The organism is Streptomyces sp. NPDC008137, from assembly GCF_042957035.1.
GTDB lineage: Bacteria > Actinomycetota > Actinomycetes > Streptomycetales > Streptomycetaceae > Streptomyces.
The window spans coordinates 1-174,606 of record NZ_JBIBHN010000017.1 but is presented as its reverse complement, the minus strand read 5'-3'; the positions used below and the strand labels follow the sequence as shown (position 1 = coordinate 174,606).

133 protein-coding genes, 1 tRNA gene and 4 pseudogenes are annotated in these 174,606 nt (G+C 71.7%); 62 read left to right on the top strand and 76 right to left on the bottom strand.

The annotated features are described in order from the left end of the window. The first annotated feature begins 163 nt into the window (after positions 1-163). Complete coding sequence (locus ACFZBT_RS25375) at positions 164-913, top strand: hypothetical protein (RefSeq protein ID WP_391107423.1); 750 nt, start codon at positions 164-166, stop codon at positions 911-913. 12 nt (positions 914-925) lie between these two features. After that, positions 926-1,162, top strand: a pseudogene (locus ACFZBT_RS25370) (adenosylhomocysteinase); the annotation flags it as partial. A gap of 66 nt (positions 1,163-1,228) precedes the next feature. Here ACFZBT_RS25370 and ACFZBT_RS25365 read toward each other — a convergent pair. Then, a complete protein-coding gene (locus tag ACFZBT_RS25365) occupies positions 1,229-2,977 on the bottom strand; it encodes a hypothetical protein (RefSeq protein WP_391107421.1) in 1,749 nt (582 codons plus the stop codon). Positions 2,978-3,405: 428 nt separating this feature from the next. After that, a complete protein-coding gene (locus ACFZBT_RS25360) occupies positions 3,406-4,800 on the bottom strand; it encodes an AbfB domain-containing protein (RefSeq protein WP_391107419.1) in 1,395 nt (464 codons plus the stop codon). Between the two features lie 227 nt (positions 4,801-5,027). Between ACFZBT_RS25360 and ACFZBT_RS25355 the strand changes: the two genes are divergently transcribed. Together ACFZBT_RS25355 and ACFZBT_RS25350 are read left to right on the top strand one after the other, a co-directional pair. Beyond that, positions 5,028-6,452, top strand: a complete 1,425-nt coding sequence (locus ACFZBT_RS25355; RefSeq protein WP_391107416.1) for an amidase — start codon at positions 5,028-5,030, stop codon at positions 6,450-6,452. Positions 6,453-6,526: 74 nt separating this feature from the next. After that, the gene (locus ACFZBT_RS25350; protein ID WP_391107413.1) at positions 6,527-6,973 is read left to right on the top strand and encodes a type II toxin-antitoxin system PemK/MazF family toxin; all 447 of its coding nucleotides are present in this window, start codon (positions 6,527-6,529) and stop codon (positions 6,971-6,973) included. On the opposite strand, the gene ACFZBT_RS25345 is transcribed toward ACFZBT_RS25350, so the two are convergent. Beyond that, positions 6,958-7,773, bottom strand: a complete 816-nt coding sequence (locus ACFZBT_RS25345) for a TIGR02452 family protein (protein ID WP_391107411.1) — start codon at positions 7,771-7,773, stop codon at positions 6,958-6,960. The two genes, ACFZBT_RS25350 and ACFZBT_RS25345, sit on opposite strands and share 16 nt — an antisense overlap. A 290-nt stretch (positions 7,774-8,063) precedes the next feature. Between ACFZBT_RS25345 and egtA the strand changes: the two genes are divergently transcribed. The 5 genes from egtA to ACFZBT_RS25320 all read left to right on the top strand — a co-directional run bounded on the left by egtA (position 8,064) and on the right by ACFZBT_RS25320 (position 12,785). Then, entirely contained in the window at positions 8,064-9,377 is a 1,314-nt protein-coding gene (egtA, locus tag ACFZBT_RS25340) for an ergothioneine biosynthesis glutamate--cysteine ligase EgtA (protein ID WP_391107408.1), read from the top strand. Continuing rightward, on the top strand, positions 9,374-10,711 hold the full coding sequence (egtB, locus tag ACFZBT_RS25335; protein WP_391107405.1) for an ergothioneine biosynthesis protein EgtB: 1,338 nt from the start codon (positions 9,374-9,376) through the stop codon (positions 10,709-10,711). The genes egtA and egtB overlap by 4 nt, the downstream gene beginning before the upstream one ends. Continuing rightward, entirely contained in the window at positions 10,711-11,502 is a 792-nt protein-coding gene (egtC, locus tag ACFZBT_RS25330) for an ergothioneine biosynthesis protein EgtC (RefSeq protein ID WP_391107402.1), read from the top strand. The genes egtB and egtC overlap by 1 nt, the downstream gene beginning before the upstream one ends. Then, a complete protein-coding gene (gene egtD, locus ACFZBT_RS25325) occupies positions 11,499-12,461 on the top strand; it encodes an L-histidine N(alpha)-methyltransferase (RefSeq protein WP_391107399.1) in 963 nt (320 codons plus the stop codon). The genes egtC and egtD overlap by 4 nt, the downstream gene beginning before the upstream one ends. 108 nt (positions 12,462-12,569) lie before the next feature. Then, the gene (locus ACFZBT_RS25320) at positions 12,570-12,785 is read left to right on the top strand and encodes a dodecin (RefSeq protein ID WP_189722462.1); all 216 of its coding nucleotides are present in this window, start codon (positions 12,570-12,572) and stop codon (positions 12,783-12,785) included. Positions 12,786-12,799: 14 nt separating this feature from the next. Here ACFZBT_RS25320 and ACFZBT_RS25315 read toward each other — a convergent pair whose 3' ends face one another. Then, positions 12,800-13,294, bottom strand: a complete 495-nt coding sequence (locus tag ACFZBT_RS25315) for a hypothetical protein (protein ID WP_391107395.1) — start codon at positions 13,292-13,294, stop codon at positions 12,800-12,802. 92 nt (positions 13,295-13,386) lie between these two features. Here ACFZBT_RS25315 and ACFZBT_RS25310 point away from each other — a divergent pair, with 92 nt between their 5' ends. The 4 genes from ACFZBT_RS25310 to rpmF all read left to right on the top strand — a co-directional run bounded on the left by ACFZBT_RS25310 (position 13,387) and on the right by rpmF (position 17,211). Further along, complete coding sequence (locus tag ACFZBT_RS25310) at positions 13,387-14,595, top strand: right-handed parallel beta-helix repeat-containing protein (RefSeq protein WP_391107392.1); 1,209 nt, start codon at positions 13,387-13,389, stop codon at positions 14,593-14,595. A 303-nt stretch (positions 14,596-14,898) separates the two neighbouring features. Continuing rightward, on the top strand, positions 14,899-15,345 hold the full coding sequence (locus ACFZBT_RS25305; protein ID WP_391107389.1) for a DUF485 domain-containing protein: 447 nt from the start codon (positions 14,899-14,901) through the stop codon (positions 15,343-15,345). Beyond that, a complete protein-coding gene (locus ACFZBT_RS25300; RefSeq protein WP_391107444.1) occupies positions 15,342-16,937 on the top strand; it encodes a cation acetate symporter in 1,596 nt (531 codons plus the stop codon). Before ACFZBT_RS25305 ends, ACFZBT_RS25300 begins: the two co-directional genes overlap by 4 nt. 103 nt (positions 16,938-17,040) lie before the next feature. Further along, positions 17,041-17,211, top strand: a complete 171-nt coding sequence (gene rpmF / locus ACFZBT_RS25295; RefSeq protein ID WP_031108795.1) for a 50S ribosomal protein L32 — start codon at positions 17,041-17,043, stop codon at positions 17,209-17,211. Here rpmF and ACFZBT_RS25290 read toward each other — a convergent pair. Then, on the bottom strand, positions 17,194-17,907 hold the full coding sequence (locus ACFZBT_RS25290; protein ID WP_391107385.1) for a DNA polymerase beta superfamily protein: 714 nt from the start codon (positions 17,905-17,907) through the stop codon (positions 17,194-17,196). The genes rpmF and ACFZBT_RS25290 overlap by 18 nt on opposite strands. Before the next feature lie 134 nt (positions 17,908-18,041). On the opposite strand from ACFZBT_RS25290, the gene ACFZBT_RS25285 reads away from it, so the two are divergent. Beyond that, positions 18,042-19,028 (top strand): MsnO8 family LLM class oxidoreductase, encoded by a 987-nt coding sequence (locus tag ACFZBT_RS25285; protein WP_391107382.1) that lies wholly within the window; start codon positions 18,042-18,044, stop codon positions 19,026-19,028. An 11-nt stretch (positions 19,029-19,039) separates the two neighbouring features. Continuing rightward, complete coding sequence (locus tag ACFZBT_RS25280; protein WP_391107379.1) at positions 19,040-21,397, top strand: ATP-binding cassette domain-containing protein; 2,358 nt, start codon at positions 19,040-19,042, stop codon at positions 21,395-21,397. A 4-nt stretch (positions 21,398-21,401) separates the two neighbouring features. Here the strand turns inward: ACFZBT_RS25280 and ACFZBT_RS25275 are convergent, their stop codons facing one another. The 6 genes from ACFZBT_RS25275 to ACFZBT_RS25250 all read right to left on the bottom strand — a co-directional run bounded on the left by ACFZBT_RS25275 (position 21,402) and on the right by ACFZBT_RS25250 (position 27,879). Beyond that, the gene (locus ACFZBT_RS25275; RefSeq protein ID WP_391107376.1) at positions 21,402-22,577 is read right to left on the bottom strand and encodes an alanine--tRNA ligase-related protein; all 1,176 of its coding nucleotides are present in this window, start codon (positions 22,575-22,577) and stop codon (positions 21,402-21,404) included. A 116-nt stretch (positions 22,578-22,693) separates the two neighbouring features. Next, positions 22,694-23,626: a 1-acyl-sn-glycerol-3-phosphate acyltransferase gene (locus tag ACFZBT_RS25270; protein ID WP_391107373.1), complete on the bottom strand. Its 933-nt coding sequence runs from the start codon at positions 23,624-23,626 to the stop codon at positions 22,694-22,696. After that, complete coding sequence (locus tag ACFZBT_RS25265; protein WP_391107370.1) at positions 23,626-24,393, bottom strand: GNAT family N-acyltransferase; 768 nt, start codon at positions 24,391-24,393, stop codon at positions 23,626-23,628. Before ACFZBT_RS25265 ends, ACFZBT_RS25270 begins: the two co-directional genes overlap by 1 nt. A gap of 116 nt (positions 24,394-24,509) precedes the next feature. Next, positions 24,510-25,259 carry a succinate dehydrogenase/fumarate reductase iron-sulfur subunit gene (locus ACFZBT_RS25260; RefSeq protein ID WP_391107367.1) on the bottom strand — a complete coding sequence of 250 codons (750 nt, stop codon included), beginning with the start codon at positions 25,257-25,259 and terminating at the stop codon, positions 24,510-24,512. Further along, positions 25,256-27,205 (bottom strand): fumarate reductase/succinate dehydrogenase flavoprotein subunit, encoded by a 1,950-nt coding sequence (locus ACFZBT_RS25255; RefSeq protein ID WP_391107365.1) that lies wholly within the window; start codon positions 27,203-27,205, stop codon positions 25,256-25,258. The genes ACFZBT_RS25260 and ACFZBT_RS25255 overlap by 4 nt, the downstream gene beginning before the upstream one ends. A gap of 2 nt (positions 27,206-27,207) precedes the next feature. Continuing rightward, positions 27,208-27,879, bottom strand: a complete 672-nt coding sequence (locus ACFZBT_RS25250) for a succinate dehydrogenase (protein WP_391107441.1) — start codon at positions 27,877-27,879, stop codon at positions 27,208-27,210. Positions 27,880-27,997: 118 nt separating this feature from the next. Between ACFZBT_RS25250 and ACFZBT_RS25245 the strand changes: the two genes are divergently transcribed. Beyond that, the gene (locus ACFZBT_RS25245) at positions 27,998-28,882 is read left to right on the top strand and encodes a LysR substrate-binding domain-containing protein (RefSeq protein ID WP_391107362.1); all 885 of its coding nucleotides are present in this window, start codon (positions 27,998-28,000) and stop codon (positions 28,880-28,882) included. 128 nt (positions 28,883-29,010) lie between these two features. On the opposite strand, the gene ACFZBT_RS25240 is transcribed toward ACFZBT_RS25245, so the two are convergent. The 3 genes from ACFZBT_RS25240 to ACFZBT_RS25230 form a co-directional block, all read right to left on the bottom strand. Then, positions 29,011-31,155 (bottom strand): EAL domain-containing protein, encoded by a 2,145-nt coding sequence (locus tag ACFZBT_RS25240; RefSeq protein ID WP_391107359.1) that lies wholly within the window; start codon positions 31,153-31,155, stop codon positions 29,011-29,013. Then, positions 31,152-31,964, bottom strand: coding sequence for an SAM-dependent methyltransferase (locus ACFZBT_RS25235; protein WP_391107356.1), 813 nt, complete (start codon positions 31,962-31,964; stop codon positions 31,152-31,154). The genes ACFZBT_RS25240 and ACFZBT_RS25235 overlap by 4 nt, the downstream gene beginning before the upstream one ends. A 333-nt stretch (positions 31,965-32,297) precedes the next feature. After that, complete coding sequence (locus ACFZBT_RS25230) at positions 32,298-33,281, bottom strand: SCO0930 family lipoprotein (RefSeq protein WP_391107353.1); 984 nt, start codon at positions 33,279-33,281, stop codon at positions 32,298-32,300. A 796-nt stretch (positions 33,282-34,077) separates the two neighbouring features. Here ACFZBT_RS25230 and ACFZBT_RS25225 point away from each other — a divergent pair. From ACFZBT_RS25225 to ACFZBT_RS25215, 3 genes are all read left to right on the top strand, one after another. Continuing rightward, entirely contained in the window at positions 34,078-34,209 is a 132-nt protein-coding gene (locus tag ACFZBT_RS25225) for a hypothetical protein (RefSeq protein ID WP_391107351.1), read from the top strand. Positions 34,210-34,264: 55 nt separating this feature from the next. Then, positions 34,265-34,999 carry a hypothetical protein gene (locus ACFZBT_RS25220; RefSeq protein WP_391107438.1) on the top strand — a complete coding sequence of 245 codons (735 nt, stop codon included), beginning with the start codon at positions 34,265-34,267 and terminating at the stop codon, positions 34,997-34,999. Between the two features lie 217 nt (positions 35,000-35,216). After that, a complete protein-coding gene (locus tag ACFZBT_RS25215) occupies positions 35,217-35,777 on the top strand; it encodes a hypothetical protein (protein ID WP_391107435.1) in 561 nt (186 codons plus the stop codon). A gap of 92 nt (positions 35,778-35,869) precedes the next feature. Here ACFZBT_RS25215 and ACFZBT_RS25210 read toward each other — a convergent pair whose 3' ends face one another. Beyond that, entirely contained in the window at positions 35,870-36,358 is a 489-nt protein-coding gene (locus ACFZBT_RS25210) for a hypothetical protein (protein ID WP_391107348.1), read from the bottom strand. Positions 36,359-36,709: 351 nt separating this feature from the next. On the opposite strand from ACFZBT_RS25210, the gene ACFZBT_RS25205 reads away from it, so the two are divergent. Beyond that, positions 36,710-37,378 (top strand): class F sortase, encoded by a 669-nt coding sequence (locus tag ACFZBT_RS25205; RefSeq protein WP_391107345.1) that lies wholly within the window; start codon positions 36,710-36,712, stop codon positions 37,376-37,378. Positions 37,379-37,417: 39 nt separating this feature from the next. On the opposite strand, the gene ACFZBT_RS25200 is transcribed toward ACFZBT_RS25205, so the two are convergent. Continuing rightward, positions 37,418-38,251, bottom strand: a complete 834-nt coding sequence (locus ACFZBT_RS25200) for a polysaccharide deacetylase family protein (protein WP_391107342.1) — start codon at positions 38,249-38,251, stop codon at positions 37,418-37,420. An 89-nt stretch (positions 38,252-38,340) separates the two neighbouring features. Beyond that, on the bottom strand, positions 38,341-41,631 hold the full coding sequence (lysX, locus tag ACFZBT_RS25195) for a bifunctional lysylphosphatidylglycerol synthetase/lysine--tRNA ligase LysX (protein ID WP_391107339.1): 3,291 nt from the start codon (positions 41,629-41,631) through the stop codon (positions 38,341-38,343). 89 nt (positions 41,632-41,720) lie between these two features. Between lysX and ACFZBT_RS25190 the strand changes: the two genes are divergently transcribed. Then, a complete protein-coding gene (locus ACFZBT_RS25190; RefSeq protein WP_189722485.1) occupies positions 41,721-42,182 on the top strand; it encodes a universal stress protein in 462 nt (153 codons plus the stop codon). Positions 42,183-42,240: 58 nt separating this feature from the next. Here the strand turns inward: ACFZBT_RS25190 and ACFZBT_RS25185 are convergent, their stop codons facing one another. After that, entirely contained in the window at positions 42,241-43,395 is a 1,155-nt protein-coding gene (locus ACFZBT_RS25185) for a CapA family protein (RefSeq protein WP_391107336.1), read from the bottom strand. A 223-nt stretch (positions 43,396-43,618) separates the two neighbouring features. Between ACFZBT_RS25185 and ACFZBT_RS25180 the strand changes: the two genes are divergently transcribed. The 4 genes from ACFZBT_RS25180 (at position 43,619) to ACFZBT_RS25165 (ending at position 46,944) form a co-directional block, all read left to right on the top strand. Further along, the gene (locus ACFZBT_RS25180) at positions 43,619-44,164 is read left to right on the top strand and encodes a sigma-70 family RNA polymerase sigma factor (RefSeq protein ID WP_391107334.1); all 546 of its coding nucleotides are present in this window, start codon (positions 43,619-43,621) and stop codon (positions 44,162-44,164) included. A gap of 153 nt (positions 44,165-44,317) precedes the next feature. Beyond that, positions 44,318-44,830 carry a hypothetical protein gene (locus ACFZBT_RS25175; RefSeq protein ID WP_391107331.1) on the top strand — a complete coding sequence of 171 codons (513 nt, stop codon included), beginning with the start codon at positions 44,318-44,320 and terminating at the stop codon, positions 44,828-44,830. A 150-nt stretch (positions 44,831-44,980) separates the two neighbouring features. Continuing rightward, the gene (locus ACFZBT_RS25170) at positions 44,981-45,643 is read left to right on the top strand and encodes a zf-HC2 domain-containing protein (protein WP_391107328.1); all 663 of its coding nucleotides are present in this window, start codon (positions 44,981-44,983) and stop codon (positions 45,641-45,643) included. 119 nt (positions 45,644-45,762) lie between these two features. Next, complete coding sequence (locus tag ACFZBT_RS25165) at positions 45,763-46,944, top strand: SpoIIE family protein phosphatase (protein WP_391107325.1); 1,182 nt, start codon at positions 45,763-45,765, stop codon at positions 46,942-46,944. A 7-nt stretch (positions 46,945-46,951) separates the two neighbouring features. Here the strand turns inward: ACFZBT_RS25165 and ACFZBT_RS25160 are convergent, their stop codons facing one another. The 3 genes from ACFZBT_RS25160 to ACFZBT_RS25150 all read right to left on the bottom strand — a co-directional run bounded on the left by ACFZBT_RS25160 (position 46,952) and on the right by ACFZBT_RS25150 (position 51,093). Next, positions 46,952-47,815, bottom strand: a complete 864-nt coding sequence (locus tag ACFZBT_RS25160; protein ID WP_391107322.1) for a DNA-formamidopyrimidine glycosylase family protein — start codon at positions 47,813-47,815, stop codon at positions 46,952-46,954. A 22-nt stretch (positions 47,816-47,837) separates the two neighbouring features. Then, complete coding sequence (locus ACFZBT_RS25155) at positions 47,838-49,925, bottom strand: SpoIIE family protein phosphatase (protein WP_391107319.1); 2,088 nt, start codon at positions 49,923-49,925, stop codon at positions 47,838-47,840. 76 nt (positions 49,926-50,001) lie between these two features. Next, on the bottom strand, positions 50,002-51,093 hold the full coding sequence (locus ACFZBT_RS25150) for a DUF6777 domain-containing protein (protein WP_391107316.1): 1,092 nt from the start codon (positions 51,091-51,093) through the stop codon (positions 50,002-50,004). Positions 51,094-51,234: 141 nt separating this feature from the next. Between ACFZBT_RS25150 and ACFZBT_RS25145 the strand changes: the two genes are divergently transcribed. After that, on the top strand, positions 51,235-52,656 hold the full coding sequence (locus ACFZBT_RS25145) for a lipase maturation factor family protein (protein WP_391107313.1): 1,422 nt from the start codon (positions 51,235-51,237) through the stop codon (positions 52,654-52,656). Here ACFZBT_RS25145 and ACFZBT_RS25140 read toward each other — a convergent pair. The 8 genes from ACFZBT_RS25140 to ACFZBT_RS25105 are packed head-to-tail and all read right to left on the bottom strand — an operon-like array spanning position 52,644 to position 60,480. Then, positions 52,644-53,477, bottom strand: coding sequence for an amidohydrolase family protein (locus ACFZBT_RS25140; RefSeq protein WP_391107310.1), 834 nt, complete (start codon positions 53,475-53,477; stop codon positions 52,644-52,646). The two genes, ACFZBT_RS25145 and ACFZBT_RS25140, sit on opposite strands and share 13 nt — an antisense overlap. Beyond that, positions 53,474-53,791, bottom strand: a complete 318-nt coding sequence (locus ACFZBT_RS25135; RefSeq protein WP_391107307.1) for an L-rhamnose mutarotase — start codon at positions 53,789-53,791, stop codon at positions 53,474-53,476. Before ACFZBT_RS25135 ends, ACFZBT_RS25140 begins: the two co-directional genes overlap by 4 nt. Continuing rightward, the gene (locus ACFZBT_RS25130; protein WP_391107304.1) at positions 53,788-54,774 is read right to left on the bottom strand and encodes an aldo/keto reductase; all 987 of its coding nucleotides are present in this window, start codon (positions 54,772-54,774) and stop codon (positions 53,788-53,790) included. The genes ACFZBT_RS25135 and ACFZBT_RS25130 overlap by 4 nt, the downstream gene beginning before the upstream one ends. Further along, the gene (locus ACFZBT_RS25125) at positions 54,771-55,526 is read right to left on the bottom strand and encodes an SDR family oxidoreductase (protein WP_391107301.1); all 756 of its coding nucleotides are present in this window, start codon (positions 55,524-55,526) and stop codon (positions 54,771-54,773) included. Before ACFZBT_RS25125 ends, ACFZBT_RS25130 begins: the two co-directional genes overlap by 4 nt. Beyond that, the gene (locus tag ACFZBT_RS25120; protein ID WP_391107298.1) at positions 55,523-56,866 is read right to left on the bottom strand and encodes an enolase C-terminal domain-like protein; all 1,344 of its coding nucleotides are present in this window, start codon (positions 56,864-56,866) and stop codon (positions 55,523-55,525) included. The genes ACFZBT_RS25125 and ACFZBT_RS25120 overlap by 4 nt, the downstream gene beginning before the upstream one ends. 32 nt (positions 56,867-56,898) lie before the next feature. Next, positions 56,899-57,927, bottom strand: a complete 1,029-nt coding sequence (locus tag ACFZBT_RS25115; protein ID WP_391107295.1) for an ABC transporter permease — start codon at positions 57,925-57,927, stop codon at positions 56,899-56,901. Next, the gene (locus ACFZBT_RS25110) at positions 57,920-59,410 is read right to left on the bottom strand and encodes an ATP-binding cassette domain-containing protein (RefSeq protein ID WP_391107291.1); all 1,491 of its coding nucleotides are present in this window, start codon (positions 59,408-59,410) and stop codon (positions 57,920-57,922) included. Before ACFZBT_RS25110 ends, ACFZBT_RS25115 begins: the two co-directional genes overlap by 8 nt. After that, a complete protein-coding gene (locus ACFZBT_RS25105; RefSeq protein ID WP_391107288.1) occupies positions 59,407-60,480 on the bottom strand; it encodes a substrate-binding domain-containing protein in 1,074 nt (357 codons plus the stop codon). Before ACFZBT_RS25105 ends, ACFZBT_RS25110 begins: the two co-directional genes overlap by 4 nt. A 166-nt stretch (positions 60,481-60,646) precedes the next feature. Here ACFZBT_RS25105 and ACFZBT_RS25100 point away from each other — a divergent pair, with 166 nt between their 5' ends. Continuing rightward, positions 60,647-61,351: an FCD domain-containing protein gene (locus ACFZBT_RS25100; protein ID WP_391107285.1), complete on the top strand. Its 705-nt coding sequence runs from the start codon at positions 60,647-60,649 to the stop codon at positions 61,349-61,351. A gap of 28 nt (positions 61,352-61,379) precedes the next feature. Here ACFZBT_RS25100 and ACFZBT_RS25095 read toward each other — a convergent pair whose 3' ends face one another. Further along, positions 61,380-61,853, bottom strand: a complete 474-nt coding sequence (locus tag ACFZBT_RS25095; RefSeq protein ID WP_391107282.1) for a carboxymuconolactone decarboxylase family protein — start codon at positions 61,851-61,853, stop codon at positions 61,380-61,382. Positions 61,854-61,947: 94 nt separating this feature from the next. Continuing rightward, positions 61,948-62,946 (bottom strand): annotated as a pseudogene (locus ACFZBT_RS25090) (glycoside hydrolase family 38 C-terminal domain-containing protein); the annotation flags it as partial. 232 nt (positions 62,947-63,178) lie between these two features. Between ACFZBT_RS25090 and ACFZBT_RS25085 the strand changes: the two are divergent. Beyond that, complete coding sequence (locus ACFZBT_RS25085) at positions 63,179-64,198, top strand: alpha/beta fold hydrolase (protein ID WP_391107279.1); 1,020 nt, start codon at positions 63,179-63,181, stop codon at positions 64,196-64,198. Positions 64,199-64,204: 6 nt separating this feature from the next. Here ACFZBT_RS25085 and ACFZBT_RS25080 read toward each other — a convergent pair whose 3' ends face one another. Together ACFZBT_RS25080 and ACFZBT_RS25075 are read right to left on the bottom strand one after the other, a co-directional pair. Then, positions 64,205-65,743 (bottom strand): alpha-L-fucosidase, encoded by a 1,539-nt coding sequence (locus tag ACFZBT_RS25080; RefSeq protein ID WP_391107276.1) that lies wholly within the window; start codon positions 65,741-65,743, stop codon positions 64,205-64,207. Between the two features lie 12 nt (positions 65,744-65,755). Continuing rightward, the gene (locus ACFZBT_RS25075) at positions 65,756-67,609 is read right to left on the bottom strand and encodes a family 20 glycosylhydrolase (RefSeq protein ID WP_391107274.1); all 1,854 of its coding nucleotides are present in this window, start codon (positions 67,607-67,609) and stop codon (positions 65,756-65,758) included. A gap of 226 nt (positions 67,610-67,835) precedes the next feature. On the opposite strand from ACFZBT_RS25075, the gene ACFZBT_RS25070 reads away from it, so the two are divergent. Continuing rightward, a complete protein-coding gene (locus ACFZBT_RS25070; protein WP_391107272.1) occupies positions 67,836-69,179 on the top strand; it encodes an amidase family protein in 1,344 nt (447 codons plus the stop codon). A gap of 206 nt (positions 69,180-69,385) precedes the next feature. Then, positions 69,386-69,808, top strand: coding sequence for a VOC family protein (locus ACFZBT_RS25065; RefSeq protein ID WP_391107269.1), 423 nt, complete (start codon positions 69,386-69,388; stop codon positions 69,806-69,808). 3 nt (positions 69,809-69,811) lie between these two features. On the opposite strand, the gene ACFZBT_RS25060 is transcribed toward ACFZBT_RS25065, so the two are convergent. Then, the gene (locus ACFZBT_RS25060; RefSeq protein ID WP_391107266.1) at positions 69,812-70,294 is read right to left on the bottom strand and encodes a GNAT family N-acetyltransferase; all 483 of its coding nucleotides are present in this window, start codon (positions 70,292-70,294) and stop codon (positions 69,812-69,814) included. Positions 70,295-70,351: 57 nt separating this feature from the next. Then, positions 70,352-70,525, bottom strand: coding sequence for a hypothetical protein (locus tag ACFZBT_RS25055; protein ID WP_189722517.1), 174 nt, complete (start codon positions 70,523-70,525; stop codon positions 70,352-70,354). 454 nt (positions 70,526-70,979) lie between these two features. Between ACFZBT_RS25055 and ACFZBT_RS25050 the strand changes: the two genes are divergently transcribed. Together ACFZBT_RS25050 and ACFZBT_RS25045 are read left to right on the top strand one after the other, a co-directional pair. Beyond that, a complete protein-coding gene (locus ACFZBT_RS25050; protein ID WP_391107262.1) occupies positions 70,980-71,435 on the top strand; it encodes a hypothetical protein in 456 nt (151 codons plus the stop codon). 25 nt (positions 71,436-71,460) lie between these two features. Further along, positions 71,461-72,243, top strand: coding sequence for a glucose 1-dehydrogenase (locus ACFZBT_RS25045; protein ID WP_391107259.1), 783 nt, complete (start codon positions 71,461-71,463; stop codon positions 72,241-72,243). A 66-nt stretch (positions 72,244-72,309) separates the two neighbouring features. Here ACFZBT_RS25045 and ACFZBT_RS25040 read toward each other — a convergent pair whose 3' ends face one another. From ACFZBT_RS25040 to ACFZBT_RS25015, 6 genes are all read right to left on the bottom strand, one after another. Next, positions 72,310-73,812 carry an SDR family NAD(P)-dependent oxidoreductase gene (locus ACFZBT_RS25040; RefSeq protein WP_391107256.1) on the bottom strand — a complete coding sequence of 501 codons (1,503 nt, stop codon included), beginning with the start codon at positions 73,810-73,812 and terminating at the stop codon, positions 72,310-72,312. Between the two features lie 105 nt (positions 73,813-73,917). Continuing rightward, the gene (locus tag ACFZBT_RS25035; RefSeq protein WP_391107254.1) at positions 73,918-75,261 is read right to left on the bottom strand and encodes a wax ester/triacylglycerol synthase family O-acyltransferase; all 1,344 of its coding nucleotides are present in this window, start codon (positions 75,259-75,261) and stop codon (positions 73,918-73,920) included. A 145-nt stretch (positions 75,262-75,406) separates the two neighbouring features. Continuing rightward, complete coding sequence (locus ACFZBT_RS25030) at positions 75,407-78,025, bottom strand: PA14 domain-containing protein (protein ID WP_391107251.1); 2,619 nt, start codon at positions 78,023-78,025, stop codon at positions 75,407-75,409. A gap of 102 nt (positions 78,026-78,127) precedes the next feature. Further along, positions 78,128-79,348 (bottom strand): glucose-1-phosphate adenylyltransferase, encoded by a 1,221-nt coding sequence (gene glgC, locus ACFZBT_RS25025; protein ID WP_391107248.1) that lies wholly within the window; start codon positions 79,346-79,348, stop codon positions 78,128-78,130. A 51-nt stretch (positions 79,349-79,399) separates the two neighbouring features. Next, on the bottom strand, positions 79,400-80,551 hold the full coding sequence (gene glgA, locus ACFZBT_RS25020) for a glycogen synthase (protein WP_391107245.1): 1,152 nt from the start codon (positions 80,549-80,551) through the stop codon (positions 79,400-79,402). Positions 80,552-80,590: 39 nt separating this feature from the next. Next, positions 80,591-81,349: a (2Fe-2S)-binding protein gene (locus ACFZBT_RS25015; protein ID WP_391107242.1), complete on the bottom strand. Its 759-nt coding sequence runs from the start codon at positions 81,347-81,349 to the stop codon at positions 80,591-80,593. Positions 81,350-81,559: 210 nt separating this feature from the next. On the opposite strand from ACFZBT_RS25015, the pseudogene ACFZBT_RS25010 reads away from it, so the two are divergent. Next, positions 81,560-82,385: pseudogene (locus ACFZBT_RS25010) on the top strand (DMT family transporter); the annotation flags it as partial. A gap of 771 nt (positions 82,386-83,156) precedes the next feature. Here ACFZBT_RS25010 and ACFZBT_RS25005 read toward each other — a convergent pair. Beyond that, on the bottom strand, positions 83,157-84,365 hold the full coding sequence (locus tag ACFZBT_RS25005) for a transglycosylase family protein (protein ID WP_391107239.1): 1,209 nt from the start codon (positions 84,363-84,365) through the stop codon (positions 83,157-83,159). Positions 84,366-84,713: 348 nt separating this feature from the next. Between ACFZBT_RS25005 and gndA the strand changes: the two genes are divergently transcribed. Continuing rightward, positions 84,714-86,153, top strand: a complete 1,440-nt coding sequence (gene gndA, locus ACFZBT_RS25000; protein WP_391107236.1) for an NADP-dependent phosphogluconate dehydrogenase — start codon at positions 84,714-84,716, stop codon at positions 86,151-86,153. 583 nt (positions 86,154-86,736) lie between these two features. On the opposite strand, the gene ACFZBT_RS24995 is transcribed toward gndA, so the two are convergent. The 3 genes from ACFZBT_RS24995 to ACFZBT_RS24985 form a co-directional block, all read right to left on the bottom strand. Then, on the bottom strand, positions 86,737-87,081 hold the full coding sequence (locus tag ACFZBT_RS24995) for an N-acetyltransferase (protein WP_391107234.1): 345 nt from the start codon (positions 87,079-87,081) through the stop codon (positions 86,737-86,739). Positions 87,082-87,110: 29 nt separating this feature from the next. Continuing rightward, complete coding sequence (panD, locus tag ACFZBT_RS24990) at positions 87,111-87,530, bottom strand: aspartate 1-decarboxylase (protein ID WP_391107231.1); 420 nt, start codon at positions 87,528-87,530, stop codon at positions 87,111-87,113. A gap of 717 nt (positions 87,531-88,247) precedes the next feature. Further along, a complete protein-coding gene (locus ACFZBT_RS24985) occupies positions 88,248-90,146 on the bottom strand; it encodes an NAD-binding lipoprotein (protein WP_391107228.1) in 1,899 nt (632 codons plus the stop codon). 291 nt (positions 90,147-90,437) lie between these two features. On the opposite strand from ACFZBT_RS24985, the gene ACFZBT_RS24980 reads away from it, so the two are divergent. Then, positions 90,438-92,432, top strand: coding sequence for an FAD-dependent oxidoreductase (locus ACFZBT_RS24980; protein WP_391107225.1), 1,995 nt, complete (start codon positions 90,438-90,440; stop codon positions 92,430-92,432). 90 nt (positions 92,433-92,522) lie between these two features. Here ACFZBT_RS24980 and ACFZBT_RS24975 read toward each other — a convergent pair whose 3' ends face one another. Further along, positions 92,523-92,693, bottom strand: coding sequence for a hypothetical protein (locus tag ACFZBT_RS24975; protein ID WP_391107222.1), 171 nt, complete (start codon positions 92,691-92,693; stop codon positions 92,523-92,525). 132 nt (positions 92,694-92,825) lie between these two features. Here ACFZBT_RS24975 and ACFZBT_RS24970 point away from each other — a divergent pair, with 132 nt between their 5' ends. Then, positions 92,826-93,386 carry an SRPBCC family protein gene (locus tag ACFZBT_RS24970; RefSeq protein WP_391107220.1) on the top strand — a complete coding sequence of 187 codons (561 nt, stop codon included), beginning with the start codon at positions 92,826-92,828 and terminating at the stop codon, positions 93,384-93,386. A 96-nt stretch (positions 93,387-93,482) separates the two neighbouring features. Here ACFZBT_RS24970 and ACFZBT_RS24965 read toward each other — a convergent pair whose 3' ends face one another. The 5 genes from ACFZBT_RS24965 to ACFZBT_RS24945 all read right to left on the bottom strand — a co-directional run bounded on the left by ACFZBT_RS24965 (position 93,483) and on the right by ACFZBT_RS24945 (position 103,784). Further along, the gene (locus tag ACFZBT_RS24965) at positions 93,483-94,781 is read right to left on the bottom strand and encodes a TIGR02679 family protein (protein ID WP_391107217.1); all 1,299 of its coding nucleotides are present in this window, start codon (positions 94,779-94,781) and stop codon (positions 93,483-93,485) included. Continuing rightward, on the bottom strand, positions 94,778-99,088 hold the full coding sequence (locus ACFZBT_RS24960; protein WP_391107214.1) for a TIGR02680 family protein: 4,311 nt from the start codon (positions 99,086-99,088) through the stop codon (positions 94,778-94,780). Before ACFZBT_RS24960 ends, ACFZBT_RS24965 begins: the two co-directional genes overlap by 4 nt. Then, positions 99,085-100,449 (bottom strand): TIGR02678 family protein, encoded by a 1,365-nt coding sequence (locus tag ACFZBT_RS24955; protein ID WP_391107211.1) that lies wholly within the window; start codon positions 100,447-100,449, stop codon positions 99,085-99,087. Before ACFZBT_RS24955 ends, ACFZBT_RS24960 begins: the two co-directional genes overlap by 4 nt. Further along, positions 100,449-102,038, bottom strand: a complete 1,590-nt coding sequence (locus ACFZBT_RS24950; RefSeq protein ID WP_391107208.1) for a TIGR02677 family protein — start codon at positions 102,036-102,038, stop codon at positions 100,449-100,451. The genes ACFZBT_RS24955 and ACFZBT_RS24950 overlap by 1 nt, the downstream gene beginning before the upstream one ends. A gap of 369 nt (positions 102,039-102,407) precedes the next feature. Further along, entirely contained in the window at positions 102,408-103,784 is a 1,377-nt protein-coding gene (locus tag ACFZBT_RS24945) for a mucin-1 (protein ID WP_391107205.1), read from the bottom strand. Between the two features lie 206 nt (positions 103,785-103,990). Here ACFZBT_RS24945 and ACFZBT_RS24940 point away from each other — a divergent pair, with 206 nt between their 5' ends. From ACFZBT_RS24940 to ACFZBT_RS24925, 4 genes are all read left to right on the top strand, one after another. Then, positions 103,991-105,010, top strand: a complete 1,020-nt coding sequence (locus ACFZBT_RS24940) for a substrate-binding domain-containing protein (RefSeq protein WP_391107203.1) — start codon at positions 103,991-103,993, stop codon at positions 105,008-105,010. 134 nt (positions 105,011-105,144) lie between these two features. Further along, positions 105,145-106,488: an extracellular solute-binding protein gene (locus ACFZBT_RS24935; RefSeq protein WP_391107201.1), complete on the top strand. Its 1,344-nt coding sequence runs from the start codon at positions 105,145-105,147 to the stop codon at positions 106,486-106,488. A 100-nt stretch (positions 106,489-106,588) separates the two neighbouring features. Further along, positions 106,589-107,581: an ABC transporter permease subunit gene (locus tag ACFZBT_RS24930; protein ID WP_391107198.1), complete on the top strand. Its 993-nt coding sequence runs from the start codon at positions 106,589-106,591 to the stop codon at positions 107,579-107,581. A 7-nt stretch (positions 107,582-107,588) separates the two neighbouring features. Next, positions 107,589-108,431: an ABC transporter permease subunit gene (locus ACFZBT_RS24925; protein ID WP_391107195.1), complete on the top strand. Its 843-nt coding sequence runs from the start codon at positions 107,589-107,591 to the stop codon at positions 108,429-108,431. A gap of 262 nt (positions 108,432-108,693) precedes the next feature. Here ACFZBT_RS24925 and ACFZBT_RS24920 read toward each other — a convergent pair whose 3' ends face one another. Both ACFZBT_RS24920 and ACFZBT_RS24915 read right to left on the bottom strand, forming a co-directional pair. Next, positions 108,694-109,719 carry a hypothetical protein gene (locus ACFZBT_RS24920; protein WP_391107192.1) on the bottom strand — a complete coding sequence of 342 codons (1,026 nt, stop codon included), beginning with the start codon at positions 109,717-109,719 and terminating at the stop codon, positions 108,694-108,696. 152 nt (positions 109,720-109,871) lie between these two features. After that, a complete protein-coding gene (locus ACFZBT_RS24915) occupies positions 109,872-110,021 on the bottom strand; it encodes a hypothetical protein (RefSeq protein ID WP_391107189.1) in 150 nt (49 codons plus the stop codon). Between the two features lie 165 nt (positions 110,022-110,186). On the opposite strand from ACFZBT_RS24915, the gene ACFZBT_RS24910 reads away from it, so the two are divergent. Next, positions 110,187-110,843, top strand: coding sequence for an isochorismatase family protein (locus ACFZBT_RS24910; RefSeq protein WP_391107186.1), 657 nt, complete (start codon positions 110,187-110,189; stop codon positions 110,841-110,843). 131 nt (positions 110,844-110,974) lie between these two features. After that, positions 110,975-111,796, top strand: coding sequence for an acetylglutamate kinase (gene argB / locus ACFZBT_RS24905; RefSeq protein WP_391107432.1), 822 nt, complete (start codon positions 110,975-110,977; stop codon positions 111,794-111,796). On the opposite strand, the gene ACFZBT_RS24900 is transcribed toward argB, so the two are convergent. The 3 genes from ACFZBT_RS24900 to ACFZBT_RS24890 are packed head-to-tail and all read right to left on the bottom strand — an operon-like array spanning position 111,783 to position 114,135. Continuing rightward, complete coding sequence (locus ACFZBT_RS24900) at positions 111,783-112,292, bottom strand: GNAT family N-acetyltransferase (protein ID WP_391107183.1); 510 nt, start codon at positions 112,290-112,292, stop codon at positions 111,783-111,785. The two genes, argB and ACFZBT_RS24900, sit on opposite strands and share 14 nt — an antisense overlap. Positions 112,293-112,339: 47 nt before the next feature. Further along, a complete protein-coding gene (locus ACFZBT_RS24895) occupies positions 112,340-113,914 on the bottom strand; it encodes an amidohydrolase family protein (RefSeq protein WP_391107180.1) in 1,575 nt (524 codons plus the stop codon). A gap of 8 nt (positions 113,915-113,922) precedes the next feature. Then, complete coding sequence (locus tag ACFZBT_RS24890) at positions 113,923-114,135, bottom strand: MbtH family NRPS accessory protein (protein WP_391107177.1); 213 nt, start codon at positions 114,133-114,135, stop codon at positions 113,923-113,925. Positions 114,136-114,228: 93 nt separating this feature from the next. Between ACFZBT_RS24890 and ACFZBT_RS24885 the strand changes: the two genes are divergently transcribed. Beyond that, positions 114,229-115,338 carry an alpha/beta hydrolase-fold protein gene (locus tag ACFZBT_RS24885; protein WP_391107174.1) on the top strand — a complete coding sequence of 370 codons (1,110 nt, stop codon included), beginning with the start codon at positions 114,229-114,231 and terminating at the stop codon, positions 115,336-115,338. 87 nt (positions 115,339-115,425) lie between these two features. Here the strand turns inward: ACFZBT_RS24885 and ACFZBT_RS24880 are convergent, their stop codons facing one another. The 8 genes from ACFZBT_RS24880 to ACFZBT_RS24845 form a co-directional block, all read right to left on the bottom strand. Next, positions 115,426-117,126, bottom strand: coding sequence for an ABC transporter transmembrane domain-containing protein (locus tag ACFZBT_RS24880; RefSeq protein WP_391107171.1), 1,701 nt, complete (start codon positions 117,124-117,126; stop codon positions 115,426-115,428). Continuing rightward, positions 117,116-128,026 (bottom strand): amino acid adenylation domain-containing protein, encoded by a 10,911-nt coding sequence (locus ACFZBT_RS24875; protein ID WP_391107169.1) that lies wholly within the window; start codon positions 128,024-128,026, stop codon positions 117,116-117,118. Before ACFZBT_RS24875 ends, ACFZBT_RS24880 begins: the two co-directional genes overlap by 11 nt. 57 nt (positions 128,027-128,083) lie before the next feature. Continuing rightward, a complete protein-coding gene (locus ACFZBT_RS24870) occupies positions 128,084-129,871 on the bottom strand; it encodes an ABC transporter transmembrane domain-containing protein (protein WP_391107166.1) in 1,788 nt (595 codons plus the stop codon). Continuing rightward, complete coding sequence (locus tag ACFZBT_RS24865; protein ID WP_391107163.1) at positions 129,872-130,933, bottom strand: ABC transporter substrate-binding protein; 1,062 nt, start codon at positions 130,931-130,933, stop codon at positions 129,872-129,874. Positions 130,934-131,038: 105 nt separating this feature from the next. Then, a complete protein-coding gene (locus ACFZBT_RS24860; RefSeq protein ID WP_391107160.1) occupies positions 131,039-131,884 on the bottom strand; it encodes an ATP-binding cassette domain-containing protein in 846 nt (281 codons plus the stop codon). A gap of 38 nt (positions 131,885-131,922) precedes the next feature. Continuing rightward, positions 131,923-132,984: an iron chelate uptake ABC transporter family permease subunit gene (locus ACFZBT_RS24855; protein ID WP_391107157.1), complete on the bottom strand. Its 1,062-nt coding sequence runs from the start codon at positions 132,982-132,984 to the stop codon at positions 131,923-131,925. Further along, positions 132,981-134,042, bottom strand: coding sequence for an iron chelate uptake ABC transporter family permease subunit (locus ACFZBT_RS24850; RefSeq protein ID WP_391107154.1), 1,062 nt, complete (start codon positions 134,040-134,042; stop codon positions 132,981-132,983). The genes ACFZBT_RS24855 and ACFZBT_RS24850 overlap by 4 nt, the downstream gene beginning before the upstream one ends. Positions 134,043-134,129: 87 nt before the next feature. Beyond that, positions 134,130-135,473 carry a SidA/IucD/PvdA family monooxygenase gene (locus ACFZBT_RS24845; RefSeq protein WP_391107150.1) on the bottom strand — a complete coding sequence of 448 codons (1,344 nt, stop codon included), beginning with the start codon at positions 135,471-135,473 and terminating at the stop codon, positions 134,130-134,132. 246 nt (positions 135,474-135,719) lie between these two features. Here ACFZBT_RS24845 and ACFZBT_RS24840 point away from each other — a divergent pair, with 246 nt between their 5' ends. The 5 genes from ACFZBT_RS24840 (at position 135,720) to ACFZBT_RS24820 (ending at position 141,376) form a co-directional block, all read left to right on the top strand. Beyond that, positions 135,720-136,667 (top strand): formyltransferase family protein, encoded by a 948-nt coding sequence (locus ACFZBT_RS24840; RefSeq protein WP_391107147.1) that lies wholly within the window; start codon positions 135,720-135,722, stop codon positions 136,665-136,667. A gap of 419 nt (positions 136,668-137,086) precedes the next feature. Beyond that, positions 137,087-139,525 (top strand): zinc dependent phospholipase C family protein, encoded by a 2,439-nt coding sequence (locus tag ACFZBT_RS24835; RefSeq protein WP_391107144.1) that lies wholly within the window; start codon positions 137,087-137,089, stop codon positions 139,523-139,525. A 1-nt stretch (position 139,526) separates the two neighbouring features. Beyond that, the gene (locus ACFZBT_RS24830; protein ID WP_391107141.1) at positions 139,527-140,642 is read left to right on the top strand and encodes a hypothetical protein; all 1,116 of its coding nucleotides are present in this window, start codon (positions 139,527-139,529) and stop codon (positions 140,640-140,642) included. A 93-nt stretch (positions 140,643-140,735) separates the two neighbouring features. Beyond that, on the top strand, positions 140,736-141,113 hold the full coding sequence (locus tag ACFZBT_RS24825) for a hypothetical protein (RefSeq protein ID WP_391107138.1): 378 nt from the start codon (positions 140,736-140,738) through the stop codon (positions 141,111-141,113). Further along, entirely contained in the window at positions 141,110-141,376 is a 267-nt protein-coding gene (locus ACFZBT_RS24820) for a hypothetical protein (RefSeq protein ID WP_391107135.1), read from the top strand. The genes ACFZBT_RS24825 and ACFZBT_RS24820 overlap by 4 nt, the downstream gene beginning before the upstream one ends. Before the next feature lie 167 nt (positions 141,377-141,543). On the opposite strand, the gene ACFZBT_RS24815 is transcribed toward ACFZBT_RS24820, so the two are convergent. Next, positions 141,544-142,050 (bottom strand): hypothetical protein, encoded by a 507-nt coding sequence (locus ACFZBT_RS24815; protein WP_391107132.1) that lies wholly within the window; start codon positions 142,048-142,050, stop codon positions 141,544-141,546. 86 nt (positions 142,051-142,136) lie between these two features. Further along, positions 142,137-144,011 (bottom strand): ABC transporter transmembrane domain-containing protein, encoded by a 1,875-nt coding sequence (locus ACFZBT_RS24810; RefSeq protein ID WP_391107429.1) that lies wholly within the window; start codon positions 144,009-144,011, stop codon positions 142,137-142,139. Between the two features lie 225 nt (positions 144,012-144,236). On the opposite strand from ACFZBT_RS24810, the gene ACFZBT_RS24805 reads away from it, so the two are divergent. From ACFZBT_RS24805 to ACFZBT_RS24785, 5 genes are all read left to right on the top strand, one after another. After that, the gene (locus tag ACFZBT_RS24805; RefSeq protein WP_391107129.1) at positions 144,237-145,220 is read left to right on the top strand and encodes a lysylphosphatidylglycerol synthase domain-containing protein; all 984 of its coding nucleotides are present in this window, start codon (positions 144,237-144,239) and stop codon (positions 145,218-145,220) included. Between the two features lie 335 nt (positions 145,221-145,555). Beyond that, positions 145,556-146,653 (top strand): mechanosensitive ion channel domain-containing protein, encoded by a 1,098-nt coding sequence (locus ACFZBT_RS24800; protein WP_391107126.1) that lies wholly within the window; start codon positions 145,556-145,558, stop codon positions 146,651-146,653. A gap of 394 nt (positions 146,654-147,047) precedes the next feature. Then, positions 147,048-149,267, top strand: a complete 2,220-nt coding sequence (locus ACFZBT_RS24795; RefSeq protein WP_391107122.1) for an NADP-dependent isocitrate dehydrogenase — start codon at positions 147,048-147,050, stop codon at positions 149,265-149,267. 212 nt (positions 149,268-149,479) lie between these two features. Continuing rightward, positions 149,480-150,268: an N-formylglutamate amidohydrolase gene (locus ACFZBT_RS24790; RefSeq protein ID WP_391107119.1), complete on the top strand. Its 789-nt coding sequence runs from the start codon at positions 149,480-149,482 to the stop codon at positions 150,266-150,268. 67 nt (positions 150,269-150,335) lie between these two features. Beyond that, entirely contained in the window at positions 150,336-151,559 is a 1,224-nt protein-coding gene (locus ACFZBT_RS24785) for a cytochrome P450 (protein ID WP_391107117.1), read from the top strand. A gap of 234 nt (positions 151,560-151,793) precedes the next feature. On the opposite strand, the gene ACFZBT_RS24780 is transcribed toward ACFZBT_RS24785, so the two are convergent. The 3 genes from ACFZBT_RS24780 to ACFZBT_RS24770 form a co-directional block, all read right to left on the bottom strand. Beyond that, entirely contained in the window at positions 151,794-152,282 is a 489-nt protein-coding gene (locus ACFZBT_RS24780) for a hypothetical protein (protein ID WP_391107114.1), read from the bottom strand. Continuing rightward, positions 152,279-152,854, bottom strand: a complete 576-nt coding sequence (locus ACFZBT_RS24775) for an RNA polymerase sigma factor (protein ID WP_382588512.1) — start codon at positions 152,852-152,854, stop codon at positions 152,279-152,281. The genes ACFZBT_RS24780 and ACFZBT_RS24775 overlap by 4 nt, the downstream gene beginning before the upstream one ends. 62 nt (positions 152,855-152,916) lie before the next feature. After that, a complete protein-coding gene (locus ACFZBT_RS24770; RefSeq protein ID WP_391107109.1) occupies positions 152,917-154,347 on the bottom strand; it encodes a S8 family serine peptidase in 1,431 nt (476 codons plus the stop codon). A gap of 189 nt (positions 154,348-154,536) precedes the next feature. Here ACFZBT_RS24770 and ACFZBT_RS24765 point away from each other — a divergent pair, with 189 nt between their 5' ends. After that, positions 154,537-157,104, top strand: a complete 2,568-nt coding sequence (locus ACFZBT_RS24765; RefSeq protein WP_391107426.1) for a CHAT domain-containing protein — start codon at positions 154,537-154,539, stop codon at positions 157,102-157,104. A gap of 91 nt (positions 157,105-157,195) precedes the next feature. On the opposite strand, the gene ACFZBT_RS24760 is transcribed toward ACFZBT_RS24765, so the two are convergent. Next, the gene (locus ACFZBT_RS24760; protein ID WP_391107106.1) at positions 157,196-158,926 is read right to left on the bottom strand and encodes a LuxR C-terminal-related transcriptional regulator; all 1,731 of its coding nucleotides are present in this window, start codon (positions 158,924-158,926) and stop codon (positions 157,196-157,198) included. A 95-nt stretch (positions 158,927-159,021) separates the two neighbouring features. Here ACFZBT_RS24760 and ACFZBT_RS24755 point away from each other — a divergent pair, with 95 nt between their 5' ends. Then, positions 159,022-160,107, top strand: a complete 1,086-nt coding sequence (locus ACFZBT_RS24755; RefSeq protein WP_391107103.1) for a M12 family metallopeptidase — start codon at positions 159,022-159,024, stop codon at positions 160,105-160,107. Between the two features lie 956 nt (positions 160,108-161,063). On the opposite strand, the gene ACFZBT_RS24750 is transcribed toward ACFZBT_RS24755, so the two are convergent. Continuing rightward, positions 161,064-161,141 carry a 50S ribosomal protein bL37 gene (locus ACFZBT_RS24750; protein WP_370443954.1) on the bottom strand — a complete coding sequence of 26 codons (78 nt, stop codon included), beginning with the start codon at positions 161,139-161,141 and terminating at the stop codon, positions 161,064-161,066. Positions 161,142-161,547: 406 nt separating this feature from the next. Here ACFZBT_RS24750 and ACFZBT_RS24745 point away from each other — a divergent pair, with 406 nt between their 5' ends. After that, positions 161,548-164,103: a GH32 C-terminal domain-containing protein gene (locus tag ACFZBT_RS24745; RefSeq protein WP_391107101.1), complete on the top strand. Its 2,556-nt coding sequence runs from the start codon at positions 161,548-161,550 to the stop codon at positions 164,101-164,103. Positions 164,104-164,250: 147 nt separating this feature from the next. Here ACFZBT_RS24745 and ACFZBT_RS24740 read toward each other — a convergent pair. The 3 genes and pseudogenes from ACFZBT_RS24740 to ACFZBT_RS24730 all read right to left on the bottom strand — a co-directional run. Then, positions 164,251-165,343, bottom strand: a pseudogene (locus tag ACFZBT_RS24740) (hypothetical protein); the annotation flags it as partial. 122 nt (positions 165,344-165,465) lie between these two features. Then, positions 165,466-165,768, bottom strand: coding sequence for an antibiotic biosynthesis monooxygenase (locus ACFZBT_RS24735; RefSeq protein WP_391107098.1), 303 nt, complete (start codon positions 165,766-165,768; stop codon positions 165,466-165,468). A 25-nt stretch (positions 165,769-165,793) separates the two neighbouring features. Continuing rightward, positions 165,794-166,774 (bottom strand): PfkB family carbohydrate kinase, encoded by a 981-nt coding sequence (locus ACFZBT_RS24730; protein ID WP_391107095.1) that lies wholly within the window; start codon positions 166,772-166,774, stop codon positions 165,794-165,796. Positions 166,775-167,023: 249 nt separating this feature from the next. Between ACFZBT_RS24730 and ACFZBT_RS24725 the strand changes: the two genes are divergently transcribed. The 6 genes from ACFZBT_RS24725 to ACFZBT_RS24700 all read left to right on the top strand — a co-directional run bounded on the left by ACFZBT_RS24725 (position 167,024) and on the right by ACFZBT_RS24700 (position 173,751). Next, positions 167,024-168,040, top strand: a complete 1,017-nt coding sequence (locus ACFZBT_RS24725) for a substrate-binding domain-containing protein (protein WP_391107092.1) — start codon at positions 167,024-167,026, stop codon at positions 168,038-168,040. Positions 168,041-168,184: 144 nt separating this feature from the next. Further along, the gene (locus ACFZBT_RS24720) at positions 168,185-169,204 is read left to right on the top strand and encodes an ABC transporter permease (RefSeq protein WP_391107089.1); all 1,020 of its coding nucleotides are present in this window, start codon (positions 168,185-168,187) and stop codon (positions 169,202-169,204) included. Further along, the gene (locus ACFZBT_RS24715) at positions 169,201-170,037 is read left to right on the top strand and encodes an ATP-binding cassette domain-containing protein (protein WP_391107086.1); all 837 of its coding nucleotides are present in this window, start codon (positions 169,201-169,203) and stop codon (positions 170,035-170,037) included. Before ACFZBT_RS24720 ends, ACFZBT_RS24715 begins: the two co-directional genes overlap by 4 nt. 77 nt (positions 170,038-170,114) lie before the next feature. Next, entirely contained in the window at positions 170,115-171,143 is a 1,029-nt protein-coding gene (locus ACFZBT_RS24710; RefSeq protein WP_391107084.1) for a substrate-binding domain-containing protein, read from the top strand. Positions 171,144-171,222: 79 nt separating this feature from the next. Then, positions 171,223-172,236: a substrate-binding domain-containing protein gene (locus ACFZBT_RS24705; protein ID WP_391107081.1), complete on the top strand. Its 1,014-nt coding sequence runs from the start codon at positions 171,223-171,225 to the stop codon at positions 172,234-172,236. A 180-nt stretch (positions 172,237-172,416) separates the two neighbouring features. Continuing rightward, positions 172,417-173,751 (top strand): glycoside hydrolase family 68 protein, encoded by a 1,335-nt coding sequence (locus ACFZBT_RS24700; RefSeq protein ID WP_391107078.1) that lies wholly within the window; start codon positions 172,417-172,419, stop codon positions 173,749-173,751. A gap of 72 nt (positions 173,752-173,823) precedes the next feature. Here the strand turns inward: ACFZBT_RS24700 and ACFZBT_RS24695 are convergent. Together ACFZBT_RS24695 and ACFZBT_RS24690 are read right to left on the bottom strand one after the other, a co-directional pair. Further along, positions 173,824-173,897 (bottom strand) — tRNA-Pro (locus ACFZBT_RS24695). A gap of 43 nt (positions 173,898-173,940) precedes the next feature. Next, a complete protein-coding gene (locus ACFZBT_RS24690; protein WP_391107075.1) occupies positions 173,941-174,162 on the bottom strand; it encodes a hypothetical protein in 222 nt (73 codons plus the stop codon). Positions 174,163-174,606: the final 444 nt, after the last annotated feature.

Sequence of the window (174,606 nt, the reverse complement as noted above, 5' to 3'; positions counted from 1 at the left end):
CGACTGGCTGGACTGGTACAACTACCACCGACCCCACACTGGAATCAGTGGCCAAGCACCAGCCAGCCGCGTCACCAACCTGTCCGGTCAGCACAGCTAGGGCCCTTCTCTCCCCGACACGACCTGAACAGCGAGGTACACATGGACCACTCCGAGCAGTCCTTTGACCAGGGCCTCACCATCGTCCCCGCGCCTCGGGCTGCACCGGCTTCCCGAAGCCGTCCTCGAAGGAGCACAGATCAGCGGGCACCGCACCGCGCTGTCCGCGGCGGTCGGCGCGGAGACGCTGCGCGCGGGAGACCGTACGCCGGCCAAGGTGGCGGTCATCGGAACCGGCTACATCTCGCGCACCACCCTGGAGGTGTTCGCCGGCCTGGGCTGGTCCTGCGACCGTCTCGCGGTGTTCGACCTCGACCACGAACGGGCGGAGAGCTTCGCGTCGGAGAGCAGGAAGCTCCCCAGCCGACTGACGGCCGAAGTCTCCGTGGCCGCCACGCTCAGGGAGGCCGTGGCGGACGCGAACGTCGTGCTCTTCGCGACCACCGCAGTGATGCCGCGCCTGAGCGAGTCGAGCCGGTTCAAGGACGACGCCGTGGTCCTGCACATGTCTCTGCGCGACCTGACGCCCGAAGCCATGGCCGGCGCCGTGCACGTGGTCGACGACGTCTCGCACGCCCTGCGCGAGAAGACCTCGCTCGCCCTCGCCGTCGAGCAGGGCACCGTGGAGCGCCAGGACATCTCTCCCGTCGGTGACCTGCTGAGCGGCACGGTCAAGCCCGACCGCGGCACACGAGCCGTCTACTCGCCCTTCGGCCTGGGTTCGTTGGACATCGCCCTGGCTCAGCTCGTCCTGGACAGGGCGCGGGATGCGGCGGGCGTCGTGTCCGTTCCCGGCTTCACATGCACTTCCTGAGCCTCACCTGCGTCGTTCGTGATGCCCAACTCCTTCGCGGACCAGACCCTGGCCCAGATCGAGCTGTTCACCAAGCCCGACGAGTACCCGACCGGCGTCTACGTGCTGCCCAAGCACCTCGACGAGAAGGTCGCCCGCCTCCACCTCGACTCACTCGGCGTGAAGCCGACCACGCTGCGTCCCGAGCAGGCCGAGTACATCGGCGTCCAGGTCGAGGGCCTGTTCAAGCCGGAGCCCTACCGCTACTGAGCCGAGCCGAGCCGCGTCGCGTCCGGCCCGGGGGCCCGTACGGGCCTCCGGGCCTTCTCCATTCGGTCAGACGGCCTCAGTCGAATACTCGGTGAAGCGATAAATGCTCTGCGGATTCAGCCGGTAGCCGGGGCGTCCCTGAATCACGGCGTCCTGGGCCATGTTGTGGTCGGCCACTTCGCTGAAGCGCTCCTGACAGGCACTACGGAATCGGCGCACCGTCTGGGCCAGTGCGGCGGAGGTTCGGTTCGTACGGTCGGAGAGCTCGGCAGCGGAGAGGAAGGGGACATCGGTTCCCTGCGCGACGCTCTCCGAGAAGTCCCGGCCCAGTACTCGGAGGGTGTCGATGAGCGGTTGCGGCGCGTTCTCGTGCACCGTGACTCCCTCCACCGACAGCAGCCGGGCGTAGAGCGTCACCTCGAGCCGGTCGGGCTGCGGCAGCTGCTCTTCGCCCAGGTCGAGGGAGAGGAACTCCGGCACGAGATGACCGGCCCGGAGTCCGATGTAGCGGCTGAGCAGTTGGCGGCGCTCCGTACCGCGCGGTGCCTGCAGGTAGTCGGCCACGGCGCCCAGGACATCGGGCAGGGTCGGTCGCAGGTCCTGCAGATAACGCGTGATCCAGTCGACCGACTCCCCCCTGCCGTGCAGCCGGGAGTGCAGTACGGCGGTGTCCAGCAGGACGAGGGAGGCGCAGCTGTGCAACTCGGCGTACTTCAGACGGTCATGCAACGTCACAGCCGTGTCGATGAGTACGCGTGGCCGCACCCGGACACGGTACGTGCGTAGCATCCGGTGCCACTGTTCGTACGCCGTGAGATGGACGTTCCACGTCCCCGGGGCCTCCAGGTACCTGTCGGCGACGTGACGGAACATCCTCGGGTAGTGCGACTGCTGATAGGTGCCCCAGCCGAAGGAGAACGTGTCGAGCGCCGCGTCGAAGTCGCGCTGTGCCCCGTACCGGCAGACGGAGATGAGGAACTCGCTGGTGCGGACATAGCGCATCAGGAGTTCGCGGTCGCGTTCGGTCAGTTCGGTCGGGCGCAGAACCGATGACTCCACGAACGTGCTGTAGTCACCGCTCTGCACGTCGCCCAGATGGAAGGCGAACGACCGCCCCGCCTCCGATGCGACGACCGGGTGCGCTTCGAGCACCTTTTCCACGTATGTTCGCTGCGCGTCGAGCTCGGCGTGGGCTTCTTCCTCCCGCCCGGCGAGCAGCTGGGCGATGACGAGGTCCGTGTAAAGCCAGGACGCGTCCGCGTAGTAGCCGTACTTCCGGTAGCGCTCGAGCGAGTCCCTGAAGAGGGGCAGTGCTCGCTCCGGGTCGTTCTCGGCAGCGGCCTCCAGCCCATCGCGCCACAACACGAAGGAAACACGGGAGAACGACTCGGGTTTCCCTTCGACTCCTGCCTCTTCGGCGAGGCGGGCGAATGCGGTCGGGAACATGGAGTCGGCGTACTTCGCCCACCCCTGGCTGAGGTGGTCGGCCACCTCCATCAGCAGCTCGAACGACCGCTCGCGTACGGCACGGTCGAGGAGTTCGATCAGCTCCCGGACCCGCGGCAGGATCCTTCCGGTGTAGAAGAAGGAGGTATTGACGTATTTGTCGGCCGTTGCGAGCAACACGGGCGCGGCCGATGTGCCGTTGTCCATGCGGGCACACAACTCACCGAGCAGCAGCAGGACGGCGACGTCGTGCTCGTTCGCCTGCCGCAGCTCGCCCGCGGGCACGTCCAGCACGTCCGTCATCACGACCTGGCGGCCGCGTGCGAGGTGCTCCTCGAGTGCCTGATAGCGCTCGACTACGCTGCTCATCTCCGCTGTCCTATCCGTTGCGTCGCCCATGCGCGATGGCCTCCGGCTACCGGGTTCCCGTGACCTTCGCCAGAACGGTGACGGTTGTCCGGTAGGTCCTGGAGGGGGCCACGTCGGCTGTCTCGAGCACATCCGCCGCCGGACGGTGCCTCCGAACCGGTCTCGAAGCCCCGCTACCGCGCCGCGCAGGTGTTCAGCGGGTGTCGTCCGCCGTGACACGATGCCGCCTTCAGAATGTCATCTTAGGCGAGTCTAATGACAGGGATCACATCGAGTGGTGTCGAGACCCTACCCCAGAGTCGGATCTTCCACCAGGAAAGGTGCAGCTTACGGCCCTGGAAGCCGCACAACGCCGACGCCGGGGGCCTCCTGCGACTTTCCGATCCAGTTCCAGAACAGGTATGGATCCGAGACAGAAGGGGTGCAGGTCAGCCCCAAGCCGCCACCGGCACGAACGAACTGTCCTGCCGGAACAAGTCCGTCCCGTTCGAGCGTTCCACGCGGAGCTGGTAGGCGTAGTGGCGCAGATAGTGCCCCGGATAGTTGTACGACTCGAAGCGGACGGAGCCGGACGCCGTGCCGGTCCGGAGGACGAACGTGGCGTCCTTGGCGAACGTGCTCGTGCCGTCGTTCGGGTCGAAGCGGGCGCGGAAGTCCCAGTGGCGCAGGTAGTTGCCGGCTGTGTCACGGAAGGAGTGGGCGTTCGCGTCGGCCAGGCCCGGGACGACCGTGAAGGTGGCGGCCTGCTTCTCGGCGGTGGTGCTGGAGCCGCTGACCACGGGCAGGTTGAGGAGCGCCGACTGCTGCTGCCAGTAGCGGGTGGAGTAGTTGGCGGAGCGGAAGGAGCGGGTGATGTTCCTCGCCAGGCTCGGGCCGCCCGGGACCGTCTCCTTCACCACGGTGAAGTGCCGTGCCGTGCCGGAGATCGCGGGCAGTGCGGCCGGTGCCGACCAGGTGGCGAAGGTGTCGTGGCTGTCGCTGTAGTAGTAGCTTCCGTCGCCGTAGCCGTCGAAGAAGATGCGCCAGCCGCCGTTGTCCAGCTGGACCAGCGCGGGGCCTTCGCGGTAGCTGCCCCAGCCCGCCCAGTCGCCGGTCCTGCGGATCGTGTAGGGGCCGGTGAGGCTGGAAGCGGTGGCGTACTCGATGTACTTCGTCGTCTCGTTCTTGGGGAAGGCGTGGTACGTCGAGCCGATCCTCACGATGAACGTGTCGATGTGGTTGGCGCCGATGCCGGAGAGGGCGACCGGTGAACTCCACGCCGTGAGGGCGGAGTTCGTGGCCCTCAGCCGGTACGGCGTGAAGATCCACTCGTCGTTCGCGGTGGAGCAGGACACGATGACGCTGACGCTGCCGTCGCTGTCGACGAACCATTCGGGCGCCCAGGCGCGGGAGAGGTTCGCGATGGGAACGGTGTGGTCGTACAGGAACGTCCAGTTGACGCGGTCGGAGCTGCGGGCGAAGCCGATGGTGGTGCTGGTGTCCTGCCAGGTGTGCGTGGTGTAGGCGACGTAGTAGTAGCCGTCGGTGTGTCTGAGGATGCTCGCGTCGCGGATCCGGCCCGCCGGTGGCGTGTACGCGGAGGAGCGCAGCAGCCGGAAGTCGGTGGCGTCGTCCGACTGGTAGACGTTGACCGTGCCGTCGTCGCTGTTGAGGAACGGCACGATGGTGTACCGGGTGGCCGAGCCGTTCGGGGGTGCGGCGGCCAGGGCGCTGCCGAGCAGTCCGGGGGCCTCGCCGAGCAGCAGCGCCGAGGCGGGCAGGGCGGCCGCGGCGCGCAGCAGGGTACGGCGGGACGGGGCGGCGATGGCGGGGCGGGGAGTCATGTGCGGCTCGCTCTCGACTCGGGGGGTCGAAATACCGAACAGGGTTCGGGAAGTCGGTCAGAAGGTAGAGCTGAGGCAGAAGTGCGTCAATGGTTCTGTACGAGAGCCGCAGAACCCAGAGCGGAACCGAGAAGGGGCCGGTGAACATCCACTTCCGTCGCCACCGTTCCGTCACCGGCCACCGGACGTTACCGTTCGGTAGACCACCCGCTTCCGGAGGTGTCCGCATGACGCTCGACCGAGCCGCAGGCCTGGCGGAGACCGCGCGTGCGCTGGCCGCCGGGGAGATGACGTCCCGCGCCCTGGTGGAGCTCACGCTGGCGCGGATCGAGGCGACACAGGGCAGCCTCAACGCCTTCCGGATCGTACGGGCCGAGGCCGCGCTGGCCGAGGCGGAGGCGGCCGACCGGGAGCTGGCCGCCGGGACGCGCAAGCCGCTGCTCGGTGTCCCCGTGGCGGTGAAGGACGACATGGACGTGGCCGGCGAGCCGACCGCCTTCGGCTGCTGCGGGGAGTTCCCGCCGGTCGCCGAGGACGGCGAGGCGGTACGGCGGCTGCGCGCGGCCGGGGCCGTGATCGTCGGCAAGACCAACACCTGCGAGTTCGGGCAGTGGCCCTTCACCGAGGGGCCCGCCTTCGGCGCGACCCGCAACCCGTGGAGCGCGGAGCACACGCCCGGCGGGTCGTCCGGCGGGTCGGCCGCCGCGGTCGCCGCCGGGCTGGTACCCGCCGCGCTCGGCTCGGACGGCGCCGGCTCGGTGCGGATCCCGGCCGCGTGGACCCATCTCGTCGGCATCAAACCGCAGCGCGGCCGGGTCTCCACCTGGCCGCGTGGCGAGTCGTTCCAGGGCATCACCGTCAACGGCACCCTGGGCCGTACGGTCGCCGACGCGGCCCTGCTGCTGGACGCGGCGAGCGGCAACCACACGCAGGACCCGCACCAGCCGCCGCCCGTCGAAGCGTCGGCAGCCGTCGGCCGCGATCCCGGGCGGCTGCGGATCGCGCTCTCCCTCAAGCCTCCGTTCACGGCGGTGCCCGCCCGGCTGCTGCCCGAAGTCCGGACCCGGATCGTCGAACTCGCCGAGCGGCTCGCCGCGTTGGGGCACACGGTCGAGGAGGCGGATCCGCCGTACGGGCAGATCGGGCTGACCTTCGTGCCGCGTGCGACGGCCGGGATCGCCGAGCGGGTGGGCGAGGCGCCCTTCCCGGCGCTGCTGGACCGGCGCACCCGGGACGCGGCCCGGCTGGGCCGGCTGCTCGGCGGGGCGCCGCTGCGGGCGGCCCGGCGGGCGGAGGCCGTCCTGCACCGCCGTATCGGAGGGTTCTTCACCTCGTACGACGTCGTCCTCGCGCCCACGACCGCCGCTCCCCCGCCCCGTATCGGCGCCTTGCTCGAACTCAGCGGCTTCGCCACCGACCGCGCGATGATCGCCGCCTGTCCGTACGCCTGGCCGTGGAACGTGCTGGGCTGGCCGGGGGTCAATGTGCCCGCCGGGTTCACTGCGGACGGCCTGCCCGTCGGGGCGCAGTTGCTGGGGCCGGCCGACAGCGAGCCGCTGCTGCTGCAGGTGGCGGCCCAGTTGGAGGCGGAGCTGCGCTGGTACGAGAAGTGGCCGTCGCCGCCGGTCACGGCACGTTCCGCTGTCGCCTGAGCGACCGTAGGGCGCCGATGGACGACAAGTGACCCGTCGGGCGGTGTCACGGGGGCAGCCCTTAGGGTGCCCCCGTGACCGCGTTTACAGACGAGAACGTCCCGGGCCGCCAGGGCCCCTCCGCCACTGTCCAGGCCGACCCGGGCAAGGTGGGCCAGGTCCGCACCGAGTACTCCCCCGCCTACGACGGCGACCCCGACCCCGGCGAGATCGTCTGGACCTGGGTGCCCTTCGAGGAGAACGACGGGCGCGGCAAGGACCGCCCGGTGCTCGTGGTCGCCCGTGAGGCGGCCGGGACCTTCCTCGCCGTGCAGTTGTCCAGCAAGCGGCACGACGGCCACCGGGAGTGGGTGCCGATCGGCGGCGGGCCGTGGGACCGCTCCGGCCGGGAGTCCTGGGTCGACGTGGACCGGGTGCTGCGCCTGCACGAGGACGGTATGCGCCGGGAGGCCTGCGCGCTGGACCGGATGCGGTTCAACCTGGTCAGACGCCGGCTGCAGGAACGCTACGGCTGGACCTGAAAGGTCTTCTCGAAGGCGCCCAGGACCGCGCGCTCCCGGGTCCGGTCCAGGATCCCGAACGCCACGTGCTCGAAGGTATCCGCGAACCGTCCGCCGGGCTCCAGCAGCGTCCGGAACGCCCCTGCCACCTGGGCCGGATCGTTGCGGAACACCCCGCAGCCCCAGGCCCCCAGCACGAGCCTGCGGTAGCCGTGGGCGGCGGCCGTCTCCAGGACGCGTTCGGCCCGGACCGCCAGGGCCTCGGGCAGTTCGGGGACCCGCTCGGGTGCCGTGCGCAGTACCACGCCCGCGTTGGGCGCGGGCGAGGTCAGGAAGCCGGCGGTGTACGGCTCGTCCAGCAGTGCGCCCCGGTCGTCGCGGAAGACGGGCACGTCGGGTGAGTGGATGACACGGTCCGTGTAGAACGGGTCGCGGTGGGCGCGGTGGTGGTCGTAGTACGCGCGGGCCCGGAGCAGGCAGGTGTACAGCGCGGAGGCCCTGCACAGGGCCTCTTCCTGGGCCTGGGCGCCGTTCAGATAGCCGCCGCCGGGGTTGCGGGCCGAGGCGAAGTTCAGCACGGCCACGTCGCCGCCGAGCCGGCGGGCGGCCTCCAGGCTGCTCTCGCCGGTGACCTCGATCGACGTTCGCGTCACCCGAACGGCGGGCACCGGCACCGGTTCCGGACCGTACAGGCGCGTGCCCTCGCGCGCGGCCTGTATTTCCCCGGCGATGGACACCTCGCGGCCGCTGGGTGCGCGATAGGCACCCGCCGCCACGATCTGCTCGGTCTGTCGCGCGACATCGCGCAGGCGCGCGCTCACGGCGCCACCCCCGTACGCGCCGCGACCGCGCGCCCGGCGGTCTTCTTTGTCGTGCTCACGCAGGCATCGTGGGTGATGCCGGTTCCGCGGCGCAACGGAGTTTCCGTCGTCGGAGAACGCCGGGGAAAGCCCCGGGAAACGTCCGGCCGGCCTCGATGACTGGCCGGGAACGCCCCGTTTCGCCCCCTTGTGCCGAGCGGCGTGAAGGTCTTGGCTGGGACGAGTGATCCCAGCCCGGGCCGCCAAGAGCCCGGACCGATGGCATGGTGGAATCTCAGGAGGATCCCGACATGTCCGATGCGCCATCAGCCCCGGCGGGCGACTGTACCGAGCAAGAACCCGCCCTGTCCGCCGCAGACGTCGAGGCCCTGGTCCGCGGCATCTGCTTCAAGACCGGCCCGCCACGCCGCCTCGGGGTCGAGGTGGAATGGCTCGTCCACGAGCTGCGCGCACCGCAGCTCCCCGTCACACCCGAACGACTCGAAGCGGCCTACGCCGCAGTACGGAACCTGTCTCTGAGGTCGGCGCTCACCGTGGAGCCCGGCGGCCAGCTGGAGCTGAGCTCGCCCCCCGCCGCCTCGCTGACGGAGTGCATAGCCATCGTCTCCGCCGACCTCGACGCCGTCCGCACGGTCCTGCGCGAGAAGGACCTCGCGCTCGTCGGCCTCGGCCACGATCCCTGGCACGAACCCCGCCGGTTCCTGCGCGAACCGCGCTACGACGCCATGGAGCGCTGCCTGGACCGCACGGGCCCCTCCGGCCGGGCCATGATGTGCACCTCCGCCTCCGTGCAGGTGTGCCTCGACGCCGGCCACGAGGAGCCCGGCCCGCTCGGCCTGGTGCGGCGCTGGTGGCTGGCCCATCATCTGGGACCGGTCCTGGTGGCCGCGTTCGCCAGCTCCCCGCTCGCCGGTCACCGGCCGACCGGCTGGATGTCCACCCGGCAGCTGCTGTGGACGCGGATCGGCGCGGGCCGGGCCGGCGCACCGCCGCTGGACGCCGACCCGCGCGGCGCCTGGGCCCGACACGTGCTGGACTCCCCCGTGATGTGCGTCCGGCAGGACGGCGAACCCTGGGACGTCCCCACGGGGCTCACCTTCCGGGAGTGGATCCGGACGGGGGTGCCGAGACCGCCCACGCGGGAGGACCTCGACTACCACGTCACGACACTGTTCCCGCCGGTCAGGCCACGGGGCCACCTGGAACTGCGCATGATCGACGCGCAGCCCGGGGACGACGGCTGGATCGTGCCGCTGGCCGTGACCGCGGCGCTGTTCGACGACCCGGAGGCCGCCGAGACCGCCTACCGGGCCGTGAAGCCGCTGTCCGAGCGGACGCTGGGGCTGCCCGCGCCGCACAACCCGCTGTGGCTGGACGCGGCCCGCGGCGGGCTGGCCGACGCCGAACTGCGCGAGGTGGCCGTCACGTGCTTCACGACCGCGCTGGACGCCCTGCCCCGGCTCGGTGCCGCGCCCGAGGTCATGGAAGCCGTCTCGGCCCATCTGGACCGCTATGTCGTCCGGGGCCGCTGCCCCGCCGACGACCTGCTCGACCGACAGCGCGCCACGGACGGTCGCGCCCACGGGAAGGACTTCCGCCCATGACCGACACCGATCCCGCCGTCGGCACCGAAACCGTCGACCCCGAGATTCTCCGCGAGCGCGCGGTCGCCTCGCTGGTCGTCGCCCGCGAGCGCACCACCCTGCTGACGAGCTGCGTCGAGGAGCCCGACCTGACCGCGCAGCACTCACCGCTGATGTCGCCGCTGGTGTGGGACCTGGCGCACATCGGCAACCAGGAGGAGCAGTGGCTGCTGCGGGCCGTCGCCGGGCAGGAGGCGATACGGCCCGAGATCGACAGCCTCTACGACGCCTTCGAGCACCCGCGGGCCGAGCGGCCGAAGCTGCCCCTGCTGTCGCCCGGGGAGGCGCGCACCTACGCGGCCGACGTCCGGGGCCGGGCGCTGGACGTGCTGGAGCGGGCCGCGTTCCACGGGACGCGGCTGACGGAGGCCGGGTTCGCCTTCGGGATGATCGCCCAGCACGAACAGCAGCACGACGAGACCATGCTGATCACGCATCAGCTGCGCAGGGGCCCGCAGGCCCTGACCGCGCCCGACCCGGAGCCGGCGCCGCTGTTCACCGGCCCGTCCGAAGTCCTGGTCCCGGGCGGCCCGTTCACGATGGGCACCTCCGGTGAGCCGTGGGCGCTGGACAACGAGCGCCCCGCGCACCGGCGCGAGGTCGCGCCGTTCCACATCGACACCACGCCGGTGACGAACGGCGCGTACCAGGCGTTCATCGAGGACGGCGGCTACGACGACCCGCGCTGGTGGACGGCGGACGGCTGGGCCCACATCCGCCGGAACTCCATCGCGCACCCGCTGTACTGGCGGCGGGACGGCGGGCAGTGGCTGCGCCGGCGCTTCGGCCTCACCGAGGTCGTACCGCCCGAGGAGCCGGTGCTGCACGTGTGCTGGTACGAGGCCGACGCCTACGCCCGCTGGGCCGGACGCCGGCTGCCCACCGAGGCCGAGTGGGAGAAGGCGGCCCGGTACGACCCGGCCGGTGACCGTTCCATGCGCTACCCGTGGGGCGACGCCGACCCGGGGCCCGAGCACGCCAACCTCGGCCAGCGGCACCTGCGTCCGGCACCGGCCGGGAGCTATCCGGCCGGCGAGTCCCCGCTCGGCGTGCGGCAGCTGATCGGCGACGTGTGGGAGTGGACGTCGAGCGACTTCCTGCCGTACCCGGGGTTCAAGGCGTTCCCGTACAAGGAGTACTCGGAGGTCTTCTTCGGGTCCGACTACAAGGTGCTGCGCGGCGGCGCGTTCGCCGTGGACGCGGTGGCCTGCCGGGGCACGTTCCGCAACTGGGACCACCCGATCAGGCGGCAGATCTTCTCCGGGTTCCGCACGGCCCGCTCGGAGGATGTCTGATGTGCCGTCATGTGGCTTACGTGGGACCGGAGGAGCCGCTCGGGCGGCTCCTGGTGGATCCCCCGCACGGCCTGTACCGGCAGTCCTGGGCGCCCCGGCGGCAGCGGTACGGGACGGTCAACGCCGACGGTTTCGGCGTCGGCTGGTACGCCGGGGGCGACCCGGTGCCGGCCCGCTACCGCCGGGCCGGGCCGATCTGGGCGGATCTGTCCTTCGCCGATCTCGCCCGGGTCGTCCGGACGGAGGCGCTGCTCGCGGCGGTGCGGGACGCGACCCTGTCGGGCGCGGACGCGGAGGCCGCGGCGGCGCCGTTCGCGGCCGGGACCTGGCTGTTCAGCCACAACGGCGCGGTCAGGGGCTGGCCCGGTTCGCTCGCGGCGGTGTCCCGGAGTCTGCCCCCGGAGGACCTGCTGTCGCTGGAGGCCCGCAACGACTCGGCGCTCGTGTGGGCGCTGGTGCTGGCCCGGCTGCGCGGCGGTGACGACGAGGGCCAGGCGCTGGCCGACACGGTCCTGGAGGTCGCCACCGCGGCCCCCGGGTCCCGGCTCAACCTCCTGCTCCACAACGGCGACACCATCACCGCGACCGCCTGGGGCGACACCCTCTGGTACCTCACCCGGCCGGGCGGCGGCACGGTCGTGGCCTCCGAGCCCTACGACGACGATCCGCACTGGCAGGAGGTCCCCGACCGCACCCTCCTGGCGGCGAGCCGCACGGACGTGCTGCTCACGCCGCTGAAGGAACCGGACGACCCCCTGGCCTGCGCACCACCGAAGGAGTCCCGTACGTGAGCCCGTTCCGCCTCACCCGCACCCTGCCCGAGGACGCCACGGACGCCGCGCTGCGCGCCGACGTCCACCGGGGCCTGACCGGCACCCCCAAGACGCTGCCGCCCAAGTGGTTCTACGACGCGCACGGCAGCGACCTGTTCGAGAAGATCACCGAACTGCCCGAGTACTACCCGACGCGCGCGGAACGGGAGATCCTGCTCGGGCGCTCCGGCGACATCGCCGCGGCGACCCGGGCCCGCACCCTGGTCGAGCTGGGTTCCGGTTCCTCCGAGAAGACGCGGCACCTGCTCGACGCCCTCACGGAGCTGCACACCTACGTCCCCGTGGACGTCAGCGGGAGCGCCCTCACCCAGGCAGGGCAGGCGCTCGCCGCCGAGCGGCCGGGGCTCGACGTGCACGCGCTGATCGCCGACTTCACCGCGGAACTGACGCTGCCGGACACGCCGGGGCCCCGGCTGGTGGCGTTCCTCGGCGGCACGATCGGCAATCTGCTGCCGGCCGAGCGCGCCGCGTTCCTGGCCTCGGTGCGGGGCATGCTCGCCCCGGGCGACGCCCTGCTGATGGGCACGGATCTGGTCAAGGACGAGGAGGTGCTGGTCCGGGCGTACGACGACGCGGCCGGGGTGACGGCGGCCTTCAACAAGAACGTCCTCACCGTGATCAACCGTGAGCTCCGCGGCGACTTCGAGCCCGCCGCCTTCGACCACGTGGCCGTATGGGACGCCGAGCACGAGTGGATCGAGATGCGGCTGCGGTCCCGTACGGCGCAGACGGTGAAGGTGCCGGCGCTCGACCTCGCCGTCGACTTCGCGGCGGGCGAGGAGTTGCGCACCGAGGTGTCGGCGAAGTTCCGGCAGGACGGTGTGCGGGCCGAACTGTCTGCGGCGGGGCTGGACCTGGCGCACTGGTGGACGGACGGTGCGGGCCGGTTCGCGCTGTCGCTGAGCGTGGCGCGCTGAGACGCGGCGAGCCCTCGGGCGGCGGCGGAGCGGGAGGCGACGTCTCGCGCTCCGCCGCCGTCTGGGGCACGGTGGAGTGACTGGATTCAGCAGAAGAGGAGCAGCGGAATGTCGAACCACACCTACCGGGTCACGGAGATCGTCGGGACCTCGCCCGAGGGCGTCGACGCGGCCATCCGCAACGGCATCGGCCGGGCCTCGCAGACGCTGCGCAATCTGGACTGGTTCGAGGTGACCCAGGTGCGCGGCCAGCTCGAGAACGGCCAGATCGCGCACTGGCAGGTGGGACTCAAGGTGGGCTTCCGGCTGGAGGAGGGCGAGTAGCCGGAAGCGCGCTCTCAGGTCCGGCCTTCCCGCTCCTGCGCCGCCTTCAGCTCGGCGGACCGGGCGGCCCAGTCGGCCCGGAGAACGGTGAAGCCCGCACGCCGGGCGTCCTCGCAGACCAGTTCGTCGTCGTCCACGAGGACACGGACCTCGCGCGTGCGGGCGAGCCGCCGCAGGATCTCCAGCTTGGTGACGCGGGCGGGCCTGCGGTCGGCGTTCGGCCGCATGTAGAGGGGCCCTTCGGGTACGCCTTGCGCGGTCAGCCAGTCGAGCGTGTCACGGCGGCAGCGCTCGGGCCGGCCGGTGAGGTAGACGATCTCGCACTCCCGCGCGCTCTCCTGGACCAACGCGATGCCCTCCGGGAGCGGCGGGTCCTGCGGCGCCGCCGCGAAGAACCCGTCCCAGTCACGCGGCCTGCGCTCCAGGAACTTCTGCCGGTGCTCCGTGTCGGCGAGGGTGTTGTCCAGGTCGAAGACGGCCAGCGGGGCCTTGCTGCGGTCATCACTCACGCTCTCCACCCTAGGCCGTGTCCGGCGGCAACCTTCATCCGCCGGGCGGCCACTGCTCTGCGACAACCAAGCAGGCAGAGGCAGGAGGCCGTATGCGCAACACGAGGATCTGGTCGGTGGCGATGACGGGAGCGGCGCTGGCCATGGCGCTGGGTGGTCCGGCGGGGACGGCGGTCGCCGCGGGAACGACCCTGGTCGTGGCGCCGAACGGGGACGACTCCGCCCCCGGCACGCTCGCCCGGCCGCTGAAGACCATCCAGCGGGCCGTGGACCTGGCAAAGCCCGGCGACAGCATCAGTGTGCGCGGCGGGACGTACGCCCTCACGGACAACATCACCATCGCCACGTCGGGGACCGCCTCCCAGCCCATCGCCCTCGCAGCCCACCCGGGCGAGCGTGTGGTCGTCGACGGCGAGCGACTGCCCGCGAGCCACACCCCGGTCGGCGGCAGCATCCCGCGTGCCGAGCGCGGGGCGGTCCACATGGAGGCGTCGTACTGGCGCATCTCGGATCTGGAGATCGTCAACGGCCCGTACGGGGTGTACTGCGACGGCTGCGACGGCAATGTCTTCTCGCGCCTGAGCACGCACGACAACTACGAGTCCGGCTTCCAGCTCCAGGGCGACTCCAGCGGCAACCAGATCCTGAACCTGGACAGTCACGGCAACCGCGACCCGCGCAAGAACGGGGAGAGCGCCGACGGCCTGGCCGTCAAGGAGGGCAGCGGCACGGGCAACGTGGTGCGCGGCGCCCGGCTGTGGAACAACGTCGACGACGGCTTCGACGCCTGGGAGTTCGCCTCCCCGGTGACGATCGAGAACACGGTGGCGTACGGCAACGGCTTCAACCGCTGGAACTTCCCCGACTTCGCGGGCGACGGCAACGGCTTCAAACTCGGCGGCGGCAGCCCGGCCCCGGCGGTGGGCCACACCGTGCGCGGCAGCGCCGCCTTCAAGAACGCGAAACACGGCTTCACCGACAACGGCAACCCCGGCTCCCTCGCCCTGAGCCGTGACTCCACGTACGGCAACGCCGGTACGGGCTTCGACGCCGACGTCCCGGGCGGGACCGCCCGCCTCACCGGCAACCTCTCCGTAGCGGACCAGCGCGCGGCGGCCGTCGGAGCGAAGACGGTCGCCGACGGCAACTCCTGGAACATCGGCGGCACATGGAACGCCGCCTCGGTGCTGAGCACCGATCCGGGTCCGCTCACCGGCCCCCGGTCGGCGGACGGCTCGCTGCCGAAGGCACCGGCGTTCCTCGTCCCACGGAACGGCACCGCCGTCGGCGCCCGTTTCTGATCCGGTTCATTCGAGACACCCTGGCCGGGCAAATGGTCCGGACTATTCGCCGGGAATGCGAACGAGCCATGACCGCAAGTCAATTGACCACCACAGTTGATGACTCAAGCACAGCACTGACATACTCCCCATGGCCGACCCCTGGATTCCGGACAGCGAGTTCTCCGGTTTCACGAGCCCCCACACACAGAGCCCGCACCCCCTCACCGTGTCCGGCGCCCCTCCACCCTGCTCGAAAGCCGGACACGACACTTCCCCGACGGGGTCGAGTGCGGGGCACGATGCAGCGAAGAAGGTGCGCCTGTGCCCGAATTCCCACCACGGCGGGAAGACACTCCCACATTCCCGCTTCCGCACATCGAACACACACCGCCGTCTCGTATATCCGACCTTCCCGAATTCCACTCACTGCGTCGCGCGCAACGCCGGTTCGGCACCCGGGCGACGATCCTGTCCGCCGGCGGATTCCTGCTGTATGTACTTCTGTCGAGTTTTGTTCCCGCGGTGATGAACCAGCCGCTGTTCGGCCACCTCACGATCGGACTCGCCCTCGGCCTCGGGCAGTTCGTCATCATGGGCGTGACCGCCTGGTGCTATGTCCGGCACATGCGCGACCGGGTCGATCCACTCGCCCGCGGTCTCAGGTCCCGGCAGTACGAGAACGACAACCGCCACGCCCGTTCGGCCACGGGGCCACAGGGGGCCAGGCAGCCCCTCCAGCACGGGACGAGGGGGTTCCGCACGTGGTGACGACCGCTGCCGCCATCGACGACAGCAGCCTGCAGCTGACGTTCGTCCTGTTCCTGACCGTCGTCGTGATCACCCTGTTCACGGCACTGCTGACGGCTCCTCAGCGCGACGAGATCAGCGAGTTCTACCTCGGCGACCGCACCATGTCGCCGTTGCGCAACGGCCTGGCCATGTGCGGCGACTATCTGTCCGCCGCCACCCTGCTGGGCAGCACCGGGCTGGTCGCTCTGACCGGATACGACGGGCTGATGTACCTAGGCGGCACCACGGTCGCGTGGATGATGGTCCTGCTGCTGATCGCCGAACCCCTGCACCGCACGGGGAAGTTCACACTGGGCGACACGGTGGCGCTGCGCCTGCCTCGTCGGCAGCGGCCGGTGCGGGTCGCCCTCGCGGTCTGCATCCTGGCCATCACGACGCTCTATCTGGTGGCCCAACTCGTCGGCAGCGTCGCGCTGTTGACCCAGTTCACCGGAGCGCCGAGCGCAACCACCCGCACCCTGTGCGTGGCCGTGATCGGTACGTTCGTGATCCTGTACGCCTCCCTCGGCGGCATGCCCGGCGCCACGGTCATCCAGATCATCAAGGCCGTGATGCTGGTGGTGGGCGTGCTGTTCACCGCGGGCTTGGTGCTGCACCACTTCGACTGGAACCCCAACGCGCTGCTGGATCGGGCGGCCGAACGCGGCGGCACCGGCGCGCAGTTCCTGGAACCCGGGCTGCGCTACGGCGGGACCGTCAGCAACAAGCTGGACTTCTTCAGCCTCGAACTGGCCATCGTCCTCGGTCTCGCCGCCCTCCCGCACGTGCTGATGCGGCTGCTCGCTCCGCGCAAGAGCGGCGTGCTGCGCTCCTCCGTCCTGTGGGCCGTCGGCCTGGTCGGCGCGGTCTGCTTCGGCGCCGGCATCCTCGGCCTCGGCGCCACCGCGCTCCTCGGCCGGGACACCATCGAGAACACGGACCGCACGGGCAACGCCTCCGTCCTGCTGCTCGCCCACGAGCTGGGCGGCAGCGTGCTCACCGCGCTGCTGACCTGTCTGGCCTATCTGACCCTGCTCGCCGTGGCGGTGGGCCTGACCCTGGCCGCGGCCTCCTCCCTCGCACACGACCTGTACGGCGAGGTGATCCGCAAGGGCCAGGCAAGCGAGACGGAGGAACTGACCGTGGCCCGGCTGTCCGGAGCGGTCATCGGCATCCTCGGCATCCTGCTGGCCCTCGTCGCCTGGGGGGCGAACACCGCGACGCTCGCCTTCCTCGCCTTCGCCATCGCGGCGTCCGCGATCCTGCCGACGATCATCTACACCCTCTTCTGGCGGCGCTTCACCGCGAAGGGGGCCCTGCTCAGCCTCTACGGCGGCCTCGCCACCTCCGTCCTGCTGGCCGTGTTCTCCCCCGTCGTCTCCTCCGCCCCGGCCTCCTTCTACCCCGATGCCGACTTCGCCTGGTTCCCGCTCCAGAACCCGGGCATCGTCTCCATCCCCGCGGGCTTCCTGCTGGGCTGGCTCGGCACAGTGACCGACAAGAGTCCGGCCGAGGAGCCCACCGCGCACGAGGAGTTCGAGGTGCGGATGCTCGTGGGCGCCGACGACTGAGGCACACCGGGGGCACCGGCGGCCGGGCGCCGGGGACACACATTGTTAATGGGATCCATTTTCATGTAGCGTCCCCGGTGCCCGTGCACCGAGGAGGAGTCCCATGGCTGTCCCGAAGCGGAAGATGTCCCGCAGCAACACCCGCCACCGCCGCGCCCAGTGGAAGGCGGCCACCCCGACGCTGGTCCCGGTCACCGTCGACGGCGTCCGCCACCTCGTACCGCAGAACCTGGTCAGGGCCTATGAGCGCGGGCTGCTACGCCCGGACGGCTGAGCTCGCGGCCTGCGGCGCGTAGAAGTGCGCGCGGACCCCGCGCAGCCATGCCTCGACCGGCGCCTCGTCGGGTTCGTCCGGCAGCACCGTGGGGCCGGTGTCGAAGGCGGCCTCGTAGTGTCTGAGCAGGGGCAGCGCGGCCGACGGGTCGGCGGCGACGCGCTCGCCGAAGGCGTGGTACTCCTCCGGGTTCTCGACGCGGATCGTCAACCGCCCGGTGGTGTACAGCTCCAGGCCCTGCCCGCACAGCCGCTTGAGATGCCGGGCGTGCTTCGCGGTGCGCCTGCGGGTGTCCGCCGAGAACGAGCCGTCGCCGCGCGCCTCGAGCCGCCGGAACTGCTGGGTGGCGTAGCCGAGGTAGGCGTCCCTGACGCGCCGGGCGCACAGGAACGCCGTGCGGATGCCGATGAGCTCGTCGCCGAGCGGGGTCCGCACCTCGTACAGCTCGTCCGGGAGCCACACCAGCTCCATCGCGGTCGGATTGCCGCCCAGGGCGAGCCGGCACCATTTGGCGGCCTCGTGCAGCGTGCTGTCCGGCGCCGTGCTGACGTGGGACTCCTTCGGCCGGCGCAGACCGTGCAGCTCTACGGTGTGCGCCGCGAACATGCCGAGGCGGTCGATGTCGGAGCCCTCGCGGGCGAGTCCGTACGCGGTCGAGCCGACGATGCCGGAGAGCAGGACGTTGGGGACGGTCACGGTCGGCCGCCTTTCACTACGGGATACCGGGCCATTGTCCTGACCTGCCAGGACACGGTCACCCGGTTTTCCGGCGGGGGCCTCCGTGCCGCGACGGCGGAATACCGGCGGCCCCGTGCGGCGTAGAACCTCGTATGGAACCAGTACGCCTGTCGGTCCTCGACCGCTCCCGCACCCGCGAGGGGCACACCCACCCCGAGGCGCTGCGGGACACCGTCCGGCTGGCCGGGGAGCTGGAGCGGCTCGGGTACCACCGGGTGTGGGTGTCGGAGCATCACGGCGTTCCCGGGGTGGCCGGGTCCGCGCCGACCGTGCTGGCCGCCGCCGTCGCCGCCGCGACCCGGACGATCCGGGTGGGCACCGGCGGGGTGATGCTGCCCAATCACCGGCCACTGGTCGTGGCCGAGCAGTTCGGGGTGCTGGAGTCGCTGTTCCCCGGGCGGATCGACATGGGCCTGGGCCGGTCCGTCGGTTTCACGGACGGGGTGCGCAGGGCCCTGGGTCGCGACAAGGACGACGCCGAGGACTTCGAGGCCCAGCTGCGTGAGCTGCTCGGCTGGTTCCGGGGCACCTCCCCCACCGGGGTCCATGCCCGCCCCGCCGAGGGGCTGACCGTGCCGCCGTTCGTCCTGGCCATGGGCGAGGGCGCCGGCATCGCCGCCCGCGCGGGCCTGCCCATGGTCATCGGCGATCTCCGGAACCGGGAGAAGATGCGGCGCGGCATCGACCACTACCGCGAGCAATTCCGCCCCTCCGCCTGGTCGCCGGAACCGTACGTCGTCATCTCGGGGACGATCGCCGTGGCCGCCACACCCGAGGAGGCCCGGCGGCTGCTCGTCCCGGAGGCCTGGGCGATGGCGTACTCCCGTACCCACGGCACCTTCCCGCCCCTGGCGCCCGCCCAGCGCGTGGAGGCGCTCACCATGACCGGCAAGGAGCGCGGCTTCTACGAGGCAGGCCTCGCCGGTCATGTCGTGGGCACCGAGGAGCAGGTGGCCCAGGAGCTGGAGACGGTTCTGAAGGAGACCGGGGCCCAGGAGGTCCTGGTCACCACCAGCACGTACGACCGTGAGGCCCTGCTGGACTCCTACCGGCGGCTCGCCGCGATCACCTCCGGTTAGAGTCGTTTCCCATGCACGACCGCGACCCTCATGACCCATTCGTCCGCGTCCGCGGCGCCCGCGAGCACAACCTCCAGGGCATCGACGTCGACATCCCCCGGGACGTGCTGGCCGTGTTCACCGGCGTGTCCGGCTCGGGCAAGTCGTCGCTGGCGTTCGGCACGATCTACGCGGAGGCCCAGCGGCGCTACTTCGAGTCGGTCGCGCCGTACGCGCGCCGGCTGATCCACCAGGTCGGCGCGCCGAAGGTCGGAGAGATCACCGGCCTGCCGCCGGCCGTCTCCCTCCAGCAGCGCCGCTCCGCCCCCACCTCGCGTTCCTCCGTCGGCACCGTCACCAACCTCTCGAACTCCCTGCGCATGCTGTTCTCCCGGGCCGGTACCTACCCGCCCGGCTCCGGGCGCCTCGACTCCGACGCGTTCTCGCCCAACACGGCGGCCGGGGCCTGCCCGGAGTGCCACGGGCTCGGGCAGGTGCACCGTACGAGCGAGGAGCTGCTGGTCCCGGACCCGTCGCTGTCAATCCGCGAGGGCGCCATCGCCGCCTGGCCGGGTGCCTGGCAGGGCAAGAACCTGCGGGACGTCCTCGACGCGCTCGGCCACGACGTGGACCGGCCGTGGCGGGAGCTGCCCGCCGCGGCCCGGGAGTGGATCCTGTTCACGGACGAGCAGCCGGTCGTCACCGTGCACCCGGTGCGGGACGCGGACCGCATCCAGCGGCCGTACCAGGGCACGTACATGAGCGCCCGGCGGTACGTGATGAAGACCTTCTCGGACTCCAAGAGCCCGGCCCTGCGGGCGAAGGCCGAACGGTTCCTGGCCAGTGCGCCCTGCCCGGCCTGCGGCGGGAGCCGGCTGCGCCCCGAGGCACTCGCCGTGACGTTCGGCGGCCGGACCATCGCCGAGCTGGCGGCGGTGCCGCTGGCGGAGCTGGCCGCCGGTCTCGACGCGACATCGGAGACCGCCCGGGTCCTCACCGCCGACCTGACGTCCCGGATCGCACCGGTCGTCGAGCTGGGCCTCGGCTACCTCAGCCTCGACCGGCCCACCCCCACCCTCTCCGCCGGCGAACTGCAACGCCTGCGCCTCGCCACCCAGCTGCGCTCCGGCCTGTTCGGCGTCGTCTACGTCCTCGACGAGCCGTCGGCCGGACTGCACCCGGCGGACACCGAGGCGCTGCTCACGGTGCTGGAGCGGCTGAAGTCGGCCGGGAACTCGGTGTTCGTGGTGGAGCACCACCTCGACGTCGTACGCGGCGCCGACTGGCTGGTGGACGTGGGCCCGCAGGCGGGCGAGCACGGCGGGCGGGTGCTGCACAGCGGCCCGGTCGCGGAGCTGGCAGGCGTCGACGAGTCGGCGACGGCCCGCTATCTGTTCGACCGCTCCCCCGCCCCTGCCCGGGAGGTCCGCACACCGGGCGGGTGGCTGAAGACCGGCCCGGTCACCCGGCACAACCTGCGCGGTGTGACCGCCGACTTCCCGCTCGGCGTGTTCACCGCGATCACCGGGGTGTCCGGATCCGGCAAGTCCACGCTCATCGGCGAGATCACCGAGGAGGCGGCGGGCACGGCGGGGGTGGGCCGGCTGGTCTCGGTCGACCAGAAGCCCATCGGGCGCACCCCGCGCTCGAACCTCGCGACGTACACCGGTCTCTTCGACGTGGTGCGCAAGGTGTTCGCGGCCACCGACGGGGCGCGCGAACGGGGCTTCGGGGTCGGCCGGTTCTCCTTCAACGTGGCGGGCGGGCGCTGCGAGACCTGCCAGGGCGAGGGGTTCGTCAGCGTGGAGCTGCTGTTCCTGCCCAGCACGTACGCGCCCTGCCCGGACTGCGGCGGGGCCCGGTACAACCCGGAGACGCTGGAAGTGACGTACCGCGGGCGGGACATCGCGCGGGTGCTGGACCTCACGGTGGAGAGCGCGGCGGAGTTCTTCGCGGACACCCCGGCCGTGGCCCGCAGCCTCGGCACCCTGCTGGACGTGGGGCTCGGCTATCTGCGCCTCGGCCAGCCCGCGACCGAGCTGTCCGGCGGCGAGGCGCAGCGCATCAAGCTGGCGAGCGAGCTCCAGCGCGGCCGGCGGGGCCACACGCTCTACCTCCTCGACGAGCCGACCACCGGCCTCCACCCGGCCGACGTGGACGTCCTGATGCGCCAGTTGCACGGCCTGGTCGACGCCGGGCACACCGTGATCGTCGTCGAGCACGACATGTCCGTCGTCGCGCGCACGGACTGGGTGATCGACCTCGGCCCGGGCGGCGGCGACGCGGGCGGCCGGATCGTGGCGGCGGGGCCGCCCGCCGAGGTGGCCCGGGCGGAGCCGAGCGCCACGGCCCGGTATCTGGGCCGGGCGCTCGGCCGGGAGCGGCCGTAGCCCGTCAGCGGGCGGCGAGCAGTCCGGCGACGAGGTCCCGGGGCAGTCCGTAGGTGTCGTGGAGGTAGCTGTAGTCCTCTTCGCTGAGGGGCCTCTGGTACTCGGGCCGGGACAGCAGACGGCTGCCCCGTTCGAGGAGCCTGCCGAACCGCCGCTCCTCGTCGAGGAGGACCTCCCGGACGAGATCAGGGCCGGCGGACTGGCGGAAGTGGTCGAGGGTGTGCTCGATCAGCTCCGGGGGCAGGTCGGCGAGGGTACGGGGTGAGTCACCGCTCCCGAGTGTGGTGAGGAGACGGCGGATCAGCCGGCGCAGGACGTAGCCGCGGCCGGTGTTCGAGGGCCGTACGCCGTCGCCGAGCACGACGATGCCGGACCGCAGATGGTCGCTGACCAGGCGGGTCGACGGGCCGTCCAGCTCCCACAGCGAGGGCACGGTCCGCATCCACGGTTCGAAGAGGTCCGTGTCGTAGACCGACCGGTGTCCTTGCAGGACGGCGACCAGGCGTTCAAGGCCCATGCCCGTGTCCACGCCGGGCTGCCGCAGGGGGACGAGAGTGCCGTCGGGGTGGCGCTCGTAGCGCATGTGGACGTGGTTCCAGAGTTCCGTCCAGCGGGGGTCGGTGCCGGGACTGCCCTGGGGCGGGGTGCCGGCCTCGCCGGTCCAGACGAAGATCTCCGAGTCGGGGCCGCAGGGGCCGGCCGGGCCGTTGGACCACCAGTTCTCCTCCCCGGCCCGCTCCACCGGCAGCCCCAAGTCCTCCCAGACGCGCAGCGAATCGGTGTCTGGACCGGCCTGATCGGATCCGCCGAAGACCGTGACGTACAGCCGTTCTCGCGGGATGCCGAATCCCTCGCGCAGCAGTTCGTATCCCCAGCGAAGGGACTGGGCGTGGTCGTAGTCGCCCAGTGACCAGGAGCCGAGCATCTGGAACACCGTCAGGTGCGTGGTGTCGCCGATCTCGTCCAGGTCGGTGGTGCGCAGGCAGCGCTGGAGGTTGACCAGCCGCCGGCCCTGGGGATGCGGGCGGCCCAGCAGATACGGCGTGAGGGGCTGCATGCCGGCCGTGGTGAACAGCACCGGATCCGAGGGCGAGGGCAGCAGCGTGCTGCCGCTGATCAGCCGGTGCCCGCGCTCACGGAAGAAGTCGTTGAACGTCCGTACGGTCCGGTCCGTGTCCATGGCGGTCTCCTTGAGGTCAGGGGGACCGGAACGAACCGCGAGAGGGAAGCCGGAGGGTACGGAGGTACCGGGGGTCCTGGCGGTCCGTCTCCGGCCGCCGGGAAGAGGTGACGAGGTCAGGCGTCGGCAGCCGGTGAGCTGGTCGCTCGCGCGGCTGCGGCTTCGGTGCGCTTGATGACCTCCATGGATCCGACGGTAACAGCGGGCGCGGGGACCGTCGCGGGATTTTTCGTGCCGCCGTGCGGCCGGGTCACCAGTGCGGCGTGGGTCCAGGCCGGCTGGGCGGGCCCGGTCGGCTGTGCGGCCCGGGCGAGCGAGCGCCGGTCGGGGTGGGTGCCCGGGGGTATGACGTCCTGTACGTCCACCTCGGCCAGCAGTCCGCGTGCCGACACGACGCGCCAGACCGAGGCCGGCAGCGTGTCGTCGCCGACGAAGGCGGGCGCGGTGCTGGTGGGCCCGCCGGCGATCCGGTACCGCAGACGCACCGGCTGGACCGCGGCCCCCGCGTCCAGCGCGGCCTGGAAGACGGCACGGCGGAAGACGCCCTGGGAGCGGCCGCACCAGGTGCTGCCCTCGGGGAAGACCCCGACGGCCCGGCCCTCGCGCAGTACCTCGGCGATGCGGGCGACGGTGCCCGGCAGGGCCCGCAGCCGGTCCCGGTCGATGAACAGGACGCCGCCGCGCGCGACCAGCGGCCCGGCGACGGGCCACCGCCGCACCTCGGTCTTGGCCAGCATCCGGGCGGGACGTACGGCGGCGAGCAGGGGGATGTCCAGCCAGGAGATGTGGTTGGCGACCAGCAGCAGAGGGCCGGTGGGGGCGGCGGCGCCGGTGACGCGGACCTGGACCCCTGCGGCCCGCACGATCCACCGGCACCACCGCCGGACCAGGGTCGCCGGAATCCGGGCGCCCCACGGCGTAAGCGCGATCCCGGCGAGGAGGAGCAGGACGACCGCGGCGAGCCGCAGCACGGCCCACGGCACGGCCCTCGCCACCGGCTCGACACAGGCCCGGGGCGTACAGGGCGCGAGGGGCAGCCAGGCGCTCATCAGGCCGGCACGAGGGAGAGGAAGTGCCGCAGGTAGCGCGAGTTGACCCGGCTCATCGGCAGCAGCACGTACAGGTCGGCGACGCCGAAGTCCGGGTCGTGGGCCGGTTCGCCGCACACCCAGGCGCCGAGGCGCAGATAGCCGCGGAGCAGGGCGGGCAGTTCGACACGGGCGGCGGGTGCGGGACCCGGGATCCACGGCAGCAGCGGCCGGACGCGGTACTCCTGCGGCGACAGGTGCTTGTCGCGCACCCGGTCCCAGGTGGCGGAGGCGAGGGCACCGCCGTCGGCCAGCGGGATGGAGCAGCAGCCGGCGAGCCACTCGTGGCCTCGGTCGACCATGTAGCGGGCGATACCGGCCCAGATGAGGCTGATGACCGCGCCGTCGCGGTGGTCGGGGTGCACACAGGAGCGGCCGACCTCGACGAGTTCCGGCCGGATCCCGCCGAGGGAGGTCAGATCGAACTCGCTCTCGGAGTACAGCCGCCCGGCGACCGCCGCGCGCTCCGGCGGCAGCAGCCGGTAGGTGCCGACGACCTGGCCGGTCGTCTCCTCGCGGACGAGCAGGTGGTCGCAGTACGCGTCGAACGAGTCGATGTCGAGGCCCGGCTGCGGGCCGGTCAGCAGGGCGCCCAGTTCCCCGGCGAAGACGTCGTGCCGCAGCCGCTGCGCGGCACGCACGTCCTCTTCGTTCCGGGCGAGGGAGACGGTGTAGCGGGTGGGGGCCGTGGGCTGCGCGGGGCGGTCGACGGTCAGTACGCCGGTCATGGCTCTCTCCTGGTCACGGGCCGGAGGCGGCGAGCGGTGCCGCCGCCCACTGTTGTGCCCATGCCGCCTGTCCTGCGCGTGACGGGTGCCAGGAGTGCGGGTGTGCGCCTGTTGAACTACTGCTTGGCGGCCTTCCTCGTGGCCCGCAGCCACTCCTTGTTCATGCTGGTGATGGACATGAGGGGAATTCCCTTGGGACAGGCGGTGGCGCACTCCCCGGTGAGCGTGCAGCCGCCGAAGCCCTCCTCGTCCATCTGCTCCACCATGTCCAGCACCCGCGTCTCCCGCTCGGGCGCCCCCTGCGGCAGCACATTGAGATGGTTGACCTTGGCGGAGGTGAACAGCATGGCCGCCCCGTTGGGACAGGCCGCCACACACGCCCCGCACCCGATGCACTCCGCGTGCTCGAACGCGAGGTCGGCGTCGGGCTTCGGCACCGGCGTGGCATGCGCCTCCGGCGCCGCCCCCGTCGGTGCGGTGATGTAGCCGCCGGCCTGGATGATGCGGTCGAAGGCGGACCGGTCCACGACCAGATCCTTGATGACCGGGAAGGCGGACGCCCGCCACGGCTCGATGTCGATCGTGTCGCCGTCCTCGAAGGACCTCATGTGCAACTGACAGGTCGTGGTGCGTTCCGGCCCGTGCGCGTCCCCGTTGATCACGAGGGAGCAGGCACCGCAGATGCCCTCGCGGCAGTCGTGGTCGAAGGCCACGGGGTCCTCACCCCGCAGGATGAGCTCCTCGTTGAGCGTGTCGAGCATCTCCAGGAAGGACATGTCGGGCGAGATGTCGTCCACCTGGTACGTGGACATCGTGCCGTCGGCATCGGCGTTCGGCTGCCGCCAGACGCGCAGGGTGAGCTTCATGCGTAGCTCCGCTGAGTGGGGTGGACGTACTCGAAGGCCAGGTCTTCCCTGTGCAGGGACGGAGCCTCGCCGGTGCCGGTGAACTCCCAGGCGGCCGCGTACCCGAACTCCTCGTCCTTGCGGGCGGCCTCGCCGTCGGGCGTCTGGGACTCCTCGCGGAAGTGGCCGCCGCAGGACTCGGCGCGGTGCAGCGCGTCGAGGCACATCAGCTCGGCCAGCTCCAGGTAGTCGACGACCCGGTTGGCCTTCTCCAGCGACTGGTTGAACTCCTCGCCGGTGCCGGGCACCTTGATCCGCCGCCAGAACTCCTCCCGGATCTGCGGGATGCGCTCCAGCGCCTTGCGCAGGCCGGAATCGGTGCGGGCCATGCCGCAGAACTCCCACATGAGTTCGCCGACCTCGCGGTGGAAGGAGTCGGGGGTGCGGTCGCCGTCGACGGACAGCAGCAGGTTGAGCCGGTCCTGGGTCTCGGCCAGCACCTCCTGGACGACGGGGTGTTCGTCGGTGACCGGGTCGTGGTGCGGGTTGCGGGCCAGGTAGTCGTTGATGGTCGCCGGGAGCACGAAGTAGCCGTCGGCGAGGCCCTGCATCAGCGCGGAGGCGCCGAGCCGGTTGGCCCCGTGGTCGGAGAAGTTGGCCTCGCCGATCGCGAACAGCCCGGGGACGGTGGTCTGGAGGTCGTAGTCGACCCACAGCCCGCCCATCGTGTAGTGCACGGCGGGGTAGATCCGCATCGGCACCCGGTACGGGTCCTCGTCGGTGATCCGCTGGTACATGTCGAAGAGGTTGCCGTACTTGGCCTCGACCGCCTTGCGGCCCATCCGCGCGATCGCGTCGGCGAAGTCCAGGTACACGCCCTGGCCTCCGGGGCCGACGCCCCGGCCCTCGTCGCACACGTTCTTCGCGGCGCGGGAGGCTATGTCACGCGGCACGAGGTTGCCGAAGGACGGATAGATGCGCTCCAGGTAGTAGTCGCGCTCCTCCTCGGGGATCTCGGCCGGGGGCCGCTGGTCGCCCTTCGCCTTCGGCACCCAGATACGCCCGTCGTTGCGCAGCGACTCGCTCATCAGCGTCAGCTTGGACTGGTGGTCGCCGGTGCGCGGGATGCAGGTGGGGTGGATCTGGGTGAAGCAGGGGTTGGCGAAATAGGCGCCGCGCCGGTGGGCCCGCCAGATGGCGGTGGCGTTGGAGTTCATGGCGTTCGTCGACAGGTAGAAGACGTTGCCGTAGCCGCCGCTCGCGAGTACGACGGCGTCCGCGAAATACGTGTCGATCTTCCCGGTGATCAGGTCGCGGGCCACGATCCCGCGCGCACGCCCGTCGACCACGATCAGGTCGAGCATCTCGGTGCGCGGGTGCATCTCGATGTTCCCGGCGGCGATCTGCCGGCTGAGTGCCTGGTAGGCGCCGAGGAGGAGCTGCTGGCCCGTCTGGCCGCGGGCGTAGAACGTGCGCGAGACCTGCACGCCGCCGAAGGAGCGGGTGTCGAGCAGGCCGCCGTACTCACGGGCGAACGGCACGCCCTGGGCCACGCACTGGTCGATGATCTCGACGGAGATCTGCGCGAGCCGGTGGACGTTGGACTCGCGGGCCCGGAAGTCGCCGCCCTTGACGGTGTCGTAGAACAGCCGGTGGATGGAGTCGCCGTCGTTGCGGTAGTTCTTCGCGGCGTTGATGCCGCCCTGCGCGGCGATGGAGTGGGCGCGGCGCGGGGAGTCCTGGTAGCAGAACTGGACGACGTGGTAGCCCTGTTCGGCGAGGGTGGCCCCGGCGGAGCCGCCGGCGAGGCCGGTGCCGACGACGATGACGGTGTGTTTGCGCCGGTTGGCGGGGTTGACGAGTCTGGCTTCGAAACGGCGCTTGTCCCAGCGCTCGTTGACCGGCCCGGCGGGGGCCTTGGTGTCGGCGACGGGCTCACCGGTCGCGTAGTCGGTGTAGGAAGTCATCTTCAGCTCACCACTCCGGTCATGACGCCCACGGGTACGGCGATGAAACCGGCCGTGAGCAGCAGCGCGAGAACGTTGGCGACGGTCTTCAGGGCGCGGTCGCGGCTGCGGCTGCCGACGCCGAGGGTCTGGGCGGCGCTCCAGAAGCCGTGCCGGATGTGCAGGCCGAGCGCGAGCATCGCGACGATGTAGACGACGTTGCCGTACCAGGTGGAGAAGGTGTCCACGACGTTCTGGTACGGACGGCCCTGCTGGAAGCCGCCGGGGTGCGCGGTGCCGGTCGTCAGGTCCAGGATGTGCCAGACGATGAACAGCCCGAGGATGATGCCGCCCCAGCGCATGGTGCGCGTGGCGTAGGAGGCCCGCGGCTTCTTGTGCACGTACTTGCTCGGGCGCGCCTTGATGTCGCGGCGGCTGAGCTGGTACGCCGAGGTGGCGTGGGCGACGACGGCGACGAGGAGCACGACCCGGATCAGCCAGAGCGTCCACTCGTAGTGCATGAACGGCTCACCGACGGTGCGCAGCCAGTGGCCGTAGGCGTTGAACTCGCCCGCGCCGAAGTAGATCTTCAGATTCCCGATCATGTGGGCGACCAGGTACAGCAGCATGATCAGCCCGCTGACCGCCATCACGGTCTTCTTGCCGAGGGTGGAGTCCCACACGGTGCGTGCCATGGACGGCCGTTTGTCCGTCCGCGTTGCCAGAGCCATGGCCAGCACGCTACGGACGCGCGACCGATCGGTCCAAGACATGGTCCAGCTTGATTCCATAGGCCGGGGCTATCGTACGAGGATGCAGTTCCAGCAGCTCCAGTACTTCGTGGCCGTCGCCGAGACCCGGCACTTCACCCGGGCCGCCGATCTGGTCCATGTCGCGCAGCCGTCGTTGTCGCAGCAGATCAAGGCGCTGGAGCGGGAACTGGGAGCGGATCTGTTCCGGCGCGCTCGCGGCAACATCACGCTCACGGATGCCGGGGAGGCGCTGCTGCCCCTGGCCCGGCGGATCCTGGCCGACGCGGACACGGCGCGGCAGGAGGTGCAGGAGCTGGCTCAGCTGCGGCGGGGGCGGGTACGGCTGGGGGCGACGCCGAGCGTGTGCACGGGGCTGCTGCCGGATGTGCTGCGGGCGTTCCATGATCGCTACCCGGGGATCCGGCTGCTGATCGAAGAGGGCGGCTCCCATGATCTGGTGCGGGGGCTGGCCCGTGGCGCGCTGGATCTGGCGCTGGTCGTGCTGCCGCTGCCGACGCCGGCGCCGGCGCTGACGACGGTGGAGCTGCTGCGGGAGGATCTCGTGGTGGTGTCCTCACCGGATGCGGCGAGGCCCGGCGGGGGTCGGCGTACCGTGCGGGTAGCCGATCTGGAGGGGGAGCGGCTGGTGATGTTCCGGCACGGTTATGACCTGCGGGAACTGACCGTCGCGGCGTGCCGGGCCGAGGGGTTCGAACCCGACTTCGCCGTGGAGGGCGGGGAGATGGACGCCGTGCTGGGCTTTGTGCGGGCGGGTCTCGGCGTAGCCGTCGTACCCCGCATGGTGGCGGCGAGGTCGGGTCGTGGGTTGCGGGTGACGCCGCTTGCCAGACCCGGCCTCCACCGCACGATCGCGCTGGCGCACCGCAGTGATGTGGCTCCGCCTCGGGCCGCTCAGGAGTTGCAGCGGATGTTGCTGGAGCGGTGAGGCGGTTCTTCCCGTAGCGCCGTCTCGTGTGAGCGCAGTGCGGGGGTGCGGGAGCGTCGTGGTGTTCGCGCAGTTCCCGGCGCCCCCAAGATGCGCCGTTCCGCGCGCCCCCGGAAGGGCGTCCTGTCTCACCCCGTCGCGTCCACCAGGGCCAGTTCGTGCAGGCGCTCCGGTGGGCCCGGGCGGGCGTAGTACCAGCCCTGGGCCGTGTCGCAGCCCATCATGCGCAGTTGCTCGGCCTGGGCGCCGGTTTCCACGCCCTCGACCGTGACCGCGAGGTCCAGGCTGTGGGCCAGGGAGACGATTCCCTCGACGATCTTGAGGTCGACGGGGTCGGCCGGGAACTGTTGCATGCTCTGGGTGAAGGAGCGGTCCAGTTTCAGGATGCTGACCGGGAGACGGCGCAGGTTGGCGAGGTTGGAGTAGCCCGTGCCGAAGTCGTCCAGGGCGATGTCGACGCCCATCTCCGCCAGGCGGCGCAACGGCTTGAGCAGGTCGTCGTCCGCGCCGATCAGCGCCGACTCCGTGACCTCCAGGCAGAGCGCGTTCGGCTCGATGCCGGTGCGTTCCAGGATGTCGACGGTGTCCTGGACCAGGCCGGGGTGGGTCAGCTGGCAGGGCGACAGGTTGACGTTGATCCGCAGCGGGCCCACGGCCTCCGCGCCGCCGTTCAGTTCCCGCCACTCGCGGGCCTGCCGTACGGACTGCTCCAGGACCCAGCGGCCCAGCGGCACGATCAGCCCGGTGTGCTCGGCGAGCGGGATGAAGCGGTCCGGGCCGAGGACGCCGTGCTGCGGGTGCAGCCAGCGCACCAGGGCCTCGGCTCCCCGGACACTGCCGTCGCCGAGGTGCACCAGCGGCTGGTACTCGATGAAGAACTCGCCCCGCTCCAGCGCGGTGGGCAGGGCGGTGGTCAGTCCGTGCCGGGTGATGGCCCGGGCGTCGGCCTCCGCGTCGGCGAGTTCGAAACGGTTGCCGCCCGCCGACTTGGCCCGGTACATGGTGATGTCGGCGCTGCGCAGCACCTCCGCCGGGCTGCGCTCCCCCGCCGGGCCCTCGACGATGCCGATGCTGCCGCGCACGGTCAGCTCCCGGCCGTCGACGCTGATCGGCGCGAGCAGCGCGTTCATGATGCGGCCGGCGAGCTCGTCGACCTCGTGCTGGGTGTCGGGGCCGGTGGTCAACGCCACGAACTCGTCGCCGCCGAGCCGGGCGACCATCTCGCCGGGCGCGGTGGCGCAGGACTGCAGCCGGTCGGCGACCTCCACCAGCAGCCGGTCGCCGGCCGCGTGGCCCAGGCTGTCGTTGATGGTCTTGAAGCCGTCGAGGTCGAGGTAGCACAGCCCGAACCGCTGGCCTTCCCCGGCGCCCAGTGCCTTCTCCAGGCGCTCGAAGAAGAAGGTGCGGTTCGGCAGGCCGGTCAGCGCGTCGTGCGTGGCCTCGTAGCGCAGCCTCAGGTTGAGCAGCCGCCGCTCGGTGGTGTCCTCCATGAGGGCGAGCTGGTACTGCGGATCGCCGTCGGCGTCGCGCAGCAGGGAGACCGTCAGATTGGTCCACAGGACCGTTCCGTCGGGGCGGTAGAACGCCTTCTCCAGGTGGTAGTGCTCACGCTCGCCGCGTACGAGCTCGTCGTAGAGCCGCCAGGTCTGCGGCGCGTCGTCGGGGTGGGTCCACTCCCTGACGTTGCGGCTGCGCAAGGCCTGCTCGGAGATGCCGAACATGCGCAGCAGCGCGCCGTTGACCTGGAGGATGTTGCCCTCGAGGTCGGCCATGCCGATGCCTATGGCCGCGCCCTCGAAGACCGCCCGGAACCGTGCCTCGCTGGCGTGCAGGGCCTGCGCCACCACGCCCTGCGCCTGGAGGGCGGCCTCGGCGATGGCCTCCTGCTCGGCCAGCGTCCGCTCGCGCAGCGCCCGGGCGAAGCCGGCGGACATGGCGTGCTGGAGTCGTGCGCAGCGCGCCCGCAGGTCCTCCTGGTCGCCGTCGCCGCCGCAGTACAGGACCAGGTAGGCGTCCACGCAGTCCAGCGTGTGGCTGAGTGCCTCCGGGTCGGTGCAGTGCGCGTCCACGAGGGCGGCGCCCACGGCCCTGCCCTCGTCGGAGTCGAAGGCCCGGGCCCGCAGCGCCTCGCTCAGCCGCCGGGCCAGCGGCAGCAGTTGCTCCTCGAACTCCGCGCGGGTGGACGACGTCGAGGTCACCGGGAAGACCGCCCGACTCCAGATCGTCGCGAATCTGCGCAGTCTGTCCTCCGGCCCGTCCGGTTCCGCGATCACGCCGTACGCCCCACGCCCGCGAAACCGGAGAACGCGTACGGATCCTCGTCCTCCGGTGCGGTGTCGGGCCGCCAGCGTGGCATCGCCACCAGTCCGGGTTCCACCATGTCGTACCCCTCGAAGAACCGCGCGATCTCCTCGCGCGAGCGCATGATCAGCGGGTTGCGGATCTCGTCGTACACGTCCACCGCACCCCCGGCCCGCTCCGGCGGCAGCGGGATCCCCTCGTAGGAGGCATGGGTGAGCACGAGCAGGCTGCCGGGCGCGAGCGCGTCCCGCAGTTCGGCCACCGCCCCGTACGGGTCGTCCTCGTCTTCCACGAAGTGAAGTATGGCAACGAGGAGCAGGGCCACTGGCTGATTCAGGTCGATCAGCCGCTCGACCTCGGGGCTGCCCAGGATGTCCCGGGGCTTGCGGAGATCCGCGGCGACGACGCCCGCGCCGTCGTTGCCCTCCAGAACCGCCTGGCTGTGCGCCACCGCCACCGGGTCGTGGTCGACGTACACCACGCGCGCGCCGGGGCGGGCGGCCTGGGCCACCTCGTGCACATTGCCGAAGGTCGGGATGCCGGAACCGATGTCCAGGAACTGGGTGATGCCCTCGTCGGCCGCGTAGCGCACGGCGCGGCGCATGAACGCCCGGTTCGCCTGCATGATCTTGGGAAGGCCCGGCAGGAACCCCATGGCCCTGCGGGCCGCTTCCCGGTCGACCTCGAAGTTGTGCGATCCGCCCAGATAGAAGTCGTACATCCGGGAAACGGAGGGCACCGAGATGTCGATGCTCCGTGGGGCCCAGGCGGGACGCTCCATCTATCTCTCCAAGGCGTAGGCGATCCGGTGTTCGAGCAGAGGCTACTGATCGCCCGCCAATGGAGCGACCCGAAACGGAAATTGACCATCCGTTCCCGGTCACTGCCTGCGGCACGTGCCGAATTGATACCCGCCCGCATGTCCTTCGAACATATGACGAACAGTGTTCGAGGCATTCCGGAGAGTTCCGGTTCGGAAGGGGAAGAGTGTTGAGAATTCGATGAGTTCAGGTGAAGCACGGCAAAACGGTCCGCCCCTCCGTGAGTCACGGAGGGGCGGACCGGGTCGGCTCCGTCGGGTGACGCGAGGGTCAACCCTGGGGAGGTCTCTCTGCTATTCCGACGCGCCGACCAGCTTTCCGTCGGGGCGCACGGCGTACCAAGTACCGCCCACGCCCTGGCCGTTGGTGTCGCCCGGAGCCTTGTCGCCGGCGAAGGTGTAGATCGGCGAGCAGTTGATCGTCTGCTGCTTGCCCTTGCCGTCGGTCCGGTCGAAGATCATGTAGCCCTTCTCCTGGATGCCCTTGGTGTCGGCGAAGTCGACGGGCTCCACGAGCGGCCACTTCTTCAGGCACTCGCCGGTGCAGTTGGAGACCGGCTCGGGCCAGGCCTTGTCCTTCTTGAACCGGTAGACGGTCATGCCGTTCTTGTCGACGACGATCTCGCCGAGCTTGGGGTCCTCACGGGTGGACAGGCCGGCCTCGACCTCGGCTCCACCGCCGCCGGCGGCGCCCGCACCGCCCTCCTGCGCCTTCTTGCCGTCGGGGGCCAGCGCGTACCACTTGCCGCCCACACCCTGGCCCTTGACGTCACCGGCGTTGACGTCCTTGGCGTAGCGGTAGGCCGGCCAGCCGCCCACGGTCAGCTGCTTGGTGCCGTCGGCCCGGGTCACCGAGCCGAGCAGCGCCTTGTCGATGCCCTCGCCGGCCTCGGCGTCGTCCGCGGGGACCGGCGGCCAGGTCTTGGCGCAGTCGCCGTCGCAGTTCGACTTGGGCGGCTGCTCGGTGTCCTGGTCGAACCGGTACAGGGTGAGGCCGAGGCTGTCGGTCACCACCTTGCCGATCTCGTCGGCGGTGGAGACGGACAGCTTGCCCGCGGGGTTGGACGGGCTGGAAGCGCTCGGCGCCGCCGGGCTGCTGCTCGCGGTGCCGCCCGCACCGGCGGTCCCGGAGCCGATGTTTCCGTAATCCCCGGGTGCCGCTGTGGCACCCACGTTCTGGCTGGCCGCCGGTGGGCTGTCCTGACCGCACGCCGTCGTCAGCGCCAGGACCGCCGCGGCGCTCGCCACGAGTGAGGCGCTCCGCCAGGAGGTCTTCATCGTCAACTCCCCATAATCGCAAGGGTGTTGCAGCGCCCTGCTGCGCCGCCGCACGGTCATGAGTACGCATGGGAGCAGCGATTGTGTTCAACGACGGGCCAAATTTCTTTCCGGAAGCTGTGAGGAGCGCCGCCCGCGGCCTGTGACGGGTGCCGCTCTCCGTCGCACAGGCATGCGTGTCGAGCACCCCACGGGTGACCGCCGATCAAACCGGCGGCACCCGGAAATCCCTCTTTCGGGGCAATCCCCTTGCGCTCCGGCACGTCCCGGCGGAACAGGGCTCATGATCTTCGTCGTGTATGGACCCCTTTCGATCCAACCCGCCGTCGCCGTAAGGGCCTTGGCGGTGGCGGCGCTGACCTGGGCGCTCGTCGGCGCACCTGGTTCAGTGGCGGTGGCCACCGCCTGCGCGTACGCCTCGACGGGGCCGGACGGCACGAAGGCGGTGGCGTACGCCGGGAGCAAGACCTGGCCGACCAAGCCGCCGTGCCCGACACCCACACCGACGCCCACGCCCACGCCCACGCCCACCCCGACTCCCCCGCCGCCGAAGCCGTCGCCGACTCCGAGCCCGTCTCCGGACCCGACGCCGCCCCCGCCGAAGCCGGCACCCACGGCCCGGCCCAAGCCACCGCCCGAGCCGCCGCCCGCACCACGCCCGGCGGCCCCCCGGCCCGAGCCGACCCTCAGGCCCGTGCCACCGCCACCGCCGCCCCCTCCCCCGGCTCCGGCTCCGGCTCCGGCTCCGGCACCAGAACCGTCGGCGACGCCGACACCGCGTCCGTCCGCCTCACCCGTGCACTACCCGCGGTATCGCGCCGCGCCGCCCCGGCCACGGCAGGCGGGCAACGCGATGTCGCCGCTCACCTTCGTCCTGCTCGTCACGGTGCCCGCGGTGGTCGCCGTCGCCGCGCTGCGCGCGCGCTGATCCCTGAAAGCCCAGGAGGTACCTCTTGCCGGAATGGCTTGTTCTCACCCTCGCGATGCTGGCCGCGTGCGCCGTGGTGGTCGTCATCACGCTCGTACGCCACCGGACGGCGTCCGACGACGAGGACCCCAGTGAGACCCCGGACGTCATCGAGTACATGACGATGTGGATCGGCGTGGTGTACGCCATCGTCCTGGGCCTGGCGATCGCCGGTGTCTGGGAGGGGCGCAGCGCAGCCCAGGACCACGTCCAGGCCGAGGCCACCGCGCTGCACGAGATCTCCGAGCGGGTCCGGGTCTACCCGGCCGACGCACGCGACCGGATCCGGGACGACATCGAGGCCTACGTGGGATACGTCGTCACCACCGAGTGGGACACCATGGCCGACGAGGGCCGGGTCACCGAGCGCGGTCACCGGCTCTTCGAGCGCGTCCGGCAGGACGTCACCGACTACGAGCCGAAGACGGACTTCCAGGCCCAGGCCTACCAACCGCTCCTCGACCAGGTGACCGCGGCCAACCAGGCCCGGATCGCCCGGGCGGAGTCGACCGGGGAGACCATGCCGGGCGTGGTGTGGTTCGGGCTGATCGCCGGGGCCGTCGTCACCATCGGAATGATCTTCGCCCTGCAGATCCGCAGAACGACCCGGGAAATGGTCCTCGCCGGGCTGTTCTCGGCGCTGATCGCCTTCCTGCTGTTCCTGATCTGGGACTTCGACTCGCCGTACAGCAGGGGCGTGACCGCGTCGGCGGACCCGTTCCTCAATCTCTTCCCGGGCGCCGGGGACTGACGGCGCCCGCACCACAGGTCCGGGCCGGGGGGCGCGCGACACGCCGTCGCCGTCCCCCGGCCGCCGCAACGGAGTTCCCCCGGGCGGCGCACACGCATGCCCCATTCGCGCTACTGCGATCGCGCCACGGCGCACCCGTTCCTAGCGTTTCGGGCAACGAGGTGCGTAGGTGAGCGGAACAGGTCCGCGGCTGCTCCTCGGGGACCCGGAGGTCACCATGCGCGCGATACGCGTCGCTTCGGCCGTACTGCTGGGCGCCGGCGCCCTCGCCTCCTGCATGCCGACCGCGTACGCGGCGGTCCGGACCGATTTCGGCTTCAGTGTCGAGCCCTCCACCGTCGCGGCGGGCGAGCGGGTCACGCTGCGGGTGGTCCGCAACGCGGCGTGCCGGGGAGAGGCGGTGGTGTCCTCGCCGGTCTTCGACCTGGTCGCCATCCCGCCCCGGGAGTCCTCGGCACGGGCCGTCGTCGACTGGGACGCCAAACCCGGCGCCGTGTACGACGTGGAGTTCGTCTGTGACGAGTCGAGCGGCACCGCGCGCCTGACCATCGCGGGCGGCCGTCCGACGCACCACCCCACACATCGGCCGACGCACCACTCCCCGCATCACCCCGGGGACCACCACGGCCACCCGTCGAAGGGCGCCCACGCCGGAGAGGGCGGCACCCTCGCGGGCTTCGACCTCAAGGAGATCGGCCTCGGCGCCGCGCTCATCGCCGGCGCGCTGGGGACGACCTACCACTTCGCACGGCGCCGCACCGACGAGGAAACCGGCTGACCGGACCGACGCGGATGCCGCCCACGGGTTCTGCCCTCGCCCCGGGCCGGAGAGGATCCGGGGCGAGGACCGTACGTGCGAGGCGACCGCCGTCAGACGCGCCGCTCGGCCCGGCGCCGCATCCAGAACAGGCCACCGCCGACGGCCGCCGCGGTCACGAGGCCACCGCCGATGGCCACGTCGGTCGGCGTCGCACCGGTGGTGCTGCTGCCGCCGATACCGCCGCGGACACCGCCGATGACGGTGAAGGCCTGCGGCTTGGTCAGGGTCTTGCTGTCGCACCTGACGGTGATGTCGTACGGACCCGGACGGGCGTTGTTCCTGATCGTGGCGGTGCCCCTCGCCGTCTCGTTGGCGCCGCGGATGGGCGAGAGCGTCGCCGGCATCGTGAACGCGCTGGAGGTCGCCGTGCCGCCGTGGCGGCAGCCGTCGACCGTGATGGTGAGCTGACCGCCGCGGGCGATCACGCTGGGCAGGGCGACGATGTTGCTCGGTCTGTCCCACGCGACGGCCGCGGGGGCGGAGAGCCCGAGGGCGGCGACCGCGGCGCCGGCGACCGCCAGAGCACGAGTGTTACGCATGTGATCCTCCGCGGAAGACGCCCCGGGACCCGTCCCCGGTCGATCGGCGAGAAAGCGCCTCCCAGAAAGACAGTCAGTTGCCCTGCCCGGACCCGCATTTCGGGAATGGTCCGTCCCAGTGAGAGCGGATACCGCGGGAAATCCACACAATGGGATATCGCCGCAGGTCACGGACTGTCAGAAATTTCCTCGCGGCGGCAACTCGGATGGCGCACCTGAAATACCCGGGCCGCCCGTCGAGGGCCCGGGCCACCCGTTCGCCGCCGCCCCGTCGCCGGTTTCACACGCGGCACTTAGCGTTCTGATATGCGCGAAAGACACGGCGACGGCCGCGTCGAGAGGGGATGGCCCATGTCTGCGTCCGAGCTGGCCCAGGCCGAAGAGGAGGCGCGGCCGAGGAAGCGCGCCCCGTGGGGCGTGATAGCGCTGGTCCTGCTGACCGGCCTCGCCCTCATCCGGAATGGTTCGGGAGAGTTCGACGAGGGTCCGCCGCAGCCGGCGACGGCGGCCGCGACGGACAGCCGGGTGCCCGGCGCCACCTTCGCCGGAACCGTACAGCCGCTGCCGTACTCCCTCCCGGACCGGGTCAGGATCCCGGCGATCCAGGTCGACACCCCGATCATTCCCGTGGGCCTGGACGCGGACGGCTGGGTCGGCGCGCCCCCGCCCGAGGACCCGAACCTGGCGGGCTGGTTCACCGGAGCCGTCACCCCCGGCGAGAAGGGCACCGCGGTCGTCGTCGGGCATGTCGACAATCAGCTGGGCCCGGCCGTGTTCTACGCGCTCGGAGCCCTGAAGAAGGGAAACCGTGTCGAGGTCGCCCGGCAGGACGGAAAGACCGTCGTGTTCGAGATCTACGGCGTCGAGGTGTTCGAGAAGAACAACTTCCCGGGGGACCGGGTGTACGCGTCCAAGGGCGCGGCGGAACTGCGGGTCATCACCTGCGGCGGCGGTTTCTCCCAGCAGAACGGCTATGCGGGCAACGTCGTGGCATTCGCCCGCGCGGTCGAGGTGCGCTGAGCGTTCCCGGCCGGGCGGGCGAAAGCCGCACGGCGTCCGTCACTCGTAATGCCGCCGGGGGACGCTGACGTGGTATCCGGCGTCCAGCAGTTCGGGCAGATAGCGCCGCAGGGCCCGCACGCTCTGCGAGCGGTCGCCCCCGGCGTCGTGGGAGAGCACCACGACGCCGGGGGCGGCGCCGTTCTCCACCCGGCGGACGATGGACCGGGTGCCGGGGGTGGTCCAGTCGAGGGTGTCGACCGTCCAGGCGAGGGATTCCATGCCGAGTTCGGCGCCGAGCCGGAACGCCGTGCGGTTCCAGGCGCCGTAGGGGGCGCGGAACCACTCGGGGCGCTCCCCGTAGGCATCCTCGATGACGTCGCAGGTGCGTTCCATCTCGGAGCGGATGCCCCTGCGGGTGAGGCGGGTGAGCAGCGGGTGGGACCAGGTGTGGTTCCCGACGACATGGCCCTCTTCGGCCATCCGGGCCAGCAGTTCCCTGTTGTCGGCGACCATGCCGCCGCACACGAAGAACATCGCGCGCACGTCGTACTTGGCGAGGGTGTCCAGGACGGCCGGGGTGTAGCGGGGGTCGGGGCCGTCGTCGAAGGTCAGCACCATGTGGCGGCCGCGTCCGGAGAAGCGCAGCAGCGGTGCGCTCCGGACCAGGGTGCGGCGGGGCGCGGCGTGCGGCGGTCCGTATCCGGTGAGGGGCTGGAGCCGGTACGCGGAGGAGTTGAGCGGGCGGCGCACCTGGGGACCGGCGGCCGGGACGGTCCCGGTGGGTCCGCCCCCGGTGACCGCCGCGAACACACCGGCCGTGGCGGCGGCGCCCGCCGCGCCGGTGCCGGCGAGCAACACCCGGCGACGGGTGAGCAACTGATCCTTCTTCATGACTCATGAGTCGCCCGGCGGGAGACCGGCGCACCTGAGCAACACCGGTGCGGCGGCGCGGTTTCACCCGGTCGGCCCACGCAGACGGGTCAGCGGCGGCGCACCAGGGGGAACGGCAGGGTCTCCCGGATCGTCAGTCCGGTGAGGAACATGACGAGCCGGTCGACGCCGATGCCGAGGCCGCCGGTGGGCGGCATGGCGTATTCGAGGGCGTCGAGGAAGTCCTCGTCGAGTTCCATCGCCTCGGGGTCGCCGCCGGCGGCGAGCAGGGACTGGGCGGTGAGGCGGCGGCGCTGCTCGACGGGGTCGGTCAGCTCCGAGTAGGCGGTGCCCAGTTCGGTGCCGAAGGCGACGAGGTCCCAGCGTTCGGCGAGGCGCGGGTCGGTGCGGTGCTGCCGGGTGAGCGGGGAGACGTCGGTCGGGAAGTCCTTGTAGAAGGTGGGCAGCTGGGTCCGCTCCTCCACGAGCCGCTCGTACATCTCCAGGACGACGTCGCCGGGGCCGTCGTCGGCGGTGTACGGCACGCCGACGCGGTCGCACAGCCGGAGCAGCTCGGGCAGTTCGGTGCCGGGGTGGATCTCCTCGCCGAGTGCCTCGCTGATGGCGCCGTGGACGGTCTTGACGGGCCACTGCCCGGAGATGTCGTACACCTCGCCGTCCTTGTGGGCCACGGGGGTACCGAAGGCGGCGGTCGCGGCGCCCTGGATCAGTTCGCGGACGAGGTCGAGCATCACGTCGTAGTCGGCGAAGGCCTGGTAGGCCTCCAGCATCGTGAACTCGGGGTTGTGCTTGTAGGAGACGCCCTCGTTGCGGAAGGTGCGGCCCAGTTCGAAGACCTTCTCCATGCCGCCGACGCACAGCCGCTTCAGGTACAGCTCGGGGGCGATGCGCAGGTACAGGTCGAGGTCGTAGGCGTTGATGTGGGTGGTGAAGGGGCGGGCGTTGGCGCCGCCGTGGATCTGCTGGAGCATCGGCGTCTCGACCTCGAGGTAGCCGCGGTCCAGCAGGCCCTGGCGCAGGGCCTGGACGGCGGTGGAGCGGGCGCGGATCACCTCGCGGGCGTCGGGGCTCGCGACCAGGTCGAGATAGCGGCGGCGGACCTTGGCCTCGGGGTCGGCGAGGCCCCGGCGTTTGTCGGGCAGGGGGCGCAGGCACTTGCCGGTGAGCTGCCAGTCGGTGACGAACACGGTCGGCTCGCCCAGGTCGCTGACGCCCGCTCGGCCGGTGGCGGTGATGTGGTCGCCGATGTCGGTGTCGGCGGTGAAGCGGTCGAGGGCGGTGCCGGAGCGGTCGCGGGTGAGGGCGAGCTGGTGGTCGCCCGACCAGTCGCGCAGCACGACGAAGACGATGCCGCCGAAGTCGCGGACGAGCATGATGCGGCCCGCGACGGTGACCTGTTCGCCCTTGGCGACCTCGGCGAGGGTGTGGGTGCGGGCCGGGAGGCCCACCGGGTAGGGGTCGGTGCCGGCGGCGCGCAGCCGGTCGAGTTTGCGGTGCCGGACCCGGACCTGGTCGGACAGGCCGGAGAGGGGGTCGGCGGGCTCGGTCCCGTCCCCTCCGGCGAGGCCGAGCGCCGCCAACGACGGCAGCCCCTCCGTGGTGACGGGCCGCTGTCCGCCCTTCGGGTGCCCTCTTCCCCACAACTTGCGCATCGACGGTACGGAGACGAAGCCCTCGGCGATGCCGGAGGCGAGACCGACCTTGGCGAGGGAGGCGGCCTCCGCGTAGCAGAGGAAGCGGGGGTACCACTCGGGGCGGTACTTGGCGTTGGACCGGTACAGGGCCTCCAGTTGCCACCATTTGGAGAAGAACAGCAGCAGACGCCGCCAGAGGCGGAGGACCGGTCCGGCGCCGATGCGGGCGCCCTCCTCGAACACGGAGCGGAACACGGCGAAGTTCAGCGAGACCTTGCGCACGCCGAGTTTCGGGGCGGCGTGGCACAGTTCGGCGACCATGAACTCCATGACGCCGTTGGGGGCGGTGCGGTCACGGCGCATCAAGTCGAGGGAGACGCCGTCCTTGCCCCAGGGCACGAAGGACTGGATCGCGAGGAGCCGGCCGTCCCTGTCGTGGGCCTCGACGAGGAGGCAGTCGCCGTCCGCCGGGTCGCCGAGCCGGTCCAGGGCCATGGAGAAGCCACGTTCGGTCTCGGTGTCGCGCCAGGCGTCGGCCCGTTCGACGATCTGCCGCATCTCCTCCTCGCTCAGGGTGGAGTGGCGGCGCACCAGGCAGCCGGCGCCGGTGCGGCGGACCCGGTTGACGGCCTGGCGGGTGACGCGCATGTCGCGGCCGTCGAGGTCGAAGTCGAGGACGTGCAGGATCGCCTCGTCACCGAGTTGGAGCGCGCCGAGTCCGGCGCGTACGAAGGCCCTGGCGCCCTCTTCGGAGGCGCCCATCACGGCCGGTGTCCAGGCGTGGCGGCGGGCCACGTCCTGCCAGGCGGCGATCGCGTGCGGCCAGGCCTCCCGGTCGCCGACCGGGTCGCCGCTGGCCAGGCACACCCCGGCCTCGACGCGGTAGGTGACGGCGGCCTTGCCGCTGGGTGAGAAGACGACGGCCTTGTCGCGGCGGGTGGCGAAGTAGCCGAGGGAGTCCTGGTCGCCGTAGCGGCCGAGGAGGGCGCGGATGCGGGTCTCCTCGTCGTCGTGGAGGGCGGCTTCCAGGCGCTGGGAGCGGAAGAGGGTGGCGGCGGCGTTCAGCAGGGCGAGCGCGCCGAACAGGCCGAGCAGGAAGTACAGGGCGTGCGGCGGCCGGCCGTCGAAGGAGCCGGCCGGCACCAGTCCGCCGCAGACCCGGTTCGCGGCCCAGGCCAGTCGCTGGTCGCCGGGCAGGGTGCCGGGGAAGGCCGCGACCAGGGCCCAGCCGGCCAGGATCGCCACGACCAGACCGGCCACCAGGACGGCGAGGGCACGGCGTACGGCGGCGCGGCGGGAGGCGGCGTAGAACTCCCCGCGGGCGACGATCAGCAGGGCGAGGGCGAGGCCGCACACCACGAAGGAGGGGACGGATTCGGCGAACTGGCCGACGGCCATGCCGAGGATGTCGGACAGGACCAGCAGGCCCAGGTAGACGACGACCAGCCACCAGGCGATCTTCTTGCGGGCGCCGGTGGCGGCGGCGAGCAGGAACAGGAAGACCGCGTAGGCGAGGTTGGCGCTGACCGGGACGAGCAGCAGGTCCAGGAAGCGGACGAGCGGGCGCAGTCCGGTGCGCAGCGGCGGGATGAGTGCCAGCAGGGCGCAGAGCAGACCGAGGACGCCGAAGAAGACCGCGAAGCCTCCGGGCACCCGGCCCAGGAGGCCGTGGGTCCGGCCGCGGGGCGGCCGTATCGGGCCCCCGGTGTCCTTCTCGGCCGTCCCGGTGTCCGCGATGGCACTCATGCTTCCGACTCTAGGAACACCCGCCTCTTCTCGCCCGTCGAACGCTCCCGGCCGGCGGCCGGGGCGGAGGGCTCCGATAGCCTCGCGGCGTGACGGAACAGCACGCCCATCAGTTCGAGCGGGGCACGGACGGGCCGAAGGTGATCCTCGTCGGAGTGGACGGCTCCGACTCCTCCCTGCGGGCCGCGGCCTACGCCTCCGGCCTGGCCCGGCGGCAGCACGCGCTGCTCGCCGTGGTGTACGTGCAGCCCGTGCTGGCGGCGGGGGCGGCGCTGGGGGCACCGGTGGCGGAGACGACCGACGAGATAGCCGAGGACCTGGTCGCGCAGATCCGGGACGCCGCCGAGCGCCTCAAGGGGATCTTCGAGGTCCGCTGGGAGTTCCACACGTTCCCCGGCGACCCCTACAACGGCCTCGTCCAGGCGGCCGACGAACTCAAGGCGGACGCCGTGGTCGTGGGCGCGTCCGAGCAGGCCGGCCACCGGATCGTCGGGTCGGTGGCGGTACGGCTGGTGAAGGCCGGGCGGTGGCCGGTGACGGTGGTTCCGTAGAAGCCCCCCCCGGGGTCGCGCTGGTGGTGGACGCGCGCGGCCGGACCGTCGCTTCGGCCTACTCCCCCATCACCAGTCCGTCCCCGGCCGCGCCCCTGCCGAGGACGACCTTCCGGATGCGGTCGCGGACGGCCTGGCCGTCGGCGCCCTGGGCGATGGCACGGTTGAGGTTCACGACGCGGCCGGCGTCGACGTCGAACAGCTGCGGGACGAACTCCGCCTTCGTCACCTCCCAGCGGCCGCCCGGCCGTGCGGGCGGGGCGAAGGTGAAGCGGCCGAGGGTGGACTGGTTGCCGCGCGGGTCCTTGGCGCCCTGGTGGTTGGTCATCTCGCCGGCGATCTGGTCTCCCATGCCGTAGATCACCCAGGTGCCGTTGACCTTCTCGTACGCCTGCGGGACGTGCGCGTGGGTGCCGAGGATCAGGTCGATGTCGGGGCGTGTGCCGCTGCGCGCGGCGGTGAGGTTGCGGGACAGGGTCAGCTGCTGGTGGTCGGGGGCTTCCTGCCACTCGGTGCCCCAGTGCAGGGAGACGACGACCACGTCGGCGCCCGCCCGGCGTGCGGCCCGGGCGTCCGCGATGACCGTGCCCTCGTCGATGAGGTTCACGGCCCAGGGCTGTCCGGCCGGGAGCGGGATGCCGTTGGTGTCGTAGGTGTAGGCGAGATGGGCGATCTTCGCGGAGCCCGCCTGGAGGACGGTCACGGCGCGCGCCTCCTCCTCGGCGCGTGCCGAGCCGGCGTGCCGTACGCCCGCGCGGTCGAGGGCGTCGAGGGTGCGCCGGATGCCGGCGGCGCCGTCGTCCAGGGTGTGGTTGGAGGCGGTGGAGCAGCCGTCGTAGCCGGTGGCGGCGAGGGCCTCGGCCACCTCGGGCGGGGACTTGAAGGTGGGGTAGCCCGTGTAGGCGCCGTTCTCGCCGTAGACGGTCTCCATGTGGCACAGGGCCACATCCGCGCGGGAGACGACGGAGCGGATCCCCGCGAGCATCGGCCGGAAGTCGTAGCCGCTGCCGCCGGCGTCGAAGCGGGCCCGGTCGATGATCGAGCTGTGCGGGAGGACGTCGCCGGAGGCGACCAGTGTGAAGCCGCGAGACACGGCGGAGGGTGCGGGGCGTCCCGGGCCGCGCATTTCATGGCTGCCGCGGGCCTGGCAGGCCGCACCCGCGGCGAGGACGACGGTCAGGGCCAGGGCCAGCTGTCGACTGCGTGCGATCATGCCATTCACCCCACTGTGGGCGTTGTGGTCGTATTTACGCACCATCAGGAAAGAAGGCTCTCGGCGTCCCACGCGGCTCCGACACGCTCATTAGCCCGTCCGGAACGCACCGGTCCGGGCGAGGTGACCGTTCGTCGAACCGTTCGTCGACGCGATCGACCGTCCGCCGCACGGGCGGGTACGTGCCCTGTCCCCCGGCTGCCCCCTGCTGTGGCATACGGCCATGACGGCCGGATCCACTCTCACGAACGGGACGACCGCCGAGCACGAGCTCGCCGCACTGCAGCGGGAGCACGGCCGGCCCCTCTTCGCGCTCCTGCTCCGGCTCTGCGACGGCGACCGGCAGCGCGCCGAGGACCTGGTGCAGGAGACGCTCGTACGCGCCTGGCAGCACCCCGAGGCCCTGCGCGCCGACGACTTCGAGTCCGTACGGCCCTGGCTGATGACCGTCGGGCGGCGGCTCGCGATCGACGCCCGGCGGGCCCGGCAGGCGCGTCCGGCCGAGGTCGGCGACGCGGTGCTGGAGAACGCGCGGGTCATCTCCGACCACGCCGAGCGGGCCGCGGCGACGCTCGACGTCCGCCAGGCTGTGAAGACACTCACTCCGGAGCACCGTGAAGTCCTGGTGCTCGTGTACTTCCAGGGGGCGAGTGTGGCGGAAGCCGCGGCGACCCTCGGGATCCCGCCCGGTACCGTGAAGTCCCGCGCGTACTACGCGCTGCGCGCCCTGCGCCGGGTGCTTCCCGGATACGCCGCCGACCTGCGCTGAAACCAATGCTCGGGTCAAGCCTCCGTAAAGCGCCTTGCTGAACACCCCGGTTGAGTAATCGGCTGTTCTCATCCGTGTTCCGAAAGAGGGCCGACAGCGCCCCCGGGGCCCGGTGTCGGGCTACGCGCGCGTACCGGAGGAGGGCAGGAAGGGATGCTGCACAGAGGTGAAGAGAGCACGGACGGTGCGGACGGTGAACTGACCGTCCCCATGGCGTGGTTGTACGCCGAGTACATCGCCGACGAGCTGCTGCGGACCGGCGATCTGATGCCGCCGACGTCCTTCGAGTTCCGGGCGGGGCGGGACGCCCTGGCGCTGACCATCTTCCTCTCCGACACCGACGGGGAGCTGTCCGGTATCCGGGTCATCACCCAGCTGGAGACGTGGCTGTCACTGACCGCTTACGACCAGCCGTGGCAGGAGTGGGTGCGCGAGCGGCTGGCCGAGCTGGACGGCGCGGCGGCCGAGGCGGGCCGGCCGGCGCCGGACCTGGACCTGGCGGACGAGGCCTGGCGCTGGCTGCAGGAGACGGAACTGCTCGCGCCCGATCTGAACGCGGTGCCGGGCGGGGCTCCGGTGGTCGGGGAGGACGAGGGGCCGAAGGTCTGGACGCCCGCCTGGCAGCTCGGACTGCCGCTGGGACATCTCGCGATCCATCTTTTTTAGATTTCCGTGCCTCGGACCAATCCGCCCGGCGGACGGCTCCGAATCCTTAGGTTGCGATTGTGTCACCGGCTTGAGTGATTCCGCTGCCTGGTCCGTACCGGTGGGAGCAAGGAGTAACCCCACCCGCACCCAACGGCACGAGGATTCGGCATGAGGTCCCTGGAACGGCATCGCGACGTCGGCGCCTACGCGCTCGGCGTGCTCGACGAGGCGGAGGCCTTCCGCTTCGAGGACCACCTCATGGAGTGCCCTCGGTGCGCTGCAGAGGTGACGGAATTCGGCGCCACGACACGGCAGTTGATGCTGTACCGGCGGGCGACACCACGGTTCGTGCACCCGATGGCGCAGCCCGGACCGCGCATGCTGGACCGGCTGCTGGCCGAGGTGGCGACGAAGCGCCGGGCCGGACGCAGACGCCTGCTGTTCGGGCTGGCCGCCTCGGTGGCGTTCGCGGTGTCCGTACCCGCCGTCGCGATAATGGCCGAGGGCAGCAGCAGCGCGGGCGAGGGGCCCCTGACGGTCGCGGCGACCGACGCGCGATCGGGCGTCTGGGCCCAGGTCACGGTCGAGGACAATGCCTCGGGCAGCCAGGTCGAGCTGAAGGTCAAGGACGCGGCCGGGCCCCGCCCCTGCCACCTGGTCATCGTCGGCCGCGACGGCTCCGAGGAGACGGCCACCAGCTGGCACGGCCCCGGGCACGACACCCACCCCAACACCATGATGGCCAGCTCCTCCATGCACCCGGACCAGACCGCCCGCTACGAGGTCCGCTCGGCGTCCGGGGAGGTCCTGGTGAAGCTCCAGCCCCGGTAGGGCGTGTCGTCCGTCCGCCCCTGTCGCCGGGCAGCCCGCGTTCCCCGGTGTGAGACTGCTGCTGGCTGGCGCACCCGGGAGACAGCCGGGTGTCCGCGGTCCCGACGAGGGGAGACGAGGTGGCGGCGTCACTGGACGGCGACGGCCGCCTGGAGGAGTACCTCGCCCATCCGGGGAACAGGTCGCTGGACCTGACCACCGCCGCGGCCCGCGCCACCGAGGCCCTGGGGCTCCAGCACTCCGTGGTGTACCTCGTCGACATCCAGCAGCGCCGGCTCGTGCCGCTCTCCGATGAGGCCTCACCCCTGCTCGTCGACGACTCGCTCGCCGGCTGGACCTACCGCACCCAGTCCCTGCGCGTGGAGGAGTCCGAGTCGGGCGGCATGACGGCCTGGATCCCTCTCGTGGACGGCGCGGAACGCGTCGGTGTCCTCGCCGTGCACTCGGCCTCGCTGACCCCGGCCGTGCTGCGCCGCGGCAAGGCCCTCGCCACGCTCCTCGCCATGATGATCACGTCCACCCGGGCGTACCAGGACTCATTCGTCCGGCGGACGCGCACCAAGCCGATGCGGCTGCCCGCCGAGATGCTGCGGGCCTTTCTGCCGCCGCGCACGATCGGCACCGCGCACGTCGTGTCCACGGCCGTGCTGGAGCCGGCCTACGAGCTCGGCGGCGACGCCTTCGACCACTCCCTCACCGAGACGGCCCTGCACGCCACGGTCCTCGACGCCATGGGACACGACCTGGCCGCCGGGCTCACCACAGCCGTGTGCCTGGCCGCGAGCCGCAATGCCCGGCGGGCCGGTGCGGACCTGCCCGACCTGGTGCGGAGCGTGGACGACGCGCTGGCGCGGTGGCTGCCCGACCAGTTCTGCACGGGGGTCCTGGCCCAGCTGGACCTGGCCTCCGGAGTGCTGCGGTGGTGCAACTGCGGGCACCCCACCCCGCTGCTCATCCGTGACAGGCGGCCGGACGTCGGCGCCATGCGGCGCGAGCCGGAACCGCCGATGGGTCTGCCGTCCCGGCTGGCCGGGCTGCGGCGGCGGACGCACGAGATCGCTCTGAAACCCGGCGACCGGGTGCTGATGTACAGCGACGGGGTCACCGAGGCCAGGGCCGTCGACGGCGCCGAGTTCGGTCTGGAGCAGTTCGCCGACTACATCATCCGGGCGACGGCGGCGGGCGAGCTGGCGCCCGAGACGCTGCGGCGGCTCATCCACTCCATCCTCGACTCGTCCGGCAGCCGGCTGCGGGACGACGCGACCATCCTGATGTTCGAGTGGTCGCCCCCGGCCCGGTGACGGCGCGTCACTTCAGCAGCCGGGACATCCTGCGGTCCGCCAGCGGTTTGCCGCCCGTCTGGCAGGTCGGGCAGTACTGCAGCGAGGAGTCGCTGAAGGACACCTCCCGGACGGTGTCGCCGCACACCGGGCAGGGCTCGCCGGTGCGGCCGTGGACGCGCAGACCGCTCTTCTTCTCGGCCTTCAGCCGCCCGGCCGCCACGCCCCGGGAGCGTTCGACCGCCTCGGTGAGCGTGTCGCGCAGGGCCTCGTACAGCCGGTGGGTCTCCTCCGCGCTCAAGGACGCGGCGAGTTTGAAGGGCGACATCCTCGCCGCGTGCAGGATCTCGTCGCTGTAGGCGTTGCCCACGCCCGCGATCAGGCTCTGGTCGCGCAAGGCGCCCTTGAGCTGCCGCCGTTCACCGGCCAGGAGTTCCGCGAAGCGTTCCTCGTCGAAGTCGTCGGCGAGGGGGTCCGGGCCGAGCCGGGAGACGCCCGGGACCTCCCGCGGGTCCCCCACGACGTACACGGCGAGCCGCTTCTGGGTGCCGGCCTCGGTCAGGTCGAAGCCGGAGCCGGTCTCCAGGGCCACGCGCAGCGCGAGGGGGCCCTTGCCGGGGCGGGGCGGGCCGTCGGGCAGACGGTCCTTCCAGTGCAGCCAGCCCGCGCGGGCCAGGTGCGTCACGAAGTGCGGTCCGTCCGCGGTTTCGAGGTCGAGGAACTTTCCGTACCGGTGTACGGCGGCGACCTCGTGTCCCTCCAGCGCGGACAGGGGCGGGTCGTACGTCTTCAGGACGCTGATCGCGACGGGCAGCACCCGGACGATCTCGTGGCCGACGAGGTGCTCGGCCAGGAAGTCCTTGAGCGCCTCGACCTCGGGGAGTTCCGGCATGGGTCCAGAGTGCCACGCGGGGTCACTCGTTGCCGGGCACCACGAACTCGCACCAGACGGCCTTGCCACCGCCCCGCGCCTCCACGCCCCATACGTCGGTGAGCAGCTCCACCAGCAGCAGACCCCGCCCGGAGACTCCCGACTCGCCCGCCTCGCGGCGGCGCGGCAGGGCGCTGGAGGAGTCCTCGACCTCGACGCGCAGCCGGCGACCGGAGCCGGTGAGGACCCGCAGGGTGACGATCGCGGAGCCCTCGGTGTGCATCAGGGCGTTGGTGATCAGCTCGTCGGCGACCAGCTCGATCTCGTCGGCGCGGTCCCGGGCGCCCCAGACGCCGACCGCGGTGCGGATCATGTGCCGGGCCTCTGTCAGGGCCGCCGGGTCGCCGGGGGCCACGTGCCGCTGGAGCCGCAGCCCGGACTGCGGGCTGTCGGGGCCGCGCCGGCGCAGCAGGAGCAGCGCCACGTCGTCGTCGCCGCAGCGCTCGGCGGCCACGTCGATGAGCCGGTCGGCGAGGTCACGCACGTCGTCGGGGCCGGTGGCGACGAGCGCGGTGAGGGTGCGCATGCCGTCGTCGAGGTCGGCGCCGGGCTGCTCCACCAGGCCGTCGGTGCACAGCAGCAGGGTGTCGCCCGGGTCGAGCTCCACGGTGCCCACCGGGTACTCGAGGCGGCCGAACTCGGCGGACAGGCCGAGCGGCAGACCGCCCGGGACGGTGACGCGGCGGCAGGACCCGTCGGGCCGGCGCACGAGCGGGTCGATGTGGCCGGCCCGGACCACCTGGAGCACGCCGGTCGACAGGTCGGCCTCGGCGTAGAGGCAGGTCGCGGAGCGGTCGGTGTCGAGTTCGTGCAGGAAGACGGAGGCGCGGGCCATGACGGTGGCCGGGGTGTGCCCCTCGGCGGCGTAGGCGCGCAGCACGATGCGCAGCTGGCCCATGACGGCGGCGGCGTGCGTGTCGTGGCCCTGGACGTCGCCGATGACGGCGCCGACCCGGCCGCCGGGCAGCGGGATGAGGTCGTACCAGTCGCCGCCGATGTCACGGCCGACGGAGCCGCCGATGGTGGCGGCGCGGTAGCGCACGGCGACATCGGCCCCGGGCACGCTCGGGATGGTCCGGGGCAGCATGGCCTGCTGGAGGCCCTGCGCGAGGTCCATCTCCTGCTCGTAGAACATGGCACGTTGCAGGCTCTGCGCGATGCTGCTGCCGAGGGCGACGAGGATGTTGCGCTCCTCGGGTGTGAAGCCGTGCCGGTCGCTGTAGAGCAGGCCGACCGCGCCGATGGGCTGGGCCTGGACGATGAGCGGCAGATAGGCGGCCGAGGTGATGTTCAGGCCGGTGATGTGCGGCCAGAGGATCGGGTAGCGCTCGGCGAACTCCTCCGGCGATTCGATGAAGCGGGGACCGAGGGTCCGCACGGCCTCGCTCATCGGGTAGGGCTCGTCGATCCGGGTGACGCGGGTGCCCGGCACGAAGCTGTCCGAGGGCCCCTCGGCGACCAGGCGGATGCGCCCGGCCTCGACCAGGCCCATGACCAGGCTGGTGGCCCCCAGGTGGACGAGGCCGTGGGTGTCCTTCAGGACGTCGATGACGTCCTGGACGGTGCGGGCGTGGGCCAGGGCGGCCGTGGTGAGTTCGACGACGCTGGTCTGCTCCCGGCGGGCCTCGTCCCGGGCGGCCTGGTCGAGGCGGGCCTCGCTCTCGCCGAGTTCCTGGGTGGCGTCCCGGACGATGCCGATGATGCGGCGGGGCCGTCCGGTGTCGTCGCGCCGGATGTAGCCCTGGGTGTGGGTCCAGCGCAGGGTGCCGTCGCGGCGGCGCATGCGGAAGTAGGCGCCGTAGTTCTCGCTGCCGTCCTTCAGTGCCTGGGAGACGGCGGTGTCCAGGCGCCGGGCCTCGCCGGGCGGGACGCGCTTGGCGAGGGTCGCGGGGCGGTCGTCGTACTCGTCGGGGCGCACGTCGAAGATGTCGTGGGCCTGGGCGTCCATCTGCATCAGGCCGGTGTCCAGATCCCAGTCGAAACTGCCCATCCGGTTGAGCGCGAGGATCGGATCCGGGTGGGCGGGCCAGTCGTCCGGGAGTGACAGGGCGCTCCCTCCCCGATCAGCCATGGGCCCACCTTGCCAGGAATCTTTTGTTTCTTCGACCGATGTGCCGAGCTTACGGGCCTCCCCGCCGGAGAGGCCCTCAGTCGCCATCGGGGATCAGACCGGCTCCGTCGGGCAGGTCGGGGCTGTCCGGCACGGTGTCGGGGCCGACGTCGTCGGAGCCGGCGGGGGCTGCCGGAACCGGTTCGTCCGGAGCCGGGCCGGTGTCTTCGGGGAGCGGGTCGGTCGCGTCGGGAAGCGGGCCGGTCGTGTCGGACGGCGGTTCGGAGGCGTCGCCCGGCGGTGAAACCGCGACAGCCGGGCCGCTCTCTTCCCGGGGAGCCGTACCGGCCACGCCCGGGGAGAGGGGCGACGGCGTGGGGGACGTCGCGGACGGCTGCGCCCAGAGCGGTGGCGGCAGGGCCCGGTCGTGGCGTACGTCGTGGCCGGTCGGCCGCACGATCCAGGTGCGGGCGGCGACATCGATGATCGTGAAGTCGGTGATCACCTGCGGGGCCGGGGTCACGACGATCACCTCCTCGGGCCGGTAGCCGGGCCAGGGGCTGCCTCGGCCGCGCGGGGTGCCCCGCGTCGCCACCGGCGGACGGAGCGGGTTGCCGCAGGCGCAGCGGACGCGCGGCACGCCCCGGTCGTCGACCAGGACGGCGGTGCCCGCCTGGAGGACGGACTGGTAGCCGCCCGCCCGTCCGGCCCGGAAGCCGTGGTTGGTGACGCGGGTGTCGGCGCGCAGCACCACCGGGGTCAGCCGGCGTACGTGGTCGGGGACGGAGGCCGGGGAGACGCCCGCGACCCCGGCGAAGGCGCGCATCCTGGCCCGGTCGCGGGTGAGGTGGCCGATCTGCCGCGCGATGTCGCAGCTGCCGGTCCGCTCGATGCCTCCGTACAGGCCGGGTGTCCCGCCGGAGAGCGAGCGCGGGCGGACCGAGACCCGGGCGGCGCCGGCCGGGCCGGACGCCCCCGGCGTTCGCGGGGCGGGGGACGGGGTAGCCGTCGTGAGGGCCGTGGAGTCCGTGAAGGGGTCCGGTCCCCGGGCGGCGGCCGGTTGGAGGAAGAGCTCTCCGCCCGCGTCCTCGTCGTCACCGTCGCCGTCGCCGTCGGTGCCGCAGCCCGAGAGGAGGAGCGCCGTCGACAGCACACAGGCCATGACGAAGGTCCCGGTGTGTGTCCGCACCGTCCGCACCCGGTCCTCCTGCCTCGCTTCCGGCGATTCGTCCCTATTGTTTGCTTCACTCGCTCGGGTTACGCAACCGGAGCGGCGCCGCACGGAGCGTGACACTGGGGTCCGGCGCGGCATCGGGAGGAGTGCACCGCCGTGGACTGGTTCACCGCATCCGACTACTGGCTGAGCCGGCTGGTCTTCCAGCGGGCGCTGGCCGCCGTGTATCTGGTCGCGTTCCTGACGGCCGTGCTCCAGTTCCGGGCGCTGATCGGGCGGCGCGGGATGCTGCCGGTGCCCGAGTTCGTCGAGCGGGTGCCGTTCCAGCGGGCGCCGAGCCTGTTCCAGCTGCACTACTCGGACCGCTTCTTCGCGCTGTGCGCCTGGGCGGGCTGCGCGGTGTCGGCGGCGCTGCTGGCGGGGCTCGACTCGCTGCTGCCGCTGTGGGGCGGCATGCTGCTGTGGCTGGTGCCGTGGGTGTTGTACCTGTCGATCGTGAACGTGGGGCAGACCTGGTACTCGTTCGGCTGGGAGTCGCTGCTGCTGGAGGTCGGCTTCCTCGCGGTGTTCCTCGGCAACGACGAGGTGGCGCCGCCGCTCGTCGTGCTGTTCCTGCTGCGGTGGATCCTGTTCCGGGTGGAGTTCGGCGCGGGGCTGATCAAGATGCGCGGCGACGAGTGCTGGCGAAAGCTGACGTGCCTGGACCATCATCACGAGACCCAGCCGATGCCGGGCCCGCTGAGCTGGTTCTTCCACCATCTGCCCAGGCCCCTGCACCGGGTCGAGGTGGCCGCGAACCATGTCACCCAACTCGTTTTGCCGTTCCTGCTGTTCACCCCGCAGCCCATCGCGACGGCCGCCGCCGCGCTGATGATCGTCACCCAGCTGTGGCTGGTGCTGTCGGGCAACTTCTCCTGGCTGAACTGGATCACGATCGTGCTGGCCCTGTCGGCGGTACGGTTCCCGGCCGATCCACCGGACGTGGCCGAGGCCCCGCTCTGGTACGTGGTCGTGGTGCTGGCGGTGGCCGCGCTGCTCGTGGGCCTCAGCTACCAGCCGGTCCGCAACATGCTCTCCCGCCGCCAGGTGATGAACCGCTCCTTCGACCCGGTCCATCTGGTCAACACCTACGGGGCGTTCGGCAGTGTGAGCCGGGTCCGCTACGAGGTGGTCGTCGAGGGCACCGCGGACGACGTGCCGCGTACGGACTCGGAGTGGCGGGAGTACGAGTTCAAGGGCAAGCCGGGTGATCCGCGGCGCTGGCCGCGCCAGTTCGCGCCGTACCATCTGCGGCTGGACTGGATGATGTGGTTCGCGGCGCTCTCCCCCGCCTACGCCGGTTCCTGGTTCGGCACGCTGGTGGAGCGCCTGCTGGAGAACGACCGGGCCACGCTGAGGCTGCTGCGCCGCTCGCCGTTCCCGCCGGACGAGCCCCCGCGGTACGTGCGCGCCCGCCTGTTCCGCTACCGCTTCACGACCTGGCGCGAGCTGCGGGAGACGGGCGCGTGCTGGGAGCGGACGTACGTACGGGAGTACCTGCCGCCGACGCGACTGGCGGAGACGGTTCAGAGGCCGTAGACGCGGGTGGCGGTGGTCGCGAGGATCTGCTCGTGATCGTGCTCGGAGGTGAGGCGGCGTACGAGGTCGAGGGTGGTGCCGTACGAGGTGGCGAGCGTGCATACCGGCCAGTCCGAGCCGTACATCAGTCGCTCCGGTCCGAAGGCCTCCAGTGCCTGGTCGGCGTACGGGCGCAGGTCCTGGACGGTCCAGGAGGTGAGGTCGGCCTCGGTGACCAGGCCGGACAGCTTGGCGACCGTGTTGGGCAGGGCGGCGAGGGCGTGCAGGCCGGACGCCCAGGGTTCGAGGGCGCCGGAGGCGATGGGCGGTTTGCCCAGGTGGTCGAGGACGAAGGTGAGGGCGGGCAGGTCCGCGGCGGCCCGGGCGCAGGCCGGGAGCTGGTGGGGCAGGACCACGAGGTCGTAGACCAGCCCGGCGTCGGCGACGGCGGCCAGTCCCCGGCGGACGTCCGGGCGCAGCAGCCATTCCGGGTCGGGTTCGCCCTGGACCTGGTGGCGGATGCCCTTGAGGTGGCGTCCGCCGGGGAGTTCCCGCAGCCGGGCGAGTTCGTCGGCGACGTCGGGGCGGGTGAGGTCGGTCCACCCGACGACGCCCGCGGTCAGGTCGTGCTCGTCGGCCAGGGCCAGGAACTCCGGGGTCTCCTCGGGCACGGTGATCGTCTGGACGAGGACCGTGCGGTCCACTCCTGCCGCTCTCGCCTCGGGTTCGAGATCCTTCATCGTGAAGTCGCGGCGCAGGGACGCGAGTTCGGGCCCGGTGATCCAGTCCTGATCGCGGACGGACAGGTCCCACACGTGGTGGTGGGCGTCGACGACGGTCATGACGGCAGCTCCCAGACGACCGGCAGACCCGCGTCGGCGCCCTCGCCGGAGTAGTCGTGCACGACGTCCAGCAGCTCGGCCATGCGGGCCTGCCAGGCGACGTTGACCGGCAGCTTCTCCAGTTCGGCGAGGAGCCGGGCGTAGTCCTCGCACTCCAGGACGTGGAACAGGTCGGTGCCGCTGCGCCAGATGGTCCAGGCGGTGGCGCCGGCGGCCCGGATGGCGTCGGTGAGTTCCTCGGGGACCTCGCGGTGGGCGGCCTCGTACGCGGCGACGCGGTCGGCGCGGACCTTGGTGTGCAGGGCGACTCTCATGACGGCTCCTCGGTGGGGACGGGGGCGTCGGCGGGCAGCAGGCCCTTGGCGCGGAGGTCCTGCCAGAACGCGGCGGGCACGCGCGCGGCGAACTGGTGGGCGCAGTCGCGGACCTCGTGCGCCGAGCGGGCCCCGACGAGGACGCTGGCGACGGCCGAGTGGGCGGCGCAGAAGGCCAGGGCGGCGGCGCGCAGCGTGGTGCCGTGGCGGTCGGCGACGGACTTCAGCCGCAGGGCGCGCTCGACCAACTCCGAGGGGGCGACGGTGTAGTTGTACGTCGCGCCCGGCCGCGGGTTCGCGAGCAGGCCGGAGTTGAAGGCGCCGCCGATGACGACGGACGTGCCGCGTTCCCGGGCCGCGGGCAGCAGGTCGGTGAGGGCGCTCTGGTCGAGCAGGGTGTAGCGGCCGGCGCACAGCACCACGTCGACGTCGGTGTCGCGGACGAAGCGGGTGAGCATCTCCGCCTGGTTCATGCCGGCGCCGATCGCGCCGACCACGCCCTCGGAGCGGAGCTTCTCCAGGGCCGGATAGCCCTCCCGGAAGGCCTCTTCGGCATGCTCGTCGGGGTCGTGGAGGTAGACGACGTCGACGCGGTCGAGGCCGAGCCGTTCCAGGCTGGCCTCCAGCGTGCGTCGTACGCCGTCGGTGCTGAAGTCCCACACGCGGCGGTGGGTGGCGGGCACGGCGAACCCGTGGGCCAGGTCGTCGCCGGTGCCGTCCGCGGGCTCCAGGCGGCGGCCCACCTTGGTGGAGATCGTGTACTGGTCGCGGGGGCGGTCGCGCAGGGCGGCGCCGAGGCGGCGCTCGGAGAGGCCGAGGCCGTAGTGCGGGGCGGTGTCGAAGTAGCGGATGCCCCGCTGCCAGGCGGCGTCCACGGCGTCGTATGCCTGCGCCTCGCCGACCTCGGAGTACAGGTTGGCGATCGCGGCGGCGCCGAAGGACAGGGCGCTGACCTCGACGCCGCTGCCGCCGAGCCGGTTCACCGGGCCACCGGGCGCAGCCGCAGGCCCTGCATGCCGCCGTCGACGGCGAGCGCGGTGCCGGTGGTGGCGCCGGAGAGGGGGCCTGCCAGATAGGCGATGGCGCCCGCGACCTCGGCCGCCGAGACCAGCCGGCCGGTGGGCTGGCGGGCCTCCAGGGCGGCGCGTTCGGCGGCCGGTTCGGGCGCGGCGTCGAGGAGGCGGCCGACCCAGGGCGTGTCGACCGTGCCCGGGTTGACGCAGTTGACGCGGATGCCCTCGCGGACGTGGTCGGCGGCCATGGCGAGGGTGAGGGAGTACACGGCGCCCTTGGTGGCGCTGTACAGGGCGCGCTGCGGCAGGCCCGCCGTGGCGGCGATGGAGCAGGTGTTGACGATCGCGGCGTGCGCGGAGGCGCGCAGGTGGGGCAGGCAGGCACGGGCGGTGCGGACCATGCCGACGACGTTGACGTCGTAGACGCGGTGCCAGTCGTCGTCGGAGTTGTCCTCGACGGTGCCCTGGGCACCGATGCCCGCGTTGTTGACCAGGACGTCGAGACCGCCGAGGTCGGCGACCGCCGCCGCCACCGCCGCGCGCACGGACGCGTCGTCGGTGACGTCCGCGCGGTAGGCGAGCAGCGGCCTGTCGACCGGCGACGGGTCCAGGTCGAGGACGGCGACCCGGGCGCCGCGCTCGGCCAGGAGGTCGGCGGTGGCCCGGCCGATGCCGGAGGCGCCGCCCGTCACCAGGGCTGTGATGCCCTCGAAGTCGCTCATACGGCCTGACCCTTCTTCCGCTCGTCGAGGTCGGCGGCCCAGAACTCGCCGCCCGGGTAGGTGAATCGCGCCAGTGACTCGGGCCGCATGGCGGCCGAGAAGCCCGGCGCGGTGGGCGCCCTGTAGTGAGCCTCGCGGATCACCACCGGGTCGAGGAAGTGGTCGTGCAGATGGTCGACGTACTCGATGACGCGGTCCTCGGTGGTGCCGGACAGGGCCACGTAGTCGAACATCGACAGGTGCTGGACGAGTTCGCACAGGCCCACACCGCCCGCGTGCGGGCAGACCGGCACGCCGAACTTGGCCGCGAGCAGCAGGATGGCGAGGTTCTCGGGGACGCCGCCGACACGGGCCGCGTCGATCTGGACGACGTCGAGCGCGCCGGCCTGGAGGAGCTGCTTGAAGACGATCCGGTTGTGGACGTGCTCGCCGGTGGCGACCTTCACGGGGGCGACGGCCCGGCGGACCGCCGCGTGGCCGAGGATGTCGTCGGGGCTGGTGGGCTCCTCGATCCAGTACGGGTCGAACTCGGCGAGGGCCTTGGTCCAGCGGATCGCCTCGTCGACGTCCCAGCGCTGGTTGGCGTCGACGGCCAGGCGGATGTCAGGGCCGATGACGGACCGGGCGACACGGCACCGGCGGATGTCGTCGTCGAGGTCGGCGCCGACCTTCAGCTTGATCTGCCGGAAGCCGTCGGCGACCGCCTGGGATGCCAGCCGGGTGAGTTTCTCGTCGTCGTAGCCGAGCCAGCCGGGTGAGGTGGTGTAGGCGGGGTAGCCGCGCTCCAGCAGCCGGGCCGTGCGCTCCTCGGCGCCCTCCCGGCCCCGGCGCAGCAGAGTCAGGGCCTCCTCGGGAGTGAGGGCGTCGGTGAGGTAGCGGAAGTCGATCTGGCGCACCAGCCAGGCGGGGTCGGCCTCGGCGAGCAGCCGCCACAGCGGCAGCCCGGCGCGCTTGGCGGCCAGGTCCCACACGGCGTTGACGACCGCGCCGATCGCCATGTGCATCACGCCCTTCTCGGGCCCGAGCCAGCGCAGCTGGCTGTCGCCGATCAGGTCGCGGTTCAGGAGGGACGGGTCGGCGCACAGGTCGTCGGCCGAGCGGCCGACCAGGTGTCCGCGCAGCGCGTCGATCGCGGCGACCTGCACCTCGTTGCCCCGCCCGATGGTGAAGGCGAACCCGTGCCCCTCGTGGCCGTCGGCGGCGTCCGTGCGCAGGACGACGTAGGCCGCCGAGTAGTCGGGGTCCGGGTTCATCGCATCGGAGCCGTCGAGCTCGCGCGAGGTGGGGAAGCGGATGTCGTGGGTGTCGACCGCGATGATGCGGGCGGGCGTCGGGAACACAGGAGGCCTTTCGGTTGCAGGGGGCGGGGGCGTCAGTCCTGGGCCCGGCCGGTGGTGACCCGGGCGATCATGAGGGCGACCAGGATGATCCCCCCGTAGATGGCCTGGATCCAGAACGACGGCACCTGCGCGAGGGTGAGCAGGTTCTGCACGACACCCAGAAGGAGTACGCCGGTCAGGGCGCCGAACATGGTGCCCTTGCCGCCGTCGAGGGCGATGCCGCCGATCACCGCGGCCGCGAACACCGTGAAGATCATGTTCTGGCCCTGGTTGGCGCTGATCGCGCCGACGTAGCCGGTCTGCATGATGCCGCCGACCGCGGCGAGGACGCCCGCGACGACGAACACGCCGAGCATGACGCGCTCCACCCGGATGCCCGCCGCCCGGGCGGCGTCCGCGTTGCCGCCGATGGCGTACAGGGCGCGCCCGACCCGGTGGTACTTCAGGACGAGACCGGCGGTCGCGAAGGCGATCGCGGCGAGCCACACCGACAGCGGGACGCCGAGGAAGGTGGTGGTCGCCAGCGCGTAGAAGCTGTCGGGCATCCCGAACAGCGTCTTGCCCTTGGTCGCGCCGACCAGCAGGCCGCGGAGCACGATCAGCATCGCCAGCGTCACGATGAACGCGTTGAGCTTGAACTTCACGACCAGGATGCCGTTGAAGGCGCCGACGGCCGCACCCGCGACGAGGATCGCCACCAAGGCCAGGGCGGCGGGGAGTTCGGTGCCCCAGCCGGACTGGGCGGCGGGCAGGACGAGCAGCGCGCCCACGGCGGGCGCGATACCGACGACCGATTCGAGGGACAGGTCGAACTTGCCGGTGATCAGGACGAGCGACTCGGCGAGCACGACCATCGCGAGGGCGGCGGAGGCGCCGAGGATCGAGACGATGTTGCGCTCGGTGAGGAACGAGTCGTTGACCACCGCTCCGAGCACCAGAAGCAGCAACAGGGCGGGCACCAGAGCGAGTTCGCGGGCCCGGCGGAGCAGGACGGCCTTGGCGGCGCGCGGGTCGGTGGCTCGCGCGGGCGCGAGCGGCGGGGCCGCCTTGGTGTCAGCCATGGTCCACTCCTTCGATGGAGGCGATGAGCTCGTGGTCGCGCCAGCCCGCCGGGTGCTCGGCGACGACACGGCCGTGGAAGAGGACGAGGACCCGGTCGCAGCGCCTGAGGTCGTCGAGTTCGTCGGAGACGACGAGTACGGCGGTGCCGTCCTCCCGGGCGGTGTCGACACGGGCGAGCAGGGACTCCTTGGACTTCACGTCGACGCCCGCGGTCGGGTTGACGAGGACCAGGAGCCGCGGGTCCGAGGCGAGGGCCCGGGCCATGACGACCTTCTGCGCGTTGCCGCCGGACAGGTCGGAGACCGGCTGCTCGGGGCCCGCCGTGTGGATGTCGAGGCGTTCGATCAGCGCGGTGGCGACATCGCGCCTGCGCTCGGTGCCGACGAAGCCGTAGCGGCCGAGCCGGTCCAGGACGCTGAGGGTGGCGTTGTCGCCGATGGACATGCCGAACACCAGGCCCTGCTCGTGCCGGTCGCGGGGCACGAAGCCGACGCCGGCCTCCAAGGCCTTGCGGACATCGCCGAACGGCAGCGGCTGTCCGTCCAGCCGGGCCGTCCCGCTCGTGGGGGTGTGCAGGCCCGTGAACGACTCGGCGAGTTCGATCTTGCCGCTGGCGCTCGATCCGGCGAGTCCGACGACCTCGCCGCGCCGGACGGTGAGGCCGACGTTCTCGTACGCGGCCGAGGTGAGGCCGCTGACGTCGAGCAGGACGGGGCCCGATGCTTCCTGGGCCCTTTGCCGCTCTGTCTGTTGGGCGATCGTCTCCCCCGCCATGGCCTCCACCAGGGCCTGGCGGGGAAGGTCGGCGACCGGCGCCGTGGTGATCCAACGGGCGTCGCGCAGGACCGTGACGGTCTGGCAGACCTCGTACACCTCCTGGAGGTGGTGCGAGATGAACAGGAAGGTGACGCCCGAAGCCTGAAGAGCCCGCATGCGCGTGAACAGCCGCTCGATCTCCCGGTTGTCGAGCTGCGCGGTGGGTTCGTCGAGGATGATGAAGCGGGCGCCGAAGCTCAGCGCCCGGGCGATCTCCACCATCTGCCGGTCCTCGACCTTGAGATCGGCCGTGCGGGCCTCCGGGTCGACGCGCACGTCCCAGGTGTCGAGGAGCCCGGCCGCCTCGGACTTCAGCCGGCGCCAGCTGATGAACCCGCGCCGGAGCGGCTGCCGGTTGATGAACAGGTTCTCGGCGACGGTCAGTTCGGGGACGATCGTCGGGTGCTGGTAGACGCAGGCGACCTTGCGGCGCCAGGCGTCCCGGTCGGTGAGCGGGGGCGCGGGGTCGCCGTCGAAGCGGACGCTGCCCTCGTCGGGGGCTTCCAGGCCGGTGAGGACCCTGACCAGGGTCGACTTTCCGGCACCGTTGCGTCCGACGAGGGCGTGGGACTCACCCGGCAGGACGGAGAGCCGGCCGTCGGCGAGGGCCGTGGTGGGGCCGTACCGCTTGACGACGTCCCGTGCTTGAACGAGTGGCGTCGTCATGTGACCGTGTTGCCCCAGAGCTTGGGGTCGTCGACGTTGTCCTTGGTGACCAGCGGCGCGGGCAGCTGGTCCTCCAGGATGCCGCTGGGCAGCTTGACGATCGTCGAGTCGTGGTCCGTCGGGCCGGGCTTGAACGTCTTCCCCTGCATCGCCGCCTTGATGTAGTACATGCCGTACTTGGCGTAGGCGTCGGCGGGCTGGGAGACGGTCGCGTCGATCTCGCCCTTGCGGATCGCGTCGAACTCCTGCGGGATGCCGTCGTTCGAGACGATGGTGATGTGGCCCGACTGCCCGGCCTTCTTCAGCATTCCCTTGGACTTGAGGGTCTGGAGGGTGGGCGCGAGGTAGACGCCGCCCGCCTGCATGTAGATGCCCTTGATGTCGGGGTTGGCGTTGAGGAGGGTGTCGAGCTTCGAGGCCGCCGCGTCGGACTCCCACTTGGCGGGGATCTCCAGGACCTTGAGCTTCGGGAAGTTCTTCTTCACGCAGGCGCGGAACGCCTCGGAGCGGTCGCGGCCGTTGACCGAGGCGAGGTCGCCCATGATCTGCACGACCTTGCCGGAGGTGATGTGCTCGCCGAGGTACTGGCAGGCCTTCTCGCCGTACGCCACGTTGTTCGCGCGGACCACCATCGCGACCTTGCCCTTGTCGGGCGCCACGTCGACGGCGACGACCGGCACGCCCTTGCGCTCGGCCTGGTCGAGGCCCGCCTCGATGGCGGCGCTGTCCAGCGGGGCGACGACCAGGCCCTCGACGCCCTGGTTGAGCTGGTTGTTGATGTCGGTGATCTGCTGCGAGGGGTCGCTGTTGGAGTTGACGGTCTTCATCGCGTCCACGCCCTCGGACTTCGCCATCTTCGGCACGTAGTCGTTGTACGACTGCCAGAACGGCGAGGTCAGCAGGGGCAGGACGACCCCGACCTTGCCGCTGCCGTCGCCGCCGCCGGCACCCGAGGCGCCGGTGTCCTTGGTACTGCCGCAGGCGGCGAGCACCAGGGAGGCGCCGGCGGCCAGCGCCACCGCGCCGACCGTCCGGGACCTGTTCCGCTTCCGCACTGTGCTTCCGGGCATCTCGGGGGGCTCCCATCGACCGGTGTTCGAGCAGATGCCCGCATACTTATCAGACCACTCCCCCGCCGGAACACCCTGCTGCGGCACATTTTCCCCTCTGAACCTCATAGTGGTCCGACCACCTCGCTGGTTAGACTGCGCCGGAGCCTGTGATCGGAGGAACGGCGTGGACGACGAGACGGCCCCGCAGAAGGGCACCGTGACGCAGCGCGCCATCGAGCGGATCAAGGCGATGATCGGCGAGGGCCGGCTGGAGCCGGGCCAGCGGCTGCCGACCGAGCGTGACCTGGCCGCACAGCTGGGCATCTCCCGCAGCTCGATGCGCGAGGCGATCCGCGCGCTCACGGTGCTGGGCGTCCTGGAGGCCCGGCACGGGTCGGGCATCTACGTCACCCAGCTGGAGGCCGGGGACCTGCTGGAGACGTTCGGTGTCGTGGCGGACCTGTCACGCGGTCCGCGTCTGGTGGAGCTGCTGGAGATCCGGCGGATCCTGGAGTCGACGGCGACCGCACTGGCCGCCGCCCGGATCACCGACGACCAACTGGCCGAGGTCGGGAAGCATCTGGCGGCGATGAACGCCACGGACGATCCGGAGGAGATCCTCGCCCACGACCTGGCCTTCCACCGGGAGATCGCGGCGGCGGCGGGCAACGAGACCATGGCCGCGATCCTGGAGGGCCTGTCCTCCCGGACGTTCCGCGCCCGCGTCTGGCGCGGCTACCAGGAGGAGGGCGCCTTCGAACGCACCCGCCGTGAACACGCCGCGATCCACCGCGCCCTGGCCGCCCACGACCCGGAGGCGGCCCGCGCGGCTGCGGCCGCGCACGTGGGCGAGGTGGAGGAGTGGCTGCGAGCGCAGCTCGGGCCCTAGGACGGTCCCAGGGCCCGGTGCTCCGCCGCTACTTGAACTGGCCGGCCTGATAGCCGCCCGCCGGCTGCTCGAGCATGACGTTCAGCCGGTTGGCGGTGTTCATGAAGCCGATCAGGGTCACGAGGGCGGCGAGCTGCTCCTCGTCGTAGTGCTTGGCGGCCCGCTCCCAGACCTCGTCCGGGACGCCACCGGCACCGTCCGCGATCCGCGTGCCCTGCTCCGCCAGTTCCAGCGCGGCCCGCTCGGCCTCGGTGAACACCGTGGCCTCCCGCCAGGCCGCGACCAGATGGAGCCGTACGGAGCTCTCGCCCGCGGCGGCCGCCTCCTTGGTGTGCATGTCGACGCAGACCGCGCATCCGTTGATCTGGCTCACGCGGAGCGAGACCAGCTCCCGGGTTGCGGCCGGCAGCGGTGATTCCACGACCAGCCGCCCCAGTGCGGTGAACTGCTTGATGACCTTGCCGGCGCCGGGGAGGGCGAAGACGTCCAGACGCGCGCTCATGGTGAGCTCCTCTGTCGTTGTCGTTTCGCGTACACCCCTATGAGTCGGCGGCTCACCACGATGTGACATCGACGGTTGTGACCTGCGTCACCGACTATCGGGCGCACCGCGGCCGCAGTGTCACCAGCTCGAACGGGCGCAGCCGCACCGTGATCCGCCCGTCCCGGACCTCCGGTGCCGTCGCGTCGGCCAGCGGCCGGTTCAGCAGGTCGGTGACCGAGACAGCCGCGACCTCGAACCCGGCGGTGAGGGTGGCGCGGGTCCGGCCGCCGAAGGCCTCGTGGAACCGGACGACGACGTCCCCGCTGCCGTCGTCGGCGAGCTTCACCGCCGTGACGACCACCGCCTCCCGGTCGGCCGTCACCAGCGGGGCCACCTCCGCGGCACCGGTGAGCCGCCGCTCCGGCACATTGATCCGCCAGCCCTCGCGCACCGCGTCGGCGATGCCCGCGCCCGGTACGAGTGCGTGCCGGAAGCGGTGGACGCCCTGGTCGGTCTCCGGGTCGGAATCGCGGGGCGCGCAGCGGGGAGACGCGGACGGTGGTGGTCGTGCCGCCGTCGCCGTCGGAGCGGACCGTGCGGGTCACGTCGTGGCCGTACGTCGAGTCGTTGACGAGCGCGACGCCCCAGCCGGGTTCCTCCAGGTGGACGAAGCGGTGGTTGCACGCCTCGAACTTGGCGGCCTCCCAGGAGGTGTTGGTGTGGGTGAGCCGGTGGAAGTGCCCGAACTGGGTCCCGGGGGCGTACCGTTCGGCGTGCACGTCGAGCGGGCAGGCGAGCTTGAGGAACTTCTCCGTCTCGTGCCAGTCGACCTCCGTGTCCACCGTCAGCCGCCGCTCACCCGGCGCGAGGGACAGCAGCTGGGTGACGCGGGATGCGCCGAGGGTCCGTACGATCCGCACGCCGCCCCGTCCGGGGCGACCTCGTCCGCGTCGGTGAGGTCGGTGACCGTGTTGCGGTAGGACGCGTCGACGTCCCAGGCGTCCCCCATGTTCGGGAAGTCGGGGTGGAGCTGGAGGAGGTTGGCGGTCCGGCCCGGGGCGACGGTCTCGCGGTCGGCTTCGATGTCGTACCCGGACGTCACGAGTGTCCTGACGGTCGGACGACACGAAGCACCACGGGCCCCGGTGGTCGGGTCCTCGGCGTCCAGTGCGGCCTCACCGAACCCTGCGTCGACACGCGCCCCGCGCGGGGATACCGATGCGGCACGCAGCAGCGCGGCCGGGCGGGCCCGTCGCGCGATCGGTACGCGGCCCCCGTGCCGCCGCCCGGCACCAGCGCCACAGGGCTGCCGCTTGCCGACCGGTGGGGCGACAATGGGCGGTATGCGGCTACGGCGCACCGCCTGGGCCGCCGCCGGACTGCTGCTGACCGTCGCGATCGGCTGCACCGGCGGTGGGGACGAAGGCGCGCCCAAGGCCGCTCCGACCTCGGCCCCCGCCACGAGCGAGCGACCTCGCGGCACACCCTCCCCGGCCGACCCCGTCTCCCTCCCCGCCCTGATGCGGAGCGAGCACACCGGCTCCGGGCTGCGCCTCGGGGCCGTGCTGGACCGGAACTCCGCCTACACCCGGTACGCCGTGACGTACGAGGCCAACGGCCTGACGATCTCCGGGATCATGAACATCCCGGAGGGCGAGGGCCCCTTCCCGGCGCTGGTGCTGGCGCACGGGTACATCGACCCGGACGCCTACTTCAGCGGCCAGGGCATGCCACGCGAACAGGACCGCCTGGCCCGGGACGGCTATGTCGTCCTGCACACCGACTACCGCAACCACGCCCGCTCCGACAAGGATCCCGCCAACGACGTGAACCTGCGGCTCGGCTACACCGAGGACGTCATCGGCGCCGCCCTGGCCCTGCGCGACTCGGGGCGCCCGGAGATCGACGGCGACCGTCTCGGCCTGTTCGGCCGGTCGATGGGCGGCGGGGTCGTGTACAACACGCTGGTCGTGGCGCCCGGTCTGTTCGACGCGGCCGTGGCGTACGCGCCGGTGAGCGCCCGCCCGCAGGAGAACATCGACCGGTTCCAGCGGCCGGACGGCGACCCCCTCGTGGCCGAGATCGAGGAGAAGCACGGCACCCCCGAGGAGGACCCGGACTTCTGGCGCGGCGTCTCGCCCCTCACCTACGCCGACCGCGTGAGCGAGCCCCTGCTGATCCAGCACGGCACCGCCGACGACACCTGCCCCCTCGCCTGGTCACGGGAGGTCTCCGCCACGTTCGAGGAGGCGGGCAAGGACGTCGAACTCCGCACCGTCGCCGGCGAGGGGCACACCTTCGGGCCGCGGTGGGCCTCGGAGATGGACGTCACCGAGGCCTTCTTCGCACGCCACCTGCGCTGACCCCGTTCACACCCGGGACCGGTACAGCCCGAACTCCGCGATCCGTACGGCCCCTCGTGCCCCGGTCACCCGCACCCGCCACCGCCGGGCCCGCACGGCGCCGGGCAGCAGCAGGATCCGGCTCGCGCCGACGACCCCCGCCCGGGCCACCTCCGTCCAGCCGCCGTCGCGGTACGCCTCCACCACGAAACCCTCCACCTGCTGGCCGTACCGGATGTCCTCCGCCAGCCGGACCCGGTCCACCTCCCGTTCCCGGCCGAGGTCGACGGTGACCCGGCCCGACGCGGTACTGGTCCGGGCGCCGTGCGCCAGGTCCTCGGGCAGTTCGCGGTCGATCCGCTCGCGGAACTCCCGCAGGCGCGTGACATCGGCGGCGGGCAGCAACCCGGCGGTGTCCGGCGGGATGTTGAGGAGCAGCACCGAGTTCCGGCCGACGGAGCGGAAGTAGATGTCCGTCAGCTGCTCGACACTCTTGGGCCGCTGGTCGGCGTGGTAGAACCAGCCGTCCCGGATCGACACATCGCACTCGGCGGGCCACCACTGGAGGTAGTCGGCGACCGGCCGGGCCGCGAGCAGCGCGTCCCGGCTGCCCATGTCGGGGGCGTCGTAGGAGAGGGCGTAGTCGGTCCGCCCGTAGTCCTTCTCCTGGACGGGGACGACGCTCCACTCGTCCTCCCGGGCCAGCCCGCCCTCGTTGCCGACCCAGCGGACGTCCGGCCCGGTCACGGCGACGACGGCGTCCGGGGCGAGGGAGCGCACGAGGCTGTACCAGCTGTCCCAGTCGTACTTCTCGACCTTGTCCGGCGGAATGCGCCCCTGGGCCCCGTCGAACCACACCTCGTCGACCGGGCCGTACTCGGTGAGCACCTCGTAGAGCTGGTTGAGCATATGGGCGCCGTAGTCGGTGGCGGGGAGCGTGTACGAGCGGGGCGGGGTGCGGTCGTCCCCGTCGGCGAGGGTGGGAATGGTGCGGTCGGCGCGGGCGCTGCCGTTGGCGTACACGCCGTGCAGGTACTGGTTCTCGTCGGCGGGCGAGATGTAGACGCCGACCTTGATGCCGTGCCGCCGCATGGAGTCGGCGAAGTCGCGCAGGACATCGCCCCGGCCGTCGCGCCAGCTGCTCGACGCCACCGTGTGGCCGGTGTAGCGGGAGGGGTAGAGGACGAATCCGTCGTGGTGCTTGACGGTGAGGATGGCCAGCTTGAAGCCGCCGTCTCGCAGGGCGCGGGCCCACTGGTCGGTGTCGAGGCCGGCCGGCTGGAAGACGTCGGGGTCCTCGTCGCCGGTGCCCCATTCCAGGCCGGTGAAGGTGTTCACGCCGAAGTGCAGGAAGGCGGTGCGTTCCAGGCGCTGCCAGGCGATCTGCCCTGCGGTGGGGCGCACTTGGGAGGCCTTGCGGACCAGGTCCTCCGGAGAGTCGTCGGGGCCGACGGGGATGCGGCTGCGACGGGGATCCGGCGGGGCCGCCAGTGCGGGTGCCGTCATGCCGGCGGTCGCGGCGAGGACGGCGGCTGATGCGACGAACACGCGTCGGGACACGGCCATGGCGACGACTCCTCAGGTCAGCTGCCAGACGGCGGGGGTGCGCTGGTCGGGTGGGTACTGCGCGAGCCGGCCGTCGTCCGTCACGCTCACCGTCATCCGGGTGATGGCGTTGACGAGCCGGTGTCCGCCTCCGCCGGCCGGCTCCAGCTCCCAGCGCTGGAGGGTGGAGGCGGGGTCGCAGGTCTGCGGCGTCACCTCGACGCCCGGCTGGAGGGGAACGTTGAGCGTGAGCTTCCCGCCCCGCACCTCCAGACAGCCGTCCCGGGTCCGCAGGGTGACATAGCCGTCGGCCGTGCGCCGGACGGCGGCGGTGAACGAACGGCCGGATGCCCGGAACGTGTACGTCCCGTCCGCGACCGGCACCCGGGTCAGGTCACGGAAGCCGGGCGCGTGGCCCACCGCCGTGGCGCGCGCGGTGAACCCGTCGTACGTGGCGTCGGGACGCGGGTCGCCCCAGGTGGCCTGCGCGATGTGCCGCAGTGCGGGCCACAGGGCGACGGCCACCTCGTTCTCGGTCTCCCCGCGGCCGTTGTCGGGCCAGAGGCTGATCTTCGCCCCGGTGACGCCTCGGCTGGAGGTGAGCGTCTCGCCCTCGAAGGCGCGCGGGTCCCAGCTCTGGTCGTACAGCGCCGCGGTGTCGGTGTGGAAGCCGCCGCGGACCAGGTAGAGCGCGTAGGCGGCGTTCATCAAGGGATAGCCCTCGGCGATGAGTCGGCTCGGCTCGACCGCCACGTTCAGCCAGTGCTCGACCGTCGTACCGGCCGCGACCGGTACGGTGTTGGCGCCGGTGAGCCCGTCGTTCCAGATGCGCAGCCGCTTGCCCTTGGACGTCGCGTAGGCGTGGACGCGGTTGACGAAGTCGACGAACGCGTCCTGGGGGGTTGCGTTCGGGCCGTACCTCTCGCGCGCGTAGGCGAGGACCTGCGGGTACTTGGCGAAGTCGGAGCCGAGCATGTACTCGTCGGCGCCCATGTGCCAGTCCCGCCCGGGGAAGACCTGGGCGTACTCGTCCATCAGGCTCTTGTAGTAGGCGAAGGCCTCGGGGCGGGTGATGTCCAGCCGGGACGGCTGCCTGGTTCCGTCCGTGTCGGTGAGCTGGAGATCGGGACGGTTCTCGATCCACGGGTCCATGTGGCCCGGTGAGTTGATCTCGGGAATGATCTCGACGTGGTACTTCTCGCCGAGGGCGACCAGCCGGCGGATCTCGTCCTTGGTGTAGTAGCCCCAGGTGTTGGCCTCGGGGTGGGCGTCGCTCTTCACCTTCAGCTCGAGAAGCAGCTGGTTGACCTTGTGGTACGCCATCTCGCGCACCAGATTCTCCAGCCAGGGCAGGGAGACATGGACGTAGCAGGCGCAGACGCCGACGCCCCGTTCCTTGTAGCGGGGCACGTCGACGGTGCGTCCGGCGGGGATCCGGTCGCCCCGGGCGAGGAGCTGGAGGAGGGTCCGGGTGCCGTAGAAGGCGCCGGTCTCGGTCGCGCCGGTCACCGACAGCCGTCGGCCCGCGTGGAGTTCGTATCCCTCCGGGCCGAGCGAGGAGCTGCCGGGCTGGATGTCGATAACGATGTCACCGGGCCGTGCTCCACCCCCTACGACGCGGACCGAGCCCTGACCGGCCGCCCGGAGGTCGGCGGCGAGCGTCCCGGCGACCCGGCGCTCGGCTCCGGTGCCGGCCACCAGCCGGGTGTCCCGGCCGTAGGCGTAACTGCCGGGTTCCGGGGACCAGTCGGTGAGCGCGGGCACCGTGACGGGTGTCCTCGGCTCCTCGCGCGCGACCGCGGGTGTCCCCGGCGCCGCCGTGACGAGCAGCGCCAGTGCCGCCAGGGCCCCGGGCCACCATGTTCGCCGTCTTCCGCACTCAGTCATACGGCTCCCCATTCATCGGAGGTCTGATCATTGAGCTGGCGTCGACGGCTGTCAATGGGGCGGGCAGGCGTGAAAGTTGAGCCATTGATCGGATGTCCTAGGGTGCACGGGGCCCACTGAGGGGCGGTGTCCGGCCGTTGACCTCGACGTGCGCCCCCTGCCGGTGCACAGTTCTCCCTACGTACTCGCCAGTAAGCCCGTCCCTCTCCCCTCCGAGGAGTTCTCTGTGACCAGTTGGGCCGGCCGCACCGCCGCCGAGATATCCGCCGCCGTCCGCGAGAAGCGGGTCACCCCGCGCGAGGTGGTCGCCGAGCACCTCGACCGGATCGAGCGGCTCGACGGCCGGGTCGGGGCCTTCCGCACGGTGCGCGCCGGGACGGCACTGGCCGAGGCCGAGGAGGTGGCCGCGCGCGGCGACTTCGCGGATCTGCCCCTGGCCGGGGTGCCCGTGGCGGTCAAGGACAACCTCGCGGTGCGCGGCGAGTCCCGGCGCGTCGGCTCGGCCGCCACACCCGACACCCCCGCGACCGAGGACCATGTGACGGTGGCCCGGCTGCGGGCGGCGGGCGCGGTGGTGGTGGGGCTGACGAACGTCCCCGAACTGTGTGTCTTCGGCACGACGGACGGCGTGCTGGGCACCTCCCGCAACCCCTGGGATCCGACGCGCTCCGCGGGCGGTTCGTCGGGCGGCAGCGCCGCCGCGGTCGCCGCCGGGATGGTGCCGATCGCCCTCGGCAACGACGGCATGGGCTCGCTGCGCATACCCGCCGCCAACTGCGGCCTCGTCACCATCAAGCCGGGACACGGGGTGGTCCCGACAGGCGTCGGGGACAGCGACTGGTTCGGCATGTCGGAGAACGGGCCCCTCGCCACGACCGTCGAGGACGCCCGCCTGATGCTCTCGGTCCTCGCGGGCACCGAGCCCGGGCCCGGGTCCGAGCCGGGCGCCCTCCGGGTCGCCGTGTCGCTGCGCAGCCCGCTGGCCGGGGTCACGATCAGCCGGCCGTACACCGCCGCCGCCCGGGAGGCGGCCGAGTTGCTGATGAAGGCGGGCCACCAGGTCCGGCGCGCCGACCCGCCCTACCCGATGTCGCTCCCCCTGACCTCGCTGATCCACTGGACGGCGGGCACGGCCGCGGACGCCCGGCACCTCGACCGGCGACTGCTCACCCGCCGCACCCGGGTCCACTCCGCACTCGGCCGGCCCTTCGTGGCCACGGCACGCGCCGGGACGGGCCGCGAACGACTGCGCCGACGTCTGGAGCCCTTCTTCGCCGAGTACGACGTGCTGCTCACCCCCGCGCTCGCCCGCCGCTCCCCGCGGGCCGCGCCCTGGCACGAGCGGGGCTGGCTGCGCAATGTGCTGGCGAACACGAACTACTCGCCGCAGACGCCCGCGTGGAACCTGACCGGATGGCCCGCCATGTCCGTCCCCTGCGGAACCCTTCCCTCCGGCGCGCCCTGTGCCGTGCAACTGGTGGGACGCCCCGGCACGGAGTCCCGACTCCTGTCCCTGGCCCAGCAGTTGGAGGCAAGAATCCCGTGGCCGCGCACGGCGCCGGTGGACTAGAGTCGGCCGGGTGACTGCCGGGTCGGCCGTAGGCCATACACGAGTGAGGCGCCCGGCCTCGGCGTGAGCGCGGCGGGGGTGACCCCGCCCGGCCCCGTCCGAGTGCCGGAGAGGGCGCGAGCCCCGCCCCTCGTCTCCGTTTCCCCGCTCCCCGCGCCGCTGCGGCGCTTCACCACGGATCCCGAAACCCGGAGACGAATCCACTCATGTCCCACGCACAGCACACGCCGCCCGCCCTGCCGACCACCGTCGCCCACCTCAACCACACCGCCGTCTTCGCCTCGGACCGCCGGTTGTCGGCGGAGTTCCTGGCGGCCGTCCTGGGCCTGGAGGTCGGCGCCCCCTTCGGACCGTTCCTGCCCGTCGACCTGGGCAACGGCGTGACCCTCGACTACTACGAGAAGCGCGACGAGCCGATCCAGGGGCAGCACTACGCCTTCCTCGTGCCCGAGGAGCGGTTCGACGCCATGATCGGCCGCCTGGAGACGCTCGGAGTCACGTACTACGCCGACCCGAGCCACACCGAACCCGGCCGCGTCAACGACCTCTTCGGCGGCCGCGGCGCCTACTTCGACGACCCGGACGGCCACAACATGGAGATCATGACCCGGCCGTACGTCCGCCCCTGATACTCAGAGCGCCCGGTACATGATGTGCAGTCCGACCCGGCCGTCCCGGGGATGGTCGAACGCTTCCGGCACCGTGCCGAGGATCGTGAAGCCGAGGGCGGTCCACAGCTTCACGGCCGGGTTGGTCTCGACGACGGCGTTGAACACCATGCCCCGGTAACCGGCGGCCCTGGCTTCGGTCAGGAGGTGTTCGGCGAGGGCCCGGCCGTAACCACGGCCGCCCTGGCCGGGGTCGACCATGAAGCCGGCGTTGGCGATACGGGCGGCGGGGCCACCGTAGTTGGGGGTGAGATACGCGGAGGCGACGACGACGCCGCCGTCGTCCTCGACGACGTAGACCTGTTTCGCGGGATTCATCCACAGGACCCGGGCCTCCTCCTCGGAGGTACCCGGGTCCCACGCGTAGGTCTCGCCCGCGGCGACGATGTGGTGCCAGAAGGGCCAGATACGCGGCCAGTCGTCAGCCGTTGCTTCCCTGATCAGCATGGGCGTGAGTCTGGCACGCCCATGCGTTCGGCGAAGTCGGAGGGGGTGCGCCCTTGGTCAGTCGACGCTGGGCAGGATGTGGGGCTCCGCGAGGTCCTCCTCGTAGCCCGCGAGGCGGATCGGGGCCGACCGGGCCCACACGTCGAGGCTGCCGAGCTCGTCGGCCCGTCGGCCGGCGCGCTCGCCGCGTTCCTTGGGGCGCTGATCTCGATTCGTCTTCTCCGGTGTCACCGCGCACTCCTTATGTGTCGGTCACCCTCGGGACGCACGCGCCGGTCCTGCTGCGCCTGACGCCCCGTATGGGTTTGATGTCAAAAGCAGTTCGGACGCGGTGGCGCCGGTCGACTCACGGGAGAGGCCGTGGTGAACCGGCTTGTCCCATGACGGACCGTGGGTGTGGGTAGGACCCCGTACTGCTGTCCGTCCGGACCAGATTAACCAAATGAGCGGACCCCCGCTCGATGGGGCTGAAAACGGCCGGTAACAATCGCGCGTCATCCGGCGTTCAACTCGGCTTCAGAAGCCGTTTTGTTCATCTACAGGCGATTTGAGTACCACCCGAACGGCGTACAGAGGCGTAGGTGCTTTCGACACGGTTGCGCAGTTCAAGTGCCGTTGGCTGAGTCGAAAGCTCGCCATGATCTGCTGCCGCACGGCAACGGCTGTCCCGCGGGAGGACTGACGCATGGAGCTGCGCAGCGTCGAGGAGCTGATGGATCTGCTGCACGCCTGCCGGGGCACCAGGGTCGCTCCGGACCGCGACCGCCCGCCGGTCGACCTCCACGACCACGCGCTGCGGACCGCCGCGCTGCTGCGCCGCGGCCGCCCGGCCGACAAGGAGCTCCAAGTGGCGGGTCTGGTGCAGCCCGTCGGCGGACTGCTGTGGCCCGGCGATCCGGCCGCGCGCGCCGACCACGCGGCCCACGCGGTGCGCGCCCTGCTCGGCGAGCGGGTCTCCCGCCTCGTCCGCCGGTGCCCCCGCCGGGACGATTCCGACGACCTCGACGACGACCTCCTCACCCTGCGCCAGGCGACCGAGGAGGGCCGCACGGCCGGGTTCGACGCCGGGGTCCTGGAGGACTGGCGCACTGTGCTGCACCTCTTGGCGGCGCGCAATTCCCGTCTCGGGGCTGTCGACTGACGGAGCGCCATGAGACCGTACGCCGATGGGGTCCTCGTCGTACGGGCTGGAGGGCAGAGCCGCCGTGGTCACGGGGGCGACGCGCGGGATCGGCCTGGCCGTCGCCCGGCAGCTGGTGACCGCCGGAGCATCGGTCTGCGTGACCGCGCGGGACGCCGACGAGGTACAGCGCACTGCCGAGGAGCTGGGCGGCATCGGGCTCGCGGGCGATGTCGCCGACCCCGGCCATCCCCGGCGCCTGACCGAGCTGGCCCTGCGCGAGTTCGGCCGCCTCGACATCCTGGTCAACAACGCGGCCACCAACCAGCCGTACGGACCGCTGATGGAGGTCGACCCGGAGGACTGGAGCGATGCCTTCGCCGTCAACGTCGAGGCACCGCTGCGGCTCGTACAGTGCGCGTGGCGGTCCTGGATGTCGGAACACGGCGGCGCGGTGGTCAACGTGTGCACGGAGGGCGCCGGACACGTCGGCCCGAACGTGGGCGCGTACCGCACGAGCAAGGCGGCATTGCTGCATCTGACCCAGCAGCTGGCAGGTGAGCTGGGGCCCCGGGTACGTGTGAACTCGGTCTCCCCCGGCTTGGTACGTACCGAGATGGCCCGGTTCGTATGGGAGCCCGGTGAGCACGAGGTGGCATCCGGCCTGCCGCTCGGCCGGATCGGCGAGCCGGAGGATGTCGCAAGGGCAGTCGTGTGGCTGGCGTCAGACGCGGCGGAGTGGGTGACCGGCGCGGACCTGGTGGTGGACGGCGGCACTCGAGCAAGGGCAGCGCGCACCCCGGCCTGTCAGGGGCGCGGGGCGGTATGAATGTGCGGCTCCGCCGCGTGGGCGCGACAAGCCACACTCAGCCCGCTGACGCCGTCCGGAAGGCCGCTACCACTTACCCGGCGCGTAGTCCTTCAGAAAGACCCCGTACAGATCCTCCCCCGCCTCACCCCGCACGATCGGGTCGTACACACGCGCCGCCCCGTCGACAAGGTCGAGCGGCGCATGGAACCCGGCCTCGGCCAGCCGCAGCTTGTCGTAGTGAGGCCGCTCATCCGTGATCCACCCCGTGTCGACCGAGGTCATCAGAATCCCGTCGGCCTGGAACATCTCCTGCGCACTGGTCCGCGTCACCATGTTCATCGCGGCCTTGGCGGCGTTCGTGTTCGGGTGCCCCGCGCCCTTGTAGCCGCGGCCGAAGACCCCCTCCATCGCCGAGACGTTCACGACGTACGCCCGCCCGCTCGCCGCCTTCTTCGCGGCCTCCGCCATCGCGGGACGCAAGGCGCTGATCAGGATGAACGGCGACGTGTAGTTGCAGAGCTGGGTCTCCAGCAGCTCCACCGGGGAGATCTGGTCGATCGTCTGCACCCAGGTGTTGGAGTCGACCACGTCGGGCACGAGCCCGCCCGCGTCGATCGCCGTGCCGTCCAGGTGCCGCTCGACGCTGGCGTTGCCCGCGACCAGGGCGAGGTCGGCGACCTTCTGCGCGTCGAGGCCGCTGGTGCCGAGCGGCAGCGCGGCGAGGCCGTCGACCGCGCCGGAGTTGAAGGCTCCGATGACGTGGTGGGCGGGGAGTTCCCCGGCGGGCAGCGGGGCGCTCTCGCCGTCGACCAGGGCGGCGTATGCGGAGGGCAGCCGGCGCACGGTCTGCGTCGCGTTGTTGACGAGGATGTCGAGGGGGCCGGCGTCGGCGACCTGGTCGGCGAGGGCCACGGCCTGGGCCGGGTCGCGCAGGTCGATGCCGACGACCTCCAGGCGGTGCATCCAGTCCGCGGAGTCGTCCATCGCCTTGAAGCGGCGGATGGCGTCCTTCGGGAAGCGCGTGGTGATCGTGGTGTGCGCGCCGTCGCGCAGCAGCCGGAGCGCGATGTACATGCCGATCTTGGCGCGGCCGCCGGTGAGCAGGGCGCGCTTGCCGGTGAGGTCGGCGCGGACGTCGCGCTTCTCGCGGTTCACGCGGGCGCAGTCGGGACAGAGCTGGTGGTAGAAGTAGTCGACTTCCACGTACCGGGCCTTGCAGGTGTAGCAGGAGCGCGGGCGCTGGAGTATCCCGGCGATCCTGCCCTCCTCGGTGTTCGAGGAGGGCAGCAGTCCCTCGGTCTCGTCGTCGATGCGCTGGGCGGAGCCGGTCGCCGTGGCCTCCGTGACCGCCTTGTCGTGGGCGGTCTTGGCGGCCCGGCGCTCCTGACGGCGGCGCTGCTTGACCGTGCGGTAGACGCCCGCGGTGGCCCGGCGCACGGCGATGGCGTCAGGGTGGTCGACCTCCAGCTTGTCGAGTTCCTCGAGCACGCTGAGGCAGACGGCCAGACGCTCCGGGTCGATGCCGGGTCCGTACGAGAGCCCGCTCGCCTCGTCCTTGGCCTGCGGGCCGTCCTCTGTCACCGTCATCGCCGCTGTCGTTCCCTGCTCTGCCGTCGCGGCGCGCCGGTCGCGCCCGCATTCGAAGGGCGAATTTTACGGAGCGCCGGGCCGGACCGCCAAACCCGCTCCTGATCAGGGCTCGCAGGCCGTGATCAGCGTCCGCACCTCCTCCGTGACGGCGGCGGCGAATCGGTCGAGGTCGGGGACGGCCTCGGCGTCGGCGACGAGGCCGTAGTGGACGCTGCCCCGGTACGTCGAGACCGCCACCGCCAGGGAGTGGCCGGGAGGCAGCGGGGCGAAGGGGAACACGGCGGTGAGCGGGTTGCCACCGAGTTTCAGGCCGAGGCTGGGCAGGGGCACGCTGGTCACCAGGATGTCGAACCAGAGCCGTGCCGCCTGGCCGACCAGCGGGCCGCCGAGCCGGTGGGCGAGGGCGGGGACGTGGTCGGCGAGCAGGGCGACGGCGCCCGCGCCCCGGTTGGGGCCGGCGTCCTTGTTGCGGTCCATGGCGGTGCGGACCGAGGCGAGGCGCGCCAGCGGGTCCTCGTCGTCCACCGGAAGCCGTATCAGGTAACCGGAGAGCCGGTTGCCCTGTGGGCAGGCGGTGCGCGGGCGGCGCCTGGAGACGGGGATCAGGGCGCGGGGCGCCACACCCTCGCTGCCGTCGCCGCGCTCGTCGAGCCAGCGGCGCAGGGCGCCCGCGACGACGGCGATCAGCACGTCGTTGACGGTACCGCCGACGGTCTTGCGGACGCGGTGCACGTCGTCGAGGTCGAGCACCACTCCGGCGGTGCGGCGGGTGCCGCTCGGTTCGCAGGTGAGCGCGGGGGTGGAGCGCACATCGAGGGAGGAGCGGGCGACGGAGGCGCCGATGTCCAGGGCCCTGGACACGTCGGACAGGGCGCCGCGCACCAGCCCGGGCAGGTCGCGCACGTCCGGCAGCAGAGGGCGCGGGGGCGCGGCGGGGCGCGGCTTGGGCGCCGGCATGTCCATCGGGTCCATGAGGCCCGCGGCGAGGGTCAGTGCCCGGAGCCCGTCGGCCAGGGCGTGGTGGAACTTGAACAGCACCGCGAAGGAGCCGCCGTCCTCGCCCGGCAGCACATGGGCCTCCCAGGGCGGCCGGACGCGCTCCAGCGGACGTCCCATGAGCCGGCTCGCCCTCGCGTGGAAGTCGGCGGTCGGGGCGTGCAGCCGCACATGGTGCTGGGGGTCGAAGTCCGGGTCCGCCTCCCGGGCCGCGCCGCCGAAGGCGTGCGGCCGGCGCAGGGCCGAGGGCAGCGGCTGCCACACGTCGCGGATGCGCATGCGCAGTCCGGGGACGCCGGCGGCACGGGCCGCGAGCAGGTCCGCGGCGTGGGCGCCCGCCGCCGGCGAGTGGGCCGGGAAGATCCCGAGCGCCCCGAGGTGCATCGGGTGCTCGGCGGACTCGAGGTTCCAGAACGCCAGGTCGAGAGGAGCGAGCAGGTCAGCAGTCAAGGGCTTGCCTCGCGTCGACGACGGGGTGGGTCAGCAGTCAACCGCCCCCAGCCGATTACGGTCAAGTACGATCAGGCTACGTACAGTTAACAGCAGATTAAGTCCCGCCCCGGCGAGAGGGGCGGGACTCATGGTGCATGTGATGTCAGTCCAGCACAGGTTGCGCCGCCGGGCACCCCGTGGGAGTCACCCGGGAGGCGTCACGGATCAACGCCTGGTGCGCGGCCTTCAGCCGGGCCGTGTCCGGTTTCAGCACCGCCCGGTCGTACGTCAGGAAGCCGTTCAGCTCCCCCTCGACGTCCGTGATCTGGGTGTACACGGCGCCGTTGCTGCCCCGGCAGACCAGGGCCCGGACCTCGTCCAGCCTGGCCAGATAGTCCTCGGTGTAGGTGGCCGGGTCCACGTCGACGTACGACTGCTGCACCGACCAGGCGTGGCCGGGCACCGCGAGGCCGAGGCCGCCGTACTCGCCGCTGACCAGGGCACGCTCACCGTCCGGGCGCGGTGGCAGGGCCGGGCTGGGATAGCCGTGCTCGTCCATGAGGTCGCCCGTGCCGCCGTCGGCGCCGAGGTTCAGCCCGGACTGACCGTTGACCAGCCGGGTCGGGTCCCACGCCTTGGCCTGCTCGGCGACCCGGCCCACGTCGTACTGGCCCCAGCCCTCGTTGAAGGTCACCCACATGACGACCGACGGGCTGCTGATGTGCTCGTCGATCATCTCTTTCATCTCGCGCTCGTAGCGCGCACGGGAGGAGGCGCTCGGGTTCACCCCGGCCGTCATCGCGGGCATGTCCTGCCACACCAGCAGCCCGAGCCGGTCGGCCCAGTGGAACCAGCGGTCCGGCTCGACCTTGATGTGCTTGCGGACGGAGTTGAAGCCGAGCCGCTTGTGCGCCTTCAGGTCGTAGGCCAGGGCCTCGTCGGTGGGCGCGGTGTGCAGGCCGTCCGGCCAGAAGCCCTGGTCGAGGGTGGCCATCATGAAGACCGGCTCACCGTTGAGGACCGTGCGCGGAACGCCGTTCACCTTCTCGACGGCGATGGAGCGCATCCCGAAGTAGCTGCCGACCCGGTCGGCGCCGACCTTCACCTTGAGCTTGTAGAGGAAGGGGTCGTCGGGGGACCACAGGTGCGGGTCGCGCACGGTCAGGGTCAGCGGGCTGCCGGTGCGGCCGCTCGCCGTGGCCACCACGCGCTTCCCGTCGTACGCCGTCGCCGTGATCGGTACGCCGTCCCGGACGCCCCGGGCCTCCACCGTCAGCTTCTCGCCGGCCACGTCCGGGGTGAGCTTGAGGGAGTCGGCGTGGTCGCGGGCCACCGGCTCCATCCAGACCGTCTGCCAGATGCCGGAGGACGGGGTGTACCAGATGCCGCTCGGGTCCAGGCGCTGCTTGCCGAGCGGCGGGTTCTCGCCGGATGCCGCGTCGGTCGGGTCGTAGACGCCGACGATCAGCTCCTGGGTGCGGCCGGGCTTCAGCGCGTCGGTGATGTCGGCACCGAACTTGTCGTAGCCGCCCTCGTGCTCGGCCACCTTGGTGCCGTTGACGTAGATCTCCGAGCGCCAGTCGACGGCGCCGAAGTTGAGCTTGAGCCGCTTGCCTGAGCCGATGTCCCAGTCGCGCGGGACCGTGAAGGTGCGGCGGTACCACATGCGGTCCTCGTGCCGTTCGATGCCGGAGAGCTGGGACTCCACCGGGTACGGGACGAGGATGCGCTCCTTCAGGGTCCTGCCGACGGGCGGCTGCTCGCCGGGCTCGGCGGCGGCGAACTGCCAGCGGCCGTTGAGACTGCGCCAGGCGTTCCGGGTGAGCTGCGGGCGCGGATACTCGGGGTGGGCGTTCTCCGGCCCGACCTCGTCGGCCCAGCGGGTGCTCAGCTGGTGCGTCGAGCGATTGGGGCCGCTGGTCATGAACGCCTTGACAACGTTGCCTTCGATGTCGGAGAGACCGCCCTGACCGTCGTAGCGGATGTCGGCGGTACCGCGGGCCGTGCCGGTCTTGTTGCCGACGACCGGCTCATCGAGGGCGACCAGGAGGGAGGTGGGGTCGGACGGGTCCGGTCGCGCCGCGCCCAGGGGCCACTCGGCGCCGCCGATCACCGCCTTGAGGTGGTCGGTGAAGCCCGCCGGGGGTGCGGCCAGGGGCTGGGCGAAGTCCAGCTTGAGCGTGCGGCCGGTGGCCTGGACCGTGGCCGCGAGGGCTCCGTCGTAGTCGAAGCCGTCGGGGAGGCGGAACGCCGACTGCGGGACGGGCTCCTTGGCGGAGCCCGGCCGGGTCCAGCGGAGGTGGAGGTTGGAGCCGCCGTAGTGCTCGAAGTACTCGACCTTGATGTCGTAGGCCTGGCCCGCGGTCAGGTCGACGGGCTGGGCCGTCTGTTCGCGGTCCCAGTCGTCCACCCAGTGGTCGATGAGGGGCTTTCCGTCGATCCAGAGGCGGAAGCCGTTGTCACCGATGACCGAGAACGTGTGGGGGCCGGTCTTCTCCGGGACGATCTTCCCGGTCCAGCGGACACTGACGTCGTCCGAGCGGCCGGTGGTGAAGTTCAGGCGCGGCTCCAGGTTGTCGAAGTCGAGGTCCTGGTCGAAGGTCGTCGCCTTGAGGGTGTGGAAGTCGAAGGCGCCGGGGGCGGAGTGGGTGAAGTACTCGCCCTTCAGGCCGTGGATCTCGGCGGGGTCGTCCGCGAGGGCGGGGGCCGCGGTCAGGCCGGTGAGGGCGAGGAACGCGGCGAGGAGTAACGCGAGCCGGTTTCTGAGGGGTCCGGTACGCACGGAACCTCCGTTTACAACGATGTCATGAACGGGCGAGGGCATGACAACACGGATTTCCGCTCTTCGTCCATAGGCAGGACAAAGTCCCCGGGCAGGGACCCGTCAGGTGACCAACTGCCCCTTCCCCAGCGCGATCACGCCGCCCTTGGACACCGTGTACAGCTCGGCGTCCCGTTCCGGGTTGACGCCGATCGTCGCGCCCGGCGGCACCTCGACGTTCTTGTCGAGGACGGCGCCGCGCACCACCGCGCCCCGGCCGATGTGCACGTTGTCGTGCAGGACGGAGCCCTGCACCACGGCCCCCGGGTCCACCACGACCCCCGGCGACAGCACGGACCGCGTGACCTGGCCGCGCACCAGGCAGCCCGCGCTGATGATGGACTCGCTGGCGATGCCGCCGGCGTTGAAGCGGGCCGGCGAGAGCTGGTACGAGTGCGTGTAGATCGGCCAGTCGCGGTTGTACAGATTGAAGGCGGGGCGCTCGGCGATCAGGTCCATGTGGGCCTCGTAGTAGGCGTCCAGCGTGCCGACGTCCCGCCAGTAGCCCTGGTCGCGGGTGGTCTCACCGGGCACGTGGTTGGCGCTGAAGTCGTACAGCGCCGCCTCGCCCCGGTCGGTGAGCTGGGGCAGGATCGAGCCGCCCATGTCGTGCACGGAGGACTCGTCCTCCGCGTCCCGCCGGAGCGCCTCGATGAGGGCCTTGGTGGTGAAGATGTAGTTGCCCATGGAGGCGAAGACCATGTCGGGGTCGTCCGGCAGGCCGGGCGGATCCGTCGGCTTCTCCAGGAAGCGCTCCACCGTCTGGCCGTCCGAGCCCGGCGTGATCACGCCGAACGACGAGGACTCGGTGCGCGGCACCCGGATCCCGGCCACCGTCACGCCCGCGCCGCTGTCGATGTGCTGGGCGAGCATCTGGCGGGGGTCCATGCGGTAGACGTGGTCGGCGCCGAAGACGGCGACGTACTCGGGCTGCTCGTCGTAGACGAGGTTCAGCGACTGCAGGATCGCGTCCGCGCTGCCCAGGTACCAGCGCGGGCCGAGGCGCTGCTGGGCGGGCACCGGCGTGACGTAGTTGCCCAGCAGGTTGGACATCCGCCAGGTGGTGGTGATGTGCCGGTCCAGCGAGTGCGACTTGTACTGCGTCAGGACGCAGATGCGCAGGATGTCGCCGTTGACGAGGTTGGACAGTACGAAGTCCACCAGGCGGTAGGTGCCGCCGAAGGTGACCGCGGGTTTGGCCCGGTCTGCCGTCAGGGGCATCAGGCGTTTACCCTCGCCGCCGGCCAGCACGATTCCCAGGACCGAAGGACCACCACGACGCATGGCCGCTCCCCTCACGCCGATTTCCCGATGCCTGCCCCTGTGCAGCGGGGGCTAAGCCTGTTTGAGGATCTCCTCGTAGAGCCGGACCGTGCGGCGGGCCACCGCGTCCCAGCCGAACTCGCCGACCGCCCGCTCCCGCCCGGCCTCACCCATCCGCCCGGCGCTCTCCGGGTCGGCCAGGACGGTGTCCATGGCCCGGGCGAGACCCGCCTCGAAGTCGTCACCGGCCGGGACGAGCAGACCGGTCCTGCCGTCGTCCACGACCTCGGGGATGCCGCCGACCGCCGAGGCCACCACGGGCGTGCCGCAGGCCATCGCCTCCAGGTTCACGATGCCGAGCGGCTCGTACACCGAGGGGCACACGAACAGGGCGGCGTGGGTGAGGAGCTGGATCACCTCCGGGCGCGGCAGCATCCGCGGAATCCAGAACACTCCGTCGCGGACCCGGCTCAGCTCCCCGAACAGCTCGCGGAACTCCTGGTCGATCTCCGGCGTGTCCGGCGCGCCCGCGCACAGCACGACCTGCGCGGCCGGGTCGATGTCCCGCACCGCGCGCAGCAGGTGGGGCACGCCCTTCTGCCGGGTGATACGGCCGACGAACAGCACGTACGGACGGGAGCGGTCGAGTCCGATCCGGTCCAGGGCGTCCGTGCCGTGGTCGGGCCGGTAGAGGGCCGTGTCGATGCCGTTGTGCACGACGTGGACCCGCTCCGGGTCCAGTGCGGGGTAGCAGCCGAGGATGTCCTCACGCATGGCCCCGGACACGGCGATCACCGCGTCGGCCGCCTCGATCGCGGTGCGTTCGGCCCAGCTCGACAGCTCGTAGCCGCCGCCGAGCTGCTCGGCCTTCCAGGGGCGCAGCGGCTCCAGGGAGTGCGCGGTCATGACGTGCGGGATGCCGTACAGCATCTTGGCGAGGTGGCCGCCGAGGTTGGCGTACCACGTGTGGGAGTGGACCAGCTCGCGGCCCTCCAGGGCGGCGGCCATGGCGAGGTCGACGGAGAAGGTGCGCAGCGCGTCGTTGGCGCCGTCGAGCGCGGACCAGGAGCGGTGGCGCCGCACGCCGTCGGCCCGGCCCTCGCCCCAGCAGTGCACGTCCAGGTCGACGAGCGGTCTGAGCTCGCGGGCCAGGAACTCGACATGGACGCCCGCACCGCCGTACACATCCGGCGGGTACTCCCGGGTCAGCAGTCCCACTCGCACCCGCAACTCCCTGCTCTCAGCGGCCGTTCCCTTTCATGGTCACCCAGATGTGGCGTGTGGGGAAGAGCGGGGCGGCCTCGTGAAGCAACAGTCGCCGCAGACACCTCCGCCGGGCACCCGGTAGTAGAGACAGCAGCTGCGGCGCCGGAAGGCGGTGCCGGTGAGGGTTCCGGCGCCCGTGAGCAGGGGGTGCGCGAGGAGTTCGGCGGCCAGGGAGCGGGCCCGGGCGGCGGTGTCGCCACGGTCGTGCCGCCGGGCCCAGCGGTCGAGTTCGCGGGCGGCGCCCGCCAGCGCGGAGGCGGCGTTGCCGCGCAGGAGACCGGAGGCCAGGCGGTAGTGGGCGCGCAGGGCCGTCGCCAGGGGTTCGAGGTGGCCGTGGAAGACCGTGTCCGCGAGCGTCGCCGCGTCCGCCCCGGGGAGCGGCCGTACGTCCGTCAGCCACAGGTCGTCGGGGGCGCTGCCGTCGGCGTCCCAGCGCAGCAGCCGGGCGTCGAGGTCGGGGACGCCGCCGTACAGGACGGCGCAGCCGAGCGCGACGGACCACAGGCGGGCCGCGAGGCCCAGGTGGGCCACGGACGCGGCGATGCGCAACTCCGGGGCGTGTAGGGCTCCGGCCACCTTATGGACGCGAAAAATCAGGGGATTTCCGTACTCGTCCGGTGACGTTTCGCGGTAGGCCTGTGCGAGAGTGGGAAGAGGCCTGGCCGCCGCTCCTTCCGTGCGCAGCACGAAGAAGCCGCCGAGCGGGCGGAGTGCGGCGAGGCCGGGGTCGAGGTCCACGAAGACCAGTAGTACCAAGGCCCCTAGGGGACGCGACCCGGTGGCCCCCGACCGTGGTCGCCCACCCTGGGGATGAGGGTGCTCCCCTCGTACTCCATCGGCAGTAGGACCCAATGAGTGCTCAGGGACGACGACGGGAAGACCTGGACACGGCAGGGTGTTGGTCATGAAAGCCGACCTTTCGCCGCGCCGGGCTGAATGCCCCCGCCTGACGCAGAGGAGCAGCCGATGAGCGCCCTCGCGTTGTCCGTCCTGCTCTCCCTCGTGTCCGCCGTCGCGTACGCGGGTGGGGCGATCGTGCAGGAGCGGGTGGCGGAGTCCTCGCCGGGCGAGCAGTACGCGCCGCTGCGCCGGCCGGGCTGGTGGGCGGCGGTCGGCCTCAACGGCCTCGGCGGAGTGCTGCACGTGGTGGCGCTGGCGTACGGTCCGCTGAGCCTGGTGCAGCCGCTGGGCGCGCTGACCATCGTGGTGGCCCTGCCGATGGCGGCGCTGTTCGTCGGCCGCAAGGCGGGTGCCACGGCCTGGCGGGGCGCGATCATGGCGACGGTGGGGCTCGCCGGTCTGCTGTCCCTGGTCGCGGCGTCCGACGCGCGGTCGCTGGACACGGCCCAGCGGGTGGCCGTGGCCGTCGTCACCGCGGGTGCGGTCGTGACACTGATGATCGCCGCCCGGGCCGCGCACCGGCACCCGGCGGTGCGCAGCATGCTGCTGGCGACGGCCTCCGGTATCGCGTTCGGCATGTCCTCGGTGTTCACCAAGACCGTCGCGGTCGACTGGACCGGCGGTGTGTCGGCGGCCGACGTGCCCTCGCTCGCCGTCATCGGCGTCCTCGCGACGGCGGGCATGCTGCTGTCGCAGGCCGCGTACCGGGGCGCCGGCCTCACGGCCCCGCTGGCCACGCTGACGGTCGTGAACCCTGTGGTCGCGGCCGCGGTCGGCATCACGATGTTCGGAGAAACCTTCCGCTACGGCACGACGGGCACAGCACTCGCCCTGAGCTGTGGTGTGGTGGCGGCGGGCGGGCTGATCCTGCTGACGACTGAACGGCTCGCGCAGGGCCAGCCGCAGAGCTCGGGAACGGGCCTGGAGGTCGCGGACACGGGCCTGGTCCCCGTCGACACGGACCTGGTCCCCGTCGACACGGGCCTCGGGACGTCGGGAACGCTGCCCGAGCCTGCCGGAAGCGGACGGGGCCGGCCGGAGCCGGTGAGCGCCGGGTCCGCGGGCAAGGGCGACGCTGTTGGGGCGGTGGGCGGCCTGCCCGGAAGCAGGGGCTCGCTGCCCGAGGCCGTGTGGGCGTCGCCCGTCGAAGTGGGCAGCCCGGCCGGGGCGGTGAACGGTTTGCCGGAGCCCCTGAGCGCGCCGCACGAGACCGTGAGGGCGGCGCCCGTCGGCGTGGGCGCCCTGGGCGGGCCAGTGGACGGCTCGCCCGCGCCCCGGAGCGCTCCGGCCGAGATCGGCGCACCGCCCGAGACCGCGAGGGCGTCGCCCGCAGGCGCGGGCAGCCTGGCCGAAGCGGTGAGCGGTTCGGACGAACCCCTGGGCGCACTGACCGGGACCGTCGGGGCGCCACCCGCGGCCGTGGGTGCGCTGCCGCAGGCGCGTGCCGGGGCAGGGGAGCGTGGCCCGGTCGGGCGTAAGCGGTCCGGGGACGAAACGGCGCCCCTGGCCGCCGCCGGGCCCGAGGCCGCGCCGGACATGCCGTACGAGAGCGGGGAACCGCCGGTGACCTCAGGTCCCGGCGAACGCCGCCCGCTCTCCTACGTGCCCTTCTACGGCATCCCGTACGTCCCGCTCCCCACGGTCGACCGGCACCGCACCCGCGTCAGATCGTGACGCCGCCGGCCCTGAGATAGGCCACCGGGTCGACGTCCGTACCGAAACCGGGCCCCGTCCGCACCTCGAAGTGCAGATGCGGGCCCGAGCTGTTGCCGGTGGAGCCGGAGCGGCCGAGGCGCTGGCCGGCGGTCACCGTCTGCCCGTCCCGCACGGAGATCGCCGACAGGTGAGCGTACTGGCTGTATCGGCCGTCGGCGTGCCGGACCACGACCTGGTAGCCGAAGGAGCCGCCCCAGCCCGCGCTGACGACGCTGCCCGCCGCGACCGACCTGATGGACGTGCCCGTGGGCACGGGGAAGTCGACGCCGGTGTGGTAGCCCTTCGACCAGGACGAGCCCGCCTTGCGGTAGGGCGTTCCCAGGGAGCCGCTGACGGGGGCGACGAGGCCCTGCCGGGCGGACGTGGACCTTCCGGCGCGCTCCTTGCTCTCCTCCTTGGAGCGGTCCTTGGCACGTTCCTTCGCACGGTCCGGCTTCTTGGGCGACGGCTTGGCCGCCGGGGCCGGCTTGTGCGCGGGACGCGTCTTCGTGGCGCCCTCGCCGCTCAGCGCGAGCCGCTGACCGGGCACGATCAGGTCGGGGTCGGCTCCTATGGCCGAGCGGTTGGCGGCGTACAGACCCCGCCAGCCGCCCCGGACCTCCTGGTCGGACGCGATACCGGAGAGGGTGTCGCCGCGGACGACGGTGTACATCTCGGCGCTGCCCGCCCGGGACTGCGGCGTGGACTGCGGCCGCACGTCCTCGATGGAGGTCCTGGGCTTCTTGCGCGCGTCCTTCTTCGTGCCCTCGGAGGCCGGCCGGATGTCGGGCTCGACTCCGCCCCGGGTCAGTCCGGCCCGTTTCGAGCAGACCGGCCAGGCGCCCGGGCCCTGCCCGTCGAGCACCTTCTCGGCGACGGCGATCTGCTCGTCCTTGGTGGCCAGGTCCGCGCGGGCCGCGTAGGTCCGGCCGCCGTACGCCTCCCAGGTGGACTGGGTGAACTGCAGACCGCCGTAGAACCCGTTGCCGGTGTTGATGTTCCAGTTGCTGGTGGACTCGCAGGCGGCGACCTTGTTCCAGGTGTCCACGTCCGCCGCGTGGGCGGCGCCGGTGCCCATGAACGGCAGTGCCATGCCCGCGCCACCCGCCGTGACGGTGAGTGAGGCGCGGTTGATCCTGTTCGGCTGATACCGGCGGTGCCGGCCGCGTACGGCCATCGGGTGCCCCCCTAGACATGCGTCAGGAGGGGCAAAAGTAAGCGCTGCGAACCGGCCAGAACAAGACGGCTATCAGCCGCCCAGGCGCCCAAATGGCCGGTATGAGGCCCCTGTTGCGCGACGTGCGCCACGGCCGTGCACCGCGTACGCCACTCGGTGCGCGGGTGCGACGTGCGCGGGTACGCGTACATCGGCTGAGCGCGACGGGGCTTTCGTGCGTATCACGCTGCGCGACGTCGTACGACCCGCGCGTGCGGACGGAGTAGCGGCACGTCAGGATGGTCGACGGGGGCATGCTGGTGGACACCACCGGCAGCACCGATACCGAGGTCTTTAGGAGCCAACCGAATGAGCAGTACAGCGCAGATCGGCGTCACGGGTCTCGCGGTCATGGGCCGCAACCTCGCCCGCAACTTCGCCCGCAACGGCTACGCGGTGGCGGTGCACAACCGGACGCCCGCGCGCACGCGCGCCCTGGTCGAGGAGTTCGGCGGCGAGGGGGACTTCGTCGCGTGCGAGAGCGCCAAGGAGTTCGTGGCGGCGCTGGAGCGGCCGCGGCGGCTGGTCGTGATGGTGAAGGCCGGCGAGCCGACGGACGCGGTGATCCAGGAGTTCGCCCCGCTGCTGGAGCCCGGCGACATGATCATCGACGGCGGCAACGCGCACTTCGCGGACACCCGGCGCCGGGAGCGGGAGCTGCGCGAGCAGGGCATCCACTTCGTCGGCATGGGCGTCTCCGGCGGCGAGGAGGGCGCGCTCAACGGGCCGAGCATCATGCCGGGCGGCCCGAAGGAGTCGTACGACTCGCTGGGTCCGATGCTGGAGAAGATCTCGGCGAAGGCGGCCGACGGTTCGCCGTGTGTCTCCCACGTCGGTCCGGACGGTGCCGGGCACTTCGTGAAGATGGTGCACAACGGCATCGAGTACGCGGACATGCAGCTCATCGGCGAGGCGTACCAGCTGCTGCGTGATGTCGCCGGCTACTCCCCCTCCCAGATCGCGGAGATCTTCCGCACCTGGAACCAGGGCCGTCTCGATTCCTACCTGATCGAGATCACGGCCGAGGTGCTGTCGCACGTCGACGCTCAGACGGGCAAGCCGTTCGTGGACGTCGTGGTGGACCAGGCCGAGCAGAAGGGCACCGGCCGCTGGACGGTCCAGATCGCCCTCGACCTGGGCGTTCCGGTGTCCGGTATCGCGGAGGCCGTCTTCGCGCGCTCGCTGTCGGGTCACGCGGGGCTTCGGGAGGCCTCACGCGAACTCGCCGGGCCGAAGGCGAAGCCGCTCAGCGAGTCGGAGGCGCAGGCCTTCGCCGACCGGGTGGAGCAGGCGCTGTACGCGTCGAAGATCGTGTCGTACACGCAGGGCTTCCACGAGATCGACGCGGCCCGCGACGAGTACGGCTGGGACATCGACCTCGGTGCGGTCTCCGCGCTGTGGCGCGGCGGCTGCATCATCCGCGCGGCCTTCCTGGACCGGATCCGCTCCGCCTACGACACCCGGCCGGACCTGCCGAGCCTGCTGTCGGACGCGACGTTCGCGCAGGAGATCGCGGACGCCCAGGACGACTGGCGCGAGGTGCTGGTCGCCGCGACGCGGCAGGGTGTGCCGACGCCGGGCTTCGCCGCGGCCCTCGCCTACTACGACGCGCTGCGCGCGGAGCGGCTGCCGGCTGCGCTGACGCAGGGGCAGCGGGACTACTTCGGTGCGCACACGTACCGCAGGGTGGACCGGGACGGGTCGTTCCACACGCTGTGGGGCGGGGACCGGTCGGAGGTCTCCGCGTAGGCGCTCGTCGCTGAGGGAACGGTGAGGGGCCGGTGGACTGGCAGTCCACCGGCCCCTTCTCGTTCTCGTTCTGGTGTCGTCTGTCGTTCAGGAGAGCGGCGGGCCCGGCTCGGGGCTGGGTACGGGTTCCGGGCCCGGGGGGATGGGTGACGGGTCGGGACCCGGCACGGGGTCCGGCCCCGGGGGCGGGGTCGGGGACGGGGGCGGCGGTGTCGGCTCCGGGCCCGGCGGTGGCTGCGGATCCGGCACCGGGTCGGGGCGCGGCTCCGGGCGCTGGGGATCCGGGCCCGGTGTCGGCCCCGGATGCACGGGGTCGGGAAACGGATTCGTCATGAGGCCCTCCAGCCAGTCGATCGACTCCGGCTCTGGACTACTCCCCCGCCTACCCGGCACCTGCTTCCCCAGTCACTCCGGCGCGGGACGGGGAAGGGACCAGGTGGGGGTAGTGGCGGGCGAGTGGGCTGCGCGGGGCGGGACCCTGCCGGGCTGGGTCGAGGTGATCGATCCCGGGTGTCCGGCGGAAACACGCCCCGGGTCCGGCTCGCAGAGCACGCGGCCCTGCCCAGCCGGTGCGCCTCGTCCGTCAGAAGCGTCCGGGATGCTCCGCCAGCCACTCCTTCGCCGCCGTCAGCAGGTCCTGACCGGCCGGGCGAGCCTCGTCGGGGTGGCGTTCGGCCCATCGGGTGACGTAGGGACACAACGAGACGACCGGGCTGTGCTCACGTGCGGCGATGGCGTGGAGCTCACGTGCCAGCGACCCCGCGATGCCCTGGCCCTCATGGGCCGGTTCGACGATCGTGTGGACGGGCACCAGCGCGCGCTCGGGGCTCTCGAGGACGAAGTACTCGATGCGGCCGACGACTTCACCGCCGGTCAGCGCCTCCAGGCGGCCGGCCGCCCGGTCGTCGCGGATCTCCAGGTCCTTCATACGGACGTGCTCCTGTCCCGTGGGTCCGGTCAGGCCCCGACGGCCTGCGGGCTGCGCTGCTGGTCCGAGCCGGGCACCGGCTCGGACGGGTCGGCGCCCAGGGCCACGATCTTGTTGTCGCGGTCCACGTGCACGACCCTGGGGGTGAGTGCCCGCGCCTCGGCGTCCGTCACCTGTGCGTAGCTGATGATGATCACGAGATCGCCGGGGTGCACGAGATGCGCGGCAGCCCCGTTGATCCCGATCACCCCGGATCCGCGCTCGCCCTCGATGACGTACGTCTCCAGCCGGGCGCCGTTGGTGATGTCCACGATGTGCACGAGCTCGCCGGGCAGCAGATCGGCGGCGTCGAGCAGGTCGGCGTCGATGGTCACCGATCCCACGTAGTGCAGGTCGGCCTGGGTGACGGTGGCGCGGTGGATCTTGGACTTGAACAGAGTACGCAGCACTTTGGACTCCTGGAAGACGGCTCCCTGCCTGCTTTGTGCAGGTCAAGGGCGGTCTTCACTTTACAACTGGCACGCGCTCGACTCGAAGATTGTGAGGAACATCGCTCCACTCCGGCAAGAGGGCTCCCGGCCTGCCCCTTCGCACGAACAGGCTGTTGTGAGCGTCCGAGAGGAGCCTGATCGACAGTCGTCTCGGAAATGTGCGGGGCGTGCTGACCAGATGCTGACTTACCCCATGACCCCTCAGGTGGGGCGATCGCCAGAACGGTCTCTTCCTGCGCAGGGATGCGCGAGAACCTGGCCGCGGCGGCGTCAGCTCGGTATCCGGTGCCGCCGTTGGTCTGCACGACGTAGGCACCGCTGTCGGCGCCGAAGGCGACGTCCTGGTCGCCGGCGTTCTCGCCCGTCAGCGGGTACACCTTTGGGAAGAAGCGGGCTTGCCCCTGCCTCTTCGGCGGCAGATACAGGTTGGACTTCTGTTCGGTGCCGTCGAAGTGGCCCGAGACCTTGGGGTGCGGTAACGGTGGGGTCAGATCCCTCTCGTCGATCAGAGGTTGGTTGTACGTCGGGTCGTCGCAGTCCGGGGTGACCCACCTCGGTCCGCCGCTGACGAGTGCCGCGTGAACAGACCCGGCGTGTCCGTAGCGCGGGGCAGCACACACCCCTTCCGGCATTCCGACGCCGGACAGCGCCCCCGCGTCCTGCCGAAGCCTTCCGTCAGTCCTTGCCGACGACGACCACTTCGTCCTCGACCGTCCAGCGGCGCCGCTCGGCTTTGGGCGGGTTGATCCGCACGCCGTAGCCCGGACTCGTCGAAGAGTCGTCGTGACTTCGGTAGCCGATGGCGCATTCGCCGCGATGACGTGCCGCGGCCACGACTGTGGCGAAGGACGTCTCACACCCTGGCAGCACGTAGTCGGTGGCCGGCCGCAGGCGAACCCCGGTGCCGTCGGCGGAGAACAGTTCCTCGAACACCGCTGCCAGGTGCCGGTTCTGGGAAATCTGCGCCATGAGCAGGCCGATGAGCTTGCCACTGATGATCACATCGGCTCCGGGGCTGATGGGGGCCAGCGCCCGGTTGCGGTCGTCGATCAGTTCGGTGACAACCGGCAGTTCGCGCCCGGTGGCTTCCTCCAGTTGACGCAGAAGCAGCAGGGTGACGAGCGTGCGGTTGTCGGGGTCGTCCGGCGGCTGCCCCGGAGCGGGGTCCTGACCGAGCACGATCACGCTGTCGTAGGAGTGAACTTCCAGACGCCGCAGGGTCTCGGGACGGGTGATGTCCCCGTGGTGCAGTGTCAGGGTCAGATCGGTGCCGCTCTGCGTGTCGGCGTCGCTCACCTGCCGGGCTGTCACCTCACGACCGTCCGCCACCACGTCGACGGCTGATCCGGGCCGGGCGCGGCGGCGCAACTGGTCGACTATGAGCGGCGCTCGGCGATTCCAGCCCAGCAGGAGAACCCGCTCCGGTCGCACGGGCGTCGAAGGGCCGGATGCCATCGCCGCCTTCTCGACCAACCCCGCGCAGTCGTCCAGCCAGGCCGTGTCGTCGTCACGGGAGATGACGATGAGCAGGTCGTCCGGAGCGATGGGCGTCTGCGGTGGCGGGTTGAGCAGGGGGGTGTCTCCTCGCACCATCCCGACGACGCTGGACGTCGGGTAGGACAGCAGCGCGTCGGCGAACGGGCGGCCGGCCAGGGCCGCCTCGCTGATCAGGTAGAACTCGTCGCCGGCGAAGTCGAGGAGTTCCTGGTGCACAAGGGAGAGCCCGGGGCGCCGCGCGGCCTGGACGATCAGCCGGGCGGTGACGGTGTCGCTCTCCAGGACGACACCGCCCGGTCCGGCGGCGAGGCAGGCGGCCAGGCGGTAGCGGTCGTCCCGGACCGCGGCGACGACGGGCGGACGGGAACCCTCCCCGGCCAGGGCTGCCCTGAGCGCCAGCAGCGTCTTGACCACCTCGGCGTCGGCGTCCGGCTCGTCGTGGGGCAGGACCAGCACGACACCGGCCGTGGCCGGGCTGGTCAGGGTGAGCACGGCCGGGTCGGTGGTGGGGCCGCTGCGGCAGATCAGCCGCGTACGGCCGACGGGACCCACCTTCGTGCTCAGAGCCTCCTCCATGGCGGTCTTGTCCCGGTCGGCCAGCACAGCCACGGCCGCCCGCCGCTGGTTGGCGTTGGCGGCCACCAGCTCGCTCACCACTGTGAAGACCTGCTCCGACCACCCCAGGACCACCGCGTGCCCTTGTTCGAGCACGGTGGAACGGCCCCGTCGCAACTCGGTGAGCCGCTCCGTGAGCGCCGTCGTGATCAGGCCGACGAGCGTCGAGACGTACAGCAGAGCGACCAGCGCGAGCAGCACCGACATCGTCACTCGCAGCGGCGCCCCCGTCGCACCGCCCAGCCGCAGTGTCTCCCCGGTGAGGCGCCATACCTCCGTCAGCCGGTCCGCCAGGGGCGCCGGCGCGTCGGGGTCGGTCCACACCAGCACCGCACTGGCCGGGACGACGATGGCCAGACACAACAGCGCCATCCAGCCGACGAGAGCGGGGGCGCCGCGGGCCAGCGTGCTGTCGAACCAGTAACGGGCTCTGTCACCGAACGGAGTGCGCCGCTGCGCCACCCTTCCCCCTCCGCCGCCCCGCACTCTCATGGGGCCTGCGCAGCGCCGCGTACGCGATGCGCCGCGCAGGCCCGCCGAGAGCACGGATGTGAATACGCATGTGGCAGTGTCGGGGATCGATCACGGCGGCAGACGGAGTTCGCTCGGCATTCATCCCTTCGGGTTTCCCGAGCCGTCCACGTCGGCGGACCTGCTGTGACGTCAGGGTTTATCGCCCCGTCTTCGCTCCTTCGAGTCAACGCCGGAGCGAAGGGCGGACGCCTGGTCACGGCCGCCAGTACAAAGGCCGCCATGACTGAAGATCACGCGGTGGTGCACTCAGGCGGCGGCTTCTCCCGGCGGAGCTTCGCGGCGGTGGCCGGCACGGCCACGGTTGCGACGGCCCTGACCGGCGGTGTCTCCGCGGCCCCGCCCGCCACGGCAGCCCCCGGCGCCGGCCGTGCCACCGACTTCGACCGGTGCCTGGCCGTCGCTCGGGCGCTGCTCGTACTGGACTCCGACGACCGCCCCCTCGTCCCGCGCTACCAGCGCGTCCTGGAGAAGGGCCTGCCCGCTCAGCGGCGGACACGCCCGAAGAACGTCCTGGTCATCGGCGCCGGTCCGGCCGGGCTGGTGGCTGCCTGGCTGTTGAAGAGGGCAGGTCACCGGGTGACGGTGCTGGAGGCCAACGGCAACCGCGCGGGCGGACGCGTCAAGACCTTCCGCAACGGCGGCCACGAACGCGCCAAGCAGCCCTTCGCCGATCCCCGCCAGTACGCCGAGGCGGGCGCGATGCGCATCCCCGGCAGCCACCCTCTGGTGATGGAGCTGATCGACCAGTTCAACCTGAAGAAGCGGCGTTTCCACTACGTCGACGTCGACAACGAGGGACGCCCCGCGGGCCGCACCTGGATCCACGTCAACGGTATCCGCATGCGGCGCGCCGAATACGCCCGCGCGCCCCGGCGCGTGAACCGGTCCTTCGGCGTCCCCAAGGCCCACTGGGACACCCCCGCCGCCGCCATCCTGCGCTCCGTGCTGGACCCGGTGCGCGACGAGTTCAGTTACGTCAACCGCGACGGCAAGCGGGTCGACAAGCCGCTCCCGGAGCGGCTGCGGGGCTGGGCCCGCGTGGTGCAGCGGTTCGGTGACTGGTCGATGTTCCGCTTCCTGACCGAGCACGCCGGCCTCGACGAGCGGACCATCGATCTGATCGGCACCCTGGAGAACCTCACTTCACGCCTCCCGCTGGCCTTCATCCACAGCTTCATCGGCTCCTCCCTCATCAGCCCCGACACGCCCTTCTACGAGTTGGAGGGCGGCACGGCCGTACTGCCGGACGCCCTCCTCGAACGCGTGCGCAAGGACGTGCGGTTCGACCGCCGTGTCACGCGCATCGAGTACCACCACCCCGACCTCCCTTCGCCGGACGCCGAGCACGTCCGGGGCAAGGGCCCGCACGTATGGGTGGACACTGTGTCCGAGGGCCGCGACGGTCCCGTCGTACGCGAGCAGTTCACCGCGGACGTCGCCGTGGTCACGGTGCCGTTCTCCGGACTGCGTCACGTACAGATCGACCCGCCCATGTCGTACCGCAAGCGCCGCGCGGTCTGCGAACTGCACTACGACAGCGCGACGAAGGTGCTGCTGGAGTTCAGCCGCCGCTGGTGGGAGTTCGACGAGGCCGACTGGAAGCGCGAGCTGAACGCCGTCGACCCGGGCCTGTACGACGCCTACCGCACCGGCCGCGCCGTCGCGGACGGCAGCCTGCTCGGCACCCATCCCTCCGTGCCCGCCGGGCACATCACAGCGGGTCAGCGCACCCACTACGCCGCCAACCGCGCTATCGCGCGCGACCAGCCGGAGGCGGTCGACGTCGTGGGGGGCGGCTCGGTGTCGGACAACGCCAACCGGTTCATGTTCCACCCCTCCCACCCCGTTCCAGGCAGCGCGGGGGGTGTGGTCCTGGCCTCCTACAGCTGGGCGGACGAGGCGCTGCGCTGGGACTCCCTGGACGACGAGGCACGATACCCACACGCTCTGTGCGGCCTCCAGCAGGTCTACGGCCAGCGCATCGAGGTCTTCTACACCGGCGCGGGCCGCACGCAGAGCTGGCTGCGTGACCCCTACGCCTACGGGGAGGCGTCCGTGCTCCTGCCCGGGCAGCACACGGAGTTGCTGCCCGCCATCCCCACGCGCGAAGGCCCATTGCACTTCGCCGGGGACCACACGTCCGTCAAGCCGGCGTGGATCGAGGGAGCGGTGGAGTCCGCTGTGCGTGCCGCCTTGGAGATCCACACCGCCTGAGCCGCCTGAGCCGAGTGGTCCGCTGGGCCACGACGCAGGCGCAGGCCCCGGCGCACCGGCGCCGGGGCCATCGGTTCCCGCGGGGCGACTTCAGTGCCGTCCGCTTCCGGCGTATCCGCCGTCGGTGGCGATGTCGGTCGCCCCACCCCGAAGCCCCGGAACACGTCGGTGCTCGCCGTAGGTGAGTACTCCGACGTCCGCGGGACGCAGCTGGGAACGCCGCGTCCTGAGGAAGTCTCCGAGCTGTGCTTGACCCTTCATGGCTCCGAGTATCGACCGCTCCCCGGCGCCGTGCCTGCCCCGGCCGGGGATAGGCACGGACGGGTCTGGCTGCCGGGCCGCACCTTCGGTGAGCTGGGCACCTCCGATCCACCCCGCACCCAGGAGGATGTCTTGAGCGCCACCACCAGCGGACTGGAGCCCTTCGAGGCTCTGGCAGCATCAGAGTTCGCCTTCACCAGACGGGCATGGGTCGACGCCGCACCCGCACGCGTCTACGAACTGGTCAGCGACGTGTCGGCGATCAGCCGCTGGAGCCCCAATGCGAGCGACGTCGCCTACGATCACGGTGCCGGGCCGAGCGTCGGCGCCTGGTTCAGCGGGCGCAACCGCAAGGACGGAAGGGAGTGGACCACCCGCTCCCAAGTCGTGCGAGCCGACCCCCCAATCGCGTTCGGCTTCGTCGTCGGTGGCCGCGAGGACGGCATCGTGCAGTGGGGCTGGACATTGCGTCCCCAGGGTGACGGCACGCTCGTCCAGCAGTCCTGGCAGCTCCTGCGCCTCGACCCGGTCCTCGGCACGACCCGCGCCGACCTGGAGGCGCTCCGTCGCTATATGGAGGACAGCGTCGAAACCACGCTGGCGTCCCTGGCCCAATGGATCGCCGCGGACCGCTGGCCACCCGAGAGCACCGGCGTAGCCGGCACCGGACCGCGCGGACGGTCGGAACCGTGACGACTCCTGGCAGGCCAGCCACCCAGCTGGGTGACGCCGAGCGACTCGGCAAGCTTCTCGACCCTGCCTCCAGGCAGCGCCCAACCGCACAGCGTGTCAGTCCAGTTCCTGCAGCAGCAGATCGAGCGCCGCCTCCTCGTGCAGGGCGATGCCCAGGGCGTCCATGGCGGGGGCCAGTTCCGTGTCCCACACCGCCTCGGCCGACGGTCCGGTGAGGGCGATCGACGGTGTGCCGTTCACTTGCGCGCGGGTCGCCAGGTACTCGTAGTCGGCCGCGCGCATGCGCCACGGCTGTGCCGCGTACCGCTGTATGACCCGGTTGGCCAGGGCGATGCCGGGCCAGTCGAAGTCGCCGTGATAGGCGAAGGCGCAGCCGGACGACGCCAGCGCGTCCAGGAGGGAGAGGACGACCGTCGTCGCGCTTCCCGAGGTGCAGACGAGGGGCGCCGTGCGGTCGGAGTCGGCCGCGGCCTCGACCACGCGTGGGTTCTCGCAGACGTGGACCCGGGTGCCGGGAGGCATGGTCAGGGTCAGGCTGCGTAGTTCGCGCAGGGTCAGGTGGGTCTCCATGTGGTGGGCGGCGCGCTCGCGCAGTGCCGCCTCCCGCCAGGTGCCGCCGGTGGGGCGCAGGCCGTAGGAGAGAACGGTGCTGGAGACCTCGTCCGGGGTGACCGAGGCCATGCGCCACAGGGCCCGGCGTGCGGGTGCGTCTGCCGGGAGCTCGACACCGTGCGCCAGCGCGATGCCGCGCAGGACCAGCCGGGACAGCAGCGTGCCGTCGTCCAGGCCGTGCGCCGATCCGGTGGTGCGGGTGGCCAGTTCGCCGCGGCCCCAGGTGGCCGGGGTCGGGCGAGGGTCAGTGCCGGGGAAGAGTGTCGCCAGCGTGTGGACGGCCTGCGTGATGACGGTGGTCGCGGTGTGCGGGTCCTGGCGCGCGAGTGTGCCGCCACGGCGTATCTCCTCCAGCCACTGTGCCGTCCAGGGCTGCGCCGACAGCGACGTGGCGTCCAGCTCGGCTTGCACCGTCGACCACACGCGGGACCGTTCGGCCGCCGCCGCGTCGCGGACCGCCCGGCGGTCGGTCAGGGGTGGGCCAAGTGCCTCAAGCGTCGGGGCCAATCCCCGTCCGACCGCGCTGGCGCGCAGGCGGGTGTCCAGGTCCAGGAGGCGGATCGTGGCGGTGAGGCCGGTGACCGGTCTGGCCAGGAGGAGGGACAGCGCCTCGCGCTCCTGCGCGTCCAGGTCCGCGAGCCTGATGGTTCCGGCCGGTCGCAGGCCGTTGCGTTCCAGGCGAGTGCGGGCCGCCGTCCAGAGGCGGGTGAGGCCCGGGCGGTTGAGGAACGCGAGGGCGTCTGCGTCCGGGGGACGCCCGTCGGTCTGCTCGGCGCCCGTCATACCGACATCAGCCTCCGCTGCCGCCCGTTCCACGTGTAGTGGAGCGTGGCCACGCCCCGCACATGCGGGTCCCGCAGGCACTCGTAGATGTGGAGGGACGGTACGTCGGGCCAGTTGCCGATCAGGCGTTCGCTCGTGAGGACGAAGTCGAGATCCAGGTCGACCAGGATGCGGCCGAGGCGTGCGTGCGTGGGCTCGTCGACCTTGGCGAACGCGTCGTCGAGGAGGATGAGGCGGGGTACCTGCGGGGCGGTGTCGGCGAGGCTGGTGAAGTGCGCCGCCGCGGCGGCGAAGAGGACCAGGTAGGACAGGACCCGCTGTTCGCCCTGGCTCAGGCCCGTGCGGGCGGAGAGTTTACGGCGGCTGCCCGGTGCCGATTCGTCCACCACCCAGGGGGTGAAGGTGAACCAGTCGCGGTAGTCCAGGGCGGTCCGCAGGTGGGCCGCGTAGCCGGCGGCCGGGTCGGCGCGGCGGGCGTCCTCGATACGGCGCTGAAGGACGTCGCGGAGCTGCTCGGACTGTTCGCGGGTGCGCAGGCCGGAGGGGCTGCGCAGGAGGTCCACGGCGGCCTTGACGTCCGCTTCCACGCCGTCGGCCAGGCTCCAGTCGAGGGTGACGCCGAGGCCGTGTGACGTGCGGATGGTGGCGAGGGTGGTGTTGAGCGCGGCGATCAGGGTGCTCGCGGCCAGCACCTGCGAGGACAGGTGGTCGCCCAGCTCTCCGGTCAGGAAGCGCTGGAAGACGTCCCGTTCGCGCTCCGTCAGACGGTCACGTGCCTCGGCGGCCTCGGCCGCGATGCGCTCGCCGACCGCGGCGATGTCGTGCGGCCCGTGGTCGTCGACGAGGCGGCACAGTTTGACGCCCTCGCGTTCCTCCATCGTCGCGTCGTAGCCACCGGAGAGCTGGTCGCGCAGTTCGGTGTGACGGTTGAGGAGGGTGGTGTCCGAGATGTCCCGGCGTTCGGCATCCAGGCCGCGGCGCACGGCGTCGACCAGCCGGCGCGTCGCCGCGATGCGCTCGCGCACATCGTGGTGGACGGGGTCCAGGGACTTCAGCGCCCCTCGGTCCGCGTCGGCGTCGGCGTCGCTGCCGGGCTCCGCGTGGGCCTCGGCATCGCCGCCGTGCTCGGCATCGGCGTCGCCGCCGGGTTCCGCGCGGGCATCCACGTCGAGGCCCGCTCCCCTCAGCACGCCCGGCAGGGAAAGGGCCGTGCGCAGTCTCCTGCCGCAGGCCAGCACCTCGGCCTCCTGCGTGGCGAGTGCCTCGCGGCGCGTCCGCTCGTCCTCCTCCGCCCGTACTCTCCGGTCGTGCACGTCGGCCAGGTCCCGTCGCGCGCCCGGGAGCTGGCGTCCGACGGCGTCCAGGCGGCGTTTGGTCTCGGCCTCGCGGGCCAGGATCTCCTGCTCCGTGGCGCCGAGTGCCTCTTCCAGGGCCCGGACGGTGCGGCGGGCGGCTTCCAGGCGAGCCAGGGGCTCCGCGTAGTCGGACTCGGCCTCCCGGCGCGTCGACTCGGCCCGCTCGTAGTCCGTGCGGCCTGCGCGGTGGCCGTCGGCGGCGGAGAGGACGGCGCCGACCCGTCGGCGCAGCCGCTGCGCCCCCTGTCCGAGGCGGTCCAGGGCCAGTCGGACCGTCTGGAGCGCGGCCGGCTCCGTCGGGAGGTCGTGGGCACTTGCCGTGGCCTCGGCCTCGCGCCGGGCGACGACTGCCCGGGCTCGTGCCTGTTCCGCCTCGCGGGCCGCGGTGTACGCCTGTGAGGCGAGGGTTTCGGCGGCACGCTCGGCCTCGGCGGTACGAGCCCAGGCGTCCGTCAGTCCACGGGCCGGGGGCGGGCGGCGCAGGGTGTCCGCGACCAGGTCGCGGTGCTCGGTGAGGATCCGCAGGCCGCGCCGGCGTTCCGCCAGCTCCTCCTCCAGGTCGAGGAGCCGGCGGTCGAGTTCCGCCAGGGCACGGCGGCGGGTCTCGGCACGCACCTCGGCGCCCACGTACTCGGCGGCCTCCTTGGTGTGGCGGCCGTGGGCGATGCCGAGCCGCCAGGAGCCGTCGGTACCGATCGCGGTGTGCGGCTCCGCCACCTCCACGCCCTCGACCACGCCCCCGGTGCCGGGTTCGCCGGTGCGTGTCCCGCCGCCGGCCAGAGCCACCGCCCCCAGCACCCGCTCGACCTGCTCCGCCGTCACACCACTGCCGGGCGCGGCGACCGGGCACAGCACCCGGGCGAGCGTGGCCCCGGGGACGGGTGCCCCTGGAACCAGAAGGGTGTCCCGCGTGGCCGGGTCGAGGACCGTGCCGTCGGCGCGCACCCAGGCGTCGAGCAGGCCGCTCGCCTCCAGCGCGGCTTCCAGCCCTGCCCGCGCGTCCGGTCCCACGTCGTGGGCGAAGTCCACCAGGCGGTACAGGGGGGCTCCGGTGCCGGGTGTGCGGGGAGCCGTGCGGTGGGAAGGGGGCGGGGGCTCGGGGTCGGTGTGGCGTTCCCAGTCCTCGCGCTGCTGCCGGAGGCGGTCCTGTTCCGTCTGCCGTTCGCGGACGGTCAGGGAGAGGTCGTCGCGCTCCGTGCCCAGTGCCGCCAGCCAGGGGTCGACGGCCGAACGGGCCGCTTCGACCACGGCCTCGGGGGTCTGCGCGGGCAGGGGGCCGTCTGCCGGCTCCGGCGCGACCAGGGCGAGCAGGGCGTCCAGGGGCACCCCGGTAAACTCCCGCAGCCGTTCGCTCCAGGCCCTGGCCGCGAGGGCGTACGCCTCGGACTCGTGCGCGGTGTCCTGGAGCCGCTGCTCGGTCCGGCCGCGCGCGTGTTCCGCCTGTTCCTCCAGGCGCTCCCGGGCCGCGTCGGCCTCGGCGGCCTCCCTTCGGGCCGCGTCCGACTGCTCGATGAGGGTGGCGAGTTCGGTGACGAACCGGGCACGGTTCCTGATCACCGGCTGGGCGGCGTCCAGCCGTTCGTCCCAGGCGTTCAGCGCGGCCGCGCATGTCTCTGTGTCGACCGCCAGCACCGCACTGTGCCGTACGAGGTGGAAGTCGCCGCCCGGCGCGGTCAGCTCGGCTGTGGCGGCGGGCACGACGGGTGCGACGGGGGTCGCCACGGGTTCCCCCAGGTGCACGGGGTCAAGCCCGGACCGCTCTGCCTCCCGCACCAACTCGCCGTACGTGGTGTTCAGCTCGACGAGTTCCTCACCGAGCCGTCCGGCTTCCGCGGTGAGACGCTGTCCTGCCTCTTCCTGGTTGCCGTGTGCCTGCCGGACGGCCTTGAAGGCGGTGGCGGCCGCGCTGTGCAGGGCGGTGACGGTGGCGCGTTTCTCCCCGAGTTCCGTCAGGCTGCGGTATCCGGCGCCGGCGTGCAGCGCCGCCAGGTCCGTCGCGGCGGCGTTCGACTCGGCGTCGAGTGCCTCGATGCGGGCGCCGAGTTCCTGCTCGCGTTCGCGGAGCCCGTCGGCGTTGCGCGCCGCGTCGCCCGCGGACCTGCGGTGCGTCATCAGCTGCTCCAGCTCACCGCTCGCCTGGTCCGTGCGGCGGCGCAGCACCCCGTGCAGGTAGCCGCGGTAGTCGGTGAGGAAGGCGCGCAACGCCTGGTCGGTGCGTTCGAGGCGCCCGAGGTAGGCCCGGACGGAGTCCAGATCGTCCAGGCTGCGGGCCACCTTCTCCACGACCTCGTCGTCGAGGGCGGGCAGGGTCTCGGCGAGGACCGAGACCAGTCCGCCGGAGTCGATGCGGTCGCCGATGGTGGGGCGTCGCAGCCGGTGCAGCAGGTGCAGCAGGTTGCGGTAGCGCGCCGGGTCGGTGAGGCCGAACAGTTCGCGGGCGACCCTGGCCCGGTGCTCGACCGCGCGGTCGGTGACGTTCTCGGAGCCGACGAGCGACTTGAGCCGGTCGACGGGGAGTGGCTGCCCGGCGGGGGCGAGGTCCAGTTGCTCGCCGACCCGCAGCCGCGTGGTGAAGAAGAACGGCTTCGCGGTCTTGGTCGACTGGGAGGCGCGGATGGCCGCGCCGATCGTCAGGTGATCGTCGTTGCCCTCCTCGTCCGTGCGCGCGAACTCCAGCCACAGGTGGCCCAGCCGGTTGGTCTGCCCGAAGCCGTCGAGCATCAGCCAGGGCAGGGTGGTGCGTCCGGTTCCCGTGGCGTCCAGCGCGCGGGCGTCGCCGTCGAGGAGGTAGGGCAGCAGCATCTCCAGGGCCTTGGACTTGCCGGCGCCGTTCTTGCCGCGCAGCAGCAGGCGCCCCTCGCCGAAGGTGAACTCCTGCTCGTCGTACTGCCAGACGTTGCGGATGCCCGCGCGGTGGAGTCGGTAGCGGTGCGGGGCCGGCGGGCGGTTCATCGGGAGGGCTCCTTGGGGTCGTCGTCCGCCGGGGACCGGTCGGTACGGTGCTTGTTAGCCACGGTGGTGGCGTACCGGGCGGCCGCGGCGAGCAGGATCCAGCCGCCGTCCGAACCTCCTTGACCACAGCCGCCGTCCGGACCGCCTTGGCCGCGCGCCTGGGAGACGTCGGTGACGGACCGGCCGTCGGCCACCGTCTGTTCGTATCCCTCGGGCAGGCCGTGGCCTTCCGCGCGCACGGGCCCGGCCGGAGCCATCAACCGCATCCGGGCGAGGAGGTCGAGTACGGCCGCGAGGAACCCGTCCCGGTTCTCCAGGTGGCCGCGCTGCCAGCTGCCGCGTCTGCCGTACTCCTCGATCAGGTCGTCCAGCAGTTCGGGCAGCAGCCCGTCCGGAACGGGTACGCCGATGACGAGCCGTCCGCCGACCGCCGGATGCCCGGCTTGTTCGGGACGCAGCCGGTCGACCAGCCGCTCCAGGAGGAGCAGCGCGGCTTGTGCGACCGTCCCGGTGCCCGGCAGGTGCAGGTCGGTGAGTTCGTCCTCGGTGTCGACCAGGGCGATGCCCTCGGCGCGGATCTCCGCTTCCAGGCCGAGCAGTTCGGAGAAGGCCTGCGCCTCGCGCCGCTGCCGCGTGCGCAGCCATTCGCGCTCGGTGTCGGTGAGGTCGTCGAGGTGGACGACGGGGGTTTCGACGAGACGCCTGCGGACGTAGGTGCGCGGCCCTCCGAAACCGGGGTCGGCGGCCCGGCGTACGAGGTCCGCGCCGTCGCGGCTCTGGGAGAGCGGGCCGGCGACGACGACGCGCGCGATCTCGCGGTCCACGGTCAGCAGTGCCTCTCCGCCCCGTTCCTCGGCGACGGCCGCGACCTGGCCGTCCGTCTCCGTGAGAACGCCCCAGTCGACGAGTTGCCGCAGCGCGGCCGCGAGGGTTCGCCGCTCGGCCTGCCGTCCCGTGTCGGCGATCTCGATGCCGGCGTCGACCGCCGCGGCCCGCAGGTCGGCGACGAGCTGGGAGAGCAGCAGCTGTTCCGGGGCGGTGACGAGGACCGACAGCGCGAGGGCCAGGTAGGCGTACGTCCGTGGGCTGAACGGCGTTCCGGTCGAGGGACGTACCAGGCGGTGGCCCGAGCCCGTACCGAGGCCTGCCTTGAACAGCCGGGCGTATGACGCCTCCACCAGCAGGCGGTATCCGAAGACCTGCTGGAAGCGCTGGGCCAGCCAGTCGGCGTGGCGCCTGATGAGAGGGAAGGCGTCGCTGTGCGGTCCGGAGCTGGTGACCAGAGGGTGGGCGAGCAGGAGCCGGGCGGCGGTGCGGCGCTCGGCCGCGAGGGCGACGTCATGCGTGGACGGCAGGGGCATCAGGCGCTCGCCTCCCCCACCGCGAGCTCGGACGCGCTGTCGACGGCGACGGTGAGATCATCCGCCGTCAGGTCACCGTCCACGGACTTGAGAACCATCGACCTGCCGGGCGTGCGCCACACGGTCAGCCGGATGCCCAGGTCCGCGTCGGCCGCCTGGGCACCCTCGAGCAGGAAGTCGTGGGCGTCCTGGTGCAACCGGGCGTTGCCGAGAGCGGCCGTCATCAGCTCCAGCAGCAGACGCATCGCCGGCGCGCTGAGGCGCACCTGCTCGAACCTGCCCGAGGCGCTGCGCAGTTCGTCCGCCGCCGCCTGGCGGGCCTCGGCCTGCTGTCGTGCCTGATCCACAAGGCGGCGTTTCTGCGCGGAGTGGTCCTCGGCCGCCGCGGCGCGTCCGCGCGGAGTCCTGCTGCCGCGCTCGCGCAGCGCCACCGGAACCTCCACGGCGGGTCCCGTCCACCAGCTCACGTACGCCGGCACGGACCGGTCGGGATCCGGCGCCACCCCCAGGTGGCGTGCGCCGTAGAGCCCGAAGGCCGCGACCGCCAGGTCGTGGGCCTCTTCCGGCTCCGCGGCGTCGAACCAGGCCGCGAGCCGCAGCAGGTCCTTGCGCCGGGACATCTCACCGGAAGCCGAACGCAGCATCCGCTTGGCGTTGGCGAGCAGCGACTGCAGGGCGCGCAGGGTGGCGTCCCGCAGCTGATCCACCTGGCTGGAGTGCCCTCCGGTGACGGTGAACCACTCGCGCAGCCCCTCCCAGTCCGCGTGGTCGCGTCCGCGGCTGCGCTGCACGCGCGTCTCCGGCAGTGCGTCGGCGAGGGCGCCGATGCCCGCCGCGTGCGTGTCGATCCGGGCGAGCAGCGCGGGCAGGTGCGGCCAGATGGAGTCCAGGTGGGCCGCGATGCGCGGGGCCCGGAAGGAGACGTCCTCGGTGATGGCCTCCACGTAGTCGAGCAGCAGTTCCTTGAACCCCTGGTACTCGGCCGTGTCGAGGTCATAGCGCGCCAGCACCTGGCCCAGGTAGGCGTAGAAGTCCCGGACGGACTCGGCGAATTCGGCGAACTGCACGAAGAGCGTGCTGATCCGCTCCAGCGCCTGCTGCGGGTCGGCGCCGCCCGGTGCCGCGGCCATGGCGGCGATGTCCCGCAGGCCGCGGTCGACGAGTGCCAGCAGCTCGCTGCTGACCTCGCGTGCCGCGTCGGCCCCGGCGAGAACCTCGTCCGCGTCCCGCTGCACGCGCTCCCCCAGCTTCGACAGCTGGTAGCGGGAGCGCGAGCGCTGGTATTCGGTGATGCTGGTCGCTCTGACGGTGTGCGTGCTGCGCAGCAGATTGCCCCAGCGCACGAGTTCTTCGAGCCTGCGGGTGAGCGTTTCCGCGTCCAGTGCCGCCCCCGGGCCGTCCGTCCCGGCCAGCTTGGCGAGGAGGTCGGGTACCGACAGGTCGGCGAGCAGGGTGCCGCAGAACACCCGCATCACGGCGACGTACTCCAGGCGCTCGGGCGCGCTGAGGTAGGCGTATGCGCTCAGTCGCTGCCATGCCTCGGCACCGGCTTCCTCCACCTGCGCGGTCTTCCGCTCGTTCCCCTCCATGAGGACGAGCCTACGGACTGTCACCGACAGTCCGGGGAGAGTGGGGAAAGTCCGGCTGCTCACACGGACCCGTCCCGGCCACCGGCTCAGAACCGGCCCCAGCCCCGACGGCACGCCGCCCGTCTTCGCCCGGCGTGTCCGACGCGCCAGGGCCCTTCGCGTTGGTGGGGCGAGGTGAGCCGGAGCGAACGCCCGCTGCACGGCCCGGGCGCAGGAGCGACCAGCTCAGTGAGGCGTGACGAGAGCACTGTGCGACGAGAACCCGTAGGACGCTGGGCGGCAGGGCGGAGCCCGGCCCTGCCGGTGTCAGGACGGCCGCACCCGTCCGCGCGACGCCGTGTTCGCGGCGCTCGGTCTTCGGCGCCGTCCTCACCCCTGGGCGGCGGGGGCGGCCGCGGTCGTCGCGGCCGGGCCGGGCCACACGGCCGAGGCGTCGTCCCGGTCCGGGTCGGGCAGGCGGATCGGGCGGACGGGGACCGGACGGTCGCCGTCGGCGGTGACCGCCGTCCACGGGACGGGCCGGCCGGAGTAGCTCAGAGCGGTCAGCGCGAAGACGCCGTCGGCGTAGACCTCGACGTACTCGCCGACCGTGAGGATGCGCAACGCCGAGGCGAGAGCCGGCAGGACGGTCTGTGCCAGCACCCTGCCGCCGGGCCCGGTGACCCGGAGGTCCTTGCCGTCGCAGGTCACGGCGAGGGCGGCACGGTCGTCGCCCGGGTCGTCGGCGCGCAGCACGACCTCGGTGAGGCCGCTGACGTCCACGTCGCCGACCGCGTGCGGTGCGGGGCCGCGGGTCTGCTCCTCCAGCCAGGGCTCCAGGCCGGGCCACCATGCGAGGTGGGGCGTCTCACCCGGGGGTGCGACCAGCGTCTTGGGCTGGGCGAGCATGCCGCGGCAGGGGTCGCCGGTGTCGGTGAGGCCGACACGGCGGGGGGTGGTGTGCAGGACGACGCGGGAGCCGTCGGGGGCGGCGGCGACACGTGGGGCGTACGCGCCGGTCGGGCCGAGCGGGCCGCGGCGGGTCCAGGGGCCGCGCAGGCGCGGCGCGGTCCACGCCTCGAAGCCCCGGGTGGCGCCGATGGAGCCGAGCAGCAGCCAGCTGCCGTCGTCGAGGCGTTCGAGGACGGGGCACTCCAGCTCGTCGACGTCGCCGGGAGAGATCAGCGGCGGGTGGACGGTCCAGTGCTCCAGATCGTCGGAGGTCGCCCAGGCCACGCAGCCGCTGACCTCGACCGGCAGGGAGGCGTCGGCGGCGCAGATCACCATGACCCAGCCGTCGGACTCGTCGTCGCGTACGACGAACGGGTCGCGCCAGCCCATGCGTTCGCCCGTGCGGTACCAGCGTGGGTCGGCCTCGGCGACCGGCCCCGTGCCGTGGCGGCGCCAGCCGGTGCCGTCGGTGCGCTCGGAATGGGCCAGGCCGATCGACTGCAGGGGCCAGCCGTCCGGGGTGAGTCCGGAGACGGCGGTGTAGAGCATCGCCATGCCGGTGCCGTGCGGGAAGGCGTGCATGGTCCACACCGCCTGCTGGTCGAAGCGGCCCGGCAATCCGTTGCCGAAGGCGGTGCCCTGCGGCTCCCAGTGGACCAGGTCGGCCGAGGTGGCCCGCCCGAAGGAGGTCTCCATACGCAGATGATCGAACTCGGCCGTCCACGGGCCCTGCAGGTGCAGCACCGAGTAGGTGCCGTCCGCGTGGCGCAGAAGGTCGAAGTCGTTCACGCAGAGGCCGGGCGGCGCGTATCGCATGGACAGGTCCTGTCTGCCGACAGCGGCACTCAAACGCGTGCGCTGTTCTCTTGCTTGTGGGAGTTCCTCTGAGAGTCAGCCGAAGTAAAACTGAACGCAAACGCTTGCGCAACCGTGTGGGCGGGTTTACGGTCTCGTCACTCCCCCACACGCCGATGTGCTGCCGGACCCGGCCACACGGCGTGCACCCGATCAAGGAGCGTCCCGTGACGGTCAGCATCACCGATGTCGCCGAGGCCACCGGGGTCTCGGCGTCCACCGTGTCCCGCGCCCTGCGCGGCCGTTCGGGAGTGTCGGAGCAGATGCGGGCCCGGATCGTGGCGGCCGCCGCCGAATTGGGCTACACCGCCTCGCGCTCGGCCTCCAGCCTGGCCAGCGGGCGCACCTACACCATCGGCGTCGTCGTCCCGTACGTCGGCCGCTGGTTCTTCGGCACGGTGCTGGACGCGGCCGAGAAGGTCTTCAGCGCCGCCGGCTACGACGTCCTGCTGTACAACCTCGGCTCACCGGAGGCGCGTAAGCGTTTCTTCACCAAGCTGCCGATCCGCAAGCGGGTCGACGCCGTGCTGTCCCTGCTGATCCCGGACCCGGACGAGGCAGCCGCCCTGTGCTCCCTCGGCGTGCCGCTGGCGACCACGGTCGGCGGCGCCCGGCCCGGTTTCACGGTGGTCGGAATCGACGACCGGGGCGGCGCGGAGAGCGCCGTACGGCACCTGGTGAACCTGGGCCACCGGCGGATCGGCATGGTCTCCGGCGCCAGCGAACCACTGCACTGGACCACGCCCCTCGACCGCCGGCAGGGCTACCTGGACGTGCTGGCCGACGCCGGGATCGAGCCCGACACCACCCTGGAGGCCGACGGCGGATACACCGTCGAGGGCGGCGAGCGGGCCATGACCGAACTGCTGGCACTGCGCCACCCGCCGACCGCCGTGTTCGCCCAGTCCGACGAGATGGCGATGGGCGCGCTGCGCGCCCTGCGCCGGCACCGGCTGCGGGTGCCGGAGGACGTGTCCGTGGTCGGCTTCGACGATCACGAGCTGTCCGAGGTCGTCGGGCTGACCACCGTGGCCCAGCCGGTCGCGGCCCAGGGCCGGGAGGCGGCTCGGCTGCTGCTGGCGCAGCTGGACGAGCCGGACGCCGGGCCGCCGCGCCCCGTCGAGATGCCCATCCGATTCGTCCTGCGCGAGACCACCGCTCCTCCGAACACCGGTCGGCAGCGGTAGCTCCCCCCGCCTCCTCCCCCTCGTCCCCTCCCTCCGCCGCCCGGGGCGCTGTTCCAGCCCCGGTCGGCAGTACCGGCCTCCCGGCCCCGCCCACCGTCCGCGTACCCACCCGCACCCTCGCACGGAGACATCACATGATCACCGGTCACGGAAAACACCGCCGTACGGGCCTGACGGCCCTCGCCCTGCTGCCCCTGGCCGCGCTGGCCGCCTGCGGCGGGGGTGGCGGCGGCACCGACACCTCCGCCGAGAAGGGCAGCGGCAAGGGCACCATCAGCGTCTGGGCCCACCAGGGTCAGGCGAGCGAGGCGGCCGCCCTGCAGAACGCGGTGAAGTCCTTCAACTCCTCGCAGAGCGCCGTCAAGGCCGAGCTGAAACTCATACCCGAGAAGGACTACACCAAGACCATCACCACCACCGACGCCTCCGAACTGCCGGACGTGCTGGAGTTCGACGGCCCGACGATGGCGAACTTCGTCTACAACAGCAAGCTCGCCCCGGTCGACGGCCACGTCTCCGCCAAGACCCTCTCCAACGCCACCGACGCGATCAAGGCGCAGGGCGAGATCGACGGCAAGCACTACGGCCTGGGCATGTTCGACGCCGGGCTCGGCATGTACGCCAACAAGAAGCTGCTCGACGCGGTCGGCGTGAAGTACCCGAAGGGCGCGGACGACGCCTGGACGGCCGAGGAGTTCGGCAAGGCGCTGAAGGCGCTGAAGGGCGAGGACTCCGACGGCAAGGTCCTCGACATATCGGAGCAGTACGGCCTGGCCTCCGAGTGGGGCACCTTCGGCTTCTCCCCCATCGTCTGGTCGGCCGGCGGCGGCCTGGTGAAGGACGGCAAGGCGGCGGGCGCCCTGGACAGTCCGAAGGTCGTCTCCGCGATGAAGACCTTCCAGTCCTGGAAGACGTACGTCGACCCCAACACCGACGGCAACGCCTTCGCCAAGGGCAAGGTGGCGCTGAGCTGGGTCGGCCACTGGAACTACCCCGCGTACAGCGAGGCGCTCGGCGACGACCTCGCCGTCCTGCCGCTGCCGGACTTCGGCAACGGGCCCAAGGCCGGGCAGGGCTCGTGGGCCTGGGGCATCGGCGCCAAGAGCAAGAACGGCAAGGCCGCGGGCGCGTTCCTGGACTACCTGCTGAACGACACCAACGTCGGCGCGATGACGAAGGCCAACGGCGCGGTGCCCGCGACCAAGTCCGCCCTCGCCAAGAGCGAGCTGTACAAGAAGGGCGGCCCGCTCCAGCTCTTCGCCGACCAGCTTGCCAAGCCCTGCGGCGACAGCGACATCAGCGCCTCCTGCGTCGCCGTCACCCGTCCCGTGACCGCCGGATACCCCACGGTCACAGCCAAGTTCAGCACGGCCCTGAACTCGATCTACGGCGGCGCCGACCCCGAGGAAGCCCTGAAGAAGGCCGCCCGCGCCATCGACCGGGACTTCACCGACAACGCCGGCTACGAGATCCCGTAACCCGCAGCACGCATCGGCCCGGGCGGGCCGTCGGCGACAGGGCGGCGCGACGACGCGGCCCCGTACCGGCCGAGCCCGCCCCGCCGGGAAGGACCCTGCCGTGAAAACCGTGGAACCCGCGCACGCCGCGCCCCCTGGCCGGGCGCAGGCCGCCTCGTCCGCGCCCTCCGCGAAGCCCGCGCGCCCCTCGCGCGGCAACCGCGACTGGCTGCACGGGCTGCTGATGTCCGCCCCGGCCGTCGGCGGACTGATCGCCTTCGTCGGCATCCCGTTCGGCTACGCCGTGGTGCTCTCCTTCTACAACGTCCGCCTCGGCTCACCGCTGGAGCCCGTCTTCTTCGGCGTGGAGCACTACCGGCGGCTGTTCACCGACCCCGACCTGTCCGGCCCGTTCCTGCGGGCGCTGCTGAACAACCTGACCTTCGCCGTGGTCGTCGTACCGCTCCAGACGGGACTGGCACTGGCGCTGGCGATCCTGCTCAACCGCAAACTGAAGGCGATCGGCCTGTTCCGGTCCTTCTTCTTCATGCCGGTGGTCTTCCCGATGGCGCTGGTCGCCGTGATCTGGCGGCTGATCCTCGCCCGCAGCGAGCAGGGCATGCTCAACTCCGCGCTGGACGTGGTCACGTTCGGCAACTGGGGCGCTTTCGACTGGCTCGGTGACGGCCTCACCGCGATGGGCTCGATCATCGTGCTCTCGGTGTGGCAGGGCGTCGGCTTCCAGATGGTCATCCTGCTGGCCGGTCTCCAGCAGATCCCGGGCGAGCTGTACGAGGCCTCCGAGCTGGACCGGGCCTCGCGCTGGCAGCAGTTCCGGCACGTCACCCTGCCCGGCATCCGCGGCACCCTGGTCTTCGTCGCGATGCTGACCTCGGTGCTGTCCTTCCGGGTCTTCGACCAGGTGTACATCCTCATCCGCGGCGGCGGCCTGGACGAGGACGCCACCCGCACCGTGATGTACCAGGCCGTCACCACGGCCTTCGACCAGAACAACATCGGCCAGGCCTCGGCCGTCACGGTGGTGTTCTTCCTGATCGTCGTCGCCCTGACGATCGTCCAGCGCCGCGTCGTCCGGCCCGACAACGAGGACTGACCCCACCATGGCCATGACCCGTACACCCGTGCGCCGCGTCCTCGACTACGCCGTCCTGAGCGTCCTGGCGTTCGTCTTCGCCCTGCCCGCGCTCTACCTCTTCCTCGGCAGCCTCAAGCCGTCCGACGAGGTCCTGAACGGCCTGTCCGGCTTCCTGCCCACCCACCTCTCCTTCGACAACTACACCGCCGTCCTCGACAGCCTCAGCTCCGACAGCACCGGCTACTTCTGGCAGTTCATGGGCGTGTCCGTGCTGCTGTCGTTCGTGGTGGTCACGGGCGGACTGATCGTCAACTCCATGGCGGCCTACGGGCTGACCCGGCTGAAGTGGCGAGGGCAGAACGCGGTGTTCACCCTCGTGCTGCTGCTGATGCTGATCCCGTTCGAGTCGGTGGCGGTGCCGCTGTTCTACATGTTCAACGGGCAGCGCAACACGATCTACATCCAGGCGCTGCCGTTCGTCGCCAACGCCTTCGCGATCTACCAGTTCCACACGTTCTTCAAGAAGATCCCGGCGAGCATCGAGGAGGCGGCCCGGCTGGACGGCGCGGGGCCCTGGCGCACCTTCTTCGCGATCATCGTGCCGATGTCCCGGCCGGTGTTCGCCTCGGTCGCCATCCTCACCTTCCTCATCCAGTGGGGTTCCTTCCTGTGGCCGGTGCTGATGGTGTCCGACCCGTCGGTGCGTCCCCTCCCGCTGGAGATGAGCGTCTTCCAGGGGCAGCAGCCGCCGGACTGGGGCCAGATCCTCGCCTTCGGTGTCCTGCTCGTCCTGCCCGTCCTGGTCGTCTTCGCCTTCTTCCAGCGCTGGTTCGTCGAAGGGGTCGCCAGTTCCGCCGTCAAGGGCTGATCGCGGGGCGACCGGGACGACGGGGACGTGTCGTGTCGCGTCGCGTCACGTCGCGTCACGTCACGTGCCGGTCCTGGCAGCCTCGATCGCCTCCCGCGGACAGGGATATGCGAGTCGTCAAGGGGTCTGCGCTGTCGTCGAAGACCGCTCATGGTGGGCTCGGACATTGGAACTCCCGGAACACCCGGACCCTGAGCCTCGCGGCCACCCGGCGTCACGGCATGCCCGTACCGTGACGACCCGGCTGCACACCGCGGACGGACTACGTCATCAACTCGATGTGCGGATGCTCGGGCTTCGCCGGGCAGACGAACAGGTGCTGCCGGTAGCCGCTGCCTATCTGGACCCCGGTCGCGTTGTAGCCGCGGTGGCCGGGGTACGGCCCAGCACCTGGGTGAGGGTGCGGCGACCAGCTGTTCCCGGCGTCGTCCCCCTCCTCGAACGTGGCGACGGTCATCAGGACCTCCCTGCCGGTGCCGCACTCGGAGCAGGGCTGCGGGCTGGGGTCGGTGGAGTTCCAAGCGGGCCAGCCGCCGACCTTCCAGCCGGGTGCGTTGGACAGCACACAGTCGTAGTACGTCTCCGGGTCCATGCCCTCCTCTGCTGCCTGCGGCACACTCCACTGCTTGAGCTGCTCCCGCAGTTCTTCGCTCAGCTCCAGATGGTCGGGGTACTCGGTGATCTGCTCCGGTTCGAGCACGCACGGTTCCGGTAGATAGCCGTCGAACTGCACTGCGGGCGGCTCGGGGGGCGTGCCGAGGATGGCGGTGACGGCGGCTGCCGAACGCCAGAAGAGCAGGGTCCTGGGCATGATCGGATGATCGAAAGGGCACCACAGTACCTGCAGCAGGTCCTTGCCCTCCGGCGGGCTCAGATCGGGCACATCCCGTGCGTACAGCTGCGCGACGGGCAGCATCGCTACGGGGCCGTCGTACGACTGGACCGCCGGCCTCAACGGATACGTCCGAGGGGGCCGGATCCGCTCGAGAGTCTCCCGTTCCTCCGGAGTCAGGTCCCGGCCGTTCGAGGCGGCGCGGATCCGTCGTTCCAGCCGCAGATCCGACGGGGACCGGGCCGGGTTGATGCCGTCCACCGCGTGCGGTTCCTCGCAGTGCGGCCACGGCTCCTCGGCGGGCCACAGCAGCGGCCCGCCGATCGAGCTGTCGTGCCACGTCGGCGCCCCAGGGCGGGGGTGCAGGCGGGTCGCCGTGCGGGCCAGTGGAGCCAGTTGAGGAAAGACCGCGACAACGTCGATCGGCCGTGGCGGAGTGACAGGAGTGCCATTCATGGCCGCAATCTTGCCAACCCCCTCTGACAACGGCCCTCGTGGCCGCCCCACGAAGAAGTCCGGCACGGGCACCACCCGGGAGCGCCCTACCGCCGGTCCAGCGCCGGCAGACGGCCCGCGAGCAGGTCGATGATCGCCGCGTGGATGTCCGTTCACGCGCGCGGTTCGTCGCCACGTACCACGATGTTCTCGTCGGCCTCGCCGGCCTTGATGGAGCCCTTGGCCTGCAGCACTGCGCGATGCGGGGCGCCCGCCGCCGTCAGGAACAGTGCCCGCACCAGACATGGTGAGGGCACTGTCATGCCATGACTCATGACCTGATCTGGGCCCGATGCCGCGTGATCGGCGGCGGATGTGCGTCAACTCCAGCCCCACAGAGCTCAGTTTAGGTTAGGCTAAGCTAAATTTCTCATGTGGGTCCGGACCTGCGTCGCGTGATCGGGGGGGGGGGGGGGGAGAGAATCACCATGGGCTTGCCGGCCATCGGCTCCTACCCCATGCCGGAGCGCTCCGCGATCCCCCGGTCGCAGGTCTCCTGGCGGATCGACCCGGCACGTGCCGCGCTCCTGGTCCACGACATGCAGAACCACTTCGTCCGGGCCTGCCCCGCCGGGCGCGCTCCCGTGGTGGAGCTCGTCGACAACATCGCGGCGCTCAGGGAACTCGCCGACACCCTGGACATGCCGGTCGTGTTCAGCGCGGAGCCGGCCGGGCAGCCGCCCGCGCAGCGAGGGCTGGTCGGTGACATGTGGGGGCCGGGGATAGGGGACGGGCCGGATGCCGCGGCGATCGTCGCGCCCCTGACACCCCGGCCCGGGGAGCATCTGCTGGCGAACGTGCGCCACAACGCCTTTCTGCGCAGCCATCTCGGCAGGCTGCTGCGCTCCCAGAACCGGGACCAGCTGATCATCTGCGGGGTGCACGCGCACCTCGGTGTCCTGCTGACCGCCGCGGACGCCTTCATGAACGACATCCAGCCCTTCGTCGTAGCCGACGCCGTCGCCGACTTCTCCGCCGAGGAGCACGCCTTGGCACTCCGGTGGGCCGCGCGTACCGGGGTGGTCTGTACGACGGACGGGCTGCTGCGCGCCCTGCTCCTGCACCGGGAGCGGAGGAACGCGTGACGCCCGCGGCACGGAGCACCGGTGCCTTCCTCGACGACACATCCTTGAATTGGAGTGACTCCGTGAGCGTGACCCAAGCCGACCCGGTCGCGGCCCTTCTCCCCTCCCTTCCGCAGCCGCCGGCTGAGCTCCTGGGCAGCGTGGTCGTCGTCAAGTTCGGCGGCAACGCCATGGTGGACGCCAGCCTGCAACGGGCCTTCGCGCAGGACATGGTGGAGCTGTGGCACGCGGGGCTGCGCCCGGTCGTCGTGCACGGCGGCGGGCCTCAGATCAGTGCGATGCTCGACCGGCTCGGGCTGGAGAGCCGGTTCGAGGCGGGCCTCAGGGTCACCACCCCGGAGACCATGGACGTGGTGCGCATGGTGCTGGCGGGCCGGGTCCAGCGGGAGCTGGTCGGCCACATCAACGCCCATGGGCCCTTCGCGGTGGGCCTGACCGGTGAGGACGCGCACACGATGACGGCGGTGCGGCGGCCGGCCCTGGTGGACGGCAGGACGGTGGACATCGGTCTCGTCGGCGATGTCGTGGACGTGAACCCGGCGATGGTGCGCGGGCTGCTGGAGCAGGGGCACATCCCGGTCGTCTCCCCCGTGGCACGCGGTGCGGACGGGCAGGTCTACAACGTCAACGCCGACCTCGCGGCGTCGGCCCTCGCCGTCGCGCTCGACGCCGAGCGGCTGGTGATGCTCACCGATGTCGAGGGGCTGTACGCGGACTGGCCGCGCAGCACCGAGGTGATCGGACGGCTGACGGCCGGTGCGCTGGACGGGCTGCTGCCCGGGCTGGCGAGCGGAATGCTGCCGAAGATGGAGGGCTGTCTGCGGGCCGTCCGCGGCGGTGTGCGCAAGGCCCATGTGGTGGACGGGCGCGTGCCGCACGCGGTGTTGCGCAGCGTGCTCGCCGAGACCAGTCCGGGGACCACCGTGGTCCCCGACGTGGTCACCAAGTCCTGACCAGCACCCGCGCGTTGCGCCGCGGGTCCAGTGACTCGGCCCAGGCGCGCGGTGCCCGGCTCGGGCTCGTGTGGGTGAAGCCGTAGCTCAGGAACAGGCCCGCGCCTCCCGTCGTCGCCGTGAACAGAGCGGTGAGCGACCGGGCGTGGGCCCTGGCCAGCACGGCGCGCAGCAGTGAGGCCCCCGCTCCGCTCCCCTGCCGGTGCCCGGCCACACAGAAGTTGTAGACGACTCCCGCCGACGCTCCGCTCTCGTCGCCCCCGGGGTACAGCCGCAGGCCCACGCACCCGTCGAGGCCGCCGTCGGGGGCCTCCAGGACGAGGAAGTCGGCCGCGCGGGCGGCGTAGAGGGAGACCGGACGTTCCCGCAGCGCGCCCGAGCGGACGAAGGGCCGGGAGAGGGCGGCGAGGGCGGCGGCCTCGTCCTGACGGGCGGTGCGTACCAGGGCGGTCGGGATGTGCGGCAGCGCGGCAGGGCGCGGCGTAGCCGTGGTCAAGGGTTCCTCTTCCTCGGTGCGGACCGGAGGTCGGGCGAGCGGTCGGCTCAGACGGGCTGACGGCTCGGGCGGCCGTCGACGTACGTCTCGACCACCTCGATGTCGCCTATGCGGGAGGGGTCGACGCTCCGGGGGTCGTCGCCGAGGACGACCAGGTCGGCGCGTTTGCCGGGGGTGAGACTCCCCAGGCTGCCCTCCCAGTGGCAGGCGTGCGCGCCGGCGACGGTGTAGGCGTGCAGGGCCTCGTCGACGGTGAGGGCCTCGTCCGGGCCGATGAGCTGCCCCGAGGCCGAGGCGCGCTCGACCATGAACTGGACGGCGCGCAGGGGCGATCCGTCGGCGACGGGCCGGTCCGAGCTGCCCACCAGTGGAATGCCGTGGTCCAGGAACGCCCTGCCCCGGTACATCCACGGTGCCCGTTCCGGGCCCATGATCGACGCGTAGTCGTCGCCGAAGTACCGCAGGAAGTTGGGCTGGATCACCGCGCTGACGCCGAGTCGCGCGAAGCGCGGGAGCTGGTCGGGCCGGATCAGCCCGGCGTGTTCGACGCGGTGGCGGGCCTCGGGCCGGGGCCGCAGGCGCTGGGCGCGGTCGAGGGCGTCCAGGGCCAGGTCGGCCGCGCGGTCGCCGATCGCGTGCACGGCGAGCTGCCAGCCGGCGAGGTGGCCGTCCACGATCAGGTCCGTCAGCGTCTCCGGGTCGTCCTGCAACTGACCGGTGTGGTCGAGCCCTTCGTACGGGCTGCTCAGCGCCGCCGTACGGGCCATCATGCCGCCGTCGGTGTAGATCTTCAGCGCGCCCACGGAGAGCCGGTCGTCCCCGAACCCGGTGCGCAGGCCCAGGTCGAGTGCCCTCGGGATGTCGTCGGTCTCGTGTGCCATGACCGGGCTCAGCCGGTCCCCGGACACCATGAGCTGCACGCGCAGCGGCAGCAGCCCCTTGTCCCGGGCGAGCTGGTAGGCGCCGAGTTCGACAGGGCTGTGCCCGAAGAGCTTGCCGCCGATGCCCGCCTCGGCGCAGGCGGTGACGCCCTCGGCGACACAGGTGCGGGCGGCCCGGCCGATCGCTTCGGCCAGGTCCTCCTGGGAGTGCGGCAGGCGCAGGGCGCGGGCGGCGCCCATGGCCTGCTCGGCGAGGAAGCCGTTCTCGTGCGGGATGTCGGCGGGCAGCAGGTCCAGGACCGCCGTGTTGACGACGCAGCCGTGGCCGGAGTCGTGCAGCAGGAAGATGTTGCGTCCGTCGCTGACCTTGTCGAGCTCGGCGGCGGTCAGATGGCGGCCCAGGGCCCGCTGGTCGTAGCCGGCGACGCTCACCCAGTCACCGGGCGCGCGGGTGCGGGAGACGGCTTCCGCGACGACAGCGAGTACGTCGTCGATCCGGGTGCGGCCGGCGATGCTCGGGGTGGTCTGTTTCAACCCGGTCCAGGCCAGGTGCACATGGGCGTCGATGAACCCGGGGAGCACGGTGGCGCCCTGGAGATCGATCACCTCACGGGCGGGCAGGGAGGTCACGGCCTCGTCGAGGCCCGCGATCCGGCCCTGCCAGACACCCACGTCATGGGCGACCGGATGGTCCGGGTCCATGGTGAGGAAACGGGCGTTGGTCAGCCTGGTGCACAGCATCGGTGAGGTCAGACGTCCATCGTCGCGGCGAGGGACCTCGGGCGCAGGTCCGTCCAGTGGGTCTCGACGTACTCCAGGCACGCTTCCCGGGTGTTCTCGTCGAAGGCGATCGTCCAGCCCCCGGGCACCTCGGCGAACGACGGCCAGAGTGAGTGCTGGCCCTCGTCGTTCACCAGGACCAGGAAACGGCCTTCGTTGTCGTCGAAGGGGTTGGTGCTCATGCTCGATGCCTCCTTGGAGGGCCAAGATTAGGTTAGGCTCGCCTAATTGATTGGAGCTTAGCCTTGTCCCTTCCCTCTCACAAGGAGACATTCATGGGCCTGGTCGCGGCCGACATGGAGGACGCCGACGCCTTTGCCGGGTTCGGGCTGCCGGGCGCGCCCGGCACCGACGAGTTCTGGGCCGCCGCGGGGGCGCCCGCCGCGATACCCGCCGAGGACGGCGGTTGGGTGACCCTGTTCCTGTGGCGCGGGTCGGAAGCGAGGGTCGGCTTCGAGAGCTGGTCGGAGCCGGTTCCCCTGCGGCGCTGGGCCGATTCGGACTGCTGGTACGCCGAGGTGCGCATGCCCGAGCGGCTGCGGGTGACCTATCAGTTCCTCGTGGGCGAGGAGGCGTACGCCGACCCGTTCAACCCGGCCGGAGCGGGCGGTGACCGGTCCGTCGCGGCGACGCCGGACGCGCCGGAGCAGCCGCACTGGCCGGCTGTCGGTGCCGACGAGGTCCTGCCCCTGCCCCGTACGCGGATCCGCTGGGCCAGTGAACGGCTCGGGGGGCGGCGGACCGTGCGGGTCCATCCGGTGGGGGGCGGTGGGCCCGTGGTGCTGCTGCTCGACGGGGACGACTGGCTGTATCTGCATCCGGCCATGACCGCGTTCGACTCGGCCGTGGCCGCGGGTGAGTTGCCGCCGGTGACGCTGGTCTTCCTGCCGGCCAAGGACCGGGCCGAGGAGTTCACGTGCCGGGCCGAGTTGTGGGAGGCGGTGCGGGACGAACTGCTGCCGTTGGTGGCGGAGTCGGGTGTGCCCGCAGATCTCGGTCGGCTGGTGGTCGCCGGGCAGAGTCTTGGTGGACTGAGCGCGGTGTACGCGGCGCTGGAGTTTCCCGAGCTGGTGTCGCGGGTCGCTTGTCAGTCGGGGTCGTTCTGGTGGCAGCCGGGTGCCCTGCGGGCGGCTGATCCGTTGGGCGGGCCGGTGGGGGGTGTGATCGCCGAGCGGTTGCGGGCGGGTGCTGATCTGTCCGGGCTGCGGGTTGCGTTCGATGTCGGGGAGCATGAGACGCGGATGCTGCCGCACTGTGCGTCGGTGGAGGCCTTGGCCGAGCGGGCCGGGGCTACCGTGCGGGTTTCGCGGTCTGCCTCCGGGCATGACCGGGCCGGGTGGCGTCATGCCCTGCTCAGCGATGTGGGCTGGGCCCTGGGTGAGTGATCGTCCGCGGGCCGGTGGGGGGGGGCTGGTCGCGCAGTTCCCCGCGCCCCCGAAAAGCGGGGCATGGTCCCAGCCCCCCTCCAAAGGTCACCGGGCGACCGCCAAGCCGTAAGCCTCGTCGTTGGCCAGGAGGTTGCGGTGGGTGTCCTCGGCTGTGATGACACCGTCGTCGAGGACCAGGACCCGGTCTGCGGCGTCCAGGAACGCCGGGCTGCTGGTGATGACGATGGTCGTGCGGCCACGGCGCAGCTTCGCCACGTTGCGGGCGATGAGCTGTTCGGTGACCGCGTCGACCGCCGTCGTCGGGTCGTGCAGGACCAGGACCTCGGTGTCGGCCGCCAGCGCGCGGGCCAGGGAGAGGCGTTGGCGCTGGCCTCCGGAGAGGTTCGCGCCGCGGTCGCGGACGGCGTAGTCGAGGCCTTCGCGGTGCAGGGCGACGACGTCGGTCAGCATGGACGCCTCGACGGCCTCGGGGACCGAGGCGCTGGTGCCCGAAGGGTCGATGTTGGTGCGCAGGGTGCCCGCGAAGATCTCCCCGTCGTACGGGTTCACGAGAAGGTGCTCGCGGACCGCCTCGACGGACAGGTCCGCCAGCTCCTGCCCGCCGACCCGGACGGCTCCCTCGTAGGCGTCGGGCGGGACGTTCACGGCCAGGACGGCCGCCAGGTCGGCCGCGGCGCGCGGCTGGTAGGCGGCGATGGCGACGAACTCGCCGGCCGCCACCTGGAACCGCACCTTGTTCAGGGAGCCGTGGCGGACGCAGTCGATCTCCAGGTCCGAGCCCGGGGCCGGTCGCCCGGACCCCGGCGTCATGACCGGCGGCGCCGACAGCACCAGCGCCATCCGCTCGGCCGACGCGCGCGCGATCATCACGTACTTGGGCATCTCCGAGAACAGCTTGAGCGGCTCCATGATGAACTGCGCCAGGCCCACGGCCATGACGAGTTCGCCGATGGTGATCCGGCCGTCGAACGCCAGCCAGCCCGCCGTCAGTGTCACGGCCCCGGCAAGGACCGCGTTGAGGGCCAGCGCGGTGCCCGCGTACACGCCGTTCACCCTGGCGACGACGATCGACTGGTGCCTCGCCTCGGCGCTGACCTTCCGGTATGAGCCGAAGGCCGCGTGGTTGCCGCCGAATCCGTGCAGCGGGCGCAGGCCGGTGATCAGGTCGGCGACCTTCGCACCGGCCCGCGCCACCCGGGCCTGCTGTTCCTGGGTGCTGCTGCCGATCCGGCGGGACATCACGCTCAGGATCGACAGGATCGCGACGGTGCCCACGATCACCAGCAGACCGAGCCGGATGTCGGCGAGGCCCAGCGCGACCGCCGCGACCAGCACCGCGACCAGCGAGCTGATCAGCAGCGGCACCACTTCGATGATGTCGGCGGTCTGGTCGGCGTCCTCGGTGGCGATGGTCAGGACCTCGCCGGACTTGAGGTCGACGTCCCTGGCCACCGGCAGCAGGCCGCAGGCCGCGACCTTCACCCGCCAGCGGTGTGCCTCGGTCGTGTTGGCCTTCTGCAGGATCCGCATGCCGAACCGCCATGACAGCGACACGGTCGTGATGATCACCGCCAGCGCGGCGATCGACAGGGCGAGCGCGCCGAGGCTCCGGTCGCCCCGCATCGTGTGCTCGACGATCATGCCGAGCGCGATGGGGAAGGCCGTCTCGCCTGCCTGGTAGAGGCCCATGAGGACGGTGCCGCCGGCCATGGCGCCGAGGTTGCGGCGCAGGGCTGTGCGGAGGATGGCGGCCCCGGGGCGGGGCCGCTGCGTGTCAGTTGTCATCGAGGTGGCGGGCAATCGCTTCGGGGGTTCGCAGGGTGAACAGGTCTCGGATGGTGATCACGGGGCCGAACTCGCGGCGGAGCAGCCCGATCAGGCGTACCGCCAGCATGGAGTGTCCCCCGAGGGACACGAAGTCGCTCACGGCGCTCACCTCGTCGTCGTCCAGGTCCAGTGCCTCGGCGAAGTACGCGCAGACCACGGTCTCGGTCTCGGTCTCCGGGCCCCGCTCCCCCACCGTGGTCAGCGCGCCGAGCGGCTTGGCCTCGGGCAGCGCCTTGGTGTCAGCCTTCCCGTTCACCGTCAGCGGGATGCCGTCGACCTGGGCGTAGTGCGTCGGGCGCAGGAAGTCCGGCAGTCCGGCGCCCACTTCGGCGGCGACAGCGGCCAGCTCGGCGCCGTCCAGCACCAGATAGGCGGCCAGCCGGTAGGCGCCGTCGACCTGCGGGTCGGGCTGGGCGACGGCGGCGACGAACCGGACCGCAGGATGCGCGGCGAACACGGCCTCGACCTCGCCGAGTTCCACCCGGTGGCCCCGGATCTTGACCTGCTGGTCGGTGCGGCCCAGGTACATCAGATTGCCGTCGGGCCGGCGGACCACCAGGTCACCGGTACGGTACATGCGCTCCCCGGGCTCGCCGAACGGGCAGGCGACGAAGCGGTGCGCGCTCTGGGCGGGCTGCCCGAGATAGCCGCGCGCGATGCCGATGCCGGACACGTACAGCTCGCCGGGAACGCCGTCGGGCAGCGGTCGCAGCCAGGGGTCGAGGACGTACACGTCGGTGTTGTCGATCGCGACGCCCACGACCGGGTCCTCGCACTCGAAGGTGCCGACGCCCAGGGTGTTGATGGTGTATTCGGTGGGTCCGTACAGGTTGTAGCCGATCGTCCCCTCGGTCTCCGCGAGGCGCTGCCACAGCGTCGGGGTGACGGCCTCGCCGCCCAGCAGCACCAGCGCCGGCCGGCGTTCCGGGTTGTCCAGCAGGCCCTCGGCCACCAGCTGCTGCGCGTAGGTCGGGGTCACGTTGATGACGTCGATCCCGTGCTCCAGGCAGTACTCCACCAGCGCGGGCGCGTCGCGGCGCAACTCCTCGTCGCAGATGTGCACTTCATGGCCGTCGGCGAGCCACAGCAGCTCCTCCCACGACATGTCGAACGCGAACGACACGGTGTGCGCGATCCGGAAGATCCGGTGGCCGTGCTCCGCCAGCACCGGCTCGAAGATCCGGCGCTGGTGGTTGATCAGCATGTTGGTGAGTCCGGCGTACTCGGTCACCACGCCCTTGGGCTTTCCGGTCGAGCCGGAGGTGTAGATCGTGTACGCGGGGTGCCGCAGCCGGTCCGGGTCGTCCGGCGCGAACGTCACGTACGGCTCGGCCTCGGGAAGCGGCCGGTCCAGTTCGATGAGGTCGCCGGTGAGCCGGGGCGAGACGGCACTCACGGTGAGGATCACGTCGGGGCGGGCGTCGTCGACGATCGCGGCGATCCGCTCGTCCGGGTGGTCCAGCTCCAGCGGCACGTACGCGGCGCCGACCCGCAGCACGGCGAACAGCGCCGCGATCCAGTCGAGGGAGCGCGGGATCGCGAGACCCACGGTCGTCTCGGGCCCGATGCCGCGCGTCGCGAGCACTCCCGCGATCGCGCGGCTGCGGTCCCGGAGTTCGGCGAACGTCATCATCGCACCGTGGGCGACGAGCGCCACCCGCTGCGGGTCGCGGTCCGCGGCCTGGTCGAACCGGTCGACGACGGTGTCCGTGCCGACGTCGGTACGCTCGTCCCGCACGGGCTCAGGACCGAGCCCCCGCAGCGCGCCCACCGGCCCGGTCGACCGGGCCAGGTCTTCGAGCACGCTCAGGTAGTCGTCGAGCAGGCCGCGGGCGCCCGCGGTGTCGCCGTCGCGGTACTCCAGCTTGACCGTGAGCCGGTCGCCGGGGGTGACGACCCAGGTGAACGGGTAGTGCGTGGAGTCGTCCGCCTTCACCGAGGTGATGCCGTGCCGGGCGTTCATCTCGGCGAACGCGTCCATGTCCAGGAAGTTCTGCAGCACGAACAGGTTGTCGAACAGGGCCTCGTGCCCGCTGGCGCGCTGGATCTCGCCGAGCCCCAGGTGCTCGTGCTCCATCGCCTCGACCCGGGCCGTCTGTACCGCCGACAGGTACTCCCGGACCGACTGCTCCGGCCGGGCCCGTGTCCACGTGGGCACGGTGTTGAGCAGCACGCCGACGATGTCGTCCAGGCCCTCGCCGTCACGGCCGGAGACGGTCACTCCGAACACGGCGTCGCCGCGGCCGGTGTGCGCGCCGAGCAGCAGACCGAACGCGCCGGTCAGCACCGAGTTCAGTGTGACGCCGTGCACCCTGGCCGCGTCCCTCAGCAGCTCCGACTGCTCGGCGGACAGCGTGTGCACGAGTGCGCGCGGCAGGTCGTCCGAGAGCGCCGGCGCCGGTCCGGCGAGGAGCGTGGGGCCGGGAAGGGCCGCCAGGTGCTCCGCCCAGAAGCGTTCCGATACGGCGGGGTCCTTGGCGTCGAGGGCCCGGGCGTACTCCTCGAAGCTCGGCGTGGCCGGCGTCGGGTCGAGTGGCTCGCCCGCGAGGACGGCACGGTAGGCGTCGAACAGGTCCCGCAGGACGATCTCGCGGGACCAGCCGTCCCACAGCAGCAGGTGGTAGCTGAGCAGCAGGCCGTCGCGGTCGTCGGGCAGCCGTACGACGGTCAGCCGGATCAGCGGCGGCTCCCCGGGGTCGAACCCGGTGTCGCGGTCCCGGGCGCGCAGGTCGTCGACCTCCGCGTCCGTCGCGAGGGCGACCGTACGGACGTCGACCCGCCGGCCGGCCTTGAGGACCTGAACGGGATTTCCGTCGTCGTCCGTGCTGAAGCCGGCGCCCACGACCGGGTGCCGTGCGATGACGTATGCCATCGCCTCGGCCAGCGCGTCGGTGTCGAGGCGCCGGTCGAAGGTGAACCAGCTCTGCGCGACGTAGTGTCCGGCCGTGCCCGCCAGCTGGGCCTGGAAGAACAGGCCGCGCTGGAGCGGGGTGACCGGTGCGGTGCGCTCGGCTGTCGTGGCGGTGTCGGCGATGTGCTCCAGCGCGCCGCGCCAGTGCTCGGTGATCTCGTCGGGAATGCCCTCGGCGAGGATGAACTCTGCGAGCAGACTGCCGGTGGCCTCGTCGGTCCAGGCGTTGACCTCGACGGCGTACGGGCTGCCCTGGTCGCCGCCGGTGAGGTGCAGCGCCTGGGACTCGCTGCCCCGGCCGAGGTAGTTGAACAGCACCTGCGGGCGGGCGGTGAGCAGCGGGGCCGTCTGCGGGTCGAGGTACCGGAGCTGCCCGTAGGCGACGTGCGCTCGCTCGTCCGGCTGGCGTTCGGCGACCTCGCGGGCCGCGGCGACCGGGTCGGTGTGCGCGGTGAGCCGTACGGGTGCGATGGCGGTGAACCAGCCGACCGTACGGGTGTAGTCGTGCTGTTCGAGGACCGGGACCCGGCCGTGCCGCTCCAGTTCGATCGCGAGATCGGTGGGCGACGGCTGGATCCGGGTCAGCGCGGTGCGCAGCGCGCCGCACAGCAGCTCGGTGAGACCGACGCCGAGGGCGGCGGGTGCGGTGCGGGTGAGACGGTCGCTCACGTCGGGGGCGAGCACGACGGTGGTCTCGCGCGGTCCGCCGACCGTGGGCAGCAGCTCGGGCGCCTGGAGCGTGGTGATCCAGTGGCCAAGGTCGTCGAGTGCGTGGGTGGAGTGGAGCGTGAGTGTGTCGGCGTACTCGGCGTACGACGTGGTCGGCGGGGCCAGGGGCTCGCCGCGGAGGGCTGTGGTCAGGTCTTCCAGGAGGATCAGCCAGGACACCGCGTCGACGGCGAGGTGGTGCACCGTGACCACGAGGGTGCGGGTGGCTTCCAGCCAGGCGAAGGCGATGACGTTTCCGGACTCGGGGTCGAGCTGAGCGGCGGCGTCGTTCGCCACGGCGGTGGCGTCGGTGGTGTCCGGGCGTACGACGGTGACCTCGTGGGCCGGTTCGGTACGCAGGGCCCATACGCCGTGCGTGGTGCGCAGGCGCAGTCGCAGGGTCGGGTGGGCTGCGACCACGGCGTTCGCGGCGCGCTGGGCGTCCGTGAAGCTGGTGCCTTCCGGGGCCTGGAGGGTCCTGGCCTGGGCGAATCGGGTGAGGGAACCGCCGAGTTCGCGTTGGCGCAGGATGATCGGGGTCGGGGTGAGGGGGCCGTCCTCGCGGCGGGCTGGGGCGGGGGCGGCCGGCGGCGGTGTGCTCGTCGCCAGGTTGTCGGCCAGTGCGCGGGGGGTCCTGAGGAGGAAGACGTCCCTGGGTGAGATCGGCAGGCCGAGGGTTCGGGCGCGGTTCACGACCGTGATGGCGACGATGCTGTCGCCTCCGGCGTGGAAGAAGTCGGTGTCGGCGGCTATTTCCGAGCCGGGCAGTGTTTGGGTGAAGATCTCGATGAGGGTGGTGACTGCTGAGTCTTTGTCTGCGGGTGCGTCGTGGCTGGTCGCACAGTTCCCCGCGCCCCTGAAGGGGCGCTCGGCCAAGGCCTTTCGATCCAGCTTGCCGTTGATCGTCAGTGGTAGGGCGTCGGTCGTGAGGACCCGGCCCGGCACCATGTGGACGGGAAGCCTCTCGGACAGCAGGGCCGCCCAGTCGCCTGGCACCCCGCCCACCACATGCGCGACCAGATGGTCCTCGCTGTTCGCCACCGTCACGGCCACGTCGACCACACCGTCGAGTGCACGGATCGCGGACTCCACCTCGCCCAGCTCGATGCGGAAGCCCTTGAGCTGGACCTGGTCGTCGGCGCGGCCGGTGAACTGAAGTTCGCCGTCGAGGGTGCGGAGGGCCAGGTCGCCCGTGTGGTACATGCGGGAGCCGTCGTCCGCGAACGGGTTCGCGACGAAGCGGCCGGCGGTGAGGCCGGGCCTGCCGAGGTAGCCGAGCGACACCTGGTCGCCGGCGACGTAGATGGCGCCGACCTTGCCCGGCGGCACCGGGCGGAGCCGGTCGTCGAGGAGGTAGGTGGTCAGGCCGGGGATCGGTCCGCCGATGGGGCTGACCTCGTCGCCGGGGCCGAAGTCCTCGTCGGTGAGGACTCGGTGGGTGACGTGGACGGTCGTCTCGGTGATGCCGTACATGTTGACCAGCTCGGGCGTGCCCGTACCGTGCCGTTCGACCCAGCCGCGCAGCCGCCCGAGGTCCAGGGCCTCGCCGCCGAAGATGATCCGGCGCAGGGCGGGGAGGGGTTCGCCGGCGAGCCGGTCGGCCTCGATGAACTGGTAGAACGCCGACGGGGTCTGGTTGAGCACGGTCACCCCGCGCTCGCGGACGAGGCGGTGGAAGTCGACCGGGGAACGTGTCAGGCCGTACTCGGGCACCAGCAGCTCACCGCCGTACGCCAGTGCGCCCCACAGCTCCCAGACCGCGAAGTCGAAGGAGAAGGAGTGGAACTGGACCCAGACGTCCCGCGGGCCGAAGTCCATGTCGGGCTGGGTGTTGGCGAGCAGCGTGACCACGCTGGAGTGCGGGACGGCGACGCCCTTGGGCCTGCCGGTCGACCCGGACGTGTAGATGACGTAGGCGGGGTTGTGCCAGCTCACCTCGGGCTCGGTGGCGGTGTCCCCGGCCGGCGGCTCGTCGCCCTGGACAAGCACCCGGGCCGGTACGCCCGCCCTGGCGAGCAGCTGTGTGAAGCGGTCGCGCTGCTCGCGGTCGACCAGGACGACCTGGGGGGCCGCGTCGGCGAGGATGTACTCCAGACGGTCGTCCGGGTAGGCGAGGTCGAGCGGGACGTACGCGCCGCCCGCGCTGACGATCGCGACCAGGGCCACGACCTGCTCCAGTGAGCGCGGGACGGCGACCGCGACCCGCTTGCCGGGCCTGACCCCGGCCGCGCGCAAGGCGGAGGCCAACTGGTTCTTGGTGTCGGCCAGTTCGCCGTAGGTCAGGGAGCGGGTGCCGCCGTCGAGGCCGCACTGGGTGACAGCGGTGGCGGCGGGGTCGCGGCGCGCGGCGGTGTCGAACAGGTCGCCCAGCGTCGTCGGGGTGATCGGTGCGGGACGGCGCTCGCTCTCGGGTGCCAGGTCTGCGACCAGGGCGTCCGGGCGGGTGAGCAAGCCCGTGAGGGTATGGGTGAAGGTGTGCAGGATCGACTGTGCGGTCGTCTCCCGCAGCAGTTCGGCGTCGTAGATCAGGTTGAAGCGCGGCCGTCCGTCGAGCGCGCGCTCGACCACCAGCGTCAGCGGGTAGTGCGGGGCGCCCTCGTTGACGAGGTCGGTGACGACCAGGGTGTCGTCGGGTCGCCGCAGTGCGGCGACATCGGTCGCCACGTCGAAGACCACGAGGGTGTCGAACAGGGAGCCGGCGCCGGCCTGGCGGCCGATCCTCGCGAGGGAGACGTGCTGGTGCGGCAGGACCGCGCTCTGGTGCTCCCGGACCGAGGCGAGCAGGTCGCCAGCCGTGGTTTCGCAGGCCCAATGGGCCCGTACGGGGATGGTGTTGATGAACAGGCCCACCATGTCCCCGATGCCGGGCACGTCGGCGTCCCGGCCGGAGACGGTGGAGCCGAACACGACGTCGTTGCCGTGCAGGATGCCGCCGAGCGTCACGGCCCAGGCGCTGTGCACGGCCACGCTCAGCGGCACGGCGGCTTCGCGGAGGGCGGCGTCGAGGTCGCCCTCCGGCTCCACGGCGGTGTCGGCGAACCGGTCGGAGGGGGTGTGGTCCTCGGCGACCAGTGAGGGGCCGGTCAGGTCGGCGAGTTCGGCGTGCCAGACGCGGTCGCTCTCGTCGTCGTCGCGTCCGGCGAGCCAGTGCACGTAGTCGGCGAAGCCGCCGATCGGGTAGACGGTGCCCGGGGCGTGGTACTCGGCCAGCAGTGCCCGGAGCATCGGCGGCACGGACCAGCCGTCGGCGATGATGTGGTGCACGGTCTGCACCAGGACGTTCCGGCCGGATCCCGCGCGGACGAGCGTGTACCGCATCAGCGGGCCGGTGGCCAGGTCGAAGCCTTCGCGGCGGTCCCGCTCGGCGAGGTCGCGTATCTCCTCGTCGGTGATGCCGGGGCGGTCGAGTGTCGTGAAGGGGGCCTCGACGCCGCTCTCCAGCACGGACACCACGCGGCCGTCGGCGAGGGCGGTGAACCGGGCGGCCAGGTTCGGGAAGAGCGTGAGCAGGCGGGTGGCCGCCGCCGCGAGCCGGGCGGGGTCCACCTCTCCGTCCAGGGTGAGGAGTTGCTGTTCGACGTAGGCGCCCGCGGAGTCGTCGTCGAAGACGGAGTGGAAGTACAGGCCCTCCTGCAGCGGGGTGAGCGGCAGGATGTCCCGCAGTGCCGGGCCGTCGAGGGTGTCGACGTCGGTCTGGGTGAGCGGCACCAGGGGGAAGTCGCTGGGCGTGTGGCCGCCCTCGTCGAGTGCGGCAAGTCCGGCCAGGGCGACCCGGAAGTAGTCGCCGATGGCGGTGATGTCCGCGTCGGTGAACATGCCGTCGGGCCAGGAGATGGTGGTGACCAGCTCGTAGTCGCCGGTGGAGGCGGCGGGTTCGGCGATCGCGTTGAACTCCAGGGCGCGGGGCAGGCGCATCTGCGGGTCGCGCTTCTCGCCCAGCTGGCCGGTGGTGCCCGCGAGCTGCCAGTCGCCGGGGGCTCCTGCGGCGAAGCGGCCCAGGTAGTTGAAGAGGACCTGCGGTGCGGGCGCGTCGAACTCGCTGCCGGTGAGGTAGCGCAGGGCGCCGTAGGAGACGCCGTTGTCCGGTACCCGGGCGAGGTCTTCCTTGACGGCCTTGAGGGCGGCGGTGAGATATGCCGGGGTGGTGAAGTCGGCAGCGGTGCCGGGGTCGACGGTCACCGGGAAGAGGGTGGTGAACCAGCCGACGGTCCGGGACAGTTCCGGCTCGAAGCCGGCGGAGCCCGCGACGAACTGTCCCTCGCGGCCGTGGCCTTCGAGTTCGATGTGGGCGAACGTCTGGTCCTGGCCGAGGTCGCGGCGCCGGCGGGCGAGGGCGACGGAGAGCGCGGTCAGCAGGACGTCGTTGACGCCCGCGTGGAATTTCGCGGGGATCTCGCCCAGCAGCGCGGCCGTGATCTCGGGGCCGACGGAGACGGTCCGCAGCCGCTCGTGCGCGACGGTGTCGGTCTCGGACAGGGCGCGCCTGCCGATCATCTGGTCCTCGCCCGGCAGGGGGCGCCGGTAGTAGGCGCTGTCCGCGTCGAACGCGGCGCGTTCCAGCAGCTGGGTCCAGCGCCGGAACGACGTGCCCACCGGGGGCAGCTCGATCGGCGTGCCGGAGGTGAACTGCCGCCAGGCGGTGGCCAGGTCCTCCATCAGGACGCGCCAGGACACGCCGTCGATCACCACGTGGTGGGCGACCAGGACCAGCTGCCGTTCCGCACGGCGCCAGACGGCACGCAGCATCGCGCCGCCGTCCGGGTCCAGTCCCTCGGTGGCGAGGGCGACGCACTCCTCGACCGGCAGATCGCTCTCCTGCCAGGTCACGGACGCCCCGTCCGCCTCCGGGATGTCGAAGCTCCACTCGTCGCCGCGTACCAGCCTGGCGCGCAGCATGTCGTGGTGGCGGACGAGGGCGGAGAGGGTCGCGTCGAGGGCGTCGGCGGTGAGGTCCGCCGGGGTGTTGAGCACGACGGACTGGACGAAGCCGTCGACGGCGTCGGTGGTCTCGCCGAGCCACTGCACGATGGGCGGTCCCACGACGGTGCCGGTGGCGACGTCGGCGTGGTCGACGGTGGAGACGTCCTCGCGGCTCGCGACCGCGGCCAGGGCGCCCACGGTGCTGTGGGTGAAGATCTGCCGGGCCGTGAGGTGCAGGCCCTCGTCGCGCAGGGCGCTCAGCAGGGAGATGGCCAGGATGCTGTCGCCGCCGAGCTGGAAGAAGTCCTGGTCGACACCGACCTCGTCGAGTCGCAGGACCTGCGCGACGGCGGCGCACACGGCGCGCTCGTCGTCGGTGGTGGGCCTCACGAGGGAGCCGGTGTCGATCGTGGGCTCGGGCAGGGCGTTGCGGTCGAGCTTGCCGTTGGCGGTGAGCGGGAACTCCTCCATCACGACGAGGTGGGCCGGCACCATGTACTCGACCATGTGCTCGGCCGCCCAGGCCTTGACCTCGTCCGCCCGGAGGTCCTCGCCGCCGGCGGCCGGGATGACGTAGCCGACGAGGTAGGTGCCGCCCGCCGAGTTCTTCTTCGCGACGACGCAGGTGTGCCGGACCCGGGGGTGTTCGGCGAGGCCCGCCTCGACGTCCTCTATCTCCAGCCGCATGCCGCGGATCTTGATCTGGTTGTCGGCGCGGCCGAGGAAGTCCAGGGATCCGTCCGGGGCGAACCGCGCGAGGTCGCCGGTCCGGTAGAGGCGGGAGCCGTCGGTGGCGAAGGGGTTGGCCACGAACCGGGAGGCGGTCAGGCCGGGGGCGCCCACGTAGCCGCGGCCCAGGAGGAAGCCGCCCACGTAGAGTTCGCCGCCGACGCCGACGGGGACCGGGCGCAGTTCCTCGTCCAGGACGTACAGCTGGGTGTTGGGGTTGGCCTTGCCGATGGACGTCGACAGCCGTTCGGCCGCGCCCCGGTAGATGACGTGCGAGACGCCGATGGTCGTCTCTGCGGGGCCGTAGCCGTGGTACATGGGGACGTTGCCGAGCTTGGTGCGGAACCGCTCGTACAACTCGGGGGTGAGTACCTCGCCGCCGCACCACACGTGCCGCAGGCTGTCCAGGCGGCCGGTGTCGCCGGCCATCTCCAGCAGCACGTCCAGCATGGACGACACCAGGTAGGTGAAGGTGACGCGTTGCTCGGCGATGACGCTCAGCAGATGGTGCGGGTCGCGTTCGCCGCCGGTGCGCAGGACCACCAGCCTGCCGCCGGAGACCAGGGGCAGGAAGATCTCGTTGATGGATATGTCGAAGGACAGCGGGGCTTTGAAGAGCGAGGCGTCGTCGTGGCCGAAGCCAAGGATCTCGTTGACCTGCCACAGCAGGCGCTCGCTGATCGCCTCGTGCCGGATCATCGCGCCCTTGGGCCGCCCGGTGGAACCGGACGTGAAGATGACATAGGCCAGGGCGTCGCCGAGGACGGTGACGCCGGTGCCGTCGGCGGGGCAGGAGGCGTATCCCCAGTCGCCGAGGTCGACGGCCACGGCCTCCGGTTCGGCCGGGTCGTGTTCGCCCGAGGCGTTGAGCTGGAGGACGACCCGGGCGTCCTCGATGACGACGGCCCGGCGCGCGGCGGGCCACTGCGGGTCGAGCGGGACGAACGCGCATCCGGCCTGGAGGGCGGCGAGCAGCCCGATCACCATGTCGGCGGAGCGGGCCAGGGAGATGCCGACGACCTGTTCGTGGCCCAGTCCGCGGGCGATGAGGTGGTGGGCGAGCTGGCTGGAGAGCTCGGCCGCCTGGCGGTAGGTCAGCGAGCGGTGCTCGTCGACGATGGCGACGGCGTCCGGTCTGGTCCGCGCCTGCGCGCGGAACATCTCGACGATGGTCGGGCGGACCCGGTCGGCCGCGTTGTCGTTCCACTCGGCCAGGGTCCGCAGCCGGGCGGCCACACTGGACGGGCCGATGGTGCCGAGGGGCCGGTCGGGGAAGTCGGCCAGGTCGTCGAGCGCGAGCTGCGCGTCGGCCGGCGCGACACCGTCCGGGACGGTGATGCTCAGGCCGTCCGGGCTGACGTCCCAGCCGGCGGGCGCCGTCCCGCCGTTGTCGACCCAGCCGAGGACGTCGGCGAAGAGCGTGCCGGGGGTGAGGTCGATGCCGTCGGGGCTCTGCCCCGTCGCCCAGTACGACAGACCGATGGCGCACGCTTCGGCGATGGTCCTGTCCGGGTAGTCACCTGTGCGCCGGCGGACATCTGCCAGGCGGGTGGGGGAAAGCACTGCGACACAAGCGCGCGGTTCCATCATCGAAGACTCAGCGTCCCTTCCAGAATGTGGAGTTAGGCTAACCTAAATAAGGGTTGCCTAACTACCCTCTCGCCAGGCCCGCCACAGTCGTGCGTACCGTCCGCCCAGAGCCACCAGCTCCTCGTGCGTGCCCTGCTCCACGACGCGTCCCGCGTCCAGCACGGCGATCCGGTCCGCCGCCATCGCCTGGGTCAGCCGGTGCGCCACGAACAGCGTCGTCCGGCCCGCGCACGCGGCCAGTACGGCCCGCTCCAGCTCGGCGGCTCCCTCACTGCCGGCCTCCGCGGTCGACTCGTCGAGCACCACCACGGGCGCCCGGCCCAGCACCAGCCGCGCCAGGGCGATCTGGGCGACCTTGGTGACGTCCAGGCGCTCGCCGCCCTCGCCGACCGAGGTGTTCAGCCCCTCGGGCAGCGCGTCGACCCAGCGGTCGGCGCCGACCGTGCGCAGCGCGTCCATCAGTTCGGCGTCGGTCGCCTCCGGCGCGGCCAGCCGCAGATCCTCGGCGAGGGGACCGGAGAACACGTGCGTCTCCTGCGTCAGGATGCTCACCAGGGCCCGCGCCCCCGCCTCGTCCAGGTCCGCGAGATCGGTCGGCCCGACCCGCACGGACCCGGCCTCCGGGGTCCCTATGCCGGCGATCAGCGCGGCCAGGGTCGTCTTGCCCGCGCCCGTCGCCCCCACCAGGGCGAGCGAACCACCGGCGGGAATGGTCAGGTCGACGTCCCGCAGCACCGGATCCTCGGAGCCGGGGTAACGGAACGTCAGCCCCCGCACCACCACCGGGTACGAACCGGCCCCGGCCGCCGGGACGGACTCGTCGCCCACGAGGCGCTCTTCGGCTGCCTCGCCCAGCACCCCGACCAGACGGGTCAGGCTCGCGCCCGACTTCTGCGCCTCGTCGAAGGTGAACATGATGGCGCCCAGCGGGGTGAACAGCCGGTGGAACAGCAGCGGAGCCGCCGACACCTCGCCCAGGCTGGCGGCGTCGGCCTCCAGCAGGGCGTATCCGACGACGAGGATCAGGACGAGACCGATGAACTCGGCACGGTTCTCCCGGCCGACGAACCGGCCGAAGAACCGGAACACCTCGATGCCGAGGTCGCGCACCCGCCACGACTCGCTGGTGACCTTCTCGCGGAAGGCGCCCTCCAGGCGGTACGCCCGGACCGTGTCGATGCCGTTCAGACCGCTGATGAACGCCTGCGCCCGGTCGGCCTGGGCCACTCGCTGCTTCCGGTAGAGCGGCGCGGACCGGGGCAGATACCAGCGCAGGGCCAGGGCGTACGCGGGCAGCGCGCCGGCGCCGGCCAGGCCGAGCCGCCAGTCGAGCCCGAACATGCCGAGGGTGGCGATGACGACCAGCACACCCGCCGAGAACACGGTGGGCACGGCCGTGCGGATGCCCTTGGACAGCACGGCCACGTCGTCACCGACCCGGGAGAGCACGTCTCCCCTGCCGACCTGCTCGATCCGGGCGCTCGGCATCCCGAGCACGGCCCGGACGGCGCCTTCGCGCAGCCGGGCGAGCAGATCCGCGCCCAGCCGTCCGATCAGATAGGTGGAGACCGCGGTGGCCGCCGCGCCGAGCAGCGCGGCGGCTCCGATCAGCACCCCGATCGTGACCAGGATCGATCGTTCCTCGCCCCCGACGACCCCGTCGACCACCCGGCCGAGCAGGAGCACCGGGAGCACCTGGAGCGCCGCCCCCGCGACCGTGGTGAGCACGGTGGCGGCCGTCAGCCAGGGCATCTCACGGCAGTGCGCCGTGACCCATCGGGTGGCTTCGCGGCCGGTCGTCGTGCGCAGGGTCGCCGGGGCGGCATGCGTTTCGGTGGTGCTCACTTACTGATCGACCGACTTGACGAGCTCGTCGATCGCGTACGGCATGGACAGCAGGGTGCCCTGGGAGATGGCCGCGCCGACCGCGGGTCCCTCACTGTCGAGCAGGTACGACACGTTGCCCTTCTTCACGGCGTCCAGGTTGGCGAAGAGCTTGAACTTCTTCAGCGCCTCGGTGTCGGCCTTGTCGTTGATGACGAAGATGTGGTCGACGTCGACGAGGTCGATCCGCTCGGGCGAGAGCTTGGTGTAGAAGCTGCCGCCGGCGACCTTGTCGATCCCGGTCTGGTACTTGTAGCCGATGCCCGACACGAGCCGGCCGCGCACGTCGGTGGAGGTGAACGGCGCCACCGAGTTCTCGTACCAGGACAGCGCGACGGCGGTCTGCTTGCCGAGCTCCGGGTGGTCCTTCTTGGCCGTGTCGAGCCGGCCCTGGATGTCGTCGACCATCTTCTTGCCCTCATCGGCCTTGCCGAGGGCCTTGGCGATGTGCAGGGCGTTGTCCTGCCAGGGGGCGCTGAAGGGTTCCTTCTCGGCCTTGGTGCGCGCCACCGTCGGGGCGATCTTGGACAGCTTGTCGTAGGCGGCCTTGTCGATCTCGGAGTAGACCGCGACGATCAGGTCCGGGCGCAGGGCGGCGATCTTCTCGTAGTTGGGGCCGGAGTCGCCGTTCTTCATGACGACCTCGGGCTTGGTGTCGCCCCACTTGTCCTTCACCCAGGGCCACTGGGTGTTGATGTCAGGGCTCTTGCCCGGGGGGTTCGGGTACTGGTCGACCATGCCGACGGGCTTGATGCCGAACGCCAGGATGGTCTGGTCGTCGGTGTAGCCGACGGAGACGACCCGCTTGGGCGCCTTGTCGACCGTCGTGGATCCGAAGGCGTGCTCCACGGTCACCGGGAAGGCGCCGGCGGACGCGGCCTGCGTGCCGTCGTTCTGCTGGTCCGTCTTGTCCGCCGAGTCGGAACCGCATCCCGCGAGTAGACCGACGCCGAGGGTGGCGGCGGTCAGTATCGCCGCCATGCGCCGCCAGGGCCTGCTGAGCGTCGTTCGATGGAGGAGCATCCAAAACCCCTTGCTTTCGCGCTAGTTCACTGCACCCTCGCCTAAGGGCAGGCAAACCTTACCGTGGGCGAGTGAGGTGAGCCTAGCCTTACTTATCCGTCTTTATCAGGATGTGTCCAACTGGACGTGTGTACGACCGATCGGGACGATGAGCGGCCGGTCCCCCACCGGGTCGTCGATGACCAGGGCGCGCAGCCCGAACGCCTCGTGCAGCAGCTCGGCGGTGATCACGTCACGCGGGTGGCCCTGCGCCAGGACCGAACCCTCCTTCATCACCACGAGGTTGTCGCTGTAGCGCGTGGCCAGGTTGAGGTCGTGCAGCACCATGACGACGGTGCAGCCCGATTCGTGCAGGTCGTCCACCAGGTCCAGGACGTCGATGGCGTGCGCCAGGTCCAGATAGGTCGTCGGCTCGTCCAGCAGCAGCAGATCGGTGCCCTGGGCCAGCGTCATGGAGATCCAGACGCGCTGGCGCTGCCCGCCGGACAGCGCGTCGACCGGACGGTCCGCCAGATCGGACACGCCGGTCATGGCGAGCGCGCGCTCCACCACCTCGGCGTCGTCCGAGGACCACTGCCGCAGCCAGCTCTGGTGCGGATGGCGGCCCCTGGCGACCAGGTCGGACACCGTCAGCCCCTCCGGCGCGACCGGCGCCTGCGGCAGCAGGCCGAGCTTCTTCGCCACGTCCCGGGTCCGGAGCCGGCCGATGTCCTCGCCGTCCAGGACGACGGAGCCCCCGGTCGGCTTGAGCAGCCGGGACAGCGTCTTCAACAGGGTCGACTTGCCGCAGCCGTTGGGGCCGATGATCGTGGTGACGACCCCGGGCGGTATCGCCACGTCGAGTTCGTCGATGACGGTGCGGGCGCCGTACCCGACCGTGACGCCCCTGGCTGCCAGCCGGGAGGCGCCGTCGACCCCGGTCTTGGGCTGGGTGATGGACTGAGCGGCCACAAGCCCCCCTTACTTAGGTATGCCTGACTCTTGTACACCTATCTGAGGTTGGCCCGCACCAGCAGATAGACCAGGAAGGGGCCGCCGATCGCGGCGGTGACCACGCCCACCGGGAGCGAGACCGGCAGCGCCGTGCGCGCGAGCAGGTCCGAGCCGATCAGCAGCGACGCGCCCACGAGACCGGAGGCCGCCATGGGCGGTGTCGGGCACCGCGCCAGACGCATCGCCACCTGCGGCGCCACCAGCGCGACGAACGGCACCGGGCCCGCCGCGCTGACGGCGAAACCGGCCAGCAGGACGGCACACAGCAGCAGGACGGCCCGAACCGCCGCGTACCGCACGCCCAGTCCCGCGGCGACCTCGTCGCCGAAGTGCATCGGCTTGAACTGGAAGGCCACGCCCGTGATGACGACCAGCAGGGCGAGCGTGCCCCAGAGCGCCACCCAGACCTCGTCCCACGAGCGGTCGTCCAGGGAACCGACCAGCCAGGCCTGGGCCTGGGCCACGTCCCTGATGTCGGCCGTGACCAGCAGCCAGCTCGTGATCGCCTCCATCACGGCGCTCACCGAGATGCCGATGAGGATGAGCCGGAAGCCGTCGACCCCACGCCGCCAGGCGAGGAAGTACACCAGCAGCCCCGTGCCGAGGCCGCCGGCGAGCGCCGCCGCCGACAGGCCCACGGAGTCGACGACGGCCGCCGCGGCCCCGCCCGACACCGTCACCAGGAACACCGCGACCGCGCTGGCGCCCGAGGTGATGCCCAGAACGTCCGGGCTGGCCAGGGGATTTCGGGCGATGGACTGCGTGATCGCCCCGGACACTCCCAGCGCGATGCCCACGACGAGCCCGGCCAGGGCGCGCGGCATCCGCAGATCCATGATCACGAACTGATCGACCTGCTCGCCCCGCCCGAGGAGCGTGGCGATCACCTGCGGCAGCGCGATGGGGAAGTCCCCGACGCCGATGGACACGCAGAACACCAGGAACGTGACCGCGGCCAGCAGCAGCGTGACGCCCACGAGCCAGGGCCGCCAGACGAACGACACCCGGCCCAGCCGCACCCCCGGCGGCAGCGACGACTTCACATCTGTCACGTTCACGCGCTCCTGAATTTTCCGCGCCACACGAGCACCGCGAAGAAGGGGGCGCCGAGGAGCGCCACGACGACACCCGCGTCCAACTCGCCCGGCCGCACCACCAGTCGCCCGATGATGTCGCAGACCAGCAGCACGACCGCGCCCAGCAGACCGGCGTAGGGCACCAGCCAGCGGTAGTCGGGGCCGGTCAGATAGCGGGCCACGTGGGCCACCATCAGGCCGAGGAACGCGATGGGTCCGCAGGCGGCCGTCGCCGCGCCCGCCAGCAGTGTGATGGCGGTGATGCCGACGGTGCGGCTGAGCGCGATGTTCACACCCAGCCCCCGCGCCACGTCGTCCCCCAGGTTGAGCAGGTTGAGGGAGGGCAGCATGGCCAGGGCCAGCACCAGCCCGACGGCGATGAAGGCGGTCACCGGCCAGATGACGTCGAACCCGACTCCGGCCAGGGAACCAGCGTTCCAGAACCTGAGCGCGTTCAGCGACGCCTGGTTGGACAGCGCGACCGCCGTGGTCATCGCCATGAGGAACACCGTGATGCCCTGCCCGGCCAGGGCGAGCGTCAACGGGTTGCCCGCCCCCCGGCCGATGCTCGCGAGCCCGAACACCACGACCCCGGCGACCGCCGCCCCCAGAAAGGCGAACCAGACGTACTGGAACGGGTTGGACAGCCCGAACACGGCGATCACCGACACGACGGCGAACGAGGCGCCGGTGTTCACCCCCAGCAGGCCCGTGTCCGCGATGGGGTTGCGCGTGTACCCCTGGATCAGCGCACCGCCGACGCCGAGGGCGATACCGGCCACGATCCCGAGCACCGTCCGGGGCACCCGTACGGTCTCCACGATGAGCCGGATCTCGGTGAGCCGCTGGTCGGACGTCGGGGCACCGAAGAGCCCGTGCCACACCTCGCCGGGAGTCAGTGCCCTCGCGCCGACGGCCAGCGACAGCACCGCGGCGACCACGAGAGCCGCCACGAGGATGCCCAGACCCAGGACCCGCCGCCGACGGGCCTTCGATGTGCCCCCGGGCGCGGGGCGCTCAACCACAGCAGTCGTGCCCATGTGGACGTACGTTATCCCTTGCGCTGTCTGCGAGTTGATCCAGGATCGTGCGGTTCGCCCATGCCCTGAACGGGCGCGGCGCGGCGCTCAGCGGGCCGTGCTGCCCGTACCGTCGGCGAGCGTGCGGGCCGTGTCGGCGCCCCGGCCGAGCAGCGAGTCCAGTATCTCGCCCACCCTGATGGCCGTGTTGGAGAGCAGGGACGACGTGATGCCGTGCGTGTGCTCCGTGCCGCCCTGGAGATAGATGCCGCAGCGCAGCCCCGGGTCGGTCGCGATGCGCCAGTCGCGCTCGACGCGGACCCGGCCCTCGTCGTCCCGCAGGCAGGCGTCGGCGACCTCGCCGAGGAGCGCGGTCGGGTCGGCCTGGCTGTAGCCGGTGGCGAAGACCACGACGTCAGCGTCCAGGTCGGTCTCCGCGCCGGTGACGAGGGACGTCACGGTGGCCCGGGCGCCGGCCTGCGTCTCCTTGACGCCGGTGAGCCGGGAGACGTTGAGGAAGCGCAGGCGCTCGGTGCCGAGGACCTTCTCCTGGTACGACTGCCGGTAGAGGTCGTCGATGAGGTCGATGTCCACCACGGAGTAGTTGGTGTTGCCGTGGTAGTCCATCAGCCGGCGCTTGACGTCCTCGGGGGCCGAGAAGTACTCGTCGACCGCCTGGGGGTCGAAGATGCGGTTGGCGAAGGCGCTGTCGTCGGCGGGGCTGTAGCCGTAGCGGGAGAAGACCGCGCAGACCTCGGCCTCGGGGAAGCGCCGGTGCAGGTAGGCGACGTTCTCGGCGGCGCTCTGTCCGGCGCCGACGACGACGAACCGGGAGGGTGACGTCCCCTCAAGTTCGTCGACCTTCGCCAGCAGTTCGGAGTTGTGCCAGACGCGGTCGCCGCGCTCCACGCCCTCGGGCATGAGGGGGCGCAGCCCGGTGCCGATGACGAGGTTGCGGGCCCGGTGGACCTCGAGCCCCCCGCCCGACCGGACGGTCACGTCGAGGTACTCCACGACGCCGTCGCGGGTCACGGGCGCGACGCCGACGACCTCGTGGCCGTAGGAGACCATGTCGTCGACCTGGGCCGCCGCCCACTCGAAGTAGTCGTGGAACTCCACGCGCAGCGGGAAGAGGTTCTTGTGGTTGATGAAGTCGATCAGCCGGCCCTTGCTCTGCAGGTAGCAGAGGAAGCTGTACTCGCTGGACGGGTTCCGCAGCGTCACCAGGTCCTTGAGGAAGGAGACCTGCATGGTGGCGTCGTCGATGAGCATCCCGCGGTGCCAGCCGAAGCGGGGCTGCTGCTCGAAGAAGTGGGCGGTGACTGCCTCCTGCCTGCCGACGCGCGCGTTGTGCTCGCGGAGCGCGATAGCCATGGCCACATTGGACGGTCCGAAGCCGATGCCAATGAGGTCGTGGACCGGTTGTGCGTCACCAGGAAGAACCTGCGACATGTCACTCCCATCGTGCGGGGCAGCCGCGTGTCAGGTGTGGAAGAAACGAAAGGCGGGCATGCCAACGAAACGGCACGCCACGGAACTTAGGTGAGCCTAAGCTAAACCGGTGAAGGTGTCGACAGGACAAAACGGACACCCGCCGGACGGGGCTCCACAACTGGGGCATCACAGCCCCCCGTTGCGGACTAAGGTAAGCCTTGCTTTACTTGCCTCGGCCAAGCCCTTGCTCTGAGGAGGAACCCCATGCGGGTCGTCATGTTCGGTTACCAGACCTGGGGGCATCGCACCCTGCAAGCCCTCCTGGAGTCCGAGCACGACGTCGTGCTGGTCGTGACCCACCCCAAGAGCGAGCACGCCTACGAGAAGATCTGGAGCGACTCGGTCGCCGATCTCGCCGAGGAGCACGGCGTACCCGTGCTGATCCGCAACCGCCCGGACGACGACGAGCTGTTCGACCGCCTCAAGGAGGCCGACCCGGACATCATCGTCGCCAACAACTGGCGGACGTGGATCCCCCCGCGCATCTTCGGCCTCCCCCGCCACGGCACGCTGAACGTGCACGACTCGCTGCTGCCGAAGTACGCCGGCTTCTCCCCGCTGATCTGGGCCCTCATCAACGGCGAGCCCGAGGTGGGCGTCACGGCGCACATGATGAACGACGAACTCGACGCCGGCGACATCGTCCGGCAGGAGGCGGTACCGGTCGGTCCGACGGACACCGCCACCGACCTCTTCCACAAGACCGTCGACCTCATCGCCCCCGTCACCATCGGCGCGCTCGGCCTCATCGCCTCCGGCCAGACCGAGTTCACCGAGCAGGACCGCTCCCAGGCGTCGTTCTTCCACAAGCGCGCCGACGAGGACAGCCGCGTCGACTGGACCTGGCCTGCGGAGGACCTGGAGCGCCTGGTCCGCGCCCAGTCCGAGCCGTACCCCAGCGCCTACACCTTCCACCGCGGCAAGCGGCTCGACATCCTGGCCGCCTTCGTGTCCGAGGGCCGCTACGGCGGCACTCCGGGCCGGATCTTCTACCGCGAGGGCGACGGCGTGGTGATCGTCGCCGGCGCCGACGCCCGCACCGGCCGCAACCAGGGCCTCGCCATCACCCGCGTACGGACCGAGGACGGCCGGGAACTGCCCGCCGCCGAGTACTTCACCTCCATGGGCGGCTACCTCACCAACCGCCCCTGACGTGTCGGCCCCGGTACGGTCCCGGGGCCGGCCGCACATCGCCGCCGCGCGGACTTGGGTCCGGGCGGCGGCGATCGCGTGTTCACGGACGGGCCCGGGTCGGGATGACCGCGCTGCGCCGCCCGTGACCGGCGTGCTGCACTTCGAGGCGTACCTCGTCTACGCGACGGGCACGACAGCGGGCCGAAGCCGGGCGGAGAAACCCCCCGCCCGATGGCTGCGGCCGTGGCCTCTCGCGGTCCTGGAGCTCGTCAACCACGGATGCCGGGCGAGACGGCAGAGACCGTTGGGTTCGCGGAAGTCAGCTCCCGGACCCGGATACGCATTTGAGCTGATACACCAAGGAGAGATCTTGCTGTGTGATGGCGCACGCCCCGTTTCCACCCGCGGATCGGGGCGAACCAGGGGGCGGTGGCGTCATGCCAGGTTGGTACATCCACATGGAGGCAGCGCGGCTCGCGGCGGAACGTCTGGAAGCGGCAGACGTCCCTGCGGAGCTGAGTCTCGACCCGACGGAGGCGCAACGGCTCGGCGGGCTGGCGCACAAGTGGCGCAACTACCTCGCCCTCGGATCGATCGCCCCTGACCTGTTCTACCTGCTGCCGGACTTCAAGACCCGCCACGGTGGCCCTCTGTTCGGCGTGGCCGAGTGGGTACTCGACGTCTGGAACACGGTCGAGGAGCAGTTTCTCGGCCCCTGGGAGAAGTGGATGGGGCCGGTCGGCGCGAACGACGAACAGCTCGCCGCGCAGCTGACCGGCGGCCTTTCCCGGCAGATCGCGCAGGCCATCGACCTGGCCTCGGACGCGATCGGCAACGCCATGCTGACCGTTCCGACGCGACTGTGCGACGTGTTCGGCCAACTGTCGTCAGGCCCGCCGCAGGGATTGACGGAGCCGGCCTTCTACTGGTCCGACATGGTGCACTACCGTCGTACCTACGACCTTCCCCGGGTGCTGCTCCGCCGCGGAAAGGACGCCGAGGCCGCGGCCCGCACGGACTCCGAGCGCGCCGATGCCGAGACCGTGCAGGCCTTCGCCCTGGGCTGGGCCAGTCACTGTGCCACCGACGTGGTGGGCCACGCGTTCACCAACGCCAAGTCGGGCGGCCCGTTCCGGCTCCACTGGCAGCGGCATCACCTCGTGGAGAACCACTTCGACTCCCTTGCGTACGACAGCCGGTTCGGCGCGGGCACGCACTACCGGACGCTCGGCACCTCGGCCCTGCACTTCCGCGTCTCGTGGCGCCGACGCGACGACGCCCCCTATCAAGGGCGGCAGGACGCACCGGCGTACGACTACTTCACCGGCTTTCCCAGCTATGACCTCGGCCGGGATCCGGCCGAGGAGTTCGCCCGCCGCCGGCACTTCTCCATGGCCGCCGGACAACTTCCCGAGCACCTCGTCCGCGCGATCACCGAGACGTTCCGGGAGGTGTACGCCGACCCCGCGTCCGACGACATCACTCCGAAGGTGCTGGAGACCTGGGCCCCGGAGTTCAGCGACCAGGGGCGGCCGAACGAGCGGGCCCTTCAGGTGATGTGGGAGATCGCGCACCGCTATCTGTCCCATATGTCCAGCGCGGGACTGAGCCTGTCCCCACCCCGACCGCCCACGGAGATCAACGACCACCCCTTTCCCAGCCCTCCCGGCAGCCTGGCAGTCGGGGACGAAGGGCGCGGGAGCGATCTGTCCGATGACTCCGTGACCGCACTCGATCTGTTCCTGGCCGTGATCGCATGGCTGCTGTTCCTCAAGCAGGTGGTCGAGTGGCTGGTGACGGTGCTGCCCGGCCTGATCCTGGACGTCGCCACGTACCCGGCCCGCGTGATGTTGCACTACACGGTGATCGGCCCGCTCTACTCGCTGTATGTGGCGTCGCGCCGACTCCTGGTGATGAGTGGGTTCCTGGCTCCTGAGACGTTCGAGATCGACCCCGGACTGGTGACCCTGGGACGAGGCAGCACGTTCTGGCGGGCCTCGCTGCGTGCCGACCTGGCGGACGGGGCGGGATTCGCGCCGCTGCCCACCGGTTCCGACGAGCCCAGCGGCAGGCCGTCCCGCTCCGACGCCCGGCATGCCGATCCCGCGTATCCCCGCGACACGCCCCGTGATCCGGTTCCCGTGCTCTCACAGCTGCTCGCCGCGGCCGGCGCGCCACCGATGCCCCCTGGAACAGGGGGAGACCAGGAGTTCAGCGAGTGGGTGTTCCCCTGGCGCTACCCGGAGCGCGACGTCCAGGGTCACCGGCTGGGCTGGGAGGCCGATCTGGTCCATGCCGGCCCGTTCACGCTCGGCGAGGACGCCACCGCTCTGCTGGCGCGGCAGCCGACGGACACGCAGGTGGCCGCGGAGTACGAGGCGGCATCGGACCCGGCGGACACGGAGGAGGTCAGCAGGCGGCGGCTGCCCCAGGACCGGCATCTCGGCCATCCCGTGGACTACAGCCTCTACTTGATCTCTCGTTTCGCCGCCGGTGACCACGTACCGAGCTTCAACCTCGACTCGGACCGGGGGTATGCCTGGCGATGCTGGGACTGGTCACGGCACACGCCGTCGCGGGACGCGGCGGGCGTTCCCTGGTGGGACTGCCTGCCGTTCGATGAGGGCGCGTTCGCCATGCAGCAGCCCTGTACTCCCCCGGCCCAGTTCGACGGCTACTGGGCCCGGCCCCACCAGCCCGCGTGGCCGGTGCCCCTGCGCAGCGACCACTCCTTCGACCCGGCGCAGCGACGGCTGTGCGGCTACCTCGACCACAAGGGCGGCAACGGGTCGTGCGGCGACCGGATCCCGGACGCGGGGATCCCGCAGGACCAGCGCGACCGCGCCCAGGGCTTGCCTCCGGAAGGTGAGGGCTGACATGACCGAGAACATCACGGGCATCCCCGGCGACGCCGGTCTTGAGCGTGGCCTGCCACCTGACGGAACCAGCGACCCCGAGGTACCGCAGGCACCTGAACTGCCGCCCCTGGACCCGCAGTGGAGGCCTTCCCGGCTGACCGACCGACTGGATCAGCAGTTCGGCGGGCAGCTGCGGGAGCGCCCACGGTCGCGGCTGTGGTTCCCGCACCTCCTCATCAGAGGAGCTCTCAGCGACACGGGGCAGCGTCCCCTGTGGCAGCCGACGCCATGCTGGCTCAGTCCCGACCTGCACCTGCTCCCGGCAGGAGCGCCGCCGGACCTCAGCCGGACCGTTCAGTCGCCCCGGGTGGGCAAGGCCTACACCGTCGTCGTCCACGTATGGAACCTCGGACGGTTCCCGGCGTTCGGAGTGACCGTTCGCGCCTGGTGGGTCGATCCGGGCTTCTTCTCCGGAACCCAGGACCCCCGCTACCTACCGCACTACATCGGGGGTGCCTTCACCGAACTGGGGGACCGCGACTCGGGTTCCGCCCACCGCCTGGTGGCGATCCCCCAGCCCTGGGAGGTCCAGGATCAGGCCCAGGGACACGCGTGTCTCCTCGCTGTCGTGGAAGCCTTCGCCGACGCGTGGACCGGCGACCTCGGTGCCGCCAACGCCGACCGGCACGTCGCCCAGCGCAACCTCACCCTGATCCGGGGCGACCAGGAGACCACCGAGATCCTGAACCTGCTGGACGACAAGGTCGACCGGGAGGAACGCCTGGTGCTGCACCTCGGGGAGGTAAGGCCGGCCTCTCTGCGGGGTGCGGCGTCCCGCGGCGCGGCCACACGCGGTACCGCGCCCTCGAACGCCGGCCCGCTCGTGCCCGGCCGGCTGCGCCGCACGGCCACCCTGGCGCGCACGGACAGCGGGTGGTTCGCCGACCTGGACGGGGGGCCGGCGCTGACCCCGACCGGGACGGAACGGCTCGGGGAAGCGGTCGCCGTCGTACTCGGATCCAGGGGGACAACCGCGGGCGACCTGCTCGCGAGCCCGCGCCTGGCCGGCCTGCGGTCAGCGGCTCTGCATCTTTCCACCGGGACATCGGGATACACGGTCATGCTGCGCGCCTGAGCAGGGCGGGCATCGACACCACATGAGGACGGTCAGATGAGCCGACCCGAAGAGCCCGCCCCCGGAGCACCGGCATGGGCGGGACCGAGCCGAATGATTCCCCTCACACCCGAGGACTTCGAGGCCATGGACACCGCCCTGGCACTCGTTCCGGAACTGCGCCTGGCGGCGCTGGCGGTGAGCCGAGCCCGTTGCCTGGGCTTCAGGTACCCGATCCGCAGCACCCGCACGGTCGCGGAACTGCTCGGGGAGGAAGGCCGGCTGTCCGCGGGAGGTCACGACATCGACCGCGCCGAGATCCGCCGCTATCTGGTGCCCGGAGAGCTGCCCATCGAGAACGAGGGCGCCCTGGCCACCGTCGTGTATCACGCGCTCCAGCGCTGCAGGCAGCGCCAGCAGCTCGAGCGAGCCCTCCGGACCTTCGACGAAGCGCTGCTGCCGGATCCCGACACGGAGGTGACGTCGCCATGAGTGGTGCGCAGTGGGTCGACTGCCCGGCAGGCCGGTGGACCCAGGTGTCCAACCAGCCGGCCCCGTTCGGCTTCGTCTACGTCTGGAGCCGTGACGGTGCCGTGCAGGTCAGGTGGCGCCGCTATCTGGAGACCCCGCCCTTCTTCACGGAGGACACGGCCACCATCCCCCAGGGACAGAACACCTGGATCGTGCCGCCCGCCTTCATCAACACCTGGTGGTTCAACCCGGTGACCAGGTTCGCCGTGCTGCGTCTGACCTGACACGAGCGCGGACGTGACAGGAGGGCCGGAGGTCACGTCCGCCAGGGGCAGCCGCGCTCCGGCCTGCCGGCCGACGTGTTCGCCACCGGCCGCGCCTTCGAGACCTTCCTCGCCCGGCAGGACGCGGAGGTCGCGGGCCTCGTCCGCCGTCTGGCACCGGAGTGACGTCAGGAGGGGTTCGCGGAGGGGCCGATGCCCTGCAACTCCTGGATCGTGCCGCCGAGTTTGGCGCGCAGGGATTCGTACAGGCCCGGCTTGGCGCTGACCACCCAGCGCATGCCGACGAGGTACTTGCCCCCGTACACGCTGGCCGACTCCAGCCAGGTCTCCTTGAGTTTCTCCTCGGGGAAGGTGGTGATGAGGAAGTCGCCCTTCTTCGTGTGGCAGACGCCCTCGCGCAGTTCGTCCGCCTCGGTGCGGATCTTCGCCTTGCAGCCGGCCAGGCCGGCGATGACCTCGACCTTCGCCGGGGCCACGACACCGGCGGCGGGAGCGGCCGCCCCGCTGGGCGTCGCCGCCTTGTCACCGCCGGCCGGCTCCTGGTCGTCACCGCCGCCGCAGGCGGTGGCGAGGGGGAGCACGACCAGGGCGCCCACCGCGGCGGCGGCGCGCAGCCGGTGGGCGCGGAACGGGGTCCGGCGGTTGGTTGGTGCGTGCGGTTGCTGCTGGGACACGTCGCCTCTCCGGATGCGCGCTGTTCTGCCCTGGCGGGCAGACGTGAGTACTCGAAGAGGGGGTACGGATGCGCGCCCGGGGGCGTTCACACGCTCACCCCGCTCTCCGTCTCGCTGAACTGGGTGCGGTACAGCTCCGCGTACCGTGCGCCCGCCGCCAGCAGTTCCTCGTGGGTGCCGCGTTCCACGATCCGGCCGGCCTCGACGACGAGGATCTGGTCCGCCGACCGGACGGTGGACAGCCGGTGGGCGATCACGACCGCCGTCCGGCCTTCGAGGGCTTCGGCGAGTGCCTCCTGCACGGCGGCCTCGGAGGTGTTGTCGAGGTGGGCGGTGGCCTCGTCGAGGATGACGACGCGCTGGCGGGCCAGCAGCAGCCGGGCGATGGTCATGCGCTGGCGTTCGCCGCCGGAGAGCCGGTAGCCGCGTTCGCCGACCACGGTGTCGAGGCCGTCGGGCAGGGACCGTACGAGGTCGTCGAGGCGGGCCCGGCGCAGGGCGTCCCAGACCTCCTCCTCCGTCGCCGCGGGGCGGGCCAGCAGGAGGTTGGCGCGGACGGTGTCGTGGAAGAGGTGCCCGTCCTGGGTGACCATGCCGAGGGTCTCCCGCAGGGCCCTCGCGCTCAGGTCGCGGACATCGACGCCGCCGACGCGTACGGCGCCCTCGTCGGCGTCGTACAGGCGGGGCAGCAGGTGCGCGACGGTCGACTTGCCGGCGCCCGAGGACCCGACGAGTGCCACGGTCTGGCCCGGTTCGGCGCGGAAGGAAATGCCGTGCAGGACCTCGTCGCCGCCCCGCCGGTCCAGGGTCGCGACCTCCTCCAGGGAGGCCAGGGAGACCTTGTCGGCGGCGGGGTAGCCGAAGCGGACCTTCTCGAACTCGACCGCCACGGGCCCGTCGGGCACCCCGCGCGCGTCCGGCTTCTCCTCGACGAGCGGCCGCAGGTCGAGCACTTCGAAGACCCGCTCGAAGCTGACCAGCGCGCTCATCACCTCGACCCGGGCCCCGGCCAGCGCGGTCAGCGGCGCGTACAGCCGGGTCAGGAGCAGCGCCAGCGAGACGACCGCGCCCGGTTCCAGGGCGCCGCGCAGGGCGAACCAGCCGCCGAGGCCGTAGACCAGGGCCAGGGCGAGGGCGGAGACCAGGGTGAGCGCGGTGATGAAGGCGGCCTGGGCGGTGGCCGTCCGGACGCCGATGTCCGCGACGCGGCGGGCGCGTTCGGCGAACTCCTCCGATTCCTCCTCGGGCCTGCCGAAGAGCTTGACGAGGGTGGCGCCGGGCGCGGAGAAGCGCTCGGTCATGCGGGTGCCCATCGCCGCGTTCAGCGTCGCCGCCTCCCGCTGCATCCGGGCCATCCGGCTGCCCATGCGCCGGGCCGGGATCACGAACACCGGCAGCAGCACCAGCGCCAGCAGGGTGATCTGCCAGGACAGGGTCAGCATCACGGCGAGGGTGAGCACGAGTGTGACGAGGTTGCTGACCACGCCCGAGAGGGTGTTGCTGAAGGCGCGCTGGGCGCCGATGACGTCGTTGTTGAGCCGGGAGACGAGGGCGCCCGTACGAGTGCGTGTGAAGAACGCCACCGGCATCCGCTGCACATGGTCGAAGACGGCGGTCCGCAGATCGAGGATGAGGTGCTCGCCGAGCGTCGCCGACAGCCTCCGGCCGAGGATGCCGAGCGCCGCCTCCGCCACCGCGATCAGCGCGATGAGCAGGGCCAGGCGTACGACTCTGCCCTCGTCACCGGACGAGACGATCACGTCGACGACCCTCCCGGCCAGGACGGGGGTCGCCACGGCGAGCAGGGCGGTTCCCACGCCGAGCAGGACGAAGAGGGCGATGCGGCGCCGGTGCGGGCGGGCGAACGCGCCGATGCGGCGCAGGGTCGCCAGGGCGAAGGGGCGGCGTTCCCGCTCGGCGTTCAGGACGCCGTGCAGCTGTGTCCACGCTGTGGTCTCCATGCTCATGGCACGAAACGTAGAACCTCAAGCATTGTCGAGGTCAAGGCGCTCGCGCATCGTCCCCGACATCCCGCACAATCAGCCCGATCCCCCTCGTCCCGTCCCCCGTCCGCTCCCCGCGCGAAGGCCCCTATGACGATCTCCTCCGAGCCGCTCCCCGTACGCAATCCGCAGTCCCCGCTTCAGCAACCCGCCGTTGGCACGGCATGGGAAGTCTCTGCCGATGTGACAGCGGTACAACTCCCCGACATCCGCCCGGGACGACTCCCCCGTCGCGTCCCGGTCCGCCGCCTGCGTCAGATCCTGTGTCTGCTGCCGCTCCTGCTCGTCACCGTGGTCGCGGTGCGGCACCGGTCGGTGCTGGCCGAGGGCTTCGCACATCTGGGCACCGCCGAGTGGCCCTGGCTGCTGGCCGCGGTCGGCGCGACCTGTCTGACCTGGGTCGCCGCCTCCTGCACCCGGCAGGGGGCGGTCGTCGAACCGCTGCCCAAACGGCGGCTCCTCGCGACCCAGTTCGCGGCGGGCGCGGCCAACCACCTGCTGCCGACCGGGCTCGGCGCGAGCGCGGTCAATCTGCGCTTCATGACGGTGTGCGGGCTGCCGCTCGCCCGCTCCTCGGCCGCCCTCGCGCTGTATCTGCTGGCGGAGAGCATCGGCCGGGTGGCCCTGCTGGGCATCCTGTTCCTCGCGTTCCCCGACGCGCTGCGGCTGAGCACCCTGGTCCCGGAGACGGCGTTCGGCCCGCTGCTGGCCGGCGCCGGGGTGGTGCTCGTGGTCGCGGCGGCCGTGGTCGCCCTCGTCGGGCGGGTGCGCTCGGCCCTGGTCACCTTCCTGCGCACGGCACTCGGCGAGGCGCGCTCGGTGCACACCCGTCCGGCCCGGGCCCTGGCCCTGTGGGGCGGGTCCTTCGCCTTCCCGGCACTGCAGGCCTCCGTGCTGGTGCTGGTGGGGCAGTCGCTCGGCCTCGACGTACCGGCCGCGCACATGGCGGTGGCCTACCTGGCGGCCACGGTCGCCGTCGCCCTGGTGCCCACCCCGGGCGGGATCGGCTCGGTGGAGGCGGCGCTGGTCGTGGCGCTGGTCGCGGCGGGCGGCCCGGCCGCGGTGGCCACGGCCGTGGTCCTGGCCTTCCGGGTCATCACCGTCTGGCTGCCGCTGCTGCCGGGCGCGGTGACGCTGGGGGCACTGGTGCGGCTGAAGGTGATCTGACCCGGGTAGCGTGCCGGCGTGCGTCACGTAGAGGGGACTTCATCATGCCGGTGCGGATCGAGCGTCGGGGACACCTGAACGACGGGATGTGAGCAAGGCGGATCCGGCGCGCGTGACAGCGCGTCATGTGCAGTAACTCACCCCCAGCTCACCCCCGTCCCCGGTACGAAACCCCTTACGGGATGCGGCAGGATGAACGATTGCGCCGACCCCGGGTCAGGGTGGTCGGGCGCGACCGGACTTCCCCGAAAACGAGCAGGTGACTACGTGACGAGACTTCACATCCGGCCGTCGACGACGGTGTTCGCCGCGGTTCCCGTCCCCGGAGGTGACCGGTGAACCGGGCGCTCACGGTGGACGACCTGGTCTTCGCGGGCATCGCCCTGGCCTCGGGCCTGCTGGCGGCCTTCGCGCTGCGCATCCTGCTGCGCTGGCTGGGCGGACACGCCGACCGCACCCGCTGGAGCGGGGACGACGTCATCGTGCACGCCCTGCGGGCCGTGGTGCCGTGGGCCGCGGTCGTGGGCGGCGTGGCGGGCGCGGCGGCGGTGCTGCCGCTGACCCGGACGGTGCAGCACCACACCAACCAGGTGCTGACCGTGCTGCTCATCTTCGTCGCGACGGTGTCGGCGGCCCGGGTGGTGGCCGGCCTGGTGCGCACGGTCACCCAGTCCCGCTCCGGTGTCGCCGGATCGGCCACGATCTTCGTCAACATCACCCGGATCCTGGTCCTGGCGATCGGCTTCCTGGTGGTGCTCCAGACCCTGGGCATCTCCATAGCCCCGCTGCTCACAGCCCTGGGGGTCGGCGGTCTGGCGGTCGCGCTGGCGCTTCAGGACACGCTCGCCAACCTCTTCGCGGGCATCCACATCCTCGCCTCCAAGACCGTCCAGCCCGGTGACTACATCAAGCTCAGCAGCGGCGAGGAAGGCTACGTCGAGGACATCAACTGGCGGCAGACGACGATCCGCAACCTGTCCAACAACCTCATCGTGCTCCCCAACGGTCAGCTCGCGCAGGCGAACATGACCAACTTCATGCGTCCCGAGGAGCAGCTGACCATCCTGGTCCAGGTCGGGGTGGCCTACGACAGTGATCTGGACCACGTGGAGCGCGTGACCAACGAGGTCATCGCCGAGACGATGAACGAGGTCGACGGCGCGGTGCCGGACCACGAGCCCATCATCAGGTTCCACACCTTCGGCGACTCCCGCATCGGTTTCACGGTCATCCTGGGCGTCGGCGAGTTCAGCGACCAGTACCGGATCAAGCACGAGTTCATCAAGCGCCTGCACAAGCGCTACCGCGCGGAGGGCATCCGCATCCCCGCCCCGGCCCGCACGGTGGCGCTCCAGCAGGGCGCGGCCGTCATCCCGCAGCAGCGGACCGGCGAGTTCGAGCCGGGCGACATGACGGTCGCCCGGCTCGACTAGGGCCTGTCGTTTGGATCACGGCGCAGGGAATCGGCAGCACTTCTTCGACGCCGGTGAGCGGGGCCTGGTGCGTGCAGCTGCAAGGCGGAGGAGGGAGTCGACGCGGAGCGTCGGCGACCGACGAGAACGCGGCAGATGTGCGTGCCAGGCCCCGCGTCTGCGGCGTGATCCAAACGACAGGCCCTAGGCATCACGGGGTCACCGAGTCGTGATGCCCGCTGTCCCTCCGGTTCCGCGGAGCCGCGAGGGACGGCTTCACGGGCGCGGCTGTGTGGTGCGCGCGGGAGCCGGCCGGTCGATTGCCCGAAACTGGCGGCGGACCCCTGTCGATGATCGATCGCTCACGAGATATCTTGATGTCGAGCAATGTTGCAGACGTGGAGCGGAGCACCCGGTGACTGACTCGACCATCATCTATACGCACACTGACGAGGCCCCCGCCCTGGCGACGTATTCCTTCCTGCCGGTGGTCCGGGCTTACGCCGCGCAGGCGGGTGTCGCCGTGGAGACCCGCGACATCTCGCTGGCCGGGCGCATCATCGCCGTGTTCCCGGAGTACCTCACCGAGGACCAGCGCATCCCGGACGCCCTCGCGGAGCTCGGCGAGCTGGCCAAGACGCCCGCCGCCAACATCATCAAGCTGCCGAACATCTCGGCGTCGATCCCGCAGCTCAAGGCCGCGATCGCCGAGCTGCAGAGCCAGGGCTACGCGCTGCCGGACTACCCGGACGACCCGAAGACCGACGAGGAGCGCGAGATCGGCGCCCGCTACGACAAGGTCAAGGGCTCCGCCGTGAACCCGGTCCTGCGTGAGGGCAACTCGGACCGGCGCGCCCCCGCCTCGGTGAAGAACTACGCCAAGTCGCACCCGCACCGCATGGGCGCCTGGACCCCCGAGTCCAAGACCAATGTGGCGACCATGGGGCAGAACGACTTCCGCTCCACCGAGAAGTCCGTGGTGATCGCCGAGGACGGCGCGCTGCGCATCGAGCTGGTCGGCGACGACGGCTCCACCACCGTGCTGCGCGAGTCCGTACCGGTGCTCGCCGGTGAGGTCGTCGACGCCTCCGTGATGCGCGTCGCCGCGCTGCGCGAGTTCCTGACCGCGCAGGTCGCCGAGGCCAAGGCCCAGGGCGTGCTGTTCTCGGTGCACCTGAAGGCGACGATGATGAAGGTCTCCGACCCGATCGTCTTCGGCCACGTGGTGCGCGCCTTCTTCCCGAAGACCTTCGCGCAGTACGGCGACAAGCTCGCCGCGGCCGGCCTGACCCCGAACGACGGTCTGGGCGGCATCTGGAAGGGCCTGGACGCCCTGCCGGAGGGTGCCGAGATCAAGGCCTCCTTCGACGCCGAGCTCGCCGAGGGCCCGGAGCTGGCGATGGTCGACTCCGACAAGGGCATCACCAACCTGCACGTGCCCTCGGACGTCATCATCGACGCGTCCATGCCGGCCATGATCCGCACCTCGGGCCACATGTGGGGCCCGGACGGCGAGGAGCACGACGCCCTCGCGGTCATCCCGGACTCCTCCTACGCGGGTGTCTACCAGGCCGTGATCGAGGACTGCCGGGCCAACGGCGCCTTCGACCCGTCCGTCATGGGCACCGTGCCGAACGTCGGTCTGATGGCGCAGAAGGCCGAGGAGTACGGCAGCCACGACAAGACCTTCGAGATCCCCACCACGGGCACGGTCCGTCTGGTCGACCAGAGCGGCACCGCGCTGATCGAGCAGACCGTCTCGGCCGGTGACATCTTCCGCGCCTGCCAGACCAAGGACGCGCCGATCAAGGACTGGGTGAAGCTGGCCGTCACCCGCGCCCGCGCCACCGGCGACCCGGCCGTGTTCTGGCTGGACGAGACCCGCGCGCACGACGCCAACCTGATCGCCAAGGTCAACACGTACCTCGCCGAGCACGACACCGAGGGCCTGGACATCCGGATCCTCAACCCGGTCGAGGCGACGAAGCTGTCGGTGGAGCGCATCCGCCGCGGCGAGAACACCATCTCGGTGACGGGCAACGTCCTGCGTGACTACCTGACCGACCTGTTCCCGATCCTGGAGCTGGGCACCAGCGCCAAGATGCTGTCGGTCGTCCCGCTGATGGCGGGCGGCGGCCTGTTCGAGACGGGCGCCGGCGGCTCCGCCCCGAAGCACGTCCAGCAGCTGGTCCGGGAGAACTACCTGCGCTGGGACAGCCTGGGTGAGTTCTTCGCCCTGGTGCCGTCCCTGGAGCAGCTGGCGAAGGTCACGGGCAACGCCCGCGCCCAGGTCCTGGCCGACACGCTCGACCGCGCCACGGCGACCTTCCTCAACGAGGACAAGTCCCCGACCCGGCGCGTCGGCGGCATCGACAACCGCGGCAGCCACTTCTACCTGTCCCTGTACTGGGCGCAGGAGCTGGCCAAGCAGACGGACGACGCGGACCTGGCGAAGGCCTTCGCCCCGCTCGCCGAGGCGCTCACGGCCAACGAGCAGAAGATCGTCGACGAGCTGATCGCCGCCCAGGGCAAGCCGGTGGAGATCGGCGGCTACTACCAGCCCGACCCGGCGAAGGCCGCGGCGGCCATGCGCCCGTCCACCACGTGGAACGAGACCCTGGCGTCCCTGGCCTGACGCCCGGCCCCGCGTAGCGGCACGGACTCCGCCCCGACCGGCATGCTGCCCGGCCGGGGCGGAGCTCTGTCCGCGGGGGCGCGGCCGGGGTCGTGTGGCGGCTTGTGGGGCTCGCTCCCGGTCTCACCATCCCGTGGGGCCGTCTCGATGATCCGGCGATGTGGCACCTTGATGCTGCCGCTCGCCTCCGACCATGCCCCTGGAGCCGCCCGATGACCGATGTCCCGCACTCCTTCGAGCTGCTTGCGGGGGCCGGCGACTCCCCCGTGATCCTGCACGTGCCGCACTCCGCGCGGGAGATACCCGATGACGTACGCGCGGGGATCGCGCTGGATGACGAGGAACTGGAGCGGGAGCTGGACCACATCACCGACGCGCACACGGCGGAGATCGCCGAGGGGGCGGCCGGGCTCGCGGGGGTGCTGCCCTGGCGGTTCGTGAATCGGCTGTCGCGGCTGGTCGTCGACCCGGAGCGGTTTCCGGACGAGCGGGAGGAGATGCGGGCCGTCGGTATGGGCGCGGTGTACACGCGGACCACGCACGGCGGTGTGCTGCGGTCCGAGGGCATCGATCCCGAGCCGCTCGTCGAGCGGTACTTCCGGCCGTACGCGCGGGCGATGACAGGTGCGGTCGCGGACCGGCTGGCGGCGACCGGGCGGGCCGTGATCATCGACGTGCACTCCTACCCGAGCCGGAGGCTGCCGTACGAACTGCACGGGGACGGCCCTCGGCCGGCGGTCTGCCTCGGCACCGACCCGTTCCACACGCCTGACGGCCTGCTGGACGCCGCCCGGGAGGCGTTCGGGGAGACAGGGCTCGACAGCCCCTTCAGCGGGACCTACGTCCCCCTGGAGTTCCACGGGGAGCGGCCCGAGGTCGGCGCGCTCATGGTGGAGATCCGCCGCGACACCTACATGACCGAGCCGGGCGGTCCCGCCGGGGCCGGACGGGAGCGGCTGTCCGGCGCACTGGCCCGTCTCGTCGACGCCGTGTCCCGCTGAACGCCGGACGTCACCGGCTGGAGCACTCCCGCGCGACAAGCGGCGGGGGCGCGACGAGGGTGGGTGCATGACGGAGGAGACCACCACGCTGACCGGCCAGGAGCCGCCCCCGGTACGGGACTGGCCCGCCCTCGACCTGGACGGGACGGACTTCGACCCGGTCCTCGCGGAGCTGATGCGCGAGGGGCCGCTGACCCGGATCCGGCTGCCGTTCGGCGAGGGATGGGCATGGCTGGCCACCCGCCACGACGACGTGAAGCTGATCACCAACGATCCGCGGTTCAGCCGCACTGAGGTGACAAGGCGTCAAGTGACGCGCATGGCACCGCACTTCAAGCCACGTCCCGGTTCGCTGGCCTTCGCCGACCAGCCCGACCACAATCGGCTGCGCAAGGCCGTCGCCGGTGCCTTCACCGTCAGCGCGATGAAGCGGCTGCGGCCTCGCGCGCAGGCGATGCTCGACGATCTGGTGGACGGGGTCGTACGGGACGGGCCGCCGGCCGAACTGATCGAGCACGTGCTCGAACCGTTCCCGATCGCCCTGGTCAGCGAGGTGATGGGGGTGCCCGCCGCGGACCGGGAACGGGTGCACACCTGGACCCGGCAGATCATCTCCACCTCGGGCGGGGCCGAGGCCGCCGACCGGGCCAAGAGCAGCCTGTACGGATGGATCACGGAGACGATCCGCTCCCGCGCGGACGGCACCGGCGAGGACGTGTACTGCCTGCTGGGCGCCGCCGTGGCCGCCGGCGACCTCAGCGAGCCGGAGGCCGTCGGACTCGCCGGTCCGCTCCAGATCGGCGGCGAGGCCGTGACCCACAACTGCGGGCAGATGCTGTATCTGCTGCTGACCCGGCCAGAGCTGCGGAGGTGGTGGCACGAGCGGCCCGAGGCCCGCGACGCGCTGCTGGACGAATTGCTGCGCTACATCCCCCACCGCAGCTCCGTGGGCCTGGCGCGGATCGCCCTGGAGGACGTCGACCTGCACGGACACCGTGTCCGCGCGGGCGAGGCGGTGTACGTCTCCTACCTCGCCGCCAACCGCGACCCGGACGTCTTCCCCGAGCCGGACCGGATCGACCCCGGCCGCACCCCCAACCCGCACCTGGCCCTCGGCAACGGACCGCACTACTGCACCGGCGCCGTCCTGGCCCGCCTCCAGACCGAACTGCTGCTCGAAACCCTGCTGAACCGGCTCCCGGACCTGCGACTCGCCGTCCCCGCCGATCAGGTCGAATGGCGGCGCAGGACGATGATCCGGGGGCCGCGGACCCTGCCGTGCACCTGGTAACCGGGCTCGCCGACCATCCGGCGTCCCGGGGTGCGGGATCGCACCGGGGCTCGCCCCCGTGGTCGGCAGACCCGCCGGGTGGGGCCCGCCCGGCTGCCGGTGGCCTGGGTTCCCCGGTCCCGGCTCGCGGCTCGGTGCCGTCGGCCGGATCCGGCGCAGCCGGGAACACCCCCCAGCGCTGTTGCTCAAGCACGCCCGGCGATCAGTCGCCCAGACACGTCCGCAACGGAGTGGCTAGGCCCGCAGCCACTCCGTCACCACGACGTCCCCGCCGGTCCGCAGCCTCAGCGCGAACGGGCCGGAGAGCGGTGCGTCGCCGGTGAAGCGGCCCAGGTCGTCGGCCGTGAGCGGGGAGCCGGGGCGTGGGCCGCCCAGGACCTCGATGCGCGCCGGCTGCGGTGGCAGCACCTGTCCGAGGAGTCCGTGCGGGGTCACCTCGACGTCGACGGTCACCTCGCCCGCCCTGAAGGTCAGCATCCGGGGCGCGTCGGTGACGCCCCGGACCGGGAGGGCGTCGACCAGCGAGTCGAAGGTCAGCTCGGCGACCCGGGCGTCGAGGTCGTGCAGCGCGTACGCGTCGACGGCGATCTGCTGGAGCTCCGCGGGCACCGGGTCGAGGACGGCCGCGGCCTGCCGCATCTCCTCCTCCAGCAGCCCCGCGTCGAACTCCTCGACCGTCCAGTCCTCTTCGCCGATCAGGTCGTCGTCGTTCACGTCGCTCATATCGCCCCCCGTGCCTCGAGCCGGGCCCGCAGGCGCCGCAGACAGCGCTGACGCAGCGGTCCGATGCTGCCCACCGCGATGCCGAGCGCGGCGGACACGTCCTGATAGCTGGGCGGCGGCGTGGCCATCAGCACACGCAGCAACTGCCTGCACCGCTCGCCCAGTTCCTCGAACTCCTGCCACAGCCGCCGCACGCGTTCGCTCTGGGCGGCGGCCTCCTCGGAGTCGAGCAGCGACTGTTCGGGCGTGCCCTCCTCGCTGACCCGGTCCAGGATCTGTGGATCGTCCGTCAGGGTCAGCCGCTGCGAACTCCGGATGACCTTCAGGCACTCGTTGCGCGCCGTACTCGCCAGCCACGCGCCCGCCTTGCCGGGTTCGCGGATCCGTCCCAGGTGCTGGGCGAAGCGGAACCACGCGGTCTGGTACACCTCATGGGCGTCCGCGTCGGAGAGCCGGTGGGCCCGCACCACGGACCAGACCAGCGGGCTCAGCCCCTCCACGAGCGCCTTCCAGGCCGCCGCGTCGCCGTCGGCGGCTGCCTGGACGAGCGCGCCGGCATCAGTACGGTCCACGGCAGCCCCACCCCTCGAGTACGGCAGGTCATGGTACGCCGTGGAGGGGGCGGCTTCGGCCCTCACGGGCCGGGGACCAGGCGCACGACCGGGACCGGGCGCCAGGTGGGCGGACGCAGCGCGGGAACGTGCGCCCCGCGCACCTCGGCGAGCCCGGTGTTGGCGGCGAGCAGTTGCCGCCGGGCCGCGCGCGGGTCGGCCTCCTTGTGCTCCGTCATATGGGCGGCGACCATGCCCGCCGTCACAGGGGTGGCGAAGGAGGTGCCGCTCCACTGCGCGTACCCCTCGAACATCACCTGGTCCGGCTTCGCGACGGCGTTCTCGTCGCTCAGCACTCCGGTGTGGCGGGGGTGCCGGCAGGTGCAGCCGTAGCGGAAGCCGTAGCGGCAGGAGTCGTACGTGGAGTGCTGGTACACGTACGGGACGGGTGTCTCGAAGCCGGTGAGGGCGCTGGTGAGGCGCTCGCCGGGGGCGTAGACCCGTACCCAGGGGCCGTGGTTGGTGAAGCAGGCGCCGAACTCGCCGTCGCTGCGCAGGGCGCCGACCGAGAGTACGGAGTCCTCCCAGCCGGGCAGGTCGGCGTAGGCGGCGGGCCAGAAGGGCGTGGCGCTGCCGTTGTTGCCCGCGGCGGCGACCAGCAGCGTGCGCTGCTCGCGCAGTTCCCGCATGAAGTTCTCCACGCCGAGCAGGCCGTCGGTGCGGCCGTTGGAGGTTCCGGCGGAGAGGCTGAGGACGTCGGGCCAGCCGCCGGCGTCGACGGCCTCGAAGAGCTTCTCGCCGAACTCCGACTCCAGGATGGCGCCCGCGTCGTTGAGGCTGCCGCGCACGGTGATGTCGGTGTTGGGCGCGACGGCGGCGACGAGCCCGGCGATGAACGTGCCGTGTCCGACGTACTGCTGGAGGATGCCCCGCTCGTCGCACTCCTGGACCTGGGCGTCGCCGCCGGTGTGGGAGAGCAGTCCGCAGGAGCGGTAGTCCTTCATCAGTCCGGTGTCGACGACGAGGACGCCGACGGCGGTGTCCGGGTCGTACGCCGTGTCGGCGGCCGCCGGGTTGAGCGGCTCGCTGAACGGGACGGGGACCGGTTCGTCGCCGGGGCAGGCGTTGACGGCGATGTGGACGACATGGTTACGGGCGGCCATCCGGTGCCCGGCCCGGTCCTCCCGTTCGCGCACGGACCGCAGCGCCTGGGCGACGGCGCGGTCGGCTTCCCGGCCGCCCTCGCCGGGGTCTCCGACCCGGATGCGGGTGATGCCGCTGCGGTTGGTCCGCGGGCCGGCCCGGCGGACCTGGTCCTGGTCGAGGTCGGGGGTCGCCGTGAAGTGCGCCCGTACGGTGTCCTCGACGATGCCGGCCTCCTCGCCGTCGCGGACGAGGACGACGCCCTTCTCGTACATGAACTCGGCCGAGTCGTCCGGGCCCATCGCGAGGGGGACGTCCGGCATCGAGCGCTGAATCTGTTCGAACTGCTCGTGGAATCGCTGAGGTGCCATGGCGGGTCCTCCCACTGGGCGACGGCGTCGGTCGGTGCGGCGGAGCGGTCGTCGGTACGCGCCGATCCTCCTCGACATGAGCCGCGAGGAGGTCATTTGATACAGCGCCGGACCTGTGGGGCGTGCCCGGGGGCCACTACCATCCGAGGAGTGACAGCGGGAGACGACTCGGTGGCGGCACTGCTGCCGATGGTGTTCGCCGATCCGGGCGAGGCCCTCGCGAGGGCCCGGGCGCTCCTCGACGCCGATCCCGACCCGTCGCACGCCTCGGTCGCCCATCAGGTGATCGGCATCTGGCAGCGGGACTTCGGCGATCTGCGGCTCGCGCTGAACCACCTGCGGCGCGCCCGGGACTTCGCGGCACGCGCGGACTCGGCCGACCGGGAGGCGGACGTGCTGGCCACGCTGGGCGTGGCGCTGGTGCACGCGGGCCGGACCCGGGAGGGCCTGGCGGCGTTCGAGCGGGGGGTCGCGCGGGGCGGCGGGCACACGCGGGCGAGGGTGCTGTACCGGCGGGCGTACGTGTGGTGGGTGCTCGGTCACCATCGTGAGGCGCTGGAGGATGTACGCCGGGCGGTGCCCGTGCTGCGGCAGGCGGAGGACGTGATCTGGACGGCGCGGGCACTGACCCTGCGGGCGACCGTGCATCTGGCGCTGGGGGCGGTGGAGCGGGCCGAGGCGGACTTCACCGCGGCCGAGGCGCTGTGGGACACGACCGGCCAGGAGCACGACAAGGCCGACGCGGTGGAGAGCCGGGGGCTCGCCGCCTTCCGGTCCGGTGACGTGCCGGTGGCGCTGCGGCTGCTCGACGAGGCGGAGGAGCGGTACGCCCGGCTGGGCACGCCGACGTTCATGCTGAACATCCGGCGCTGCGAGGTGCTGATGGCGGCCGGGCTGGCGCCCGAGGCGCTGGCCGAGGCGGACGCGGCGATCAGGAGGCTCGACGGGATCGGCGGGCAGTCCACGCGCAAGGCGGAGCTGCTGCTGGCCGCCGCGCGGGCCGCCCGGCTGGCCGGGGATCCGCACACGGCGATCGCCCGTGCCGCGCTCGCGGTACGGCTGTTCGCCGGGCAGCGGCGGACCTGGTGGGAGACGCACGCCCGGCTGGTGCTGATCGAGGCGCGGCACGCGGCCGGGCGGGGTTCGGGCCGGCTGGTCGCCGACGCGGCCGCGGTGGCGGAGAAGCTGGCCTTGTTCGGGGCGCCGGCCGCGCCGGAGGCGTCGCTGCTGGCGGGCCGCATCGCGCTGGGCCTGGGCTGGACGGCGGACGCGGAGCGGCATCTGGCCGTGGCCGCCCGCAGCAGGCGCGGCGGTCCGCCGCTGGCGCGGATGACGGGCTGGGCGGCGCAGGCGCTGCGGGCAGGGTCCGCCGGGTCGGCCCGGGGGGTGCTGGAGGCCTGCCGGCGGGGTCTGGACGTGCTGGACGACCACCGGATGACGCTGGGCGCCTCGGAGTTGAGGGCGCGCGCCACCGAGCAGGGCGCGGAGCTGGCCGCGCTCGCCCAGCGGGCCAGTCTGGTCTCGGGCGGACCCCGGCGGCTGCTGGTGTGGAGCGAGCGCTGGCGGGCCACCGTGCTGTCCACGGCGCCGACCCGGCCGCCCGCCGATCCGGAACTGCTCAGCGGCATGACCGCGTTCCGCGAGATCGCCTCACGTGCGGAGGCCGCCCGGATGGAAGGGCGGCCGGTGGTGGCGCTGGAGCGTGAACAGCGGCGCCTGGAGCGGGAGATCCGGTCCCGGACCCTGCACATGCGGGGCGAGGCGCCCGGGGACGGGGACCGCTTCGACGTCGGCAGACTGCTGGAGCGGCTGGGTGACGAGGTGCGGCTGGTGGAACTCGCCGTGCTCGACGGGCGGGTGCAGGTGCTGCTGTGCGGGCAGGGGCGGGTGCGCAGGTTCGAGGCCGGGCTGCTGGCCGAGGCGGAGACGGAGGCCGAGCACGTGCAGGCCGGGCTGCGGCGGCTGGCCCATCCCGGGGCCGAGGCGCGCCTTCCGGTGGTGGAGGCGGCGGGGCGTCGGCTGGAGGAGTTGCTGCTCGGCCCGGCGGCGGCGCACCTGGGCTCCGGCCCGGTGGTGATCGTGCCGCCCGGGCGGCTGCACCGGGTGCCGTGGGCGCTGCTGCCGTCGCTGCGGGAGCGGGTGCTCAGCGTGTCGCCGTCGGCGGGCAGCTGGCTGCGCGCCGGGGAGACCGCGCCGCCGCCGGACGGCTGCCATGTACTGGTTCGCGGCCCGGGCCTGGCGACCGGCGGCGCCGAGGTGCCCGAGCTGGCCGGCCGGTACGGCTGCGCGACGGTGCTGGAGGACGGCGAGGCACGGGTGCCACGGGTGCTGGAGGAGCTGGACGGGGCCGCGCTGGCCCATATCGCCGCGCACGGCACGTTCCGCGCGGACAGCCCCCTGTTCTCGTCCCTGCGGATGGCCGACGGGCCGATCGTCGTGCACGACTTCGAGCGGCTGGACCGCAGCCCGTACCGGATCATCCTGTCCTGCTGCGACACCGCGCGCCTCGCGTCCGTCGGCGCCGACGAACTGCTCGGGCTGGTCACCGCGTTGCTGCCGCTGGGCACGGCCGGGGTGGTGGCGTGCAGCGCGCCCGTCAACGACGCCGCCGTGGTGCCGCTGATGCTGGCGCTGCACAAGGGCCTCGACGCCGGCCTGTCCCTGGCGGAGGCGCTGCGCGACGCCCGGGCCGCCCTGCCGGGCGACGCTCTGCACCAGGCGACGGGCTGGGCGTTCTCGGCGTTCGGGGCGGCCTGAGGGACGGGCTGGGGCGGGCTCAGGGGGTGGGCTGAGGGGCGGCCTGACCCGTCCCCTGTGCGGGTCAGGCCGCCGGTCTCCTGGGTGCGGCTCAGGCGGGCTGGGCCTCCGGCACCTCGGTCAGCCACGGCAGGGCGCCGCGGTCGTTCGCGCCGAGCCGGGCGTAGGCGCTGTACAGGTGGTTGCCGACGGTGCGGATCGACAGGGTGAGGCGTTCGGCGATCTGCCGGTTGCTCAGGCCCGCCGCCGCGAGGGTGACGATCTGCCGCTGCCGGGCGGTGAGTTCGCCGAGGACCAGTCCGGACAGCGCCGGTGTGCGGGCGCCCTGGCAGCGCCGGGCCAGGGCGACGGCCCGGGTGCGGGAGTGCCGGGCGGCACGCGGATCGCGGTGTGCGCCGACGGCCTGGGCGTGCGCCTCGGCGGCGAACAGGGTGAAGCCGCGCCGCTCCAGCTCCTCGGCGACCTCGTCCAGGGCCGGGCCGTCGGCGCGGGTGAGCGCGTCGGCGTGCCGGGCGAACACACCGGTGAGCCGGTCGATGACCTTCTCGGGGGCGCCGAGCCGTACGGCGTCGTAGGGGTCGGCGAGGTCCGCCAGGACGGCGTCGAGGTCACCCGGGCTGTCCACGGTCGCGGAGGCCCGGGCGAGTTCGTCCCGGCACGACGCGTCCTCCGGGTCGCCCCTCAGGCCCTCCCTCGCCCAGGCCGCCGCTTCCCGCAGCTCTCCCCGCAGCCGGGCGAACCGGGCGCGTACGGCGGCGTACCCGCACGGCAGCGTGCCGCCCTCGGCGACCAGCCACTCCCCCACCGGCGTGGGCATGGCCCGTACGTCGTCCCGGTCGATCCGGTGCGCCAGTGCGGCCGACTCGGCGTCGAGGGCGGCGGCGTAGCCGTCCGGTGTCCGGGACAGCCGGCGCGCCCGCAGCCGGCCGGCCGCGGCCCTGAGCACCGGCCCGTGCAGGGGGTGGGCGAGGCGGACGGTGCCCGCGTCGTCGACGCGGATCAGGCCGTCGGACTCCAGGACTTCCAGGGCCCCGAGGTCCGCGCCGTCCAGCGGCAGCGGCAGGGGTTCGGCGAAGGCGAGGCGGTCCAGGGTCTCGCGTTCGCGGGGGCAGGCGCGGCCGAGGACGGGGGCGGTGCGCTCCCGCACGGCCGCGGTCAGCGGCACCGGGCCCCGCCACGCGCGTTCCCCGGTGCCCGGGACAGGGGTGAGCCGCCCCCGCACCGCCTCCAGCAGGTCGCGCAGCAGCCGCAGATCGCCCTGGCTCAGGCGGTGCAGTCGGCCGACGGTGAGCGCGTCGAGCGGGCCGGCGCCGGCCGTGAGGAGCTGTGCGGTCTCCTCCTCCACGGGCGGCTCCAGAGTAAGGCGCGGCAGCAGCTCCCCGGTCCACAGCCGGGAGATCGCGCCGGGCGCCGGGGTGCCGTCCGTGGCGACGACCAGGAGCCGGGTGCGGCCGTGCACGGCGAGTTGGTGGACCAGGGCGGCGGAGGAGTCGTCGAGGAGGTGCGCGTCGTCCACGACCAGTGTCCGGACGCCGGACAGGATCTGGACCGCGCGGTGCAGGGTGACCGTCTCGGGCAGCAGATGGGCGAACGCGGCGAAGGGAAGGGCGCGGCTCCCGGGCGTACCGGCCGCCCGGGCCCAGTCGGTGCCGCGGACCGCCTCGGTGACGAGGCGGGTCTTGCCGCAGCCCGCCGGGCCCGTCACCACGATGCCGCGGCGTGGGCCGGTCAGGGACCTGCGGACCAGCTCCAGTTCGTCCTCCCGCCCGGCGAACGGCCAGGGCAGCTCCAGGGGCGTCGCGTCCCGCTCGTAAGTCGTCACACAAGCATGAGCGCGGCTACTCACTTCTGATACAGGACGACTTGAGTAGCCCCCGACTCAGGCGCCCGGGACGGGCCGCGGGGCAGGCTGGGGCCATGACCGCACGCTACTGCTCGCTGGCTCAGGCGCCGGCGCCCGCCTTCGCACCGGGGCTGGCGGCCGAGCGGCTGAGCGCGCTCGCGAGCGGTCGGCGGATGTGGGTCAACGGCACTGTTCTGCACTACTGGTTCTTCGACGGCGACAGCGACGCGTCCGTCATCCCCGTGCCGGGGAGGGGGATGACGCGGCGCGTGTCGTGGGCCGGCGCCGAGGAGCAGCGGGACGTGGTGCGCGCGTGTTTCCAGGAGTGGCAGGACCTCGGCGCCGGGATCTCCTTCGCCGAGGTCGACGACCGTTCGGAGGCCGAGCTGCGCATCGGGTTCCAGCTCGGCGACGGCTCCTGGTCGGCCGTGGGCCGCGACGCGCTCCTGGCCGGACGGCACGAGCGCACCATGAACTTCGGCTGGGACCTGACCGCGCCCGGGGAGCGCGGGACGGCCCTGCACGAGATCGGGCACGCGCTCGGCATGCTGCACGAGCACCAGAACCCGTTCGCCGGCATCCACTGGGACGACGAGGCGGTGTACGCCGAACTGGCGGGCCCGCCCCACCACTGGAGCCGGCAGCGGACGCACTACAACATTCTGCGCAAGCTCGACCCCGACGAGGTCAACGGCTCCGTCTGGGACCCGCAGTCGATCATGGAGTTCCCGTTCGCGTCGGGGCTGGTCCTGGAGCCGGAGCAGTACCGCGCGGGTCTGAACCCGCCCGGCACCCTGTCCGCCGCCGACAAGGAGTTCGTGCTCCGCTGGTATCCGCCCGCGGACCCCGCGGGACCGTCCGAACTGGTGCCGTTCCGCTCGGCCCCGCTCGGTCTCGGCCCGGGCGAGCAGGCCGACTTCGTCGTCGACCCGCCGGAGACCCGCACCTACACGCTGGGCACCTTCGGCGACGGCGACACCCTCGTCGTGGTCTTCGAGGAGCGGGACGGGGAGCCCCGTTACCTCGCCGGGCAGGACGACGGAGGGACCGCGCGGAACGCCACGATCAGCGCCCGGCTCGTCAAGGGCCGCCGCTACCACGTCCGTGTACGCCTGTACTCCGCCTGGGGTTCCGGCGAGACGGCGGTGATGTGCTGGTGACAGCACCGACGCGCCGCGCGGACACCTGAGCCACAGTCCGGCACCGGGGGAGCGGTCGAGGACGTCGCCCATGGGGGTGGGTGACGTCCTCGACCACGCCATGTGCCGGGGGCACAGCTCTCGCGGGCCGCCTGCGGCCCGCAGGCGCATGCGCCTCCGACGCTCCTTCACGTCGGAGTCCGCCGGGGCAGGGGCGCACCATCGAGGTCCGTGACACCGCCGGGGGCGGCCGGAGGCGGAGACGGACGCACCGGCCGGGACGCCGTGGATCCGCCGGGCGGGTGACGGGCGTTCCAGGGCCGCCGGCCCCGGGCATGGTGCAGGGACGGCCGGCGTCTGCCGCACTACGCGGCGCGGACCGCGTTCGGCTGCTGGTCGCGCCACCGCGCCGGGAAAGCCGTCGGCCCGCGGCCCCGCAGCGGCGTCTTCCCGGCGTCCCGCGGCCGGCGAACCCAGACAGGGCGAGGTACCGCCCGCGGCCGACGGACTGCGGTCTTCCGCTTAGCGGCAGCGGGCGGAGATCGGTCCGGCCGCACGGGCTCCCGACTGCCGCGGCCTGACCACCGGCCTGGCCGTGGCCCCGCGCCCCTACGACCCGCTGCGCGACCGCGGACACGTCCTGGTCATCCACGCCGACTCAGCCGACGCGCTCACCGCTTGCCCCGTCCGGCGCGAGCGGCAGGCACCTGCCCGTGTTCCCGGGGACGAGCGGGAGAGTTCGCGCGGCTGTACGGCGTGCCGGGTGCGGCGGCGTTCCTCATCCGCCGGACGGCTGTCTCACCGCCCGCCGACACGGCTCGCGGCTGCGGAGACGGAGCCGCGCCTGCCGACGCGCTCGGGCGGGTGTTCCGCCTCTGACCACACCAGCGGCCGTGATGCCGTGAAGCCCCTGCGAACGCAAACGGGCGGGTGGCACCTGCCACCCGCCCGTTTGCGTCAGCGCGCCCGCACGACTCTCAGGACTGAGGACGACTGCCGTGGTTCGCGCCGTTCTTGCGGCGGGCCTTCTTCTTGCGACGTCGCTTCGAGGACATCGGACCTCCTCTTTCCCAACTTTCGGTCACATGACTACAGAGCCACTTTCCAGCCGACGCGAACGCAAACACACACGCTGCGGATGCACACGGGTGGCCTATGTCACGGTCGATGATGTGCGACGTGCGACCGCCGATGAGTCCGTTCACCCTTGCCCGGTCGGTGGGGGTCGATCGACACCCGGACTCCCACCGGGCGCCCTGGACCAATTCGCTTCCGGACCGTTGACTCGGCCACGTGACTGCGTCTCATAATCGGGCAGCCACTGTCATCGATGACACAAGTCAACGATGACACCTCGGGCGACGGCGGGGAAACCTTCGTCGGGCCGGGGTGCACTTCTCGGCCGTCGCGCAGGGTTCTTCCATCACCGCCGCGTGGACGGCCGCGGGACAAGGAGCCGCTATGAGCCGTGTACGCGTATCCCGGCAGGCCCGCATGCGGGTGGCGACGGCGGTGACCGTCTGCGCCCTGTCGGCAGCCCCGCTCACCCCCGGGGCCGTCGCAGCCGACGCCCCGGCGTACACCGAGACCTACCGGCCCCAGTTCCACTTCACCCCGCAGAAGAACTGGATGAACGACCCCAACGGCCTCGTGTACTACCAGGGCGAGTACCACCTCTTCTACCAGTACAACCCGAACGGCAACTCCTGGGGCGACATGTCCTGGGGGCACGCGGTGAGCAAGGACCTCGTGCACTGGCAGGAGTTGCCGCTCGCCCTGTCGCACGACGACCAGGAGATGGTCTTCTCCGGGAGCGCGGTCGTCGACTGGAACAACACCACCGGGTTCGGCACCAAGGAGAACCCTCCCATGGTGGCGGTCTACACCAGCGCCTACAGAGACGGCGGCAAGCAGGCCCAGTCGTTGGCCTACAGCACCGACCGGGGCCGCACCTGGACCAAGTACCAGGGCAATCCCGTGATCGACATCGGGTCCAAGGACTTCCGCGACCCCAAGGTGCAGTGGTACGCGCCGACCAAGAGCTGGCTGATGACCATATCGCTGTCCGCCGAGCACAAGGTGCTGTTCTACTCGTCGAAGAACCTCAAGGACTGGGAGCTGCAGAGCGAGTTCGGGCCGACGGGCGCGGCGGGTGGTGTGTGGGAGTGCCCCGACCTGTTCCCCCTCGCGGTCGACGGGGACAAGAAGAAGATCAAGTGGGTCCTGGTGGTCAACCTCAACCCCGGCGGCATCGCGGGTGGTTCGGCCGCCCAGTACTTCGTCGGAGACTTCGACGGCAAGAAGTTCACCCCTGAGGACAAGGGCACCTACATACCGCCCACGGGCGACGTCGTGCAGGACTTCGAAGGCGTCGGCTTCGGCGACTGGACGGCGACCGGGACCGCGTTCGGCCGAGGGCCGGCAACCGGTGCGGTGGAGGGCCAGGGAACCGTCTCGGGCTTCGATGGCAAGGGTCTCGCCAACAGCTTCCACGGCGGTGACGGCGCCACCGGCTCCCTCACCTCCCCCTCCTTCACCGTGACCAGCCCCTACCTGAACTTCAAGATCGGCGGCGGGCGGCATCCGCACGAGGCAGGTACCGTCCTGGACGGCACTCCGCCCGAGGGCACCGTCCTCGCCGACTTCGAGGGCGGAACGTACGGCGGCTGGACGGCGACCGGGGACGCCTTCGGTACCGCACCGGCCACCGGCACCCTCCCCGGTCAGCAACAGGTCTCCGGATTCCTGGGCAACGGCCTGGTCAACACCTTCCGCAACGGCGACTCGACCACCGGCACCCTCACGTCACCCGAATTCACCATCGACAGGAAGCACATCGATTTCCTCATCGGCGGCGGCAACCACCCGGCCGGCTCCGCCGACCCCACAGCCGTCGAGCTCCTCGTGGACGGCCAAGTCGTCCGCAGCGCCACGGGGAAGGACTCCGAGGCGCTCAACTGGGCCTCGTGGAACGTCGGTGACCTCGCCGGCAAGAAGGCGCGGATCCGGATCGTCGACGACAACACCGGCGGCTGGGGCCATGTCAACGTCGACCACGTCGTCATGTCCGACACCCCGGCCCAGCGCGTCTCCCAGGAGACGTCCGTCAACCTGGTCGTGGACGGCAAGGTCGTCCGCAGCGCGACCGGCAGCGACAGCGAAACCCTGGACTGGGCGTCCTTCGACATGCGCCCGTTCGCCGGCAAGCAGGCGCAGATCCGGATCCTCGACATGAACACCGGCGGCTGGGGTCACGTGCTGGCCGACCGGTTCACCACCGCGGACAAGCCCGCCGAGTCCGTTCTGCAGCGCGCCGGCTGGGCCGACTACGGCAAGGACTACTACGCGGCCGTGTCCTGGGAGAACGCTCCGGGCGGCAAACGCTACATGATCGGCTGGATGAACAACTGGGACTACGGCGGGTCCGTCCCCACCTCCCCGTGGCGCGGCGTGCAGAGCGTCCCGAGGGAGATGGCCCTGCGTACCGTCGACGGCCGGATCCGGCTGACCAGCAAGCCGGTGGGCGCTCTGGAGTCCCTCCGGCGGAAGAACCCGGCCACGGCGTCCGGCGTCACCGTCGAGAGCACCTCGAAGTCCCTGACCGGCCTCGGGGCCAAGGGCAAGGCGCTCGACATCGAGGCGACCTTCTCCCTCAAGGACGCGGACCGCTTCGGCCTGAAGGTACGCACCGGTGCGGGCGGCGAGGAGACCGTCATCGGCTACGACACCGCCACCCAGGAGCTGTACGTCGACCGCAGCCGATCCGGCGCCGTGGACTTCAGCAGCACCTTCCCCGGCGTGCAGACCGCGCCCTTGAAGGCCGAGAACGGCAAGGTCAGGCTTCGGATCCTCGTCGACTGGTCGTCCGTGGAGGTCTTCGGCGGCCGCGGCGAGGCCGTGATCACCGACCAGGTCTTCCCCGGCCCCTCCAGCACGGGCGTCGAGGTGTTCGCCGAGGGAGGCACCGCCACCCTCGACGACCTCCGTGCGTGGCAGCTGAAGTCCATCTGGCGGTGATGAGCTGTCGGCGTACGAAAACTGGGAGGCGCCGCGCGGGCGCCTCCCAGCCGGAGTCGAGGGCGAGGAAAGCGAAAGGGCTCGGGTTCATTGAAAGTGAATGAGAAGGAAGCCCCTTCATGGCCTCGCCGTCGGCGGCGCTAGCACTCAGGCCGGGATGAGGTCGCGCAGATTTTCGACAGTGATGATCCGGGAGTCCGGGTGCAGCCCCTCGGGACGTTCGAGACCGATGTACGTCACGGGCTCCTCCGGGAGCCCCTCGCCGTCCCACAGGTCCACGACCGTGGTGTCGCGGGACATCAGGTCGATCAGGTACCTCGCCGTCAGCTGCTCGCGCTCTACGAGGGCACGTACCACCTTGGACACCGACACCTGGTTCTCCTCGACCCGGTTCGCCTCGGAGATGCCCTTCAGATACAGGTGCAGCCGCTTCGCACGCCAGGTGCCGTCGTCCCCGCGCCGGAAGACCAGAGGCAGTGCCGCCCGGCCGACCCCGCGCAGCTCCGACTTCATCCGCACCGTGCGCGGCTCGAAAGGACGGCCCTTCTGCTCACCGTCGCGCAGCATGAACCCGAAGAACGACTCCGCGGCCTCCTCGAAGCCCTCCCCCGCGTAGATGTCGACCTGCGGAACGATGTACGTGCCGCGCACCCGGTCCAGGGACAGGTCGATGAACTCCGAGGCCCCGTCGGGCGCCTCGGTGACATCGCCGGAGTGCTTGCCCCCGACGGCCGGTGAGGGCCGTGTAGGAGAGCCAGGAGTCGGTGCTGTGGTCGCGGTGCAGAAGCAGGGCCGACAGGTCGTAGTCAGTGCGGACCTCGGTCTGCTTCCAGTACACGAAGAAGCGCAGCAACTCGCCCTCGACCCGTGAGACCGAGCCCCGCGGCAGCACGCCGAACCCTGCTGCGGTCGCCCTGCCGCTGAGCGGGAGCGCCACGTCGAGGACGTCGGGGTCGAGCAGCAGCCGGCCCGGCGCCGGGAGCCGGCGGCGCATCTCGGCGTCGAGGGCGGCGATCAGACGGTCGCGGTCGGCGGCAGGTACCGGAGGCCGGTGGTCGGGGGTCACCCAGGCGCGGCCCCGGCGGTTGACGAAGATGCGCGGTTCGTCGGTCTCCCGCTCCCGGTTGTGGAAGTGCTCACGGACCGAACGGACGACCCGGCCGGAGACCTCGGGAGCGACCTCGACCGCGGCGGCCACCACCGTGTCCCGCTCCTCCTGGTCGGCGGCGATGCGCGGCAGAGCGATTCGAGACTGTGCGCCATTCGGGGATGACCGCAGAGGTGCGCGAGGCGACGCACAGGAGTTCTTCGCACGACGCCGTGGCCCGGCGCCTGAGGCGAGCGGGCATCGGCCGGCGCCCGTCAGGGACGCGTGGCCAGTGGGTCGAGGAACGTCAGTACGGAAGCGTCCTCCTCGATCAGCGGAGTGAGGGCGGCGTTGAACGGGCCGCCGTACGGGGCGTTCAGGTGTGCCTGGAAGGCGTCCTCGTCCCGGTAGACCTCGAAGATCCAGTAGGCGCGGGGGGCGGCCGCCTTGGTGTAGACGTCGAAGGCCAGGTTGCCTTCCTCCTCGCGCACCTTGAGGGCGTACTCCTGGATCAGGCGGGTGACCTCGTCCTCCGCTCCCTTGCGGGCGGTGAACTCGGCGAGCAGGGTTTTCGTCATGGTCGTCCGTCCTTGTCCGTGGGGTTCAGGGGGTGGGGTCGAGGTGCCGGACCGTGCAGGCGTCCGGCGTGAGCTGCGGCAGCTGGTCCTGCCAGGGCGGGTTCGGGCCGGCGACCGAGCAGGTCAGGGCTGCCACCTGCACAGCGAACAGGCAGGCCGCCTCGACGTCGGCGAGGCTCAGGTCCGTCAGCCTGCCGCCGAGGAGTCCGTGGGTGTCGAGGTGGTGCAGCAGGCCTGCCGTGAAGGAGTCCCCCGCACCGACCGTGTCGACGACCGGTGTCGCCACCGCCGGCACCTGCACCCGCTCCCCGTCGAGTGAGGCCAGGGCTCCTTCGGCGCCGCGTGTGACCACCACGAGCCGTACCCCCGCAGCGTGCCAGGTGTCGCACGCCTGCTCGGGCGGTGTTCCGGGCAGGAGGAGATCCAGGTCGTCCTCGCTCAGCCGCAGCACGTCCGCGAGGGCGCACCAGTGCGTCAGCCGGGCGCGGTAGACCTCGGGGCGCACCAGGAGCGGGCGGACGTTGGGGTCGATACTGACGGTGGCCCCTGGGGCGGCCGCTGCCAGGAAGTCCTCCACCACCGCCGCTCCCGGTTCCCTGACCAGGGCCAGCGAGCCGGTGTGCACGCAGGCGGTGTCGGCCAGGTTCACCCCGGACAGTTCCGCTCTCGTCCACTGCCAGTCGGCGGTGGCCTGGGCGTGGAAGGAGAACGCGGCCTGGCCCCGGGCGTCCAGTTCGGCGACGGCGAGCGTGCTGGGTTCGGCGGCCTCCACGGCGTGCGAGAGGTCCACGCCGGAAGCCGCGAGATGGGCCCGGAAGAGGCGGCCGAACACGTCGTCGGACAGCCGCGCGAGGAAGCGGGCAGGGGTGCCCAGGCGGGCCAAAGCCACCGCCGTGTTGGCCGGCCCGCCGCCCGGCAGGACGCGCAGGGCGAGTTGGTTCGGGGCGGGTGCGGGCTCGGTGAACGCGTCGGCGACGCATTCACCGAGGACGGTGATCCGGCTCATGGGCTGCTCTTCTCTGGGACGCGCGGAGCGGAAACGGGCATGACCCGGGCACGCCGGTGAACGGCTTCAAAGCGGGCGACCGCCGAGGGCGTTGCCGATTTGTGACGGGTGCAAGGCATTGACGTTGCCGGTGAGCGGAGTCCATCATCCTCGCCAAGCAGTGTCAACGATGACATCAGTCATCGTTGACATCGCGGGACGGCAGGCCCCGCTGCCGGACACCCGCCCGATATCCCGCAGGAGTCGTCCATGTCACGCACCTCTCGTCTGCCCTCCTCCCTGCTCCGAGCCGCCGCGTGCACGGGCATCGCGGCCCTCACCCTGACCGCCTGTGGATCCGGATCGGGATCGGGCAGCGCGAGCACCGGCTCGGGCGAGGTCAAGGTCGGTCTGATCACCAAGACGGACACCAACCCGTTCTTCGTCAAGATGAAGGAGGGCGCGGAGAAGTCCGCGAAGGCCGAAGGCGTCAAGCTCCTGACCGCGGCCGGCAAGTTCGACGGCGACAACGCCGGGCAGGTCACCGCGATCGAGAACATGGTCGCCGCCGGTGTGAAGGGCATCCTGATCACCCCGAGCGACTCCAAGGCGATCGTGCCCGCGATCGAGAAGGCCAAGGCCAAGGGTGTTCTGGTCATCGCGCTGGACACCCCGACCGAGCCGCAGAGCGCGGTCGACGCCCTCTTCGCCACCGACAACCTCAAGGCCGGTGAACTGATCGGCGAGTACGCCAAGGCCGCGATGAAGGGCAAGACCGCGAAGATAGCCGCCCTCGACCTCGCGCCGGGTGTGTCCGTCGGCGTCCAGCGGCACAACGGTTTCCTCAAGGGCTTCGGCGCCACCGACAAGGACGTCGCCTGTGCCCAGGACACCGGCGGCGACCAGTCCAAGGGCCAGACGGCGATGGAGAACTGCCTCCAGAAGGAACCCGGCATCAACGTCGTCTACACCATCAACGAGCCCGCCGCGCTGGGCGCGTACACCGCGCTCAAGGCCAAGGGCCGGGAGAAGGACGTCCTGATCGTCTCCGTCGACGGCGGCTGCACCGGCACCAAGGCCGTCAAGGACGGCAAGATCGCCGCGACCTCGCAGCAGTACCCGCTGAAGATGGCCGCCGAGGGCGTCAAGGCCGTCGTGACGTACGCCAAGGACGGCAAGAAGGCGTCGGGTTACACCGACACCGGCGTCACCCTGATCACCGACAAGGCGCAGGACGGGGTCGCGTCCAAGGACACCGCCTACGGCCTGGACAACTGCTGGGGCTGAGCCGCCGGCTCCCCGCTGCCACCGTTCGACACCTCTCGGCGGGGCGGCCGGCCCCTCCTCCCCGACCCGGGACGGCCGCCTCCTCGTCCTCCTGCCGCCCGAAAGGGACGGACAGGGACTTCTGTCTTCCGACAAGGACCTCGCATGACTGCCACGTCCACGCCACCCTCCACGTCCACGTCCACGCCGTACGCCGACCTCAAAGCCCAGACCACGGTCCGCAGAGTGCTCACCCAGCCGACCACCGGCCCGCTGATCGCGCTCCTCCTGGCCTGTGTCTTCTTCTCCGTCTCCACCGACCAGTTCCTCACCGGCGGGAACTTCTCGCTGATCGTCCAGCAGGTCATGGTCGTCGGCACGCTGGCCATCGGCCAGACGCTCATCATCCTCACCGCGGGCATCGACCTGTCCTGCGGAGCGGTGATGGCGTTCGGCAGCATCGTGATCGCGAAGATGGCCGCCGAGGGCTCCCTGCCACCGCTCGCCGCGATCGCGCTGGGCCTGGTCGTCTGCGGCGGCTTCGGCATGCTCAACGGGGCACTCGTGCAGAAGATCCCGCTGCCGCCGTTCATCGTCACCCTCGGCATGCTCAACGTGGCGTTCGCGCTGACGCACATCTACTCCGAGGAGCAGACGGTCAGCAACCTGCCCGGCCCGCTGACGGCCCTCGGGCAGACCTTCCCGCTCGGCAAGACGGACATCACCTACGGCTCGCTGGTCACCATCGCCCTGTTCCTCCTCCTCGCCTACGCGCTGAGCAGCACCGGCTGGGGCCGGCACGTCTACGCGCTGGGCAACAGCCCGGAAGCGGCGCGGCTGAACGGCATCCGCACCTCCCGGCTGACCATCGGCGTCTACACCGCGGCCGGTGTGCTGTACGGCATCGCCGCCCTGCTGCTCATCTCCCGCACCGGAGTCGGCGATCCGCAGGCCGGGCAGACCGACAACCTCGACAGCATCACCGCCGTGGTGCTCGGCGGCACCAGCCTCTTCGGCGGACGCGGCTCGGTCCTGGGCACGTTCATCGGTGTCCTCATCGTCGGTGTCTTCCGCAACGGCCTGCAGCTGATGGGCGTCGCCTCGATCTACCAGACCCTGATCACCGGTGTCCTGGTGATCCTCGCGGTGACCGTCGACCAGATCTCCCGGAGGAAGGCCCGATGACCACGACCACCACCGAGACCCCCGTGCTGCAGGCTCGCGGTCTCGTCAAGCGCTACGGCCAGGTCACCGCGATCGACGGCGCCGACTTCGACCTGATGCCCGGCGAGGTCCTCGCCGTCATCGGCGACAACGGCGCCGGCAAGACCAGCCTGATCAAGGCCCTCACCGGAGCGGTGGTGCCGGACGAGGGCGAGATTCGCCTGAACGGCGAGCCGATCCAGTTCTCCGGCCCGCAGAGCGCACGCGCCCACGGCATCGAGACGGTGTACCAGGACCTCGCCGTGGCGGCGTCCATGGACATCGCCTCGAACATGTTCCTCGGACGTGAGCTGCGCCGCCCGGGCGTCCTCGGCAGTGCCTTCCGCATGCTCGACAAGAAGCGCATGCGCCAGGAGGCCGCCGAGCACATGGCCGACCTGAAGATCGGCCTGCGCTCGCTGACCCAGTCGGTCGAGACCCTCTCCGGCGGACAGCGGCAGGCCGTGGCAGTCGCGCGCGCGGTCGCCTGGGCGCGCAGCGTCGTCGTCATGGACGAACCCACGGCCGCTCTCGGCGTCAAGGAGTCCGGCCAGGTCCTGGATCTGATCCGCCGCGTCCGCGACAAGGGCATGCCGGTCGTCCTGATCAGCCACAACATGCCGCACGTCTTCGAGATCGCCGACCGGATCCACGTCCACCGGCTGGGCCGGCGCGCCGCCGTGATCAAACCGTCCGACTACTCCATGGCGGAGGTCGTGGCCATCATGACCGGCGCGCTCACCGTCGACGAGGCTGGAGATACTGTCGTAGCGGATTCCGAGGCCGCGAAGGCCGCCGGAGTACAGGCCACCTGACAGCGCAACCCCGCTCTCGCATGTTCCGGCCGAGGCCGCGGCCCGGAACCGGGAGCATCCAGGAGACGGTTTCCTCCATGGCAGCGAGCCGCAGACCCACCTTGGCCGATGTCGCCCGAGAAGTGGGTGTCAGCGCCAAGACGGTCTCCCGAGTCCTCAATGAGGACGGGCCCGTCTCGGCCCGGACGCGGGAGCAGGTCCTCGCCGCGGTGGCCGAGCTGGGCTTCCAGCCGAACCTCATGGCCCGCAACATCCGCGTCGGCGGTCCCGACACGACCATTGGGCTGGTCATCCCCGACCTGGCCAACCCCTTCTTCGGAGCCGTGGCCCGCGGTATCGAGGACACGGTCCGGGACCGCGGCCTGACGCTGCTCATGGGGTCGTCCGCGGACGACCCCGAGCGTGAACGCGCCCTGACGGCCCAGTTCCTCGCCCGGCGCGTCAGCATCCTGATCGTCGTGCCGTCCGTCGGCGCCGACCACTTCGACCTCAAGTCGCACCGTACGGCGGGGCTGCCCGTCGTCTTTCTCGACCGGCCGGGGGTCGGCCTGTCCACGGACAGCGTCGTCAGCTCCAACCGTGCCGGCGCCCAGGAGGGCGTCGCCCACCTCATCGCCCACGGCCACCGCCGCATCGGCTTCGTCGGCGACCTGCCCGTCAAGCTGTACACCCGCCGCGAGCGCCTCGCGGGATACCGGGCCGCCCTGCGCGAAGCCGGCATCTCCTACGACCGCTCGCTGGTCGTCAGTGCGCACGATCAGCAGGGGGCGGAGGCAGTGACGGCGCAACTCCTCGAACGGCCCGATCCCCCCACGGCCCTGTTCGCCGGGAACAACATCATGGCGCTCGGCATCGTCGCCGAGCTCGCCCGCAGCAAGCGCAAACACGTGGCCGTCGTGGCCTTCGACGACGTTTCTCTCGCCGAAACGCTGGAACCGGCCCTCACGGTCGTCGCCCAGGCGCCCGAGGAGATCGGCCGCAGCGCCGCGACCACCGCCCTGGCCCGCCTCGACGGCGACCGCTCCCGGGCCCGCACGATCACCGTGCCCACTCGGCTGGTCGTCCGTGGATCGGGGGAGCAACGCATCAACGGCGGCGGTCGCTGACGGGCCGAATCGCCTCCCGCCGACAGCTGCGGATGTGCGTGTCAGCAGGCTGATCTGCGAGTTCGGGTACTGTACGGCCGTGGGAGAACGGGCGACCATCGGCGATGTCGCGGCCCGGGCCGGGGTGGGGGTCGGCACGGTTTCGCGCGTCCTGAACGACAGCCGGAATGTCAGCGAGGACACTCGCGAGCGGGTGCTGCGGGTGATCCGGGATCTGGACTACCGGCCCAACCGGCGCGCTCGCGCGCTGTCCACGGGACGCACCCAGAGCATCGCCGTCATCGCGCCCTTCGCCACCGAGCCGTCGGTCGTCGAGCGGCTGCGTGGCATCTCACACGAGCTGCACGGCAGCGACCACGACCTCGCCCTGCTCGACGTGGCCACACCGGATCAGCGTGATCAGCAGTACCGGGCGGTGGCGGCCGGGGACCGCTTCGACGGGCTGCTGGCGATCTCGCTCGCTCCCACCGACGACGACGTGAAGCAGCTGGCACGTGCCGGTCTGCCCGCGGTGCTGCTGGACTGTGAACACCCGGAGCTGCCACGTGTGGTGATCGACGACGTGCGCGGCGGCATGCTGGCGACCCGTCATCTGCTGCAACTCGGCCACCGTCGCATCGCGTTCATGGGCGATGTCGCCGACAGTCGGTTCCGTTTCAGCGCGAGCGCCCGTCGGCGCGAGGGCTGCGAGCTGGCACTGCGGGCGTACGGCCTGGCACTGGAGGAGCCGTACGTCCGGGTCGGACCCCACGGCCGCGCGGTGGCGCACCGCCTCACCGACGAGTTGCTGGCCCTTCCGGAGCCCCCCAGCGCGATCGTCACCGCGTCCGACACCCGGGCGCTGGGGGTCATCGAAGCGGCGAGCTCGGCGGGCGTGAGGGTCCCTCAGGAACTGTCCGTGGTCGGCTTCGACGACCTCGACGTGGCGGCCTACGTGGGGCTGACCACGGTACGCCAGCCCCTGCGCACCAGCGGCGGGATCGCCGCCCGCCTGCTGCTGGAACGCATCGGCGGGCTCGTTGGCGACCCCGTCGAGAAGATGCTGGAACTGGAGCTCGTGCCTCGCCGTACGACGGCCGCCGCGGGAGCCTGACCCGCGGTACGCCGGCATTGGATCGGTTTCCGTGATCTTCCATGACGCCGTTCCGACCGCTGCCCATAAGTGAATGTTCACCTCACAAGTTCACTGCTTTGCAGTGGAATTGAGGTACTGTCAGCGATGGAACCGGTTCCACGTCTTCCATTCGTTCCCTCTTCCCCCCAAGGGTGACGTATGTACAGAGCAAGACGAGTGGTGCTCCGGCTGGCGACGGGTTTGGCAGCCCTCGCGACGCTGAGCGGCGTCATCACTCCCGCTTCCGCCTCCCCCCACGACTCGTCCCGGACCGGGACACGGCAGTACACCGCCGACGACGACCACACAGCCGTCTGGTCCCGCGCGGACGCGCTGAAACTCCGGCAGGACAGGACCAACACCGCCCCCCGCGTGTCACCCGACTTCCCGGTGATGACCGACAAGGTGTGGGTGTGGGACACCTGGCCGCTCACCAAGCTCGACACCCGGACCACCACCTTCAAAGGCTGGCACGTCATCTTCTCGCTGACGGCCCCGCGGTCGGTGCCGTTCGGCGACCGGCACTGGTACGCGAAGATCGGCTACTTCTACTCGCGTGACGCCAAGAGCTGGAAGTACGGCGGCGACCTGTTCCCCTCCGGCACCTCGTTCGGCTCACGTGAGTGGGCCGGCTCGACGGCGCTCGTCGGCGACAAGGTGCAGTCCTTCTACACCGCCTCCGGGCGCGACAACGGCGGGGTCGACCCCAGCGACGCGCTGCAGCGCCTGGCGCAGGCGACCGGAAAGATCCACGCGGACAAGAACCGCGTGTGGTTCTCCGGCTTCCGGGATCACCGCATCATCGCCGAGGCCGACGGCAAGATGTACCAGACCCTCGAACAGTCGCAGCAAGGCCCGATCATCTACGCCTTCCGCGACCCGTTCGTCTTCCGCGACCCGCGGGACCGCAAGGTCCACCTGTTGTTCGAGGGCAACACGGGCGGTACCGCGGGCTCGTACGAGTGCACCAAGCGTGACCTGGGTGACCTCCCGGCCGGCCACGAGGTGCCGGAGGACTCGAAGTACTACACGGGCAACATCGGGCTGGCCACGGCCACCGGCAACAGCATGGAGAATTGGGAACTCCAGCCCCCGCTGCTCTCGGCCAACTGCGTGAACCAGCAGACCGAACGGCCGCACCTGGTCATCCGCGGCGGCAAGTACTACCTGTTCACCATCAGCCACAAGTTCACGTTCGCGCCGGGCCTGAGCGGCTGGGACGGCCTCTACGGGTTCGTCGGCCCGGGGCTGCGCAGCGACTACCGGCCGCTCAACGGCAGCGCGCTGGTCCTGGGCAACCCCGAGGACGCCCCGACACAGCAGTACTCGCACTACGTGATGCCCAACGGGCTGGTGGAGAGCTTCATCGACACCGTCCCGACCGCCGACGGCGGGACCCGCTTCGGCGGCACCCTCGCACGCACGCTCGTGGTGTCTCTGAAGGACGACAGGACGAGGCTGGCCGGCCAGTTGGACTACGGCTTCATTCCGTAGACCAGCCCGACCGTAGAACAGGGCCGGTTTCGGATACCTCCGAAACCGGCCCTGACCTGTAACTGTCTCCAGTCGGGACGACAGGATTTGAACCTGCGACCCCTTGACCCCCAGTCAAGTGCGCTACCAAGCTGCGCCACGTCCCGGTGCGCATCGCGCGGGTGAACCGCGTGATCACGCAGGTCAACCTTACCGCATGGGGAGCCGTCCCCCGGCCCGTGCCGACGGCCGGTCCGGGCGCCGGGTCCAGCCGGCGAGACCCACCGTCGAGACGGCGACGGCGAGGACGGCCCACCAGGGCAGGCCCGTCTTGGTCGCGTGACCGGCGCAGGCCGCCACGGCCAGGAGTGCCGTGACGACCCCTCCGGGCAGCCCGGCCCATCGGGCGGGTCGTCGCCCCGTCTCCTCCACGTCCTGCTCCCCCCTTCGCCCACGCAGTCGCACGCCTTCGGGCATCTCAACTCCCGGGCATATGCCGCAAACAATACGCCAATCGGCGGGAACTCCCGACCAGGACATAGGGGTTGAGACAGACAATGGCAGTGTCCGCCGGGGGCCGTTCCGGTCCCGGCCTCAGGAGCAGGGGCGACGTGATGTCCGCCCGGCACGCCCGGCACCCCACACTCTGTCGAGGCCGCTCCCCCGCTCACCGGGGCTAGGTCGTGTCCGCAAAGTCCCTCCTGCCCCGCGACGCCTGGCACGCACTCTCGCCGCACCGGACACAGTCCCGAGTACGGCCCAGTACGAGGGACTGCGTCCCGCACTCCCCCAGCCTTCGGCCGGGGGGACCCCCAGAGCACGCACCAGACGCCGCAGGGCCCGCCCTCCGGGCGGACGAAGGGACTTTGCGGACAC

Bases quoted from the DNA above. Each gene is read 5' to 3' on its own strand.
- ACFZBT_RS24785 (WP_391107117.1), top strand. From the start codon at position 150,336: ATGACGGAGGAGACCACCACGCTGACCGGCCAGGAGCCGCCCCCGGTA.
- ACFZBT_RS25310 (WP_391107392.1), top strand. From the start codon at position 13,387: ATGCGCAACACGAGGATCTGGTCGGTGGCGATGACGGGAGCGGCGCTG.
- ACFZBT_RS25220 (WP_391107438.1), top strand. From the start codon at position 34,265: ATGCTGGCCGCGTGCGCCGTGGTGGTCGTCATCACGCTCGTACGCCAC.
- ACFZBT_RS24840 (WP_391107147.1), top strand. From the start codon at position 135,720: ATGCGGGTCGTCATGTTCGGTTACCAGACCTGGGGGCATCGCACCCTG.
- ACFZBT_RS24765 (WP_391107426.1), top strand. From the start codon at position 154,537: ATGGTGTTCGCCGATCCGGGCGAGGCCCTCGCGAGGGCCCGGGCGCTC.
- ACFZBT_RS24720 (WP_391107089.1), top strand. From the start codon at position 168,185: ATGACTGCCACGTCCACGCCACCCTCCACGTCCACGTCCACGCCGTAC.
- ACFZBT_RS25280 (WP_391107379.1), top strand. From the start codon at position 19,040: ATGCACGACCGCGACCCTCATGACCCATTCGTCCGCGTCCGCGGCGCC.
- ACFZBT_RS25255 (WP_391107365.1), bottom strand. From the start codon at position 27,205: ATGACTTCCTACACCGACTACGCGACCGGTGAGCCCGTCGCCGACACC.
- ACFZBT_RS24810 (WP_391107429.1), bottom strand. From the start codon at position 144,011: ATGGAGACCACAGCGTGGACACAGCTGCACGGCGTCCTGAACGCCGAG.
- egtB (WP_391107405.1), top strand. From the start codon at position 9,374: ATGACCGACACCGATCCCGCCGTCGGCACCGAAACCGTCGACCCCGAG.
- ACFZBT_RS24735 (WP_391107098.1), bottom strand. From the start codon at position 165,768: ATGACGAAAACCCTGCTCGCCGAGTTCACCGCCCGCAAGGGAGCGGAG.
- ACFZBT_RS24960 (WP_391107214.1), bottom strand. From the start codon at position 99,088: ATGAACCGCCCGCCGGCCCCGCACCGCTACCGACTCCACCGCGCGGGC.
- ACFZBT_RS25205 (WP_391107345.1), top strand. From the start codon at position 36,710: ATGTCTGCGTCCGAGCTGGCCCAGGCCGAAGAGGAGGCGCGGCCGAGG.
- ACFZBT_RS24745 (WP_391107101.1), top strand. From the start codon at position 161,548: ATGAGCCGTGTACGCGTATCCCGGCAGGCCCGCATGCGGGTGGCGACG.
- ACFZBT_RS24830 (WP_391107141.1), top strand. From the start codon at position 139,527: ATGACCGAGAACATCACGGGCATCCCCGGCGACGCCGGTCTTGAGCGT.
- ACFZBT_RS25180 (WP_391107334.1), top strand. From the start codon at position 43,619: ATGACGGCCGGATCCACTCTCACGAACGGGACGACCGCCGAGCACGAG.
- ACFZBT_RS25260 (WP_391107367.1), bottom strand. From the start codon at position 25,259: ATGAAGCTCACCCTGCGCGTCTGGCGGCAGCCGAACGCCGATGCCGAC.
- ACFZBT_RS24920 (WP_391107192.1), bottom strand. From the start codon at position 109,719: ATGAATGGCACTCCTGTCACTCCGCCACGGCCGATCGACGTTGTCGCG.
- ACFZBT_RS24915 (WP_391107189.1), bottom strand. From the start codon at position 110,021: ATGACAGTGCCCTCACCATGTCTGGTGCGGGCACTGTTCCTGACGGCG.
- ACFZBT_RS24965 (WP_391107217.1), bottom strand. From the start codon at position 94,781: ATGACGGGCGCCGAGCAGACCGACGGGCGTCCCCCGGACGCAGACGCC.
- ACFZBT_RS25160 (WP_391107322.1), bottom strand. From the start codon at position 47,815: ATGCCGGAACTCCCCGAGGTCGAGGCGCTCAAGGACTTCCTGGCCGAG.
- ACFZBT_RS24880 (WP_391107171.1), bottom strand. From the start codon at position 117,126: ATGACAACTGACACGCAGCGGCCCCGCCCCGGGGCCGCCATCCTCCGC.
- egtC (WP_391107402.1), top strand. From the start codon at position 10,711: ATGTGCCGTCATGTGGCTTACGTGGGACCGGAGGAGCCGCTCGGGCGG.
- ACFZBT_RS25275 (WP_391107376.1), bottom strand. From the start codon at position 22,577: ATGGACACGGACCGGACCGTACGGACGTTCAACGACTTCTTCCGTGAG.
- ACFZBT_RS24875 (WP_391107169.1), bottom strand. From the start codon at position 128,026: ATGATGGAACCGCGCGCTTGTGTCGCAGTGCTTTCCCCCACCCGCCTG.
- ACFZBT_RS24945 (WP_391107205.1), bottom strand. From the start codon at position 103,784: ATGCGATACGCGCCGCCCGGCCTCTGCGTGAACGACTTCGACCTTCTG.
- ACFZBT_RS24885 (WP_391107174.1), top strand. From the start codon at position 114,229: ATGGGCCTGGTCGCGGCCGACATGGAGGACGCCGACGCCTTTGCCGGG.
- ACFZBT_RS25320 (WP_189722462.1), top strand. From the start codon at position 12,570: ATGTCGAACCACACCTACCGGGTCACGGAGATCGTCGGGACCTCGCCC.
- ACFZBT_RS24715 (WP_391107086.1), top strand. From the start codon at position 169,201: ATGACCACGACCACCACCGAGACCCCCGTGCTGCAGGCTCGCGGTCTC.
- ACFZBT_RS25155 (WP_391107319.1), bottom strand. From the start codon at position 49,925: ATGGCTGATCGGGGAGGGAGCGCCCTGTCACTCCCGGACGACTGGCCC.
- ACFZBT_RS24850 (WP_391107154.1), bottom strand. From the start codon at position 134,042: ATGGGCACGACTGCTGTGGTTGAGCGCCCCGCGCCCGGGGGCACATCG.
- ACFZBT_RS25065 (WP_391107269.1), top strand. From the start codon at position 69,386: ATGTCCCACGCACAGCACACGCCGCCCGCCCTGCCGACCACCGTCGCC.
- ACFZBT_RS25245 (WP_391107362.1), top strand. From the start codon at position 27,998: ATGCAGTTCCAGCAGCTCCAGTACTTCGTGGCCGTCGCCGAGACCCGG.
- ACFZBT_RS25075 (WP_391107274.1), bottom strand. From the start codon at position 67,609: ATGACTGAGTGCGGAAGACGGCGAACATGGTGGCCCGGGGCCCTGGCG.
- ACFZBT_RS25175 (WP_391107331.1), top strand. From the start codon at position 44,318: ATGCTGCACAGAGGTGAAGAGAGCACGGACGGTGCGGACGGTGAACTG.
- ACFZBT_RS24925 (WP_391107195.1), top strand. From the start codon at position 107,589: ATGGCCATGACCCGTACACCCGTGCGCCGCGTCCTCGACTACGCCGTC.
- ACFZBT_RS24780 (WP_391107114.1), bottom strand. From the start codon at position 152,282: ATGAGCGACGTGAACGACGACGACCTGATCGGCGAAGAGGACTGGACG.
- ACFZBT_RS24995 (WP_391107234.1), bottom strand. From the start codon at position 87,081: ATGAAGGACCTGGAGATCCGCGACGACCGGGCGGCCGGCCGCCTGGAG.
- ACFZBT_RS24700 (WP_391107078.1), top strand. From the start codon at position 172,417: ATGTACAGAGCAAGACGAGTGGTGCTCCGGCTGGCGACGGGTTTGGCA.
- ACFZBT_RS25285 (WP_391107382.1), top strand. From the start codon at position 18,042: ATGGAACCAGTACGCCTGTCGGTCCTCGACCGCTCCCGCACCCGCGAG.
- ACFZBT_RS24835 (WP_391107144.1), top strand. From the start codon at position 137,087: ATGCCAGGTTGGTACATCCACATGGAGGCAGCGCGGCTCGCGGCGGAA.
- ACFZBT_RS24890 (WP_391107177.1), bottom strand. From the start codon at position 114,135: ATGAGCACCAACCCCTTCGACGACAACGAAGGCCGTTTCCTGGTCCTG.
- ACFZBT_RS24950 (WP_391107208.1), bottom strand. From the start codon at position 102,038: ATGGAGGGGAACGAGCGGAAGACCGCGCAGGTGGAGGAAGCCGGTGCC.
- ACFZBT_RS24955 (WP_391107211.1), bottom strand. From the start codon at position 100,449: ATGCCCCTGCCGTCCACGCATGACGTCGCCCTCGCGGCCGAGCGCCGC.
- ACFZBT_RS24975 (WP_391107222.1), bottom strand. From the start codon at position 92,693: ATGAAGGGTCAAGCACAGCTCGGAGACTTCCTCAGGACGCGGCGTTCC.
- gndA (WP_391107236.1), top strand. From the start codon at position 84,714: ATGAGCAGTACAGCGCAGATCGGCGTCACGGGTCTCGCGGTCATGGGC.
- ACFZBT_RS25250 (WP_391107441.1), bottom strand. From the start codon at position 27,879: ATGGCACGCACCGTGTGGGACTCCACCCTCGGCAAGAAGACCGTGATG.
- ACFZBT_RS25140 (WP_391107310.1), bottom strand. From the start codon at position 53,477: ATGACCGTCGTCGACGCCCACCACCACGTGTGGGACCTGTCCGTCCGC.
- ACFZBT_RS24825 (WP_391107138.1), top strand. From the start codon at position 140,736: ATGATTCCCCTCACACCCGAGGACTTCGAGGCCATGGACACCGCCCTG.
- ACFZBT_RS24865 (WP_391107163.1), bottom strand. From the start codon at position 130,933: ATGCTCCTCCATCGAACGACGCTCAGCAGGCCCTGGCGGCGCATGGCG.
- ACFZBT_RS24710 (WP_391107084.1), top strand. From the start codon at position 170,115: ATGGCAGCGAGCCGCAGACCCACCTTGGCCGATGTCGCCCGAGAAGTG.
- ACFZBT_RS24755 (WP_391107103.1), top strand. From the start codon at position 159,022: ATGACCGCACGCTACTGCTCGCTGGCTCAGGCGCCGGCGCCCGCCTTC.
- rpmF (WP_031108795.1), top strand. From the start codon at position 17,041: ATGGCTGTCCCGAAGCGGAAGATGTCCCGCAGCAACACCCGCCACCGC.
- ACFZBT_RS24790 (WP_391107119.1), top strand. From the start codon at position 149,480: ATGACCGATGTCCCGCACTCCTTCGAGCTGCTTGCGGGGGCCGGCGAC.
- ACFZBT_RS25270 (WP_391107373.1), bottom strand. From the start codon at position 23,626: ATGAGCGCCTGGCTGCCCCTCGCGCCCTGTACGCCCCGGGCCTGTGTC.
- ACFZBT_RS24820 (WP_391107135.1), top strand. From the start codon at position 141,110: ATGAGTGGTGCGCAGTGGGTCGACTGCCCGGCAGGCCGGTGGACCCAG.
- ACFZBT_RS25005 (WP_391107239.1), bottom strand. From the start codon at position 84,365: ATGGCCGTACGCGGCCGGCACCGCCGGTATCAGCCGAACAGGATCAAC.
- ACFZBT_RS25355 (WP_391107416.1), top strand. From the start codon at position 5,028: ATGACGCTCGACCGAGCCGCAGGCCTGGCGGAGACCGCGCGTGCGCTG.
- ACFZBT_RS24895 (WP_391107180.1), bottom strand. From the start codon at position 113,914: ATGCTGTGCACCAGGCTGACCAACGCCCGTTTCCTCACCATGGACCCG.
- ACFZBT_RS25210 (WP_391107348.1), bottom strand. From the start codon at position 36,358: ATGCGTAACACTCGTGCTCTGGCGGTCGCCGGCGCCGCGGTCGCCGCC.
- ACFZBT_RS24935 (WP_391107201.1), top strand. From the start codon at position 105,145: ATGATCACCGGTCACGGAAAACACCGCCGTACGGGCCTGACGGCCCTC.
- ACFZBT_RS24910 (WP_391107186.1), top strand. From the start codon at position 110,187: ATGGGCTTGCCGGCCATCGGCTCCTACCCCATGCCGGAGCGCTCCGCG.
- ACFZBT_RS25135 (WP_391107307.1), bottom strand. From the start codon at position 53,791: ATGAGAGTCGCCCTGCACACCAAGGTCCGCGCCGACCGCGTCGCCGCG.
- ACFZBT_RS24980 (WP_391107225.1), top strand. From the start codon at position 90,438: ATGACTGAAGATCACGCGGTGGTGCACTCAGGCGGCGGCTTCTCCCGG.
- lysX (WP_391107339.1), bottom strand. From the start codon at position 41,631: ATGAGTGCCATCGCGGACACCGGGACGGCCGAGAAGGACACCGGGGGC.
- ACFZBT_RS25230 (WP_391107353.1), bottom strand. From the start codon at position 33,281: ATGAAGACCTCCTGGCGGAGCGCCTCACTCGTGGCGAGCGCCGCGGCG.
- ACFZBT_RS25040 (WP_391107256.1), bottom strand. From the start codon at position 73,812: ATGACGGTGACAGAGGACGGCCCGCAGGCCAAGGACGAGGCGAGCGGG.
- ACFZBT_RS24730 (WP_391107095.1), bottom strand. From the start codon at position 166,774: ATGAGCCGGATCACCGTCCTCGGTGAATGCGTCGCCGACGCGTTCACC.
- ACFZBT_RS25115 (WP_391107295.1), bottom strand. From the start codon at position 57,927: ATGGCTGACACCAAGGCGGCCCCGCCGCTCGCGCCCGCGCGAGCCACC.
- ACFZBT_RS25110 (WP_391107291.1), bottom strand. From the start codon at position 59,410: ATGACGACGCCACTCGTTCAAGCACGGGACGTCGTCAAGCGGTACGGC.
- ACFZBT_RS25360 (WP_391107419.1), bottom strand. From the start codon at position 4,800: ATGACTCCCCGCCCCGCCATCGCCGCCCCGTCCCGCCGTACCCTGCTG.
- ACFZBT_RS24845 (WP_391107150.1), bottom strand. From the start codon at position 135,473: ATGTCGCAGGTTCTTCCTGGTGACGCACAACCGGTCCACGACCTCATT.
- ACFZBT_RS25050 (WP_391107262.1), top strand. From the start codon at position 70,980: ATGGAGCTGCGCAGCGTCGAGGAGCTGATGGATCTGCTGCACGCCTGC.
- ACFZBT_RS24725 (WP_391107092.1), top strand. From the start codon at position 167,024: ATGTCACGCACCTCTCGTCTGCCCTCCTCCCTGCTCCGAGCCGCCGCG.
- ACFZBT_RS25125 (WP_391107301.1), bottom strand. From the start codon at position 55,526: ATGAGCGACTTCGAGGGCATCACAGCCCTGGTGACGGGCGGCGCCTCC.
- egtA (WP_391107408.1), top strand. From the start codon at position 8,064: ATGTCCGATGCGCCATCAGCCCCGGCGGGCGACTGTACCGAGCAAGAA.
- ACFZBT_RS24770 (WP_391107109.1), bottom strand. From the start codon at position 154,347: ATGGCACCTCAGCGATTCCACGAGCAGTTCGAACAGATTCAGCGCTCG.
- ACFZBT_RS25265 (WP_391107370.1), bottom strand. From the start codon at position 24,393: ATGACCGGCGTACTGACCGTCGACCGCCCCGCGCAGCCCACGGCCCCC.
- ACFZBT_RS25215 (WP_391107435.1), top strand. From the start codon at position 35,217: ATGCGCGCGATACGCGTCGCTTCGGCCGTACTGCTGGGCGCCGGCGCC.
- ACFZBT_RS25105 (WP_391107288.1), bottom strand. From the start codon at position 60,480: ATGCCCGGAAGCACAGTGCGGAAGCGGAACAGGTCCCGGACGGTCGGC.
- ACFZBT_RS25200 (WP_391107342.1), bottom strand. From the start codon at position 38,251: ATGAAGAAGGATCAGTTGCTCACCCGTCGCCGGGTGTTGCTCGCCGGC.
- ACFZBT_RS25185 (WP_391107336.1), bottom strand. From the start codon at position 43,395: ATGATCGCACGCAGTCGACAGCTGGCCCTGGCCCTGACCGTCGTCCTC.
- ACFZBT_RS24750 (WP_370443954.1), bottom strand. From the start codon at position 161,141: ATGTCCTCGAAGCGACGTCGCAAGAAGAAGGCCCGCCGCAAGAACGGC.
- ACFZBT_RS25095 (WP_391107282.1), bottom strand. From the start codon at position 61,853: ATGAGCGCGCGTCTGGACGTCTTCGCCCTCCCCGGCGCCGGCAAGGTC.
- ACFZBT_RS25170 (WP_391107328.1), top strand. From the start codon at position 44,981: ATGAGGTCCCTGGAACGGCATCGCGACGTCGGCGCCTACGCGCTCGGC.
- glgC (WP_391107248.1), bottom strand. From the start codon at position 79,348: ATGCGTCGTGGTGGTCCTTCGGTCCTGGGAATCGTGCTGGCCGGCGGC.
- ACFZBT_RS25045 (WP_391107259.1), top strand. From the start codon at position 71,461: ATGGGGTCCTCGTCGTACGGGCTGGAGGGCAGAGCCGCCGTGGTCACG.
- ACFZBT_RS25235 (WP_391107356.1), bottom strand. From the start codon at position 31,964: ATGGAGCGTCCCGCCTGGGCCCCACGGAGCATCGACATCTCGGTGCCC.
- ACFZBT_RS25060 (WP_391107266.1), bottom strand. From the start codon at position 70,294: ATGCTGATCAGGGAAGCAACGGCTGACGACTGGCCGCGTATCTGGCCC.
- ACFZBT_RS25365 (WP_391107421.1), bottom strand. From the start codon at position 2,977: ATGAGCAGCGTAGTCGAGCGCTATCAGGCACTCGAGGAGCACCTCGCA.
- ACFZBT_RS25085 (WP_391107279.1), top strand. From the start codon at position 63,179: ATGCGGCTACGGCGCACCGCCTGGGCCGCCGCCGGACTGCTGCTGACC.
- ACFZBT_RS25080 (WP_391107276.1), bottom strand. From the start codon at position 65,743: ATGGCCGTGTCCCGACGCGTGTTCGTCGCATCAGCCGCCGTCCTCGCC.